We start from the raw sequence: 230,686 nt of genomic DNA, 5'->3' as shown, positions 1-230,686 counted from the left end.
CACTGAAACAGGGCTTATCGTCACCCAGCACTGGCAGTCCGGTCCCCTGGATACTGCCGCTCTGTTCTGAGCAACCAATCACCTTTGCTCCCATGGCGTGCAGAAAATTCATATGGTTAACAAATTCATCGATGGTTTTCTCTCGCTTCCCCTCGGCGAAAAAGGTACTGAACCACGCATTGCAAATCTCAATTCCCCGAATTGCCAGCATCGGGCGGAGCACCGCCGGATCGCGGGGGTATTTACTGCCTACCTCACTGCCGGTAAATCCTGCCAGCGCCATTTCACTGACGATTTGCTGAAAGGTGTTTTCCCCACCCAGCTCCGGCATATCATCGTTTGTCCAGCCAATCGGCGCGATAGCCAGTTTGACATGTTCATGATTCATTATCGTACTCCCGTCAGTATGTCGTGATGACACGGCCATTCGCGCTGAAGCGGACCCGGTGTTTCCACTGCCTGATACTGCATCTTTTCCTGATAACCCAATAAAGACGCCGCCACAGAGGTTTCGCCGTCTGCGTTGACATCGCACCGCTGCACAGCCTGTCCGCTCCTGCGGGTGGCGCTTATGTCGGTTATCACACCATCCAATGTCATTTTCATCGTCGTTACCTGTCAGTAAAGATGGCGGCCTGTACCATGCTTATTGCTGATAGAACGCCGGACGCTCAGGAAGAGTGATATTGACCGTCTCACCGGTTTCCTGCGCTTTCAGACAGGCATCGGCAGCAACGGACGCGGCAAAACCATCCCATGCTGACGGACCGGACAGCTTTCCGGCTTTAACATCGTTGATAAAGTGCTGTAGCTCAGTGTCGTAGGCTTTGATGAAGCGATCTTTCCAGTCCATTAAAACAGACGTGGACAGCTTCGCCGCCGAGCGGAGCCTGACAGAAGATGGCTCTGGCAAACTTGCGATGCCCTTTTCCCCGACAACTTCACATTGAATGTCGTAGCCATAACGGCAGTTCACAAAGATTTCCACATCAATCAGGATGCCTGACTGGGTTTCAAGCAACACAATCTGCGGATCTTTCAACCGGGCATGTGTGGCAGAGGTGGCACGGGGAAAACGTATCTGAACAGAGCGGTAGTCATCGTTAAGAAGCCAGCGAAGCGCATCTAATTCATGGATAAGCGTACTGGTGATCGCCATATCCGTGGTGTAGTTTTCGCCCACCTCAGGATTGCGGTGAGCACAATGCAGCATCAGAGGTACGCCAATTTCACCGCTGTCGATGACGAGCTTCAACGCCTGATAGCCTTCATCGTAGGGGCGCATAAATCCAACCTGCACCAGACGTTTTCCTGCTTTAATTTCAGCATCGACAATACGCCGGCATCCCTCTGCGGTCACTGCCAGGGGTTTTTCGCAAAAAACGGGTTTACCGGCTGCTATGGCGGCAAGCACATATTCTTCATGCGTCGGGTCCCAGGATGTCACCAGAACCGCATCAACGTCACTGGCTTTAATCACCTCATAAGCGTCAGAGTAGGATTCCGCGTTTATACCTGATAACTCAATAGCCGCACGCACGCTGTCAGCATTGATATCCGACACCGCCACAACGGTTGCCCCCTGTAATGTGTGGGTGCAACGACGAATATGTTCCTTGCCGATAGCGCCAGCACCAATCACGCCAAGTTTTAACGTCATGTTCTTTCTCCTGCGATATTGTAGGGTTCAGGGTAGTTATTGGATTAGTAATCTCGTGCCTGAGCGCGCTTTTCATTGAGCTGTTGAGCAACGTTGCGGATCCGTTCTGACAGTGCCGTTTGCGCCACGCCAACATTCCACCAGCTGCCATAACCGTGGATCATGGTCTTCGGCAACACTTTGATATCAATCAGCGTACTGCCCGCTTCATTCCGGGCGGCATCGATTGCATGATGCAGTTGCTCCAGGGTGGTAACCCGCCAGGTTTTACAGCCGTAACCTGATGCAATAGTGGCGAAGTCAACGGGAACAAAGCCGCCCTGTAACTTTCCACTCTCCGGGGAGCGATAGCGAAATTCAGTACCAAAGCTGTTCATGCCGTGCCCCATTTGCAGGTTGTTAATACAGCCATTGGTCATGTTATCGAACAGCACAATATTGATTTTTGCCCCCTCCTGAAGGGAGGTGACGAGTTCGGAGTGCAGCATCATGAACGAGCCATCACCGACCAACGCATAGACCTCACTTTGCGGCTGTGCCAGCTTCACCCCCAGGGCGCCGTTTACCTCATAGCCCATACAGGAATAACCGTATTCGACGTGATACGTGTTGCTCGCACGGTTGCGCCAGACCCGTTGCAGATCCCCCGGCAGACTGCCCGCCGCCGCCACAATAATGGCATCCTCCGCCAGAGTGTTGTTCAGTACGCCAAGCACGCTGCTTTGCGTCAGCGTTGAGTCGGTGATATGCCGGAATTCCCGGTAAACCGAGGTGCGATCCAGATGATCGTCAATTTCTGGCACGAAATTCGACGCCTGCCAGACCGCCTGATAAACCCGCTGCGTTTCCTTCAGCTGACTGCCCTGCAGCGTGCTGATGCGATCGCCCCAGCCAGCACGCCAGCTGTCGCCAGCCAGTGCTGTCGCAAGGGAATGCAGAGCCTCTCGCGCATCGGCCAGTAGCGGAATGCCATCAAGTTTTCCAGCGTCGAAGTTGCTGACGTTGATATTCAAAAAACGCACGGAAGGATGCTGAAAGATCCATTTTGATGAGGTGGTGAAATCGCTGAAACGCGTACCGATACCGATAACCAGATCGGCCTCTTTTGCCAGCAGGTTAGCCGCCAGACAGCCCGTCTCCCCGACGCCTCCCACATTCATCGGATGGGAAGAAATGACCGTGCCTTTTCCCGCCTGCGTCTCTGCGAAAGGAATGCCATAGCGGCTGGCAAACTGTGCCAGCGCCTCGCCCGCCTCCGAATATTTCACACCGCCTCCGCAAACGATAAGCGGCTTGTGGCTCGCTTTTATCGCGGCGATCGCGTCTGCCAGCTGGGCTGGGCTGGCAGGACGACGATCCAGCAAATGTACCCGCCGGGAAAAAAAGGATTGCGGATAATCCCACGCCTCTCCCTGCACATCCTGAGGCAGGCAGAGCGTAACCGCACCGGTTTCAGCCGGATCGGTAAGAACACGCATGGCATTGAGACAGGCGCTCATCAGCTGTTCCGGGCGGGTAACGCGGTCCCAGTATTTGCTGACCGGCCGGAACGCATCGTTGGTGCTGATGCTGAGATCGTGGCTTTGCTCAATTTGTTGCAGAACAGGATCGGGCTGGCGGGTTGCGAACACATCGCCAGGCAGCAGTAGTAAAGGAATATGATTAGCGGTGGCAGTGGCTGCGGCAGTGATCATATTCGCCGCGCCGGGGCCAATGGACGAGGTACAGGCAATAATCTGACGTCTCAGCGACTGTTTGGCGAACGCGGTTGCTGCATGTGCCATGCCCTGCTCGTTACGCCCCTGGTACAGCCGAAGCTCGCCACTGTCCTGCTCCAGCGCCTGGCCCAGTCCCAGCACGTTTCCATGACCAAAAATGGCGAAAATACCTTTAACGAACTTAAGCTCCTCACCATCCACTTTCAGATACTGATTATCGAGAAACTTAATCAGCGCCTGCGCCATCGTCAGTCTCAGTTTGCCCATATTACACATTCCTTTTTCGGTCGGTATTTATTGCAGGGTTGGCCTGACTCAATAAAGGGAAACGGTTGTGTTGCCCTGAGAATGGCTATCTCCCTCTGTAATAATTCTGGATTATAGGCAAACATTTTTTTCATTAAACAAAAATACAGAAAAAATATTTCATTTTGCGATAAGGATCAAACTCTGGTGTCATTTTGGCCGCTATCGCGACGCTGATTGTGCGAGGAAGCTCGAATAAAATGGACGAAGAAAAAAAATAAACCCTTTAAATTCAATAAAAAATAGACATTTACTTCACAGAGCATCGCCACACCACTGGAAGAAAGTTCGCCCTTTTAGCTGGGGGCGTTTTGCGTGAAAGAGTGATAGCACCTTCACAATTTTGAATGTTTAATTTCAAATATATTTGCAAATGAAATATTTATTTCTCAAAATAACACTATCCCTCTACCCTCAGACTGTTAGCGGGAACGATGTCGGTCAGTGGCCGATTCGACCAGCTGTCATGCAAAAGGAAACTCCAGCGATGAATGCAGAAGTAAAGCGGCTTGATGTCATTTGTATCGGCCGGGTGGCCGTGGATCTCTATGCACAACAGATTGGCGCAAGGCTGGAGAACGTGACCAGTTTTTCAAAATATCTGGGTGGTTCATCTGGTAATGTCGCCTATGGCACGGCTATACAGGGGCTGAAGTCCGCCATGCTGGCTCGCGTGGGTGATGAACACAATGGCCGCTTCCTGCGGGAAACACTGAACGGTGCAGGCGTTGACACTGAATATCTGATCGCGGATAAAACGCGCCTGACCGCGCTGGTTATGTTGGGCATCAAGGATCAGGAGACTTTTCCGCTGATTTTTTATCGCGATAACTGCGCCGATATGGCACTGACTCCCGAAGATATCAATGAAGACTATATTGCATCCTCACGGGCGCTCGCCATCACCGGCACACATTTATCCCATGCCAGTACGCGTGCCGCGGTGTTGAAAGCGCTTGAGTACGCTAAACGCCACGGCTTACGCACCGCGCTGGATATCGATTATCGTCCTGTTCTGTGGGGCCTGACCACGCTGGGTGATGGCGAAACGCGTTTTGTGGAGTCAGGCGACGTCACCCGCCAACTTCAGGAAGTGTTGCATCTGTTTGATCTGGTAGTAGGAACCGAGGAGGAGTTCCATATTGCTGGCGGCAGTACGGACACCCTGACAGCATTAAAAAACGTCCGCCGTGCCACCAACGCCACGCTGGTATGCAAACGTGGTCCCATCGGCTGCGTGGTGCTGGAAGGGAAGATCCCCGCCCGCTGGCAGGATATTCCACTGTATCAGGGCGTAAGGGTAGCGGTGTTGAATGTTCTGGGCGCGGGCGATGCCTTCATGTCCGGGCTGCTGCGGGGCTGGTTAAACAATGAAAGCTGGGAACAGGCCTGCCGGTATGCGAACGCCTGCGGCGCACTGGTCGTTTCACGTCATGGCTGTGCGCCTGCGATGCCAACACGCAGGGAACTGGATGACTATCTTGCGCGGGCGGCTTCTGTGCCCCGGCCCGATCTGGACGCGCGGCTGAATCATCTCCATCGAGTGACCAGCCGGACCCGGCAATGGTCTGAACTCTGTATCTTTGCCTTTGATCATCGTAAACAGCTGGCAGATTTGGCCACGGAAACGGGTTGCGCCGAAGCGCGCATTCCTCAGCTTAAGCGGCTTCTGCTAAACGCCGCACGGGCGGCTGCACAGGAAGCCGGGCTGGAGAATCGCAGTGGCATTCTGGCTGACGATACCTATGGCCAGGCTGCACTGAACGCCATTACCGGCGAGGGCTGGTGGATTGGCCGCCCGATTGAACTGCCGGGTTCACGCCCACTGCGCCTGGAGCACGGCAATATTGGCTCTCAGCTTATTCAGTGGCCGCGTGAGCATGTGGTCAAATGCCTTGTGTTTTATCACCCGGATGACCCGGCGTCGCTTCGCTCAGAGCAGGATGAGCTATTGCTGGAAGTGTGGCAGGCCTGTAATCAGTCGGGCCACGAATTGTTGCTTGAGGTAATTCAACCGGAGGATGGGCCACCCAAAGCAGAGCGTTGCTATTACCAAATGGTTGAGCATTTTTATCATCTTGGTATCAAAGCGGACTGGTGGAAACTGCCTCCGCTTTCCAGTGACGGTTGGCAAAAGATCGGCGCGCTGATTGAGCGTGAAGATCCTGATTGTCGTGGCATTCTGATTCTTGGTCTGGATGCGCCACCGGATGAATTACGAAGCGGTTTTGCCGCGGCGGCAGGACATCCGCTGATTAAGGGGTTCGCCGTAGGTCGGACCATCTTCGGCAGCCCTTCCCGCCGCTGGATGCAGGGTAAACTGAATGATGATGAACTGATATCAGAAGTGAAATCAAATTACCTGAATCTGATCGACTACTGGCGAGAAGCCCGTGGCTGACTGTCACCGTCGCCCGCACGTTCCGAACGGAAAGTGCGGGCTGTTTATCTGATTTTTTTTGAAACATACATCATATTTCGCAGCATAAAATGAAAAATTCACTCCATTTGGTACACTGAGCACGTTCTTCTTTTAATTTCAGAGCACAACACATGGCAAATAATCATACCCAACTCACCATACTTCAGGAGCAAATCAGGCAGCGCTACGATACCCTGAGCAAGCGTCTGAAACAGGTAGCACGCTATATTCTGGATAACAGTAACAGCGTGGCTTTCGATACGCTGGCGTCTATTGCTCAACAGGCTGATGTTCCCCCTTCCACGTTGATTCGTTTTGCCAATGCCTTCGGCTTCAGCGGTTTCAACGAAATGAAACAAATGTTCAAACAGCACCTGATGGAGGAAACCGCCAATTATACCGAGCGGGCACGCCTCTTTCGCCAGACGTCCAGTGAAGAATCATCCACGCCGGAAACCCCCACTGAGATCCTCAACATGTTTACCATGGTGAATACTCAGGCGCTGCAACAACTGGCGTTGCAGACAGCCTCTGACGAGCTGGAAAAGGCCGTTTCCCTGCTGGCAGGCGCTGATAATATTTATGTTATTGGCCTGCGTCGCTCTTTCAGCGTGGCATCTTATCTGACCTACGCGCTGCGCCATCTGGATCGTAAGGCGTTTTTGATTGATGGTCTTGGCGGCATGTTTACCGAACAGCTCAGTATGGTGGGGCCGAAAGATGTCGTGGTGGCAATTAGCTTTTCTCCCTACTCGCGGGAGGTGGTGGAGCTGGTGGAGCTGGGTGCCCAGCGTAAGGCTCGCCTGATTGCCATCAGTGACAGCCAGGTCAGTCCACTGGCCGCGTTCAGCGACGTCTGTTTTGTGGTGCGTGAAGCACAGGTCGATGGCTTTCGTTCTCAGGTTGCTTCGCTTTGCCTTACCCAGACGCTGGCCGTCTCTCTGGCCCTGAATCGTTCTGAGGAATCACAAAGCGCTCAGGCGTGATCCTTATGGCCTGTGCCACACGCCTTATAAAAATCCCGTATCGCAGAAGATACGGGATTAATTAACGCGGTACGACCATCAACCAGCCGATCAGTCTCGCCGTGGATAGCGGTCACTGTTTATCCACGCGTGATCCGCTTCCCAGCTGAACAGCCACTTACGTTCTGGTCCGGCCATCACATTCAGGTAATAACTGTCGTAACCCGCCACGGTTGCTACCGGATGATATCCCCTTGGCACCATCACCACATCCCGGTCAGTGGGGGCCATGCTGACATCAAGGCTGCGATCGTCAGTGTAAACCCGCTGAAAGGCAAATCCCTGAGGAGGGTCAAAACGATGGTAGTAGGTCTCCTCAAGCTGCGTTTCTTTACCCGGCAGCGGCGTATCATGTTTATGAGAAGGCCATGAGCTGGTTGCCCCTTCATCGGTATACACTTCAACCACCAGCAAACAGTCTGCCGCAGCGCTGTCCGGCAGAATGTTATGCACCAGGCGCTGATTACGCCCTTTGCCACGATGTTCAACGCCCACCTCCTGCGGAGGGATCGCTCTGGCGGGCAAGGTCCCCTGCGCCGGTGCACTACACACCGCCAGCTCCAGCTCAGAATCAGCGATCACTTCAACCCGATCGTGTGGCGGGACATAGACTGACCAGGGCGGCGTTCGCTCGAAGGGAGACATACGCTGCCCCAAATGGGGAAAATCACCTTTATCCGTTTTGACCGATGCCAGCCCGGCGACCAGCACCAGACAAAGCTCTCTGTCGCCACATTCAAGCGATATCTTTTCCCCCTTTTTTAACGTCCATACATCGAAGCCGATGTAACGCCAGCCGGCACTTTCCGGCGTCACGGATTGAATATGTCCTTCTTTTTTGCTTCTGGAGAGCAGTGACACAATGACCTCCTTAGTGGTTAGCCCAATGTCGGCATACTGAACTCAGAGACGGTATGTTGTCCCTGTGGCCAGCGAACGGTGGCGGTTTTCATCCGGGTGTAGAAGCGAACACCGTCAGGCCCGTGTACATTCAGTGCGCCAAAGACAGAACGTTTCCAGCCACCAAAACTGTGAAATGCCATCGGCACCGGTACGGGAACGTTAACACCCACCATACCGGCCTGCACATCATGAACAAACTCCCGCGCGGTGTGGCCATTGCTGGTGAATACCGCGCTACCGTTACCAAACTCATGGCTGTTAACCAGTTTCAGCGCGCTGTCATAGTCCGCGACACGCATAATCCCCAGCACCGGTCCGAAAATCTCTTCGCGCCAGATGGTCATATCCGGGGTGACATGGTCAAACAGCGTACCGCCTACGTAGTAACCTGCTTCGAAGCCCGCCGGGCGAAATTTGCGTCCATCGACCACAAGCTTCGCGCCTTCGTCTACGCCTTTATCAATGTAACTGAGCACCTTTTTCTGGTGCGTTTCAGAAACCACCGGCCCCATTTCATTTTCTTCATTGCCGCGTAAGCAGCCCGGCCCAACTTTCAATGCCTCCACCAGCGGTTTCAGTCGCGCAATCAGCTTATCGGCGGTCTCATCTCCTACCGCGACAACGACCGGGAGTGCCATACAGCGTTCACCCGCCGATCCAAATGCACCGCCCATGATGGCATTAACCGTAGCATCAAGGTCGGCGTCCGGCATCACAATCGCGTGATTTTTTGCCGCGCCAAACGCCTGAACCCGCTTGCCGTAGGCGCTGGCCTTTTTATAAATATGCTCCGCCACGCCTGACGAGCCAACGAAGCTCACCGCCGCAATACGGGGGTCGGTGTAGAGTTGTTCAGCATCATCGTTACTACAGTGGACAACGTTGAAGACACCGTCCGGCAGCCCGGCCTCTTTCAGCAGTTCTGCCAGGCGCACCGATGCGCCCGGCGCGAAGGCAAGTGGCTTAAGCACAAAGGTGTTGCCACAGGCAAGCGCCACCGGAAACATCCACATAGGTACCATCGCCGGAAAATTGAATGGTGTAATCCCTGCCACCACGCCCAACGGCTGCATCACAGAGTAACTGTCGACACCGGTGCCAACATCAGAGGAAAACTCCCCTTTAATCAGATGTGGAATACCACAGGCAAACTCCACCACTTCCATACCGCGTGTTAATTCACCTATGGCATCCGTCCAGACTTTGCCATGTTCGCTGACAATAATTTCGGCCAGTTCATCCACGTGCTGCTCAAGTAACATTTTAAAGTTGAACAGTACGCGCGCACGGCGTAGTGGCGTGGTCCGCGACCAGGCGTCAAATGCCCCCGAGGCCACCTGAATAGCGTCAGAAACTTCCTGCGAGGTCGATTGTGTCAGCACGCTGATGGCCTTGCCGGTCGCCGGATCGTATACCGGTACTGTCTCATTACTGCTACTGATATGGATTTTTCCGCCAATAAAATTGCCCGTGGTATTCATGCTTTTGCCTCATATAGAAAGAAGGGGTCAACACCCGACTATATTGGTATCTGTGTAATACCATACGGTAGTTAAATGAAAAATTTATTTCAATAAATAATGAAATGAAAATCTAACCTGGTGAGACCTGTCGCATTTTTCCGCTCTAAGCGTCCACTCATTCAGCGAGAGAAACCATCAAAACAGTTGATTAACTTATCACCCTTCTCTCGAAATCATCTTTCAGGAAGTACTGTTTTGCGAGAGCCATCAAAGAAATTTATTTTCATTTAACTATAAAATGAAATTAAAATTCTCAAAAGCACGACAGGACTACCCTGTCATTCCCCGTTCAGGAGAGTTGAATGACCATTGCAGCGGAACGTTTTTGTGTTAACAGAAAGATTGCTCCTTCACTCAGTATTGAAGCGTTCTTCAAACTGGTAAGCAGTACAGGACTGCACAGGGTTGAGCTTCGTAACGATTTACCGGGCGGTAGCGTCACCGATAACCTCAGTCATCAGCAGGTTCGTGCGCTGGCACAACGCTATCAGATTGATATTGTGACGATTAACGCTGTTTATCCTTTCAACAGGCACAGCGAAGAGGTCCGCACATTGACAGAGCAACTGCTGCGCGAGGCAAAAGACGTTGGCGCCAGCGCACTGGTGATGTGTCCCCTGAATGACGGTTCGCCCGTATCCCAGGAGGAGACAATCGACGCGCTGCGTGATTTGGCCCCCCTGTTCGCCGCCTGTGGCATATCTGGTCTTGTGGAGCCGCTGGGTTTTCCACAAAGTTCGCTGCGCTCTGCCGCACAGGCCCAGCACCTTATCCGCGATGCCGGTGTCCCATTTAAATTGCTTATCGATACCTTTCACCACCATCTCTACCCTGAAGCCGATGCTGAGTTTCCTCAGGTTGATATAGCCAATATCGGTCTGGTACATCTTTCCGGCGTTGAAGATGCGCGGGCACGCGAAAAGCTCACTGACGACGAACGTATCATGTTAACGCCAGCCGATCGCCTGTTTACCTGCCAGCAGGTAAAACATCTTGAATCCAGAGGTTACAAGGGGATCTATGCATTTGAACCCTTTGCACCAGAGCTGGCAGACTGGGATGAAGCCAGAATTCGTGATGAGATCCAAAACAGCATAAGGCTTATCCAACAAAGCTGCTGAAATGAATCGCCGCTCAGTACGCCACCTATCCTCATCATCAATGCCCTCTCAGATAAGACTGGGGGTGGTTTATTCAACGCCGGGAGGTAGCAATAATCAGCGGTTAATCACACAACCACACTGACTGCCTGGTGAAAATCGCCTTCATCGCTACAGTAAGCTCATCCGACCACTGTCCCGCGGGCTGCTATGAGTACTTCTCTGTTTTCTTCTCTGGATCTGGGCTTTACCCGACTGAAAAACCGCGTACTGATGGGATCGATGCACACCGGTCTGGAAGAGCACCCCGATGGTTCACAGCGCCTCGCGGCATTTTATGCTGAGCGTGCCGCAGCGGGCGTTGCGCTGATCGTGACCGGCGGCATTTCACCGTCGCCGGAAGGCGTAGTGATGGCGGGCGCATCGGTGCTGAACCAGGCAGAGCAGTTACTGCATCACCGCACCATTACGGAGGCAGTGCATCAGGCAGGAGGCAAAATCGCCCTGCAAATCCTTCATGCGGGACGCTACAGTTATCAACCAACGCTGGTGGCCCCTTCACCATTACAGGCGCCCATCAATCCATACCGGCCACGGGAACTGCACCATGATGATATTCTTAGGCTGATTGCTGACTTCGCCCACTGCGCCAGCCTGGCAAAGGCAGCAGGGTATGACGGTGTGGAAATCATGGGTTCAGAAGGCTATTTAATTAATCAGTTTCTGGCAGCGCGAACCAACCAGCGTACCGATCGGTGGGGAGGAAGTGAGGCAGGCAGGATGCGCTTTGCACTGGAGATTGTCCGTGCGATACGCAACGCGGTTGGGCAGGCGTTTATTATTATCTTTCGTCTGTCGATGCTCGATCTGGTTGAACAGGGCAATAACCTGTCGCAGACGGTGCGGCTGGCACAGGCCATCGAACAGGCCGGCGCAACGCTGATAAATACCGGCATTGGCTGGCACGAGGCACGCATTCCCACCATTGCCACCTCCGTGCCACGTGGCGCTTTCGGCTGGGTGACCAAACACCTCCGCCAGCATCTCAGCATACCGTTAATCACCACTAACCGTATTAACCACCCGGATATTGCCCAGGCGCTGCTCGATGAAGGCTGTGCCGATATGATTTCCATGGCGCGGCCTTTTCTGGCTGACCCTGCGTTTGTGCTGAAAGCACAGACGGGACGCAGCGATGAGATCAATACCTGCATCGGCTGTAACCAGGCCTGCCTTGATCAAATTTTTGCAGGCAGGATCACTTCCTGCCTGGTGAATCCTCGCGCCTGCCACGAAACCGAGCTGGCGCAAACACCGGCTCTCAGGCCGAAAAAACTGGCGGTGGTAGGTGCCGGACCGGCCGGACTGGCGTTTGCCATCAACGCCGCCGCGCGAGGCCATCAGGTGACCCTGTTTGATCAGGCCGCCGATATTGGCGGTCAGTTTAACCTCGCCCGGCAAATCCCCGGCAAAGAGGAGTTCAGTGAAACACTTCGCTACTATCGCAGACAGCTGGACATCAACCGGGTGATCCAGCGCCTGAATCACCGCGTTGTGGCGGCTGACCTGACCTGCTTCGATGAGATTATCCTGGCCACCGGCGTGAGGGCGCGCATACCGCATATCGCCGGCATCGACCATCCCAGGGTGCTCACTTACCTGGAGGTGTTACGCGATAAAAAGCCGGTCGGTCAGCGAGTGGCCGTAATTGGCGCTGGCGGCATTGGTTTTGATACGGCGGAGTACCTCAGTCAGCACGGCGAGTCAGCCAGCCTGAATATTGCTGCATTTTGTCAGGAATGGGGCATTGACCGCACATTGCAGCAGCCGGGTGGACTGACCGCACCGGTGCACCCCATCGCGAAGCGGCAAATCTGGCTGCTACAGCGCAAGCCGGGTAAGCCGGGTAAGCCGGGTGCGGGTCTGGGCAAAACCACCGGTTGGATCCACCGGGCCAGCCTGCAAATGCGTCAGGTCAATCTGTGGGGCAGCGTTGAGTATGTACAGATTGATGACCGGGGTCTGCACATCCGTCACCAGGGGAAACCGCTGGTGCTGGCGGTAGACAACGTGGTTATTTGTGCCGGGCAGGAACCTGAACGGCAGCTGGCAGCTGAGTTAGCGCAATGCGGAAAACATGTACACATTATCGGCGGCGCGGATATCGCTGAGGAGCTGGACGCCCGACGGGCGATAGCACAGGGGACACGGTTAGCATTGATGATATAAACCACGAGACGTGCAACGCGACGCCTCGCGGCGTTGCACGGGTCCATCAGCTCATTCAGCACGATGCTATTTGCCGTTCCAGGCCTTCAGATTCGCCTCACGGGTTTTCAGCTTTTGCTCCGGCGTCAGCTTGTTATAGCCTTCGCCCAGACCACTTTCCCAGTCGCCATACAGCGGATTTGGCAGAATAATAAAGCGGGTGCCAAACAACTGATGGTTCTGGTTAACAAAGGCACGCCGCTGGGCATTGCCCTGATGCCAGGTGGCCGCACCATAGTCGTTCAGGTTATCACCGATATACAGTACCACATCGTATCCTTCCGCCCTGATGGCATCAAAACGCGCCTGTTTATTGGAACTGTCGGTTTTCAGGCGTAGCGTTTTCTGGTTGACGCCGGTAAAGCCCAGACGTTTGAGGTTATCCGCCGTGGCAGCAGCGTCTTTGTTGTCACGGTTGGAGACATAAAAAACGGTGCCGGCATGGCTGTTAACATAGCGGGCAAACTCCACCGCGCCCGGTACAGCCGCCGCCTGACGTGCCTGAGTCCAGGCGGACCAGCTTTTATCAGCGAACGGCTGGCCGCTTTTCACCTGCCATGCGGAGTAGGCACTGTTATCGATCATGGTTTCATCAAGATCGACAATCACCGCTTTCGGCTTACCGGTCAGCGCGGGGGCACGATCGTAGGCAAGCGTCGCGAAGTTAAAAGCCTGATAAGCCAGCGCCTGATATTCTCCCGACTGCTGGAACCAGTTCAGCCCCATCACCGACTGCTGATTAAGCTCCGCATTGGCATCAGGCTTTTTCGCCACGCAGCCAGAGAGTGCCAGTGCCATCAGAACACCGGTGCTTAACAGGGTTGTTGTTTTCATCTTCGGGGTACAACTCCATTCAGGGATTAACAGAAAGGGGGTTCAGATTGTTGCCTTAAAAATGCAGTATCTTAACGATAATGTGAAGCTCTTGTTGCTTATCAGATTGTTAAAAAGGATTACGTGGTGCCTGATATTTATCGCTCTGCCCTGCTCTCGTCAATTGACTGGCTCGATCACGCTTTCCTGCCTGCCGGGCAACGCCCGCCCGCAGAGAGCATTTATAATCTCCAGCGCCATACGGCGAATGTGGTGCTGGACAGGGAAGCATTACCGGTTAAAAGCCGTGAGGCGGATGCGCTGATCGCCACAGGAACCCGTCCGCTTGCGGTGTATACCGCCGACTGTCTGCCGATCCTGATTGCTGACCACCGCCAGAAGCGAGTGGCTGCGGTCCATGCCGGGCTGCACGGTGCACTTGCCGGGGTACTGATTAACACCTTACGCCACCTGTATCAGTCGGGAGCCACATCAGACAGCATCACGGTCGCTATTGGCCCGGCGATCGGCCCCTGTTGTTATGAGTTGAGCGCGGAAAAGATCGCGGCCATTAAGCAGCAGAACCCCCACAGCCTGTATCCCCTGATTGCCGTGTCAACACAGCAAAGAAACAATCCACTGGCTCTGCGTCCTCAGGCGATAGCCACCACCCACGGGGTGTGGTTTGATTTGCCACTGTTGGCAAAGCGCATGGCGCTGAGGGAAGGCATAACCGCAGCACAAATCGAACTGAGCGACATTTGCACCTACTGTATGGCGGAAGAACAGGCAAGCTATCGCCGCAACAGCCATATGCACTGTGGCTATCAGCAGCGATTTTCATGGATAAAACGGCGATAAATTACGATCGGCGTACTTTAACCGAGCGAAGAATAACGAATTTCTGGTTGGTGGCCACGGTGGTGCAGTTGCCAAACAGCTTTTTCATTTTGTGGTAGTAGTCGAGGTGACGATTGCCAACAATGCGCAGTTCACCACCGTACTGCAGGCAGCGGCGCGCATCACAAAACATTTGCCAGGCGATATTGTCGGTCAGGGTGTTCTGCTGATGGAAAGGCGGATTACACAGCACTGCCTGCACGCTGTCAGCATCAAATCCCGCCAGCGCATTGTTTAACGTAAAGTGACAGCGAGCCAAATCGTCCGGGCGGTTCATCGCCACATTCATTCGGCTGGAGGCGACGGCCATACGGGATTCATCGACAAAATGCACCACCGCAGACGGATTCTGTTGCAGTGCCATCAGGCCAATTACCCCATTACCACAACCAAGATCGACGATCTCACCCTCAAGGCTGTCGGGAAGATGCGCCATGAAAAAACGCGCGCCCACATCCAACCCGCCGCGGGAAAACACGTTGGCATGATTGTGAATACGGTACTGGGTGCCTTCCAGCAGCCACGAACAGGTATCCGGTGCATCCGGCAATGCAGGCAGATCCGCCGTGGTAAAAATCAGACGGGCTTTCTTCACTGCCAGTGAGGTGGTGGTTGCCCCCAACACACGCCCGAACAATTGCAGCGTCGAGGTGTGGATATCCTTTGCCTTACCCGCCGCAACGATCTGCGTATCAGGGGCAACAACATGCCGTAACGCCCGCAACTGCTGCTCAAGCAGTGCCAACGTTTTTGGAATTTTTATCAGTACGCGGGCGGGTTTAACCGGCAGCGGATCCAGGCTGTCAGGAAAATGCACATCATCTTCTTCCATGCCGTTAAGCGCCAGATTGTAACGCGTGGCCAACTGGCTCATCCAGGAGTCACTGATGCTGTAGCACTCCTCACCCGCCAGTGCACAGGCCAGCGCCCCAAAACTGTCATTGAAAATGAATGTCGGGCCATTTGCCGGTTTTTCTGCGATATGCTGCAACAGATACTCATCGGCGGCATCCCATGCCTGAAGCGGACTCTCCTCGCGCGTTCGGGGGAAACGGTGCAATGTCAGCGTGCGGTGGCTCAGTTCGAATTGGCTCATGGGATCACCCGGTGGAAAAATTTCCGCGATTTATCCCCTAAAATGGCTTCACAGTAAACGTTTTTCTTTTCTGGTCCGGTCAGGCACTGGCTGAACAGGATAGGCGGCAGGTACAGCGACACCCCATAATAAATCCTTAATCCCCGGCCTGTGCGTGCCTCTGTCAGACCGCAAACGCGGTTCGCCAGGGGAATCATCACCATGCAAAACGCGTCGGCCAGGCCCACCGCTTGTAACGCCCGTTGCCGGTAAATGCGCACCTGTGCCGATAATCCAACGGCTAAAACTGCGTCGCTGCGACCTCCTGTGTTGCGGCTGCCACTCTGAAACAGATAATTGCACTACCTGCCTGAGTTTTTATGGTGGAAAATGCTAACCAGTTCAGATTTCATCACTATTGAGATGGCATGGCCACCCTATTTTATTTCCCTGCAAGGACGTAAAAGGATGAAACAAAGAACAAAATATTGTTTCCATACGTAAATGGAACCGGATATAGATAAATCACCACCTAACGTAATTAAATCACGCAAGGTAAATCATGAAGAATTCATTCGATCTGCTTATTGATGGATTAGTAAAAGAATATGGTATTCCCGCTTTCCCCGATAAAAATCATGAGGATGAGATTTATTGTTTTGAATTCGGGAATGGTATTTCAATCAAAATATATCAGGATAATAACCGCTGGGTATACTTCCTGGCGGAGACAGGACAAGCCATTGAACTTGATGAAAAAATAATGACAGAGATGCTCTTCCTCAATAGTTTCAGCTTCAAAAAGCCCTTTTTCTCGCTCGGCATAAACAGTCAAAAAATGACGCAGCTACATACACGGGTTCCGCTGGTAGAAGTCAATAATATTGAAATGAGAGGCATTTTCGAAAATATCCTGAATGTGGCAACTGAAATACGAAAAAAATTTAACTTAACGTGAGGTATTTGTAATATGGGTAATGTTTGTGGTACGTCTTCTGGTTCACATCATGTTTACAGTCCGGCGGCCAGCCCGGCACGCAGTTCTGGCGCGTCGTCACCGGCTTATACTGCGGGTGGTCAGCATATCACGTCCGTTTATCAGCTCTCCAACGAGGCGCGGGCAAATTTTCTGTATAACCATGATCCGATGCAGAGTTTAGGCCTGCATTCAGAAACCCCGCTCTACAGGACAACTGACAGGCGTTTTCTGAAAGGGGGACAGCTGGCTGGTAATCCTAAGTCGGTCGCCCGTATCGCGTTGCACGAGAAGATCAGGTTCAACCCACAGGCCCAGTATTACGGTATTTCCCCTCATGAAGCTGCCTCCTATCAACCACAGCAAATACGCGCATCAGAATTAAAAGATCCGTCGCTCAATGTGATGGTAGGTCCCGCAGCGGAACATGCGGTAAGCGCCTATGCCGGAGGCAATCATGTGGCGGTCAAAATGCGCCTGGGCGATTTTCTTGAAAAGGGCGGCAAGGTTTACACTGACGTTTCAGCCGTTGGCACTGACGAAGATTCAGCCCATGCGCTGATTGTGACCTTACCGAAAGGGCAAAAAGTACCTGCAGAGCCGCTTGACGACTGATCGCCGGGCACACCCGCCTGGAATATCTTTGATGTTCAGAACGATGTATGGCGAGGGATGATTATTCCGTTTCCTTCACTTCAGTGCTGAATGTTACTGTGCTTTTCAGGAGCATCCCTGAACAGCTGAAAACAGTCACGCGGTCGCCCTTGCCGAAAGTCTTTGATTTCTGTCCCCGAGGCTGATGCTGCGCGCATTGGTCAGGATATCAGCCATCGGTTTACAGGCGGTTGCAAAAAGAAATAACGTGATAAAAAGCGCCGCTGCCGTTATGCCCGAACACGGAGCGGCTGCTTTACCGTAAACCCGGATTCTCCATTTCGGCACAAAAACCGCAGCGGTCTGCATCCTGGCATTATTAACTCACCATACCCTGCGGTGGCCTTCAGATTTTAGCGCCATGGTCTGTTGTCCATCACTCCCGGATAAATAGCTTGCCTTCAAGCCAGCGCCGTTCGCATGGTAGCCCTATCCGCGTCATGCTGTTGGTACGTCATCGTCGGGATTAAGCCCAATGCCGGACATGATATGAGGCGGGGCATGCAAACCGCCGGTAGATGCGTGCGGCAGATATCCCTCGCGCACGCAAAGGCAATCCATGCAGCCACAACAGCCTGATCCGGCACTGGCTGAACACGACAGCGGATTAGCGAAAAAATAATACCATCGGCTTCGCGAGCGTAGCGAAGATTAACCCCGGCAGGCTGCCATGATAGACTTTGCGGCAGCCAGGTACCTATGCCGGGCCGCGATCTCTCTTTTTGTCAGGAGGCAGCATGTCGTCGCTTATTTATCTGCAGGGCTATCCCGCTTCGTTGCAGGCACAGGTGCACAAACTGATTGCCGAACAGCGGCTGGGCGAGGTACTGCAAACGCGCTATCCGAACAGCCATAACATCACCAGCGATAAAGCGCTGTATGATTACGCGCTGGAGATGAAAAATCAGTCCCTGCGTAATGCCCCACCGCTGAACAAAGTCTTTTATGACAGTAAAATCAAGGTAATGAAACATGCTCTGGGGCTGCATACTGCCATTTCGCGTGTTCAGGGCAGCAAACTGAAAGCCAAGGCAGAGATCCGGGTGGCAACCATCTTCAGGCAGGCACCTGAGGCATTTTTACGAATGATTGTGGTGCATGAACTGGCGCATATTAAAGAGAAGGATCACAGTAAGGCATTTTATCAGCTCTGCTGTCATATTGAACCTCAGTACCATCAACTGGAATTCGATACCCGCCTCTGGTTGACCTGGCGGGACCAGCAAACGCAGCAGTAACCACGGTAACGCAAAACGCCTGTACCCCGTCCTTGGGGTAGCGGCAACGCTGATATAAACAGGCCGGCTTCAGCGAGTCCTTGCCACACCGGTGAGCTGAAGAGGTATACTTTGAAGGCAGTTATGAACTTGCCGTAATTAAAAAATAGCATGAGTGAACAGGTTGAATTGAAACATCACTGAATCCGTTGCCCTCAAGCATTTTGGTTAACTCCGTGCCGGTAAACTGTTTTCCTTTCGTCCAGATCATCATTTTGGTGGTGAGCAGCCCGGCAGCCAACGGACCGGAATAGTCATTATTGATAAGGGCTTCATAAATCATAATTTTTTTACCCCTGCCCAGGCTTTGTTTAATTTTTGACAGCAGTTCATTTCTTTGCGCTTCATTCCAGTCATGAAGTATATTTGACAGAAAAACGGTGTCGTATCCCTTCGGCAGAGGACTTTTAAACATATCGATATTGAGCGTGTCAACTTGCGCCGTCAGACCATATTTCTTCACATACTCTTTCGCTGTTTCACAAACGAGCGGCAAATCGGCAATGGTAAATTTCACTGAGGGATTCTGCTGGGCCAGCGCAATGGAAAAACATCCAGAGCCACCACCAACATCCAGAAACCTGCTGCCTGTTAATAATGCCATTTTCTTCGCCAGCATTACCGCGCCCATTAATGAATGACTGTGCATAGCTTTGGTAAACTTAACTACCCATTCTTTACTCATTAAAGACGAATCTTCCCAATTATCCGTGACCATTTCAACGTTCTTTGTCTGCTCACCGTTACTCCCTTTCAGTGCCTCAAGGACATGTTGAAAAGTAGGAGGCGTTTCTTTGAAAAGTGCGATCATGTCCCCCCAGTAGTAAACACTTTGTTTGAGCAGATATACACGACTGATATCAGTAAGCGTAAACTTACCGTCAATGATTTCTATCAGTTTCAAACCGCAAAACACAGTTGTCATCGCCTGGGTGGCTGTAATATCAAGGTTCAGGGCAAGAGAAAGCTTTTCAATATCAGAAGGGCTTCCATTTAAAATTTCAAAAAAATCCAACTCTAACGCGGCAATCAACATCGGCATATGATACTGCGAAAGCCACAGTTCCATAATGAGTTCATCATTACACTCAGGATATTTGAGACGATCCATTTTTACCTCGCAATAAATAAGAAAAATAAAACATTACTTAAAAAATCACCTGTCATTCTTTGACCAAAAACAAAATAAGAGGAGATGTTTATTTTCAGATAATATTTAATAACTTTATTATGCGCCATGGCATCATCCAGAGTATTTTTTGGTAGGCATTCGGCTTTTGCCAGAAAAATAATACATTCAGAAAAACAATACTGCGTGATAAAGAGATGCCTCTCTTCTACAGTGCATTGTTAACCGATGAATTCCGTCGTGATAACGCTTTCAGGAATAATATAATTTTTTCAGAATTAACCACCGTGATAATCACGCTATACTGACTAATAAACGATGAATATATCAGCATTAATAAATAGCAGCCTTTATCACTGTCACCACAGAATTCAGGACGATACAACGCAACGGCGGGTGAGATAACCACGCCACCGCTAAATAGCGGTTCCGAATAGTAGATCACTGGGTAACAAGTGATGATTGCTTCATTAATCCTGACGACAACGTTGAAGCGTTGATAGCACCGGCTTTGGTTGTGGAAAGCGGGCAATCCCATGCGCCAGAAGGCTTACGTAAAGTGTAGCGGTATCAGGAGCCGTTATTTAGGGTGCCACTGCACCTTCACAGAAAATCTTTCGCTTTTTGGATCAGGCTGGTTTTAGTCAGCGCACCAAGGTATTTCTTCTCCAGCGGGTTATTCAACACCGGCAGACGTTCCAGCGTGACGCGGGCAAAGGCTTCCCAGCCTTCGGTGATCGTCTGGGTTTCATAGATATAAGGAAAGGTTTTATCCACCACGCAACTCACCGGTGAACTCAGGGTGATCTCGTTTTCCAGCACCTTGTGTGAGATATCGTGAACCGACACGGCACCGAGGAACTGTCCCGTCTTGCTGATCACATAGACGAAGCGTTCACGTTTCAGTGAACTAACCGCCAATGCTTTACCCACTGAATCCTCCGGCATAAGTGCGGCGCCTGAGACAATAAACTGCGAAATAATGCCATTGTCGAAGTCAAACTTGGCATCAGATCGGCTGAAGTGGTTTTTAATCACCGGATAAGTGCTACCAGAATGCAGACGGTAAACGGTCATTGAGGCCAGCACACTGGCTACCATTGTTGGGAACAGCAGGCTGCTGTTTTGCGTCATTTCCAGCACCATCAACATCGCCATTAGCGGTGCCTGGCTGACCGAAGCCAACACCGCCCCCATACCCACTGCGGCAAAAATCGCCGCATCACTGACCGACCAACCAGCCATTGAAGCCAGAGAGGCCACCAATGTACCCAGCACGGCCCCCATCAGCAAAGAGGGCGTAAATAACCCGCCGACGGCGTTGGAACCCACCGAAACGGCGGTAGCCATCATCTTCAGCAGCAGCAGAATAACAAGCCCCTTAAGGACAACCCCTCCGGCCATAATGTCCACAATCACGTCATAGCCATTACCGAGAATTTGAGTGGAGCCGGTTGCCATCACACCGACAATCACCCCCCCCAGCGCGAGCCGCAAAGGCAGACTTTTCAACCGTGCGAAGCGTTGTTTGCTCTGAGCAATCAGCCAGATCATCAACCAGCCCAGTAACCCAGCCAGCATACCGATGCTCACCGTCAGCAGCATGTTGCCCGCCGTTAGCTCGAACTGTGCACCCGCAAGAGGATAAATTGCCGAGCGAAAACCCAGCACCCACATGGTTAACACTGCAACCGCTGAGGCAATGATCAACGGAATAAGTCGTTGCAATGCGGAGATACCAAACGCAATTTCCGCGACAAAAATGGCGGACGCCAGCGGCGCATGATAGACCGAAGAGAGCCCGGCAGCCGCAGCCATTGCCACCACCTCGCTGTTTTTTAGCGTTAACCGTCTGATAAACCCAATGCGTCCCATCAGGCTACCGCTCAGAGCGGAAAGCTGCACCATCGGCCCTTCTTTACCAATGGATGCGCCGCTGATGATGCTGGCAATGGATGACAGCGCGCGAAACAGGGATGTTCTGGTGGGGACCGCCTCCAGGCGGGCGTTGATCACTTCCAGATAATCGCTCCGGGCCGCGTCTTTTTGCTCAAGGGCTGTCGCATAACGCAGGAAGAAACCGGCGATCAAGCCACCAGTACCGACAATCAGCGGCCACAGATACCAGGGATAAACGCTAATTGCCTGCGTAACATCACGTTGTGTGCCGAACAGCAAGGCATTGAGTAATTCAATCAGTTGCCGAAAAGCCAGCGTCACCAGCGATGCCACCAGCCCCACGGGGATCGCCACCATAATCGTGGTCCAGTTCAGCGCATGTTTACTGCCTGTCATCTTAATATTTTGCCCGTTCAGTGCCTGAACAGGACCTTATCGTGAGAGGGAAGACATAACAAATCAAATCGTCAGTACAGCCCTGACGCCCACCGCCAGGAAAATACTTCTGAATATTACCAAATGTGATTGACCATTTTCTCACCGTTCGTTATTGTCTGCGTCAGCAAAGGGGAGTAACTTCATTGCCGGTTAATCGTCATGACGGTGCGAATGCACCCGGTTGCCGGGCATCCAGGACCCATCCTGTGTTGTAAGTGAGACCTTGCCGGGAGGCGAGGTTTGCTTGCAGAAAATTGACTGTGGCTGGCGTCTTCCAACGTTAGCCATTTTTATTTTTACAGGAACCTCGAATGAATACCGTAGGCACGCCGTTACTCTGGGGAAGCTTTGCCGTTGTGGTGCTGATAATGCTGGCGATTGACCTGCTGTCACAAGGGCGTCGGGGCAGTCAGACTATGTCTCTTAAACAGGCCGCATTATGGTCGCTGGTCTGGATTTCGATATCATTGCTTTTCGCCGCCAGTCTGTGGTGGTACCTGCAGAGCACCGCCGGAGCAGAAGTTGCTCACAGGCAAACGCTTGCCTTTCTCACTGGCTATGTACTGGAAAAAGCACTGGCAGTGGATAACGTCTTCGTGTGGCTGATGCTGTTCAGCTACTTTGCTGTTCCGGCTCATTTGCAACGCCGGGTGCTGATTTACGGTGTGCTGGGCGCTATTGTTCTGCGCACCATCATGATCTTTGCCGGTAGCTGGCTGGTGAATGAATTCAGCTGGATACTGTACGTGTTTGGCGCGTTTCTGCTGCTTACCGGCGTTAAGATGGCAATGGCAGGCAAAGACGGTGAAGGCGCCGTCGGCGATAAGCCGCTGGTGCGCTGGCTGCGAGGGCATCTGCGTATGACCGACGACCTCGACGGTGAAAAGTTTTTTGTTCGTCGTAGCGGTGTGCTGTTCGCTACCCCGTTATTTCTGGTCCTGATTATGGTCGAGCTTAGCGATGTGATCTTTGCCGTCGACAGCATCCCGGCCATTTTCGCCGTCACCACTGACCCTTTTATTGTTCTCACCTCTAACCTGTTCGCCATCCTTGGGCTTCGTGCCATGTACTTCCTGCTGGCTGGGGTGGCTGAACGTTTTTCCATGCTGAAATATGGCCTGGCAGTGATACTGGTGTTTATCGGTTTCAAAATGCTGATCGTCGACTTCTTCCACATTCCGGTGGCAGTATCACTGAGCGTGGTCGGCGGCATTCTCACTATGACACTTATTATTAACGCTCTGGTTAATCGTCGTAACGATCGACAACAAAAGCATAAATAACTAATTCACCCTTGTATAACAGCAGGCCTGCGTGCAGAAAGAACACCCTGCCGCAGGCTATTTTTCACTTCCCCTGACATCACATTTCTTTATACTTCCCCGGTAAAAAAACTTTGTCGCACGTTCAGCACCAACAACATGGTCTGATTTTACTCTTCACTTTACTAACTGGTTTTACTATGAGTATGGAAAAAAACCGTCCGGGGATGCTACAACGCCTGTTACAGGGGAGTCTGGTGAGCCAGATTTTGCTCGGTTTGATCGCGGGTATCGCCCTTGCCTGGTTTTCAAAGGAGAGCGCCGAATCCGTTCACCTGCTGGGTACATTGTTCGTCAGTGCGCTGAAAGCGGTGGCACCTCTGCTGGTGATGGTGCTGGTGATTGCCTCTATTGCTAATCATCAACATGGGCAGAAAACCAATATACGCCCTATCATCATTCTGTATCTGCTGAGCACCTTCTTTGCCGCCGTGCTGGCCGTGGTGTTCAGCCATCTGTTTCCGCAAAACCTGACGCTGAGCGCGGCTGACCAGCATATTGTGCCACCGTCAGGCATTATGGCCGTGCTTAACGGACTGCTCACCAGCATGGTTGCCAATCCCATCGAAGCGCTGATGCACGCGAACTACATTGGTATCCTCGTGTGGGCTATTGGCCTTGGTTTCGCTTTCCGTCACAGCAGCGAGACAAGCCGCGCGTTCCTGAACGATGCCGCCAATGCGGTTACCTGGCTGGTACGTATCGTTATCCGCTTCGCACCACTGGGGATCTTCGGGCTGGTTGCCTCCATTCTGGCTTCAACCGGGTTTTCAGCACTGTGGGATTATGCCCACCTGCTTGGCCTGCTGTTAGGCTGTATGTTGCTGATGGCGCTGGTGGTCAATCCGCTTCTGGTGTGGTGGAAAATTCGCCGCAATCCTTATCCACTGGTGTTTACCTGCCTGCGGGAAAGCGGCGTAACCGCATTCTTCACCCGTAGCTCTGCCGCCAATATTCCGGTCAATATGGCGCTGGCAAAGAAACTCGGCCTGGATGAAGATACGTATTCCGTGTCGATCCCGGTAGGGGCGAATATCAGTATGGCAGGTGCGTCCATCACCATCACCGTGCTGACGCTGGCAGCGGTCAACACGCTTGGTATTCAGGTGGATATCAGCACCGCCATCCTGCTCAGTCTGGTGGCCTCAATCTGTGCCTGTGGCGCTTCCGGTGTGGCCGGAGGTTCACTACTGCTGATCCCGGTGGCCTGCAATATGTTTGGCATTCCCAACGATGTCGCCATGCAGGTCGTCGCGGTCGGTTTTGTGATTGGTGTTTTGCAGGATTCCGCTGAAACGGCGCTCAACTCTTCGGCAGATATTTTGTTTACTGCGGCGGCCTGCATGGCCGAAAAGCCATCAGACCAGAAACCTGTTCGCCATGAGGGGTGAATGCGTGCTGTGCTGCAATACCGTATCTGACGCGCCCGTTAAAGGATGTAGCCATTAACTGAAAGACGTTTTGCCCTGTGCTTTTCGGCAAGTCACCGCTTCCGGCGATGTCCTGCGGGACAGGGCAGGCGGTGGATGACTTACCCTCCGTTGTGATTCACTGCCTGGCCCGACTACCTCACCGTTAGTGGGCCGTTGGATTAGGTACTGATAAGCGCCGCCCACGGCTATTCCGGCCTGAACAAACGGCAATACGCATCTTAACTTTGTGGCAGAAACTAACGCCGCGAGGCCATATCCAACCCTGATGGCAGGAAGTTTCTCTCTGCCAGCGGCGTCGCTCACGGTTCTTTCTGCACGGTCCACATTCCTCTACCCGGGGCTAAAAATCGTCGGGATAACCTGTCGTGTCCCAGCTATTGCCCAATTATCACGGCGTTGCATGCAACACTGACAGTGCCTGCTGCTGAAAAAAGACAGCGATAACCCGGCAATCACCCGTATAGCGCAAAAAATTAACTTTTCCGCTCTGTTCAGCGCACCAATGCACATGAGTAAGCTAATTTATGTCAGCCTGTGTAAAAGCTCTTTGCGCCTGACTTTCACGCCTGTAAAACATTCCTTCCGCTGGGTCGATCATTGCCTGTTCCCCGGCGTATGATTATACGTAAAAGGGCTTTTTCTCCTTTAATACCAGTTGCCGGCGCCGGTGTTTTGTACCCATGATCATTCATCCGTGTAAAGTCATCAATCCGCACCCATACTAATGATGAATTAACCGTGCCGGATTTTGCCCAAAACAGCACTACTATGATGCTCAGGAATTGCTTTAATGGATATTTTTAAAGAACTGGTTCACGCTCTGTGGCAACAGGATTATGAAATGCTTGCCGATCCGACGCTGGTATGGGCAATCTATTTCATTCTGTTTTTAATTCTGTTTCTCGAAAACGGCCTGTTACCCGCAGCATTTTTACCCGGTGACAGTCTGTTGATTCTGGTCGGCGTACTGATTGCCAAAGGCACAATGACGTTCCCACTGACATTACTGATCCTGACGGCTGCCGCCAGCCTGGGTTGTTGGGTCGGCTATATCCAGGGACGATGGCTGGGCAACACTTCAATTATACAAAAATGGCTGTCGCACTTGCCGGTGCAGTACCATGAAAGGGCGCACAGATTATTTCATCGCCACGGTCTCTCGGCACTGCTGATAGGACGATTCATTGCTTTTGTGCGAACACTACTACCCACTATTGCCGGTCTGTCAGGTCTGAGCAACGCTCGCTTTCAGTTTTTCAACTGGATGAGTGGTTTTCTGTGGGTGCTGATTCTGACCGTGATGGGTTTCGTACTGGGGAAAACGCCAATTTTCCTCAAATACGAAGATCAACTGATGTTCTGCCTGATGCTACTGCCGCTGGTGCTGCTTGTTATCGGCCTGGTTGGCTCGCTTTACGTATTGTGGCAGAAAAAGCGCCGTGCCAGTAAATAGAAAGGGAGTTGATCATGCATAAGAGGATCGAGAGGATCCGCCGGCAGACGTTGCCCCGATACATCGCTTTATTTACGGTGGGCGTCGTTTTGCTAATAGCCCTCTTTTTGCCTGTATTTATGCGCAATGAGTCTGCTCTGCACATCCGTGCATCGCATCAGGGCCTCGCCTTACCCGATGGGTTCTTTGTCTACCAGCGACTTAATGATGAAGGTATCCCGATCAAAAGCATCACCCTTGATAACAACGCCCTGATTATCAAATTCGATACCTCAAAACAGAGTGAAGCGGCAGAGAAAGTGTTGCGGGACCTGTTGCCATTCGATTTCGACATTGCACAACAGGAGGAGCATACCGCTTCTGACTGGATGCCCCACTACCAAATCTTCGGATAATCCCCTGATGCCCGTTTTTCCCGCACGGGCGGCTCGCTCCCCTGTGAATGGGATCTCTTTTTGAGCTTTCCCTTTTTTCTGACTAAGCTTACCCAAGGGTAAGATTGAAGTATTTACAGGACCAGCAGGGTTTAACAGTCCCCGCACAACGGAAGGTAGCAACTGAGATGAAATATCGCACAATCCCAGGATTTATTCTTCTCAGCCTGAGCAGTTTCTCTCAGGCGGCTGATTCTCTTTGTATGCAAAAAGAGCAGGATATTCAGCATGAGATCGCTATCGCTCACCAGCATAACAATCAGCGGCGGGTGAATGGCCTGGAAAGAGCACTAACGCAAGCACGTGCAGATTGTTCAGATGAGAAGCTGAAAACGATTCATCAGCAAAAAATCAAACAACATCAGCAAAAAGTAGCAGAACGTCAGAAAGAACTGGATCAGGAGAAAGCAGAGGGTAATGACAGCAAGAAGATAGCCAAACGCGAAGAGAAACTGGCCGAAGCAAAACATGAATTGCAGGAAGTCCTGTCTGCACCCTATTGATAGCCGTGAATCAGGCTATCTCCAATCGAATATTTAAGGAGTTTATTATGTCAAAAGATACCACCTCTGAGCATCTGCGTGCTGAACTGAAAACGCTGGCAGACACGCTGGAAGAAGTGCTGAGTAGTACCAGTGAAAAATCAAAATCAGAGCTGGATAAATTGCGCAGTAAGGCTCAGAGCGCATTGAAAGAGACTCGTGCACGTCTGGGAGATTCAGGCGATCGAATCGCTAAAACGTCGCGCGAAGTCGCCGATCACGCGGACGTTTATGTTCGTGAGAATCCCTGGACAAGCGTGGGTATCGGTGCCGCCATTGGTGTGGTTCTGGGTGTCCTGCTGACGCGTCGTTAACAATGGCTGATTCACAACAAAGCCAGGGCCCCGGCAAAGGGGTCATTAACATTGCTCAGCGTATTGTCACCACTATGGTTGGGATCGTTGAAACCCGCGTGCGGCTGGCAGTTGTTGAACTTGAGGAGGAAAAGGCCCGGCTTATTCAGATGCTAATGATGGTCGGCCTTACCATGCTTTTCACCGCTTTCGGCCTTATGAGCCTGATGGTGCTGATTATCTGGGCAGTGGATGCACAATATCGCCTAATGGCGATTGCTATCACCACCGCCGTGCTTTTTGCACTGGCGATAATCTTTGGCCTCTGGACGCTGGTGAAATCACGCCGTTCAACGCTTCTCAGTGCAACCCGTAAAGAACTGCAGTCCGACCGCAGGCTGCTGGAGGACGACTGATGAGCCGCGAACTCGCCAGACGAAAAACCGAGCTGTTACGTCAGGTGCAACAACAGCGGCTCGACCTGAGTGCAGAAAAGAAATGGTGGTTGGAAAGCACGGCGCGTTATGACAGCGGCTGGCTCACCCTGGTTAGCCTTCGTCGCTATCTGGCCGTAGGCAGCAGCCTGATGGCCGTATGGTCAATACGTCATCCGCGCAGAATCACCCGTTGGGCCAGACGTGGCCTTGGCATATGGAGCACATGGCGCATGGTGCGCAACTATCTTCCCCGCTCTTAATACCGTTTTAAACCCCTTCCTGCGACAGTATCCGGTGGCAACCGGATCTGTTCCACCTGTTCAGTTTTCCTGAAGAACTTGGACAGTTTATCTTACTTACAATGACCACCCTGCCCGAATATCATTTATGGCAATCAACGGCATCATACGTTAAATACATGTTATACATGTCTTAAGCGACGACCAGTCAACTTATCAGCCAGTAAGAATCTATGAGGTTAACCATGAAAAAGTTAGAAAATATCAGTTTCCTGATCGCACGCATTCTGATGCCGATACTGTTTATCGTGGCGGGCTGGGGAAAAATCACCGGTTATGTCAGAACAGAGCAATATATGGAGCACATGGGCGTCCCTGGGTTCTTATTACCGCTGACTATCCTGCTCGAACTCGGAGGTGGTCTGGCTATTCTGCTCGGCTTTCTCACCCGCTTTACCGCTATCTTTACTGCAGTCTTTGCGGTAATTACGGCATTTATTTTTCATATTGATTTCAGCGTTGAGGGTAACTCAATCAACTTTATGAAAAACCTTACCATTGCTGGCGGCTATCTGTTGCTGTTTATCACCGGCCCAGGCGCCTACAGTGTGGATCGCCTACTGAACAGGAAATGGTAACCTGGAAATATTAAAAAGCAGGCCATTAAACGACCTGCTTTAAACAAGCATAAAGAAAAGCTTTTCGACCGAATGAAAAAAGCAGGCATATACCGAAATAATTCAGAAAGCTATTTGCTCAATTTCATTCAGCCAAATAAACCAACTAATGCGAATAACTTTTTAGCCTCATTATGAGGCTTTTTTAGCCCGGAGCTGTGAAATAGCGCTGATACCAAAACTCACAATGCCAATAACACCACTACCAATATTGTTGATAGCAGAAACAAAATCCATCTCAAGAAGGCTACCAATACCAGAACCTAAAGTTTTGCCAGCAGTCTCCGCATCCGTATCCAGGCCACCCAGGGCAGTACCCTGATCAACGATGCTACCGATAGCAGCCCCAATAGTTGAGACCAGATCTGCTAAAGCACCAGCCCCTGATACAGCATGAACTTCCTGAGAAGTTAAATCGCGCATAATACTCTCCTTAGTTTTTTATTTTGCGCTTTCATAGCGCACAAACATTTTAATTAAAATAAAAAAGGAAAGTCAAACAATTAAATTATTTTTTTCCTGACAGGACATAGTTAAAAATCAAATAGGAAACATAAACATACGACTGGAAAAATATTACCAATCTTTTTTAATAAACAAAAAAGCAGGAAAAATCTCATTCCTGATAATATGCTTACTGCAAAAATTGACAGAACTTTCTGATAAAAAAACCATCTCTATCTGAACACTTTTAAATAAAAAACACCTGCTTTACCGATTCAAAATCAGATTATATAACTGATAGCTAAATAGCTATATGGATACCTTTCCGATGCAAGCACGGACAGTGTTTTCCCTGACAATGTAGTCCACATATGTTCGGCTTCATGAGCCATGATGAACATCTGGACTCTCTGGTCTCATGAGTGCTATGGCTTATTAGAGTCCAGCTATTTGCCAGGTTCACAGAGAGTCAATTCTACCTGTCAGTACATCAACTTTTTAGATATCTCTAAAAATAAGTGTGTTAATTAGCAATATACTCTGTTTTATGGTTTACCAGCGCCATACCATTCGCGCATTTTTGTTCACCAGTACCACAACCGCTTTATTCACGCCATTTCGGATGATTATTCCCTTCAGCCAGCCTTGCAGGCCGCAGCACCTCTCATCCGTAAAGTTAATGACGTGACAGACTGCTGAGCGAACACTATGGATAAGCCCCCACAGAAATAACTGTCACCACCTTTCGTTATTCCCGGAAGTTTGGTCTTTTCGCCGCCACTGTATTCTTTCAGGAACAGCCCTGATCACAGGCAAAGTGCCAGCCATGTTGAAAATCACTGCTGTCACCCAGTAATACGGTCAGCGCTGATGCCCCCGGTGGCCCGATACCCGGTATTCCTTGCAGCCTGACGGTATTCTCATTTTGCTGACTGATATGGGCAAGACCTACGTCCGCCGCTGCTGACTGCTATGCAGTTCCTGTAGCATCCCGTGGAACAGCTGGCGGCCTGGTGTCGCCAGTTCATTTTATGCATCTTCCGGGTCATCAGGCAGGCAGACCATAATGTTATGTGCGCCTTCCGGGATGGCAATACCGTATTCCAGGCCCCCTCTTATCGGGTTGATGAGGGACGTTCTGTTTTACATCCGTCGCTGGCGAACCCGGTGCAGACACTGAATATCCTGCTGCTCAACGCTTTTTTGGCACATAACGCATTCCCGGACGGCTGTCAGCCTCAACGATAGCGATGGCATTATTTAAATCGTTTTCACTTCCCACTCTGAAGGGAGCCACATATTGCGGACTGATTTGTTTAACTTCATGTCCGAATTGACTGAACTGCCGTGCCCGGTAATTGGCACTGCCACAGGCTTCTGTGACTGTATGGGAGCGAGGCAGCTAAGTAATAAAGGCCATCAGCTTTTCACAAGTAAGCATTTTATTGATTTTCTTTTCGCCCCGCACAGAAGTGATATGCACCTGAAAAACTCGCGTTGCCAGATCAATTCCTGTAATTTCCCCACTGGACATCTCTTTATTTTGCTGTTGGTTTGCTTTTACAGCATGGCTCACTGAAGCCGGTGAGGAGATGCCCATTTCATTAGCGCCTGACACCGCTACAGTTGCTGATTTTGGATAATATCTGTTCCAGCAGAAGTAAATGCCAGTGATCTCACATGGTGACTGTTTTTTTCGCCTGTAAAGCACAATCCCTGTTCTGCAGGGAAAGGTGAAAAGTGGAGCACTATTGCACGCAGCTATCTAAATAGCGGTTCCGAATAGTAGATCACTGGGTAACAAGTGGTGATTGCTTCATTAATCCTGACGACAATTTTGAAGCGTTGATAGCACCGGAAAGCGAGCAATCCCATGTGCCACAGGACTTTCGTAAAGTGTAGCGGTATCAGGAACCGCTATTTAGCCATATCCGACAGCGTTAATTGATATAACATAATCACACGTTGATCCAGGGAACGATGGCCGCTCAACAGCGATCGCGGGCTGACCGCTATTATTTATCCATCTCTCACTGGCCTGGTCATTGGCGCCACCTCAGGCTGATTAAGCCTGTACAGAAGCACCTTATTCCACAACTCCCATTATTAATGCTGAAAATAACATAATACCCATCTGCAATTTCCCGCACGGCGGATGACATTGCGGGTAAGCTTCATCCTCTTTATTGCTCTGTTAGCATCGCGACAGAAAATACGCCAGACAGGCAAACATACCGGTGCAAAAAAATAAGCAATGAGACTCGATTATCAGCAACAGATAAATGAATCATTCCTAAAAGAACAAATTATCAGCCAACACCACCCAGATGCTTTAAGTTCCTCGTCTCGCTAACAACTTCGGTATTTCCCGCAGACACCAGGCTTTCGCCTCTCCCATACTGTCCCGTCGCCACGCCATGATAATGTCCACTTCGCGGGTGTATTCCGGGCTGACCACTCGCAACCGCCCGTCAGCAATATCTTTTTCCACCACAGGATAAGGCATAGAAGCCACACCAAGCCCTGCCAGCAAGGCACGATGTTTATCTTCGATTGAACTCACCGTCAGCCGCTGCTGCTTATCTAACAGTTGCACGGTAAGTACCGGACGCTCGCGTGCAGTATCTGCCACCGCAATCCCACGATATTTTGCTCTGGTCACTTCCGAGAGCGGTTCCGGCTCGTTGTGAATCGGGTGATCAGCACTGGCGACATAAACACTTAATATACTGTAGAGCTTGCGGCTGTTTATTTCTGATGAAGCACGAAAATGTAAATCCGGGGCGATAACGATGTCCGCCCGCCCCTGTTCCAGGCGCTCCCAGGCACCGGCAAGCACTTCGGTGATCAACGAAATCTGGGTACTGGCTTTATCAGCCAGTTTATTGATTAACGGAAACAGAGTGGCACATGGCACCAGCGCTTCAGTGACGATGGTGAGATGGGGTTCCCAGCCCCGCGCCAGTGCCTCAGCATCCGTGGTCAGTTTATCTGCGGCTTCCAGTAATACCCGACCCCGCTGCAAAAGCAGTCGGCCCACGTTAGTGAATTTAGTACGGTGGCCAGAGCGGTCAAACAGTACCACATCCAGCTCTTCCTCCAGCTTTTGCATGGTGTAACTAAGCGCGGAAGGAACGCGACCTAACTCCTCGGCGGCGGCGGCAAAACTGCCCCGTCGGTCAATCGCGTCCATGACCCGTAACGCTTCCAGTGTCAAAGCACGGTCTTTAGCCATCGCAATTCTCTGTCAGTAATTTTGAATATACCGGGCAGATTAACTGGCTAACAATCCGCCGTCCAGAGCCTTACTATCATCTTATAATACCAGCCTGGGTGCAGACCAATCGGGGAGGCGCTGATGATTACCAGTCGCATGGTGCAGGAATGTGGTAAGGCTGATTATGGCTGGCTGCAGGCGCGTTATACTTTTTCATTTGGGCACTATTTTGACCCTCAATTACTGGGATATGCCTCCCTGCGCGTACTCAATCAGGAAGTACTGGCACCAGGCGCTTCTTTTCAGGCACGAAGCTATCCTGAGGTCGATGTCCTGAATCTTGTCTTGCTGGGTGAGGCAGAATATCGCGACAGCAGAGGCAACCATACCCGCGCATCTTCAGGCGAGGTCTTGTTGCTGTCCACTCATCCCGGTATTAGCTACAGCGAATGCAATCTCAGTAACGTGCAACCGCTGACCAGAATGCAGCTGTGGCTGGATGCGTGCCCGGAACGGGACAACACTGCGATCCAGCGCATAGCGTTGGCAAAAAATGGTGGATGCACCCTGCTGGCTTCGCCAGACGGCATGGCGCAAAGCTTACAGCTTCGCCAGCAGATCTGGATACATCACCTGGAGATGAAAACGGGTGAAACACAGACGATTAAATTGCATGGCTCACATGCTTATGTTCAGTCGATTCATGGCAACTTTCATGCATCAACTCCGTCTCAGGCCGCTGAGGCACTCGCATGCGGCGATGGCGCATTTATTCGTGACGATCCATTGGTCACGCTGGTGGCTGATACCCCGCTGCGGGCGCTGGTGATCGATTTACCCGCGTGAATATTCAGGGCCAGCAACTGGCTCCATCATGTTGTATTGCAGCGCCATGCTGAAATACGCCAGTGCTATTGTTAATGTATCTCTCGCTGGCGTTTTGTCAGCCAGTATTGGTGTAGTTGCAGAGCTGCTGGCGCAATGGCGGCCTGACTGTCTTCCCACTGTGCCGGCGTCATAGTATCCAGCTGCGGGAAGTTCTCTTCTTTACCATGTAAAGCAATCGCTTCCAGCACCGGCTGTAAGGTTGTTGGCAGTGCAGACCAGTCGTCCAGTGCCACACCACGCAAATAGCCAAAGCACCACTCTTCCACCACGGTAAACTCTTGCCCTTCAGTCTGACGAAAACCAAACATCGGTTCAAACTGATCGGGTGCAAAATTAAGCCGATCGCTAATGTCGTTCATATGCTGTAAGACAAGATTCATAAAGCGATTCAGCGTGTCTGCAGAAGGCCATTCAGGAAGATGCTCCTCACCGCCCCACAGCGCCGTCAGCCAGATTGAAGGCGGGACCAGGTTGGGACCAGAGAGGATTGCCGTCAGCATACCATCCAGTTCGGACACATCGAGCACCGAATCATCATTTCCGTGATTAAGCAGAATCTCATCCAGCCATTCCAACTCTTCTTCATCCAGCGGTCCGCTATTCATATGGCTTCTCCTTCGCAATTAACCTCCTGCGAGTTTACCCGCTAACGCGGATAAAAGGGTATACAAAGGTTAAGGCACTGCGATGTTTTTAGCGCTGCACACGCGCCGTGGGCGGTACTTATTACCAGCATCCTGTACGCTGGCGTGCCGTTTTTTTCAGTGAAGGGTGCTGACAAACGTATTATCTGTCATGCAAGGAGAACCGCGCCGCTGAATGGTGCGGCGCGGTACGGGTAAAAGTTACTCTTTGGCTAAAGGTGTTTCAATTTCCTGCGGAGCTTTCGAACCCTGAATAGTGGATACGCGTTTTTCCACCTCAGCCACCTGATTTGCGTTGTGTAACAGGGTATAAGTCAGGTCAAAACGGGTGCTCTTTCCTGCTTCAAGTTTCTTGACTCGTTTCTGCTCACGCTCAATGGTAACCGGATAAGCATAGCTGGTGCCCGGCTCGATCCCCGTTACATAGCCTTGCTTAAGCGTGTCAGTATTTTTCCACATCGTCAGTACCGGAAGTTGGGAAGTATTAAAGCTAATCGCGGCCCCCTTATCTCCGGCCTTGTTAATAACTGCCGCAACGGTTTGCCTGTCCGAATCAGCCAGTGGCTTAAAGTTAAACACCATTTCATCAAACCCTTTGGTCGGCCCGGTGTAGGTTTGCCAGTTTTTCAGACCGCCTTTGGCGTAATCATTGAAGGGACTGACGCTTTCAACCGGCGCGATAAAACGGGCTCCCTCCTCCAGAATCGGCGTGCCAAAGTTACTGTGATAGATAATCTGATAATCATGGTCGTAATCAGCGTGATTGGTCAGAACATCGTGCAGGCTGAAGCTGTTACTACCGGGAATATAGCTCAACTCTGTTGCAGTCTGGAGATCGACCTTTTTAAAGGTGCTTTCTTTCACCAGACCGCGAATACGGATCTCATAAGGTGCGGTTTCGCTGACCTCAACTGAGACTTCAGAAGCCGGGGTATTACCCACTTTGCCATGCAGGGTATAGATACGGCCATCCGCGGTCACCGGATGACCTGTCCATTCATAGCCGCAGCGCACCACCATTTCGTTAAAACCATCCAGCCAGCCAAGACCATTACGGCTTTCAAGATTGATAAATGCCGGGTTCACCACCTCTTTCACCGGCGAATCCCATCCCATGCGAACGCCATAACCTTCAACATGTAACAGATTCATGCCGCGTGTCGGGCTAAGCGTGATGGTCAGGCCATTTTTGCTGGTAATAGTGATGATTTTACTGCCTTCCTGTTTGCCCCCGTGGAGAACTTTTTGTTCAATGCTGAAAGTTTGGTTTTTAATTTTCAGCTGCTGGCTGGTTACCTGCCAGTTACCTTGTTCTGTACCGTTTTCAGCGCTGGTCAGCACCCAGTTTTTGGCGTATACCTGGCCAGACACAAGCAGAGCAAGAGTAGATAACAGCAACGTTTTTTTCATGAATTCTTCCTTTTAGCTGAATCGATTATGTCTATAACCCCTGAAATCTAATGATTACTGGTGGAAAAAAATGTGATCGATTTCATCTGGCAGCACAAAAATGTAAAGAAAATTAAAAAATCTGATTTCAATCTCATTACCTGATGAAAACATTGTGGTGCATAAGAAGGTGATGTAAGGGAGGGAAAGCAGCTGAGGTTTCACGATTCAGCCGTAAAGCGGAGTGATTGCCGCAAGACGGTATGCCCATCGTGAATTCGCCAAGCAAAATGTCCTAAGATTTTCACCTGTGGGCACTGTGTAAATATCCCGCATAATCGTGCCATTCACATTCAGAGATCTTCCGGCATACTCATTTTGCCAACGAAGGAGATCGCTATGCGTAAAGCCCGTTTTACTGAGCATCAGTAAATCACGGTGATTAAATCAGTTGAAGCCGGACGAACAGTGAAAGATGTCTGCCGCGAGGACGGAATCTCTGAAGCCACGTATTACAACTGGAAGTCTACATACGGTGGCATGGAAACATCTGATATTAAAAAAATTAAGGATCTTGAGGACCAGAACCGACGGCTCAGGCAGATGTTTGCCGACCTCAGTCTTGAGAATCGGGCACAGAAAGACGTTATCGAAAAAAGCTCTGAAGCCAGCCTTTAAGCGTGGGCTGGTGACGCATCTGATAATAACACTGAGTATTCGTCAGGCCTGCCGGAGTCTGAACCTGAGCAGAACGGTTTACCATTACCGCCCGGATACCACGCGTGACGTACCCGTTATTTTCGCGTTGCAGACGGCTGCGGAAAGATATCCACGATACGGCTTCCCGAAGCTGTTTCAGGTTCTGCGGCGGCAGGGATACCAGCGGAACCATAAACGGACCCACCGTATTTACTGTCTGCTGAAACTGAATTTTCGTCGCAAAGGCAAACAGCGTCTGCCGGTACGTAATCCATCACCGCTGACCACACCGGAAGCGCTGAACCAGAGCTGGTCTGTTGATTTCATGCATGACGCGCTGATTTGTGGTCGTCGCTTTCGCACATTCAATGTCGTCGATAATTTTAATCGTGAAGCGTTGTCGATCGAAACAGACCTGAACCTTTCGGCCCAACGGGTGGTTCGGGTGCCCGACAGGAGCGACGCAAACCGGGGATATCCCGCGATGCTTCGCATGGTTAACGGCCCGGAATTTATTTCTCTGACTCTGGCTGAGTGGGCAGAAGTGCATGCAGTGAGGCTGGAATTTATCAAACCGGGTAAACCGACTCAGAATGCATTTACTGAACGCTTTAACCGGACATACCGCACTGAAATACTCGATTTCTGTCTGTTCAGAACGCTGAACGAAGTACGGGAAATCACAGAGCGGTGGCTTTCAGAATATAACTGAGAACGTCCACATGAATCACTGAACAACCTGACACCGGAGGAATACCGATGACAACACCATCTGGCCGGGATCTCAAAAAATACGTGGAACTAAAAAGGGTCTGTTAATAATGTCATAAATGCTGCCTGAAGGTAGCTGCTCTTTTTACCCAGTCTTCCAGAACCAGACCCGATACCCGCTCAAATTCCCGCACATTATTGGTCACCAGTATCGCCCCTGCCGCGATGGCATGCCCAGCGATCGCCGTGTCATTCGGGCCGATCGGCGTGCCGGCCATTCGCAGCGCGACGCGGATGCCAGTGGTGCTGTCCACCGCGGCGCGGTCCCAGGGCAGGATGGCATCGAGGCGGGTGCAGAACGCGTCAACCAGCTGGATGTGACGCGGCGAGGCCTTCGGGCTGGTGGCACCAAGGCGCATCTCTGAGTAGGTAATGGCCGAGATCACGATGCGCTGATTACGGAGCACTGCCTGCTCCAGGCGCTTCAGTACTGCTTCCGGCTGCTGGTGGCTAACCAGATTTCGCCGGAAGGGAGGAATTAAAGAGGCGATAGCACAAACCGCGTTTGCAACCTCAGCGCCCTCACCTTCGGTTGTCCTCCCCCCACAGAGTCCTCGTTTACTCGTCATATCCTCCAACTCACCAGCCAATAAGGTCATGCAGAATATTGCTTTTCAGGAAAATTCTCATTATCACATCAATAATATTAATGTAGTGCAACATATGGCAATGAACTTCTCATTGCACATATATACACACGCTTACAAATAGATGGCCGAAAAGACATGGTTAAATGAATTTAATTTATGTATAAATTCCCTGCCAAAACAACGCTAATTATCATAGCGTTATGCGGTAGCCATGGGTCTGTCCATGAAATACACATCAAATATGCCACACAAATGACAATGTGTTCGTATGAAGGTTGTGTGACATGAATGTTAATAACTTACGGAGAAACATTATGCATTTTAATGATGAATTAGAGCTGAACGAAACTCACGAAGCTGTTGAACTGACTCAGGAAGAGATGATGGCCATCGCAGGCGGTATGAAAGCCTGATAGTACCCACGCAGGGGAGGTGACTCCCCTGTATCTCACAGGGTGTTCTTGTAAGATATGTCTGTAGAGCTGACCACACGGCTGAATAAAAAATTCATCAGTAGACCTTTTATCCTGATAACCGGAATGAGCGTTGCTGCCAGTCTGAGTCTGCTTGCCATATTGCTGACGCAGTTTGAAGTTAAAAGCAGAAAAGAAGTCGATTTGCATGCTTCGCTGACAGCCAGCAAGGTTGCCAGCGGTGAAGTTATAAGCACCTATCAACTTACCTCTCAGCTTCCGCGGAAAATGACAGAATCAGAGTGCCGGCACGTCGTGCAGTCTAAATTAAGGGTTGAAAATCCCTATAACGAAAGCAACGGCCAGTATACTTATCATTATCAACCGGGATATAACCAGAATAATTCACGCTGTGACGTAACGATAGAATTTTCCACAAACTCCGCCCACCTGACACCACGCAGCAGCATATCTGTAAGTTATATTGACAACGCAACCACGGAGAGCCTGCTTCACTCTCTACTTGAAAAATAGTCAGATTATGATGAGAAAAAAAATTAATGTCATTTTACAAAGTGAGCAAGCGGATTGCGGACATGCATGCCTGTGCATGATATCCGGGTACTGGGGCAAGGAGCTGACACTTGAAGAGTTAAAATTCGCTTATTCAACGAGTGTACGCGGCATTAATCTGCTAACTCTCAAAAACATCGCCACAGAAATAGGATTTAGCAGCACTGCTATTAAATGTTCCACAGAAAAACTAATCATACAGAAACAGCCAGCCATAATACACTGGAATAAAAACCACTATGTTGTTTTTGAGGCATACCGCAAGGGAAACTTTTACATTATAGATCCAGTTAGCGGCAGAAGAAAAATACCACAGCAGGAGTTTGAAAAACAGTTTAATGGTATCTGCCTTATCATGACGCCAGGCACAGATCTGGTTAAGAAAAAAAATAAGAAAGAAGATCATGTAAAAAAAATAATTATCCCCATCTTCCTGTCCAGCATACCGTACATACTGGTTATTTCACTACTTCTTGAGATAATCAATATTGCAATTCCTTTCTCCTATGGTTGGCTTATCGACAAAGTAATTAAAGAAAAGTCTTCAAGCGTCATCACTGGATATGTTTTGCTATCTTCCCTGTTAATAATACTAACCATCATAGCCTCGATAATAAAGAACAAAATATTGCTCATTAAGGGAAGTGAGTTTTACTTAACTATGCAGGAAGAACTACAGAATAAAATATTCAATCTTCCTTTGAGCTTTTATGAAAAAAAGAATGCCGGAGAAATAGCAGCGCGATTAAACAGCATTAACTACATTAGAAGGACATTTAGTACTGAATCATCCAACATCGTTACTAACGCCCTGCTTTCGGTTGTATCGCTTGCAACGCTATTTTTCATAAATCACCTCCTTCCGTTAATAACGGTAGCGATGCTTGCGGCATTTATAGTAGTTAGAATGATATTTTACAAACATCAAATGTATGCAAGAAACAGTGAATATGCCAAAGCCCCTGTTCTGTATTCCATTGTGCAAGAGTCCATTACTGCAATGCCCAGCATAAAAATGGCACAGAGTGAGAAGAATCGATACCGACGCTGGCTTGATAAATCATTTGATGCTGAATGTGACAAACACACTTACGATAAATATGCCTTATTATTAAATGATTTAAAGACAAGCCTGAATAATGCAGATCAGTTCATTACCGTTTTTGTCATATTTGCATTCCTATGGGGTAGCGGACTGACGATAGGTAGTGTATTCACTTATCTGTTTATCAGAAGCTTCTTCTTCACGCGCACTGTAGATTTTATTTTAAAGACCACTGAAATTAAACTGATGTCAGTATATAGCGACAGGATAAACGAAATACTCTGCATGAGTGATGAGAGAAAAGGGAATATTGCAATTAAGAGCAAAGAGACAGGGTTTCATATTGCTATTAGTAAGTTAAGTTTTCAGTATAGTCAGCATGAAAAAACGATCTTTGAGAATCTTGATCTGGAAATAAAGGCCGGTGAATCTGTTGCAATCACCGGTGACTCTGGCACAGGAAAGACTACGCTGGCAAAACTGTTAGCCGGATTTTATGACAAATATGAAGGCGATATATACATTGAAAACATTGAACTAAAGGAAATCGATATAAAGACCTATAGGAAAAATGTAGCGACCGTATTTCAAAATGACCGACTGCTCTCAGGCTCTCTGATTGAAAACATTTCAAGCTTTGAGAAGCACCCTGACATTGAGCGTGTAATTGAATGTTGTGCCATGGCAAATATTAATAAAAAAATAGAGAAGCTGGCCATGAAATATGAAACCTGGTATCACTCAGGATCGGATGCTTTTTCTGGGGGGGAATTACAGCGATTACTTATTGCCCGCGCCTTATATAAAAAACCAAATTTACTTATTATGGATGAGTCAACAAGTCATCTTGATATAAAAAATGAAAGCGTTATCAGTGAAAACATAAAAGCATTAAAGATGACCAGGATAATCATTGCTCATCGTAGTGAAACTATTCTTTCTGCTGACAGAATAATTCGCCTGGGCGGATAATGTACATAATCGGGGGGAACAATGAATCTACCAGACTATCTATTAATGAACATCTATCGCCACCGGGACAGCACTTTCCTGATAGAAAATGACAGGGTAATCACCTACCAGCAACTGCTGGAATCTGTACTCATCTACGCAAAGACGATTCGAGACAACACCAGTACAGAAAAAAAAGTCTTGCTAAGGGAGAGCTCTGCATTCTCTACGCTGGTGAGGCTGCTGGCATTGCTGAATAATAATATCAGCGTAGCCTTAGTTCACCGCGGCTGGCAAGGTACGACAGTCGACGAAAACTACTGGCAGTCAGTAGAGAACTATAAGCATCAGGCATCCAGCCTGGAACTTCAGAAGATGCTGACAGAAGAGATAATGAACCGTAAAGAATGCAGTTCAACTCTCTCATTTCACTCTTCTGGAACAACATCCGATAATCCAACCGAAATGACTGTGTCTCAGGATAATATTTTTTTTTCGCTGACCAGTATCTCTGCAACGCTTAAATATAATAATGAGTCAAGAATTGGCGTTACCACACCGCTGTCATTTGACTATAGCCTCTATCAGTTTCTGATGGCTATCGCCAGTGGGAGTTCTGTTGTCTACAGTGATTTCAGACTCAAAGCTCACCGCTCCTTTGATATATTTGCTCGCTATAGCTGTAACTACCTGGCGCTTATTCCTGGTTTATTGAAGCAGTATCTCACCCTGCACAAGCTGAAAGCGTTGGGACAACCGCCTTGCTATATTACACTGACCGGTGAATTTTTTGAACAACAGACGCTACAGCAGTGTCATCAGCTCCTGCCGGAAACCCACATCATTACAATGTACGGCATTACGGAGTGTAAGCGAGTAAGCATTACACCTCCAGAAATATGCGTGATAGAGAGCAACTGCGTGGGGTTAGCAATACCGGGCACCAGCGTACTGATCAAAGATAAAGACGAACGTATCCTCAGAAGTGGCACGGGAGAATGCATTGCGCGGGGAGCTCATGTGATCAATGGTTATGCATCTGAGGGCCCCTGTCAGTTTACGCAGCACGAGGGGCAACGCCAGCTTAACACCAGCGACATTATTCATGTCGACCATGACGGCTTCATCTCCTTTCTGAGACGGTCGAATGAAATTATCAAAATTAACGGTAAGAGAATCGATAGCACAACGGTTAAGCGTTTCATTCAACAGATTTATCCCGACATTAATGATATATCCTGTAGAGAAAACAAAATTATTATCACATCCCGAAATGATCTCCCTGAGAAAAGCATTAAAGAGACTGTGAAACATTACTTTTATGAACATCACGCCATTGTTTTAAGAGATATTGTTCTCAGAAAAAAAGAAAACATCAACCTGAAGGGGATGTAATGGTGCTGCCAGTAGACTGTAGAATGCAATCCGTTATCAGCGTACTTGAAAACTCAGTATATCGGAAAATAGTAGGGCGCTGTGCGTATAATAATATTTACCTGAAGTATATGGATAGCAGGAAAAATTTTGCTATTGAATATGGGCACCCAATAGTAAACCTCCAGCGCTATGGGTTCATCATCACAGAGAAGCATTATCTGCACGAGGAAAAAGAAGCGTTTATTCACGATCTTAAGCTATCACAGGGTGCGGTCATTCAGCATTCATATAGCAGCCTTCTACTCAGAATGAGGTTGATAAAAACCGGTTTGCCTGTTGACATTCCACACATGATCTACACGCAAGAAGTTAATACTAAAAATGAACAGCTAGTCATGAAAACCAGTGATGCAAAATTTAAGCTCATGTCCTGGAACCACCTGTTTTCTCAGGAAAACGAGAAAATTGCGGTGTACTTCATCATGCAAAAACCTGAAAAACACCTGGATACCGACGCGCTATTGGCAGAGTTTAGTAAAAGCTGTGCGCTGTACCCTCTCTATAACACGCCTGACATTCATCAAAAAATAAAAAAAGATATCACTGAAGATATGCTTATTAATCAATCATCTTTAGCAGTACCTCTTTGGAATCGTAACATCTGGAAAATGCATATCACGCGCGGCTGGTTTTCTTCTTTTGCCAATGAAGTTCTTCAAAATAATACACTGCAAAAGAAAATGTTAGCCCTGAGCCAGAGTTATCACGATCTCTCGGTATCTATAAATCAGATGGCTATTAAAGAGAAAAATTTCAATCTTGCGCCTCACATTTCTCAGCTGATGGAAAACCTCCATGAAGAATCCAGAATTATCAGTAAATTTTCAACATGAAGTTAATTTAGTAGAGTTTATTATTCAATCTAAAAACATTGACGAACTGTCCCGTCGGCTATGTGAGAGTCATTTCAATGACCTGTATTTAAAAAATGAATTCGGACATAAAGACATCCGGTCAATAATTGAGCAGTTGACAGCCGTCTCGCTTTCTCTTGCAGTGACCTTCAGCCAGCATATGCAAGCTGTAAATGTGCTCAAAATGTCCTCCATCAGCAGCCTGAAACACACGGGATTAATTGCATCGGCAACAACCTCAGTAAAAGGGGCGAGCCTGAACAGCAGAGTATGCCTTGAAGCTAATGCTGAACTTCTGACCAGAAATTGCCCCTGTGTAAGTTATTTCGCTGAAGCCACTCATCTCATCTTTACTGGGTTGGTAGGCACTAAAAATTCAATCGTTTTTTGCCATAAGAACGATCTGCATATTGAAAAAGAGGAGACGATTGAGACCTGGGGTATGACAGGAAATAGAATTGAGAGGGTAGAATTCAGCGTTCAGAAGAAATCTTGCTATATCATAGACGATCATAATCTGAATCTGTCGAACAATGTGTTGGCCTTTTATGCTCATCTTTACTGGGGAATATCCTGGGCAGCTATGTTCAATCGGGCATTGCACTATGTAAGGCGTACCGTAAAAGAATATAAATTTTACCATTATGAAAAAATGCAACAGGTAATAAATATAGATCTCATTAATTCATGCCTGATCGAGCGTCTTGAACACCACTTCCCTGCTTTAAATAAAGAAAAAATCACTGATGTACTTGAGCAGCACATTCATAATAACTCAGCAAAAATAATCATTGCAGAGAATGTATGTAGCGGAATGAAAATTATGCTGGATATACTGGGATTTAAAGAAGGCTATCAGAAACGAGAGGAAAACAACTGGTTTCAACAGGCCTATACCGATTTATTATCTGCTCCGCTCATGTTTAACAATGCTGATTTAAATAAGATTAACATCGAAACATTACAAATCCTGAAAAAATTCAAGCGAGATAAAAATGATTGATATCATAAATACTTTTGTAGAACGCAACACTGGACATCAGTATAATAATGATTTACTAACGATGAATGTCTATGACGCGGGCCTTGATTCTCTATTACTGGTTGGGCTGATTGTAGAGCTTGAAGCTAACAGCGGAAAGATCTTACCGGAAGATAAGTTAGAAAAGATGATTTCTGAAGATTTTACCTTTGGGGAGATCATAAATGCCTTCAGTGAATAGCATAACAGAGGCGTATATTGAGTATAAAACTGAAAAGCTAAACGATAATGTTAACCACCTTAGGAAGGTGTTACCTGATAGCAGTCAAATTCTCTATTCATTGAAAGCAAATAACAATCCAGAATTAATAAAATTTCTCAGTCACACGGTGGACGGCTTTGATATCGCATCGCAAGAAGAGCTGGCATTAATCAGCAGTTATGTCGGCAAAAAAAGAACTCTCTGCCTCACAGGTAACGATAAAATTTCCATACCGCTGTCAGCGCTGCGCGATGCCGCAACAAAGCATAACCTGATTTATTCTATTGAATCACCTAATGATTTTCTCTTTTTCTGCCAGCTTACAGAGCAGGGTATCGATGTTGAGGGCCTGTTTCGACTGTCATACTTTCCTTCTGTCCGCTACGGAATTTTTAACGGGCTGCCGGATAGCCCTTTTGGCATGACAGCAGAAACGATTAACACGCTACTATCCAGAGCTCAGCCCGGAGAAAAACAGAGAGTAGCCGGGTTTCATCTCTATATTGGTTCACAAATTTCCGACATGAATCAGCTAAGTGAAACCCTGCGCTGTGCAGTTGAAGAAATTAAAAGAGTTGACCCTGATTTTGTTGCACAAATCCACATGCTAAACGTTGGCGGTGGATTTCCTGCTCCCTATGGCCAGAAGATGAAAACGCAGACGTTTACTTCCGCTCATAACCTCTCAGAAGAGTTGGAAAAAGTCATCGCTGAGAGCCACCTTCCGCCGGTTTCACTGCTTTTTGAAAGTGGCAGAGCGGTGACAGGCAGCGCTGGCAGGCTCAGCTGCACGGTGCTCGACCACAATCTCAACTCTGCCAACCCCTATGTAGTGATTAACAGTGGTATTGCGCAAATAGCCGGCCTTTATCTGCTGCGTAGATTAAAAGAGCCCGATCTCGAATTTTATCATGGTGCATCAGAGGCGATTCACACGCCGACCATCCGCTGCCGGGTGTATGGCTCCAGTTGTACTGCTCTCGATATGCTGGGCTATGCAACGCTTTCCGCGCACGCTATCAGCGTAGGCACCGTATTACACTGTGACAATCTGGGTGCTTACTGTAGCAACGCGTCACTTAACGGATTTCATGGCAAGGCCAAAATTAGCGAAATTATAAATTGAGAGTAGCCAGGAGGCTGATATGTCAGGCCAGAGCAAGTTAACTCTTTTCAGAGAATTATATAATGCTTACTTTTATAATGAATCATTTGAAAACAGCAGGGACATTGATATCTCCTTCCTGAATCAGCATAAGTTATTGCCGCTGTTAAACTATGTTATCCATCAGCAGAACCTGTTCAAAGAAGTAGGCTATAAAGATTGTGAGCTCATTGCCAGTTACTGTTCACATCTTGAAAAGAAACAGATTTTTGCTGACAGCGAACTGGCTGCGTTGACGAAAATGATGAAACAGGAAAAAATTCATTATGCATTGCGAAAGGGAAAGTCGCTGGCAGCGCTCTACCACCACCCCAGCCATCGTACTTCAAACGACGTGGATCTGTTGATTGATGTATCCAGTGCAAATAACATGAAATCACTGCTGGCCGAGGCGGGCTTTACCTGTGGGTTTTATCACCATCAAACGCGCACTGTGCACGCGCACAAACCTGAAACGCTACTCAAATACCGTATGAGCCCGGACCATCTACCGCACTATGTTAAAGTAGTCGACGGAATACCGATCGTCATCGATATTGCCTTTACGCTCAGCTGGGCGACGAAACAGGACCCACTATGCACAGAAGAAATATTGCGCAAAACGGCTGAGATAAGCGGCATATCGTGCCTGGATCCCTATTATAACTACTTACATACCCTGCTTCATTTGTACCGCGAATGCGTTTTCCTCACTTCATTGCAAAAAAGGCCGCCTTATCTGACCTCTGTGATCGATGTCATGTTGCTTAATCGCTTAAATATCAACTGTGATAAGCTCGATAAAGAGACACATACTCTCTGCCAGATGTTAACTCAGCTCTGCTCAGCGCTGTGTGAACGCGAGCTGCATCTGGACAGCATAGCCAGCCAGCATGCTTTTATTGAGCATAAAGGCAAGCTCTGTAAGGCAACCGGTAGCTTTGTCAATCTGATGTTCACATCACATAAAAATTATAAAGAAGTATTTAACTCACTCACTTTAGAACGTTAAAACAGCCAACTCACGACATACTTCAACCGCCATCAAATTCTTTATTTCAAAAGGAATATTATCAGATGGATTTATTTTACATCATTGTAATTACATTTTTTATTATCAGAGCCATTGCATTGATATTGACATGGTACAAGCTAAAGAGATCCGGTTCGCCTTCTGTTTTGCAGCAGGGCTCTTCTCAAAAAATTTGGTTTATTTTACCAGCCTTAAATGAGGCAAAGATTGCAGAGGAAACTGTCTCGTATTACTACGAACTGATAAAGCCATATTCACAGCAATGTGAGCTGGTAATTATCACCTCACCGGAAACAGGTGAAAATAGCACATATAAATGCATTCAACGTCTGCAAGAGGCATATCCAATCACATTGAAACACGATAGATTGAGCCAATCCAAGCAGGAGAAACTTAATCGCATTTACAGCGAAATTAAAGCTAACAGCCCCCAGCCATTCTGGATATTTGTTTTTGATTTTGATGCCAGACCCTCACCGACGTTGATTGAACGGGCCATAGCAGAAACTCGCGCCGGACAAGGCACAGAAATGATCCAGGCGATCCCCGTCACCACTGCCGCGCCGGGAATGGGATGGTTTTCATCTCTGAGCGTATTAAACCATCTCTACCGTGTGTTATTTGTTGAGAGCTTTCTCAACCATTTTAAGTGGAAGTATTACCTGCGTTTGGGCATGGGAGCTTGCTTACTTATCAGGAGCACCGCGCTGGACAGGACAGGCGGATTTCCCAAATATTCTGATGACATCGAGCTGGGCTATCGGCTCGACCTGCTGACAGTTCGTAGAAAAACAATAATGGAATATCCCACGATGACGCCGGTCAACGCCTTCGGTTCATACTTAAAGCAATACTCCAAAATTATGCTGGGAGTGTTATCTCTCAAACGCGTTTTTCATGATATACCCGGCTCAAAAGCCTATACCGCAACAACCAAATTGGTAACATACTCGACCAATTTTCTTTCACTCTTTGTTTTCCTCCTCACGGTTATTTTTTCAGCCATGAGGATGAATGGTTTTTATGTTTTAGCTTACTGGTTAGCTGAATTCTGTATTCAAATTTTTATTATCAGCTACTTCAGGAAGATCATAACATTCCCCACGCCGGGCATGACGTTACTTCATCTTATCATTTCTCCCTTTAGCCGGCCTGTCTTGCAAGCTATCACATTAAGCTATTTTTTAACTGTGAACGACAGATACGTTAAAAACTACTCTACCGAGCGTTAAAAATGAACTTTATATTCACATTCTGTGGTAACGGGGTACGGTTTACTGATAAAGGTTTCACAAGGCCTAAGTTTCTTCTGAAATTAAATGATAACAGAACAATTCTTGAACACATACTGGAAGCTATTACCCTCCCAGAAGAATCAAATATCCACTTTCTTTTCAATACAAAATACCGTAAGTTTGAACAGGAGACACTATCAGTTATTGAAAAAATTACATTACCCTGTGGTTTCACTCTGAATTATAACAGCGATACAACTGGGCAAGCTGAAACTGCATTCATTGCCATAAGCCAAATCGACAACGACCGCCCGATCATTATTATGAATAATGACACAATAATAAAGCAGCGCGATTTCAATGATATTGGAGAAAGATTGTATTCAGGCCGGGCTTGTTATGTTGATCTTTTTGAACCTAAAATTAAAACCAGCAACTTCAGTTATGCAAAAAAGCATGGTGACTCAATAACGGAAATAAAAGAAAAAGAAGTCATATCGAATTATGCTTCAAGTGGTCTGTATGGATTTTCATCAGGTTCTTTCTATAAAGAACTTTATTATACTTCTTCATTCTATAACGATGAAAAGTATATCAGTCAGGTAATAGAAGAAGCGATAATCAAAAATAACGATGTATTCGCGCACACTATCTACAACGAAAACCAGACAATTATTCTTGGTACACCAGAGCAATACCACTCTCATATCAACAGGTGAGAATATGAATGGAGCTTCCGGCGCTGCGTATAGTTTAGTTGGCAAACACTTTATCAAAACATGGCCTTGCCATCTTCGTCAGAAAGCATTGGATGAAATATACTGGTATAGGACGCATAGCGACAAGTTTAGTTTTTTCCCAAAATATTACGCATCATCTCAGGAAAATGATAGCCTAAGCCTCTCGATTGAAAGGCTTGTTGATTACTCAAGTCTGCTTGATCGGTTTTCTACCTATCCTGATTGTTGCAGTGATAATAATACAATTTATTGTCATGCCATAGATAAGATATTCGATGAAATGCACAGCTTTAAAAGTAACGTGGTGCTCTCACAGCGGGAATGGCTGACCTATTTATTTAAGCAAACAAGTAATCGCATCATGTCATACTGTGGAAAAAATCCACTGATCAATAAGTTGACATATGACAGCGTGGTAATAAACGATAATGCCTATCTCAGCATAATGTCATGCCTACAGCGTATTGAGCATATTATATCAGGCCATTGCACTCTGCTGGCGTCACCGCAAAAGGCCATTCTTTGTCATGGAGATCCCCATGCCGGGAATATAATGACAAATGGTAAAGATGTTAAACTTATAGATCCACGCGGCAGATTTATTAACTCCAACGCATGGTTTTCTCCTCTCTATGATGAAGGAAAAATCATTCACGATGTTTTTTTTGAGTACTCAAACATTGTCTCCGGGAAGTTCCGGTCATTTTACGATGGTAAAAAGTGGTATTTGCAGCAAGAAAATAACCATTATAACCTGAATAAAACCCTGGATTACTTCAGGCAAAAAACGGCGGGTGGATGGCTGAGTTATATCTCTGGAGCATTACTACTGGCAGGTGTACTTCCCTTCCATTACCAACGTAGCTGGCTACAGGAATTTTTACTTATTAGCATAATTGCGCTTAACCGGGTGATTAATCCACAAACCTATCATTTGACATGGAATCATAAATGACGCTATTTTTACCTATCGATCGTAAGAATATTATTATTATAAACTGTCGCTCTGAAATTAGATCCGTAGTTAAGAATTACTATCCTGCCGCCAGTGATTCCCCTCCGCCTTTCAATAATCATAATCGGGAATTTAATATTAATGTTTCAGTTGACCCTGAACACCTAAAAAAAATCACTCAATTCAATAATCATAAAACCATTAATTACAAAAATGATATCAAACTTATCCAGAAAAAGTGCAAGAATGGCAAAGCTTACATCATTGGTTCAGAAGCACCTGATTATTGCTATCACATCGATGTTAACTTCCCTCATCCAAAATGCAGCTTTTCAATTTTCATTTCATCGCTGGCGAAGTCTATCTACGTCATCCGTTTTCTACGTGCTTTGATCGCTGATATTCACTATTTATCCGATCGAAAGTGTTATCACGCTGCACTGGTGAACTACAGGAATAAAGGCATTCTTATCGTGGGAGATTCTGGCGCCGGTAAGACTTCCCTGACCCTGCATCTGGCGGGCGCGGGCGGTAAAGTGCTTTCCAACGACAAATTATTTATTGGCCATGATGCCAAAGGAAAACCCGCAGCCTGGCCTCATGTGACATCATTTCGCGTTGGCGGTGGGTTATTGAGGAACATGGATAATCAGCGACTGTCGAAACTGGTTTCCGACCGTTCAGGTAGTGTTAAAAATTTTCTTAGTGAAATAGACCAGAAAGGAGATTACTGGGGCAACAAAAAAAAATTCGAACTCACACCGGCTGAAATGAATTATATCTTTGATGCACAGATTATCGATCACTCCCGCGTGGATTTAATCGTATTCAGTCGACGCTCGGATCCAGGCTGCTCCGGCTCTATTCAGCCTTCTCAGCTGTCATCCCACTCTGCGCTACTGAACGCAAACTTCTTTTCGGTGCGCGACACGGATTATCCAGAGTCTCTCTTCGGAAACCCTTCTTCCGGGCCATCAACCACAAATGTTCTGCACGGCTTGCCGTGTCACAGCTTAGATTTTAACCCCTATAACGGACTTTCTTATGTCACAGATTACCTCGATCGCCTTTGAGGGAATGCCATTCACTGGTAAGACGTCTGCACTCAAGGCTCTGTTGCACAGCGGTTTCTGTCGTCACTATATACCGGAGACGATTGTCGATGTGACCGATGGCCAGAGTGCTCAGCTTAATGATTACTACAAGCATCTTGCGGCGCTGGAACAACGGAAAAAAGGCCATCACTGTCTGATTGATCGCTCACCACTTTCCACATGGGTGGTTGACCAGGTTGAGCCACGCCCGTTTTTTTGTTCCGAATACCTCTCTTCGATTGATGCAATCATTGTTTTTACCGATGCTCAGGATAATATCAGTTTTCCTTCAATGTCGTGTCACTCTGATCCTTCTCCCTGGATGCGGAAAGAAAATATAGTTAAAATGAAGTCATTATATGAATGGGTTTGTCAGAATGGTTACTTCAGACAGGTGCCAGCCTATTCCTTTAATTCTTCTTTGTTCACAGAAAATTCTTTGGCTAAACTGGTGCAACTCATCGACACCATCAGGAGTAAAAAATGAAATTGTATAAAGAGAAAAATCGCAGCTGCGTTTTACTCAAAAATGATCGTGGCGACTTTCTTTTTATCAAAGAAAATAGTGACGATTACTGGATACTCCCCGGCGGTAAAAAGGAAACGGGTGAATCCTGGTATGATGCTGCAAAGCGTGAAATTTATGAAGAACTGAGCCTTAAACTGACGGATATCACCTTTCGTGGAATGATTGAAAATCATTTTAATATTGATGATTGTTTTTACAATGAAACAATGGTTATTTTTAATTCATCCTGTACTGGCGATGTGATTAACCATGAAGATCATATTGCGCGACAATGCCGCTGGGTGAGCATGTCAGAGTTGATCGATCTGCCGTTACAACCTGAACCTCTGCGACAGTTCTTACTGAATAATCTGGCGTATTACAGGAAAGAACCGTCATGAATTCTTCACCACATAGTATCAAGCGCGTGGTAATTACGGGGAACTCTCCCGGCAGCGGAAAAACCTACATGGCGCTGCATCTGCATCAAAAAACCGGCTTACCATTATTTCATCTTGACCGTATTTTCTGGCAATCCAACTGGCAATCCGTCACCGAAAACGAATTTCTCCAGCGTCAAAGTGAGATTATTAATAATTCATCATGGATTATTGAAGGTGGTTATATAGGTTCCCTCAGGCAGCGTGCGTTGCAGGCTGATCTGGTCATCGTTGTTCTGGCTGGAAAGTGGAAAAGCTTATGGCGTGTCGTTGCCCGCAGAGCAAAAAATGGCGGCGTGCGTAAAGATTTACCAGAAGGCTGCCCGGACAAGATAGATATGGAATTTTTACGCTTTATATTAGCTACCCATTCTGGCCGGTTGGCAAGAATTAAAGATCAGTTGGAAGACATAAGCGCGCCCGTTTACTATATCAAATCGAAGAGAGAACTTGAGTGTTTAATACAGAACCTAGAGCTATCTTAACTACTGCCGTTCTCATTGTACTTTCCTTTTCTTCTTCAGCTCAGAACTCTCGGTGTAATATTAAGCAATTTTACACATCCAAAGAGATTAGCTCCGTTATAAATTCAAAATTTCCTGAGCCTCAGAATGTGGGATTCGATGTGGATGATACACTGCTTTTCTCGACGCCTTCTTTTGTACTGGGTAAAGCTATTTTTTCAGTAAACAGCGATGCATGGTCACACAATGCCAATTTCTGGCAGCAGGTCAACAATGGCCTGCTGGTTTACTCAAAGAAGAAAGAATCGATGCAAAAGATAATTAATTATCACCTGAAAAGAGATGATAACATCTATTTTATTACCGATCGCCCGCGCACTACCACGGAAAAATTAAGCTCTCGACTGGCAGATGATTTTAACATTCCTTTTTACAAAAGGAATGTTGTTATATTCAAGTCTTATATTAATGGTGTAAAAAGAAACAAAGATTATTTTATTAAAAGGAATAAGATCGCTATATATTATGGTGACTCCGATGCGGATATTTTTCAGGATCGCAACACTGTTTTAAAGCTCAGAGTGCTACGCAGCGCTGCGTCACAAAATCAAAATCATTACCATCCCGGTATGTATTGTGAGTTTGTCATCACTGACAGCGAATACTGACGCTTCCGCCTTCGGCCTCTTACCCTCAGATGCCAAAGCTCTCCGGGTAGCTGACCTGGGTGTGATCGTCCTGCAGCTCTTCACCCATCCACAGGCTAACAAGCGCGAGCATTTGATGCTTCGCGCGCTCCAGTCGCTCAGTATTTGGCAATATCGATACCAATAACGCTGAGCTTGTTCATGTGATATTACTGCCGGATTAACTCAGTCAGTAAAAAATATGGCACTGACTGCGTTGGGAAAAGGCGTCCATCACATCACTACAAGACAACAGTGCCCACGTGAAGTAATTTTCCGCGCCTGATTCATCACCGCCGAAAAGAACATCTTGATAAGGTTGCTGAAAGAAAGAGGAGCACACTTCTCTGATCTCTATCGGCGTAGGTTCTTCATTGTTTATTCGCTCTGCTCGTGCTTCGCCCGGAATATCCTCAACATATTGCAGAAGTTCGGCATTCATGCCAGCCACGAATAAATCAATATCCTGCGTCGTTAGTTTCTTCATTGTTCCAATCATCCTGAGAAGTTGTTCACTCCCTGTCCTACCAGGTCGGAGGAGCGATATGTACGGACTGGGTGGAGAAATGATGAACCGGCAACGGCGAGGGCTATCAGTTTCTAAAAAGCAGCGAAAAAACAGGCGTTCGGACAGGCGATAACAGACACAGTAAATGTCGTTTCGGCGGAATGTGTTGGGGATGTAACAACCGTTGGTGTATCCCATTTTGCTTATGAGCACCTGAGACACACCAACGTATTGTTTTTAAATAAGTTGAAACTGACCGATAAGCCGGGTTCTGTCGTGGACAGTCATTCATCTAGGCCAGCAATCGCTCACTGGCTCAAGCAGCCTACCCGGGTTCAGTACGGGCCGTACCTTGTGAACCCCTATTTGGCCTTGCTCCGGGTGGAGTTTACCGTGCCACGAACTGTTGCCAGACGCGCGGTGCGCTCTTACCGCACCCTTTCACCCTTACCTGATCCCAACAAGTGGGCCATCGGCGGTTTGCTCTCTGTTGCACTGGTCGTAGGCTTACGCCCCCCAGGCGTTACCTGGCACCCTGCCCTATGGAGCCCGGACTTTCCTCCCCTTTGTCTGTCTCCCCCCGAAAGAGGACGGCAACAAAGCGGCGACTGTCTGGTCAGCTTCGCCGCGGATGATAGGGTATTTCACGCGGTTTGTCACCCCTCGTGCTGCTCCAGGGCATACTTATAAAGCGCGTTCTTTTTCACCGCATGAATCTCAGCCGTCAACTGAGCGGCCTTTTTTAACGGCAGCTCTTTTTGTAACAATGCCAGCGTGCGCAGCGCCTCCGGTGGTAGGGCATCCTCTTTGGCATGAAACCCCTCGACAATCAGCACCATCTCGCCCTTGCGGCGATTTTCATCTTCCTGCACCCAGGCAAGCAACTCTGCCACTGGCGCACCCTGAATCGATTCCCAGGTTTTGGTTATTTCCCGCGCCAGCACGACATAGCGTTCGGCACCCCACACGGATACCATATCCTGCAAACTTTCCAGTAGTCGGTGAGTTGATTCATAAAAAATCAGCGTGCGTGGCTCCTGTTCAAGTGCTAGCAGCACATCGCGGCGACCTTTGCTTTTTGCGGGCAAAAATCCTTCGTAACAGAATCGATCAGACGGAAGCCCGGCGGCGCTTAATGCTGTAATAGCGGCACAGGCTCCCGGCAGTGGCACCACATTGATACCCGCCTCACGGCAAAGACGGACCAGATGGTAGCCAGGATCGTTTATCAAAGGCGTCCCGGCATCAGACACCAGCGCGATGCATTGCCCATCCTGTAGCCTGGCCAGCAAGGTTTCAGCCTTCTGTTGCTCGTTGTGATCATGTAATGCGAACAGTCGCGCATTGATGGCGAAATGTTGTAGCAACAGGCCGGTATGACGTGTATCTTCCGCTGCGATCAGATCGACATTTGCCAGCACCTCCAGAGCGCGCTGGGTGATATCGCCCAGGTTGCCGATCGGCGTCGGCACAATATAAAGCGTGCTGGCAGAAATCTCTTCGCGTTGTTTCATTGTTTGATCCGGTTTAGCGATTTAATATTGAGCATCTTGAAAAAAACATCACTGGATACAGTATGCTTCCTTCGAAAGTCATTTTTAAAAAAACAGGGCGCGGCCTGCCTGTTCTGCTGGCCGCCCTGATTTTTGCCGGGTGTACAGGTCAAAGCCCCCAAACCCCTACGGTGAATGTTCAGGGTGCAGCTTCAGGCACCTCCGACTATTACCTGCAACAGATGCAACAAAGTTCAGATGATAACAAGGTTGACTGGCAATTACTCGCGATCAGGGCGCTGTTAAAAGAAGGGAAAATTCCTGATGCCAGTGACCAGGTTACGCGGCTTCCACAAAAACTGAACGATACACAACGCCAGGAAGCACTACTGTTACAGGCTCAGTTAAAAATTAGCCAGAATGACCCGGACAGTGCAAACCAGCTGTTGCAGCAGATTGACGCCAGCTCACTGTCGAAAGAGCAGCAGGCGCGTTACTATTCATTACAGATTGCTGCAAGTGGTGGGCGTCCCTCTCTGAACGTTCTGCGCGCCTGGATCGCCCAGGAACCTTTGCTACAAAATCCAGCTGACAGGCAAAAAAATATTGACGCCACCTGGCAGGTACTGATGCAAATGACGCCGGATCAGATTAACAGCCTGGTGATCAATGCCAATGAAAATACTCTCCAGGGTTGGCTCGATCTGCTTAGTGTTTTCAAAGCCAACAGCAACGATCCGAACCTACTGAAAGCAGGTATCAGCGACTGGCAGACGCGCTATCCGTATAATCCGGCGGCCAAAATGTTGCCGACAGCGCTCAGTCAGGTGCATAGCTTCCAGCCATCCTCAATGGGTAAAATCGCACTACTGCTGCCGCTGAGTGGCCAGGCACAGGTTTTTGCCAATGCCATCCAGCAGGGTTTTAACGACGCCAAAAACGGCGTGCTGACGCAGGTCTCCGCCCCCACCGTGGCGCAACCTGGTGACGGAAACACCGCAGCGATAAACGCCACGTCAAATGCGGCGCCCGGCAGCGCGGGCAATCCGGTGGCAGCGCCCACAACGGACCCTGCCACCGCTTCTCCAGCGGCAAGCCCTGTTGCAGGCGTGGAGCAACCAGCCACGCAGGGCAGCAATACAGCGATAGCCCCCCCTTCCAGTTCGACGCAGGTGCAGATTTACGATACCAGTAGCCAGCCAATCGATCAGGTTCTGGCACAAGCGCAGAAAGACGGCGCCACGCTGGTGGTGGGCCCCCTGCTGAAAAATCACGTTGAGCAGCTGGCTTCAGTACAAACACCGCTGAATATTCTGGCGCTCAACGAACCGGAATCAGTACAGAACCATCCGAATCTTTGCTATTTTGCGCTTTCTCCTGAAGACGAAGCGCGTGATGCAGCTCATCATATGTGGGATCAGGGCAAACGAACGCCATTGTTGATGGCGCCACGCAGTTCACTGGGCGACCGTGTTAGCAAAGCCTTTGCAACAGAGTGGCAAAAGCTGGGCGGTAGCACCGTGTTGCAACAGCAGTTTGGTTCAACGGCAGAATTGAAACAGGGAATTAATAGCGGTGCAGGTCTGAGTTTAAGTGGTACACCGATCGCAATTCAGACGGAGCAGCCTCAGGGGGTAACGGTCGCAGGGCTCACCATCCCGGCACCGGTAACCGGCTCACAAACGGCCGTGACGGGTAGCGCTGGTAACGTGGATTCGGTTTACATCGTCGCCACCCAGGATGAGATGGAGCTGATTAAGCCTATGATCTCAATGCGCGTCAGTAGCCGTAACATGGTACAAATGTACGCCAGCTCACGCAGCTTCCAGGCCGGTGCAGGCCCGGACTACCGTCTGGAGATGGAAGGTTTACAATTCAGTGACGCGCCGCTGCTGACAGGCAGCCAGCCGGCACTGTTACAGCAGGCAGCAAAAACCTTTAAAAATGACTACTCACTGGTGCGGCTGTATGCGATGGGTGTCGATGCCTGGACACTGGCTAACCACTTTAACGATATCCGCCAGATGCCGGGCTTCCAGCTGAAAGGGGCAACAGGCAACCTGAGTGCCACAACGGATTGTGTGATCAACAGGAAGTTGATATGGAGCCAGTATCATCAGGGGCAAATCGTTCCGGTTTCCTGAGCAGGCAGCAAACAGGAGCGGACTGCGAACGGCATGCCCGCTACCTGCTGGAACAAGCCGGCCTGACTTTTGTCGCGGCGAATGTTCGCTTCCGGGTCGGAGAAATCGACCTGATTATGCGGGATAAAACGAGCTGGGTTTTTGTTGAGGTTCGCTATCGTCGTAATGCCTTATTCGGCGGCGCGGCAGCCAGTGTTGACCGCAGCAAGCAACAGAAGCTGTTAAAAGCGGCCGCGTTGTGGCTGCAACGTCAGGGTGAAAGCCTGGAAACCGCAGACTGTCGCTTTGATGTGATCGCCGTAACCGGCGCGAACACCGACTGGCTACCCAATGCTTTCCCGGCGGAGTAACGGCTCTGTCATTGACTGACCAGGTGAAAGAAGTGCTGGAGAGAATTAAAGTCTGTTTTACCGAGAGTATTCAAACGCAGATTGCCGCAGCGGAAGCGTTACCGGATGCAATATCACGGGCGGCGATGACCATGGTTCAGTCACTGCTGAACGGTAACAAAATTCTGAGCTGCGGCAATGGTACGTCCAGCGCTAATGCCCAGCATTTTGCGGCCAGTATGATTAACCGCTTCGAAACTGAACGGCCCAGCTTGCCAGCGATTGCCCTCAGTGCGGATAACGTGCTACTGACAGCAATTGGCAACGATCGCATACATGAAGAGGTGTATGCCAAACAGGTGCGGGCCCTGGGTAATGCAGGTGATATTTTGCTGGCTATCTCCACACGCGGTAACAGCCGGGAAATTGTCAAGGCGCTGGAAGCAGCGGTAACGCGCGATATGACCATTATTGCGCTCACCGGACATGACGGCGGCGAGCTGGCGGGCCTGTTAGGGCCACAGGACGTTGAAATTCGCATCCCCTCACATCGCAGCGCAAGAATTCAGGAAATGCATATGCTGACCGTGAATTGCCTGTGCGATTTAATTGATAACACCTTGTTTCCCCACCAGGACGTATAAAAGGAGCTGAAATGAAGGCATTACCCACTATTGCCGTGGTGTTTACCGCGCTGATGTTACAGGGCTGTGTGGCAGCCGTTATTGGCAGTGCCGCAGTGGCAACCAAGACCGCCTCCGATCCCCGGACGGTAGGCACACAGGTGGACGATGGTACGCTTGAACTGCGTGTCAGCAACGCGCTGTCCAAAGATCAGCAGATCAAAACGGATGCACACATTGTCGCTACCGCCTACCAGGGAAAAGTGTTGTTAACTGGCCAGGCACCTGACGCCACCATTGCCAGCCGCGCCAAACAAATTACCCTGGGCGTTGACGGTGCTACCGAAGTCTATAATGAGATCCGTACCACCGATAAAGCCAGCTTTGGCACTGCGTCTTCCGATACATGGATTACCACCAAGGTCCGCTCACAGCTGTTAGCAAGCGACCAGGTGAAATCATCCAATGTGAAGGTGACCACCGAAAATGGTGAAGTGTTCCTGCTGGGTCTGGTAACGGATGCAGAAGGCAAAGCAGCTGCCGACATTGCCAGTCGGGTAAATGGCGTGAAGCATGTTACCACGGCGTTCACTATTCTGAAGTAGTCGTCGGGCTCAGGCCAATATCAGCTGGCCGTAATAAATATCCTCCGGTATAGCCGGAGGTTTTTCACTGCCATAAGGCTCTCCTGCCAGCAGCGCTTTGCTATCTGACATTTGCATCTCTGGATTACTTACGGCCCGTAAACAGGCTACCCGGATACGGGATTGATAACTGTTAGTTTATCCTGCTCCAGCGGGTGTTTTATGTGTTCCCGGATCTTCCCTGCGTTCTTACCTACCGTGTAGGCGTCATATCCTTTGCACCAGAATTCCCTGTTCCTGTATTTGAATTTCAGATAACCAAACGGCTCATAAAGCATCAGGCTACTCTTCCCTTTCAGATACCTTATTAATCCCGACATACTCATCTTCAGCAGGCTCTCCACAAGCATATGGATATTAACTCGCCTGCAGAATGTTCACGCTTTTCCATTTACACAGTTTTCTTAATATGCTGCCTGTTGTTCTGCGTTTTTCACCGTAAAATACCTGTCTTCGGTACTTCGGAGCAAAAACTATGTGATAGTTACCGTTCCATCGGGTGTGCGTCAGGCGCTTTTCGTCACCCATTGGTCCCCCTTTTTGATTTCTTGTTTGATTCTTGCCATTGCCAAATCGCAAGGTGTTTTAACAAATCAAAAGGGGGTTAATAACTGGCTGAAGAGGTTCTTTAGACAAAAAATTCGTAGCCGGAGAAGCCAGTTACGGATATCTGATAAAAAAATAAAATAATGAAAGTGTATTTTCCTTCAGCAGACTTTATCTAATTATCCGTTAATTTCAGGGCTATTTTTTAATTTAACGTTATTTTTTATTATTTCCTGAATCAATGACTCTCCGGGAAAGTCGGCCATAATAATACCAACCATTATTTTCACAGTCTCTTTTTTATTGACTGAAATATTCACAGGCACACTGTTAATTATATTTGATAATTTAATTATCGCATTTATTTTTCTGGTTTCATTACGGGCAAGAATATTGGTTCCTTCGAATGCAATGGTACAGATACCGATAAAAAAATTAACACGTGGAAAATAAGGGTAAGTGTTTTTCCAGCCTGGCGTCGTCAGGCCGGTAGCCAGACGGGATGAAGATGTGCCTGCTGATATACGTCCACTTGCAACAAAATAAGGGAATGATCCACCAGATGCTGAAAGATGATTGATGTAAAAAGTATCGCTGTAACCATTTATCGCTTTATCAAGATGCTCTTTGACTGTCATCCATTTCCAGTGAAGATCCCAGTTTGTCCCGATCAAATAGTTATCCTGAGTAATGGCCCTTACCCAGGGTATCCCCGGAAATTATAATTATCTGTCAGAATAATATATTTCCCTCTTGCCTCCCCCATCGTAATGCCACTGTTGGAGGTATTCAGGTATCTGGGCGATTTTGCCAGATAGTCCGTCAGCGTTTTCGACATTTTTTGGGTGTTATTATTGTTTGCCGGGCAATCCTCTTTCAGGCGAAAAAGGACGGTTTCCGTTGGATTTTCCTTTAGAAAATTTTCTATCTGGTTAAGTACATCATCAAACATTATATTGAGAAAGACTTTACCATGATGAAGTGCAAATTTGTTACCCGTATGTCTAATCCTGATATCCAGAACCAGGATGCCATAATCCAACTGTTTTCGGATCGTTAGTACCTGTGTGCCAACCATCGGCTCCCACCGTTTATAAGTTCCACTGTCATGCGTTCCTGGTAATGCCATCTCGTTAAGCCGAACATTATCCCTGATATCGGCCATCCATTTATTTTTATACGTAAACGGATCATTGGCACTATGGAAATAAGCATCATCATAGTGGGCGGATGCTTTAAAAGAAAAAAACAACTATACTTCTCAGTATTTAATTTTACCAAACTTTTCACAAAGGTATTAATGGAATAACAAAAGTGGAACTCTGGCAGAGTCCTGTAGAGAGGTAAATTAAAAAGAGAAGAAAAATGAAATTTCACTCCACTTAAGATAGTGCATTATCTTATTCAGCACATTAAGAATGTGTGCATCTGATATAAGCAATAAACCAGCTTCTGGCTCATATCGCTTTTTATATCCGGCTGAGGCAGTCCAGCGCGACAGCCTTAAAGCTTAAGAAATCCGTACTGTCCCGCAGTCTGACCATTGCCCTTTCGCGCATAAAAGTGACAAACAGATCGTAAATCGCCATTGCTTCTTCGTATTCGGTTTTACTGATTGCCAGCAGGAAAATCACATATGCCGTTTCGTCCCCCCAGACTATTCCTTGTGGAGCAAGTACGGTGTAGACCACACTTTTCTTCGCCAGCAATCCCAGAGAGTGCGGCAACGCGATACCTTCTCCCAACATGGTGCTGACTATCGCCTCACGCTCCTCAACAGAAGGACAGAAATCAATATCCACCACCCCTTCTGCTTCCAGCTGATCGCAGAGGAGACGAAAAAGGTCCGTTTGCCTTACTGGCCTGTCAATGATGCGGAAGTGGCCGGCATCAAAAAATTTCTCCAGCATATAGGGCCGCGTGCGGTCCACCAGCACCTGTTTACCTATCTGTTCCAGCTGATACTCCGTCGGGAAGGGAGACATAACGACCACCGGCTTATTTTTCTCAATTAACCGCGCCGTGGAGATCACAAAATCCTCTTCAATATTCTCCTGCTGTTCATAATCACGCAGCGACACAATGTGACTGACCACCACCTGTGGATACTTACGCAACAGCATCGCCTGGATCATCCGTACGGTTGAATTCCCGGTGTCGCACACCAGCAGTATTTTAGGGTGACGCTGGTAACCAACATTATAGTGACGCTCCAGGCCAACGCCGATATGCAGCACCAGGAAACCAATTTCGTTCTCGCTGATGATATAAGGCGTGTACTTTCCCCAGCTGGAAACCGCTGCCAGCGTCACATCCCATGCCATCGGGTAATGCTGTTTAATATTCGCCAACAGCGGATTGGGAATATTTATCTGATAACGTACACGGGTGATCATGGTTTTGATATGCGTGAGCAGATCGGCGCGTAATTGCGCATCGCCCTGCAGATCAAAGTTATAGTGGCTGTTGATATAACTTAGGATGTAAATCACCAGTGACTCACCGTCATCCGGGTTGATGGCGCTTGGCGCAATATCCAGCACCCGACGGGCAGCAATATTCACCCGCAGGTAGGCTTCCTCTGCCGGGGAGATTATCTTCCCGGTGACAGGCTGCATCAGGTTGATAATGTGTCGGGCCGCATCTCGCACATCATCATCAACGTCGTCTGCACTGAAATCAGACAGTGGATAGCCCTCACTGATGCGCCGCACCGCCACGGCGCAATAGAGCCGCAGGTAAAATTCACTGTCATCGTTAAGGCGAATATTGCAGCGGGTGAAACACTGATTTAACAGAGGTTGTAACGTTTCAAGCATCCCGCCGTTCAGTGCTTCAAGCCGGAGCAATGGATCGTCTGCATCCTCCTGCGCAATCTGGTAAAGCAACTCAGTCAGGCAGGTACGCACCGCCACCTCACGGCCAAACAGTTTCATGCCATAGCGCGGTCGGGTTTCAATGACCAACTGATAACGCGCCAGCCACTCCCTCACTTCAGCCATATCTCCCTGTAATGTGGCGCGGCTGACAAACCACTCATCAGCCAGATCTTCAAGTTTTAACGAAAAGGCAGACGTGAGAAAACGCGTTAACAGATACTGAACCCGTGCAGCCGAAGTACGTGGCACGCGCAAATGCGAGGGCGACTGCTGCTGCAACTGCCGGTAGCGAATGGCGTCCTGAATATGGATTTGATAGCCTGTGCCACGATTCAGCACGAAACGTACGCCATAGTCAGCCAGTAGCTCATTCAGCGTGGTGATATCCGTGCGTACGGTGCGTGTGGAGACAGCCAGGCGTCGCGCCAGCTCATCCTGAGGTAAACTTTCGTTTTGCAACATGGCAAACAGCTGGGCAAGGCGTTGGTTAGGAAATCTCAAGGCGGTTCCTGTATTGAAAAGCGATCAAAGGCAAATCTCACGTTTGCGGTTGCCACACGCGACAACATCAGGGCGTCAGCACCAGCTGCGACGGGGCGCCGACCGCCGTGTAATCCCCGCTAAATAACAGCGTCCCGCTGGCCGTATCCACCTGGAATCGGGTGACGTTATCGCTGCGCTGGTTAAGCGCATAGAGCGTTTTGCCGTCTGCTGACAGGGTAAGCGTGCGCGGATAATCGCCCCGCGTCCAGACATCGTCTTTGTGCTTTAGTCTGCCATCAGCTTCAATCACAAAATGCCCGATACTGTTATGCAACCGATTCGCCACCCAGAGATGCTTCCCCGCTTTATCGATCGCCAGCCCGGCGGCAAAACTGGTCCCTTTGTAGCCCGCCGGTAATGCCGAAACGGTGCTGTCTTCATGAAGCGTGCCGCTGCTGGCATCAAGCAGATAACGGGTCAGCGTCGAGGCTTCTTCATTAATCAGGTACAGGGATTTACCGCCCGGATGAAAGACAAAATGGCGTGGCCCGGCGCCGGCTGAGGAGGCGGCAATCCACGCCGGTTGGCTGGCCTGTAACTTGCCATCCTGGGTCAGGCGATATTGCCAGATACGATCCAAACCCAGATCGGTTGAGAACACAAACTGGCCAGAGGGATCGCTGGCAATCATGTGGGCATGTGGACCGTTATGATCGCTGATGGCAAAGCTGCCTTCTGCCGCTGCCGCTGGCCGGGCAGAGCCCACCGGCCCCTGGTGCTGCCGTGAATCACTGGCCTCTGCCAGTCGGCCATCTGCCAACACGGGCAGAACCGCGATGCTGCCGCTGGTGTAATTCGCCACCAGTAGAAATTTACCGTTCGGCGTCAGCGACAGGAAGACCGGCCCGGCACCCTGTGAACTGACCTGATTAAGCATGGTAAGGCTGCCATCTTTGGCGATGGCATACGCCACGACGACGCCCTTTTCGCTTTCACTGGCAGCGTACAGCGTTTTTCCCCGTGCATCGATGGTGAGCTGGGCCGGATTGGTAAGGTGACTGACCAGCGTTTTCTCACGCAACGCGCCGTCAGTCGGGTTGACCTGAAAGCGATAAATACCTTCACCATTGGGCTGATAAGTGCCGACATAAGCGTACTGCGCATCAGTGGCAAACGAGGTTGTTATCAGGGCTAAAGCAATGGCGAAGGCAAAAGGGGCATTACGCATGATGTTCCTCCCTACGTCCGGGAAAATGAATGAGATGGCGGACAATAAGCCCGCCGGAAACCGTCAGCCGAGCAGTTTTTTGGTAATGCCAAGCAGCGTGCTTACCTCGCCAGCGCGGGTATTCCCTGAGGCTTTATCAATGATTGAACTGTAAATATGCGGGATGATCTTACTGACCCCGGCATCCAGAGCGATTTGCAAAATCTGCTGATAGTTATCGAGACTGATACCGCCAGTTGGCTCCAGCCAGAAGTCCTGCTCTGCACAGGCTTTTGCTACTGCCTTATACTCATCAATGGCCTGCAGTCCTCCCATCGGGAAATATTTTACTGAGCTTCCGCCAAAATCCTTCAGCATGGCAATGGCAGTTTCCACCGGCACAATTCCGTCGGCTACCTGTGAGCTTAGCGGCCCGGTGGAAATTTTCACTTTTCCTGGCGTACCGGTAGGGGAGATCAGGCCGTTGACCACCGTCTGATCCTGTGCCAACAGCGCCCGACTGGTTGCCACACCGGTAAAGACCTGGTTGACGTGCTGCGGCTGAAGCTGCGCCGAAATAGCGCTGACCATCGCTGACTGATTCGGATCTCCCGCGCCCAGGCCAACGGACAACGCATTATCAATAAGCAGCGCATAGTCACGCATATCCGCCACAGCGCTCGCCACGTTGTGATAATTTTTCGACAGTACGCCAACCAGCACATAGCCTTCTGCTGCCTGCCAGACGTCACAGGCATTCTCTTTCGAGCCGGCCAGCACATTCAGGCAAACGCGATCGCGATAAAATTTGGGAGTCAGAGTCATGCGTTTTTCTCTCCTGATATCAGCGCATTAATGCATAAAAACAGGGTGTTCAACTGCTCAGCTGACACACTGCGCACGTCCACCTCCACCTTCCCCTCGTTCGCCTTGTAGCCCCGGAAATAAATGGCGATATCCCCTGTTTTCAGTGCCCGGACCACATCAGCCGTTGCCCGGCCAACGATCGCGTCATCAAAATGGATTTCTGTGCGGGCAATATCACGCCCCGCCGCATCCCAGACCACGCAGGCGCTGATACCGTCCAGCGTATTGAGCCGGTTAATAAACGGCGTCATTTTTTCCACCATTTGCGCGCCTGAAACCCGCTCCCTGACCATATAGTTTTCAATCGCATGGGCCAGGCCAAGAATGCCCTCCTTACCGACCTTCATCGCCCGGCCAATGCCCTTCGACTGTCGTTTAACCCATGCAATATACTGTTGACGCCCCATCACCAGCCCGCTGGTAGGTCCTTCGATCGCTTTCGCGCCGCTGTAAATCACCAGATCGGCACCCGCCAGGTAGTAACACTGCAGGTCTTCTTCTGCCGCGGCATCGACGATCAGCGGTACACCGTGTTGACGGGCAATGTGCGCTGCATCGGCAACGCTGAGATGACTTTTTTGTACGCAGTGATGAGATTTGACATAAAGGATGGCAACCGTTTGTGACGTGATCGCCGCCGCCAGTTGTTCAGCAGAACATTCGTTGGCGTACCCCGCTTCAACCAGGCGTCCCCCCGCCATCGTCACCATGGTGCCTACCGGCGCACCGTAATTCACATTGTGGCCTTTTGGTATCACAACGTCATGCGGCACCATCAGCGGCGCCGCATGCAGGTTTTCCAGCAGCCAGTCATTGTCTTTCACAATCACGGCGGCAATGGACTGGGCAATTCCGGCAGAAGCACAGGAGACCACCACCGCATCTTCGCAACCGAGTAAACCCGCGATATAAGCACCCGTTTTGTCGACCAGATCCTGCATTTCAAAATAGTGATTAAGGCCATACTGCACGGTATCAACCACGTCAGCAGCCGGAGTAGACACGCCAAGTACGGTCATACGGCCTGAGGCGTTGATCACCTGTTTCAGGCCATATTTTTCATAGACAGAAGACATGATGTTTTTTCCCTTCATCGGTAATAAACCACCTGCCGCCCACCACGGCGACCAGCGGTATTAACTGTTTTTTTCCGCTGACAGACTGTCCTTCCGCATCGGTAAACAGACTGTTTTCCTCATTGATATCAAACAGCGTCAGGTCGGCGTCACCGCCCACACGCAGACAGCCTTTGGCATTCAGGCGTAGCCCCTGTGCCGCATTGATCGTCACACAATCAATGACTTGCCCTGGCGTCATACCAATACTGAGAAATTTGGACATCACATGTGCCAGGCTGCGTACCGGACCCTCGATCCGGTTACGGCAATAGATGTCAGAGCTGATGGTGTGCGGCAGAATACCGGCGGCGATGGCGACTTTTGCCACCTCAAAGCTGAAGCTGGCACTGCCGTGTCCCACATCAAGCCTTACGCCACGCTCCAGCGCGCGCCTGATGGATGCCCGCAACGTTCCGGCTGGGGTAAGAATGCGGTCCGGTTTACCGTGATAGCAATGGGTGATGATATCTCCCTGGCTCAACAGATCGGCAATCTCATCCAGATCGGGCGGATTGTTGCCAATATGCACCATCAGAGGCAGGTCGCCGTTTTCCTTCTGGATCGCTTTTGCACGGTGCAGCGGCCTGATCCCATTGTCACCGACCACGCTGCTGCTCATGCGGGCCTTCAGGCCGACAATGAAATCCGGCAAAAGGGCTAACGCATCCCGTATTGCCTGCGGATCGATCTGGCTCATCTCCGCTAACTCGTTCTGCCTCACGATGCCGCAGCGGGCAATATTCAGCAACGCATAAACCTGCGTGCTGGCGCTGCGGGTGAGTTGATAAAAGCGCTCCACCTCGTCTGCGCCGGTACTGCCAGCGTCCACCACGGTGGTAACGCCCGCCTCCACGCCGACAGAATCCGGCCGATCGTGGTAGACAGGTGAGTGCGGATAACAGTGAACATGGGAATCGATCCAGCCTGCACTCAGCCAGTAGCGGCCATGAAGATCGCACTGCTGCACAGCACTGCCCTTTACCTCACCCAACGCGGCAATTTTACCGTCACGTATCGCAATATCCGTCTGGCTGCCATCGACAAGACGCGCACGACGGATAATCAGATCAAACATAACCAGCTCCTGTAGCTGTCTGTCAGTGCGGCTTGCGCGGACAGCGACAAACCGCCTCTGATTCAGAGTGTGACCGGGAAAAAGGCGCCCAGTAGCATTGCGCCCAAAATAGCCCCGCCGGTAATCGGTTTCTGCCACAGATAGAACAGCAGCGCACCACCCAGCGCACCAAGGCCAATCGGGATCGACGCGGCCATCGCTGACAGGATGATTAATGGCCCAAGAAAGCGACCGGACGCGTTACCTGCCCCCATCATCACGTCCGCCCCGTAGGTGGAATCACTGTTATTAATGGTGAATTTACGCGCCAGAATAATCAGATAGCCAATCGCCACACCCAGCAGCATTCCGGTCGCCAGCGAGGCGGCAAAATTGGCGACCGGATAGACAATCCCCGCGCCCAGCAGCAGCGCCGGTACACCTAAGCCAACACCAGTCTGGATCGCACCGCCAATATCCAGAATGCCCACCAGCGATCCCTCGATGATGCGGGCAAAAAGAAAACTGGCACCAAACGCCGCCACGGCACCGTAGACACCGGTTTCCATACCGGAACGCAACATTGAGACAAAGGCCACTTCGTTAAACGCGCCGAGACCATAGACGTAATACATATGCGTCCCTGCAAATACCCCGGCAGAGAGCAGTCCGACAAAAATGGGGAAAGACCAGTCGGCATACCAGAAACCGTTTTTTGACTCGTCCATTTGCATGGTCCTCTTATTTACCGCTCAGGGTGTTATGGAACATCTCAAGCCAGGCCGGAACACCCAGCTGGAAAGACTGCAACACTTTCATATCGAAACCCCGGAAAAAACCACTGAGCACAAACAGCACAATGATCACGAGCATCATCAACTGAGTGACTCTGTTCCAGCCGCTCTCCTCGACACCTTTACCAATCAGAATACCCAGCACGAGGCCCGGCACGGCATTGCCCATAATGAGCTGGGCAAACCCACCGAACACCGTGGCCCACAGGCCTGATTTCTTGCCAGCGTCGATAGCCGCCAGCCAGAAAATAACCGGCATTACCGTATTCACCAGCAGGTTAGCAGCCGGCACCAGTACTTTTACCGCCGTAATCTGCAATGCGGCCGGCACGGCCGAAGCAGTGGAATTGAGAAAAGCCACCACAACCATGCCGATAACGCCGCAGACAACGGCCATCTTTTTCGGATTGTGCAGGGTTTCAGCCACGTTGCGGTTTCTTACCATCAGCGCGGCGGCCCCCCAGTGCGGAATAATGCGATGGTCAACGTCCTGAGTGAACGAGCCGGCCGCTACGGAAGAGGCCCAGGCATTAAAGAAAAAACCCAGGCCAAAAGAGAAGTGAGAAGCCGGATCGCCCTCACAGGAGTTAAGCTCGCCCAGTGTACGAAATGCCCCCATTCCCTGGGTTGCAGGGGCATGAAACATGCGTGCCGCCCCAGCGCCAACGCCGACACCAACCAGGCCGCCGATGATGAGTGACTTTAAAAGAATAATTAAAAACATCAGTCTTTCCTTGCAGGCTTACGCCAACGTTTTTAAGTGATGGTTATTGCTACCACTACGGGCAGAGCTTTATTGCGTGACGAAATCCACTTTATCCACGTCGATAACGCTCACGTTGACGGTAATTTCCAGCTCAACGCTGAAACACCGTCGCGTTCTGGCAAGAAAGAAGAATAAAAACGTCTCCCGCCTGATGCTTTCCCGTGCCTGAACCACCCTCACATCCTGTGGTTCGATACGCAGCAGAACTTTGCTGGTTGATTGCAGTAGCGTTTTCTGCACCCGGCTCAGCGCGTCAGCAAACGCTCTGGCTTTGCTGTCGCCCGTTCCGCTGACGTTTACCGTGGTGGTGAATTGCGCCTTCATCATTCAGCTACCGTGCTTTTTATGCCATGCCTGAACCAGACGCTCGCCCAGCTCCTCTTTATCCATAAATCCGAACCCCAGCACCGTTGCGCCTTCATTGATCGCCGTAACCCCTTCATCAATGGAACGCATACCGTGCTTCGCTTTATAGCCATATTTGTTCTGTGCGGTGATAGCCCCCGCACCACCGCTACCGCAGAACGAAATACCAAATGAGGCGTTTTCTGCCTTCATAACGTCGCCCAACTTCATATCTGCCGCCACACCGGGCACAACGATGGCCTTACCACCCGCCATTTCCACGCCTGCGGCAACTTTCTGCCCTTTGCCCAGACGATCGCCAATCACTACAATGATTTGTGACATGCTTTGTTCCCTCATTTTCCGTTGACTACGACTTTTGGTTTGCTTTTGCGACTTCGAAGTGGACTGACAGCAGCCATGCCTCTTCTTCTGTCAGATTGCCAAACAGATCAACGACCTGTTGGGCCAGCGCCATTGACTCTGGTGAGATATCTTCAAACAGTTCAGCGTCCACTTCCGGTAGCGCCTCTCTGGTAAGGGATCGCAATGCCATTGCGCTGACATGCGACAGCAGCATCTGTTGTTGCACGCTGTTAGGGTAAATGGCCTTGTCGGCAAATAAGTGGGCGATTTGCGTCATCACCCTGTCTGTCAAAGCCTGAATAGCCTGGTCACCGTTTGTTTGATTCACCGATACCACTCCATTTTTCACCCACGTCACCTTACTTTCCGTTTCGGCAAAGGCACGAAACACCGTTTATTCTCGACGAAAATAAATTAACGACAGGCAGCGGATATTTGGAGGCCGACTTTTTCCGCTTCGAAGTGGAAATAACGGCGAAGGAAGAGATCGCCGCCACAAAAAGATTATTTTGTGCAGAAAAACGCAGTGAGTAGCACGAAAGTCGTCTTAATGGGCATCAGAAGACAGATCTGACGCAGCCACCGGAAGCTTCGCACCAAAAACAGGGAGGTCAGAGCCAGAAAGATAGGAAAAAGTGATGAAACCGCTTACCCCGCGGCATGCTGGCAGTCAGTGAGCGCGCGCAGCATATTCGGCAACCTTAAGGCAGTTATCCGCGACGCTGGCCGGCAGGAAAGGGGCTCCGGTGAGCCCACACTTTTAGCGGAATTTTTTGTGTCCATCCTTGCGGGTGTCATCGAATTTCTTCGCTTCTTCCTTCGCACCAGCCATGTTACCGGCTTCTGCCAGTTTCATACTGGCATCAATCTGTCCGATTAACGTGTCCATCTGAGCACGGTAAGCCTGCATTTCCGCGCTGTCAGCGGGCTTGCCTTCCAGCTTTTCCGGCGTCTGTGTTTTGGCATCTTCTGCCGCTTTGCGCATATCAGTGAGCGCTTTTTTAAATGCCGTCGCATCGTCAGTTTTCATTACGGTGCGATAGGCGTCTTTCAACGCTCCCATATCGCCTTCCAGGTCCGCCAGCGCGGAGACGCTGGAGCATAACAGGCACGCCGCTAACACGGCCGATAACGTTTTACGCATTGCTCAGTTCCTTTATTTTTATCTACCAACAGGACAACAAAAAGGGTGGCCTCAAGCCACCCTGATAATAGTACCTAAATGTGAAGAAATTACTGCCCGGCAATTTTCATTTCTGGCAGAAGCACAGAGCCACACTGGATATTACTGCGGGTTTCAATATCGCTGCCAACGGTAACGATATCGCGCCACATCGTTTTCAGATTGCCCGCGATAGTGATTTCACTGACCGGATACTGAATTTCGCCATTCTCCACCCAGAAACCGGACGCGCCACGGGAATAGTCGCCGGTAATACCGCTGACGCCCTGGCCCATCAGTTCGGTGACGACCAGACCCGTACCCATTTTCTTCAACAATTGGGCGAAGCTGTCTCCCTGGCCGGCAATGCGCCAGTTGTGAATCCCTCCGGCATGACCGGTGCTTTGTAAGCCCAGCTTGCGCGCGGAATAACTGCTCATCAGCCAGTTTTGCAACACGCCGTTTTTAATAATGTCACGCTGTTCAGTGCGTATACCTTCGCTGTCAAAAGGCGTGGAAGCCAGTCCTTTCAACAGATGTGGCTGCTCATTGATGGTCAACCACGCAGGCAGGATCTGCTTACCGAGAGAGTCCAACAGAAAGGTGGACTTGCGGTAAACGCTGCCGCCACTGATGGCCCCGACCAGATGACCAAACAAACCGGTCGCTACCTCAGCTGCAAAGATAACCGGCGCTTTCATGGTGGCTAGTTTACGCGGTGAAAGACGCGACAGTACGCGACGGGCCGATTCTTCCCCGACCCATTCAGGCGAAGCCAAATCGCTCAGGGCGCGACCAGTGGTGTAAGCGTAATCACGCTCCATATCGCCGTTCGCTTGTGCAATAACGCTGCTGGAGAGTGAGTGGCGGCTGGAGCTGTAGCCCTGGAGCATGCCGTGACTGTTACCAAAAACTTTAATACCGACATGGCTGTTAAAGCTGCCCCCCTCCGTATTGGTAATCCGAGAATCGGCTTTCAGCGCGGCCTGTTCAGCGCGTGCCGCCAGTTCGATCGACTGCTCCGGCGTAAGATCGGCAGGATGGAACAGATCAAGATCCGGCGCATCAAAAGCAAGCAGTTCCCGATCCGCTACGCCCGCACAAGGATCGGGAGAGGTGTAACGGGCAATATCAACGGCCGCCTGCACGGTGCGTTTGATCGCCTCCGGGCTGAGATCGGTAGACGAAGCGCTCCCTTTACGGTGCTGATGATACACGGTGATGCCAAGCGCGCCATCACTGTTAAATTCAACGTTTTCAACTTCACCATAGCGGGTGCTGACGCTGATGCCGGTGGTTTTGGTCACGGCGACTTCCGCCCCATCGGTGCTCACTTTTGCCAGTTCCAGTGCCGTTGCTACCGCCTGCTCCAGGATTTTACGCTGTTCTGCAACTTGGGAGAGTAATTTCATCGACCTACCATATAATTAACAGAGGGTTTCTCTGGTCTGTATCAACATGCCAGATTTCCCGGCTCTTTCGTGATTAAGGTTAATTTGAGTCTAACAGAGTCAGAGAACAATTTCGCAGTCGCCTGAGTTTCCTGATAGCATTAGCCTCTTTTTTTTGGAGCCTTCCATGACCAGACAGCCCGATGACTGGCTTGATGATGTACCGGATAATGAAGAAGAAGACGACGACGAAATTATCTGGGTCAGTAAGAGTGAAATTAAACGTGATGCTGAGGAGCTCAAGCGCCTTGGTGCAGAACTGGTGGATCTGAGTAAAAACGCTCTGGATAAGATCCCGCTGGACGATCAGCTTCGTGACGCCATTGAACTGGCACAAAAGATCAAAAAGGAAGGGCGACGTCGCCAGTTGCAGCTGATCGGCAAACTGCTCCGCTCACGCGAAGAAGAACCGATCCGTCTGGCGCTGGACAAGCTGAAAAACCGTCATAACCAGCAGGTTGCCCTGTTTCATAAGCTGGAGATGCTGCGCGATCGCCTCGTGGACCAGGGGGATGAGGCGATGGCAGAGGTGTTAAACCTCTACCCGGATGCCGATCGCCAGCAGTTACGTCAGATGATCCGCAACGCCCAGAAAGAAAAATCGGCAGGTAAGCCGACGAAAGCCTACCGACAGATTTTTCAGTATTTGCGTGAACTGGCCGAGGCCTGAGCCATGATGGGACGCCCGGTCGCGTCCCGTCACACCTGCTTTACTGATGACGTCTGCGTTGTGCTATTTCTTCGCCAGCCGATCCAGTAGCTTCTGATGAATTCCGCCAAAGCCCCCGTTGCTCATCACCAGGATGGTATCTCCCGACTGAGCCGTTTTGGCGATGGTTTCCACCAGCGCATCCACATCAGCGCTCCAGTACGCGGGCTGCACGCAGGCATCAGCGACTTCGGACACCTGCCACGGAATGTGATGCGGCTGGAACAGAAACACCTCGTCTGCCCGAGCGAGCGCCGGAGCGAGATCGTCCTTGCTGATACCCATTTTCATGGTGTTGGAGCGTGGCTCAAGCACCGCCAGAATGCGTGCCGTTCCACCCACTTTACTGCGGAGTGCGGTCATGGTCGCGAGGATCGCCGTGGGATGATGGGCAAAATCATCATACACTTTTATCCCGCTCGCTTCGCCACGCAGTTCGAGACGACGACGGGCATTGATAAAGTCGTTGAGGGCCCGTCCGGCATCCTCTGGTTTCACGCCAACGTGGCGCGCCGCAGCAATGGCCATCAGGCCATTATGCATGTTGTGTTCACCCACCAGCGCCCAGTTGACTTCCGCCACTTTCTCGCCATCCAGCCAGACTTCCCAGCGTGAGGCGTCCTGCGACAGCTTTTTCGCCTGCCAGCCCCCCTCCTCACCCAGGCTCTCCTGTTCGCTCCAGCAGCCCATCGACAGCACCTGCTTCAGGTTGGTGTCATCTTCTGGCACCAGTATCCTGCCGCTTCCAGGCACGATACGCACCAGATGATGAAACTGACGCTGGATCGCCCGCAGATCGTCAAAGATATCGGCATGGTCAAACTCAAGGTTGTTGAGGATCAACGTGCGCGGACAGTAGTGGACAAATTTGGAACGTTTGTCGAAAAAAGCACAGTCATATTCGTCTGCTTCGATGACGAAGAACGGACTGTTTCCGAGCGTTGCCGATAGCTGGAAATTTCCCGGTACGCCGCCAATCACAAAACCCGGTTCCAGCCCGCAGGCCTGTAAAATCCACGCAACCATTCCCGCTGTGGTGGTCTTACCATGCGTACCGGCCACCGCCAGCACCCAGCGATCTTTTAGCACAAAGTCATGCAGCCATTGCGGACCGGAAAGATAAGGAATATTGCGTTCAAGCACCGCTTCAACACAGGCGTTCCCTCTGGCCATGGCGTTGCCAATAATCACCAAATCGGGTGCCTGATCAAGCTGAGAAACATCATAACCCTGTATTAAATCAATACCTTGCTTTTCCAAAAGCGTGCTCATTGGCGGATAGACGTTGGCATCAGAGCCGGTCACTTCATGCCCCAGAGCGCGGGCCAGCATCGCCAGCCCTCCCATGAAAGTACCGCAGATGCCGAGGATATGGATACGCATAAAAAGTCCGTTAACTGGAAAGTTCGGGCCATAGTGTACCGTCACCCTCGAGCGGAAGAAACGGATTTGCCCTATGTTCTTTAGCATCCATTCGGCTACACTGCCTACGCACATACAGGCAGTTTATTAATTAAACTGCTGTTCAACCGCAGATTCAGGAATTGTGTTATGAAAACGTTAGGCGAATTCATCGTCGAGAAGCAACACGACTTTCCTCACGCCACAGGTGAGCTGACGGCTCTGATTTCAGCCATCAAGCTGGGCGCGAAAATAATTCATCGCGATATAAATAAAGCCGGCCTGGTGGACATTCTGGGTGCCAGCGGTGCTGAGAATATTCAGGGCGAACAGCAGATGAAACTCGATCTGTTTGCCAATGAAAAACTCAAAGCGGCGCTGAAAGCACGCGGAATTGTGGCCGGTATCGCGTCGGAAGAAGAAGATGAAATTGTCATCTTCGAAGGCGTTGAAAACGGAAAATACGTGGTACTGATGGACCCTCTGGATGGTTCATCCAATATCGACGTCAACGTTTCTGTCGGCACCATTTTCTCTATCTACCGCCGTATCACCCCGTCTGGCACCCCGGTAACGGAGGAAGATTTCCTGCAGCCGGGCAGCCAGCAGGTCGCCGCAGGGTATGTGGTTTATGGCTCGTCCACCATGCTGGTTTATACCACCGGCTGTGGCGTCCATGCTTTCACCTACGATCCTTCATTGGGCGTTTTCTGCCTCAGTGCTGAAAAAATGGAATTTCCTGAAAAGGGGTATACCTATTCCATTAACGAAGGAAATTACATCCGCTTCCCGCAGGGTGTGAAAAAGTACCTGAAATTCTGCCAGGAAGAAGATAAGGCATCGCACCGCCCTTATACCTCACGTTATATCGGCTCACTGGTGGCAGATTTCCATCGTAATCTGCTGAAAGGCGGGATCTATCTTTATCCAAGCACCGCCAGCCATCCAAAAGGTAAGCTGCGTCTGCTGTATGAATGCAACCCGATGGCATTTCTTGCGGAACAGGCAGGTGGCAAAGCCAGCGATGGCGCAAACCGTATTCTGGACCTGGTACCGCAAACCCTGCACCAACGCTCACCGTTCTTTGTAGGCAATACCGAAATGGTGAACGATCAGGAACGTTTCCTGAGTCAGTTCCCGGATGCCTGACGGAGACAAAAAAGCGGATGGTTCAACCCATACCGCTTCGTGCTGTCAACGTTATCTGTCGGTGGCAGGCGGTTCACCTCCCTCTTCCGGCAACCAGGCGATCTCAGGATCGCCTGGCGTTATGCCAGGCTGACTTTAAATACCGCCATCGACTGAACCAGTTGCTGTGATTGTTCCTCAAGCGACTGCGTAGCCGCAGCAGCCTGCTCCACCAGCGCGGCGTTTTGTTGTGCCACCTCATCCATTTGCGTCACGGCCAGGTTTACCTGCTCAATGCCCTTACTCTGCTCCTGTGATGCGCTGGATATCTCTTTCATCAACGAGGTCACCCGCATCACTTCACTGGCGATTTCGTGCATGGTATCCCCGGCTTTGGTCGCCATCTGCGATCCTTCCGTCACGCGGATCTCCGATTCCCCAATCAGTTCACGGATCTCTTTTGCCGCTGTCGCACTGCGTTGCGCCAGATTGCGCACTTCGCTGGCAACCACCGCAAAGCCCCTGCCCTGTTCACCAGCGCGGGCTGCTTCCACAGAGGCGTTAAGTGCCAGAATGTTGGTCTGGAATGCGATACCATCAATGACGCCGAGAATGTCACCAATCCGTCTTGAGCTGTGGGTGATTTCCTGCATTTTCTCCATCACATAATTGACAACCGTACTGCCACGTTCAGCACTTTCAGAAACGGATTGCGCCAGCTCATGCGCCTGGCTGGCGTTCTCAGCATTCAGTTTAACGGTGGCGGTAAGCTGCTCCATGCTGGCGGCAGTCTGCTCAAGGGAAGCCGCTGACTCTTCCGTGCGTTGCGAAAGATTCAGGTTGCCAAAAGACAGCTCCCGGCTACCGGTATCGATTTGTATACTGGCATCACGTACCCGACTGACAGACTGTTGCAATGACATCTGCATTTCAGCCAGGGCGCTGTTCAGGCGGCCCAGCTCATTTTTACCACTGTCCGGCAGGATTTGTGTCAAATCCCCCGCGGCAACAAATTCAAGATGTTCGATAGCGGAATCCAGCGGTGTGAGCAGAATAACCCGTAGCAGGACCCAGGAAGCACTTAACAGGATAACCGTCAAAATGCCGCAACAGACGATCAGCAAGGTCAGAATTTGCTGATTCCTGGCCGCCTCTTCCAGACGGGCATTGGTTACCTGATCGGCAAAAAACTTGAATTCATTCACCGTTTTGGATAACGCAATATTGAGTGGTGCCAGCTTGCCCTCAAGCAAAGAATAATAGCTATCAGGATCTTCTCTTTGTACCGCAGCCATCATCGGCTGGATACCCTCTGCCATATATTTTTCGTAGGCGGCAATAATCGCATCGGCCAGCATTTTGCCATGGGCGGTAACGGTGCCAGCATCAACAAATTTTTTCATCTCTTCATGAGACGCCGCGATGTAGGTGCTGGCCTGTCCGTAAACCGCGCGGGATTCATTGGGCAGACCAATTTCCATTTTACGTATGGACAGGGCAGCGGCAGCGCGGGCATAGAGCAAATTGTTGTTGGTCAGTAACAGACTATTCAACTCAACGCCCTGAATGCGATTCACCACATCCAGAGAACGATTCCCTTTGTTGATGGCAATAATGCCCATCACACTGACCACCAATAGCATCATTGTCATTAATGCTAACAAAACTAACAGACCGGTTCGTATTGATACTTTTTTAAGCATAATCTGACACCCCCAGGAACCATATAACCTGTAATCGCCAAAAAGAGATTAAGATTATCGGCAGCAACTGGCGGAACATTTAGCTTAATTGATGGAAGCATTCTGAATGGCGTGAGAAAAAAGAGAGTATATCCGGCGTCTTATAGCGTAAAGCTGCCAAAAATGCAGAACTATTGCAACAATAAGACCCCAGGTGATAGCTGATATCAACATCTTAATCTGATAATCCATTAATTCTTAACAGTGAGTAATAGTGCAAATTTTTGGAAAACCACCAACATGAATTGCAGAAAAAATGTCCACCGTGAAGAATACCAGGATTTTTGGTTAAAATTTCGCCATAATTTTAGCTCAACTTATCAGCACGGTGGGCAAAGCAGAAGCGTTCAGGACCATACTGGAGCATTCCGAAACGCCAAAAAGGGGGGATACTTTCATCACCAGTCAGCTATAATGAGCGCCACTTGATCGAAGACTGATATGTAAGGAATTGACCATGAGTTTGAACCAGGTTCCAGCGGGTAAAGATCTGCCAGAAGACATCTACGTGGTAATTGAGATCCCGGCCAACGCCGCGCCAATCAAATACGAAGTGGATAAAGAGTCTGGTGCACTGTTTGTTGACCGCTTTATGGCAACCGCGATGTTCTATCCGTGCAACTACGGATACATCAACCATACCCTGTCACTGGATGGTGACCCGGTCGATGTACTGGTGCCTACCCCTTATCCATTGCAGCCAGGCTCTGTGATCCGTTGCCGTCCGGTCGGCGTATTGAAAATGACCGACGAATCGGGTGAAGATGCCAAACTGGTTGCCGTTCCACACACGAAACTGTCCAAAGAGTACGATCACATTAAAGATGTGAACGACCTCCCTGAGCTGCTGCGCGGTCAAATCACGCACTTCTTTGAGCAATATAAAGCTCTGGAAAAAGGCAAATGGGTGAAAGTGGAAGGCTGGGATAACGCGGAAGCGGCGAAAGCAGAAATCCTTAGCTCTTTCGAACGTGCGGCGAAGCAATAATTTATTTCTGCCGTAAAAAAACACCGCTCACCGAGCGGTGTTTTTGTTTGTAAAGCAGTCAGTCAGCTTGTTCCGCATCACGCAGCAACCAGTCACCACTCTTAAGACGCTGTTTTCCTTTGACAGAACGCTGATACACGTAGAGCCAGGCACTACCAAAAGGCGTTTGTACCAGCTCTCGCTTATACTCTTCCCCCTTGCCGCGTAGTGCATCCAGCTCACCCAGCGTGGAGGCATCAATCCGGTAAACCTCACAACAGACCTGACCGGTGCCGGTTACCACGCCAGGGTAGTGCCCCAGATTATACAGATCGTAGCCGTCAATCTGGTGATCGCCGAGCCATTGAGCGTTGGTCATCCAGTGACTGTTGCCCTGCTTACGCCTCAGGCTACCGTAGACAATTATTCGCATTGCTAAAACTCAAACTGATAGAGCACATCAAGTGCCTGGTCCACGCCAGACACGGCTTCCAAATAAAGCTTGGGCATCAGGCGATAACGCAGTGTTAAGGTCGCCAGTGAATCGAATATACCAACACCATATTTTACCTGCAAACCCGGCAATACGTAGCCACTTACCTGAACCTGCTGACTGTCGCCGACGCCAGTGGTGTCCAAAGCAAGATTACTCACGCCGAAAGTCTCACCGATTTTACCCACAACCTGACCACTTTGCGCAAGCCCCAATCCAACCAGCGCGGAAGTTAATGCAGCGCTGTCGCTACCGGAAGCATCCAGCCCCTGCCCACGAAGCAGATAAGAGAGCGCTTCCTGTTGTGACATTGAGGGATCGGAGAACACCTCCACCTTGGGTTCGTCTGCCAGGCCGGTCACACGAACGCCCGCAGTAACGCTGTCTTCGGTTACTTCGGGATTGCGGATCGCTTCAATATTCAGGTAAGGCTGATCGACAGGGCCTGCGAACTGCAATTCCCCTTTACGCACGATAAGATCCTGTCCGTAAGCATGGAAACGCCCGGAAGGAATATTGATCTGCCCATTAAGGCCCAGCCCCCGGCGATCCTGTGCCAGCTTCAGATCGCCATTCAGTTTCGCTTTCAGGCCAAAGGCATTAAGCCGGGCATCATCACCGATATGGATCACCAGATTGCTGTTGATCGGGATCGAGGCAGTTTGAGGGGCAACGGGTTGCAGGTTTTTATCCAGCAGCACCTCGTCAGAAGAGACACCGACTGCGCTTTCCGGCACCTCCTGCACCACTATCCTCGCCCACGGAATGTCGACACGACCACTCAGATTGAACAGCTGTGGCGTGGCTTCAAACACCAGATCGGGCGAGACATCCATCCTGACCATCGGTGGCACGGTTACGCGTACACGGGTTCCTTTGGCAGCAATACGCGCCCGCCAGGCATTCAGCTGGCTCCAGTCCGCATCACCATTTAGCGCAATCTGCCCACGGGATGTCTGTACCACCCCTTCCAGGGTCGAACTCATGCCGTTAAACAGCATATTTACGCTGGCGGTAGTGAGATCAACCGGCATAAAGTTGCCCTGCACATTGACACTTTTTAGTGCCAGCTGACCAAATACCTGCGGTTTTTGCAGACTGCCGCCAAGGCGCAAATTGCTGTTCAGCATCCCGGCCACTTTCTCACCCTGCATCAGAGCAGGATTGAGCAAAGCCAGATTGAAGCGGGTAATGTTCACGTTCCCCGAAAGCAGCCGTTTCTTTTGCGGATCGGCTATCTCCAGACTACCGTCGAGCTGACCATTTTTTGCAATACGAACCAGCCAGTCGAGCTGCGCCTTGCCATTACGCAACGCCGCATTAAGGTTCAACGTATCAAAGGCAATCGGCAAGGTGTTGCCCTGCACATCCTGCTCAACCTTCACGCCTTTGCCTTTCAGGGCAATGCGGCCCTCTGGCAGCGCACCATCGGCTGTCCAGCTAACATCAGCATCGCCGCTAAATATCCCGCTGAGTTTGGTTTCATTGCTGAGGAAAGGCTTCACCATGGCCAGATTGAAACGATTAAGCACCACCTTTGCATGGCCGGATGGCCCTGCCTCAATGGTTTGCGGTACGCAAAGCTCGGCATCAGGGTTCTGCCAACAGTGTGCGCCGACAGAAACCGTCTGCGTGCTGTTGAGATAATCCAGTGAAATAGCCCGCGTCAGACGCCAGACGCCAACCGGCGTATCAAAACGGGTATTATTCAGGCTACCCTGCCAGCGCTGCGCCTGCCGATCGAAACTGCCATTGAGCTGTAACTGCCCCGATACTGGCTTACCATTGACGGAAAGCTTCAGCTGGTGCTGCTTCTCACTGCCGTTCGCCTCCAGATTGAGGCGGGAAATCTCCAGCGCATCCTGCTTGAGGCGATCGAGCCGCAACGCAAGCGTCCCCTGGATCTGCTCACCGGAACTGACTTCACCTTTCAGGGCAACGCGACCAATGCTCATCGCCTGCCAGCGCAGACCGCTGGCTGTCAGATCGGCCAACAGTTGCGGCGTTTTCAAATCGCCACGCGCTTTGATTGTCCCCTCCGCCACGCCGCCAAGCCCCGGCAGCGCATGGTCCAGATGGCGTGCGTCAATGCTGGCATCGAGATTGAGCTTATCGCCGAGCGAGCCTTTCAAATCAACGTTGTTACGTCCCAGCACCAGCCGGATACCCGGTATATCCCACTGGTTGTAGCTGTTAGCGTACAGCGCGCCATCCGCCGTCACCGCATTTTGTCTGACGTTACCGCGTAGTTGCAGCTCCGGTACCCGCACCTGCCAGCTTCCGCCATACAGACTGCCGCGCGTGGTGATTTTCCCGTCCAGTTTTGCAGGCCAGTCAGGATACTGTTTGGCCGTGTTAATGCCGGACAGCGTTAACTCACTGTGCCAGCTAATGGCTTTGCTCCAGTCCACCAACGCGGTAAGATCGGTATTGCCTTGCAGGGCCGCCAGACGGAGTTTATCCAGAGAAAACTGCTCTGCGTTGCCTTTTCCGTCCAGCGTCAGGGTGGCAGGCGGAATGGCCTCCCCTTTCAGTGCCGCTTTCAGTGACATTACATAGTCCGTCATTTTGCCGCTAAAACTGAAATGCAGATCGTCCGCCTGCCAGGCTGCTTCTCCGGTCAGCGGCCAGCGTAGCTGGGGGCTTTGCAGCGTTACCGACAGCGGCAGGCCGACTTCTGCCAGTCGGGTTTGCGCATCCATTTGCATCTGCACAGGACCGGAAAGGTTTAGCGCCACGCCCAGTTGCTCACGCAGGCCACCTGCCGCCGTTATTTTAATTTTCTCACCCTTTATTGGATCGACGTTTGCGGCACTGTTCAGGGTAAAACTCACCGGCCAGTTTCCGCTCAGTGTGGCCTGTCCCTGTGCATTCAACTGTCCCAATGGCGAGTCCACATCCAGCGTTTCCAGATGCAGCAGACGATCTTCGGTACGGGCTTTTACCAGCAGGCGGTTAACCGCAATATCGCTGTCGCCGGTAATACGTAGCTGCTCTCCCAGGATTTGCTGAATATCCACATCCAGCGGCATTCTGAAATCAGGCAGCTCAGGCAGTAGCGGTTTGGCGAACAGGGCTTTCAGCGTCTGTCCCAGGGGCGCTTCCTGCGGCTGCTTTACTTTTGATTGCACCACCTGTTCATCAGCGACCCTCGCCGCCTTTGGCAAAGTAATTAACAGGCCCTGAATGTGGGTAGGTGTCAGCGTGAGCGCGCGCCCCTGCCAGTGAATACCGGAGGTGAAATCCGCCAGTGATATTGCCGTGTCATCCACCGTCACATTGATGTTGTGCAACGTCAGATGACGTAAGGTGACGGGATAAGGCGTACTCAGTTCAGTGGTTGCGCTGTTCTCTTCTTCTGGCACGGCTGAAGAGGGTGCCATTTTTTTGCTGTCTGTCGTCACCTGTACATCTTTCAGACCGATCTCGTTCACGCAAAAGGCACTGTGTCGCAGGCAACCCAACCGGACCGCGAGATGAAATTCACCGACATTCACCGTGATACCCGGCATTTCATATCGCAAGCCGCTGACACGAAGATCGCGCCAGCCACCATTAACCTGTTTGATAGCCAGACCAGGCACCCAACGCGTTGCACCATTCAGCAACAGATGCAGTCCCGGCGTGGTAACAATTAAAAACGTCACGCCGCTCAACAGCAGCAGCAGAAAAAGCAAGATGCCAATCAGGACCTTCTTCCAGCGACTCATAATTCAGGCCCCAATCCGATGTAGAACTGTATATCCCGGTTGTTATCATCACCAATCGGGCGAGCGATATCCAGTTTGACAGGCCCAACCGGCGACTGCCAGCGCACGCCAAAACCGGCACCGGTTTTAACGTCGCTCTGTCTGATATCATTGACGGCTTCCCCGGAATCGACAAATACCGCGCCCCACCATTTGCCGCTGACGTTGTACTGATACTCCAGCGATCCGGTGGCCAGTTTGGATGCACCGGTCAGTTTGCCGTCATCGTCACGCGGAGAGATACCTTTATATTTGTAACCGCGAATGCTGCGGTCACCCCCGGCAAAGAATCGCAGATCCGGCGGCACACGATCAAAGTCATTGGTTTCAATCCAGCCAAGATTGCCACGCAACACAAAACGATGCTTCTCTGCCAGCGTTCTGATCCAGACGTTTTGCGCCTGCACCACGGCAAAATCAATATCCGATCCCCAACTGGTGTCAGATACATCCAGCGAGTAACGCTGTGAATCCCCCCAGTCCGGCATCAGCCCCCCCTTTGAACGGGTGCGGTTGATGCTGACCCCAGGATAGATCAACATGGTGGTATTGGTGACGTTAGCCTGGGTAAAGTGATCAAGACTCCAGCGCAGGTTAACCGCCCGCTGCCAGCCGGATTCGGCTTCCCAGTAGCGCGAAGCCGCCAGCGTGGATGAATCCGCTTTGGTATCATTCAGGTCGGTTCTTTTCAGTCCCCCCTGCAACAGGTAATACTGCTCAATGGGCGCTTTCAGTAGCGGGATTTTATAGCTGAAGTCGAGCTGCTGCTCAGGCGCTGAGATGTTGGCGCTGGTAGTGAAACTGTGACCATAGGAATTAACCCACGGTCTTTTCCAGGTGGCCTTAACGCGAGGGCCAACGTCCGTGGAATAGCCCACGCCGGTTTCGATGGTGTTTTTAGTGCGTGGGCTGACCACGCCGTGTAATGGCAGAATTTTGCTTTTGCGTCCCTGTTCAAACTGCGGAGCCACCACCACGGAATTAAACCAGCCGCTGGCGGAAAGACGACGGTTAAGTTCAGCCAGATCCCGCGAGCTGTAGTCATCGCCTTTTTTGAATGGCACCAGATTTTGCAGGTATTCTTCGCGGATCTGGGAACCTTCAAAGCTTACTGCACCAAAGCGATAGCGCTCGCCACTGTTATAGTCGATATTCCAGAATGCCTGCCGCCGCTCCACGGAAACACCAAGCTGGCTTTTGCCGTAGTCCGCATCAAAATACCCTTTACGCAGCGCCAGGTTACTCAGCGAACTTTTAAAACCGTCATAATCACCGTGATTCAACACCTTACCGATTTTAGCGCGACCAGTGCTACGCAGCGCCAAATAATCGGGATCTTTACTGGCTCCGCCACGAAAAATCACCGTCTCTCCCGCCAGAATGACTGGTTTACCCGGTGTAACTTTGGCCAGCAAAACCGGACGCTTTCCGCCCGACGGCGGCGGCTGAAGCTCGAAGTCGATATCAGGTTCATAATACCCAAGCGCCTTCAGCCCCTCTTTGATCGCATCATCCACGCGGGCGCGAAAGCGGCCATCAGAGGCGACTTCATCACTCGAAATGGTGGAAAGCCGCGCACGGACATTCTTTTGTAATTCCCCGGATAATCCTGTTACCTGCAAACGCACATTCGCTGCCTGAGCGAAAGGGGCGGCGGCGATCAGGCAAAACATGCAATACCAATGAATTCGTGGCACGCTAACTCCTGATTTTGTGTCAGGCCCTGATTCCAGATGGGCACACTTTTTGCCTTCATTAATCTGAGCGGGATACTGCATCCGGCAACAGACAGCCATACCTGGCTTTTCTTTATGTATAACGAACGTTTTAACTTATTGTGTGCAAAGAAACGACACGATACAACATGGCGTGCAATCTCCTGCCCATAGCCACTTCATAGTCAGATAAATCTTATGCATTTTCCCGGTACAGGGAAAACACCCGGGCTTAAGAAGCCGCAATTGTATGCCATCATCACCACGGCTATAATCCCCTGCACAGGTCATCTGCTGACCTGACGGTATTCTGCCCAGGGCATCAGCCCGCGTGGCGCAGACATTTTTGGCACGGATAGCCCATTCTCACCTGACGCGTTGCCCAGGCCAAAAATGACAAGTCATTAACCTAAGGTTTGTTTCAGCCTGTTTATCTGTAACGCGACTGAATCAGCCATTTTATGGATGTTTTATGTTAGACAACTTGCTTGTCATCTTACTACTGATTGCGATCAGTTCATTTTTTTCACTGTCGGAAATTTCGCTGGCCGCGGCACGCAAAATTAAGCTCAAGCTGCTGGCGGATGACGGAAATATCAATGCGCTAAGAGTCCTGAAAATGCAGGAATCCCCCGGTATGTTTTTCACTGTGGTGCAAATTGGTCTCAATGCAGTGGCAATCCTTGGAGGGATCGTGGGCGATTCCGCCTTCACTCCGGTTTTCAGAGAGCTGTTTAACCGTTTTTTTAATCCGCAACTGGCAGAACAGTTAAGCTTTGTCTGTTCATTTACCGTTGTCACCAGCCTGTTTATTCTGTTCGCTGACCTTCTCCCCAAGCGGCTGGGGATGATATCCCCGGAAGTCATCGCACTGAAGATAATCAATCCGATGCGCTTCTGCCTGATGATTTTCCGCCCACTGGTCTGGTTTTTCAATGGCGGTGCTAACATCATTTTCCGTCTGTTTAAAATCCCGCTGGTGCGCAAGGACGATATCACTTCAGATGATATTTATGCCGTGGTTGAGGCAGGTGCGCTCGCCGGCGTACTGCGCAAGCAGGAGCATGAGCTGATTGAGAATGTATTTGAGCTGGAATCGCGGACGGTACCTTCTTCCATGACCTCACGCGAAAACGTGGTCTGGTTCGATTTGCACGAAGAAGAGGACAGTCTGAAAGAAAAAATTGCCAATCACCCACATTCCAAGTTTCTGGTTTGCAATGAAGATATTGACCATATTATTGGTTATGTCGACTCCAAGGAGCTGCTGCTACGGGTACTTGGCCATCAGAGTATGGCGCTGAACAGCGGCGTGCAGATCCGTTCAGCACTTATCGTGCCTGACACGCTGACGTTATCAGAAGCGCTGGAAAGCTTTAAAACCGCAGGTGAAGACTTCGCGGTTATCATGAATGAATACGCGCTGGTGGTCGGCATCATCACGCTTAATGATGTGATGACCACATTGATGGGCGATCTGGTTGGCCAGGGACTGGAAGAACAGATTGTGGCACGTGATGAGAATTCGTGGCTGGTTGAAGGGGGAACACCCATTGATGATGTGATGCGCGTACTCCATATCGATGAGTTTCCTCACTCTGGCAACTATGAAACCATCGGCGGCTTTATGATGTATATGTTGCGTAAGATCCCCAAGCGCACCGACTTCGTTAAGTTCCACGGCTATAAGTTTGAGGTGGTTGATATCGACAGTTACCGTATCGATCAGCTGCTGGTGACCCGTATTGATGCGCGCCCCGCTTCGGCGATCGGTAAACAGGAAGAAGAGAAGATGGAAGGCTAGAGCGCGTTGGCGGTAGTGTCGTGGTTTATTATCAGCACACCGGCAACCAGCTGTTGACGCGAAGTCTTCACGGCAACGCCGCTACAGCTCAGGGGCGGAAAGCTACCCCCGCCTTTGTGGTCTTAATTGAATTCGCTTTGCAAACGCAGCACCTGGCGGTTTACTTCTGACATCACGCTGTAGTGCTGTTTATCTTTAATGCGGGGCAACAGTATCTTGCCTTTATCAAATTCAAACGCACCGACATTTTCGATATAAAACCTGCCACGAAACAATGTCTTAACGTATTTTGCCACTTGCAGCGGATTATATCGCTGAAAAATCTTCATTCTGGCCCTACTCCTGAATATAAACGCGTGATGTGTCCAGACCTGGTACAACGTCATCAGCGCAAAGTGGTTTTATTGTAGACTAATGTCTGCCTTGCGTAGCGATATATTGATTTTTTTACTTACTTTACAAAAAATAACAGTTTACAATTTCATTAAAAAATAAAAAAACAGCATAAAAATTCATATGTAAACAACGCGTGTATTTTGTTGCATAAGTATTTCACAGATGCGACACCCATATCATCTGCGTTTATTATTGCAGGAACATGACTCACTGGTCAGATAATCATCAATGGAGCTGTTATGACAACGTTTCGCTCGTTTTTTATGCTGTTAACCCTTCTGCTGCCAATGGCTGCCAGCGCGCACAATTTTGTGATGGGGCAACGCGTTCCGCCGGTCGCCATCGCGGATAAAGGAGAGCTGTTGTGGCAACAGAATAAATTCAGTTATCAGAGCTGGAACAGCACGAAACTGCCGGGCAAGATCAGGGTGTTGCAGCACATCGCTGGTCGCACCTCTTCTAAAGAAAAAAACGCCGCGCTGATTGAGGCCATCAAGGCGGCAAAATTTCCGCGCGACCACTATCAGACCACAACGCTAATCAATACCGACGATGCTATCCCCGGCACCGGTATGTTAGTTCGCAGTAACATTGAAAATAATAAAAAACAGTTCCCCTGGTCACAGTTCATCGTGGATAACAATGGTGTAGCCAAAAAGGTCTGGCAACTGGAAGACGAAGGGTCAGCCGTTGTTGTTCTGGATAAGGCCGGGCGGGTGCGCTTCGCTAAAGATGGCGCGCTAACCGCGGATGAAATCCAACACGTGATTACGTTGGTGAAGCAGCTGATGCAGCAGGACGGCACCAATGAGTAAAACAGTGCCACCCGGTAGTTCTGTTCGTCTTTATGATCCGCTTTGCCAGCATTCGCTTCTGTCTGGCAGTGGGCAATCAGAAGATGGACACCCGAAAGCCAGGATTGAGAAATGACTCGCGGGGCGCATAGTCCAGTGTCTTTCCCTGCCAGTCATGTACATGGGCACCAGCAGCAATCGCCACGGCATGGCCTGCTCCGGTGTCCCAGATATTGGTTGGTCCAAAACGAGGATAAAGCTGTGCCTTACCCTCTGCCACCAGACAAAACTTCAGTGAAGAGCCTATCGCAGTGGTTTGATGCTCACCAAGGTGGCTGAGATAATCCTCCAGTTCGCTATCTGAATGCGAACGACTTACCACCACCAGCGGAGGACGGGCTTCCCGTACCTGGATCTGAGTCCTGTGGCCGCCCTCTTCTTTCCATGCCTTCCCAGCAGCAGCAGAATACATAACATCCAGCACCGGCGCATAAACCACCCCCAGCACGGGTCGACCATTTTCGATCAGGGCTATATTGACGGTGAATTCACCATTGCGCTTAATAAACTCTTTGGTGCCATCAAGTGGATCAACCAGCCAGTAACGCTGCCAGTGCTGGCGCACCTCCCAGGCAGGTGGGTCTTCTTCTGAAAGCAGCGGAATATCGGGGGAGATCGCCGCCAGACCTTGCAAAATGACCTGATGAGCAGCCATATCTGCGGCGGTTACCGGCGAGTTGTCCGATTTGTGGGAAACCTCAAGCGGGACCTGCCCGTCATACACTTTCATGATGGCATCCCCCGCATTTCGAGCCAATTGGCAAATCTTATCCAGCATTTTCCACCTCCTGTAACAGGCGTATCCCAATATTAATCGCAAAATGAATTTCCCGGTGTCGGTCACATAACTCAAACTGACCTCTGACAATCGTAGCATGGCCTGGCGCCACAGGTTAGCCACTACAGGAGTCTACAATCGTAATAAATACGTTTGACAGATCACATAATGTGAGATGTGACCTAATAATTTTGCAGATTTTTGCGATTCTGTGAGATTGAGGAGTACAAATTTTACGGAGAAAATGATGACCAGGCCTTCTTTCACCATACTCGCAGTATTGGTAAGCAGTACGCTACACGCCGCCACGGTAGATTTTCGGCTGCTGGAAACGACCGACCTGCACAGCAATATGATGGACTTTGACTATTACAAAGACACCCCCAGCGAGAAATTTGGTCTGGTACGCACCGCGACACTGATTGCACATGCACGTAATGAGGTCAAAAACAGCGTGCTGGTGGACAATGGCGATATCATTCAGGGCAGCCCTTTGGGGGATTATATGGCCGCCAAAGGGCTGCAACAGGGGGAAGTCCATCCGGTCTATAAGGCCATGAATACGCTGGATTATACCGTCGGCAACCTGGGCAACCATGAATTCAACTATGGCCTGGATTACCTGCAAAAAGCCCTCAACGGTGCCCGGTTTCCCTATATCAACGCGAATATTATCGACCTCAAAACCGGCCAGCCCATGTTTACGCCTTATCTGATCAAACCCGTGCAGGTGACTGACCGTGACGGTAAAACCCATCAGCTAAACGTCGGTTATATCGGTTTTGTTCCGCCACAGATTATGGTGTGGGATAAGAAGAACCTCAGCGGCAGGATCACCGTCAATGATATTACAAAGACAGCACGCAAATGGGTGCCGGAGATGCGCAAACAGGGTGCCGACCTGGTGGTGGCCATTCCCCATTCCGGCCTGTCGGGGGACCCTTATCGGGCCATGGCGGAAAACTCCGTTTACTATCTCAGCGAGGTTCCCGGCATTAACGCCATCCTCTTCGGTCATGCTCATGCCGTTTTCCCCGGTAAAGATTTTGCCAGCATCAAGGGGGCAGATATTACTCAGGGAACGCTGAACGGTGTACCTGCAGTGATGCCCGGCATGTGGGGCGATCATCTTGGTGTGGTTGACCTGGTGCTGAATAATGATGCCGGTCGCTGGCAGGTGAGTAGCGCAAAAGCAGAAGCCCGTCCAATATACGATATTGCGACGAAGCGATCCCTCGCAGCAGAAGACCCTGCGTTGGTCCATCTGCTGAAAGATGATCATCACGCCACCCGTACATTTGTCGGTAAACCAATAGGCCAGTCAGCGGATGTGATGTATAGCTATCTGTCACTGGTGCAGGACGACCCTACGGTGCAGATCGTCAATAATGCTCAGCGCGATTATGTGCAGCATTTTATCCAGGGCGATCCCGATCTGGCACATCTGCCGGTGTTGTCAGCGGCGGCGCCGTTCAAAGCAGGTGGCCGAAAAAATGATCCAGCCAGCTATGTTGAAGTGGAAAAGGGGCCGCTCACTTTCCGTAACGCGGCTGACCTGTATCTTTACCCCAACACGCTGGTGGTGCTGAAGGTGTCAGGAGAGGAAGTTAAAGAGTGGCTGGAGTGCTCTGCGGGCCAGTTTAATCAAATCGACGTGACCAGTGGCAAACCGCAGTCGCTGATTAACTGGGATTTCCGCACCTACAATTTTGACGTCATAGATGGCGTTAATTACCGTATTGATGTGACGCAACCAGCACGCTATGACACAGAATGCCAGCTGGTTAATGCTGACGCATCTCGCATCCGCGATTTAACATTTGACGGCCGACCTGTTGATCCCAGCGCAACGTTCCTGATTGCCACTAACAATTATCGTGCTTACAGCGGAAAGTTTGCCGGTACAGGGGATAATCATGTTGCCTTTGCATCACCGGATGAAAATCGCTCAGTGGTTGCAGCTTATATCCAGGCTCAGTCTCAGCGTTATGGTAAATTCAGCCCGCAGGTAGATAATAATTGGGAAATTAAGAATATAAAAAGTGCCACGCCACTGGATATCAGATTTGAGACTTCACCTACAGATAAGGCTGCTGAATTTATCCATAAATACAGCCATTATTCTGTGCAAAGGCTGAATGATGATAATATTGGCTTCGCCATTTACCGGATAAAGCTGGATTAATCCAGATAAAAACTAAAAAGCCAGTCCAGAAAAATCAAGAACTGGCTTTATTTTATTGACTAATATCTTTGATGACTATCAGCGAATAACGTTAAGCAGAAGCCTGATCTTTAGCACTGGAAGCAATAGCCAGCCAACCTACAATCCCTTTGCCAAGATCGCTTATTGCGCCGGAAAGGTTCAGTTCGATAATTTTACCAAGGCCTGAACCAATCTGTGCGGAAGCAGTGGTCGAGTCAATGGTAATACCTCCATCGGATGCACCTTTGTTGATTATGGAACCCACAACAAAGCCAACAGATGAGCCAATATCTGAAAAAATCCATGCACCAGATACTGACTCAATTTCCACACTATTTAATTTACGCATATTATCCCCTTAGTATTTTTACATTCCCTATAAGCAAAAGAAATATATTCCAGACAAAAAAACATGTCAACCTTTACCAGGATAATTAAATGCAACACCTGAATATCAGGAAATAAATAAGAAAAAACAAATTACTTATTAATAAAAAAGAACAGAAAAATTCAACCCTGGTATGAAGTGACACATAATATATCAATATGCATCACTTTTGATAAAGAGAAATATATCTATCCGTGGCAGTTAGTCACACTGAATTACATAATTTCCAACAGCTCGACTTCAAAAATCAGCGTACTGAAAGGAGGAATAGACGCACCCGCACCACGCTCACCATAAGCCAGATTTTGTGGAATAACCAGTTCCCATTTGGAACCAACAGGCATTAATGTCAGTGCCTCAATCCAGCCGGAAATAACGCCGCTGACCGGAAATTCAGCCGGTTCTCCACGCTGTACGGAACTGTCAAACACGGAACCATCGATCAGTTTACCGGTATAATGTACGCGAACGCGATCCTGACGGGATGGGATAGCACCGTCGCCCTGAGCAATCACACGGAATTGCAGACCGGACTCAGTGCTGCTGACCCCCTCGCGCTTACCGTTCTCTTCCAGATATTTCTGTCCTTCCGCAGCCATTGACTCCTGATGCTCACGGCGCACAGCATCCGCACGCTCATGGACTTCACGCAGCGCACGGTGTACCACATCAACCGGTACGGCTGGGGTATTCCCTTCCAGCGCATCACACAAGCCAGCCAATAAGGATTCGGGTTGAAGACCCTGTAGCCCGGACTCCAGCAATTGCTGACCGATCTGTAAACCGATACCGTAACTTGCCTGCGCCTCAACACTTTCAAAAGAAGGGGTTGTCATGGATTTTCCTTTTCTTTATTGATAAAACCGAAAACGAAGCATATCAGTGCAGGCAACAGGCGTAAAATGCCATCTTCTCCAGGTGACTTTTCACTGACAAAAGGAAACAATAGCCGCATCCCTGTCGCAGGCTCACCACTGCACAAACAATAGATCTTTCAACCGAGGTAAAAATGGGCCATCCTGCCCAACGGCAACGGAAAAGCCAGCCGCTTTCGCTGAATGGTATGTTGCACCGCTTAGCCCAAAGCTCACTATTTGCGCGAGGTTCGCGCCAGGAGGATAAATCCATGCCAAGCGCCCCTTTAACAGAACGAATTGCGCTATGGTTCCATAAGATCTGGTTGCTGCCGGATGCGGCTCGCTGGATGGATCCGCTCCCTTCTTTTCACCGTCGCGGCATCATTGTCGCGGTGTCGGTGATTGTGCTGGCTTTTCTCTGGCCATCCGCGACTCATGAGCAGCGGCAACCTGTCATCAACAGCAGCCGACCAGCCATCTCCACCCCCCCCATGCAGGCAGAACTCCGCGACCAACAGGGGACCACCCGGCAGCAGGCGATACCGCGCGCCACCGATGGCGATTCGCAGGGACAGTGGCACAGTTATCAAATTGCCTCCGGCCAGACCCTGGCACAGCTGTTTCGGGATCACAACCTGGCGGTTAATGATGTGTTCGCCATGGCGCAGGGGGAAGGGAATGATAAACCTCTGAGTAATCTGCAAAGCGGACAGACGGTAAAAATCCGTCAGAACGAACAGGGCGTGGTGACAGGACTGACAGTGGATGGCGTTAACGGGCAGATTCTGTTTACCCGTCAATCAGATGGCACTTTCCTTCGTGCACATTGATGAGATCGGGGTAATCTGAGTAGGTAAAAAAAAACGCCGGCCCAGGGCCGGCGTTTCTTCTACGAAACTAAAGCTGTTAAGCTTCAGCAACGATGTTTACAGTCAGCTTAGCGAAGACTTCGCTGTGAACCTGAAAGTCCACTTCATGCTCACCGGTGGTGCGCAGAACGCCGTTCGGCAGGCGAACTTCGCTCTTGCTAACATCAACGCCAGCAGCGGTAACCGCATCAGCGATGTCGCGAGTACCAATGGAACCGAACAGTTTACCTTCATCACCTGCTTTAGATGCGATGGTCACATTGCCCAGTGCATTGATTTTCTCAGCACGCGCGTTAGCAGCAGACAGCACGTCAGCCAGTTTGGCTTCCAGCTCTGCACGACGTGCTTCGAAGAACTCAACATTTTTTTTGGTAGCAGGAACAGCTTTACCCTGTGGCACCAGGAAGTTACGGGCATAGCCCGCTTTAACATTAACCTGATCGCCCAGGCTGCCCAGGTTTGCTACTTTATCAAGCAGAATAACTTGCATTACCTTATCCTCTTAAAGTCGTTAATGGACAGAAGCCGTTACTGATGACGATCGGTATACGGCAGCAGGGACAGATAACGCGCGCGCTTGATAGCACGGGCCAGCTGACGCTGGTATTTTGCGCGAGTACCGGTAATACGGCTTGGTACAATCTTACCGCTTTCAGTGATGTAGTTTTTCAGCGTTGCGATATCTTTGTAATCGATCTCTTGAACGCCTTCCGCGGTGAAACGGCAGAACTTGCGACGACGGAAATAACGTGCCATTTGGCTAGTCTCCAGAATCTATCAATTCAATCTGCTCGGCATGCAACACAATTTTATTCAGCCCATTGCGCCCCTGATGGCTGCTAATGAATCCTGAAACAGTGAGATGCGTGCCGACCGTTATACGTTGAGTAATCGCCTGATGTGTATTGCCGCTGATAACCACCGGCATTCTGCACCAGGCCTGTCGGGTGAAACCGACCTCCACCTGCCCGGAACGGTGCTCAAGCACGAACTGGCAGTGTGGAATACCTGACGGACTGACTTTACGAACTGGCGTCTTGCACACGGTGCCAGAGAGCGTCAGCCTGTTATCCGCCACGGTCAATTACTCTTCAGAATCCCCAGCATCATCATCAGAGGTTTCGTTAGCAAAATCGTCACGACGCTCACGGCGTTCATCTTTCGCTTTAACCATCGGAGATGCTTCAGTTACCGCGTGCTTAACGCGCATAACCATGCTACGGATAACGGCGTCGTTGAAGCGGAAGTTTGTTTCCAGCTCATCGATCGCTTCCTGCGGCGCTTCAACATTCAGAAGAACGTAGTGCGCTTTGTGCAGTTTATTGATCGGGTAAGCCAGTTGACGGCGGCCCCAGTCTTCCAGGCGGTGGATCGTACCTTCAGCACCAGTAATGGTGGCAGAGTAACGCTCGATCATGCCAGGAACCTGTTCGCTTTGGTCAGGATGAACCATAAATACGATTTCGTAATGACGCATCGAATTTGCTCCTTACGGATTATTCAGCCTCCTGTCAGGGTCAGCCGCGGCCCATGGAAGCAAGGAACGTGTATGTTTGTACGGCTGAAAAAATTGACGCGTAATCTTACTGACGCAGGTGGGATAACTCAAGGTCAATTTAGCTGTGGGGGCAAATTATTTTACCGTGCTGCCGCCAGAGAGCGGCAGGTTCAGTTTCCGGCCCGAAACCTTTACAGATGTTGCTGAAAGAATGTCACCAGCACTGTCAGCGCCGTTGGGGTAATACGATGCCCGGCGCCCTTCTCAATAACCATATGCAGATTGTCGTTGAGCTTCGCTTCCCGCAGGTCTTTTTCCAAACGCAGGCTCTCAGTGACCGGCACCAGTTCATCAGCGTCACCGTGCCAGACCAACAGCGGTCGGTCGGCAACCTTTTCCAGACGCTTACGGATATCATATTCGGCAAGCGTTGCGGTTCGTCCGCACACAACGTCTTGCTGTGCAGACGTTGTGTCCGCCACTCCCGGCGGGAATAACGTCTGACAAAGCGACATAAAATATCCTGAGCCCATCAAACAGGCAGCGCAGGCAAAACGCGGATAACGTGCCATCGCACCCAGCGCCGTCATCCCCCCCATCGACGCACCCGCCAGCGCGATCCGCTGCTGTGCAACCAGTCCCTGCTCACGCAATGCCGCCTCCAGCAACGGCACTTCATCAATATTGCTACGCAGGATTTCCCAGAAATGCCCCAGCCGCTGCTCATCATTGCCGTTATGGCGGGCACCATGCAAATCGGCATCGGGCAGGATCACGCGGAATCCGGCCATAGCCAGCGCGACACTGGACCAGGAGTAAACCTCTTTTGAAGACGTAAACCCGTGAAAGAAGAGAATGGTCGGCAAAGGGTGGTGGCGTTGCCCCACCGGTGAAGCATGCAGGCATTCAATACCCGCAAAAGTTTCCATGTTGATTTCAATCATCGCCTCTCCCCAGTAAGGTTTTCATCACCGTCAACACCATCACAGGCCCAGTCTATAGCCCTGCTCACAAAATTGATTGCTAAATGTTTTAACGGGATTGCCGTTAACCGTTATATCCGCTCTACAGATGGTAACAGGCCAAAATATGAACAAATTATCCTTTCATCGCTGGAGCCTCGGCGTCAAATTGTCGGTCATCACCTCAGTGACCGTGGCCGTTCTGTTCCTGGTTTTAACACTGGCTCTGAGCCAGAATTCAGCAAAGCAATTGCAAGTGCTGACGCTGCAAAACATGGAAAACCAGGTTAATGGCATTGGCGATATGGCGTCCATCTTTAACAGTTCATTAATTGAAGAGGTGACGAATTATACGGCACTGTTTCAAAGCTTTTTGCCCAAACGCTTTTCTGTTGATAGCTCACAAATCATTCCCGTAGGCAATGAACAAACACCGACCCTGCGAGCTGGCCTGAAAACCCTGAATCTTGATCAGGTGCTGGTCGACGATTTCCAGCAAAGAACAGGGGCAATCTCGACTATTTTTGTCCGAATGGGTGACGACTTTATCCGCGTTTCCACCTCACTGCGCAAAGAGGACGGCGAACGCGCTGTCGGTACCCGCCTGGATCATAGCAGCCCAGCCTGGGATAAAATGCGTAATGACGAAGTTTACCGGGGCGTCACCATGCTGTTTGGCAAACGCTATATCAGCCAATACCAGCCGGTGAAAGACAGCACCGGTAACGTTATTGCCGTCATCTTCGTCGGTCTGGACATCACCAAACAATTTGCCCTGCTTCGTGAAAAAGTCATTTCGAAGAAACTGGGCGACAGCGGGCAGTTTATCGTTATCAGCGATGCCAAAGGCAAAAGCTACGGAAAGTATGTTTTTCACTCAACGCAGGAGGGCAAGTCCCCTACCTGGCCAGATTCACTGCAACAACAGCTGTTAAATCAGGAGCAGGGAACTATTGAGACGGCAGACGAAAACGGCAATACACAGATTATCGCCTGGCACCATTTACCGGAACTGGGCTGGGTTATCCTCGCAGAAATAAGCAAGGCAAGCCTGCTGGCACCCATTCAGCATATTCGAAACCTGTTTCTGTTGATCGGTGCAGCACTGGTTGCACTGTTTGCGTTCTGTTTTGTGGTCACCATCCGCCGCTGGCTGAGCAGGCCACTTCAGCAGGTGATTGAGCTGGCTCGCCAGTATTCGGCAGGCAATTTGCAAGCGACTCTGGAAACCCGCCGCAGCGATGAGGTAGGACAACTGATTGTCGCAATTAACGGCATCGGAGACGGACTCGAACGTATCGTGTCGCAGGTCCGTGAAACTGCCCAGGATATCAATGATGGCACCAGTAACATTGCACAAGGTAGTGAAAACATCAGCCAACAAATCTCCCGTCAGGCCAGCAGCGTTGAACAAACGTCTGCCGCAATGGAGCAACTGAACGCTACGGTGGCACAGAATGCAGCTAACGTGGCGCAGGCGTTAACGCTGGTTGATGAAGCCGCTACCGCAGTGGAAAAAGGGGGGACCACCGTTTCCCGCTCTGTGGTGACAATGAGCGACATCAAAAACGCCTCGCAAAGTATTGCTGATATCACACAGGTTATTGAATCAATAGCCTTTCAGACCAATATTCTGGCGCTGAATGCGGCAGTGGAAGCAGCGAGGGCAGGTGAACACGGGAAAGGGTTTGCGGTGGTGGCAGCAGAAGTTCGCGCACTGGCACAACGTAGTGCCCAGGCAGCGAAAGAAATTGATGGCCTGATTGAAAACTCACTGAGTAAAGTGGCCATGGGGCACGATCTTTCCGGCCAGACTCGCCAGGAAATGGACAATATTGTTGGCCGTATTGAACAGGTGAAAGTGTTGATGAGTGAAATTAATACTGCATCAAAAGAGCAGTCAGCCGGGATTGGCCAGGTTAATCAGGCAATAACTCAAATAAGCCTGGCAACGCATCAAAGCAGCGAGCTTATCACCAGGTCCGAACAGACCGCACAGGAACTGAGCCGCAAGGGGCATCACCTTGGTCAATTGGTACAAATTTTTACCGTAAAAGCGTAATAATGATGTGGAATAATACAGAGTCTGTCCTGGCAGGCGTAATTGTCGCGGCCAGCTTGGGCACAGTCAACGAAACGTACAGGCCGTGCGTGAGGATGGCGAACACGGCCTGGAGTCAAAATGGCAAGGACAATAGCCCGCGGAACAGGCTCTTACACTTGAGCTATCTCACCGGTGAGAAACAAGAATGCGTCAGTTACTTTTTTCATTGCTGCTGTTAATGACTGGCGGCTGTGGTTCGTTCACCGTCAGACCAGCATCGCCGCCGCCTGCCACCACTCAGGCACAGGAGATCAATCGTGCACAAAGCGTCAATTTACAGCGAATGGGCACGGTTAGCGTGAGTGTAAGGGGGTCTCCTGACGATGCGCTACGCGCAATTGCCGGAAAAGCCAATGCAGCAGGCGCAAACTGGTATCTGGTCCAGCTGGTTAGCGAAACGGCGGTGCCCGGTTACTGGTATGCCACGGCGGTCCTTTATGGGGGAGCCGTGGCTGCTACCAGCAAACATCCGTAAAGCCTCAGCCTTTCCGCTGACGTACCGCTTCAAACAGGCAAATTCCGGTGGCGACAGAAACATTCAGTGAAGAGACGCTGCCAGCCATTGGAATGCTAATCAGCTCATCGCAATGCTCTCTGGTCAGACGGCGCATACCTTCACCTTCTGCTCCCATCACCAGCGCCATTGGGCCACTCATTTTGCACTGGTAAAGGTGGTGATCGGCTTCTCCCGCTGTGCCGACGATCCAGATGTTCGCTTCCTGCAACAGGCGCATGGTTCGTGCCAGATTCGTTACGCGGATCAAGGGGACATTTTCGGCTGCGCCGCTGGCCACTTTCTTCGCCGTGGCATTCAACTGGGCAGAACGATCGCGTGGGACAATAACCGCATCCACCCCGGCCGCATCAGCGCTACGCAGGCAGGCACCCAGATTATGTGGGTCGGTCACGCCATCAAGGATCAGTAATAACGGTGTTTCAAGGCTTGAAAGCAAGTCCGGCAAATCATTTTCCTGATACTGGCGACCCGCTTTTACCTTCGCCACGATCCCCTGATGTACGCCGCCTTCCACCTGATTATCCAGCCACTGACGGTTGGCCATCTGGATCACTATTCCCTGCGCTTCCAGCGCCTTAATTAACGGCTGCAGGCGGCGGTCATCGCGGCCTTTGAGAATAAACACTTCCTGAAAGCGCTGTGGATCACGCTCCAGCAGCGCCTTTACGGCATGGATTCCAAAAACAATCTCACTCATTAATCGGTTACTCAGTTAGTCATTTTTAACGGCGGTATCAGATGTCTTTTTAGCCGCACGCTTCGAGCGGGTGGCCGAGGCAATTTTACGGGTTTTATCCGACGGTTTTTTCGCCTTTCTCTCTTTTTTCGCGCCGGCGCTCTGTTGCTCGTTGCCAGAACGGAAGGCGCTGTCCGGCTCAAAATTCACCTTTTTACTTTGATTACGACGACGTTTGCCCTGCGGTGACGCGGTGTCTTTTTTAGCGCGATCGCGTTCAGTTTTACCTTCACCACGCGGTTTACGTGAGCTGGAAATCATCGCGAAATCAATTTTGCGCTCATCCATATGCACGGCCTCAACCCGAACCTCAACCGCATCACCCAGGCGGTAAGTTTTACCTCCCGACTCTCCGATCAGCCGCTGTCCGACCGCATCAAAACGGTAGTAATCATTATCCAGCGTGGAGACATGCACCAGCCCATCGATAAACAGATCGGTCAGGCGAACAAAGAAGCCGAAGCCAGTAACGCTTGAGATCACACCGGTGAAGGTTTCACCTACCTGATCCTGCATAAAATCACATTTCAGCCAGTCGGCCACGTCGCGGGTGGCTTCATCGGCCCGGCGTTCGGTCATCGAGCAGTGCTGACCAAACTGCAACATCTGTGGCAGATCATAATGGAAGCCGCCGGTTGGCGTGGTATTGCCTTCCAGCGTGCCATTTTCCTTCGCCAGCAGATATTTGATTGCGCGATGTAACAGCAGGTCTGGGTAGCGGCGGATAGGCGAAGTAAAGTGCGCGTATGACGCCAGCGCCAGGCCGAAGTGCCCCCGGTTTTCCGGGTCGTACACCGCCTGTTTCATGGAGCGCAGCAGCATAGTTTGCAGCATTTCCGCATCAGGGCGACTGGCGATCCGGGTCAGCAGTTCAGCATAATCAAGTGGATGCGGCTTAATACCTCCGCCCAGCGTCAGTCCAAGCTCATTCAGCACCGAGCGGAAGCTTTTGATATTTTCCTCGCTGGGCCTGTCATGATCGCGGAACAAGGCTGGCTCATTATTCTTCTCAACGTAACGTGCTGACGCAATATTGGCGAGGATCATGCATTCTTCAATTAGCTTGTGCGCATCATTGCGGGAAATCTGTTCAACACGTTCAATACGACGTTCGGCGTTGAAGATGAATTTCGCTTCATCGGTCTCAAACGAGATGCCGCCACGCTGCTCGCGGGCCTTTTCCAGCACCAGATACATACGGTGCAACTCTTCAAGATCTTTTACCAGCGGCTGATACTGTTTACGCAACGGCTGATCGCCCTGGAGGATGCTCCAGACTTTGTTATACGTCAGACGCGCCCAGGAGTTCATCACCGCTTCATAATGTTTGTAGCCTGTCAGCTTACCGGTAGCGGAAATTGTCATTTCACAGACCATGCACAGGCGGTCAACCTGAGGGTTTAGCGAGCAGAGACCATTCGACAGCACCTCCGGCAACATAGGCACCACCTGCGACGGGAAGTAAACCGAGGTTCCCCGGTTCACCGCTTCATCATCCAGCGGCGTACCCGGACGGACGTAATAGCTGACATCCGCGATAGCTACCCACAGTCGCCAGCCTCCTCCACGTTTTCTTTCGCAGAATACGGCATCATCAAAATCACGGGCATCTTCACCATCGATGGTGACCAGCGGCAGATCGCGCAGATCCACCCGCCCAACCTTGGCTTTTTCCGGCACCTCTTCTTTCAGACTGGCAATCTGACTTTGCAGCGCCTCCGGCCAGCCATGAGGAATATCATGGGTACGCAACGCCATTTCGACCGCCATACCGGTGCCCATATTATCACCCAGCACCTCCACGACGTTACCCACCGCCTTGCTGCGGCGAGTGGGCCGCTGTGTCAGTTCCACTACCACGACAAACCCCATCCTGGCGCCGTTCAATGCGTCCTGCGGGATCAAAATATCGAAGCTGAGGCGGCTGTCATCAGGCACGACAAAGCCGACCCCTGCTTCAGTGAAGTAGCGGCCAACGATTTGGTTAGTGCGTGGTTCCAACACGCGTACCACACGCGCCTCACGGCGACCTTTACGATCGGCACCCATCGCCTGAGCCAGGATCACATCGCCGTGCATACACATTTTCATCTGCTCAGCAGAGAGGTACAGATCGTCTTTGCTGCCTTCCGCGCGCAAAAAACCGAAGCCATCACGGTGACCGATCACCTTGCCACGCAGCAGGTCAAGACGTTCAGGCAGCGCGTAGCACTGCCGACGGGTGAACACCAGCTGTCCGTCACGCTCCATAGCCCTCAGGCGGCGGCGTAACGCTTCTGTCTGTTCTTCACCGGAAACAGAGAGTTCTGCCGCCAGCTCTTCACGGTTGGCGGGTTTTTCGCGTTTATCTAAATGAGCAAGGATATATTCGCGACTGGGGATGGGATTTTCATATTTTTCAGCTTCCCGTTCCTGAAAAGGATCTTTTGACATAGCGGTTCCTCCGTTGTCATCAGCTGCGGATTGAAGGTGCTTCAATCTGCAATAATTGGTAGAGCGGATAGTTATCAGCAACCATATCTGCCAGCGTGTAATCATCCAGCACGGCAAGAAAAGCCTGCACCGCATCCTGTAACACCATCTTCAGACGGCAGGCAGAAGTAATGTGGCAAAAATCACTGTGGCATTGGATCAGTTGCAACGGTTCAAGATCGCGTACGACCTGACCAATCACAATCTGACTGGCGGGTTTTCCCAACCGAATACCACCCTTTTTCCCCCGTACAGCAGACACATAGCCTGTCCGACTAAGCTGATGGATAATTTTGACCATATGATGACGCGACACGCTATAAGCGGCTGTCACTTCAGTAATACTGGTCATGCTACCGTCAGGCAGCGCCGCCAGAAAAATCAGCGCACGCAAACCATAATCGGTAAAACTTGTTAGCTGCACAGTTACCTCAAAAGCCGGAGCATCGATACCAGCGACACTGCCATAATCCGCTAAAAATGAGTAGGTTAAAAATGATGATAAACCAGCCTGCCCGGTCGGGGCATTTTATTTAAGCAGGCGAGTCAGGGAAGGAAAGCGTTCATGGAGTGAGGCCGGACAAGTCCGGCCTTGAAGATGGCATCAGGCGTCAAACGGGTCACGCAGAATCATCGTCTCACTACGATCCGGGCCAGTAGAGATAATATCTACCGGTACACCCGTGACCGCTTCAACGCGCCTGATATAGTCGCGCGCAGCCTGCGGAAGACCTTCAAGGGTCTTCACACCAAAGGTGTTTTCACTCCAGCCAGGCATGGTTTCATAAACCGGCTCTATACCTTCCCAACCTTCCGCCGCCAGTGGGGTTGTGGTCACTTCACGGCCATCCGGCATCCGGTAGGCCACGCAGATTTTCACTTCTTTCAGGCCATCCAGCACATCCAGTTTAGTCATGCAAAAACCAGAAAGAGAGTTAATTTGCACCGCACGACGTACCGCAACCGCATCCAGCCAGCCAGTGCGACGCCGCCGTCCCGTGGTGGCACCAAACTCGTTACCTTTCGCACACAGGAACTCACCGGTTTCATCAAACAGCTCGGTGGGGAAAGGACCTGCACCAACGCGCGTAGAGTAAGCCTTAACGATACCCAGTACGTAATCCACGTAACGAGGACCGATTCCTGAACCGGTTGCCACGCCACCCGCGGTGGTATTGGAAGAAGTCACGTAAGGATAGGTGCCGTGGTCAATATCAAGCAGCGTGCCCTGGGCACCTTCGAACATGATCAGGTCGCCATTTTTACGCGCGTTGTCCAGCAGTTCAGAAACATCAACGACCATGCCGGTCAGGATATCGGCTACCGCCATCATATCACTGAGCACGTTGTCGTAATCGACCGCCTCTTCTTTGTAGTAGTTCACCAGCTGGAAGTTATGATATTCCATCACTTCCTTCAGCTTGGCGGCGAAACCTTCCTTGTTGAAAAGATCGCCCACACGCAGGCCACGGCGGGCAACTTTATCTTCGTAAGCCGGACCGATTCCGCGTCCGGTGGTACCTATCGCTTTCGCGCCACGTGCTTTTTCACGCGCAACGTCCAGCGCAACGTGATATTCCAGAATCAGCGGACAGGCTTCAGAAATGAACAGACGTTCGCGCACAGGGAAACCGCGTTCTTCCAGACCTTTCATCTCTTTCATCAGCGCCGCAGGAGACAACACCACACCGTTGCCGATGATGCTGGTGACGTTTTCACGCAGGATGCCAGAGGGAATTAAGTGGAGGACGGTTTTCTCACCGTTGATGACTAGCGTATGGCCAGCGTTATGGCCGCCTTGATAGCGCACAACATATTTTGCACGTTCCGTCAGGAGGTCAACAATCTTACCTTTACCTTCGTCACCCCATTGGGTGCCCAGTACGACAACGTTCTTACCCATTTATCCAAATCACCGATTGCTTAAAAATGGATTCTACCATCGTAAAAATCGTCTTTCAGCTCTTTTAGTATACGATTGCGTACTTTTTTGCTGGTGCAGTGAGTACGCTAAACGCGCGATTTTACATTTAACTGCCACCGTTACGGACACTGACCATGTAGTATATAACGGCACCCGCCACGACCAGCCCACCGCCAAAACGACGCAGAAGCGCATCCGGTAACTGTGCCATTGTCAGAATGAACCGACGCCAGATACGCGGGAACAGCACCGGGCCAAGCCCTTCCAAAATAAGCACCAATGCCAGTGCCATCCATATAGTTGTTTTCATAGAACGATAAGGGTCTGGAAAAAAGAGCCACAGTATGCCACGGCTTTCCGGCGTTCTGCCCGGAGAAAATGAAAGATTTCTTCAAAGCGTTGCGCTAAGGCTTCATTCCTGTTTTTACCAAAAAGAAACTGGCACCGCAGGCGGCAGAATAAAAACGCGCTGAGAACACAGGCTGCATGCTTGACCTGTGGATACCAAAAGACCGGTTCAGGACACTGTTTTGCTGGCGCTGCATTTATCCCTGAATAAATCTCCCACTAAAAAAGGCTGGCGGGTCCTCCAGTTCAGTCATCTGCTGGCAGTAAAGGGACGATATCGGGAATATGGTTGCCCCGACCAGATATAAAAAAGCCGGGAATATCGCTATTCCCGGCTGATGTCACTGCCAGCGCGATCAGTGACTGTTGATACTGCTCGCTGGCGATTTCATAAAGCGGAAGAAGTCGCTGTCCGGGCTGAGTACCATCACATCCTGATTGCTTCTGAAACTGTTTTCATAAGCACGCAGGCTGCGGATAAAGGCGTAAAAATCCGGGTCCTGGCTGAACGCATCAGCAAACAATTTAGCCGCTTCAGCATCCCCTTCACCACGGGTGATCAGTGCGGTACGCTGAGCTTCTGCCAGGGTGTGGGTGACTTCATAGTCTGCCGTTGCCCGCAGTTTTTCTGCCTCTTCCTGCCCCTGTGAGCGCTGGCTTCGCGCGACCGCTTCACGTTCTGCGCGCATACGGTTGTAGATCGCATCTGACACTTCGGTCGGCAGATTGATCTGTTTTATACGGACATCCACCACCTGAATACCCAGCGCCGCCATACTGTTCGGATTAACCGCAGGCTCTTTACCGGTCGTCTCTCGATCCACACGGGCGGCTACAGAGGCAATAGCATCATCTGCTGCCGGTGTCGCTACCTCGTCATCCTGACCGGCACTTCCGGCGTTGAGTACGTCCCGGACATCCGTGGTTAAACGCCCTCGGGAATCAGTGACAATCTCTTTTACATCAAGACGTCCGATCTCTGAACGGAGCCGGTCACTGAACTTACGCTTCAACAGCACTTCAGCCTGAGAAACATCTCCACCGCCTGTCGCCAGATAGTAACGACTGAAGTCGCTAATCCGCCATTTGATATAAGAATCAACGATCAGGTCTTTTTTCTCTTTGGTCACAAAGCGGTCTGCCTGGTTATCCATGGTCTGAATACGGGCATCCAGTGACTGGACCGATTCCATGAAGGGGATCTTAAAGTGCAGACCCGGCTCATACACCAGTGGCTTATTTTCACCATCACGTACAACCTTGCCGAAACGCATCACGATCCCGCGTTGGCCTTCCTGTACAACAAACAGTGACGTATACAGCACCACCAGTACAGCAATCAGCACTATGATTAATGGCTTACGCATCGCTTACTCCCCCCCTGCGCGCTGGGTATCGCTGCGCTGAGCATTTGCCCGACGCTGATCCATGAAACTGGCAGACATGTTCGAAAAATTGCCGCTGCTGCTGGCCGGAGGCATACGGAGCAGATTATTGCTACTGCTGTCCTGCGGAGTACTGGTTTTCGTCGTGTTCTGACCACGCATTAGCTGATCCAGTGGCAACATCATCAGGTTGTTACCCTTGTCGTTTATCAGCACTTTACGGGTATGGCTGAGCACCCGCTCCATAGTTTCAATATACAGACGTTCACGGGTGATCTGCGGAGCAGATTTATACTCCGGTAGGATCCTTGCGAAGCGATCAACCTCACCCTGCGCTTCCAGCACAGTACGGGTTTTATAAGCGCGCGCCTCTTCCAGGATGCGCTGCGCCTGGCCATTCGCCCGTGGCTGAACTTCATTGGCATAAGCTTCCGCTTCACGTACATACTGTTCACGGTTTTCCCGTGCGGCAATTGCATCATCAAACGACGCTTTCACCTCTTCCGGTGGACGTGCAGCCTGGAAGTTGACATCAAGCAGGGTAATACCCATGTCGTATGGCCGAATAGTTTCTTCCAGCTCACGTTGCGTGTCGCTACGAACCACGGTACGGCCTTCAGTCAGAATACGGTCCATGGTGGAACGGCCGATCACTCCGCGCAATGCGCTGTCGGTGGCCTGACGCAGGCTGTCATCTGCACTGGTCACCGCAAACAAATAGCGTTCCGGGTTAGTCACGCGATACTGCACGTTCATTTCCACCCGCACGACGTTTTCATCCGACGTCAGCATCGTGCCTGACGCGGCCAGTTCACGAACGGCTTCAACATTTACCGCCCGGACCCGATCGATAAAGGTGGGTTTCCAGTTCAGGCCTGGCTCCACCAGATGACTGAATTTACCAAAGCGCGTTACCACCCCACGCTCTGCTTCTTTGATGGTATAGAAACCACTCCCTGCCCAAATCACCACGGCAGCAACCACCACGAAACCGATCGCCCGGCCACCAAAACCTGGGGTTTTCTGCCCACCACTCTTATCGCCGCCAAAACCGCCCAGCTTTTTGCTCAGCTTGCGAAAAATATCATCCAAATCAGGAGGCCCCTTGTCGCGTCCCCCTTTGTTACCCCCGGAGTTGCCGCCTTGATTATTGCTGCTTCCCCACGGGTCGCGGTCTTGTCCGTTATTACCGGGCTGATTCCACGCCATGTTTATACTCCATTAATAGTGTGTGCGGTGTTGCCCCAGGCAGGGACAGGCATCAGGCAAAATCGGCTAAACAATGTAATTCACCAGCTCAGGCTCCTGTTTACACAGTCTCCGCCAGTCGACAACAGGCATACGTACAGCCAGGCCTACGCTACCATCATCGTCATTCCATTCTTTTTCAATCGCCTGCAACTGATAAAAACGGCTGCGTAACCGCCCTGCTTCAGGCGGCAAACGTAATGCATATTCGGCAATTTCTCCTGCCAGCCGCTCGGTCAGCGCCTGGAACAACAGGGGAATGCCCTCGCCCGTTTGCGCGGACAGCCATACGCGAACAGGCAAATTCTCTTCGTTACGATCAATCCTTGGAACAAAGTCCTCCAGCATGTCGATTTTATTCATCACGTGCAGGGTGGGGATTTCATCAGACTCGATCTCTGTCAGTACATCTTCCACCGCCGCGATGTTCTCGTTAATGCGCAAATCCGCCGCATCAATCACATGCAGCAGTAGCGTTGCCTGACGGGTTTCCTGTAAGGTCGCTTTAAAAGCGGCGACCAGATCATGCGGCAGATGACGGATAAAACCCACCGTATCAGCCAGTACCACCTCACCCACATCAGCTACATCCAGCCGACGAAGCGTCGGGTCCAGCGTAGCGAACAGCTGATCGGCAGCATACACGTCTGCCGATGTCAGACAGTTAAACAGGGTTGATTTACCCGCATTGGTGTAGCCGACCAGCGAAATGGTGGGTACATCCGCTTTATTACGGGCCTGCCTGCCCTGCTCGCGCTGCTTCTCCACGCGTTCAAGACGTGAGAGGATCAGGGTGATTCGGTTACGCAGTAAGCGGCGATCGGTTTCCAGCTGAGTTTCCCCCGGTCCACGAAGACCAATCCCCCCTTTCTGGCGTTCAAGGTGCGTCCAACCGCGAACCAGGCGCGTGGCAAGATGGCGAAGCTGAGCCAGTTCCACCTGCAATTTACCTTCATGGGTCCGCGCACGCTGGGCAAAAATGTCCAGGATTAAACCAGTACGGTCGATGACACGGCACTGGCACAACGCTTCCAGATTGCGCTCCTGGGCAGGACTTAGGGAATGATCGAAGAGTACGACAGATGCACCGCTGGCTTTCACCGCTTCAGCAATCTCAACCGCCTTTCCTTCGCCAACAAAATATTTGGGATGTGGCGCCTTGCGACTGCCTGTTACCACACACAGCGCGTTAACGCCCGCAGAAGATACCAGGCTTTCAAATTCCTGTAGATCTTCGGTATCTTTTTCCTGGGAAAAATAGATATGCACCAGTACGGCCTGTTCACCAGCATCATAACGGTCAAACAAACTTGTAACCTCTCAGAACCTTGTTGCAACTGCTGCGCGATGGCCACACCGTGTAAAAATCAGAGTCAAATGCGTATTAAATAACGTATTGAGAGCATGGTCTCACCCACCTTGATGGTGATGGGCCAGACCGGACGAACGGAAGATAATCAGGACGGGAGGATGAAACTCAGTATGACCCGTCCTGAAAAAACAGTACTTACTCTGCGTCTTCACCGTCTTGCTGAGGCTGAGCAGAAGCCCCCTGATTACTGCCACCATGATGATAGTTACTGCTCCCGCCACCCGCATTATTACTATGATGGGAAACCGGACGGGACGGAACAACGGTAGAGATAGCGTGTTTGTAAACCATCTGGCTCACCGTGTTCTTCAATAAAATAACAAATTGATCAAACGACTCGATCTGCCCCTGCAGTTTGATACCGTTTACCAAATAGATCGAAACCGGAACACGTTCACGACGCAGTGCGTTCAGGAACGGATCTTGCAATGATTGCCCCTTAGCCATTCTATCTTTTCCTTATATGTTTGTTGTTTACTACCTGAGGGCCTTTGCCCTGAAATACTGCCTAAAAATTCGCGCACTATAACGTATCAATTGTACACAATCACCCAGGCTTCGCACTAAGAACCTGTAACACAGTGGTCAGCGCGGCATCATGATGTTCACTATCCAGCCAGTGAACGTCATCCCAGCCACGAAGCCATGTCATCTGACGCTTAGCCAGTTGCCGGGTGGCACAAATTCCCCGATAAACCATCTCATCGTAATCAATTTCACCCGCCAGATATGACCACATCTGGCGGTAACCGACGCAACGAACGGAGGGCATGTCCGTGTGCAAATCACCCCGGGCATACAGCATCCGGGCCTCTGCTTCAAATCCGCACGCTAACATCTGCTGAAAACGCAACGCAATACGTTGGTGAATAAGTTCACGCGCCGAAGGTGCAATCGCAAACTGAACCACATCATAGGGTAGCGTTTCACCCGCTGTTTTAGTCAGTTCCGTTAAAGTTTTACCCGAAATAAAAAAAACTTCCAGTGCTCGCGAGAGCCGCTGGGGATCATTCGGATGAATACGATTTCCAGCAACAGGATCGATAACACACAACTGACGATGAAGGGCATCCCAGCCTTGTTCTGTCGCCATCTGCTCAATACGCTGGCGTACCTGCGGATCGGCCGGGGGCAACGGCGACAATCCATCCAGTAACGCCTTGTAGTAGAGCATCGTGCCGCCAACAAGCAGCGGAACCCGCCCGCTTCGGGTGATTTGTGCCATTTCAGCCAACGCATCCCGGCGAAATTCTGCAACAGAGTAGGCCTCCGCGGGATCGCGGATATCCAGCAACCGATGCGGCGCAAGCCGACGTTCCTGGGCCGATGGTTTGGCGGTGCCAATATCCATCCCCCGATAAATCAGGGCTGAATCAACACTGATCAACTCGACCGGCAGCCTTTGACGTAAAGCTATCGCCAGTGCCGTCTTCCCGGAAGCCGTTGGCCCCATCAAAAATATAGCCCTGGGCCGGCCAGCCTTACACATTTCACTCATGCTTCAGGGCACTCATCGCCTGTTCAATATCAAGAGACTGCAATAATCCGGGAGGCGGCGAGGTAATCAGCTGCGGGCAGAGTCTCTCAACTTCAGCCAGCAACGCTATCGCCTGCGAGTGATTCCAACATGTCTGCTCAGTCACCGAATAGCGCGCCAACCATTGCGCCACCTGGGTTGCCGACACATTATGCTGTTGGGCGAGATAGCCTAACAGGTCTGGAATCAAGTTTTGTAAATTTTGTTGGCGTAATGGTAAAGGCACGGCACGCAGCGTGACATGCTGGCCATCAGGTAAAAGCTCAATCCCCATCTGAAGCAGTAGCGTCGCATAACGTTCAACCGCGTCACGTTCAGAGGTTTCCATCCTGATGCGCACCGGGATCAGCAGCGGCTGAGGTTTCAGCCCCTCTTTACCCGGTTCCAGCTGTGCTTCCTTCAGCCAGCGCTGCGCTACCACCAGCGAGATCAACGCCAGACGATCTTTCACCTCGACCACCGCATAATTTTCATGCAGTACCGTCAGTACCCGACCAAAGCTCTGGCTGTGACCGCTTAACGGAGCCTGCCCCGTATCTGACAACGCTGAATGATTTTTTTCAGCGGCAGTCTGCGCCGTTGTCCGATCCGACAACGGCGGAGTGTGTAACAATTTTTGGTAAGCGATGCCTTCACGCTTCTGATAAGCAGGCGTCTGATGCTGCCATCCCTTCTGCGGGACATTTTCGCCTGTGGAGGTCTTCGCCTGCCAGCTGGCGGGGGTACTCTCTCTCGCCACGGGTGATTTCGCTGAAGGCGGGGAAGAAAAATGGTTACTGCCTGCTGCCTGACGGTTTTCAGGCTGCCAGCGCGCGACCGGCTCCTCAATCGTGGGCAGCATTTCAGATCCGGTTTGCTGAAGTGCGCTGCTTACGCCCTGATAAATGAAGTCATGCACCAGCCGGGATTGATGGAAACGCACTTCGTGCTTGGCAGGATGCACGTTAACATCCACCTGATGGGGATCAATTTGCAGATAAAGCACGTACGCCGCCTGATTTTCCTCAGTCAACTTGTCCTGATAGGCCTGGCGGATGGCATGATTAATCAGGCGGTCGCGCATCATGCGTCCATTAACATAGCAATATTGCAAATCCGTCACGTTACGGGATCCGGCCGGGTCGACTACCCAGCCACTCAGGCTCAGGTCACCATGCTGCCATTCAATTGCCAGCGCATGATTAAGAAAAGCCGTGCCGCAAATGGCACCCAGACGCCGCTCACGCTGACTGTTTTCAGTTACGGCACGATATTGTCGCACCAGCTTACCGTTATGACTGAGCGAAAAAGCCACATCAAAGCGTGCCAGCGCGATACGACGAATGATTTCATCAATATGAGTAAACTCGGTTTTTTCGGTACGCATAAATTTGCGGCGGGCGGGCGTGTTATAAAACAGGTCCAGAACCTCCAGCGTACTGCCTGGCGGGTGAGCAGCCGGTTTGATGCTGACCTCCATATTTCGTCCTTCGGCATAAGCCTGCCAGGCTTCGGTTTGCTCCGCCGTGCGTGAGGTCAGCATCAGACGTGATACCGAACTGATACTGGCCAGCGCTTCTCCCCGAAAACCGAGGCTCATAATGGCTTCCAAATCGTCGAGAGTGGCGATTTTACTGGTGGCATGACGGGCCAGCGCCATGGCCAGCTCTTCTTTACGAATGCCGCAGCCGTTGTCACGAATACGGATCAGTTTTGCTCCGCCTTTTTCGATCTCAATATCAATCCGCGTCGCCCCAGCGTCCAGGCTGTTTTCTACCAGCTCTTTCACCACCGATGCGGGACGCTCCACCACTTCGCCTGCAGCTATCTGGTTAGCCAGCTGGGGGGGTAACACCTGAATTGGCATAAATGAGGCTCCTTGCTGTTTATACAAGCGGCACGGGTGACGACAATCGCGACGAAATAAGGGACATTTATCCGTTCTGTGGTCACGATGTCGGAATAATCAACGTCTGGCCCAGCATCACATTTTGCGACTTCATGCTATTTGCCTGCTGGATCGCCTTCGGGCTGATGCCATAACGTGCCGCAATCGCCGTCAGCGAATCACCACGCACGACTTTATGTCTGACGGGCTTTTTTGCTGCCACGGCACTGCCCGTTGATGTGCCACTTCCCGCTGGCACTTTCAACCGTTGCCCCACCCAAACCACATCTTTTTTTAGTGAATTCATCGTTCGCAACGTCGCGCTACTGACACCATAGTGGGCGGCAATGCCTGACAGGGTTTCACCCCGCTTTACCACATGGCGCACTATCGCGCCTGAGTATTGCGTCGTTACCGTCGCTGGATTGGGCTGAACATTAACCACCGTTGCGGGCTGCAACGGGCGGTTTTCCTCCTTTGGGACAGATTGCAGCGGATGCGCCAGGAAGTAGTTACGAAGCCCTTTATAGATAGACTCCGCAATCTTCTGCTGGTAAGCGCTACTGCCAAGCAGCCGCTCCTCCGAAGGATTACTGATAAAACCGGTTTCCACCAGCAATGAAGGAATATCCGGCGAACGCAACACGCCCAAACTTGCATGTTCCGGGCGACGTTTGTGCAGTGCGCCGACGCGCTGAAGCTGGGCGATGACTTTCACCGCAACGTCATAGCCAACCCGTTGGGAGTGACCAAATTGTAAATCCAGCACCGCCTGGCTGAGATAAGGATCCGCCTGGCTGTTAGCCAGTAAGTCACCGGCTCCGCCCAGCAGCTCAGACTGCTTTTCATGCTGTTCAAGCCAGCCCGCCATTTCACTGTTGGCGCGCCGGTTGGACAACACCCACACCGATGCACCGGATGCACTGCGGCTGGGGGCCGAATCAGCATGGATCGACACCAGCAGATTGGCGTTTTGCTTACGTGCCACATCGGATCGGCCCATCACCGAAATAAAGTAGTCACCATCCCGCGTCATGACACCTTTGAACATGGGATCGGCGTTCAGCAGCGCCTTCAGCTTGCGGGCAATCGCGATCGTGACATTTTTCTCTTTCAGGCCACCGCCACCAATTGCGCCGGGATCCTGTCCACCGTGACCGGCATCAATCGCCACAATCACCACATCGTTGGCCGACCGGGCCGTCCGGGCTGGCGCAATCACAGAAGCATCACTGCTCACCGCGGTGACTGGATTCGCCTTAAAAGGATTGGCCGCCGGATCGGCAGCGGCCGGGCGGGAAACCGAACTGATTTCAGCAGAGGACGATAAAGATTTCGCCGGATGCGTCCCACTGATAGTGAATACCACGTTATAATCATTGCCCTTGCGTTGCGTTACCGCACGGGTTTTGGCTGGCTGCGTCAGCTCAAGTACCAGACGAATACTTTGGCTGTCTTTTGGCTGACTTGAGCGGATACGCTTAACGATGTTCTCACCACTGAAGCTCAGAGGCAGCCCCTTCACCACGCCACTTTGGCGGATGTCCAGCACCACACGATCGGGATTGTGCAGCGGGAAAAAACCGTAAACCGGCTGACCGTTGAAGCTAAACGTCACGGTGGCCTGGTTATCACCGTTGGACACGTGAATATCGGCCAGATTCGCCGCCAGGCTGGAAAAAGCCGTCAGTAACAGTACCACCAAAAAACCACACTTCACCCGTAACATCATGCACAACCCTTTTCCATCGCCACCTGCTTAACCATCATCTCGCCAATCGCAGAGCAGGCTTTTAGCTCAGCCTGACGTGCCCGCCGATCATAACGAAGATGCAGTTCCATGTCCGGTGTAGGCAGAATCCCCGTGCCCTGCTGCGGCCATTCAATCAGGCAGATACTGTCAGCGGTGAAATAGTCACGAATGCCCATAAACTCAAGTTCTTCCGGGTCGGCAAGGCGATAGAGATCGAAATGGTATACCCGATGTTCAGGCAGAATATAAGGCTCGACCAGCGTATAGGTCGGGCTTTTGACGTTTCCCTGATGCCCCAGCGCATGTAGATAACCACGACTGAAGGTGGTTTTCCCCGCACCGAGATCGCCATAAAGATAGAGGGTGACGCCGTTCACGCTGACGCGTGCCAGGCTGGCCCCCAGAGCCAGGGTGGCAGCCTCATCGGACAATGTAATTACGCAGGTCTTCATTATTTTCTATTCGGGATCTCAGGATTGACAAACAGATGCAGTTCGGAAAACAGGTCGCTCGCTAGCATGCCTCGCTGACCGGTCCGTTTTGAGGCCTCTTCCGCGGCGGCACCGTGGACAACACTCCCGGCACAGGCCGCATCATACAGCGAGAGTTTTTGGCCCAACAGGCTGCCGATAATACCGGAGAGAAGGTCACCCATCCCCCCCGTCGCCATGCCCGCATTACCCACATCGGCGAACGCCAACTGTCCCGCCTCGCTGGCAATCAGCGTCCCGGCACCTTTTAATACCACAACGCCACCGTAGCGCTTTACCAAACACCGGGCAGAGTGTAAGCGGTCACTCTCAACTTCATCCGTACTGATATTAAGTAACCTTGCCGCTTCGCCCGGATGCGGCGTAATGATTCGATTCTGACGTTTATCTGGGCTGATTGCCAGCAGGTTGAGCGCATCAGCATCCCAAAGCATGGGTTTCTGGGAATTTTCTACCTTTTTCAGGGCATTTTTACCCCAATCCTCCTGACCAAGCCCCGGACCAATGACGATAACATCAGCCCACGCCAGCGCATCATCCAACGTGCGCATACTCAGTTCGTCTACCATCAATTCAGGTCTGGCGGTCAGCAGGGGGGTAATATTATGTTTGTGAGTGAGCACTCGCACAAGGCCTGCACCTGCACGTAACGCTGCTTCACCCGCCAAACGGACGGCACCGGCCGTACCATGATCGCCGCCAATAATCACCAACTTACCATGATCACCTTTGTGCGATGTCGGCCTGCGTGGATGGAACCAATGGGTAAGGTAAGTGGTGTCATAGCGGGCAAACGGTGCAGTCTGTTCGCTCAGCCAGCAGTGTAGATTCAACCCGTCATAGTGCAGTTTTCCGACATAATCGCGTGCTTTACCAGTGAGTAAGCCGGGTTTCAGAGCAACAAATGTCAGGGTGTGATCGGCAACTATCACTTTGCCGGGTGCAGTGCCGTCAGCCGCAACTAACCCGGAAGGGATATCCACGGCAAAAATGGTTGCCGGATGCGCGTTGGCGCGTGCAATCAATGTCTGACAGGTTTCTTCGGGAGCGTTCTTCAGGCCTGTTCCTAACAGCGCATCAACAATAACCTCTACGTTTTCTGGCCAGCTGATGGCAGGATGGTGAATGACGCCTCCCGCCGCCAGCCAGGCATCATATGCATGCTGTGCTTCTTCAGGCAACGATCTCCTGCCTTCACAGGCAATCACGGTGACCGTTATTCCTGCGGCCTGCGCCAGCCGGGCGACAACAAAACCATCCCCACCATTGTTGCCATGCCCACAGAGGATCAGCCAATGTCGTTTGTCCGGCCACAGCGATTGAATCTGGCGGAATACCGCCTCACCGGCGCGCTTCATCAACTCATACAGCGTGATACCAAAGGCATCAGCCGCATCGCGCTCAAGTTGCGCTATCCCCTCCGCAGGCCACACAGAATAGGGTAAATCTGATGAATCATTTTGCTGGCTCAGGTTATTCATGTCGCATCCTCTCGATCGCTGTCAACTTGTGCGAAATAGTAAACGGTGGGGGCAGCAACCTGGCGTTCAGCAGCCAGGTTGTGATACCAGATTTGAGTCTGGAAGAGCCGTACATGCTGGCATGGCTTGAAAACAGTATCACGGCGAGATGGCGTGGATGGCACGATGCGCATTCGCCCCGACTAACCGCAACCTGGCACGCTGCGAGTAAAACACGTACTGCATTATCTGCCTGCCAACGTGGTCGTTGCCAGTACCCTGTAAATCCACGACTGAGCTATGCTGGCCGTTATTATCACAAAGTATTGCGCAATTGCCTGAAAAAGCCTGTTAACGTGCTCCGCGAACCGGGTTAAAAGGTGAAAGTGCAGAATACCGCCCTTTTGTCGGTTTGTTTCCGGTGATGAGCAGGTCGCGGACGGTGAAAGCCGGACCAGGCTGGGCTGGAAAACATTCTCTGGTTCTCAACCGTACAGCGGTTGCTGGTTTTTCCCGATGAACTGCTGATAACGTTGCCATTGCCGGTCAATACACCGCAACAGAAGCCGTGTTGCCGTTGTAACCTGTCTCACCACCTGCCCAACCGGAGCCATTGTCGAACCTGATGTTATCGATGCAAGACACTGTGACTCCTGTCTGACGATTGAGTTGGAGCAGCAATCCCGGAAGCGTTCCGCCACTTATTGGCAACAGCATCGTGGCCGCGATAGCTGCCAGCCGATCTGCCCAAGGGGTCGCTACAGCCAACTGACCGATGAGGATAACTCAGCTCACAAGCCGTATTGCACTCACCTCCGTTAACCAGCTGTTTGCCAGGAACGAAGCAACTTTTTACGTGTTATACAAGGCTTCGCCATTCACCGCACAGGACATCTTCGCGGGGCGCGTAACGTCGCGGTGGCTAATGCCCTGGTCGGCGAATAATGTAGCAACACTGACCGCCGGGTCGGATGAGAATGAGAGGCTGAATGAGCACATTCCCCTGGCGTTTGCACGTCAGCATGCCGTTCAGGCTAAAAGCGCTATTAAGGTACAGAGTGGGCAGCAGAAACGACTGTAGCAGACGATAGCACGGGAATAACCACGGGATGCCAGGCAGGTCTTACGCAGGTAATTCACCCGGCTAAGAGTTTTCCACATACTGTGCATAAAAATAAAAAGTTGTTGTCATTCAACTGTCACAGAAAGTACAAGCGATTCACGCAACAATTTGAAGTATTTTTTTCCTTTTATAAACAAACACTTGAATTATTTTCGTAAAAAAGCATGTACACAGGAAGCTCACCTTATCGCAGCGGGTTCTGTGGATAACTCTGTTGAAGAATGTCAATTTGAGTTCAAACATCAGGTGGCATTGTCGTGACAGACAACGAGTGCAAAAGGGAGTTTTTTGAAAAACTGGAGCGGGAAACGAGACTCGAACTCGCGACCCCGACCTTGGCAAGGTCGTGCTCTACCAACTGAGCTATTCCCGCAAAGAAAGGTACGTATTGTTACTGTTTTTTAAATGCAAATCAAATCTAACTTATTGATTTATATTACTTTTAATTTCAACAGTAATCTAACGTGTTGCATTATGGACCGATCGCCCGGCGTTGACAAGTTTTTTCTTTCATTGCGGCAATATCGGACTTAAATGAAACACGATGACCGGCTACGGTCAGTAACCAAGCAAAAAAATGCGCCCCGGAGTCCGGGGCGCACAGGGGATCTGGTTGAATCCTCAGTCAGATCATAAAACAAGATTACTCAATAATCTGATTATCCATTAATGGCTTCCATTTAGTGGCGGCATCGCTTTCATTCGCAGGCTTCACGGATGCACTATCAGAGGACAATGCCTTAGCCTGTGCCGGTGAATTATTGGCCGGTCTGGCGTTACCCGCATAATTTCCACTGATTGACGAAGAACTGCCCGGCCCACCAATGATGGGTTTGGCCGGTTGGACAGTGGGCCACTTCTTAACGCCATTAGAACCAGATGAGGATGAGGCCCCATCACTGGCAGAATTATTGCTGGTATTGCTCGCTGCGGTCCGATTTGCGGCGGGTGAATTATTGGCCGGTCTGGTATGGCCCGCATAATTTCCTCCAATGGATGAAGAGCTGCCCGGTCCACCAATGATGGGTTTGGACGGTTGGACGGTTGGCCACTTCTTAGCACCAGTATTACTTGTCTCGGAAGTACCGGTTGAGTCTTTCGAGACTGTCGGTTTTTGCAGCGTTGGTGCATCACTGCTGCCAGGCTTCTGAGTGGCATATTGTGAATTGTCTGTTGACGTCGGCTTCTGCGGCGTTTTTGCATCACTGCTGCCAGGCTTCTGGGTGGCATATTGTGAATTGTCCGTGGACTTCGACTTAGCCGACTTAGATGTATCACCAGAACTTTTCTTATTACTGGAACCGCTACCACCACCATCAGGAACAGACGAACCGGGATTGGTTTTACTATTCGTATTGGTCTTGGTTTTGTTGCTTGTATTATTTTTACTACTTGTATTTTTACTGGTTTTGCCACTCGTGCCGCCAGCGGTACTGTTTTTCTTCTTCGCTGAACCACCCAAAGTGAAGGAAATATCATTACCCGCCGTCACCTCATCTTTCGTTATCGTGGACATATTATCGGCGTCAGTATTGACATCGCCATTAACCGTATTGTTGGAAACATCAAAATTAATGGAACTTTTCTGTGTTTCCTTATAATCGATGGTATCTTCAGTAGTGTAATATCCATTGATATAGATATTACCTTTTGTGGAAATACCGCCACCGCCGCCAGCTGAATAACCACTTGAATCAACGCTATCATTAACTTCGGTCACATTAATGCTGCCACCAACATCCATCGTTCCTGATTGGGTATCGGAAATAATATGAGAACCCGCAAGATTCGCATCCCCTCCAACCTTAATATTCACATTCCCTGAACTGTGAATACCCGATTGCTGATTAGTCAGCTTACTTTCATAAGAAGACTCACTTACACCATAACCCGCTTCAATATTAGGAAGCAGACCATTGGTAGTGACAGATAATCCTCCTGATACATGATAATTATAGCCCTCAGAGCGTTCAGAGTAAGTATCCTGAACTGAGCTGACAGATAGATCTCCAGCAACATCCACATCAACCTGATCCGCTGAAATATTCGCACCCGACATCGTCATGTCGCCTTTTACTTTGACATTCACGTTGGCAGCATTCATTTCAGAATTAGTGTACGTTTTAGCATCAGTTTGAGATTCAGAGCTACTCTCGGAATAACTATAGGATGAACCTACCCCTGCACCTGAAATGGCTGCGCCGCCGCTAAATGCTAAATTAGCGTTTTGCGATACTGTGCTTGAAGACGCGGTATAGGAACTCTCCGCTGCACTTAAGGAAAAATCTCCGCCCACATCAAGATTGATATTGTTTGCATTAATGGCAACACCTTTCAAACTTGTATCGTTTTTGGAGGTGAAATTGATTGTGCCACCTGAAATATTGTTAATATTGTCTGTCTCACTGAGGGATGAACTTTTGGTCGTTGTGGATGACCAACCGGCACTCAATGAGCCTGCTACCAAATCATTATTGAGCAAATTGGTTACATCACCTGCTGCAGAGGCAGCCGTCAAACCGCCATCGATTTTCTTACCCTCCTGCGACTGCTCAACCAGATCCGCATTTTTCGCCAAGATATCAACAGGCGTACTGTTCGCCTCACCTTTGACACCAATGAACGTGGTAGTTACTTCCTCGGTCTTTTTAACAGTATCTCTGTATTTGGTTGAAGTAATGTTATCCGCAGAAAAATTCGCGGTTGCATCATCACCAACCGAAAGATCCATACCACCAATATCAAGTGTATTTCCTGCATTGATATTGGCACCATTGGCGAAATTGAAGTTGGCATTTTTGTAAGTTACCGAAGACTCTGTGGTCACGGTTTCGGTAGTTTTAAGGCCGGCTTCGAAATTCCCCGATGGTGCAATTTGTGCAGCACCCGCTTTTTTAGGAGCAGAAGCTGTTTTATCGTTCGAGGGACCGTTACTGGAATATCCACTGTCATCAGTATATTGATTGTATTTTTCTGTGCCTGTATCTATGGTTATCGAAGGAGTGTTACTGGAATACCCACTCTCATCAGTATATTGATCGTTTTCTTCCGTGCCTGTATCTATTGTTATTGAGGGAGTGTTACTGGAATATCCACTGTCATCAGTATATTGATCGTATTTTTCCATGCCTGTGTCTATTGTTGCAGAAGCGCTATCCGATATTGCAGAAGCGACATCCGCCCCCCCCTGATCCAATGAATCAAGAGAACTAACAGAGCCGCCCCCACTTGCACCGGGAACCTGATATTTGTAGCCGAAGGTCAGCTCAGATTCGGTGACACGCTGTTCGGAATGGCTAACGTCCTTCGACGCTTTGATAACCACATCGTTACCGGCAGTGATGCTGCTTGCATCAGCCTGGTAATCGCCACCGCTAAACACCACATCCTGTGCAGCATTCACAATAAAAGCACCGCCGGCATTCACCGAACTGGTTTTTGACGTGGCGTTCGCAGACGTGTTTTCTTCAGTACGGTATGACATCAAACCTGTTGCATCGTGTTGATAACTATAATCTGATGAAACCTCATGAATATCGTTGAAATTCACACTACCTTCGGTTGCACTGATGAATACTGAATCACCTGCCGTTAATCCAACGGCGGTGATATCAATATCTTTCGCCGTCATCTGTATTGAGCCGCCGGCAGTAATGCCATCATCATAAGCACCGATCAACTGATTACCCGCATCATCACGGCCAACGCTGGCAATAAGATTGATTTTGCCTTCCTCAGCAGAAAGAATGACATGCTCACCGGCAGAAATGCTGCTACCACTGTTATTGATGTCGCCCGAATTACTGGTAATCGCAACGGTCCCACCCGCAGAAATACCTGAATTCATGCCACTGCTGATATTGTTTACATCATTCTCTGCCGTCAGAACAGCGTGATTACCTGCCTTAATCACGGCATTGACATTGTTGATTTCACTAGCATCTATAATGACATTGGCACCGGCACTGACAATAGCTGCGCCAGTTTCACTGGCAACCTTGATTTCCTCAATGGTGCTGCTGGCCAAATAAATTCTTGGTACCAGCACATCAACACCATCAACAGACTCGGTGACAAACCAGACAATATCCTCAGTCAATCCCGCCATTTGCTCTTCAGTTAACGCGTTGCCAATAACAAAATCACTTGAGGCTGCCTGTTCGGCCGCATTATCGAAAAACATTTTGACCATATCGGCACCGTCCACGTTGTATTTAACACTAAAATACGTGCCAACGGAGTCGTTTACCTGACGGCGGATCAATTCAGAAATAAAGTAGTTATCACCAATCACCACGACAGGCTGGGTACTGTTATAACCCACTGCATCAAAGAAATACTTTGAGCCGTAGAATTGACTCTGATCGATCATTTCTATGCGAGTTTCATACATTGGAACAACGGTATTGGTTCCTTTTTCCGATGTTGAAATATTGGCCTCAAGAGCACCTACCGCATCAGTACGTCCATTAATTAACGAGGCGATATGATTGAGAAATTCCTGAGATTTCTCAAAAAGCGAATTAATTTCCAACAATTCGGAGATACCGGGAAGGGTACTGATCCCCATAGAAATTTCTGCCATCTTTTTCTTATTGAATGTAACTTCATATGACTGTTCAATAGTCGAGACGGTCTCTTCTCCAACGTTGACATCAACCGTTTTATTTTCAGTAATGCTGTTATCAATGCCTAAATCCAGACCATTATTAAAACTACCATCCTCGTGGACAAAATTACCCCCAGCAACAATGCTGGCGCTATCCGAAGGGAAGAGATATCTCTTTTTGGCTTTTAATTTTGCTTCAGTAATTGTTGTAACACTGGACTCACCGACATAGTCACCGAGATCTTCGTCCCACACATGAGAGCTGTTCACCTCATTTGCCGAAGCGGTAAGTTCCTGCCATGTGTTAACTAATACAGAATAATCATCCGCTTTCCAGGTTTGACCAAAAAGTCGGTTCATTATGTCATTTAAAAGAGTATGGCTATTAGCCAGTTCCTTCATAGCATTGACATATTTATATTTATCACCCGTTATTGTGCCGTCACCAAACACCAGATTTAACATATCATAAAGCGAGCTAAATTTGGACGAAACAGGTCTACCTCCCCCCATCACCGTCCAATGTTTATAGCTAAGCGTGATTTCAGATTTTAAATTGATATAATCGTAGAGTGATATTTCAAGGTATTTTGGTGCGTTGTAGAGATCACCACGAACAAACATGCTGCCACTCGACTGAATAAGTCCCCCCTCGTTATAAATAACGCCAGGTTTTTCATCTTCCTGATTAATATAGAGGTTACCACCTGATGATATTTCAGCCTGAGTGTCAAGAGCAATATCCGAAGTTAGGCCAGGGATAGTGATAGTGACTTCGTGGTATTTACACCAGGTGGCACAATTATCTCCCTCCTCGTGCTTTTTTGTACCAGTTTCACTTGCGCTGTAATCCCATTCATCGCCCTTATAAGTGCTCTGATTGTAGATTTTATTCGCATCAAGAAACATATTTTTTTCAGAGCGAATAATACCACCGTGATTATGAATAGTATCGGCAGTGAATGCTATCTGCCCTTGACTCAGGATATTACCCTTCAACTTATTCAAAATGGTATCAGTTGCATTAATAACAATGTTATTCATGGCAAAAATAAGTGCATTAGTGCTGTTTATGATATTTTCGGCAGCAAGATAAACATTTTCAAGACTGACAACCGCTTTGTTATTGGTAATGGACTTAGCATCAATCGACACTGTACTTTTTGACTCAATAGTCTTATCAATAGTCACATCGCCAGTGGTCTTGATGGCAAGCAAACCACCAGCACCGGCACCGATTACATTATAATCAGCATTATTGAAATCCCCTTGCAAATCAAGGAAAAGCATACGGTTACTCCAGATATAACCATCCTGACTGTTATCCAGCGCGCTGGTTTTCACTGTCAGATACCCGGCGTTATTGATACGACCTTCCTTATTGTCGATACTGTCAGAGGTAATTGTGCTGACACCATTACTGTTACCAGATGAAATATGGCCTTTATTAATCAGCGATTTTGCATTGATACTGTAATTTGCGCCATCAATAACACCGCCATCATTCAACAAGGAATCAGTGGTGACAGATAACGTATTGTCAGAGGCAAGGATAGCTTCATCACTGATACCGATCTGATTGGCATTAATTTTAAAATTATTATCTGAAATAATTTGCGACCCATAGCCACTGCTGATGAAATTCTCCACATCGAGGTCAATGTTATTTGCAGAGATATAAGTTGCAGCATCGTCCAGAGTTTGCAAAACGTCGTCAAATGAAAGAACATTTTTAAAGTCCTTAACCTCAGATGCTTTTATCGTACCGTCAGCAATCAGCCAGGCATAGTCACGATTAATAAAGCTGGAGACTTTTGATATGATAATATTCAGTGCAAAAACCTGTGCATACTGGCCTTTGTTTATGAAGCTATCCATGCCGTTAATCACCAGATTAAGGCCAGAAATTATCTTTGCAGCATTATCAAGCTTGTTAATTTCACTTAGGGTGATATTTCCTTCAGAATAAAGATAACTTTCATCACTATTTTCAACCGTATCGATATTAGTGATGCTGATTTTTTCCCTGGCGGAAATGATGGAGCTTGATAAATTCTTAAGGCTTTTTAAAGTATCAAAAATAACTGAACCATAGGTCGAGGAAATTTTTGCTGCATTATTATTTTCAAGTGAATTCACAGCTTTGAAATCGATGTTACCGGAAGCAGATATATTTCCAGACTCATTCTGAAGCAAGTCGATATTTGCTACATCGATATTACCATGAGATCCTAAGGTACCACTGTTGATTACATTACTGACATCACTTATTTTTAGTGCGCTACTTGCGATAATTTTCGCATTATTTCCATCATTTTTGAGCTTATCTGCCTGGCTAAAAGTAACATTATCCCCCTGGATAATACCATTATTGTTTTCAACTATCTTAACACCAGCAATAATAACATCACTGCCAGAAATAATGGTGGAGTCAGTGTTTTCCAGCGATGCTATGTCGGTAACATTAATATTGCCCGTCTGGCTTTGTATAAAAGCACCACCGCTGTTTTTAATTTTCAGCGTACCCTTATCCTTTCCATTGATATCCATTCCCTTACCGGCATAAATCACGGACTCACTACCACTGTTGACAAGCTCATCGTCAAGGGTAAGGGTGAGTTTACCTTCAGAAATGACTTTACTGTTATTCGTCAGATTCTTTGAAGTAACAGTCAATGAATCAGTAGTGCCTATGGTACCCTGATTAGTTAATGCCCCTGCTGTAACAATATCAGCAGTCTTTGACCTCACCGAGCCACTGTTAACAACGTCGGTATCTCCTGTTACCTTTATGGATATATTTCCCTTCTCAGCAACCACGTCACCTTTATTTCGCAGGGCGGTGCTAACTAACTTAATATCATCTGCATATATTTTTCCTGCATTTTCCAGGTCACCGGTAACAACAGCATCCACTGCTTGCGATGCATAAATATTACCGTCATTAGTCAGTTTTTTACCTGCGAGAGTCATCGAGCTACCCGCCTGAAACGTACCGCTATTATCAATCTGGTTTTGCATACGCAACGACAGATTACCTTCTTTGGTGATGACCACACCACTGTTCTTCACATTATCGGCGTCGAGAGAAATGCTGGCTTCAGCGTACAGATCGCCTTCATTAACCAGATCGCCTGAAAGCGCCATATCAACACGTTCACGGGCATAAATTTGCCCTGTATTTTCGACATCCTGGCTGTCAACAATCACAGCATGGGCGGATTGTATATCACCACTGTTATCGGTTTTAGTTTTTACTTTTAGCGATAAATCACCTTCGCTGGTGAGGATCACACCGCTATTGGTCAGATTTTCGGTGTTTACAGTAAGATTGCCTGCATACATGCTGCCAGTATTTTCCAGCGTGCCCAATGTGAGTTTCATGGCATCAGTGGTATAAATGATTCCGGCATTTTTAAACCGCCCTGCATTAAGTTGCACAGAACCACTGGCCTGAACCAGACCATTATTAATCAGAGAGTCAGTCAGGTTGAAAATCAAGTTACCTTTGCTGGTCATGATTGTTGACTGGTTGTTCTCCACCACGCCGGCATTGATATTAATGTCACCACTGGTGCTAATCAGATTAGCATCGGAATAGACTGTTGCATTAGCGATGACAGTCGATCCCACTTTGATGAGATATTTTCCATTACTGATAGTGACTACTGCATCCTGAATCTTATTACCATTGCTGTCGACAGCATAGAGTGAACCTTTGATCTGATAACGACCGGCGACATTTATTTCAATGCCAGGAATAGCGCCTGAACTACGGCTGCTGCTTTTTGCTATTAATACTGCGGCACTTTGCAACAGAGAAGCGGCATTGATACGAAGCTGCCCTGTTTCGGCAATAACATTGGCATTCAACTCCATATCGGCCAGAGCCGTGAGGATCACATCCCCCTGAGCTCCTATTCCACCGGTACCGGTTTCAGTATTGTTATTCAGATAAATACTTCTCCCAGCAACAGTAACGTTTTCCGTTTTACTGTTAAGGCTGGCAAGACGTATTTCACCATCAGCCGTAATTTCAATACTATTATTGCCAACAATGCTACCGGTATGGGTCACACCCGCACCAGTCTCGGTACTGATTAACTGAATTCTGTTACCGAACATGGACCCCAGATTGCTGCCACTGATCGCGACCTGAGGCGTCCCTTCTCCGGTCTTACTCCGCACCTGATGCGTGCGTGAAGGGGTATCATAATCATTCAGGCCGGTGACCACTTTCACATCGGCATTCCCGGAAATTTCTCCGGTAAGGCTGGCACTCCGGCTGACTATATCAAAATAACTAAGACCATCAGTATTAATACCGCGGCCTTCTACGGTGATATTTCCTTTCTCGACCGCCAGCTGTACGTTGCCGTTCTGGTCCAGACTGGCTTGTCCTGTGCTTAACGTCAGATTATTGGCATTAATTGTTGAAACACCATTGACTGTAATGCCATTTTCATTAGCAATAATCAGGTCGGCGCTGGCACCAAAAACTTCCATAGCACCGTTCAAATGGCTACCAGCAGCCCCGGTCACTTCATTCAGAATTACCTTTGCTTCATTACTTAATTGGCTATTTTTCATCGAAAAACCACCAATACTACTAACACCATCCTGCATGCTGTTATTAAAAATAACACCATCACTGCCAACATTAAACTGATTATATTTATTGTGTGAGACACCACTGGTATTAGGATCGTTAATGTTAATCAGCGGTGTACCATTAGCCGCAGAGGCAATACCGGGCCGACGCGAGGTGCTTTCATCGATAATAATTTCTGCAACGGATGTGTTCGGTATAATACTGGCCATCGCCAGTACCAGTGGCGAAACACGGAGCGAATGGCGTTTAAAACGACGATGTATCAATTTTTTTTTATGTTTCACAATTAATTTTCCTGATAAAAAGTTTAAAAACCAATGTCTAAATTAAAATAAATTGTCTGGCTGTCTATTTTTCGACTACTGAGGGAAACGGGTTTTCTTACGGGCCAGGCAGATGTCAATGAACCAGAAAAATCTCTGCCATTCATTTTGAGACCAACAGCTGCACCACTCATGTAATCACGATCGCAATTGCTTGCAGTTGCCGGACAATTTCTTCTGGCCATACCTATATCAAAACCGGCGAAAGGGGCTATCTGATTAACGCGTGCATAATTTATAATCAGCGGTAATTTTAGAGTATTAGCCAGCCACAAAGCGCGATCGGCTGAAACGATATCATCCTTAAAACCTCTTATCGTAAACTCATCTCCCAGACTGTATTTAGCATCGCTGACCAATACGTCATTGCTATACTGGAAGCCACTGTTCATTTCGTAATCGAGGCTGAGTCTGCCAGATTGAGAGGTAACTAATCGCTTACTCCAGCTCAACATGCCATTATATTTCTTGTAATCAATGTCAAACCCCGCAAGATCGGTGTCTTCTTTCCATGCGGAATTAAACCAGGGAACACCAGCTGTCATATTTAAATCAATATAAACCCAGCCACCGGCCATACCGCCGACCCATGTAATACCCGTATTCAGGTTACTGTAGTTTTTACTTGAAACCGCAATTGGATAACCAAATATATTATTTTCATTACTCCTTTTTTCAGCTTTAACATAACCCGTAAATTTTCCATCAGCATTGCGGTACAGCGTTCTGCTGACTTTAAATGACAGTCGTTCTGACTGACCATCACTGCCGTACCCCCCATAAGCACCGCTAATGACTTTATTATATTTAGACTTATAGTAACTGCTGTCAAAAGACCAGTAGCCCAAGGGAATATTCATGGAAATACTTTTGGCAGACTGACTGTCAGTATCTGCGTTCAAATTATTATAGGAATAGTAATAACCAATGGTATCATTTAGTCCCAGAACATTACGCAGGGAAGTGTTCAGATAGTACTGATGCCAACCTGCGGTGCGCGAACCGGAATTATTTATACCGACATGAACTGAAAGAGGAAAAATACTCCCTCCCTGATGATTAATCATTGACTGGCCGCTAACTTCTGAGGGCATTATTTGCAAACTATCGCCCGGTGAAACACGCAGAAGATTATCCAGCCCCTGATCAATATCACTGATTGTCAGACGATTACCGGTGGCAAATGGCATTGCACTAAACAATCTGGTCTTTTCGCGCCAGCCCGGTGCTTCATTGTTGTGCAGAAAACCAGAGATACTTCCCCACAGAACTTTGAGAACCAATTTTTCAGAACGCAATGAGCCAGGAACAATGGTGACCTGTGTCGTAACATAACCGCGACTGATATAGAAATTGGTTAATTCCTTAACCAGGTTAATAACTTCACGCTCGCCCATATTGGTATTAAGGTAAGCCTGAATAATAGCGTTTCTCTCAGATGAAAATTCATATTTATCGTCATCCTCGATCAGAATTTCTTTGATCTTAAACTGGTGACTGCTTTCATTTTCTGAGGGATTGAGCAATGCATCACGAACTGAATTATCCTGCTGTATACGCTGCTCACGCATCTTTTCACTTCTTATTTTTTCCTGCTCACTTTGCCTTTCCAGTCGATCAAGATCGCGTTGCGGCAAAGATCGGTAAGTTGGCAGATCTGTTGCGTTTGTATTAATTAAGGAAACATCACGTTGCAAAAAAGATCTCTGATTTGATAAATCCTCTGCATTTGCATTCCCCAGTGATAATAAAATAACAGGTAAAGAAATATATATTATGTTTTTTTTCATTTAATTAAGAATCCAATAAAAATCAATTTATTGTCAAAGTGTAGATTATATTTGCCGTAACCGTACCGGCAGTAACACTTTCTCTTGTTCCATCCTCAAAATACATTTCCCCCGCATAGGTAACAGTGCGTTTCCCAGTAAATGCCGTGGAACTACCGAAGTTATCAGCTGTATTTAAGGCCTTTTCGGTATAGCGTACAACATTTTTCTGATAGAGCTTGATATAGGCATTTTTAGCACTTCCTGCATTTTCAATAACCCCACTACTCATACCCCATGCATTTTTTCCCTCAAAAGTGATCTTTGCAGATGAAGATGTCGGGCAATCCAGAGTAATAGTGAAATCTTTTTTATCTCCCTGAAAGCCAGATGCTTTAATTGCAGATAGTGAATAATCACCCAGGTTTACGCTATTGGTGTCGGCATAAATAGCACAGGAGGATACCTGAACAGTAACCAAACCAAGATTTACAGTCAGCAAAGTTAACGTATTTTGTGGATCATTATCAGGTGAAACTGCGACGGTAATGATACTTCCGGCGGGGATGGTGCCACCGGAAACATTGCCCGTCTGCACAAACTCCACCAAAATATCATCTGCCTGCTCAATACAACTCCCCTGACAGGAATATGTCCCCGGCACCCAGGCATTATCCGCACGGCTTGCAGGCCATTTTATACGAATACCAATGCCGGCAAGGCCAGTATTGTAAACATTGGTCAAAGATGACTTTGATATTTCCGGGCGCGTATAGGCGGATGTCCATGATGATCGCACACCACTACCACAATCATAGCCAACTTGTGAAACAGGTATACTACGAGAAAATAACCTGGTTCCCACTGCTCCTTTCTCTGTTGGCGACAGCATCAGCGCTGGTATATTAACCGTTAGCGCCGGGCTGGTGAGAGTACAGCTGGCACCTACTGAGAATGATGCTATACCTGAGATAGTTACTATTATATAAAGCGACATCTGAATGATTTTTTTAAATCTCATTTCAGGACCCCTTATCTTTGTTGCACTGTATGGTAACCGTAGATGTACCTTCCCCGGCCTGTGCTTTGTTGCGTTTAAGTTCTTCGGGAGTGACCCGGCATACTATTGCCTTTTTATCTTCTTTCCATCTGACTTCCAGATATTCAGAATCTACAGAAAGAGAAAGGATCGTAATTCCTCCCTGCCCCGATGTCCCCGATATGTTATTTTCGTGATCAAATACCTGGGATCCAAAAGGTATAAAATCACCATTGCCTTGTTTTATTCTTGCAATAAAAGTGTTACTACTTTCATTTATATTATTAAATTTTACTTTAACTACCGCCCCAGCGGTTGGTACCACTTCAGCGCCTTCTTCAAAGGTTTCAAAGCTGACAGGTGCACCTTTTACATCCAGATTAAGCGTATTGACTTCATAAGGCCTTAAATTTCCCAACAGACCATAACCTGCGGTTTTAATACGAGAATGTCTGTTCCCCATAATACTTGCTCCTTCGGCACCTTCAGCTTCAATGAGTGCAAGGGTTTCTCCAAGATATGGCGAGAAGTGGATACCGTCACTATGCAATAAAACACCGCCGTTAATTGATGCCCCTATAGAAGAATTCATCCTCGACTGGCTGTAACTAATGCTTTTTTGTGAAGCATTGTTCGTTTGAGCTACATTAATTCCAAAATTAGGGTCATTACGACTCGAATGACTGAAGTAGGTATTAAAACTTAGTGATGAATCTTCCTCCTGCGTACTGCCACTCAACGAAGTTCGGAATAATGAATTATCATTAGCGTAACTCGTTGATACTCGCAAGTTTGGTCGATTAATACCTTTTCTGAAACCAAAGGGCATTGATACATTTAATATGTATGCCGTATCTTCTTTTCCCTTCCAGGTTATAGTTTTATTAACATTAATGCTGTAATTTATTGCATCGTAGTTATTTTTGTAACTAAAGAGATATAAAGACCTGTTATTGTTTTTCCCGGTATTGTTATTTTTTTCCCACCAACCACTTATTGCCATCTGTCCCCAGTTCTCTGGGAGATCCTGGGTGACAGCGATTTCCAACCGGTTTCTGTAGCGATCCAGATGCCAGTCATCGCTGATGGATTGCCTCGCGCTGGTTTGCAAGGCCTCATCCAGGGTATAAAAGTTATCTCCCGCCATATAATAACTGGCAATGTTGAAATTAGTATGGGTATCGCTGATTAGCTTGCTGTAGCTCAGTTTTAATTGTGAGTTATTTTTCAGAGAGCTTTCTTTTTCCGTTTTCAAATTGGCAGGCACCACAGAATAGGTCACACCTGCACTCATTGCTCCCAAAAAGGTATTGATGGCCACACCACCATTTAACGCGCTGTAACTTTTGTCGGATGTGGCTTGTAAGCCACCATATGCCGTGATGTTATTGTTTAAACCATATTGCAAGGTCGACTCAAACATTGATGGTGTAGACGATATACCGACACGTCGCACCTCACCTGTTGCAACCGAGTACCTGAAATAGCCTTTGCGTAACAATTGAGGAATGCTGCTGTAGGGAACCTGGAAAGTCCGAATCACTCCGTCACTTTCTGTCACCGTTACCTCTAAATTTCCTCCGTAACCCAGCGAGGCCATCTGGCTGATATTAAACTCGCCAGGTGGAACATTTTGCTCATAAATGACGTTCCCTCCCTGCTTCACTGTCACTACCGCATTGCTGTAAGCAATGCCACGGATCTCAGGGGCATAACCTTTTACCGTCCAGGGGAGCATCCGTTCGTCACTTCTCAGGATCACGCCACGAAGCGAGGTGGTATCAAAAAATTCTCCGCTTGTACTCAGATCCCCAAGAGACAGCTCTGATAACAGTGGCGACACCGCCCGCTCAGCATAGGCCTGTATATGCTGAATACTCTGACCCTGTTGGCTTCCTGCTACCAGCGAATCGTAAGTATGGAAGCGCCATGCACCAAGTCGCAATGTCGTCAGCAGATTGCCATAGAGCATCGATCTGTTTTGCTGCTTGCGGCTATGTGCACTGCTTGCACTGAGTGAATAGCTGGCAGTCAGCGCGTTGATCCCATCATCCCAACGGGATGGATCAATATATCCTTCAGGTTGCTCAATCAGATATATTTGCGGTATGGTTATCGTGAGTCGTTCATTTTCATAATCATAATTTGCCGACGATCCAGGTATAGTCCCGGCTAAATCGAGGCATTGCTGATCCTGCCACCCCTCAGGCATTTTATTGTTATCCAGGGTGATTCTTTGCATGATCGTTTGTGAAATACAGGGCAAAACTTCCCCTTCCTTCATCATAAATTCAACCCTCTGGTTTTTTAAATTCTTGCCGTTGAGAAAGACCTCTAATACATAGCTACCAGGATTAATACCTTTCTCATTTTCCAGCCACGAGAGATCAATGTCCTTATTGAAGGCGGTCAGAAAACCCGTATTGAACTTTACAATACGATTTTCTGAATTTTCTTTACGTTGAACATCAGCTGCCGCTTGTTCTGCCCAGGCTACCTGAAAAAAAGGAAGAGATAATAAAAATAATTTAGTCAATATTACTAAAGGGGGCTTTTTTCTTTTCATAACCGTTATGTTTATTTTTTATAGTATCCAGTAACGAAGGCACCAAGATCAGTTATATATCTGTAACTCATTTCCACATTGCTATTGTTTACGCCTTTAAAAACGAACTCTTTGGAAGAGTAAGGCTCGACCATTCCTCCGGGGATAGTCGCCACGTTCTTGTCTCCTGCTTTCAGCGATAAATTTGCGAAAGAAACATGATACGGCTCATTATTCGTCACTTTATAAATGTAGTCCCCACCGGACTTCCTTTCCGACCAGACCAGCCTGGTTGCTGAATCCTCTGGCGTTCCTTTCAGACTGACCGGCCGGTAAAATAATTTTATCCTTGTTCTGAACGCAATATTTAGTTTGTTACCCTCTTCACTCTCTGCTTTAGTTGAGGGCACATCAAGGACGTTAATCCAGAAAACACTCTCACGATCTTGCGGCAAAGATTGCGCTGCATCATCCACACTCAATATTCTGAAAACTTTATTTCTTTGTGCATTAACACGCGAAACTGGCGGCGTAATGGTGAATGGAACATTACTTTTAATTTCCACACTATCGTCATTCTTATCTGCCAGCCACAACTGAAGCAGGGACGGAGTATCTCCAGTGTTTTTTATAATAAATGACTGTTCATTCTCTTTTGCATTTAAAATGACCCTGGTTGCCATGATTTGTATGGCAGAAAATGACGTTGCCGGATAAATAATAGCCAACAATAAGGTTATCGTTTTCAACATGATTATTCCTTCATTCGCAAAGAATCAGTAATACACTCAGTAAATGCTAAAAATACCGTTTCCATCCTTTTCGGGTTGATTAAACGGGGACACAAGTCCCCTTGAGGTATAGTCAGAAATACAGTTAATCTGTATTGCTTATTGGTAGGTCACCGAATAAACCAGGTCGCTGGCAACTTTACCTGCCGTGCCTGCACCGCTCACAGAAGCATATTGTGCCCAATACTGGAAACTGGCGGTGTTATCTTTGATAGTCACTGGCTGGTGACTTGTGTTCTGTAAGGATAAATTTAGTGGTGTGGCATCTTTATTAAGGATGCGAATATAAACATTGCCCGCGCCACCAGCGGTAGTCGCCACCGTATTCTTCAGAAAACCTGTAGTGGAATCAATATTGGTGCTTTGTGCCCTTTCAAATATCACGTTGGCAATTTTATCATCGGTGCAGTTTTCACCTGACAGATTAATATAGAATTTAGTATCTCCGGCATATTTATTGGCAGCATTAAGAGCCGTTGTACTGACCGTAGGCAGCGTCACCGTAAAGTCAGCCCCCTGATTAAGCTGGGTATCATCGCCGCCGGAAATGATACAGGTTGTGTCTGAAATACTACCGGTAAAAGAAATAGTTCCATCGTTAGCGGTAGCTGCAGAAGAAGAAAATCCAGCAATTAAACTCAAAATAACTACTTTTTTAAAATTTAAAAAATTCATTTACACATCCTCTATTATATATTTAACAATGTATATTCCTATGAAACATTAGCCATCAATTTATGCCATAAAGCCACAATGAAAACATAAGAAAGCCACAAAAAACCACAAGTGAGATCTAATTAAGGAAACATAAATTTCCAGAAAAAATATTCAATCATCAACCAATAGAACCAGTCTATCAAATAGTTCTTAATCAATTTGAGAATCAACTTATGCTGAATACAGCAGCCACTTCGTCAAGTGGATTAAAGCTTAATATCGCGAAAACCACTTCTCAAATCCCTTCGTCGTTATAAAGCGACCACTAAAGAGAAAACTTAATTAAGCGTTTTAAACTTAACTTTAGCGGAAAATAGTCGATAATAAATCACATCATCAGGAATGCACTTTAGATACCACGCAGCGCTGTCAGGTTACCAACAGCATAAAAAGGTTGAGACACATCAGGCCTCCTTAATGTGTACCAGTTCTTTATTGGAACCTTTTTATTAACCTCTTTAAGGATGTTTAACACTATGGGAAATAGTAAAATTACCAGGTATTCTATTAACAATACTGTCGTTTTTGTACCAGGAAAAAACCGTCTCATCAGTTGTGAAACCAGAGATGAACATACTTTATACAGCACTGCATCACGGTGTCTTCTGCTACTTATTACCAATAGCGGCAAGGTTGTTTCCCATAAATCATTGTATGAAGCGGGTTGGGAAAGTCTGGGAAAAGAAGTTACGCCTAATACGCTTTATCAGACGGTTTCAGAACTGCGTAAACAGTTAAAGAATGCTGGTTTCAGGAAAAACATTATCCAGACTCTGCCACGGCAGGGGTGGACAATCAGTGATGATGTGTTGATAACTGAAATACCTGAATCGCCGTTGCAGAAGAATGCTTCGTCAGAGTCAGTTAATCCTGGTAATGGCATTAAAAAACTGTGTAAAAACTTAGTGAAGTTTTTAACCCAGTAATTTTCGATTTTTTACAATTAAAATAATTTTCCCTCTTTATCCTTTTCATAATGAAGAGGGATATTCAGCCTGCCGTTTGTTGCCACTGATAATATCCTGTTAAAAGGCATTAATACAAAATGAGATAATATTCACACTCTATTTCATTCTTGTTTTTATTCTGGCAACACACACTCTTTGAATAAAAAGCCAGAATAATCTTATCCACTTCAGACGGAGTGGCAGCCAGAAAAATAAAAAACAGCATCATAACTGATAGTTAGGCTATTGATGACCGTGTGGCCGGATACACTGGCTGAAAGGGGAAAGAGAAAGACGTTGTTTAATATGCTGATAATCTGTATGCCATTTGTTAATTACAGAGATAATTCATTGGCTATATAACAATTAAAGGCGTTGGAGGTGAAATGGTAATTTCATGAAATGAAGACAGGCATCATATTCGATGTAAGAATTGGAGCGGGAAACGAGACTCGAACTCGCGACCCCGACCTTGGCAAGGTCGTGCTCTACCAACTGAGCTATTCCCGCTAAGCGTAACGTTGAAAACAACATGTCGTTACAGGGTGCGCATTATACGAGAAAATCATTCCTCTGCAAGACCGCAGGTAAATTTTTTCCCTGCTTTTATACTGATTGCTGATTAAATAAGCAGAGCGCTGTCATTTCCAGCACCCTGCGGTAAAATCAGACAAAACATCTCATTGTCAGCGATTACAACTGAATAAAATGTTCGCGGTAGTACGCCAGTTCTGCTACGGACTCACGAATATCATCCATTGCCTGATGCGAACCCTGTTTTTTGAAACCAGCCAGTATCTCTGGCTTCCAGCGACGCGCCAGCTCTTTCAGCGTACTGACATCCAGATAGCGATAATGAAAATATGCTTCCAGTTCCGGCATGTATTTAAACAGGAAACGGCGGTCCTGCCCGATACTGTTACCACAGATTGGCGAAGTATTAGCGGGCACCCACTGCTTCAGAAAGGCAATAGTCTCCCGTTCCGCAGCTCGCTCATCATGCTGACTACCCTTAACCCGCGCCACCAGGCCGCTGTTAGTATGCGTTTTCACATTCCAGTCATCCATTAATGCCATTTGCGCATCAGGCTGATGAACAGCAAAAACCGGTCCTTCCGCCAGAATATTCAGCTCAGCATCGGTCACCAGCGTGGCGATCTCAATAATGCGATCACGTTCAGGGTCCAGCCCGGTCATTTCCAGGTCAATCCAAATCAAATTGCTCGCGTTTGCACTCATAAGGGTTTCTCGCCGTGGCTTATATCATCAAACATTAGCGTGTATCATAAACCTTTTGCCCTGTCAGGGTGAAACTACCAAGCCGTGTGAGGAAGAGTGAGCAAAAACAAACTGTCCAAAGGCCAGCAACGTCGTGTCAGTGCCAATCACGATCGTCGTCTGAAACAACGCAGCGATAAGCCTGAACCCGATGACAGCCTGTTTGGTGATGCACAGGATGGCATCGTCATCAGCCGCTTTGGTATGCATGCCGATGTGGAAGATGCAGATGGCGTAAATCATCGTTGCAATATCCGCCGCACCATTCGTTCACTGGTCACTGGCGATCGTGTGCGCTGGCGCGCTGGCTTACAGGAAGGCGCGTCGGTAAAAGGTATAGTAGAAGCGGTTCATGAACGTCACTCTGTCCTCACCCGACCCGATTTTTACGATGGCGTGAAGCCAATAGCAGCGAATATTGATCAAATTGTTATTGTTTCCGCGATCCTGCCAGAGCTGTCACTCAACATCATTGACCGTTATCTGGTGGCAAGCGAGACGCTGGGCATTGAACCATTACTGGTGCTGAATAAAATTGACCTGCTGGATGCACAAAGCCGTCGGTTTGTTGATGAGCAGATGGAAATCTACCGGGAGATTGGCTACCGCGTACTGCTGGTTTCCAGCCGTCAAAAAAACGGCCTGCACGCGTTGGAGGAAGCCCTGACCAGGCACATCAGCATTTTCGCCGGTCAGTCCGGCGTAGGTAAATCCAGCCTGCTCAATGCCCTTTTGGGGCTTGAACCTGGAGGCAATGAGATCCTCACCAATGAAGTGTCGGATGTGTCGGGACTGGGGCAGCACACGACAACCGCCTCGCGCCTGTACCATTTTCCACATGGCGGCGATGTTATTGACTCTCCCGGCGTGCGTGAATTTGGCTTGTGGCACCTGGAGCCGGAACAGATTACCCATGGCTTTATCGAATTCCGTAAATTTTCAGGTCATTGCAAATTTCGCGACTGCAAACACGATACCGACCCAGGCTGTGCTATCCGTGAAGCCGTAGAACGTGGCGATATTGACGAATCGCGTTTTTATAATTATCACCGCATTCTGGAAAGCATGTCAGAAATGCAGCTAAAAACACGCCGCAGTTTTTCCGAAAGCAATGATTAGACATGGTTTTGTCCGTTGTAGCAGCAAGGCAATCATAGCCTGAATGCCCGCTCACTGTTACAATCCGCAACCTTAATTGCATGCTGATCAAGCCAGGAGGCTATCGTGTTGGATCGTCTGAAACTCGGACTGAATTCTGTTCTACCCAAAAAAGGCCTTACCGAGCTGGCCGGATGGGGCGCAGGCAAACGCGGCGGCTGGTTGACCAAAGCCGTCATCGATCTTTTTGTCTGGTGGTACAACGTTGACATGAGTGAGGCACAAAAGCCGGATACCGCCAGCTATCGCACGTTTAATGACTTCTTTGTTCGTCCGTTACGTGATGACGCAAGGCCGGTTGAAACCGATCCCAATGCGTTGGTCCAGCCAGCAGATGGCGCAATCAGCCAGTTAGGCCACATTGCAGGCGACCAGATTTTCCAGGCAAAAGGACACACTTACTCACTGGAAGCACTGCTGGCAGGTAATACCACCATTGCCAGTCTGTTCCGCGACGGTGAATTTGTTACCACCTACCTTGCGCCGCGCGATTACCACCGCGTACACATGCCGGTTAATGGCATCCTGCGCGAAATGATCTACGTTCCGGGCGACCTTTATTCAGTCAACCCACTCACCGCGCAAAATATTCCCAATCTGTTTGCCCGAAACGAACGCGTTATTTGCCTGTTCGATACTGAATTTGGTCCGATGGCGCAAATTCTGGTCGGTGCCACTATTGTAGGAAGCATTGAAACCGTCTGGGCCGGAACTGTTACCCCACCCCGCGAAGGGATAATTAAGCGCTGGAGCTGGCCCGCCGCCGATGAAGAAGGCGCGGTGGTGCTGCTGAAAGGCCAGGAGATGGGACGCTTTAAACTGGGTTCTACGGTTGTCAATCTGTTCGCGCCTGGCAAAATAAAACTGGTCGGGGATCTGGCCGCAGAGAGTAAAACCCGCTATGGCCGGATACTGGCCAGCGCATTGCCTACAGAGCAGGAAGAAAACGTCCTGCAGCAGCACTAGCCGATCCGCCATGCTACGCCTGATTCTGGTGATTTTGTTGGGCTGGACATTAGCTCAATCCGTCTGCGCCGCCGGTATACCCACCGCCGCACAGATAAGACAAACGCTTGAGGAAACCCGGTCCGCGAAAGATACGCCGGATCAGGCTGAAATTGTTGAAAGTTTACAGTCAGCACTTAACTGGCTGGATGAACGGCAAAAATCGCAGATCAACGCCAGTGATTATCAGCAGATAATCGACAACTTCCCGAAACTTTCCCGTGAACTTCGTCAACAGATTAGCGCACTGAATGATGAACCTGAAAAAGTGCGCGGCACGATGACCGCCGCGGAACTGGATCAGGCGATCCTTCAGGTCAGCAGCCAGTTGCTTGAAGAAGGCCGTCTGGCACAGCAGGAACAGGAGCACACCAGGGACATTAGCGACTCACTGGCACAGTTGCCTCAACAGCAGACGGAAGCCAGACGTGCACTGAACGACATTGAGCGCCGACTCCAGGGGCAGCCGGCGACCACTACGCCACTGGCTCAGGCACAGCTTGTCGCGCGCCAGGCAGAATCTGCCGCCCAAAAAGCGCGGGTCGATGAGCTGGAGCTTGCCCAGCTGTCAGCCAGTAACCGCCAGGAACTGGCGCGTATGCGCAGTGATTACCACCAGCGAAAAGCCGCCCGGCTCGACAGTGGGTTGCAGGTATTGCGCAACCAGCTCAACGCTCAGCGTCAACAGGAAGCGGAGCAGGCGCTGGAGAAAACAGAGCAGCTGGCTGAAAACAGTGGCGATCTCCCCGAAAATATCAGCAGGCAGTTTCGTCTTAACCGCGAGTTGTCCGAAGCACTTAACCAGCAAGCCCAACAGATGAGCCTGGTGATTTCGCAGCAGCGTACTGCCGTGGGCCAGATTATTCAGGTCCGCCAGGCGCTCGACACCCTACGTGAACAGTCACAGTGGCTTGGCGTGTCGAACGTGCTGGGCGAAGCATTACGATCGCAGGTTGCCCGGCTGCCAGAGATGCCCAGGTCACAACAGCTCGATATTGAGATGGGCCAGCTCCGGGTGCAACGGCTGCATTATGACGACTTGCTGGAGCGCCAGAAACAGCTGTTGCAGGTGAAGCAGGATGATGGCAGCCCGCTGACCGCTGAACAGCGCAAAATCCTCGATGCTCAGCTCAAAACCCAGCGCGAGCTGATAGGCTCTCTGCTTTCCGGCAGTGATAATCTGATCCTCGAAGTCACCAGGCTGAAGGTCGCTAATAGTCAGTTGGTGGAAGCACTCAAAGAAGTCCGGGAAGCGACTCACCGCTACCTGTTCTGGACAGCCGATGTCAGTCCTCTGAACTTCAGCTTTCCACTGGACCTGATGCGCGACCTGAAAACGCTGTTGTCACTGGACACCCTTGGTCAGCTTGGCGGTGCGCTGGTTATGATGTCCACCAGCCAGGAAACTCTACTGCCTATCATTGGGGCACTGTTGCTGATCGGCCTCAGCCTGAGCTCGCGTCGCCACTACCGTGATTTCCTGAACCGGTCCGCCAGTAAAGTCGGCAAAGTCACACAGGATAAGTTCGCCTTAACACTTCGCACCGTATTCTGGTCGATTTTGGTTGCGCTACCGCTGCCCGTATTATGGATGGCATTAGGCTATGGCCTGCAACACGCCTGGCCATACCCGATTGCGGTGGCGATTGGTGATGGGGTGACGGCGACGGTGCCACTGCTGTGGGCATTTATGATCAGCGCCGGTTTCGCCCGCCAGAAAGGACTGTTCATTGTGCATTTCCGCTGGCAGCAAAACCGGGTTGCCAAAGCAATGCGTTTTTACAGTCTGTGCGTCGGCTTTGTGGTACCACTGATTATGTTGCTGATTAGCTTTGATAATCTTGAGGATCGCCAGTTCTCCGCCACGCTGGGGCGACTCTGTTTCATTCTGATTTGCAGCGCCCTGAGCCTGGTGACCGTCAGCCTGAAACGCGCCGGGATCCCGCTCTATCTTGATAAAGAAGGCAACGGTCAGAACGTTATCAGTCATATTCTCTGGAACCTGCTGATCGGTATCCCGCTGATTGCCGCGCTGGCCTCCTGCACCGGCTTCCTCGCGACCTCACAGGCTTTACTCGCCCGGCTGGAAACCTCGGTGGCCATCTGGTTTCTGCTACTGGTGATTTATCATATTATCCGCCGCTGGATGCTTATCCAACGGCGGCGCATTGCTTTTGATCGGGCGCGGGCGCGCCGGGCAGACATTCTTGCACAGCGTGCGAAAGGCGAAGAAGATGCCCCGGCCATACAGCACAACTCTGAAATACCGGAGATGGATGAGCCAGTGATTGATCTGGACACCATCAGCGCTCAGTCGCTGCGCCTGGTGCGTTCCATATTGACGCTGATCGCGCTGGTTTCCGTGATTGTCCTGTGGTCAGAAATTCACTCCGCCTTTGGCTTTCTTGAGAACATCACTCTGTGGGACGTTAGCACCACCGTGCAGGGAGTGGAAAGCTTGCAACCTATTACCCTGGGTTCCGTGCTGATTGCTATTCTGGTGCTGATTATCACCACCCAGCTGGTGAGAAATATGCCCGCCCTGCTTGAGCTGGCGCTGCTACAGCACCTTGACCTGGGACCAGGTACTGGCTACGCGATTACCACCGTGACCAAATATCTGCTGATCCTGTTCGGTGGTCTGATGGGCTTTTCGATGATAGGTATCGACTGGTCGAAACTGCAATGGCTGGTGGCCGCGTTGGGTGTGGGACTGGGGTTTGGTTTACAGGAAATTTTTGCCAACTTTATTTCCGGCCTGATTATTCTGTTTGAAAAACCCATCCGTATTGGCGATACCGTGACCATCCGCGATTTGACCGGCAGCATCACACGCATTAACACCCGCGCCACCACCATCACCGACTGGGATCGTAAAGAAATCATTGTGCCGAACAGGGCCTTTATTACCGAGCAATTTGTTAACTGGTCCCTTTCAGACTCGGTAACACGCGTGGTACTGACTATTCCGGCGGCGGCGGAAGCCAACAGCGAAGAAGTAACCAACGTATTACTGACTGCCGCAGAGCGCTGCCAGTTTGTGCTGGATGTACCGCCCCCCGAAGCCTGGCTGGTGGATTTACAGCAGGGTATTCAGCTGTTTGAACTGCGTATCCATGCCGCAGAAATGGGCCACCGTATGCCTCTGCGTCACGATCTGCATCAGCTGATCCTGCAAGGCTATCAGGAACACGGTCTGGAGATGCCGTTCCCACCGTTCCAGGTGAGGATGGAAACCATCGGACGTAAGGTTGCCGCCTCCACCGGAACAGCAGCGGCAAGAAACTATAAATCGGGCGGGTTATAAGCGTTAAAACTCAGGGGAACACAGCCCCTGAGCAGGGGCCGGTTAGCAGCGCTCGACAGAGAAAGCAATAACCTCACTGAGATGGGCAGCATTTAACGCCAGCATCACGATACGATCCACCCCCAGCGCCACGCCGGAACACGCCGGCATACCGTGTGTCAGGGCGTCAAGAAGGTAGGTATCAATCGGCTGCTGTGGCAAACCACGGGCGGCACGTTTGCGGTTATCCTGTTCAAATCGCTGACGTTGTTCGCGGCTGTCAGTCAGCTCACGAAAACCATTTGCCAGCTCCATGCCTTTAAAATAAACCTCAAAACGCTCGGCCACGCGGTGATCTTCCGTGCTAATCTCTGCCAGTGCCGCCTGGCTGGCGGGGAAATGATACACAAAGGCAGGCTTTTCTTTACCGATGAGCGGTTCAACACCTGTCACAAACAGCAGCTGCAACAGCGTATCCCGGTCTTCCTCACGATTCGCCAGATCGCCCACACCCAGTTTTTCCGCCACCTCGCGCAACTGGGCTTTGTCGGCGGAAAGCGGATCGACTTCAAGATGACGGATAAACGCCTGCTGGTATGAGAGGGTTTCGGCCGGCGCGCATTCCAGCACCTGCTGCAAAAGATCGTCCACTTCATTCATCAGGCGGTACATATCATAATGCGGGCGATACCACTCCAGCATAGTAAATTCTGGATTATGATGACGTCCCGCTTCCTCATTACGAAAGCTGCGGCACAGCTGAAAGATTGGCCCACTGCCCGCCGCCAGCAGACGCTTCATGTGGTATTCCGGGCTGGTCATCAGATAGAGATCCAGCCCGTCAGCGGCCCCAGGTCCGACAAAACGCGTCTGAAAAGGAAACAGATGAACATCGGTCACAGTTGCCTGGCTCATTGCCGGGGTCTCCACTTCCAGTACCCCACGATCGGCAAAAAAGCGCCGTATTTCGGCCATCATTGCCGCCCGTTTTAATAAATTGGCGATGGGCGCGCTCGGCAACCAACTGGCCGTATCGCTCATGATATTTACTCCTCAGTCAACAGGGTGAAGCAGTCTACCGGAGCTGACACTGACAAACAAATCCGTCCGGTTAAATTAAGCGTCGTCATTAATCCTGCTCCGGGCAAGCAGATGTTGTGGCAAAAAACGCCAGGGCGATCGCGTTTTTAACGTTTATTTCATACCCAAATACCTGAACACATCAAGTTTGCCCATGATGAGCAGTTTTATACTGTTTACCCCGGTAAACGGGAGGCTTTTCCTTCATCCTTTACTTTGACAGGAAGAACATCGTGCAAACGTATACTGCAGATCTGGTGATTGTCGGCGCTGGCGGGGCCGGGCTCCGCGCGGCTATCGCTGCCGCTGAAGCATATCCAACCCTTTCTATTGCGCTGGTTTCCAAAGTCTATCCGATGCGCAGCCACACCGTTGCAGCGGAAGGTGGTTCTGCTGCTGTCAGCCAGCAGCATGACAGTTTCGACCTGCACTTCCAGGACACGGTATCCGGCGGCGACTGGCTGTGTGAGCAGGATGTGGTCGACTATTTCGTCGCACACTGTCCGCAGGAGATGGCCCAGCTGGAAATCTGGGGCTGCCCGTGGAGCCGTCGCGAGGATGGCAGTGTCAACGTCAGGCGCTTTGGCGGCATGAAGATCGAGCGCACCTGGTTCGCTGCGGACAAAACCGGTTTTCATATGTTGCACACCCTGTTTCAGACCTCGCTGAAATACCCACAAATCACCCGTTTTGATGAGCATTTTGTCCTCGATTTGCTGGTGGAAGAAGGTGAGGCCCGTGGGCTGGTGGCGATGAATATGATGGAGGGCACGCTTGTCCAGTTCCACGCCGGCGCCGTCATCCTGGCGACCGGCGGCGCCGGTCGGGTTTACCGCTACAACACCAATGGTGGGATTGTCACCGGAGACGGGATGGGGATAGCTTTACGTCATGGCGTGGCACTACGCGATATGGAGTTTGTGCAGTATCACCCGACCGGTTTACCTGGCTCAGGCATTCTGATGACCGAAGGCTGCCGGGGGGAAGGCGGCATCATGGTCAATAAAGATGGCTATCGCTATTTGCAGGATTACGGTCTGGGACCGGAAACGCCGCTCGGTCAGCCAAAAAACAAATATATGGAGCTGGGACCACGGGACAAAGTATCTCAGGCATTCTGGCACGAATCGCAGAAGGGGCGCACCATTCAGACCCCGCGCGGCGAGGTGGTTTATCTGGATCTCCGCCATCTGGGAGAAAAAAAACTGCTGGAACGCCTGCCGTTTATCTGTGAACTGAGCAAAGCCTATGTCGGCGTCGATCCGGTGACCAGCCCCATACCTATCCGTCCAACGGCGCACTACACCATGGGCGGTATCGAAACCAACGCCCACTGTGAAACGCGTATTCGTGGACTGTTTGCCGTGGGAGAGTGTTCCTCCGTCGGCCTGCATGGTGCAAATCGTCTTGGTTCCAACTCGCTGGCCGAACTGGTGGTCTTTGGTCGACTGGCCGGGGAGATGGCGGCCCTGCGCTCGCTGGAAAGTAAAAAAGCGGCTACCGCAGGCATGGAAGCACAGGCCAGAGACTGTGAACAGCGCCTGAAAGGGCTGGTTAATCAACAGGGCAATGAAAACTGGTCTGCACTGCGTGATGAGATGGGCCAAACAATGGAAGAAGGCTGTGGGATATACCGCACGCCAGAGCTGATGGAAAACACCATCAACAAACTGGCCGAGCTGAAAGCGCGCTTCAGTCGGGTTCACATCAGCGACACCTCAAGCGTTTTCAATACGCAATTGCTCTACAGTATTGAGCTGGGCCACGGTCTGGATGTCGCTGAGTGTATGGCGCATGCGGCCTTTCAGCGCAAAGAGTCTCGTGGGGCACATCAGCGGCTTGATGAAGGCTGCACCAGCCGCGATGACACCCATTTCCTTAAACACTCTCTCAGTTTCTTTAATCCACAGGGGGCACCCACCATCGCCTGGGACGAAGTAAAAATCACCCGCCTGCCACCGGCAAAACGTGTCTACGGTGCCGAGGCTGAAAGTAAGGAGAGCAAGCCGCATGTCTGAGCTACTTCGCTGTAGAATTGAAATCCAGCGCTACAACCCGGAAACGGACAACATGCCACGCAGCGAATTTTTCGACGTTCCGTGGGATGAGCAGACTTCACTGTTGGATGCATTGGGCTATATCAAAGATAACCTGGCTTACGATCTCTCTTACCGCTGGTCATGCCGGATGGCGATTTGCGGCTCCTGCGGCATGATGGTCGATAATGTGCCAAAGCTGGCCTGCAAAACATTTTTGCGTAATTACCCGAAGGGGATGCGCGTTGAGCCGCTGGCTAATTTCCCGGTCGAGCGCGACCTGATTGTCGATATGAGCCGCTTTATTGAAAGTCTGGAAGCGATTAAGCCTTATATCATCGGCAGCAATCAGGCCGCCGAACGTGGTGCGGGCAAGCAGACGCCCGCACAAATGGCGAAATATCACCAGTTCTCCAGCTGTATCAACTGTGGGCTGTGTTATTCGGCCTGTCCACAGTTTGGGCTTAACCCGGAGTTTATCGGCCCTGCCGCCATCACCCTCGCACATCGCTATAACCTGGACAGCCGCGATCGCGGTAAGCGCCAGCGTATGCCGTTGTTGAACAGCGACAATGGCGTCTGGCCCTGCACTTTTGTCGGTTACTGCTCAGAAGTTTGTCCAAAGCATGCCGATCCCGCCGCAGCGATCCAACAAAGCAAGGTGGAAAGCGCGAAGGACTTTATGATTGCCACTCTCAGACCCCAGTAAGGAGCGGTTTGATGACCACGAAACGCAATGCTTATCATCGCCCGATGACCGCCAACTGGTGGCAGAAGTCCGGGTTTTATCGGTTTTATATGCTACGGGAAAGCACCGCCATCCCGGCGCTGTGGTTCAGCATTGAGCTAATCAGCGGTTTGTTTTCTCTCAAACACGGTGCAGAAAGTTGGCAGGGATTTGTCACCTTTTTACAGCATCCTGTGGTGCTGCTGCTGAACTTCATCTCCCTTGCCGCAGCACTGCTGCACACCAAAACCTGGTTTGATCTGGCCCCCAAGGCATCGGTGATTGTTATCGGTGATAAAAAGTTATCACCGGAACCCGTCATAAAACTTCTCTGGGCGGTCACGATCATCGTCAGTATTGCTGTCCTGGCTATCACTTTTTTGCTGGAGAGACTATGAAAAAAAAAGCTGGTCGTTGCGATGAACCGCTGTTCTGGGGACTGTTTGGTGCTGGCGGAATGTGGGCAGCGATTGTATCGCCGGTGCTGCTGTTGCTGACGGGCGTGCTACTGCCGCTGGGCGTCGGGTCACCGTCACTCAGCTATGAACGTATTCTGGGTTTTGCCCAGACCTGGGCAGGCCGCGGGGTGATTTTCCTGGCGATTGTGCTGCCCATATGGTGCGCCATGCATCGCCTGCATCATGCCATGCACGATCTTAAGATCCACCTTCCGGCGGCAAAATGGCTGTTTTACGGCCTGGCAGCAATCCTCACCGTGGTCACCATCATCGGCGTGGTTACCCTGTAAATATCAGATGGCAGACTGCCGCCTGAAGGAAAAACACCTATACTCAGGCTGTTCAACGATAAAGGAATGGCTTATGTCTCTGTGGAAAATGCTGGCGGCGGGTGCAGGTGCACTGCTTTCCGTTGCCTGTAGTACTACTACCCCGCCTGAGGGGGTTACCCCCATTGAAGGATTCAATGCCGATCTCTATCTTGGTAGCTGGTATGAAATTGCCCGCCTTGATCACAGCTTTGAGCGGGGTCTGGAACAGGTCACCGCCACCTACAGCAAACGCGAGGATGGTGGTCTTAACGTGGTCAACCGGGGCTACAACATCAAAAAACAGCGCTGGCAGGAGAGTGTCGGTAAAGCTTATTTCACCGCTTCCCCCAGCAGGGCATCACTTAAAGTCTCTTTTTTTGGCCCATTCTATGGCGGTTACAATGTAATTGCGCTGGATAAAGACTACCAGCATGCGCTGGTTTGCGGTCCAAATCGCAACTATTTGTGGATACTGTCGCGCTCACCACAGCTTGCGGATCGGACCAGAGAAGCGCTTCTCACGCAAGCCCGTCAGGCCGGATTTGATGTGACTAAATTGATTTGGGTCGCTCAGAAATGATTAAAGCCGGTGCCTTGTGGACACCAGCTTTCTGCTTACTGTGCGCTGCGCTGGATGGCTCGGCCGCCCGCTGATACGTCTTCGCCCACGCCGCGTGTGGTATTGCAGGCGGTGAGTGCGGATGAAAGCACCAGTACGGAAAGAATGGCAATAATACTTTTTTTCAACATGACAATGTCCTTTTAACCCGAAGTAAGATACAGCAAATAAAGCATAGCTGTAATTATCCAGAACGCGCGTACTGCATGCGGTAAAAGGCGGTTTTCAGTTAGCTGGCAGCGTGGGAAATAGCCCCACCAAGATGCTGTACATCCTCACCAAAACCATGAAACGTGTTACAGCTGCTCAACGCGCTGGCCATTAACAGTACCACGGCAATAAATACTATCCGGTTCATCATCTGGTCAAAACCACATCGTCAGAAAAGGGCCTGAAAGCAGGCCCGATATTTCGCTTATTTTACCCGAGAGACATACTCAGCAGAACGGGTATCCACCTTGATCACTTCACCAATCTGCACAAACAGAGGCACTTTTACCACCGCCCCGGTAGACAGGGTGGCAGGCTTGCCGCCCGTACCGGCCGTATCACCTTTCAGACCCGGATCGGTATCCACCACTTCCAGCTCAACGAAGTTGGGTGGCAACACCTGAATTGGCTTGCCGTTCCACAGCGTCACGATGCACTCTGCATTATCCAGCAGCCATTTTGCCGCATCACCCACCGTTTTTGCTTCAACAGGATGCTGTTCAAAGGTTTCCGGGTGCATGAAATGGAAGAACTCACCGTCGTTGTAGAGGTAGCTCAGGTTGGTATCCACCACGTCAGCACCTTCTGCCGAATCAGTAGATTTGAAGGTTTTCTCGACGCGGGTGCCGGTCAGCAGACGGCGCATTTTCACGCGGGCAAATGCCTGGCCTTTGCCGGGTTTTACAAACTCACTTGATTCAACGGCGTAAGGTTCGCCTTCGAACATGATTTTAAGACCGGGACGGAAATCGTTGCTAGAATAAGTCGCCATAAAGGCCCTCTACAATTTAATACTGGTACTTAGCCAAAAAAATGGCAGACATTGTAACCCTAAACATACCTTCGCGAGAAGAATGGTTGCATCAACTTGCAGATGTAATCACCGATCCTGCCGAATTATTGCAACTATTAGGCCTCGATTCACATCCTGCACTGGTGATGGGCACCGAGGCACGCCGCCTTTTTGCCCTGCGCGTCCCACGCGCTTTCGCCGCAAGAATGCAAAAAGGCAACCCACAAGATCCTCTCCTGCTACAGGTTGTCACCGCACGCGAGGAGTTCATTGATACGCCGGGTTACAGCACCGACCCGCTTGATGAACAGAGCAGCGTGGTGCCGGGGCTGTTACATAAATATCGTAACCGAGCGCTGCTACTGGTCAAAGGCGGGTGCGCCGTCAACTGCCGCTACTGTTTCCGCCGCCATTTTCCCTATGCCGAAAATCAGGGTAACAGGCGCAACTGGCAGCAGGCTCTGGAGTATATCCGAGAGCAGCCAGAACTGGATGAGATTATTTTTTCTGGCGGCGATCCGCTGATGGCAAAAGACAGTGAGTTGGACTGGCTGATCTCCGCGCTGGAACAGATCCCGCATATTAAACGACTGCGCATTCACAGCAGGCTGCCGGTCGTCATCCCAAGCCGTATCACGCCGGCGCTGTGCCAGCGGCTGGCACACTCTCGCCTGCAACTCCTGCTGGTGACGCATATTAATCATGCACAGGAAATTGGCGATGAACTGCGCCATGCCCTGCAACAGCTGAAGCGGGCCAATGTGACGCTACTCAATCAGAGCGTGTTGCTACGTGGTATCAACGACAGCGCCAACACGCTGGCCGCGTTAAGCAACGCGCTGTTTGATGCAGGGGTACTGCCCTACTATCTGCACGTACTGGATAAGGTCCAGGGTGCAGCGCACTTTTGGGTACCGGATGATCAAGCCCGCAGGATCATGCGTGAACTACTGAGCCAGGTGTCTGGCTATCTGGTGCCGAGGCTGGCGAGAGAGATTGGTGGGGAGCAAAGCAAGACACCGCTCGATTTACTACTGCGACAAAATTAGGTCGATAAAAGAGGGCCGTGCCAAAACACAACGGGGGCGAATGCTATTCGCCCTGCGTTCATTGGCTAATTATCCTGATACTGTGATCACGGGCACTTATATACCTGGCCAGTCATCTTGCTGTCCAGCGGCGCAAAGCTTGACCAGATGGTCTGGGTTGGACTGGTTGCACCATAAATGACGTTACCGCCCATCTCTGCGGCCCGATTGCGGAGGTCATTCGCTGCACCACGAAGGGAGCTGCTTTCACCACCACCTGCCCCACTTAACCAGTTACTCTGTGAGCCAGTGACGTTGCCAAGTAACTGGCAGTGTGCCGCTGGTTGTTTGTCCGTGAAGGTCACTCGCTCTCCCGCAGAGCTGAGTGTTCTGGAACTGCTACAGCCTGCCAGTAGCATCGCCGCCACAGAGAATCCCAGCAAAGTGTTAATCCGCATTTTTATCCTCGTTAGTATCTTCAGAGCGCCTGCCCATACCGGGCATTCTGGTCTTAACATAAGCATTCATTGCTCATCATGCTGATAACGCATTGTTAAGGTGAGTTCTTGCGTCCTTATTTATACCCTTTCCCCCCAAAAAAGAAAAACCCCCTGTCAGAGACCGGGGGTTTCTTTTCACAAGGGTGGGGGGATTACATCATACCGCCCATGCCACCCATTCCACCCATTCCACCCATACCACCGGCAGCACCTAAGTCTGGTGCATCGCCTTTCGGCAGTTCAGTCACCATACATTCGGTGGTGACCATCAGGCCAGCAACGGATGCTGCGAACTGCAATGCAGAACGGGTCACTTTGGTTGGGTCCAGGATACCGAAGTCGATCATGTTGCCGTATTCTTCGGTCTGCGCGTTATAACCGTAGTTACCTTCGCCAGCTTTAACCTTGTTAGCTACCACAGATGGCTCTTCACCGGCATTAGAAACGATCTGACGCAGAGGCGCTTCCATTGCACGCAGTGCAACTTTGATCCCCACGTTCTGATCTTCGTTCTGTCCGGTCAGGCCAGCCAGTACGGCAGCAACACGCACCAGCGCAACGCCACCACCGGCAACCACGCCTTCTTCTACCGCAGCACGGGTCGCGTGCAGGGCATCTTCCACGCGCGCTTTCTTCTCTTTCATTTCAACTTCAGTTGCTGCACCCACTTTCAGCACGGCCACGCCGCCTGCCAGTTTCGCCACGCGCTCCTGAAGTTTCTCACGATCGTAATCTGAGGTCGCTTCTTCAATCTGCTGACGGATCTGAGTGACACGGCCAGAAATAGTCGCCTCTTCACCCACGCCATCGATGATGGTGGTGGTGTCTTTATTGATCACCACACGTTTCGCCTGCCCCAGGTCTTCCAGGGTGGCTTTTTCCAGTTCCATACCGATCTCTTCAGAGATTACGGTACCACCGGTCAGAACCGCGATATCCTGGAGCATCGCTTTACGACGGTCGCCGAAACCAGGTGCTTTCACCGCAGCCACTTTCACGATACCGCGCATGGTGTTCACCACCAGCGTTGCCAGCGCTTCACCTTCAACATCTTCCGCAATGATCAGCAGCGGCTTACCTGCTTTAGCAACAGCTTCAAGCACTGGCAGCATTTCACGGATATTGGAGATTTTTTTGTCAGCCAGCAGGATAAACGGGGTTTCCAGTTCAACCGCGCCAGTCTCTGGTTTGTTAATGAAGTAAGGAGACAGGTAGCCACGGTCAAACTGCATACCTTCAACCACGTCCAGCTCGTCCTGCAGACCGGTGCCTTCTTCAACGGTGATAACACCTTCTTTACCCACTTTTTCCATCGCCTGTGCAATCAGGGTACCCACGCTCTCATCAGAGTTAGCGGAGATGGTACCAACCTGAGCAATTGCTTTGGAGTCAGAGCAAGGAACAGAGAGTTTTTTCAGTTCTTCAACCGCCGCAACGACCGCTTTGTCAATGCCACGCTTCAGGTCCATTGGGTTCATACCCGCAACAACTGCTTTCAGACCTTCGTTAACAATTGACTGCGCCAGAACAGTAGCAGTGGTGGTGCCATCACCCGCCGCATCGTTAGCTTTGGACGCAACTTCTTTCACCATCTGTGCACCCATGTTTTCGAACTTATCTTCCAGCTCGATTTCACGCGCAACAGAAACACCATCTTTAGTAATGGTTGGTGCACCAAAAGATTTATCCAGTACCACGTTACGGCCTTTCGGGCCAAGGGTCACTTTTACCGCGTCTGCCAGTACATTCACACCACGCAACATTTTTACGCGTGCATCATTACCGAATTTTACGTCTTTAGCTGCCATTATTAATATCCCTTAAGTTCTTTTCGTTCAGTAGGTTAGGTGAAAATCAGGCTTCAACAATTGCCAGAATGTCGCTTTCAGAAATGATCAGCACTTCCTGGTTGTCGATTTTTTCAGTTTTTGCACCATAACCTTCGTTGAAAATAACCACGTCACCGACTTTCACGTCCAGTGGTTTAACTTCGCCACTTTCGAGGATGCGGCCATTACCTACCGCGAGCACTTCGGCACGCGTCGATTTGCCTGCTGCGGAGCCGGTCAGAACAATGCCACCCGCTGATTTAGATTCCACTTCTTTACGCTTGACAATTACACGGTCATGTAGCGGACGAATTTTCATTGATAGCTCTCCTTTGAGAAATCCAGATCTGTTGTTAGGGATGAACACCGGGCCTTGCTGACACGGTTTCGTGACGGAAGAGATAGGGACAGCACCGGGCGCTTTCAAGGGCAAAAAAATAAAAATTTTTCTTCTGTGTCACAACTGCACAAATATTAAGCGCTGATTCACATTAAGAGCCTATCCCATTAGGCTAATTTATTTGCCAGTTTGGCCCTGGGCAGTGCTCAAAATCCTCACGTACTTCGTGTACGCTCCGGTTTTTGCGCGCTGTCCGTGTCCAAACTGCCTGCGACAATGACGCCTGGTGGGACAGGCTCTAAAAAACGAAAAGGCGGAATGTTCCACCTTTTGCTGTCTTATCGCTCATCACGCTTGTGGTCGTGTTCAAGCTGTTTTGCCTCTTTACGCTCATACTCGCCATCGACGGTAAAGCCACTGTCGGGGTTGGTGCCGCGCCAGACGCGCAAATGTGGCATCAGTTTCAACGTCAGGTGCTTTTGCACCGGCGGTAGCAGTAACAGCAGGCCCAGAAAATCGGTGAAAAAACCCGGCAGTAAAAGTAAAAAACCCGCCAGGATTAACGACACGCTTTTGATCATTTCGGCAGCCGGGCTTTCGCCTGCCGCCAGCTTCTGTTGCATGAGCCTGAAGTTCTTTATGCCCTGCTTCTTCACCAGCGAAATACCAATGCAGGAGCTTAATATCACCAACAGCATGGTCGCCAGTACACCCAGCACATGCGCTACCTGGATAAAAAGCGTGATCTCAATCCACGCCAGAATGAAAAGTACTATAAACGGTATCGAACGCACCGTAATCTCCTGTTGATCAGGGCCATCCAGCAGAAGGCGTGATGGCAAAAAAAGATCGTCGCGATCATGTTATTCAGAAATAGGTACTCCACCGGCATTTTTCAACCTTCCAGAAGGAAACTCATACCGGTAAACTTGTCGGCGATGATGCGCGCCGTAATAGGATGCTTGCAGAGCAGAGAAAAATCGATAGACGTTAAGATCTTTACATTTAGGTGAATATAATCGTGTTCTGGAAATACAAAATGGATAAAAATGTCGCCCCTGGCGGCCTATATTCGCTTTATTTGTGATAACCACCCCACCAAAAAGCGCTGAGAATAATGATGAAGGACGTTAATAAAGAAGGTTCCCATGACTAATGACATTCGTATCGAAGAAGACCTGTTAGGTATACGTGAAGTCCCGGCGGATGCTTACTACGGTGTTCATACTCTGCGTGCGATTGAAAATTTCTCTATCAGCAACAGTAAAATCAGTGACATCCCCGAATTTGTCCGCGGTATGGTCATGGTTAAGCAGGCCGCTGCGATGGCCAATAAAGAGTTAAAAACCCTGCCTCGTAATATCGCTAACACCATTATTCAGGCCTGTGAAGAAGTCCTGAACAACGGTAAATGCATGGATCAGTTTCCGGTTGATGTCTATCAGGGAGGCGCTGGGACGTCGGTGAATATGAACACCAACGAAGTATTAGCCAATATTGGTCTGGAGCTGATGGGACACCAGAAAGGGGAATATCAGTTCCTTAATCCAAATGACCACGTCAATAAATGCCAGTCCACTAACGACGCCTATCCAACCGGTTTTCGCATCGCGGTCTATTCATCCATTTTGAAGTTACTGGATGCAATTGGGCAACTCAGTGAAGGCTTCGAGCGCAAGGCCATCGAATTTAACACCATCCTGAAAATGGGCCGTACTCAGTTGCAGGACGCGGTGCCCATGACGCTGGGTCAGGAATTCCACGCCTTTAACGTACTGCTGAATGAAGAGATCAAAAGCATTCTGCGTACCGCTGAATTGCTGCTGGAGGTGAACCTGGGAGCAACCGCCATCGGCACCCGCCTGAACACCCCGGATGGCTACCAACAACTGGCCGTGAAAAAGCTGGCCGAGGTGAGTAAGCTGCCCTGCGTTCCGGCGGAGGACCTGATTGAAGCTACCTCCGACTGTGGTGCCTATGTAATGGTACACAGTGCCCTGAAACGCCTGGCGGTGAAGCTGTCCAAAATCTGTAACGATTTACGTCTGCTCTCTTCTGGTCCGCGTGCCGGTCTGAATGAAATCAACCTGCCTGAACTTCAGGCCGGTTCTTCCATCATGCCCGCCAAGGTAAACCCGGTGGTGCCTGAAGTGGTCAATCAGGTCTGCTTCAAAGTCATCGGTAATGACGTTACCGTGACCATGGCTTCCGAAGCGGGTCAGTTGCAGCTTAACGTGATGGAGCCTGTCATCGGCCAGGCAATGTTTGAATCGGTGCATATTCTGACCAATGCCTGTTATAACCTGCTGGAAAAATGCGTTAACGGCATCACCGCCAACAGGGCGATATGTGAAGCCTACGTGTTTAATTCCATTGGTATTGTGACTTATCTGAACCCCTATATCGGCCACCATAATGGCGATATCGTCGGCAAAATATGCGCGGAGACGGGTAAAAGCGTCCGCGAAGTGGTACTGGAGCGGGGTCTGCTCACCGAAACGGAGCTGGATGATATTTTCTCCACCCACAATCTGATGTACCCGGCCTACAAAGCCAAACGCTACACAGATGAAGATGAATGATTTAACGGGCTAAGCCTTCAAGGCACGGACGTTCTCTGAACGACGTGCCTTTTTTATTGACGACAGATACATCTTTTTAACGGTTGATTTGCAAAAAAAATACAGGGGAACGCATCATGATTGTGCCGCAATTAATTATCGTGTTGGCGGCGATTTATTTAGGGGCCAGACTGGGCGGTATCGGCATTGGTTTTGCCGGTGGCATGGGTACCTTAATCCTTACGCTGGGTTTTCAGATAAAGCCCGGCGCCATCCCGTTTGACGTTATCCAGATTATCATGGCGGTGATCGCCGCGATTGCTGCGATGCAGGTCGCAGGCGGAATGCATTATCTGGTCAGTCTGGCTGAACGCCTGCTACGTCGGCATCCACGCCACATCACCTTGCTGGCACCGCTGGTAACCTACATGATGACGTTGCTCGCCGGGACAGGCCATACCGCATTTTCTACCCTGCCGGTAATTGCCGAGGTGGCAAAAGAGCAAGGCGTGCGCCCTTCGCGCCCACTTTCCATCGCGGTTGTCGCTTCACAAATCGCTATTACTGCTTCACCTATTTCTGCCGCCGTGGTGTTCCTTTCCGGCCTCCTCGAACCACACGGGGTCAGCTATCTGGATCTGCTGGCGGTGGCCATCACCTCAACGATGGTCGCTATTTTTCTGGCCGCGCTGATCACCAACTTTCTTGGCTGCGAACTGAAGGACGATGCGGTTTATCAACAACGGCTGGCAGAAGGGAAAACCGTGCTGCGCGGTCCGCAGGATACTGAAGTTCAATCGGGCGCAAAGCGGGCCGTATTGCTTTTCCTGCTGGGTATTACCGCCGTGGTGCTCTATGCCACCGCCATCAGTAAAAACGTTGCGCTGATTGCCAACCCGGTTCTGCCCCGTAATGAGGCTATCGTGACGTTTATGTTGACCACCGCAGCGCTAATCTGCCTGACCTGCAAAGTGGACACCGCCAAAATTCTCTCTGCCAGTACCTTTAAATCGGGCATGAGCGCCTGTATCTGCGTGATGGGTGTGGCCTGGCTTGGCGACACTTTTGTAAAAGCACATATTGCGGGTATCCAGGAGGTAGCCGGCGAACTGTTAAATCATTATCCCTGGATGCTGGCGGTGATCCTGTTTTTTGCGTCCACGTTACTCTATTCACAGGCGGCCACCACGCAGGCATTAATGCCTGCCGCACTGATGCTTGGCGTGTCTCCCCTCACCGCGGTGGCCTCTTTCGCCGCTGTATCGGCGCTGTTTGTCCTGCCAACCTATCCTACGTTGCTGGCGGCGGTGGAGATGGACGATACCGGTTCCACTCGCATCGGTAAATTTGTCTTTAATCACTCGTTTATTGTGCCCGGCACGCTGGCGATTGTTCTGTCAGTTGCCTGCGGGTTTCTGTTTGGCCACCTGTTTCTGTAATCTGTTGGGCGGATGCATTCCGCCCTGTTTCATCGGTTACATCCTGAAAAGCGTCAACCGCCGCGCCGTGATATATTTCTCTGCCGCAGAATGGACCTTGCTGGCCATTCCACGAGCCATCCGAGCCAATGCCGGTTATTCAGTCAACATGGAGAATGCAGTTACCTGCCATGGTCAGATATCTGAAATTATGTATTTTTTTGCTGCTCAACGGCCTGCTACTTCCGCCGGCTGTCGCCTCGATTTTCGGGCAACATGGCAACCAGTTTGTCACCGCCAGCCAGGCTTTTGCTTTTGATTTCAACCAACAGAATAACAGGCTAACGCTCAGCTGGCAGATTAAGCCAGATTATTACCTCTACCGCCAGCAGCTCAGAATTGTTGTAAAAGATGCGCAACTGGCTGACTGGAAGCTACCCGAAGGCAAGCCACACGAAGATGAGTTTTATGGCAAAACGGCGATTTATCAGGAAAGCCTGACACTGCCCTTCACTTTGCTGCGGGCCGCAAAAGGTTCAACGGTGACGGTCACATGGCAGGGCTGTGCTGCCGCCGGTTTCTGTTATCCCCCTGAAACCCGCACCCTGCCGCTAAACGAAGTGATGGGGAAGCCACAGCCCCCTGCAACATCCAACGCAGCACCACATGATACGACAACGCCAACATCTGCCGCACAGCACGACTCCCCGACTGAAAAACTGCCTTTTTCACCACTGTGGGCGCTGCTAATCGGCATTGGCGTGGCTTTTACTCCGTGCGTTTTACCAATGTACCCACTGATTTCCGGCATTATACTGGGTCATCAGCACCGGTATTCTTTCGGCCGTCTGTTTGCGCTGGCCATGAGCTACGTACAGGGTATGGCGCTGACCTACACGGTAATGGGAGTGACTGTCGCAGCAGCCGGATTGCGTTTCCAGGCAGCATTGCAGTCACCCGCTGTTCTGATCGGCCTGTCACTACTGTTTATTCTGCTGGCACTGTCGATGTTTGGCCTGTTTTCCCTGCAACTGCCCTCTTCGTTACAGACCAGGCTGGCGCTGTTGAGCAACCGCCAACGGGAAGGCTCGCTTAGCGGCGTAATGGTAATGGGCGCGCTGGCTGGCTTGATTTGCTCCCCCTGCACCACCGCCCCGCTCAGCGCCATCCTGCTTTATATCGCCCAACGCGGCAATCTGCTGGCCGGAGCCGGCACCCTGTATCTTTATGCGCTGGGGATGGGCTTGCCACTGATTGCCGTCACGCTGTTTGGCCATCGCCTGCTGCCCAAAAGCGGCGACTGGATGCGGACCGTTAAGGAAGGGTTTGGCTTCGTGATCCTTGCCCTGCCGGTTTTCCTGATGGCACGGATAGTGGGCGATCTCTGGGGATTGCGGCTGTGGAGCCTGCTGGGCGTCGCCTTTTTTGGCTGGGCTTTTATCAGCCTGAAATCCGCTAATGGCTGGCTGCGCCTGGCGCAAATCGTGATGCTGGCAGCGGCACTGGTTGCAGCCCGTCCACTACAGGACTGGGCTTTTGCTACCCCGACAAGGGCGGCAAAGATCGCGCACCTCAACTTTCATCGTATCAGCGATGTCGGATCACTTAACGAGGCACGGCAAAACAGCAATGGGCGCATCACCATGCTCGATTTTTATGCCGACTGGTGCGTCGCCTGCAAGGAGTTTGAACAGCATACATTCAGCCAGCCGGGCGTACAGACTGCGTTGAAAAATACCCAGTTACTCCAGGCAGATATCAGCAGGAACAATGCCGAGGACCACGCGTTGCTGGAGCGCCTGCAGGTGCTGGGGTTGCCAACGATCCTGTTCTTTGATGCCAGCGGCAGGGAGATCCCACAATCACGCGTTACCGGATTTATGAATAGTGATGAATTTGAGCAACATTTGCAGAAACTGCCCCATTAAACGACACTGGAATGATATTTCCGGCCTGCAGCCGGAGGAAATACACGCAGGAGGAGAGTCACTTGCAACGTGAACAGGTACTTGAGCATGTACTGAACGTACTTGAGCAAAATGGCCTGGCCAGCTCCATGTCTTTTGCCATGATGGCCGATACGCTGGCCTGTCCGAAAGAAGATTTACAGCAACACTGGCCGGATCGTGATGCATTACTGTACGACGCCCTGCACTACCACAGTGAACAGATTGATACCTGGCGGCATAAGCTATTGCTGGATGAAACGCTGAACGTCGGACAGAAACTACTGGCACGCTACCAGGTACTGGAAGAGGCGGTGCGCAACAATCGCTATCCGGGCTGCCTGTTTATTGCTGCCTGTAGCTTTTTTCCTCAACCGGACCATCCCATCCATCAGGTTGCCGAACGGCAGAAGCGTGCGTCATGGCAATACACCCACGATCTGCTCAACGCTCTGGAAACTGATAACCCGGAGCTTATCACTCATCAAATGGAGTTGATCCTCGAAGGTTGCCTGAGCCGCCTGCTGGTAAAGCGTAATCTGCAGGAAGTGGAAACGGCACGCTCGCTGGCTGAAGATGTACTGAACATTGCGCTGTGTCGCAGGAATGGTGCGCTGGCCTGAGCGAAATTCAGCCAGCACGAATAAAAAGCAGACATTCAGTGCATATCCGGGTAATTTTTATGACAAAGACGTTGACGACAGACCGCCTTTACGGTTTAATGCGCCCCGTTGCCCGGATAGCTCAGTCGGTAGAGCAGGGGATTGAAAATCCCCGTGTCCTTGGTTCGATTCCGAGTCCGGGCACCACTTCTTCAGAGCCTGTTCGTTAAGGGATGAGATCCTTAACGGGCAAGACAGTGGTCCCCAGCATGATGTTGGTAGTTCACTTACCGCACCATTGTTGAACACGGGACTTAAAGTCCGGAGGATGTTACAGCATCCTCGGGACTTCTCACATCCATTAAAAATACTTCACGAACGTATTTACCCTCAGATCCTTTCTTTGTCAATCTTTTGTAAAGCGTTATGTCCTTTTTTTTCCATATTGATAATCATCGACTTAGATTTGACTTAAGATTTATCCTATGCCGCATCCAGCTGTTCAAGCACGCTTCTGACCTTCTCGATATCACTTTCCACATACTGGAGTGTCACCGCCGGCGTCGAGTGTCCGAGCAGATCCTGCGCCATCTTGAGGTTACGTTCAGGCAGACTCATCAGGTTAGTGGCAATCGTATGTCTGAAACGGTGCGGGCTGACCACAAAACCACATTCGTTCGACAGCCTTCTGAAGAAAGCCCTCAGCGGCGGATGATCCATATTCTCACTCACCTCGTTCCGCCGACCGTCAAAGCGGGAAAGATTAAAAAGCTGGTCGTGCATTTTTGCATCGCGCTCAATCGAGAGATTGTACAGCCTTTCCAGTCCGGGCCGGAGATGTCGGGTGATAGGGACGCGATGCTCCCGGTGATTTTTGGCCCCCTCCGGACGCAGGCTTATCCAGTTATGTTTTAAATTGACGTCGCAGAGCCTGATGTGCAGCAGCTGATTCTGCCTCATACCTGTCCGGCGAAGGGTGTCCACAACGGTCAGCCAGAACCAGGCCGGGCTCAGAGCATTTCTGCGCACTCCCGTCCGTCCGGTATGCTCATCGGCAATTCTCGCCTCCATCAGCAAATAAATCCGTTTGATTTGCTCATCGGTCAGCGTTTTTTTTCGTTTAACATCCGGTCGCGCTATCGCGCCATTAAACGGATTATCCCTTGAAGATATAAATCCCTGACTGATGGCAAAATTAAATATTGCCCGCATGTGCGTCAGCTTATTATTCCAGGTGATTTTGGTCAGTCCCTCATCATTAATAACCCGACGCCGCCAGTTAAGTACCATACGTCTGTCCACATCCTCTGGCATAATATTTTCACCAATCCAGGTCGAAAAAGAACGGACGACCTTGCGGTAACTCCATTCCGTTGCCGGACGGAGTGATTTACTGAAAAAATAGTCCGTTAAAATATCCTCAAACGTCATTCTCTGCTCCATATTATCCCCGTGTTATCACGTTAAACCCGCATATTATTTCTTTGCGGAAAGCCATATGCTGTCTGCGGGACAGCGTCCTTTTTTTAAAATAAAGTCAGCGCTAATCATGTAGCCTGACACTCTGGTATAACGTCCGCTTTTATCCGGCGAGTCGTACTGGTGGTAATGGAACAGCCCCTTACCCTTTCGTGAATGATGTATCCCCAGCGCCTCAAAGCTTTTCTGTAGCGCATCCTTGTCCGTGGTGAGGCTGCCGTCAGAGGCGGCGTAGCGGTAAAAGCACCCCGGTGAGACCATAAATACAAACTGCGCCAGGACGTGCAGGATGCTGTCCTGCCCGTTAACCGTCAGCGTGCCGTCGTCAACCCCCGCCCTGAGCCAGGCCAGAAAGGCGTCGCCGGGACTTTCTGCCTCAGGCCGCGTTGCCTCGCTGGCGTTCTCCACGGCTTGCGGAGCGCTCGCTCCGTCCGGCTCAGCTGTCACCGCACCGTCGGGGCCGGACACGTTTTTCCCATCCGCCATCAGGTCAAGCAGGGAAAGCAGTCCGCCTGTATCCGGCGGTCCATCCTGCCCATCACTTGCGCTGTCGCCATTTTCAGTCAGGGGCACGATGCCCTCGCCAGCACCCAGCGCGGACGCCAGTGCCATTCCGGCAGGTATATCTGCTAACGAAGAATGATTGCTTTCTGGTAAGAGAGTATAGGGAGCCACGTCCGTTTTTATCGGTGCAGAAGTTATTGATACATCAGTATTACTGGACAATGGCTTAGCGGCGGTTTCAGATAGTTTGGGGGGGTTACAGGCTGGCGCGGACACCGCCAGCGCCGGGGTTGCACAGGCGGGAGCCTGACTCTCCGGGGACGTGTCCGGGCTCATTCCACAGCTGCTTAACGCATCGCTGATAATACCGTGAAGGATACCTGAGCGTGCCCGCTCGCCGGCGAGAAACGTCAGCAGGGTTTCTGACAGCGCCGGCCAGCGCTGGAGCCAGACCAGACCGTCGGCGGGCAGCAGCGTCAGGGCCATATACGCCCCGCGCATCGGGCGGCCCTCTGCCCCGGGTCGCACGCGCCACGAAGTTTGCGGGAGGGTCAGCCCCGGATACCAGGCATGACCGCCCTGCTCCTCTCCCTCCATCTGCGTCAGCCAGTTGAGGTGGTGCAGCAGTCCGGCCCAGTAAACTGCACAGGCCCAGCCCGGTCCCTGCTCCGCCTGCGCCTCCGGCGTGGCACCCGGCGGCAGCATCATGCCACGCACGAACCTGACCGCCCGTACGGCCACATTCAGGCTCAGGTCGGTAAAACCACCCGGACCGGAGAACGGTCCGCTCCATGCCGCCGGGCACGCCTGCACCCTGGCGGCCAGTTCTTCCAGCGGACGCAGCCACCATGCCTCGGTGAACGGCCCGGACAGCGGACTGTTGTCCGACAGTGCCCGGATAAGACGCTGCCGCTCACCGGTCTGCATCATGTCCCGGCCCGACCGCACCGCATAAAAACCCGCCGCACCGCCCTGACCGGCCTGCGTTACCGTGGCAGGTACGCTGTTGTCCTGCCTTCCCCTGCCCGTCAGCCATCCTGGTATGCGCATCATCATTAACCCCGCTTCCTGAAAATGCCGATACGCTAAAAGCCGGGGGAGGAATTGCAACGGAAAAGCCGGGGCGAGGGCGGATATAAATACCGCTTGCGTTAATTTTCAGGCGCGGATATCGGATTTATCGCTGCGGCATCTCAGGGCAGATGCTCTGATGACGACCCCTTTTCACCCTCCGGGAAGTGCCATGCAGCAGCGCATCGTATTTTTTGTTCTCTTCATCTGGCTGACGCTCTGCGGCGCGGCCTGCTTTGCCCTGACCGCTGCTGACGACACACAATTCTGGCTGGCGTGGCCGCTGATGTTTGCACTGCCCTTTCTGCTGCGTCCACTGGGCATGGCTGAAAGCCTGCTGCGGCCCGGCCTGACGCTGGTCAGCCGCCGTCGCGGGCGGGCATGGGTGCATCTCGCCCCGTGGCAGCCGACCGTGGGACTGGATGCCCCAAAGGTGAGCGCCTTCTGGCAGGCCGTCAGCGTCTCGACCTGCGTGGCCCTGCGGCATCACGATACCGTCATTGTCTCCTCTCACCTGCTGACAAAGGCACGGATACGCCGCCTTCTGGGCGAGCTGACGGACTGCGGACAGCCGTTCCGCTGCCGGGTATTCAGCGTTCCCTTCACCCCGGCGGCCAGGGCCGTCATGCAGCTGGAAATCCTCTTTCGCCAGTGGCGCTGGCGTCCGGCCTTCCGGGAGGCCTGGCCGGTGATGGTTATCCGCCGGAAATCTTTCAGCGGCAAAAAATAATTTCGCCTGTTGAAAACATTCAGGCTTCTTCAGAGTGGCTACATGCATGTAGTCGATCTGAATGATCGAATTTATCCGTTATACAGGCGCTGAACGGCCTGGTAGTGTCATCACAGCGGATACAAACGGGGCGCACGGCCTCAGCGCAGGATACGGACCAACACCAGGGGAACTATGAACCGTCATAATCTTACCACCCTCATCTCCCGCATGGCACTGGGGCAGAATGAGGAGATGCAGCAGCTCGTCCGGCAGGTTGCGGACGGCAACAAGACGGACGGTACGCCGGTTAATATCCGCTTTCGCCCCGCCGTCCGGGCGTTTATCTTGGAGATATCTCGCAATCTGGGCATCTCAGCCGCCGAGCTGGTGAATACCCTGATGGAGGGTGTGATGACCGAGACGCTGATGCCTGAACGCGCGGCGGTCACCCGCATTTATGACCGGTTCTGCCAGCTGATGGACGCACACCGCCTGAGCGTAGACAGCGTGGCCACGATGCTGGCAGGGCTGAATATCAGGCTGAGCGTGCTGGAAAGCCGCGAACGTACGCTGGACCACCTGACCGCGCCGGTCATCAGGCAGATTGCCGCCTGGACGGGCGTGTCATCCGCCTGGCTCGACGGCACGGACGACCGCCCCGTCAGGCCGGTCGTCATATCAGACTGGCGGGAGGTGGCCACACGCCTGTCTTCTGAAGGGGAACCCGGTATACCGGAAATCTGCCTGGTACGCCGTGACAGAAAATTCCCGCAGCCGGGCACAGACGCGGATGATATTGCTGTCAGTATTTTTCGTCTGAAGCAAATTAATGGCATCTGGCTGCGTGTGAACGTCTTCAGCGGATTAATGCAAAATGCCGGTGAGGAAAATAAAGGCACGGATGCGTTTCTGGCCTTTTGTGAAACGCTGAGAAGAGAAGCATGGCTGGGAGAAGTCAGCACCCGGCTGGCACCGGAATATCTTTACACACGACTTAAAGATGGCAGCGAAATACCCTTATCCGTCTTCGATGCGCTGGATAAACATTTTGAAAACCGGTATTTCGATTCCCTCTGGCAGGAAAATGAAATACGGGGAATAAGAAAACCCGAAGCGTACATTACGCCCGAATGGCAAAGTTATGCAGAAACACTGATTTAAGAAATACCAGCGTAATAATAAGAAATTTGAAGTTATTTAAATAATTTGGTGCATCAGCATCAGGGAATCTCTTTGTCCAGAATAATAAAAGGTAAAAGTTGATGAAAGTGAAAATGATGAAGCACAGCATAGTCCTGGCGCTGATGGCGGCCGCCGGCCCGGCCATCGGTGCCACCGCCTGGTCTGAAGCGCGTAATGACGCGATGGGGGGCACCGGCGTGGCGTCTTCCGGCTGGGCTGGTGCCGCGCTGGTTAACCCTGCGCTGATGACCCGCCACGCTGCCAGCGATGATGTGGGCATCATTCTGCCCGGCGTCGGAGCGAAGGTGAGCGATCCGGATAATCTCCGGGACGGCATTGACCGCGTGCAGGATGCCTGGACGGCGCTGAATGCGTCATCAGGAACCGATGCCCGGACTCAGGCCGCCGCGCTGAATAACGCCCTGCGCAACGTTTCCGGCGACAACGCGGGGGCCGGTGCCGGTGTCTCCGCCGTCATCACCATCCCGAACGAAACGCTGCCCTTTGCACTGGTCCTTAAGGGGTGGGGGCAGGCAAAAGCGCGCACGGTGGTGACAGACCATGACCTCCTCTGGCTCGATGCGGTGCAGACCGGGCTTGTGCCGGCCGGTCAGCAGGACCTTAATCAGCTGACATCCCGCGCAGAGGGCGTGGCGGCGCTGGTCAGCGAGTACGGTCTGGCAATGGCACATCAGTTCACCCTGGCAGGCACGCCGGTTTCCGTCGGTATCACGCCAAAATTCCAGCGAGTGGATACCTGGAACTACAACGTCTCCGTCAGTGATTACAACACCTCAGACTTTCATGACGGCGAATGGAAACGTTCTGAAAACGGCGGCAACGTGGACCTCGGGCTTTCCGCCCGGCTTACGCCGGAGTGGACGCTCGGCCTGACCGCGCAGAACCTGGTGTCGCGGGATGTTAACACTCTGACGGTAAACGACCGGAAAGACACCTTTCAGATACGTCCGCAGGCCACGGCCGGTGCATCATGGAGCAACGGGGTCATCACGCTGGCAACGGACGTTGACCTGACGCCCGCCAGCGGGTTCGCGTCCGATGCAAAGGCGCAATATGCCGGCGTGGGGGCTGAAGTTAATGCCTGGGACCTGCTCCAGCTACGTGCCGGCTATCGCGCCGATATGCGCGGCCATGACCAGAACGTGGTGACGGCAGGCGTCGGAATTTCGCCGTTCAACGTGGTCCATCTTGACCTGACCGGCATGGCCGGTACCGACCGGACCTACGGCGCGGTCGCCCAGCTCACCTTTACGTTCTGATGATACAGGGCCGCCTTCACGCGGTCCGGGAGGAAAATACTCATGAAACATGCAGCCCTGAACGCCACCATCATGATGCTGATGCTCACACTAACGGGATGCAGCAGCCTGCTCAGCCCCGCCACGCAGCAACGTAACGGTAATACGGAAGGGACACCAGCACGCAACGAGGTCAGCTGGCAGTCCGCCACGATAGCCGTCCCCGTGGATACGGTAGCCCTGCGCCTGAAGGCACATTACGGGTTTGTATCAGAGGACGACGTCACTGCCGCACGTAACAGTGGTCAGGGTAACGTCGGCTGGTCGGCCTCAGCCATTTCAGAGGGAGCCAGCTGGCAGGCGCAACCGGGCAGTTACTACCGCATGAGCCGCAACTGGGCCGGCGACGACCGCCTGACACTGGAGGTGACGGGAAATAGCCAGACCAGCGTGATTTCCGCGCACTACCGTTCATCCACTCCCGCACATCTGAAAGAGGCGTGGACCGCTCGATTGTGGAAGCAAATCCCGGCCGTGGCCCGTCACGGTGGGTAGACACATCTGAATCCAGAAATTTAAATCATGAGGTCAGAGAAATGGCTGCAATTAGCATCAAAGTCGAAATCAATGGGTTGCTGTATGACAGCAACAATGCCCGATGCAAGTGTATTCTGTCAGACAGTCAGTCCAGATTATATGCATTTATTCAGGTAATAGATGGCCCTGCAATAAAACGTTACTGGGGAGAGTACAGCCATAATCACCCGGAAGACTCCATAAGGAAAATCATGGAATACGGAGGAAAATGGCCTGTACTTCCTCATTAATAAAAAACTGATTTTTTATTTTCTGTATTACGACTGAAGAAATGATGTGCTCAATGATGACTAATTCACTGACAGGTCTAATAAATGAATATTGATACTGGTGTATTACGCAGCCTTGTCTTTATCAAAGAAAGAGGAACATTCCTTTCGGCTGCTACAGAACTCAATCGTACACAATCCGCATTATCACAGCAGATGGCGCTATTTGAAGAACAACTGGGAAAGTCTCTGTTTATCAGAAAGGGGCGCAATAAGGTTCTCAATGATGAAGGAATGCGTATATACAAAATTGCAAAATTAATTATTGAGCTGACAGACGAAATTAAAACTTCTTCAGCGGAGAAATGAAATGAGCAAGGCAATTAATGACGTTATTGCTGAACGCCAGCGCCAGCAGTCAGTAAAAGGATATTCAACTCAGCAGGATGATACGTATGTTGGCAACGAACTGGCAGCGGCGGCCATCAGCTATATCGAACCGATGGAGGCTGAGAATTACTGGCCAGCTGACTGGCATGATGGCAGCTTCAAACCGAAAGATTACCGCCGTAACCTGGTGAAAGCGACGGCGTTACTCCTGGCTGAAATTGAGCGTTTAGACCGCGCACAGGGAGGCGACGATGCCTGAATATTTTGACCTTGAGAACGTTTATGACGAGCAGATTGCTCCGCTGATGACGCAAATCATCACGATCTGCAAAACGCACCGGATACCGATGATGTGCTCATTTGCTTACAAAAACGATGATGAGACAGGGATGAATTTCTGTTCCACCGCGTTGAATGCGTTCGAAGAAAGACTGGTGCCTGAATACACCCGGGCAGTACGTGTTCTGCGTGGCAACGATTACGCAATCGCAAATTATGCAATCGCAATTATGTCCGGGGAAAAAGGTGATGTGCATGATTAAATCCGGCGTCCCCTGCCCCGCAACCACAGTGGCATCAGGAAACGGACACACCATTCTGGATGTGTGCTGTGGTTCGCGGATGTTCTGGTTAAATAAGAGAGACAAACGCGCCGTATTCACTGATATTCGTTGTGAGCATCATACGCTGTGCGATGGCCGTAAACTGCACATCATGCCGGACGTTATAGCTGACTTCCGTGCGTTGCCATTCGCTGACGGTTCGTTTGCCCAGGTAATCTTCGACCCGCCCCACCTTATGCGCGTCGGCAAAAAATCATGGATGGGTAAAAAATACGGCGCGTTAAACCGGGAGACCTGGCAGGACGATATACGGCAGGGTTTCAGCGAGGCATTTCGGGTATTACGTCCCCACGGTACGCTGGTATTCAAATGGAATGAAACGCAAATCCCCATCGGCAAGATTATCGCGCTGACTCCGCAGCAGCCTACGATCTGGCAGCGCACCGGCAAAGCGGATAAGACCCACTGGCTCCTTTTTCTGAAAGACTCTCAGGAAATGAGCGAAACAGACAAAGCCATCAGCGTTCTTATGATGAAGGCAGATGCTCTGAGAAAAGAGGGGCTACTGGCTGAAGCTGATGCAATTTTTAACGTATTGAATCTTCTGAAAAAGGACCCTGACCATGCATGAATGTTCACACGATAAAACTAAACCGCTGAGCCAGCAGCCGTGGCTTTTCACCGTACCGGAGAAAAAATGATGAAACTCTCGCCCGACATATCAGAACGCTTCCCTGGGGAATCTGGGACGATTGCAAACTTTGCAGTGAAGGTAATTATTCACGGTAATATCTTCGCCCTCCTGCGCCTGTGGCTTGAAATGAACAATGCATATAAATTCAGATATTTGAGGCTTTGCTGGATTTTGCTTTTCTAATTCGGCGCTGATTAAACTTAAGTTTTCCATCTCCCAGAACATACCACCCAGAATGTATCGCCAGCCAGAACTGTACTGTGATCATATAATGGTTGATCAAAAAAATGCACAGGCTTTTTCGTAATATTCCATTCAATGAATAAGGCTCGATCTCATCATCGTAAAGGGAAAAATGTCTAAATTCTCCCAACCGCCAACGCCAGTAACTCTTTATTTCGGTTTTTGCGTGCTCAATAGCATTACAGTTCCATAACTCTCCCCAGCGACGTACCCACTTGTCATTAAGAAACCAGCTATACGTCAGGCTAAACCTTTTTGAATCGAAGGGCTGCTGTTGGCAACCACCGGATAACGTAATGACACATTGTATGAATTGAATTTCTGTAATCGAAAAAAATATACCGCGCTCAGAAACCTCCATAAGCTCCTGCTGAGGAATTTGATCTAAGTTAACAATCAGTACAGATTGGTCCAGGTTCACCAACTCAATTTTCTGCTGGTAACGAATACCATGTCCAGATGCTTCAAAATAAAGTGTGACATTCTCTAACAGCATTTCTTTTGCCCGAAAAGCTACACGGGATTTTACCGTTTCATGATCGGCAGAACTGGAAAGCCGCAATGAGTACTCCAGGTACTTACCAAGTGGTTCCCAGCGCGCTCCTAACCGAAGGCGCTTGGCTTTGTACTCGTGAGATTTTTGATAAGTCTTGAGTAACCATAACCTGGTAATTTTGCTCCATATCCACTTAAAAAAGCGTCCAGCTAAACTCCAAGGCATTGATATGTTCATATATCTCTCCGTTTTTTTCCTATTCTTTCACCTTTACATTCAGAGAAATAAAGGTGTGACATGTTTTACTTACCTTAAATGACCCGCACCTCGATACTTAATGTACAGTGATGTTAATAATACACCCATCAGGTGTAAGGATAATTGACAACTTCCACTTTACGCTGAGAGCAGACTGTTTAAAGCGAGCACCTGGACTAAACGTCAAATCTCGCCGTGGGAATATCACTCCCAGCGCGTGGTGTACGCAGGAGACAACATATCGCGCTTCATTTGCCACTCTGGCGCAATCCCTCTTCCTGCAAACCAGATATTACCCAGGCCTGACTGATTTATACCGTCAATAGCCTTCATCCGCTGTTCGCTCCGGGGAGTGATTCATCAAAAAGGTTCAGTTGCGGAACTGGCCCAGCATGACGCCTGCTTTCATATAACGATGGCCCTCTTCCCATATCTTATCCAGTGCTCGCATGGCCGCTTCAATAATGTCACGCGTATCGCGGGTTGGAGATAAGAGCGACTCAGAAGCGATGGTTTGCGGTGTGTCCCGTCTGTGATAATCCCTTACAAATCATCGGAATGCTGGAACGGGATGCCTCTTATGGTAAGCATTTTTTCCCGCTTCCCGATACAGTATCCGTGCCGCCGGGGCGTGTTAATAAAGAGGAATATGCCTGGTGCTCCTACGCAAGTAAAATCAAAAGTCTGAGGAGTTTGAGGTCCAATCGTGTAAAAAACCACGTAAAGGAGATAACATTCTGTTTTATTTATAAAAAAAATCAACCACCTGATGGTTATCATCATCCAGCTTTACCCGGGATTTTTGTGTATAATTGCTGCTGAGAGGTATCTACATTTTAAGGATGGAAGGTGGAACGCTATGAAAGTAAGTGATGTTGCGCTACTTAAGTCAGGGTTTAGTCATGCAGATCTACAAAAACTGAAAAACAATATTGCTAATTATGGCGGATCGCTGGATTCCGTGATCCATGATCTTGCTAACCGCTTCAACGCCTCAAAGTGGATTACTATCGCTGCTTTTACCATACTTATTCTCACTCTGATGCTGGCACCTATAGATACCAGCATCACGCTTGCGGCAACGCTTGCGATTGTATTACCTTTTATATGGTATTTAACCCCAGCGAAGCTGGCATACAAGTCATGGCGCTATCGCAGATTAACGACTAATTATGAACCGCGTCAGTAACGGACATAAGGTCAAATATGACCTTAGCTTTAACACCATAACCGACAATTTTCATTGTGAGCTTTGGACGGCTCATGGTACTGACTTTCCGGTAATAATCGGCGGGCAGATATCGAAATAAACGCCATGTTCCAGGGCGTCTGAACAGACCGAATATGCTATATGCATTCGCAACAAGCGAGACTGATTTATAGATCCCCAACCCGCTTTTACGGCTGAACCCCATGAATTCAGCTGTGGACATAGCTGCATCAGCAACCAAACCTTCCGAGGTTTTGTTATCCATTGCGTAGTGCGCAATTTCTTTGCTTATGCCGTTCGCACCATCAGTAACCAAAACTGCACCAGCCAGAACACCCAAAGGCGTCATAGAACCTATTAGAGTTAGACCAACAGCTATTTCAACGCCGGACAAAACCACATTTACAGCAGAAATCACATACCCCACAATTTTGTTATTTTCCCGGACGAACTCCACTTTGGCGTAAAGTTTCGCCGCTTTCGTGCGCAGCATTCGACCCTGCTCTTCAAGATTTTCGGTCTCTGCCCTGAGGTTTTTTACGCAGGCTATGCATTCTTCATCAGACTTTGCGCGTCGTGCGGCAGCAAACTGCTGCTCAATAACCTCTTTTATTTCCTGAACAAAATTCATCCGTGTGAGACCATCTCTGAGATGGAAAGCAGACAGCGTATTAGCTGTATTGATAAGCTTTCTTGCCTCAAGATTAACCATTGTTTCAGCCCAGGCTTTATTTCTCCCGCCTGAGCGCATCATATCGAGTAATGCCGCGTCCATTCTGTTCTCCCTGTATATTACTTCACCGATGATACCCCGTTATTATCAGCTGTAAACTGTCTTTTCAGCCGGAAATGCCGGATGGGGTTTCCTTCCAAACCGAACACCTGAGGCCATTGCTGCAACCCCGCAGCATTCTGGGCTGAAAACAGATGAGCAGGTCAGACCGGAGCCAAAGGATGAATATGAAGCGGTGAGGCTTCATATTCTCCCGGGTATCGTTCAGAAATCCTCTGTTGAGTCAGTTAAATCGTTTTATGCTGCCGTTTCAGCCTGCTCTGCGAGGCGTGACCGCAGCCGGACAGACCATCCTCCCCAGTAATGTGCCGGCGTGTGGAGTACCCGCCTGCGCTGATCGTGCAGCGCATTGCCAATAACTACTTCCCCCGCCACCCCGCACAGCGACAGCTGTAGAAACGCCATCCCTGCCGCCAGCGGGTCAATATCGGTGGCGGAGACCCACAGATATCGGTGCGGCGCGAAACCCGCCTCCCGCAGCACACTGGCAAACGCCAGTACCATACAACCTGAACCGCAGGCAGGTTCTGAGAGCGTGATAAACGGTTTTTCCCGGAACCATTCTTCCACCCTGCCCAGTTGCAGTTGCGCCATCATCCGTGCCACGCTCCACGGCGTAAAAAACTGGCCGCGATATTTATCACCCAGTTCCAGCTGCATAAAAACCTGCCCCAGAAAGTCACACTCTGTTTCCTCCAGGCCGTTCACCAGATGTGCCAGTAACCCGGCCAGATTCATCGCATCAGGCTTTTTGTACCCGCCCACGATTTTCAGGTACTTCTGCTCACGTTTGTCACAGAATTGCAGGCCGTTCTGAAAGGCAATGACGCTGCAACTGATAAAGTCCTCGAACACTTTGTGCCGAGGGTAATACCGGGCGGTCTGGTTAAAAAGAGAGAGAAACGCCTTCTCGTGATTAATTCGGTTTTTCATACGTGTTCCGGTAAAAAAAGGGAACACGCCCCTGAGGGAAACGATGTTTCCCTCAGGAGTGGAAAAAAATGGCCACAGCAAACGCTGTGGCCGGAGAGTAAACCGGTTAAACCGGCTTTCTGATAACGCTAAGCACGTATGCTGCCATAATGTAACGCCACTGGCGTCGGCACATCTGACGTTTCTGACGCCACCAGGTACATCCGGGCGTTTTCACCGTGAGCGGAGACGCCTGAGGCGTCTTCCGGCCAGGGCCCACTGTCAACGTGGTCACCCCGGTCAAAACAGTTATACCCGGAGAGGCCGACATCCGGTGAAAGCCAGTAGTGACGGATTTCGCAGTCAAACATCTGTGACATTTCCCCCATGACCTCACCAGACGGGGGATACCACGGCGTTGAGAGAATAAGCGTAAGTGAACTCATATCCTCACGGTTCCAGCGTGCCTGATGGCCCGCAGGGAACTCCATGCCAAACAGCTGAACATACAGCTCAGAGGTGCTGCTGAGGCCGGTAAACAGTCCGCTGTTTCCATTCAGCTCCGTGGCCAGCCGTGACGGCATCACCATCAGCATGTCACACGGACAGGTGGTCTCCGGCAGCGCGTTGAGCCATTCCCAGCGATCCTGCGGATCGAACTGCCCGCCTGCCCCCGCCATGCCGAACCAGTCGGCACCGTGTACGGCCATCAGCTGTGTCATTATCTGTCGCGCCGGGTAGGGAATACTCTCCCACTTAAGAGAACTGATATCTGACATCTGCCAGATTTTCTCCAGGCGTGAAAGCGTCGTGCCGTCCAGCCAGGCGTCCCTTTCCAGCAGCTCCAGAAAGTGCTGGAACGCCTGATTCGGCGCGGTATGCGTGCCCGTTCCTGATGCGGTCAGCATCGGATAAGGCACATATTCCATAAACTTCACCGGTTTGAGTATCCCGGCGCAGCCGGCGAGAAACAGCTTTATCCCCCGCCGGATGGCATGGCGATACAACGGGGTTTCCGTGCCGGCGACCCATGACTGCATCACATCAATGCAGACTGACTTACCGGTGATTTCCAGACGGTTATGGCACCATGAAAACATTGTCGAACTCCTCTTTAAGGTTGAAACAAAAAGAGGGCATCTCCCTGAGGAAGATGCCCTCAGGGGGATGATGGCGACGGTTGTCGCCCGTTACGTTATGCCACCCGCTTCGGTATGAAGCCGGGCGTGCAGGATCATAAAACAGAATCAGAAATGCCTGACCGATCCGTCAGGCTTCACCAGGCTGATACGCCCGCGCACGCTTTCGACGGCGCGCGCAAACCTTTCGCGATCGGCCGGCTTTGCGCGTTTTGCATCCAGTCGGATAACCTGGTCCAGCACATACAGCGCTTGCGAACGCCAGCTGATACATTCGGCATCGTTCACGCAGGCGTGGTAATGCCTCTGCGACTGGTCATAAAGCCAGTCTGTGCGGTCACGGAACTCCCCCACCGGTACATAAACTACCTGCGGTGGCCGCGTCTCTTTGTACAGGGTGAGTGCCTTCGTGACTTCCTCTATGAAAGGCATCATCAGTAAATCGTGGTGCTTCTCCAGTACATCATCACAAAGGTTATGCGCGATAAAGGTCTTAAAAGAAAACTGGCCGTCCGGTATCAGCGCCGCAGAGTTTGCTGACCAGTCAGCGTCCGTACGGGGATCACAACCGTCGGCATAGGCTTTCAGCCATTCGCCGGGGCGACTGTCGTCCGGTACCCGAAGGTAGAGGTCGGGGCCGCGCTCAAGTATCAGCGGACGCTGAGTGGCATCGGCCTGTGAAAGCAGCGGGCGCAATGCAGTGGACGTAAATCGGATCATGGTTCCTCCGGTAAAGTCAGGAGAAAACCTCCCCAGAGGGAAGGTCCCTCCGGGAAGTGTTAAAACGTTAATGCGTTATCAGTCGAAGCGGTAACGCAGTCCGGCCATTTGCTGAGCCATTCTCCGTCCTGCCCGTAATGCTTTTCGGGAAGACGAGAACTCGCCGGCAACGGCCAGCCGCCGGTACTGCCAGTCACGCGAGCTGTAACCCGTTCGTTGTGAAATCACGGCGGTAAATCTGCCGTCTGAAGGGATAACGTCGGCCCGGAAGCTGCACCGGCCGTTACGATTGGTAAACCACTCCGCCTGCTGATGGCGCATGGCTTCTGCCAGACGGCTGAAGCGGCGTGCAATGCGGGTAACGATGGAAAGCATTATACTGCTCATGGTTTTCTCCTCAGTTGAAATGCGGAGAAACCCCCACAGCATAAGCAGGGAGGTATCCCCGCACGGGTGGGTAAATCAGTGAATAACCGTTCTGTGTAAGCGTCCGGCCGCAGCATCGTGCGCGTTGTATACGCCCTGGTTGAATGCTTCATTCCAGTGCCGGCTGTGTATCGACACGCCCAGCAGAATGAGATCAACAATCCAGGTATCAAAGAATTCGACGTTAAACCAGCCTGAACCAGTGGCAAATCCGATCGTATGGGCAATCCATCTGAGACGGGTCAGCCTGTCCGGTAGTCCGTCAGCCTTCGCAACAGGATCGGCATCGACCGTATCCGGCACGCCGAATCTGTTCTCAATGCTGATAAGTACGAGTGCGGACTCTGTCTCAGCAGTCAGCGCCACGGCTTTACGAAAAGAACGGGTGCTACGGTGAAACGCACCGGGCGTGATGATTCTGGTGTAATGCATAAGCAGGTTCCTCAAAAAAAGGAACCAGCCCCAAAGGGTCAGTGTCCCTTTGGGTTAAGTTGCACGTTGTAAATAAACTGAACGATTAGTCAATGCTTAACCAAACTGATGATAAAAAGCGTCATCCGAATCGTCCGGGTTAAAGGTGTGGCTTGCAGTGATACTGATTGTCATGTAGCGACCGCAGGCCGGGTGAAGACGATGCCGGAAACAATGAATGTAACGTTTAAACCACAGAACACGTTTTTCCACGGTCTCCATGTACTGCCAGACTTCACCATAATTATTAGCAACGCTCGGGTCCGGAAGTGCACGGTTCGATGGATGCTTTGCCAGTTTGCTCCACATTTGGTGCCATTCATTACTGCCATTTTTTACTAATAACAGTTTCAATGTGCTCATAGATAAATCCTCTTCAGAAAAAATAAAAGGATTTAACTCCGCAGGGAGATAAATCCCCGCATGGGTGAGTGAGTAAGCAAACGTTCTTTGCAGAAAACGCAGGTAAAACGTGTGAACCACGGAAGACGCATCCTGAGGATGAGTGCATTTTTAATAAAAAAGGGAGTAATGCGTTGAAAGGACCTTAACCCACATGGGTCTCTGTTTTCAAAGGTTAACAGATTTAAAACCGCCCTAAAGCGCCATCTCTCAGGTTACGATGGCATTGGCATGTAGCATGTGATTACCCGAAGGCGCTCCTCTCAAATCACCGGAACATTGGCAGTTGTCGTGATGACAACGGTTAGCAGAATTATGCTACGACAGTCAGGGGCGTTCAGCAAGCCCCTGTTATAGATAAAGTGGATCATTCAATATCAACTAAAGTTTGTTAGCTAAGACCGGAACTGACAGATTTTGTAGGTAAAACATAATCAAATCTGACGATCTGGTTTGGGCAAAGAGCGGAGATTGACACTTTTTCCCTCTTGAAAAAGTAACTACAAAAAAAGTAGCTACTCAATCCTGATAATTGAAATTTTATCTTTTTCTAACCCACTGTATATTGTCTATTGCACCCATACACGCGAACTATTTTTCAAGAATTTATTGAAGTACTCATACCCGTCTTTGTTACTCGCAATCTAAGAAATTAGAGTAGATACATGCAATGACTATATCAGACTATTACGAATTATATAAGTCTTATCAAAGTGTCGTCGTGGTAACTGTCATAGTGACGCATATTTATGACTACTCATCATTACGATAATAAACCTGTTTAATGTAACGTCCACGTCCATCCCCATGCCCCAAATCCATTGAGATCATCGCCATAACCTCTTTTTCATTGTATCCCTGACGTTTATGGTAGTCCGATAATTCGCGGGCAAAGTTATAGCGCATACTGTGCGGTGCTTTTTCTCCCGTCAGCCCGGCCTTTCTGACAAAATAACGATAACGGTTGATCGCCTGGTGAATACCTGGTTTATCAATAAATCGGCCATTACGCTCTTTAGCCTCTTTTTCAGCATAAAGAATTGCGCGAAATGCCTCATCACGATTAATAATCGTGGTGTCTCTTGGTCGCCCCCCTTTTGTCCCGAAAACAACCCGAATTGATTTATCGCCATTCTCCACCGCTCGTTTCCATGTGGATAATGATTTACAGGCTTCAATGGCTTCTTTTGTACGCAGGCCAAAGGTATAGGCAAGCCGCATTGTTGCCGCAACACCACGGTCCTGTTTTTCAATTTCATTGAAGGCTTTCGAAAACTCATCCAGTGTAAGAGCCGTTTTGGTTCCGTCGCGGTTTACGCCTGAGATACCCAATGCTTTATTGCTGAGCCGTTCATTTTCCGGATCGGCCAGGCGATGTTTTCCGGCAGCGCTGAAAATGCTGCGTAATACCGACATTTCATTCTGAAGAGTACGATGGCTCAGATTAAGGCTTTTACGATAATCAATATAACTCTCAACGTAGCGAACTTTAAGTGCATCCACGCTGCGAAGTTTTATACCTGAATTTTTCAGGTGATCCAGAAAATATCGTCCAATACGCTGCCGGTCGGCAATGGTGGCATAACCGCCCGCTCCTTTTCTGGCGAAAGAAATAAATTCTTTCCTGAACCCCTCAATTTTTGATCGCGTACTTTTGTGCTTCATAAGCTCTCTTATCCTCATCAATGCAAAGTCCTTCTGACGCGAACCACTGGTGAGCGGTCACCGGCAGAAAGACTGGCTGGCATGACCAGTACGTTGGTCAGACGTCCATGCGTGTCGGTTAGTTTGCCATCATGGCCGTCAGGTACTGTGTAGCATGGCGAGGCTGAGTTGAGTTGTTGCAGGAGCCCGTTTAGCACTCTGTGCGACGGTTTGTTGCTCCCCGTTCGTCTGATTAAGACGAACGCCTCAGTACCTGGACGATTTTCTCCTTATTTCATGTAGTTAAGACTTGAAAAAGTCATTAGTTAAGATTTGCGTTTTGCGGACGTCCGTGAAAACGGACGCAAAACAGAGACGTATTAAACGAGGCGATTAGGTGATTCCCGTGAAACCATCCTTAAAATCGCGTTTGAAAGCACGTATTACGTGGTGTTGACGTATGCCGCTTTGCGGCGTCACTTGGTGTTCACTTCGTTCGCACGCAAGTGACGCCGCGTTCTTCTGCTTACAATGCCGTCGTGGAAGATGCCCAAATGTTCCAAATGGTCATACCCACGTCGCAAAGTTTGCATCGAATGCAGTCGTCAGTATTCGGGACGAAACGAAGTGAAACAGACCTGACTGGTCCGTAAAGAAGCGCTGCGAAAGCAGGCTGATAGTGAAGTTAAATCCTTTATCGCAGTTAACGCGATCCCCATTTTCAAAGGCTAACGGGTTTACCGCCCGAAGGCGTCGTCTCTCAGGTTTTGACAACTTTGGCATGCAATCACCCGAAGGCGTCCCTCTCAGATTGCCGGGACATTGGCATGTTGCTTATTGCAACGGTACAACGCGTAGGATAGTAGATCGGACAGCGATCCTTTTTCAAGGGGGATATGAATTTTTAGGTAATGAGATGAAGCATAGAGGTTCTGTAACGTAAATAAGGATATTACCCTGGCAGCAATATCCTCTGATAAGTAAATAATTCTCTTACGTAAAATTACACTTTAACAGACGATGACTCTCGTATTTTATACATTAGCGTGGCAACTTTTCCGCCCAGAAGAACAGAGAGAAGTATAAACCACAGCCAACGAAAATTACTGTTTTGGGATGATTCACTGAGTTCAGTACCCTGCTTACTCAGGATCTTTTTATTCCTTAACATTGATGAAAAAACACATTCACTCGCTAGTGCCACTTCTCCCCGAGCAGTATGACTGTATTTGTTTTCAATGATAGCATCACAATACTGAATGGGTGTTTCCTGACAGAGCCTTGATGGTGGTGCTAATTGAGTAACGCCCTGCCCTAACTGCTTTTCAGGACACATTCGCAGATTATATTCATTTAACTCCTCGCGTATTTTCTCAGCCTGAGAATCTGACATGTTATATGTTTTATATAAACCAACAACAGTATCAGGTGTGAATTGCATAAAAACAGATGGGAGCTGGTAAGTATAATCATTAAGCTTTCCCTGAATATCTGATGCCCACTGGCAGGAAAGCACATTCTTAACAACACCGTTTCTACACTGTTCATCATAGTATTCTACCTGTTTTAATAAATAGGCACTTGATGAATTAATATTCATGCTAGTTTCCTGATGAGCAGACTGAATTGAACTAATCTCTTTATCATGCACCCAGAATATTCCATTTACTGCGGCAGTAAGGATAAGAAAAATATCAAACACCGTTCTGAAACGTTCGCCTGCACGAAAAGCTTTCTGAATCAATATAAAAAAAGCCCAACCTGTAAGTATTCCTGCTATAAACAGGCAGCTTATACCTGCCGGACTACCCACCTCTCCAGCCCCGCCAATATTATATCGATAAGGAAGCCACCTGATAGCCGGAAAATATCCTGATATCGCAAGCAAACCAGGCAATATCAAAATAATGGCACAGATAATCACCCCGGTGATTTTCCATAAAAAATATGCAGCGGCGAGAAGAAGAAAGATAATAACGACCATACTTATGATTATCACTGGCAGCATAATCATGACCTTTTCCTCTGGAGCAAATATCATCGTTGCAAAGGGACTGGCACTATTGTTCTCGTATCGTATCGTTGAGGCTAATCCTATTCCATCGAGTGTCTGGAGTATGCTGTAAGCCGCGCTGTAACAAAAAAGAAGGTAAGGGGTAAGAAATTTGATAAGCACATTATTTACCTGTTTAAGAAACTGAGTGCAAAAAACTTAATTTTTATTAAACAATCTTGCAAATAATATTTTTCTCACTATGTCTGACATACGAAGCAGCCTGAGCACCTTTATCCTTAACCTCACCAACTAAAGAGAGTACAAAAAGTTGCCAACACCTACGGTTTCCAGTAACCTTAATACATTAGAAAATCATCAGTAACATTCGATAGAAGTGCATACCTACAACTACAAAACTTCACAGGTAGCGATATGAGCGGAAACGGCTTTGACCCAAAAGATGTGGCGGAGATTTGCTCACGTAAAAAAAGTAAGTTCAGGATGAAGAAGGCTGATTTTAAAGAGTTAGGGCGTAATGTCTTGCTGGGCACTATTGATGTGGCTTTCGGTGTCGTAAAGGCTGGGGTCTTAATGGCATCCCATTTACCCGATAACAAAAAACAAAATCAAATTGATGAAGTATATGAAAGTAGTGAATCCAATGGTTACAAGCATGGTTCCCAAGGTTACGGTTATTACAGGAATGGCATGAAAGACTAAGCCAGCTCCGTCGTGCGAGCTGGCTAACCTAATATCTTTAAACTTTCTTAGCTACGCTTTTGACAGCATCCACCGCCGCTTTACCTCCTTCATTACCAGCCTGTTGTGGCATTTTTGAAGCAGAGGCCATTGCAGAATCAATTACTCCCCCGATTTTAACACCAGCCCAACTTAACATCCCTATCCAGAACGAAGGAAAAACCACATACATCATCCCCAGTACCAGGTTCATCACCCAGCCATCAGATGTTGAACTGAAAAAACCGGCAAAGGGGATGGAACTGTTAGCAATCCCCTGCTCCGCCATATTGTCATACAGAATAGTGATTAGCCAGTCATCCAGCCAGCCCGCCAACTCCCACCAGAAGGTGATGAACTGAAGGGCAAACAGCGCGAAAGAGATGGTGACGATGGTTTTCAGCTCATAGGCGCTGAACATCATCAGTACCGGGATAACCGTGATAATCATCATCTGTAACAGCGCCTGTATCATTGGCAGCGCCTGTTTCAACGCATCAAAACCAGGCAGCGCCTCTATCTGCTTTAGCCCCAGACCGAGAGTGGACGTCAGCCGGCTAAGATTGCCCACCACGCCGGTCGCGTTATCCGCGCTGCCCACCGCATAGGTTGTACCCTCGCCGGATAACCCGGCATTGCGCGGGCTGACCAGCCACTGCAACGCCAGGGTTTCCCACTGCGTCCCCGGGAACTGGCGCTGCATCTCCTTACGGGTGTCCTCGCTGAAGCTGGCCAGCACCCGCTGTCGCAGTCCGGATGAGCCGTCCGACCACCAGGTTTTGCAGGTGGGATAACCGCCCTGACCGGTATCCGGATACCCGCTGTCGCGGGCGCTGTCATACGGCCACTGGCTGCGCGGCGTCATCGACGTGTAGTAATCGTAATAGCCGGAAGTGTTGAGAAAATAATCGCTGCCTATCCAGCCCACCGAGTTGATGGTCGCATCGCTCAGCTGGCTGTTGCTGTTCTTCAGCCGGAAGTAGGCCCGCGAGTAGCACTGGTCAGCAAAGTCCTGCACCTCCTGAAGCAACACCGGATCACGCAGCTTCGTGTTCTGGACGTCAAAGCGCATCTGGCGCAGCTGCGTGCCGCAGGGGATAGACGCAATCATCGCCTGCGTGGTGCCTTTCGACATCATGTGCAGCAGGTACCACCAGACCGGCACCTCCGCAGTGCGGCCGTCAAAATCATTTACCAGCCCCTTGTAACCGGAGTTCTGCGGCGTGGGTACGCTGACGCCGCACTGTTTCGCCCGCGAGCTGTCAAATTTAATGGTGCTGATATCCACCGGCAGCAGCGGGATGCAGCAGAACAGCATCACAAGAAAGGAGACGTAGATGGCGTGCTCAATGCGAGGCAGTGCCAGCATCCCCTTGTTGCCCTCGTCCGCGCCCTCTTCCCGCACCTTCAGCCAGACGCCCAGCACCTTAAACACCAGCGGCAGCGCAAACAGACCGGTGCTGCTGAGAATGCTCCACATCGCATTATTCATCACCCAGCCAAAGAGAACGAGAAAATACTCCAGAAAGCTGTTAGCGGTCATCATCTTCCCCTCAGGCCACACCGGACCAGGCCACGTACTCCGTGGCCAGAATAAACAGGACCGCCAGCGCTTCGGTGCGCGGCAGGCGTGGCCGGGCCTGCGGCCAGCGGCGTACCACCCGTGGACGCATTCTGTGCAGCCAGACGACGGCCATGCCGGTATAAAGCGTCAGCCGCCAGGCGAACAGACTCCAGCGGCTGTTATGCAGCCAGTCGCGCGTCAGATGTCCGTCCGGGTCATACGCCATAAACACCGACGCTACGGCAAACATCCCCGCCGACAGCAGTAGCACAGATAAGGTAAGGACGGCCACGCGAGCGGCGCGGCCTTTGAGGTTCAGCGTCATATCAGTTCGCTCCTGAAGATGATGTCTGGCCCATCTGGCTGAAGCCCTGGTCCTGACTGCCGGTTTTCTGCTGCATCTGGTTATCCTGATTACGCGCGCCCTGACGCGCCAGCGTGGTCAGCAGGCTGTTGCTGCTGATGGATTTGCGCAGCTCCATCTCGTTGCGCAGCGCGTTCAGCTCGCGGTCAAGCGCATCCACGCGGCGGTCGCCCTCGGCAATCGCTTCAGGCTGTTCGGCCGCGTTGGGTTCAGACTCGCCGGTGGTCAGCATCCGGCGCATGGTCAGCGCGGTTTCCACCGTATCGGACATCGCCAGCTCGCCGGCCAGTCGCTGAACCAGTGCGGCTTTGTCGGGGTCATCGCGCAGCGACTGGATAACGCCACGGGTCACCACCAGACTGCCGGTCTTCAGCCCGGCCAGGTTGTCCGTGGTGGGCTGGAGCTGACCATTGACCAGCCTGGCGAGCTGCTCCAGGTTGGTTTTTGTCCCATCCTCCAGTACCGGAGAAAAACCGGTGCCGGCCACCGCACTGCCCGGCTGGTTATCGGTTCCGCCACTGGTACATTCGCTGGTTTCCCGGCAGGTGCGTATCGAGCGGTCGCCCAGCACCTTCACCACCGCCGCGGCGGCGTCATCGGAAGTTTTCCAGCGCTGGCAGACGGTGCCGTTGCAGCTGTCGGTGCCGACACTGCTGCCGCTGGTGACCGGCAGGCTGTTCATCATATTGAAACCGGCTTTTGCCAGGTCACGGGTCGGCTGTATGGCCTGCTGCCCCTTGCCACCGCGCTTCTGGCCACCCACCCAGGTGACCCCCTCCTCACCGGTGGCTTTGTTCAGCTTCTGGTCGCCGGAGACGGCGTCTCCGTCGCTGGAGGCAACGATATCCTTGTACTCTTCGGCCACCGCCGCCTGCTGCCATCTGCTGCCCATCGTGTAATCAGCCAGCTTTTTCGACATGTTCTGGCAGTTGAGCTGCGCCTTATCAAAGTTCAGGCCCGCCTGAAGTACCCCGTTGGTCAGCATTTCATACAGCCCCGGATTGGCGCGCTGAATGGCCATCGCCGGCATACTCATCACCGCACCGGTCGCGCCCTGAATGACGTTGCCCATCAGGTCCTTAAAGCCGCTGGTGACGCCGTTAAGCTGATTGCCGACGGTGGTTTTCAGGTCGAAGTTGCCGCACATCAGGTCACTGCTCCAGCCGCCGTTCAGGCCCAGACGGGACATGTTGCTGCGGCTGGCCGGCGGGGAAATAACCGATCCGCCGCCGATGGAGTAGAACAGGCCGTCATTGACCGCACCGCTCACCGCCGCGCCGCCAGACGAAAGCGACGTGTCCAGGGCGATGGCAGGAAGGGAGAGCAGGATAAGCAGGGCGAAAGGTGCCGGGTAAAAACGCCGAAAAGAGTGCCGTGTCATGGAAAATATCCTCAGGAGAAGTCAAAGCTGTAAAGGAAGGTCTGGCCGCGTCGTTTGCAGCAGCTGTAAGGCTGCCAGAGCGCCCAGGCGTAGTTGCCGTCTTCGGCGTTCTCTCCGCCTGCATCAGGGAAGACCGCACAGCTCTGAGATAGCTGCGGTGAAAGGCGCTGCCATTTGTGGTTTTGTGTGCCGGTGTTTTCCTGCACCGGGTCTGGTGGCCAGTAGCCCGCCGAACGCTGACCGGTCAGCGGGCTGTAAACGTGAGGCTGGCCCTGACGGGTGATGATGTCGGCAACCCGCTGCACCACCACGGCGGCGGCTTTGTAGCCGTCGGTCTGGGTGACAAAGCCGCTGCGGGGATAAACGTTGCCCCACATGTTGCCGACAGCCGTGCTGCCCACTTCCCGGTTGCCGGGAACCAGCGCCTCCGGATAAAGCGCTTCCGGTACGTCGGTGCGCCAGGTCAGCGCATCCAGGCCGCTGGCAAAGTACGGCATAAAGGGCGTGGCCGCGCTGCTGCACGAGTAGCCGGGTACCATGCCGCCGATGAGTTTTGTCGCCGGATGCCCCCAGGCATCACCATAGTAGAAATGCAGGTTCTGCTTGCGCGTGCCCGGTATCTTCATCTCCTGCCGGCCGCCGCCGGTGGACACGCCCGCAGCCACACCCACGAGCGCACTCTCCGCGCCGTCTGCCGTGCTGCTAACCACCGATATCTCCGTCCACGGATTGGCACCCGGACTCAGATACGCGGACACCACCGCTTCGGGGATAAAATGTGTCACCTTTACAGAGGTTCTGACCGTGCAGCCCACCGGCGTACAGAACAGCCAGTAGCAGATGCCGCTGATGCGCCAGCTGATGCAGTCCGGGCTGACGGCGCTGGAGAGCAGCCCGGCGGTATTGACGCTGGCCAGCGTGCCGGTGCAGGCAAACAGCGCGGCGAGCGTCAGACGGCGCGGGCGTGCAAGGGCCATGTTCATGGGTGACTCTCCCGCCAGACCGTCAGCTGCCGCGTGGCCACGGCGACATCGGTGGTGCCGTATACCACCCATCTGTCGTCGAAGACCACCGCCGGATATTTTTCCAGCCCCAGTGACCAGGCGTGAACCACGCCGGCATACGCGCCGGCCAGCGCCTGCTGATTTTGCGTAAAGTCCGGGGAAGCCACCACCGCCCTCGCCTGCCGTTCAGCCTGCGCCGGGTCGGCGGGAAGTGGGCCAAAGAGCTGCGTCTGAAGGTGGTCCGGGGCATCGAGCAGGGTGACCGACACGTCCGCAGGGAGGTCACCCGCCACGGGGTGGGCGCTGTCGGTGTAAATCACCGTGCCGGCGCTGACGCCGGTGGAGAAAAATAATGCTGCAAGGCATGGGAATAACCGCATAGTGAAACGCTCCCTGAGTGAGAATTCTGCTCAGGGTGCGCTCAGGCGGTGACGGGTTCAGCAATTAACTCTGAGCCGGAAACGGAAGATTAATCCGTGACCACCGTGTGGTTGACAGAACCTGCAAAACGCCCCCTCTGGCCGGGTGAGAGAACGGCGTTTTTGCACCGTCACGCCACGGTGCCGCCGTCCTGTCGCCATTGCAGGTAGTCATCGACGTCAAAAAACCCGGCCGCCGCCGCGTTACGCTCCAGGCTCCAGCGGGTTTCGCCCTCGCGGGCCAGCGGCTTCCAGCGTTCGGGAAGCTGTTCAGGCTCCGCCGCCGGACGGTACGACCCTTTCTGCTGCCAGGTCCGTCGCGCCCACGCATCCAGCTCCTCTTCCTCCGTGGTCGTGCTGTAAATCAGGTACCAGACAACGTAATCCGTCAGCAGCCCGGCGGTCGCGCCGGGGAGTAACGTGAGATAGCGTGCGCGCTGTTCCTCCACCATCTCATCCATTTCGTCATCATCAGGCGGCGGACCCGCTTCTGCCATTTCCGCCTCCTGTGAATCCAGCTCGCACATGTACGCCTCCCATTCTCTCTCATGGATCTGACGCTGTTGTGTCTGCTCCGTCTGTTGTTTCAGCGCCCGCTCAATCCCCTCTTTCACCACCCGTTCCCAGTCCGGTTCGGCGGGCGCGGCGATATCAGCGCCCGTCAGCTTCACATTGAGTAAAGCCAGACGGGCGCTGTCTTCAGGTTCGTCCGGTTCACTCAGCGCCTTCGCCATACCCTCGTCGCTGATCATGCCGGGCAGACCTTTCTTCTCCCGACCGGTGCTGGCCCGCTCGGTCAGATAACGCTCCCGCCATGCGGACCCGGCCGCGCGTTTTCCTTCGGCCTCCAGACTGGTGGTGTATTTCATCAGCCAGACGTGGAGATAACGCTGACGCTCGGATGCGTGAAGCGTGCTGATATCATGAAACCGCTGATAAAAAGCCTCATCGTGGCCACAGTCCAGGCTGTCGCCCTGATGGGCCACCTCATGCTCCGTCAGGCTGAACAGCCTGCTGGCGGTGAGTAACGGGTCCGTTTTCAGGCGACGGACGATATCGATATTAAAGGCGATATAGGTCTCACCGTCGGTCCAGGCCTCTGAGGTGGTGGACTCACCCAGCAGGATCTGAAAGCGCGTCCCCCCATGCGTATACGCCTGCCAGGTCTTTTCTGCACCGGAACACAGCGCGGCATAGTGATTCAGGCACCAGCGTAACGCCGTCCAGGCCCGCCGGGTTTCTTTGTCCAGACGTTTTTCAGTGACGAGCAGGGTGCGGTCGATGAAGTTTTCACTCAGCGTGGCGAAATCAATCAGCACGACGTCAGCGTGCCAGCCACTGCCCCAGCGTTCAGACCGCGTCAGCCCTTCGCGATACGCCAGCAGGTTACTGCGGATACGGCTCAGGCAGGCCATAAACTCGTCTTCTTCATAGCAGCCAAAGCGGGTCAGGGTGACGGGATGCAGTACCGGCGCAATGCCGGCACGCGCAATCAGTTCACCACGGGGTACGTCGCGTGCAGAACGCGCCAGGGTGAAACCCCACTCTTCATCCGCTGATAAGACGCGGCGACAACGGCGTAATAAGGCATCCAGCGTAACGTGCTGCCTGCCCGGCAGCAGGGTGATCACCTCCTCACCGTTGAACAGTGCCTGAAGATCGCCCTCCCCGGCCAGCAGCTGGCGTGCTGATTTTTCCCGACGTGACTCTGTTTTACGGTGGCTGCCCTGCGTACCTGTGAACGCACCCGCCATCACAGCAAACCGGGCCGCGATGAACTTCCATACCGGGCAGTTTTTGCGCAGAATTTCAGTACGTGAGACGTTAAGCGCGAGGGGCTTTTTGCTGACGATAAGCCCGCCGACGCCCCACTGATGCCCGGGGTCGTGGCGGACCAGCACCCCCTGATTGTAGATGGCCACGGCACCCTCCTCACGCAGGCGGTACCATGCCTCATCGTCTTCCGCGTCCCATTTTTCCAGCGCCGGCTGACGGGTGATAACCGCCCCGTTCAGGCTGACGGTGACCGGCGTGTAACGCACCAGGTCACGAATTTCCTGGAGGCAGGAGAGGCGCTCCTGGCTGCTCAGCGGCTCGTACCATTCACCTCTCACTGAGCAGCCAGGCACGGCGGTCGTCAGCTCATCAAGATCGTAGTGGTAGCCCATTTCCCGTGTGTCCACCGACATCTGCCAGAGGTTTGAACCCCACAGCGTGCGGGCATGGGCCATAATCTGGCCCCGGCCCAGCCGGAAGCGGCCATAGGTGGCATCCCCCTCCTGATGTGGCGTGCCAAACCGGCCAAAATAGCGTTTCACATCCTCATGGGAGGCAAAGCCCCGGCCATCGTCACGGCAGACAAAGCCTTCAGCGGTGATCTCAACGCTCACCTGTTTGGCACCGGCATCGACGCTGTTCATGATAAGTTCGATAACCGCCTTGCCGACGGAACCGGCCTGACTGTAAATGATGTGATGGATAATCTGAGGGTCAAGTTCAAAGGGACAGCGCATGGAAAGACTCCGTTGTGGGGGATTCCGACGCTATTTTCAGGATATGTGTCTGCGGTTATATAAAGAACTGTGACCGCAATTATGAAAGAATCCTCGCAACAGTGAGAATGGCCGTGGTGGCATGTGATGGAATTGAGAGATACGCTGGCAGAATGCTTGGGGAAAAAAGGGCCTGTGGCGAAGAGGAAAACAGGTAGTGCAGGATATTTCTGTTCTTTCCGACATCTCTTTGAATGATGTTCTTACCTTAATCAGAGCCAGAATAGGCGCAGGGCGTTTAACCCTGCGGAAAGCTGACCAGCAGCGCGGTAACCAAAGCCGGTGGAGCATTCAGCCCGGCCCTGGCGAAGCTGTCCGCCATCATTTGGTTAAACGCAGGCTCTATCGCACAATGTAGCGGGATGGCATCAGGAGCCAGAGCCAGCAGGTGCACACATTCGTGAGCCAGCCGATAAACCGTGCCCAGGCTGTCTAAAAATGTTGCCTCCCCCAGCTGATGGCAATGTGTTTTCGGGGGGGGGGGGGGGGCACGTTTCATGACTGCCCGGGAACCACATCTGCGACTGATAAGTGTGAAACTCAACACCCACAAACGTCCAGCTTCGACCGCGGCTGGCAATGAGCCGTTTTATTGTTAAGTTCGATGATCGTCTGAACGATCACCTTTAATACGATAGCAGTTACACAGAATTACTGTCAGGCTCAATTCTGGCGGCTTTCCGCTTACAACCCCTTATAGGATGGAATCATCCTCAGAAGAGGCACTATCTGTATCAAACGAATAATCCTCCACCATCTCTCGATGCGAAGCCTGTAATTTTTCAGGATTTTCATAAAAACGATCTCTGATAGCAATACCTTTGGCAAGCGCTTTTCCTTGATCAGCATCGAGACCTTCGATGGCAATATGTTGCACCTCATCCCAAAAAGCCATCCCGATGCGCTGAGTTGATCTATGCAGTACAAACTTTTCGCTTTTAGGATCGAATAATCCATCCGGCCCCTTAGCCTCGCTTTCAACTTCAGAGCATGCTGCGCAAGGCACATACTTTCCAGCAATAGGAACAATTATATGCTTTCCCTCTTGCAGTCCAAGCTTTGCTATTAGCTCTTGATACTGGCATTCTTTATCGCCCGCCAAAGCCTTCTGAATGTTCTGCTCTGCATGCATGGTTTGATTGATCCCATCGGGTAATATTCCATCAAGACTTGCATCTCTGAATGGAGGATGAATAATCAAGTTTTCGAATGACGGATTCGACTGCGAGGCAGCCCGAATCACCTTCTGCAAAATATGCAGCGCAGCAATAGCTTGCTCAGAGAGCTCCTGACGTGAGAGGTTATTCTCGACTGGGCAACCCAAACCTCTGGCTATCTCGGAAACAGTATTCTGCTTCAATACCTCAAACCTATCTTGGTTAAGGAAATCTTCCTTAAGTTTTACGACATGGCGCCTATTTCTGCTTTCCTCAACCTGCGCTTTAGATCCTCTATTTACCGGATAGGGGATTGGGTGTTCTGTATCTCTCGTTAAAGCAAAATGCAATGATTCCTGAATGTGCTCACTGTGGAAATTTGAAGAGACATGCAGCTTTCCATTAATAACAGATGCTTGAACTTCGATAGGTCTCAACGATTTAAGGCCTATCATGCCCCAGTTTACAGAAGTTGCAATATGACGTAATGACTGACAAATGCGATTAAAGCCTTGGTACCGTTTTGGTAATGATGGAGGAATGCTCGTTCGCGGAATAGCCTCGACCATCGTCTGGCTTGCATAAAAAGCTGGTCTTGAGCCAGTAAAAGAACTGTTTTTATGGGCCGAAGCTTCTGGCTCCTCTGACGATGGCGGCCCAATTACGAGCCGAGAAGTACCGGGAACGTTATTTTGAACCTGCTCTTCATCCCCGGTCTTAGCAAGATAATGAGATCTATTAAAAGTATTTACCTTAAACATTTTAATTTCCTACGGCCGACCAACTACAATACTGGAGTTCGCAGGCGTACGGCCTCCAACGCAGAAACTGGACTGTCGCTATATTTTACGCACGCGCTACAGTTAAGGCCCTCAGAAGTCGTCGTCAGAATCTGACTGCACTTCCCGCAGTAATCGTCCCGCTTGCTTGAGAGAGACATCATAGCCCGCTTCGCCCATTTCCTTTTTAAAAACTTTGGCATCATCTTTTGGCGCGCTATGTTTTGATCCAACTACAAACTTTGACGGAATGGATGAGGTTGTCCTGCAATTATACGGAAAAATTTCTCCATCAGGGCCTTTACTGTCAGGATCCAGCTCAATTGGAAAGTTGTTCTTTATGCCTATAGTTCTAACGAGAACGGGGTTGTCTGGATCTGTTCTATGAGCATATTTTTTTGCAGATACCGGATAACTAGTAAAATAATTATGCTTTTCCGTATTTTTCACGACATCCGGGTTTAATTCGTAGCCAGCCCGGAGAGTTGCGTCTACAGCACCTGAACGCCTCCGCTGAAACCCATTATCTCTGAGATCTTGCAAATAGCTTCCCGAAGTGCCGTGCCAGAGCCTACTATCGTGATATACTTCCGCTGCAGCACGTGAAAGAAAATCTTCCCGTGCCTCTTCGGAAAGATGAGATGCTGAGGTTAGAGCTTGGCCACCTGCACTGTATACTGGTGTTGATGAACCAGATACATTTCGAGGGCTAACTGGCGGACTATACACATAATGGGATCCAGAAGTCCCACAAATATTACCCATAAATACACCTATCACTTGAAATTGAATGACTTTTTAATTTCGACTGCCACACTTAGCAAATTCTCAAAGATTTTTCGCATTTCGACACTGTCAACTTCTACCAAAGGAACGCGCCCATGTAGTTCTCCGACGTCTCCCCTACTCAAACCTAGTGTAAGAAATGGTTTTTTAAAACTGAAACTGTTGAAGTGTAGCATTCGTCCCATTGTATCGGCATTAGTTTCGACGACCTGACCAATTTCGGCAACAAAATACACCCATCGAAACTCATCTTGATATATCTTTATTGATACGCCGATCTCAAACGAAAAGTAGTAAATTTCGTGCTCATTTTTTTTTTCAGGAAAACTGGGCATACGATATTCACTTGCAAGCCCATCAATTAGATGGTCAAACGAATTCTTCTTCATGAAATACCTCTATCTGGTGATGCTGGGTGGCCATAACAACATATTTAGTTCCATCAATATTTTTGGCTCTGTTGCAGAGTTCGTGACGAGGTCGCCTTTTGTATTACTGAAAGGTCTTACATTTCAAAGACTCTGCTTACAAGACGCATCTCGCTCAGGGGATCCCCTTAATCGGGGTTTGAAGTCCAACGGAACGGAAACGTACTATAAGGGCTTCCCCGAACATAAAATTAATACCTCATCATTCTGAAATAAGGAGAAAACGCTATGGATTCGGCATTACTGTCAATAATGCAGTCGGGCGGCAGGAACAGAGCCTGGGCTGAAACAATGGTCAATATGGAAGCCCGCAAGCTGGTCAATCTGGCCAGCCAGCTTTCAGCCTTTCATCTGTCTGACGGCCTGACCCGGATAAAGTTTTGCCGGGAAATTAAAAACGTCGTCGAGCAGCAGTTCGCGCTTGCCCGTAAGGCCAAATCAGACGAGGAGTGCATTGCCTGCATTTCCGCGCTGCGTGCCGAGCAGGATAACCTTTATGAGCAGAGCCGGTTGCTGCGAATGAGAGCGGCAAAGCTTTACGCGAAGGTTGAATTTATCAAAGAAAACAACAAAATTGTTGGGTATGTTATTTCTGCTGTACATGTCGTTGTATCAGGAATGACTATCATTGGCGGTGCTGTGATGATTTCGACAATGACACCTTTAGGGGTGCTTGCAGGTGCGATACTTGTCATGGATGGTGTCAATGGAATTTCGAAAGAAATCATTCCACGACTTTATAGTGAGAAAAATAAAACAGAGGGTATATTTGCAGACGGGTCTATGGAAGTTGCGGCATTTATGGGATTCAGGCCAGAATCAGGACTGGCTTTTTATAATGCAACCACACTCAGCGCCAGTGTTTACAGTATCTTTGGCCTTGCAAGAAAAGCCGGAGCATGGCGCTTGTTCAAGTGGTTACCCCGAGACTATTTCCGTAAGGTCGATACGATGAGCCGCCCTAAATTAACGATGAAAATTGTAGGCTATGGCGTGAAAGCAAAGGTCGTATTTGATTTACTGAGTGTGGATAATCAATCGGACTAAACCCGGTTAAATCGCCAGTATCGCCACGATTTCCAGGCCAGTACTGGCGGTTGAATAAAAGTTACAATTATCACAGCAATCAATAAAGACAATCCTCCCCCTACAATCGTTGGTTCAGAGGCAAATAATAAAAGAAAGATAAAAACGAGTGTGCATGCCGAAGAAATCCAAATCAGCACCCTGAATTTGTTAGCCAGATCCTGTACAGCTTCTCCTAATTTTCCACCGTAACTTTCAATATTATTTTTTATTTTACGAAGGTCTGAGGAGTTAAAACCGGACTTGAGTAATGCCTCTTCACTGACATTCATTGTCTTGTATCCTTTTTCATAACTATCCAACACATGTATCAGTAATACTTTATCAGTTCGAGCATCTTTATCGCCATGACTTGCAGGCGAAATTAACGCATCACCTGCGAAGGTATACCAGAAATCCGCCGGCACATCACGATAAAATGCCACATACAAGCGTGGCAAAAAGGTCCTTCTGTCGCGGGCTCTGTGCCGCCCGCCCCCGCAACCTGCGGCTTACGCAGGCAGCAAACTGCGCTGCCCGCATAACCCACAGGCCCGTTTAACTGCACACCGCGCCGCAGGCCACCCGGTCAATCTCCTTCAGCACCCACAGCATATCGGTGGCATCCGGTACGCAGATATTCCAGCGAATACCGGTCCTGAACTCGCCTTCTCCCGGCCACAGCGTATTGCCGGTGACGGTGATGAGAATATCCAGCGTTCTGCCCCTGCTGTCTTCCAGATGCACCGCCAGACAGCTGCGACGCCCCACCCGGTGTGGGTACGCTGACAGCAGCACCGGTTTTTCCATTCTGTTGAGTATTTCCTCCCGGAGTTGTCCCAGCGCCACGCTGTCAGACTCGCCAACTGACGCCAGCCCATGCGGGGGAACAGTAAAGATGACGGTGGCAATCAGCGCCCTGTCAGGGACGACCGACGGCGGTTCCATAATCAGTTTTTTCATGCTGTCCCCTGTTCAGTATGCAGACCACGGCTCTCATCCAGTCGGCGTGCTACGTGGAACGCCGCCTCCAGTTCGCTACAGTGCATCTGATTCATGATCTCACGCCGTTCGGCTTTTTCCTCTTTCTCCGTCATCCCCAGCGCCAGATAGAGACTGGGCGGCACGGCACGAAAGAGCGACTGTACCTTACGCGAGAGGATCACCCCTTCGGTATACTTCCTCGGGAGTTTGGTGGCCGACAGCAGCATGGTTTTCTGCTCGTCGGTCAGCGTTTTAAAACGGGCAATCTGCTCCACCTCATCCGGCGGCATCACCAGACAGATCCACCACTCCGCCATGTTCAGCATTTTTTTCGCCGTATCGGGAAAGTCGGCCAGGTTCTGCGTAAACAGCCACAGCCACGCACCGAGCTTACGCCACATTTTCACAATTTTGGTGGCATAGGGACCCAGCAGCGGATTGGCGGTGACGATGTGCGCCTCATCGATGGGCACGATGGTGTCGCGATCGCTGTACTGCTCGCGTTCGGCGATATTATTGATGGTGTTCAGCAGGGAAATCACGGCCACCGCCATCTGAGCCTCGTAGCCTTCGCGGGCCAGCGTACCCAGATCGACAATGGTCACGTCCGCTTCCGGCCACGGCGTGCCGGGACGGTTGAACAGCTCCCCCTCAAACCCTTCGGTAAACATGCGCAGCGCTTCGGACATTTCCTCCGCACGCGCCCGCCGGGCGGCGGTCCGTTTCTCACGACCATCCTCCCCGATGCTGACGTCACGGGCAATGTTCTGTAACGCAAACATCAGATCTTCCGGCAGCATCTGCCGGTTCTCCTCATGCACCTGACGGGCGGCAATCATAATCGCCTCGCGGATCATGCCCCGGTCGGCGCGGGTCATCCTCCCCTCCTCCGCAGCTTCACCGCCGGTAATCATCAGGCGGGCCGCAATTTCCATTTCGCCCAGCACGTCACGTTCTTCATCCTTATCGTCGTCATCGCCCCCGTCCTCATCAATATCCGGCAGATCCTCTTCGCTGACCATCAGCACATCCGGTCTGACCCGCATCAGCAGGTGCGAGTCGGCAAACGGCGCGAGCGAGATGACTTTACCCGGCTTGATGCTCACCCGGTGGACCGTCAGGCCCAGCGAGGCGCAGTAGTCGCCAAACAGCCCGAAGCTGTTACCGGCCTCCAGCAGGAAGATGCGCGGCCGGTAGATGGCCATCATCTGCGCCAGCTCACACAGCGCCGTGGCCGACTTACCGGCCCCGGTGGGGCCAAACAGCAGCTTGTGGGCGTTCTGGGTCCTGTCGTTCTTGTTGAGAGGGTCAACGGAGAGCGGTCCGCCGCCGCGATTGAAAAAGGTGAATCCCGGATTGCCCGTCCCGATATCGCGCCCGTAAACCGGTGCCAGGCAGGCAAAATGCTGCACAAACATCAGGCGGGTGTACCAGTTATGGCGATCCTTCTCCGGGTTAAAGCACATCGGCAGCGCACGAAGGTAGCTGCTGAGCGGGCCAACGTCATGTTCCGGGTTGACCGGTTCCAGCCCGCAGTTAAGCAGTTTGCTGCTGAGATCCAGATAGCGCCTGTCCAGCGTCGGCAGGTCCCGCGCCTTAATCAGCAGGGTCAGTGACGCTCTGTAAAGCTTATGCTTGTTGCCGAGGTACGTGCGGGCCGTGGCCGCGTCCTCACGCGCACGCAGCGAGTCCACGTTCTCCCCCATTGAATCCCGGCTCAGGCGGGCAAAATTTTCCTCTAATTTGTCCTGCGGCTGAATAAGCAGCGTCATGGTCAGCACCGTGCCCTCCGGCAGCAGGTCCATGATGGCGTTGATGTTATCGCCACGCCGGACCTCGCCGGTCAGATGCCCGGTAGAGGGAGCATTACGCAGGCGGGCCACCGGCACCGCCCTGTGCGCCACCTTATCAAACCACCACACCCCGTTTTCCGCATCGCTGCGGGGCCGGGTAAACCACAGACTTTCACTGAAATCATTAAGCAGCGGCAGCTCGCCGGGCGCGTCGTCGCTGTGCCGGGCGCAGCGGTACAGGGTGGCTTTATCAACCCACGTCGGCGAGGGATTAAACCAGCGCAGCAGCCAGCTGTGGATCTGTTCACCGTTCTGCCGTTCGCTGCGGATACCGGCCCCGCTCATCGCCGAGGTCAGCCTGTCGCAGACCTGCTTGAGCATCACCTCCGGTGCCATCGGATCGCGGTAAGGCGTCTCCACCCAGCGGTAAATCACCATCCGGGTGCGACGGATTTGTCCGCGCCACGGGGCACCGGTGACGGCATCATCCAGAAACAGCCCCTGCTCAACGGCGACGTTTTTCAGATGACGCGCCTGCTCGTCCAGCCAGGCGTGGGTAAACGCAGTCCCCAGCGCACGGGGTTTAACATAGCCGCGCACCCGGTCCATGTACGCGGTCAGATCGGACTCATCCTGACAAAAAAACTGTACCACCCACTGGTGGGAATCCAGCTCCGGCAGGCTGTCCTGAAGGGCGTTCTCCATTACGTCGCGGATTTCATCCAGCCTGGAAGCGGGACGGCCTTCGGTGCCGACCGGGGTGATTTCATAAACCGCACCCACCGACACGCCGTCATCCAGCAGAATGCACTGGTGTTCCGGCAGATACTCCCCCCAGGGGATATGATCGATGATTGAGGGTGCGGTGTCGTACAGCCTTGCCTCATCGGCGCGGGTCACCCTGCCTTCCCGGGTCAGTGGCTCATGGCCGTTCACCGAAAACGGCCCGTCACCGTGCTGATGCGGGTCCTGCGAGCGTGAGCGGCGTCGAAACAGTGAAAACGTCATCACAGATCCTCCGTGCGTTCACCGGGGAGCGCGTACTGCACCTGGCTGTAAAAGGGAAACACAGTGCTGTAGCCGGGCACCGGGGTACTGCCATCTGCCAGATGCGGAAAGACGTACATCACCATGTCCGGGTTGGGCAGCCGGGGAAAGGTCTGCTGAATTTCATTTTCCTGGGTGCGGCTGTAGCTCTCACGGGTCTGCTGAGAAATCACCCGTTCACCGTCGGAAACGGGTCTGCGCAATGTGGCACGGCTCTCCGTGGTGGTGTGCGTGACCGACGCGCCGTCATTCCACATATCCAGCATGCTGCTGTCGCCCGGCGGCAGCATTTCATCTTTGGAGGTGCTGCATCCGGTAAGCGTTACCGCCAGCAGGACAGCGGCCAACGTTTTAAACCTGTTCATATGGCACCTCCGCACCTTCAGCGTCACAATAAAACGCAGAAATTCTGAGCCAGCGGTCGTCCGGGAGCGGAAAGAGGATATCATTGCCCTCCCGTGACAGCTTGAGACCGACCGCCAGCATCGCCCAGTCGGTGACGTCATGCGGCTTGCCTTCCCATTTGCCGTTATCCCGCCGGACGAAACCGGCATAAAGTCGGCCACTGAGCGGCGTGTAAGCGACGCGGTATTCAGGGTTTTCGTTGTGCATTGCGGTCCTCATCAGTCCATGCCCGTGCCGCTGCCGGCCAGGCTGAAGTCGTATTTCACCTTGCGGCCCTTCTCTTCATAATCGATGGCCAGCTGGCGGGTAATGTGCAGCGCCACCTTCTGGCCCGGTGGTACGTAAATGGCGTCGAAGGTCTGGCCGTAGCGGGCTTTTACCCAGTCCACGGTTTCACGCATCCCCCCGGCAAATGCCTTACCCAGCACCGCCTGGCCTGCGTCCCCGGTCAGGCTGGAGGTCACGCCGCCGTAGCCGTTGGTCTGGTTGGTGTTCTGATTCGCGGCCAGCGCGTCGCCGGCTGACGTGGCAGCGGCCAGGCCGGCAATAGTGGGCAGATACGTGGAGGCATTGCTTTTGCGCGTGCCGGAGATACACGGAATACCGTTATCGTCAGACAGCCAGCCGATACCGGCATTATTACTGCCGCTGTTACTGCTGCCCTGTGCACCCTGACTCCCCCCGCCGTTCTGCCCGTTGGGCGACGGCAGGGTGCGTACCGTCCCGTCGGTAAAGACAAAGGTGATACTGGTGATGGAGCCGCGTACGCAGGAGAGCGTCCAGTCGCCGGTGGCGGTGCCGGACACCACAGCGCCCTGCACGTCAGGCAGCTCAATGCCGTTGGCAGTGAGGTTGTCCTTACCGATAAGGACTTTAAACGGATAAGGGTCAGTGACCTTGCCGTCGATCGGAATACGTCCCAGCAGCGCGGTCATCGCCCGGCTGCCAACCAGCGTCGCGTTCTCCGGCAGGGTGTAAACCGGATCGGTATTCTTCTCCGCCTCATTCATGGCGTTCTGCGCGGCCGTTGTGGTTTTAGCCGCCGCCTGCTGTGTGGCATCGGCGGCCTTATCGAACGACGTGGCGAAGGCAAAGCCGGTGGCGTTGTTTTTGTTAGTGTCCGTCACCGGCTTTCCGCCGGAATCGGTGGCCACGCCGTCCTTTGGCTCCACCCATTGCAGGCCGTCCGAAGCCATTGCGGACGACGCGCCGTTCTGGCCACCGTCATACCCCAGCCCCACCGGGATATCACCGCCCGGCCCGCCGTTTTTCGTGGATGACGTGGTGTCGCCGCCGGCGTTTTTTTGCTGCATCTGGTTCATCAGTCGATTCACCTGAGAGCCAAGCTCCGCGACCTGACTGCTGAGTTGTGAGCGTTTCTGCGCTTCTTCATTACGTGCGGTGCTGACCGCCTGACTTATCTGTGTGTCGACGTTGCCGTTGGTGGTTTTCAGCGCTCTGTTCTCATCGCTGAGCTTTTTATTGTCACCTTCAAGGGAGTTAAGGCGCTCCTGCACGCGGCGAAAGTTACCGACAATGGTGCGCAGGGTATCCTGCGGCGTGTCGCCCTCAACGCCCAGCGTGCGCAGGTCTTCCGGCGTCAGGTCTTTCAGCGTGCCGCCGGAGGCTTTCTGCGTCTGGCTGCTCTGGTTTTCCTTACCCGAACAGGACTTAACGGCCACCACCACGGTCCCGGCCAGCAGCACCGGCACCGCGACTTTTACAAACAGGTTGGAGGAAGGCTTCATTATTTCTTCTCCTGTCGGGCGTGTTTACCGGTCGGTCTTTCCACCGACGGTTCGGCAATAAATGCGCTCTCCGGTCGCCCGGAGGTGACCAGATAAAGTACAGAGGTGTCCTCCGGCGTACCGGCTCGCCCCAGCCAGCGGTGCTGAAAGGTGGCGGTGGTGAACTGACCTTCAATAACACGCGGGTCAAGAACGACCTTCTCAGCAGAGCGATTACGTACCTGTAAGGCCACCACGCTGCTACCCTGAAGGCTCCACGCCGCCACTGGCGTCAGCGTCACCGGCTCGGATGGCATAACTGTGGTGAGGTCAGACGGGAGCTTCAGCGACACCGGGCTGATACCGGGCACCGCTTCGACGGTGCGCAGCGGCCCGTAAAGACTCTGCGCCGCATAGCGGGTCAGCACCACCGGCAACGGCGCGTTAAGCTTTGGCGGTTTGCGGCTGGCGGGCGTGCTGTCACTCTGCGCCGACTGACGGCCGGCGCTGTCGCCATCACCGCTCACCGTCTGCCTGTCACTGGCGGAGGCGGTGGCCACCTCACCGTCATAGACGATCTTCACCGGCTCCGGGGTGGTTTTCCCCGTCGCTGCCGAGACGTCCAGAAGAATGATTTCGCCGTTCTCCTTGTTTTGCAGCTCAATACGGGTGACCGGAAACGCCGATTTCGCATCGAGATACACCACACCGCCGGTGCTCTGAATACGCAGCAGGTCATTCAGCGAGGGCGGAAAACCGACGCGCACGTTCTTATTCACGAAGACGATGCGTTCCTGCCCGACGACAAGCGGGATCTGCAACGGAATACGCTCCCACTTCATCAGCTCAACGGCCTGAGCCGCAACGGATGCCAGCAGCAGGGCTGGCGCTATCAGTATGCTGATCCTCACGGTTTTGCTCCTGACGTTTTCTCCGGCTCCGGCAGGGAGGCTGCTTCCAGCCGCTGCGGCGTGCTGTCATAACAGTCCAGCGCCAGTCCGAACGGGTTACGTTCCGGATCGCCCTCCCAGCGCACCACCTTCAGCGGGTAGCGAACCATCGCCCGCTTCACCAGTTCGCTGTGGACGTACTCATCGGCCACCAGGTCCAGCCGGACCACCCAGTTGTCGTTATCAATGACTCTGACGCTGTTCGCGCCGTAGCCCCGGCGGGGTATCTCATAGACCACCCGCACGCGATCGCGGAGTTCCCCGGTGTTTTTACGCATCTCCGCATCTTTATTGAGAAAATCCAAGCAGGCGGGCGTCAGGTACGGGTTCATCTGGGCAATTTTGGCCGTGTAATCCACATCGCCGTTGTGCGGCCACGCATTCAGCTGCTGGAAAATATAAAACCCAAAGCTGTAAACGGTGGACGGCGGGATAACCCACCACGCACGGGTGCTGCCGGAACGCAAATCAGGCGGGTTGTGAATGGTCAGCGTCGAGGGTGCACGCATCCAGCCCAGCGAGGTGATAAGCAGCCCCAGAAACAGCAGCAGGCAGGCAATGCGCAGTGAAAAGATATGATTATCGCGGGCGGTCATGCCATTGCGAAAGCGGCTCATGCGTCACCTCCCCGCGTCACCGGCCGGGTTCGTTTCATTTCCCAGGCGCGGCTGTGCATAATCAGTGCGCGGGACAGCCCGGCTCGGCAGCGCAACGCCTCAAGCCGCTGCCAGATGTAATTTTCCGGCTTGCCGCGCTTGTAGCTGGCTATCCAGCCACCTCCCAGAAAAATAACCACAAGCGGCATCAGCAGCATGCAGGTGGGAAAGGCCAGCCAGCCGAGAAACGGCACCAGCGCCAGCGGCACCGCCAGCGGAATACCGGCAACTATTCCGACGACAGCCGCCAGCAAAAATTCCCCGGCGGTAAACCCTTTAAAGACCACCGGCGGGTTATTCAGTCGGTCAGGAAGAAAATCAATGACGGCCATCGGCGCTCCTTAAATGATGTCCGCAGCCTTGGTGGCCAGATAAATCACCACCAGAATGAGGCCAATACCGACCACCAGATAAAGAATAAAATCCGTCCAGGCCGCCTTCCCTTTGCGGATATCGTGGAACGCGGTAATAACGGCATGGGCCACGGACAGAAAAGCGCCCGCGCTGACAATCAGTCCCAATGCCAGGCCGCCCATTTTGATGTAGCCCATAAATGTCGAGTAGGTCCCACCTCCGCCACCAGTGGTGGGCTGTTCAACGGCCGGCAAATCGGCCAGCGCTTTTCCGGCGAACAGCAATCCGGTCAGCAGCAGGCGTTTTGGGTACTGGCAGACGGCGTGCCGGAGCCAGATAAAAAAGGGTTTCATCGCGGTATCCTTATCAGTGGAAAAAGAGAAAGAGGGTCAGAAGCCAGAGCACAATGAGACGGATAAGCAGCTCGTTGAACTGCCGGAACGTGACGGCTTTGGTGGGCAGGCCGCGATAGGCGTGCACCAGCGCCCAGGCACTGAACAGCAGCATGACTACGGCCAGGGTGCCCAGGATCAGGATATTGAGCTGCGCGGGGGTCAGACCGCTGCCGGTGCCCGCACTCCATCCGGAGACCTGAGAATCATTCATCGCCATGCCGGTTCCTCGGTGCGGTAACGCCCGGAGACGGACGAAGGTGCAGCCGGCTGCGCCCGCGAGGGTTCCAGATAAGTGGCGATACCCTGCCTCATGGCGGCGATGTCATGCGTGGCCTGCTGATAGTCGAAATAAAAGCGGGCATCCTGATTCTGGTTCGCCACCACGCGGGCGCGATCGAGTCCCGCCTGGACCTGATCGAGCTGACGCATCACCAGTGCCAGCTCGTCTTTCTCTGACGCCTGACACTGCAAGGCGGGCAGCGCGGCCATCAGCAGGATAATAAGGGGTTTAACATGACGCATTCTGCGGCTCTCCCGGATAACTGGTGGTCGGCAGAGTGACGCATAGCGGCAGAGGTTACAGCAGGAAATTGTTTATGGGGGAATGAAGATAAACGGGTATTATGGGTAAATCAGGCGCGGTTGGCATATACAGCCAAAATTAAACGGTTATTCAGTTTAGTGTCAGAAGTGTACGCCCGAATTCTTGGGACGCATTAGACTAATAATGTCATGTAATGCTCCAAGAAAATGTCTCCACTAACCTGCTACTATTCAATGGATAGCCTAAATCTAATTCTTATTTTCAATTACCGGGCTATTACATATCGATAATAATTTCAAATAACACCATCAACAGCGAAGGAACTATAGAATGAAGATGAATGAGATAATCCCCTTTTGCAAAGATATACGTGCAGTGATGGAAAATATGAAGAAAAGTGACCACTGTTCGGACAGCTCTTTAAGTATGTCCACTTTCCCAGAGGGCTGTTGTGAAGACACCTCTCAAATCCTTGCCTATCTGCTGCACCAATATTTTGGGATAGTCCCAGAGGTTATTACTGGAAAATATTATAAATCACTAAATGAAGGCACACCCTGCGGTCTTTCTAACGGAAACAGCCATGCCTGGATTGTGGTAAATGATCATATTATTGATTTGACGGCAGATCAGTTTAACGACAGGGGTTACAATCATCCCTCAATAATGATTACGACCGATTCAACTTTTCATGACCTGTTTTCTGATAGACGTGAGGCTTTGCAACCACTCCCCTGCAAGGATGGCGTTCTCACTATGGAACTTAGTTTTACTGCATCCAAGATAGAGAAAGCACTACTTGAAAAAGGCTGGATATATAGGGACAAATCCAGCCCACAACTTTAACTTGCTTAGTTTCAACATTCATGAAGAATCACATAGGAGAATGTAACGTATCCTTTAACATACTCATCCTCCCTAACTTCAGGTTGTATTTTTTCAATTGTTATTACACAAAGAATGCCTGCTGAGTTCATGAGGGCTGCTTTCTGACCTGCTTCAAGTTCGACATAACGAGATGTTCCCATCAAAGGTTTGTAATCTGATGGATCTAAACACAGTTTTGGTAGCAGCCAAACAGCTTCGAGCTCGTAATCCTTATAAATCCTAATTAAATCAATGTTTGCTGCCTCGAACATTATATCGAAGTGGCAATCGCCGTAACCCACAGTATAGTAAAGATTATCATTGTAACAAAAGGTCACATTACCTTTTAGAGCAGGAGTAATGTAATTCGCAGGGTCACGCAAATTACTTATATGTTCTAGCCGTGCAGCACGCTCACGAAGCGTTGATTGATCCAAAGCATGCATTTTGTCAGCTGGTAAGCCCTCAATCCAACGCCAGATAGCTTCAATCTGAGCAGTTCCTGGAAAATCTCCTTTCTCAACACAGTAATTGAAGTCAAAGCCTTTTGGATTGTGCTTAACCAGCCAATCTGGTAGCTTGTGTTCAGAATTTTTAACAAAGATAACCGATAACCATGTTTCAGCTTTGTGCTCTAAAGCTTCACTAATCCATTTGTTCTCTATTGCCACACCTGAAGCTGGGTTGTTATTTGCGCGTTCTACATAGTTTTCGTCAACAATTAAAATTACGTGTTCAGCTTCAATAACTTCTCTCATAAATCCAGTCAAGCTGGACCCATATTTAACAGCTTCATCAATTTTGACAACATAACCTGCCAGATGTAGATGGCTGGCAAATAAACGAACCCATGCCCGATGAGCATCACATGTCCACGCGTAGGAGATAAATAAATCGGTTTTCACTCTTCCATTTCCTATTCAATCAATGCAGTTAAATTAAACTTCAAAGTACTATGAAATCTCCATGTCAGTAAAAAAATTTTTGTAGAATAGCAATTTGATGGTCCAAGCACTAATTAATTAGAATTTAAATTTAGTTATTTGCTCTAAACAAAGATATTTACAGCCCAACGCACTCACAAATACTTCTTAAACGCCCCCGTCACCACAGCCAGCACCCCACCGACCAGCATCGCCGACGGCAGCAAAAAGAGATTCGGCCAGACGGCGGTGGGCCAGGCGAGGTACAGCATGCAGGGGCCATAAAGCGCCGGTTTGATAAAGCGTTTGGCATGGTGATAAACAAAGCTGGACTCATACCCTGCCCCGTAGCGCCGCAGGTCGCGCCGCACCAACCCGTCAACAATGCCCGTGAGGATCACCAGCCCGAACAGCGGCAGGCTCAGGAACAGAATCATCACCCGGATAAAGAAAATCAGCGCCACCCACACCGTCGCCTGTAAATAGACGCCCAGCCAGCTGACCAGCGAAGCCCCCAGGCCGTTCAGCGCGGGGACCAGCCCGGAGCCCTTCTCACTCAGCGCTTTAAATGACTGCATCCACTGGCTGAAGCCGCTGTCCACAAACAGCCACTGCCAGGCCAGATGCACCCAGCGACTGGTGGTCTGCACCGGCGAGGACATCAACAGGCTGCGGGTGTAGCCCTCTGACAGCCAGTGGCTCTCCGCCAGCATCACCTGATAACTGTGCGACGCGCCCGCCTCCGGCCACAGCAGCGCAATGCAGGCATATTCAATCAGCAGGCTGACCAGCAGTGAGCCCAGCAGGACGCCGATAAGGCTGACCGGCAAGTCCCACAGCAGCGTACCAAAAAAGCCCGACTGACGGGGCTGTGAAGGCGCAATGCGCTGCCTGTCGTTACTCCCCTCATTCTGCGACATTCATCCCTCCGGCATGGCCCATCTCACCGCCTGTCCACCACGTTTCCCCGCTGTGGTAGTTCTTCTCCATATCATCAGCCAGTTGCTTCAGACTGGCAGGCATATGGGGGTCATCATGACCTGCCGGCAGCGGCATGCGGATTTTCCACAGACGCCCGCCTTCAAGCAGCGCGAATGCCTGCCCTTTGGGCAGATTAATGATGTCAGCGGGGCTTATCATCGGCACTTTAATCAGGCTGACCTGATCGTTGACGTTACTGTTAAAGTCGGTGCCCTCGCCCGGCCTGGAGACGTCTGTCACGCCGGATGTCAGGGTTTTCTGGTACACGTCCACGTCCGGCAGCTGATCGGTCAGCAGCATCGCGGTGTTTTTCTCCCTGACGCGCAGCATCACCAGCGTGTTGAAGTTCCCCACCACCTGATTGGCCTTCGCCGTGCTGCCGATACGGGCTTCAATATCGGACAGCGTCTGGGTGTAGGCCGTTACCTGGAACCCGGCACCGCCTCCCTTGTTGATAAGGGGGATAAATTCATCGCCCATCAGCTCGTTGAACTCATCGCAGTGCAGATTGATCGCCACCTTCGCGCCGTGCCCGTCGTCACCGTCACCCAGCCCGAATTTGTAAATGTGGCCACCTTCGGAAACCAGATCGGCAAACATGCTGTTACCCACCGCTGCGGCCACGACAGCATCAGATAAGGCATCAAGGCCGACGTAGACTACGCCCCGTGATTTGATGATATTGTGCCAGTCCAGTATCGGCCTCGGATCGTCCATATCGGTATAATCGGGGGCCAGCAGCGCCGCCGTTTTGCCGGTGGTCAGCTTCTCCAGCAGCGGCAGAAGGGACGCCACAATTTTATCGAAATAGGTGCGGTCATACTGCACGGCGCTGCGCAGACCATCCAGTACCGGGTCCCACAGTTTTTTTCCCTCCGGGCTGCCCAGCACCTGCTCGGAGACCCAGATTTTCAGCCCGTTCGGCCTGCCCTGCAAATGACGAGGTAAATCCTTTTCACTCAGTCCACTCTGCATCAGCGCCTCAACCGTGGCCATCAGCTGGGGCGCTTTCTCACTCAGCAGATTTTCCACATAGGTTTCATATAACTCGCCGATATTGGTGACATAGCGGAGGATCAGCCCGTAGTCCGGCCGTTGCCCGAGGGCGACCAGCGCACGCGTGATGATGTTGACAAAACGCCAGGCAAACTCACGGAACGCGGCGGAATTGCCCTCACCGGAAAGCTGCCCCGCAACGCGGGAGGCGACCTCAGAAATACGGCTGAAGCGCCCGACGGCATTGTATCTGGCGCTGATATCCGGCCAGCCGAGATGAAACACCCAGAAGTTATCCTGCCGACCCGCGCGATGCGACTCGGCGTACATCCGCCGCAGCAGGTCCGCATCGCCTTTTGGATCGAAAACAATCACCACCTCATGCTCACCGGCAGCATTTATTCTGCGGATATCCTGTGTGATGAGCAGCTCAGCCAGGCGGGTCTTTCCGACGCGGGTGGTACCGACAACCAGCATATGCCCAACACGCTCAATCAGGTCAAAACTCACCAGGGTTTCAATCGGCTCCACGCCGTGATAAATGGGGCTGCCCCCAACAGGTGGCAGGGGACGGAACGGGTTAAGGGCCGAGTCTTTGTGGGTCAGGCGGCACAGCCAGGGCAGGCTGTACTCCATCTTTTTTTCCATCTCACGCGCCATGCGGTAAAGCACGGACGGCTGAACGTAAATTTCACTCTCCGGCCGACGCGCCTCCATCAGCCGCTGGGTATGACGTGGTGACCACTGAAAGCCCTTTCCCAGAAAGAGGTGACGACGGCTGACCGTTATCTGTTCGCTGGTCAGTTCGTAACGCGGCAGACGACGGATATTACGGCGGTAGCGGATGATTTTCATTCCCTGTGCGGTACGCCTCAGCGCCAGCACGCCGAATCCTGCGGCCGTCACCCAGCTGACTGAGGGAGCGAGCGCAACCGCCCACGGGGCGGTCAGGCAAATAACGGTGGCGCTGCCCGCAACGGTCGCCGAGTAAAGCTCAACGGCGGGACGGAGCAGGGATTCCATCACATAGCGGTTGCTCATCGGCCCCTCCCGCTGTTGCCGTAGCGGTTCACTGGCCAGACAATCAGCCAGTGCAGAACGTTAATCATTTCGGTCATCAGCCCCATAATGCACAGCCACGGAAGCAGTAAGGACGAGAGGTGTTCGTTTCGCGCAATGCCCTCAATCAGTGCCAGGGGATCGAACGACGGCGTGATAAAAAGGGCAACCGGCAGCGAAACGAGAAAAATAACGAAGCCACAGCAAAAGATAATCAGGGGACGCAGCACAAACGCCCGGAAGAGGAAAAGCATCAGTTCCGTTAAAATTTCCATCGGCAGGCTGCTGCGCAGAAGACGAATACCGTTGTCAGATAATGTTTTAAATGCGGGCATAACGATTCCTTAGGGTGTGGTATCGGAGTTAACCGGGAGAGTGAAGGTCTGATGCATTTACTGAACGACCTGCCCGTTCAGCGTGGGTCTGCCAGTGGGGATTGCCCGCCAGCAGCAGGAGCAGCCGCTGTCCGCTTATCAGGCTTATTGCGGGATAACGACGTAATGCGTCCCGGCTGACGCCGCCTGTGCGCCCGGAATGAACAAAAAGCCCCCGGCAGCCTTCGCGTGCGGTCAGCTGGCCGAAATCAGCAACGTGGGCCGCGCTGATGCCAGCGCCATAACGCTTCGCCTGAATAAGCCAGCGCTGACCATCAATCCACACCTGGCCGTCTGCCCCGCCGTCCCCGCTGTAGCTGGAATTGCGCCGGATGCGATATCCCTGACGAGACAGCGCCGTCAGCAGCATTTCTTCAAAGACATAAGGATTCATTTTGCGCAGCCAGGCAAAGCGGGCGACATCGTCCCGCAGCTGAGGCAGACGGGACAGCGCCCTGACGGCCTGTTTCTGATAGCGCCTGTGCCGACGCTGGCTCACCGACTGACGTCCGCATGCCAGCGCGACCGCCAGCAGCATCAGGACCCCGGTCAGCAAATAAAACGGGTGCGCACGCAGCATCTCCACAATCATTGCCGGCAACATCATTGTGAAATGCCCGTGGCCGTGATTAACGCCGGGTAGTGGGTGAGGTTCAGTCGGTGTGACAAATCGCTGCCCCTTACCGGCACCATCTCCACGCCCGGAACCAGCTGGCGCAGCGTGGTCAGTGCCGGCTCATCATGGACGTTGATTACCATACCCGTTGCATTCTGCTGCCGGAGTTCCGCCACATGCTGCGCCAGCCAGCTGTGTGAAAGCGGATCATCCCCCACCACAAATACGGGCGGCATGCCCGGCAGATTAAGTGGACGTGACGCAAGCTGACCGGGGGTCATTTCCGGCGTGCTGACGGGCAGCATGTCCGATATCGACAGCGACGCAGGCGGTTGCAGGTTTTCCGGAACTTCATCCTGCTTCCCGGCGTCGGCGTTCACCGCATCAAACAGCGGCGCGGTGGGCTGACCGCCCAGGTCACCCACGATGGTCAGCGATGCCTCTGCAAACGTCGTGGAGATAAGCAGGCCCGCAAATCCCAATAACAAAAAGCCGATCAACAGTTTTGAAAAAATCAGTCCCGTTAAAAAAGGGTTCAGTATGCGTGTCATTTGGGTTCAATCCAGGTCAGTGAAGAACGGGCCAGCGCCAGCGGCTGGCCGTTAAATTCGCCCTGCGAAGGTTGTGCTAACTGATTCAGTTTGCGGCTCACGATGGCCATGTAGACTGACGCGGCCCTGCCGCCTGCGGGATGGTGGTAACACCCGGCGGCACGTATCCAGCTGCCGGGACGTGCGTCGTAGCAGGCCCGGAGAATGCGGGCAGCAGCGTGCAGATTAAGTAACGGATCGAAGGCATCACGAAATGAGGGAAAAAAATGGCCGTTCCAGCCCAGATTGACCTGGGCAATGCCCACGTCGATATGCTTCAGCGGCCAGCGCTGCATAAATCCCAGCAGCGCGTTGAATGCCTCGTCGCGGGTTTCATAGTGATATCCCCTGCCCGCAACGTTAATCGTCCACGGCCAGGGCCTGCTGCCCCAGGCGGTTTTACGGGTGCTTTCGGCCATCGCCAGCGAATAGAGGGATTCAGCCGGTACGCCTTCGGCAGCGGCAATCTGACGGTAAGCCTCCGGAACGCTCTGCCCGGACGTGGCCGCTGATGCGGTTTCACCGCACAGGCCCGTTATCAGACAAAGCGTCAGTGAAAACGCGCTTACCAGGCGGCCAGCTGCCATCCGCTCTCTCCCTGTTGCAGGATAACCGGCATCTGGCCCTGCCCGTAGCGTAACCACAGCCCGTTATCATGATTCAGCGTTATCTGCCGGCTGCGCACCTTCTCAACCGGAATAGTGTGGCGCACGGCCCAGGCACGAATGCCTTCATCACTCTCGTCGCCCACCAGATAAATATCGACCGGGCGGTTATCGGCCAGTACCGACGCCAGCCGCGCATCACAACGCGAGCAGTTATCCCTGACAAACAATGCCAGACGCCCCCGGTAGTCATGGGCAATACCGGCCGCGTTGGTACCCATGTTGACCGACAACATCTGCGGATAAAGGCGAAGCCAGGCCGCATTGATTTCACGCTGGAAGGCCAGCTCTTTTTCGCTGCGCTGGTATTCATGCTTCACCCACAATTCAGCCAGGCGCTTCCGTTCGGCACTGTTGTCCGTCTCCACGCCCAGCGCGGTCAGCGGATCGAGTCCCGGCGACATAATGCCTCTGGACCCCTGCATTAACGACTGGTAGCGGCTCCAGTCACTGTCGGAAAGGGACCACTGCTGCGCCTGCTGCAAGGCATTATCGGCCCCGGTAGCAGACTGCTGTGATTGCGTGACGCTGCTGTGCGTCTGCGGCGTCTGTACCGACGCGGCCGGTGCCAGCAGGGGCAGCCATAACAATGCCGTCAGCATTCTCTTTTTCATTTCGGTTTTCCTAGTTACTGAATAAAGAGCCGGTATTCACGGCCATTGACCACAAACAGCGCCGAGCGATTTCCCTCAAGGTCGCGAAGGGTCCAGCCGTCGATCCCGTCGCCCACCGAGAGCAGGCGCACTGACGCTATCTGCGATACGCCGCGCGGAATAACCACAGCAAAAGTCTGACCGCCACGATGCTCAATGCCGGTCATGACGAACGGTGCAGCCGGCGTCGCTGTGCGCCTGACTGACCGCTTAATCTTTTTTGCTGAGGGGGTCGCTTTTGCCGGGGAGGTTGCTGGCTGAGAAGGCGCGGTTTTTGCTTTTTCAGGGTCGGCTGATTTCTGACTGAGCTGATGATTAACCGCTTCAAGCGCCGTGGCAGACTGCTGAACGCTGTGCTCCAGGGAGCCGAGCCGGTTCGACAGCTGAACAATATCCTGCTGACTGCCGTTACCGGCATCGCGCAGCTGCGTGAGTTCCTGACGCAGGGCCTGAACGGTGGCCGCGTCAGACCCGAGGTCTGCCTTCATCTTCACCATCTCAGCAGAAAGGCCTTCGAGAGCCTTAAGCCGCGCTTCCATAGCGGCAACGTTTGAGGTGAGCTGGCCAATCTGTCCGTTACGAAACGCGGCATCCAGTGAATTAACCCGGATGGTCAGGTCCGAAATTTTGCCCGACATCATCACCACGGCCACAAGCGAAAAAAGGACGCTCATACCCAGCGCAACCATGCCGCCGGTGCGGGCAACCTGCCGGATATTCAGGGGAAAACGTTGACGTGATGGCACTGATGAAGCGGTTGGCGTTTCAGCGTGCGATTGCTGTTGTTCAGCCTCGTCCGTCCCTGCGGGGTCAGATGAAGCGTGATGAAGAGACATGTCAGGATTCCTTATGGCTGCTGTGCAGAACAGCCATAAGGTGCTTAATACGTCCGGTAATGGCGATAATTAACTCATCAGCCATTTTTGAAGATTTTGGCCCAATATCTCGGAGAAAATTACATGCTCATTGGATTGCCATATTTCTTCAAATATTCCTGACCAAGGCGACTTGATGCATAGTCGGTAAGATGTCCGACATCCCTGTAGAGCGGTATCGAATCGATCTGGCTTATACATTTGCCATCGGGACACTGAACTTTTCTGGGATCAATAATTTGAAGTGCAGGATATTCACTTTTCAGTTTTTCAAGCATAGTCCTGATAAACGGATCCTGACCGGTATCCACTCTTACCTGGTTGCAAGATGAGTGAGCAAAATTCTCCCTCCGGGCAGCCTGAAGATTTATGCACTGCTGGTAGTTTTCTGGTTTAGCGAAAATACTGGTGATAATGATGGGCCTGGAACCTGCTTCAGTGATGATGTCGAGTGCATTTTTTAACGCCAAAGCCATGCGTTTTCTGGATAGATCATCGTTACGCTCATCTCCTTCTTGATTGATGAGATGCGGCCCTACCGGATATTGCTCCCACAATTCTCCGAGAACGACGTAATTATAATGATGCTCACTAATCAATCTGTAATAATCTTGAACATTATCATGGCACTGACTGTAAACAGTATTGTGGAATATCCACCAGTCATATTGCCAGATACCAGGTAATGCCAGACATGAGGAGGTACTTATGGCACTGATGCGAATGTGAGCATCCTTCCCCAAAACGTCGAAGAATCCCCAAAAATGATTAGAGTTCGAGTCCCCTATCATCAAAGCAGATTTGCTACTTTGCTGCTCACCAAATTGGCATCGTTCAGGTGACTGGACGTCATTCAGACAGGACTCCCGATTAACATACATCGACTCATATTTTTTGAGCACATCCTGTTGATGAGAATAATTGTAACCCAGTCGCTGAGGTATTCCCTGCCACCGCTCAGTAAGTGCATATATCGACGAATAAAACATCGCAGGTATGGCGACCAGTAACAAAATGGTCCACTTCAATCTAAGCCGCACACGTCTGAGAGGCTGCTCAATAAAGAAAAAGCATACTACCGAGATTATAAAGATGCCTGTCAGCGCTAGAAACAGATTGAGACCTGTCAGGTTAATTCCGAGATATCTGCAAAAAGCAAAAACCGGCCAGTGCCACAAATAAAGCGAATATGAAAGTTTTCCAACAAAAGGTAACGGAGAAATGGAAAGAAATCGGGTCGCACTTCTACGAGGTTCAGCTCCAGAGAAGAGTACAGCAGCAGTTAAAATAACGACAGCCAATGTCCAGCCATCTGGGTATCCCCTTATAATCCCTTCCCTTGAAGCAATCCAGGTCAATGAGAGTATCGAAACACAACTCGTTATTGACAGAAGAGGGGTTGTAAGACGACAGGTGTATCGTGAGAAGAGAAAAGCCGTTCCTCCGGCAGTAAACTCAAAAATACGTGACATCAGGAAATAATATGCTCCACCAGGCGTTTTGGCGCTGATTAAAAGAGAAATAGAGGCAAATATAACCGTCATAATCATCCAGCACAGAAGTTGCCCGCGTGATGCATAATCTGTCCGTTGCTGACCTGAAAATCTCTTTTTCAAATGGCCAATGCTCATCAAAACTGCGGGTAAAATCAGATACCACTGCCACTCAATTGATAAAGACCACGTATGAAGCAAAGGGAAGAACTCGCTTTGCGGAGACGCATAACCTACAGACTGCTTTGCGAAGAACTGGTTTGATAGAAAAAGTGCATTGTATTTTGCACTTTTCATAAAGCTCAAATAGTCAGGAACCACATATAAAAAAGAAGCAACCAGGAGCGCTGCAAAGCTGGCAACGAGCAGTGCAGGTTGTATGCGCCATAAACGCCGGTTCAGAAACTCACCCAATCTGAAATTACCTTTCGCAGATTGGGTCAGGATAATCCCTGAAATGAGATATCCAGAAATCACGAAAAAAATATCAACACCAATAAAACCCGATGAAAACCATCCTGTGCCCGCATGAAATAGAATTACCAGAGTTACTGCCAGGCAACGCAGTCCATCAATGTCGCTGCGGTAACCATTATTTATACTTTTTGTGTTCATCAGACGTAAGGAAGTTGTATGGTTTCTGTAAACTTCCGATTGTATTTTAAAATGGACCTGATTACACCAGTAAACCCTAATTGTATGAATATAATGTAAAACTACCCGGCGAACAGCCATATGACGGATTGGGGCTGGATATGACTGTATAAGCCGTATTTCCGGGAACCTGGAAGCTGATAGCCCCCTGTTTAGCCCATTCAACATTACTGTCCGCTGCGTTTACAACACCCACGCCGCCCGCATATCCAGCAAGAGCCCATGTGTTAGAGCAGTTTCCACTGCTGATGCCTTTGTTGACCGTAGAAACCCCACCGGTGGCATAAATGGTTATGGTGTGCGCCGTGTTATTAAAACCATTGTACTGACCGGTGAATCCGCCCAGACCGGAATACTGTCCATTTGCAGGACTTCCCTGCCAAACACCATTAAGGCATGACATCACCAGGCCAGACGCATCACGACTCACCAGGCCATTGGGTGAGCACACTGCCCCAGCCGTATTGATGCCATCAAGTTGCAACACCTCCCCCGTGGATAAGCGCCCGTCTGCACGCAGGCTTCCCCCTTTAATCTGACCGGCGGTGTAAATGCTCTTGTTATTGACGGTTCTGACCCAGTCATTGTCCGACATGTAGAAACCACCGCCATACGTTTCGTTGAGCCAGCCCTTGCCGTCACGGGTAACAAACCAGCCGTTGTTTGAACGTATGTCATTGTTAGCCGTCATCGCGTTGCCCGCCGTCACGTCGGTTCCGGCGGTGACGTTCTGTCCGCTCACGGTGGCATTTGCCGACATATTGCCGCCGGCGGTTACGCTGCCGCTGAATGTGCCGGTCACCGCATTCACCGTGCCGGTGTTATTCAGGTTATTGCCGCCCATGTCGATGCTGGTATGCATGGTATTCAGATCTGGCTTGCCGGTGACTGAAAAACGGTACAGTCTGTCGCTTTCACCGCGTGCAACGCCCAGTTCATCGGCTGTCAGTAATGCCGCAATATGCCCCTGCGTGGTGCTGACGCCAAAGCCGGATAATGGCACGCTCCAGCCGCCTGCCGCGCCGGTCGCCACGCCCGCTGTCCAGATATAGCCCCCCATGCCGCTGGTGATATCCATCGATATCTGACGCAGGGCCAGAAACGGCAGCGCGGTGCCACCCTGCGTGTACACCATCCCCTGCAACTGATCGGTATTGGTACTGTTACGTATCAGGACCGCCTGATAGCCCTGCCCGTCCGTGGTGGTTTCACTGAAACCCTGCTCCAGAAAGCCGGTATTCTTCAGCATCGCCGGCGTCACCGAGACCGGTGCCCCTGCCAGCAGGGTATCGTAATAGCGTCCGGTGTAGCTTTTTACCGCCTGGGTAAAACGTGAGGTCTGGGCCGCCGTAGCCATCCAGGCCCGCCGGGTCAGCCAGTCGCCGACCTGCGAATAGCCCCATACGCTGACCAGCAACAGAATAATCAGCGCAGCGCCCGTGCTGAGTATCGCCCAGCCCCGATCGGTATGTGGTTGCTTAAGCACAGAGGTCACCATGTAAAGAGGGGATGATAAAGTCTGATAAGGGTCATAACGATTGCCCCGGCACTCAGCCAGGGACCCATTGGCCCGCCCTCGCGAAGGCGGGCCACGGAGATTTGCCAGAGGACAAACAGCACCACGCCTGTGAGCAGGGCATAAAGCCCCGCCACGCCACCCAGCCAGGCCCCGATACCGCCCGCCAGCCAGACGTCACCCAGCCCCAGGCATTCACGCCCGTTCTGTCGGGTGCTGAGGTAGCGCCAGCAGCCAAAAATCAACAGCGCAGCGTATGCAGAAAGCAGATGTGAGGTAAAATCGGTTGAGACAAGCGCGGCGGCAAACCCTGCGATCAGGCACCTGACGGTCAGCTCGCGTGGCAGCAGCCCGGTCAGCATATCGGTGAGCGACAGCCGGAACAGAAAAAGGCAGAAAAAGAAGGCCAGCAACCTGTCCATCTCCGGCACCGGTGCCAGAATAATAACGGTAACGACAGCCGCATAAATCCAGCGTATCTCTGCATGCGCGGTGGGAGAGCTAAAGAAACTGATACGCTGATCCCATGTCGTGAGGCTGATGCGAACAGTGTGCATCATAAAACTGAATATCCCCAGGCACAGCGGAAAGAGGATGACCACGGCGGTCCACGGCAGACTCAGGGTCATGAACGTCATGATATCCCCCGCTCTTTAAGCAGCAGCTGACGATAAATGGCATATATCCGGTTGGCATAGGACTCGCGCGTCTCATGGCGGTCCTGGCGAAAACCGGCGTTATAAGAGCCGAGGCAGTTCCAGCTGATACCACAGACCTGAAAATGGGCCGCCAGTATCCGGGTGCCAATCTGCACGTTCAGGCAGGGGCGGGTCAGCAGATCCTGCGCGTTGCTGATAATTCCTTCGGCTGACAGCAACGGGATATGCGTCGAATTGACCTGCATCAGGCCGTAGTCGGTGCTCAGTACACGCCCGCTTTTCTTATCACGATTAATGTTGATCGCAGTCGCCCGCAGGCTGCTTTCTCCCATCGCAATTGCCTTAATCAGCAGAGGATCGATATGGTATTTCGCGCCCGCTGCGTCAAAACAGAATGCCCCCGCACGGGGGCAGATGGAAAAAACCAGCATCAGAGCGAGTAAGCGCAGCATGTCATCAACCGTTATGGGTAAAGACCAGCGTATTGCCACCGGTCATGCCGCTGTCAGAGGTACAGGACTTACCTGCCGATTCAGCGCTGACAATGCCATCGCTGTAATCGGTACTGTTAATGGTGATAGCGCTGAACGCACCCGCTGAACCCAGCTGCGTGGTAACGGCGATACAGTCGGCCAGGGGGACTTTCTGCGACGTCACAGAAAACCCGTTATTGAAGCCATCCGATGCCACAGGCGCGATCACGACCTGACCGCCATAGCTGTTCCACAGTGTCGCAGAACCTGAACTGGCCGTACCCTGAACAGTCATCCCCCTGGGTGCGCCACCCAGCTGGATCAGGGTTCCTGTCATCGTCGTTCCACTGGTAAAGTTGTACCCGCCCTGCCCCTGCTTGAGCTGCTGCGCATTGCTGACCAGGGTCTGGATATTGCTGGTTTCCACGGCAACCGATTTCTTGCCCCACAGACCATAGATAAGACTCCCGACAATCGCGATCACCATGAGGGTGGCCAGCGCAATGCTGCCGTGTTCAAGAATGCCCCAGCCCCGGTCGGGCCGGTGCGTGGGATGCGGTAATGGCTGTGCTGACATGGTGTTTCCTTAATGTGGGTTAATAGCGTTCATGTCCTGAATCTGCATCACCATCAGCAGAATGAGTAAGAAGAAACTCATAATCAGAACGAGGGAAAAGAATCTGGTGACGTTGGCCCGTCGGGCAACGCGCATCAGCGCCTGCTCCAGCCAGCGGTCGGCATAATTGCCAGTCAGTTCAGCAGCACCGTCGCCGTTATCGAGCAGGGAAAGGTAGTTAACCGCCTCGCGACTGGGAAAGTCATACCCGCTGTTGCGTAATGCCAGACCCAGTGAATTACCATCGCGCATACAGTCCATCGCCGCTTCAATCCGTTCGCGGAGCCACGGTGTGGCAAACCCGTTCAGCGTTTGCAGGGTTTTCAGCTCTGGCACGCCGGCACCGAGTAATGCGCCAACGTTCATCAGAAACACCGCCCCTTGCAGGTCTTTGTATACCGACCACGGCAGCAGGAAATCCGCAACGATGCGCAGACGCCCGCACCAGCGCGGCAGTGACCAGAAGGCCAGCAGGAGCATGGCAACACCGCCCCCTGCCGCCAGAATGCCCCAGTCACGGGTCCAGTGCGCCACGCTGTTCATTACCCCGAGTGCACCTGTCCAGCGTTCGGGATCTGAAATTTTGCTCAGGGTGGGTACCAGCGCCAGATTATTGACGCTGAACAGCCCTGCACTCAGCAGAGCCAGTGCGCCCGGCCAGACGGCAGCAAAAATAATCTGCCCGATGATGCGCCGACGGGCGACAATCAGCTTGTCCGCCTGCAACAGCGCACGGGGAATATTGCCGGTCTCAATGCCGGCGCTGATCAGCGCCGCTTCCTCATTCGGTGCCCATACGGCCAGCACGTCCTGAAGAGAGCGACCGGGCCGGTTGTCCCCGATACCTTCCAGGCAGTCCTGGATAAGTTCGGAAAAGGGATGCCAGCGCCGGCCAAAATCCGTATGTACGTCGCCGATCATGGTCAGCGCCACTTTCAGCGCCTTACGGTTTTCAAGCAGGAAGCGCAGGGTTTCATAAAAGGGCTGGCGGTACTGGCCTGAAAATGTGGCCCTGACCATCCGGTAGCGCAGCCATTCCGGCAGTGACATCTCACGAAGGGGTCTGAAGCGAGGCTTAGTACTCATGCGGCACCTCGCAGCGCATGACGTCATCCTCGTCCAGTGGGCAAATCAAATCACCTTCCAGCGGGTCAACCCGCCCTTCTGCCAGATAACGCATCAGATGCATCCGACGGGTAATGCCGCCCTGATCAACCCAGTGCTGGCGGGCGACCGCCGGACCGTGGGTGAGCCAGAGCCGCATCATTCGCGCATCAGTGCGTACCACCTCGGCAATGGCCTTGCGGCCGGTGACCCCACGACTGATGATGCGACCGGTCAGCGGTACTGTTTTATGGCAGTGCTCACAGCCTTGCGGATTACGGAAAAAGAGATTTTCCGGCGTACACACGCCCTCAACCGTGCAGTATTTCAACAGTCGTTCATGGCTCGCGCTGTCCAGCTGGCTGACGTGTTCTGCCCACGGAATGCGGCAGTGTTCACACAGCAGTGGCACCAGCCGCTGACCGATGAGACCGGTAATCAGTGAGGCATCAGCCAGCAGATGCCTGTCCACGCCAAAATGCTCCATACGCCGCAGTGCGCCAATGGCGTTTTGCGTGTGCAGCGTGGAAAACAGCGCATGCCCGGTTTCACTGGCATAAATCGCCGCTATCAGGGAGTGCAGGTCGCGCATCTCACCATTGACGATAGCATCGGGATCGAGGCGCAGCGCGGAGGCATTGGCGTTATTCCAGGCCCGGCTGATGGCGTCAGGGGAATTATCCTCCGGCGTGACCGGCGTCTGTATTGCACCGGGCATGCGTCCCTCCGGTGGGTTTTCCAGGGTCAGCAGACGTTTTTTTCCGCCCGTGAGCCTGAGCCAGATATCACTGAAAACGCGCAGCGTCGCGCTTTTACCTGACCCCGTCGGGCCGGTGACCAGCACCATGCCCTCCGGCAGACGCAAAATTTGCTTAATGAGCGTGATTTGTTCCGGCAGGAATCCCAGCTGCGGCAGCGTGGGGATGTTATCCCCATCGTCCGGAATGGTACGCATCACCACTATCAGGCCATCCGGCGTGGGACGGTGCTCATAGCGTGCGCCAAACAGCCCGGCACGCCGGGCAAATTTCGCGTCAATACGCCCGGATTGTTCGCGACCGGCGAAAAATGACTGCTCACGCACGTCGCACATTGAGATATAGATGGTGATGGCCAGGGTCATTCCCTCTTCATACGTGACTTCATCCACGCTCTCCAGCTCGCCGTGGACACGAAGCTGAACGATACACAGCCTGCGGTCGGCGCTGATTTCCAGATGAATATCCGACGCACTGAACGCCTGCGCCAGGCGAAAATAGGCGATGACCCTGTCCTGAGAGACACTGACGTCCTGACCACTCAGGTCGCTCTGCCCCATGACCTGCGTCAACCCAAAGCCCTGACGTAGCGACGCCTCACGGCGGCGGCCCAGCTCACTGAGCGTCACAAACTCCGTGCGTGCGCCGGGGTTGGTGCGGGTAATCTCGACCACCCAGCGTTGCACCCGCGTGTCCTGACGACGATTACTGTCGATAAGCAGCGTGATACCCTGCACGGGGTGACGCTCCGCATACACAAAATTCGCAATTTCTTTATCGGGCATGGCTACCTCAGAAGGACAGTTCAGAGTTATCACTGAGGCGAACCGCCGTGGCCGTCACTTCCGTGACGCGCCTTGACGTACCGGGGATCTGGTCGCCTTTTGCCACTTCGGTTACCCCGCCGTTAGGCAAAAGAATGCGGGCCCGCAACTGGTTGCCCCGACCATAAATCTCCTGCAACCGGACGGAGGTCACGGTCTTTTCCGTGCTGCCAGCGGTTGTGGGTTGTGCCGCGCCGGGCTGCGTCACCGTGGGTTGCTGCACGATGAGGGGAGCGCTCCGCTCACCGGAAGGTGAGGAAAGGCTCTCACGTAGCTGCTGTTCAAGACGTGCGGTCTGCACTTTCTGTTCAAGAATCAGATTACGGGCCTGAACCGCTTCCAGTTCACCCAGCGTGACGTTCGGTGGCAGCGTGTCACCGGTGCCGGCGGCCAGCAAGGGTCCGCTGAACATCACCGACAGCAGCAGCCAGGCTCCGGCAGGATCAGTTCTGCGCATAAATGCTCCCCTTCATGGTGTAATCAAACTGCCCCCTGGAACTCATGGTGAGCGAGACGCTGTTCAGGCGCAGCCCCGCTGCATCAAAGTCCCGGAGCAGCAGCTCGGGTTGCAGGCGGGTGTTGACGGTAAAGGTGAATTCCCGCCAGTCCTGACGCGGGGCGGTCCTTGCATGCCCGGGGGCATCGACAGGCAGTTTGACTTCGTTGAACGTCACGCTGAGATTGTGCCGTTGCAAATGAGAGATAAAGCGCATCAGTTGGGCATCAGCCCCCTGCACCGCTTCATCAGTGTTTTTGCCCGTCGGTTTCCGGCTGAACGGAATAAAGACGTCACCGTTTTTGCCCCCTTCCTGAAGATTGAACACCGCCGAATGCCCCAGCAACTGGCGGGCACGGACAGAAAACTCTTCCACTGTCGCACCCGGCGTGGCGACATAGCGCAGTCGCAGCCCCGCTGCCACACATTCACCGTTGGTGAAACGCCAGCCGGCAACCGATGCAAACAACGGCGCACGGGCCAGCCAGCAGTGATCCAACAGGTCGGCTACCGTTGGTTGAGAACCCCAGGGATGCGCCACATGTGCCGGTATGAGGGGCTTCACCGGGGCCATTGCCTGTCTGGCACGAAAAGCCGCCAGAGCAGCGGCCTGTTCCGCTTTCTGCTGAACAGCATCGTGCCAGTAAACGCCGGCCGCAATCAGGACGCTCATTCCCGCCAGCGGCAGCAGAACGCCGACGGGCGTCAGCCGCTTACGCAGGCGACAGCGCTTTAGCTGTGCGCGTGAGAGTCCTTCCGTCAGCCACCTGGCATGCCTCTCTTCGCTCGCAGCCGCTGCGCAACGCATCTCCGTGGCGTCATCATCATTGAAGCGTAAAAAGTTTTGTGCCGCAGCCTCCACCTGGGCGCGGGTCCCCGTTACATCCCCCATGACGGAGAGTTGACCGCTACTGGCCGCCAGGAATACCCAGAGGTCTTCGTCACCACTCAGGCGATAAATTCCCCAGGCGTTACCCCCTTTCGTCTGCTGAAATGCCACGGCAAGGGAGAAGACGCCGCGCCGGAGTCGGCCCGGCGTCAGGTAGCCGTGCATTGCAACAGCATGACGGCCCGCCACGATGGCATGCGTATCCGGCGATATTTTGCTGCGGACCAGGCGTGAGACCACCCCGTGTGGCGTTTCCCAGCGCATCCCCGCCGCCCATTCGCGTCGGTGGTGGCTGACCAGTACGCCCGTGCGCACGGCTGTTTTTTTACTGATTGTGGTCATGCTTACCTCAACAGAACGGGGGTGATCATGATGACCAGCGTGGTACGTCCCCGCGTGCCGCTCTGACCACCGCCCAGGATGAAATTCCCCGGCGTGAAGGTGCCCTGCTTATCCGCCGACAGGTTCTGTTGCTCGGAGCCGGTCAGCACCAGCGTCTGGCCGGAACGGAGATTGACCTTGCGCGTCAGCCCCTCGGTGGAGGTGGTCGGCAGATCGTTACGGGTGTTGCCGTCCTGACTGACAAAGGTTTCAATCTTCGGCGGGCTGGTATAGCTGAACGCGAACTGCAACTGAACGTCGCCGTTTTCCTGAATAAAGGGCAGCATGGTCATAAACAGCCCGGTAGTGATGGTCGTGGTCGTCATGGTGGAGGTCACCCCCACATTGGCCGTGGCCGTCGAGCTTGAACTCGACAGAATGCCCTTCTGGCTGGAGAGCTGATACGCAACGGGCGTAAGGTTGGCACTGGGGTCGGTCTGGTTCAGCGCCATGCTGACGTTACCCTGTTCTGACAGCGCCTTGATCAGCAGGCTGGAGCCGGAGAATTTCGCCGCGTTGCCCGTGGCAGTGTCCAGAATGGAAATGCCGGCGCTGGCCGCCGAGGTTGAAGCATTCGCCATCGACCCGGTGAGACTTGCGCCAACGTTTTGCAGGGACTTGTAGACCAGCCCCCAGTCCAGACCCAGCTGCTCGTTGCGGCTCTGCGTGACGCTGACTATCTGCACGTTCAGCTGCACCTGCCGGCTGAGAACTTTGTTCTGATACTCTATGTAGCGGCCAATGCGATCGAGAACGTCCGGCGTATCGGTCACGCTCAGCGTACCGGTGGCCGCCGACAGCCAGAATCGGCCGGACTTCGGCGTCACCATCTGCTCGATGGTTTTACGGATATCGTCATACAGGTCGCTGTTCAGGCCGTAGTCCGTTTTCTGGTTTGAACTGACGTCGCCGGTTGTGCCGCCGCTGCTGCCCCCGCCGGAACCCAGCTGGTTACCGGAACCGGAGCTTATCGACGCGCTGGAGTTGATTTTGGTGTTCAGAATGACCAGCTGGAAGGTGCGGGTGTCCTGCTGATAAAAGTACACGCCGCCGCCGTCGCTACGCCATGACAGCCCCAGTCCGCTGGCCGCCATATCCAGCAGGCCACGAACGTCTCCCTGATATTTCAGGCCCCGTATCAGCGACGGCTGACTCTGCACGCTGGTTGTCTGCCCGGAAGCACCGCCCATCTGCCCCATCTGCGCCATCTGCGCCAGCGGGACGCGACCGTTATCATCGGGGGCGGGCAGCTGTCCGCGCATCTGCGAGGTGACAACGCTGCCGGTGGACGTGTTGCTCACCGCCGCGAACGCATCCGGCGTGATGGATACGCGAATACCGCACAGCGCGGTGATGCGCTGGCCCAGCTCCGGCAGCGAAATGCCATCCGGACGGTTCAGCGTCACCTGACAGGCTGGCAGGTTCTTTTCATCCGGGGTTGAGACCACCGGGGCGACCGGTTGCAAATTAACCCAGGGTTTGTCAGACCAGACGACGGTGGGCTGGGAAACCGCCTGACGACTTTGCAGAACGCGCTGCGCGGTATCGGCCTGGCCAGTGGCCTCTTTGTCCATTTTGCTGATTTCGTCCAGCGAACATGATGACAGCACCAGCACGGAGGCCAGCGCCGTCAGGCAGAAAGGTAAGCGCATCCGCAGCTCCCTGTTGGGGTTAGTTAAGGTAAACAATGCTGCCCTCCGTTATGCCGGACGGCAGGGCCAGATTCATGTCAGTGCCGTCCGCCATCCTGAGCCGCCCGCCGCTGACCATCAGTGCCAGTGCAGAGGTAACCGACCGGTCCTGCAACGCGGCAAAGACGCCCGGCGTCGCGGGCACCCATATCCAGAGCCGTCCGTCCTGGATGACGCTCTGAATACGGGCATCGGGCGCGGGCATCATGCCCGTCTGCGTGGGACTGAGAGGACCATCGGCAACCGTGCGACCGTGACGCCAGTTATTGACCGCATCAGCCGTACGAAGCATCTCAGCGGCCAGCTGGTCAGGCAGAACCTGCGTCACGCCATAACGGATATGGTCATCGGCATGACGCTGTGCCTCACCGGCCATCAGCGCGATAAACAGGCACAGCGCCATCACCGGCAGCGCAAATCCCATCTCAGTGACCTCCGCCCGCAGGCGTGTCGCTGACGGAAATCAGGCACTGAATGCGGTTGGCTTCGGCAAAGAGCGGCTTCTCCGCTTTGCGGTATAGGTCGAAAATCTGTACCAGCGCGGACTCAAAGTTGCCGTGCATCACCAGCGGAGCCTCAATGCGGTAATCGAGCGACACCGGCCAGATAACCACCCACTTGCCGCCGTTACTGCACGGCGCTTTCGACGCCCAGCCTGTCAGGGTCTCTTTCAGGGTCGAGCCGGGTTCAGCACGCCATGTTTCCCCGGTGGATGAAGGGGTAACTGGCGTACCGGCTGACCAGACGGCAGTTGACGGGCTGGCGGGCGGAGCCGGAGGCAGCGCGGTCACGGGACGTGAAGGAGAGGCCTGAACAAACGGATTTGCGGATGGCATGCTGCCGCTCGCAGGTGCTGACTTTTTATGTACGCCGGATGGCGGCGCTGATGCTGCCCGGGTCGCACCGGACGGGGCCACGGCAGGGGCTTTACCCGGGGAAGCGGGCCTGGCTGCTGCGATAACCGGTGAGGGCACGCTCAGACTCTGAGATTTACGCGTGGCGGCGGCCGTTACGACCGTCTCACCGGTAAAAGGGTCACGCAGGAGCGTGGCGGATGGGTTAACCGGAGATGACGTTACCGCTGGCACGCCAGTCGTACCGCTCACGGCGACGTTGCGCGGGGTGGGCAAAATCTTCACCGCTGTCGGAGCGGAGAGGTTGCGAAACTGGTCACGCAGTTCAAAACATACCTCGCGGTTGACCTCATCCACCTTCAGCCGCCAGGCAGGACCCGCGACGACCTGCAACGCTTCGCTGAGTTTCAGCGGGCCGATCGTGCGCTGCACGGCTGGCAACGGGCGACTCAGCAGCTCTGCAAAGGCTGAAGTGGTGGCGGAACATAAGGAATAGCCGGACGCCAGCAGAAGATAGCGAAATCCCTCGCCTACCGTGTTGACCAGCTGCGCCGGCATGGTGATATCCACCATCTGGTTGAGTGGATCGAGCTGCGCGTCGGCCGGGCGCGTGCTGACCAGCGTATAGCGATCGTACCTGACAACCTCAGGCGTCCGGTTACGGTACAAATCATCAAAGCGTGCGGGCTGAGCATAGTGGCCCGACGGGTATGGCGACGCGGTCGAGGTTGTGTCAGTGCAACCGGCAAGCAGAACAGTGCAGGCAAACAGCCCGGCCCCCGTTGCGGCGCGTCTGGAAGGTACTGCCATCAGGATTCACCCCAGGAATAGTCTCAGTCAGGGCTGCTATTCTGGCGGTGATTAAAAACCGGACAATACGAAACTCTTTCGCGCTTTCCAGGAAAAACATTCCCCTTCGGGGCAACCCCGTCAGGCCACAAAAGCCAGTTTTGTACCCTGACGACGTTTACGGTTTAAACCCCTGAACATCCACTGCCGGGGATATCTGGCTGAGGGGAATAAAAAACGCCGGATATCCGGCGTCAGGGGTGCTTCAGGTTCGGGCATTCATCAGTCTGATCCCGTACTGACTGAATACCGTGTCCGCAGAAACGAGGATCAATCCCTCCATCTGCGACTGCGCAATCAGCATGCGGTCAAACGGGTCACCGTGATGTCGCGGCAGTTCACCCGCCTGTTCAGCGTGACCGTGGGTAATCGACAGTGGAAAAAAACGGTGGCGTTCCATTGCTTCATCCATATCAGCCTGAAAATGCAGCTTTCCCAGTGAGCGTTTAATGGATATCTCCCACGGGGTCACGGCGCTGACGTAAACCACGTTGTTGCCGCGTGCAATGGTACTTCTGGTCAGAGGCCCCAGCGCATCATCATCAGTCAGCCACCAGATAAACACATGGGTATCAATCAGCAGGCGCTTCATCATTCACCTTCAAACAGGCTCTGGATCTCCGCATCAGCATCGCTGAATCCGCTGTCCAGCGTAATCAGGGCCTGATATCCGCCGGGCGTTCTGTCATTTTGCATAACCGGAACCAGCTGCACATAGGGCTGGCCGGATTTGGCGATAATGACGGTTTCCCCCTCTGCCGCCCTGTCGGCCAGCTGGCTGAGATGTGATTTCGCTTCATGCATATTTGCCTGGATGGTCATAAAACCTCCTCACTTAGCTAAGTTAGCTAATATAATAACTGTCAGCACAGAATATCGTCAAAAAAAATGCCGGACGTGCCGGCATGGGTGTTAAGGAATTGCATATTTAGTCCACTTCAGAACGGGATATCATCGTCAAAATCCATCGGTGGCTCGTTGGCCGGATTGCGTGGCGCAGACTGGGTCTGCTGAGGCTGTTGAGTTCCCCGGCCGTTATGCTGACCCGACTGTGCAGGGGTTCTGCCGTTGTCGGAACCATGACGGCCGCCCAGCATCTGCATCGACCCGTTCATCCCCACCACCACTTCAGTGGTGTAGCGTTCGGTACCGTTGTTGTCCGTCCATTTACGTGTTTTCAGCTGGCCTTCAATGTAAACCTGTGAACCCTTACGCAGGTACTCACCGGCGACCTCTGCCAGCTTGCCGAACAGCACAACGCGGTGCCATTCAGTATTTTCGCGGGTTTCGCCGCTTTGTTTATCACGCCAGGATTCTGACGTGGCCAGGCTTAAGCCTGTCACCGCATTACCGTTTGCCATGTAACGTATTTCCGGATCCTGACCAAGATTGCCGATCAGGGTGACTTTGTTGACGCCGCGTGCGGACATAATGATTTCCTCTAAAAAAATGGGGTTGAGAGGAGCACACCCACCGGGATGTGTTCCGGTGGTGTGTCCGTGACGCTCAGAAAGAATCAGGACCGTACTCTTTTGGAGCGGAGGAGCCTGATTCCGGCGTCTGGGAAGCATTCGGGGCCTGATAGACCACTTCCTGACCTTTCTTGATAAACTCCACCTTGATCAGGCGGGCCTTCAGGGAAGGACGGGACTCACCGGCGTGTTCACCCGCCTGAAGGGTGAACACATCGGCTTTAAGGCCACTCAGTACGAAGCCCAGCAGGACCTTTTCTTCTTCATCAACCGCTTTCTGACAGCGGTTAATCAGTTTGGTGGTTTCCGCACCGGCGATGGTGACATCGAACCGGGTATAGGAGGCGTTATCCGTCGGGCCGGTCAGGGCATTGATAACGGCGCAGGTGAATTCGCCGTTGGGTGCCTGAACACGACGTATCGAACTGAGATAGCCGATACCATTGACGTTAAGGTTGAAATACTCTTTTTTCTGAGAGCCAGAAGCAGAGCCGTTTGATGCAGGAGTGGTAGCAGTTGTTGCAGTCATGATGTTATCTCCGGAGTAAAACTGAACAGGGTGTGGAGAAACATCTGTCCCGTGCGGGAGAGTGTTTCCCGCAGGGAGGTCAGCATAAAAATGCCGACTGGCTGAATTGGTGAAGTGGACCTTGACCTGGTAAGCAGGTCCCTGTTTGCAAAGGTTAACAGGTTCGAACCGCCCGAAAGCGCCATCTCTCAGGTTTCGATGGCATTGGCATGTGATTACCCGAGGGCGTTCCTCTCAAATCACCGGAACATTGGCAGTTGTCGTGATGACAACGATTAGCCCGTTTATCATTCATTCAGACGCCGCCGTTGTCAACGCGGCGACGTGCAAAAAATTATCAGCAACATAAAAAAGAAAAAGCGGCACCCTCAGGTACCGCCCTGTCAGATCTGCACCATCGATCTGAGGTTGATCTGCATGACGCAGTTGCTCCGGTGGTGTGTTCAGAACCCGGCACGGTTTCACGGAGTTTGGTGCCTTACCCGCTCCCGTTCAGGTGTGGACGGGGCCGGTCAGACTGTATCCCGGCGGCACATGCATCAGATGCTGACGGAACCCGCAGTCACGGGGTGCGGCTTCAGAGCCGGGGCAACAATAGCAAAGGCCGAACGGCCCCGCAATCAGGGACAGCTAATTAATTTTCCTGGATTTTGTGGGAGCACCGCGACGGCCAGCCCTGCTTTTTCCCTTACCCGTGTTGATAACGCCTTTACATTCAGGATAACGCTGGCAGCTGCGAAACTCACCGTTCTGTCCCTTACGCAGGCGGGTCCGGCCGCCACATAACGGACAGGGTGGCACGGGAGGAAGGCGAATACTGACTTTCTGGTTAGCCCCCTGACTGACCAGATGTCGGGTCAGGCTGACCTGTTTTTGCAGAAAATCACTGAGCGGCATACGCCCCGCCGCCACTTCATCCAGCGCCTGCTCCCACAGCGCGGTCATGCCGGGGTCCGTCAGCTGCGGCGGCAGAACATCCACCACGTCAGCCCCCAGGTCGGTCGCCATCACTTTGCTGCCTTTACGCACGATAAAGCCCCGTTTCAGAAGCTGCTCAACGATACCGGCGCGGGTCGCTTCCGTACCCAGACCGGCGTTCTCTTTCAGCACCCGTCTCAGGGCCAGATCGGTCACAAAAGCGGATGCGTTCATCATCGCGCCGATTAACGTGGCAAAGGTGTAGTGTGCAGGCGGCCGGGTCATCAGCCGGGCCACCTCAGCGCTGTTTACGCCACAACGCGCATCTTTCTCCAGCGGAGGAAGCACCGCCGTGGCCTCATCTTCATCGGCCCTTTCATCATCTCCCCCTTTATCAAAAAGCAGCTTCCATCCTCTGACCACCTCGGTCCGGCCTGTGGTGAGAAACAGCTGTCCGCCAATGTCAAACTCTGCGCGGGTCATATCCGACTCGTTCAGCGGCAGAAACTGCGCCAGATAGTTGCGGCGGATAAGCGTGAAGACGCGGCGCTCATCCTCATTCAGCGCCGCAAGCTGGAACGCATTCCGGGTGGGGATAATGCCGTGGTGGGCAGTGATGTTTTTATCATTCCAGATGCGGGAAACAAACGTCGGATCGAGCCCCGATAAAACCGGCACACACTCCGGGTCGGTACGGCTGATAGCGTCAAGCACGCTGCCCACCTCCTTGCGCATCGAGTGAGGCAGATAGCCACAGTCGGTTCGTGGGTAGGTCGAGGCTTTGTGCTTTTCATACAAACTCTGCGCGATGTCCAGTACCTGCTGAGGCGACATGTCCCAAAGCCTGCCACACGCCTGTTGCAGGGTGCCGAGAGAAAATGCCAGCGGCGCGGCCGACTTTTCCCGCCGGGTTTCACACTGCATGACCACCGCCACGCCGGTCTGCCGACACAGCTGCGCCACCTGCTGCGCGATATGTTGATGAACACAGCGCTTTTCCTCATCGGTATAGACCGCCGCCGGCACCCACTGTGCAGGGAAGGTGATGCCCCCCGCACTCAGCAACGCTTTCACCTGCCAGTAGGGTTTTGGTACGAATGCCGCTATCTCCCTGTCACGACGTACCACCAGAGCCAGCGTCGGCGTCTGCACCCGGCCAACCGAGACAACGTCATCAAACCCCGCATCAGCGGCACGCAGCGTATAGAGGCGTGAAAGGTTCATGCCGGTCAGCCAGTCGGCGCGGGCGCGCCCCAGCCCCGCATGATACATGCCCAGCGTCTCCGCCCCCGGACGCAGATTGTTGAGCGCCGCACGGATACTGCTTTCATCCAGCGCTGACAGCCACAGCCGCTGTACCGGCCCTTGCCAGCGGCAGTATTCCAGCAGCTCACGCGCAATCACTTCACCTTCACGATCCGCATCTGTGGCAATGACCACATCATCAACCTGTCGCAGAAGCCGCTCAATCACTCTGAACTGTTCCCGCGTCTCCTTTTTCACCACCACTTGCCAGGGGGAAGGCAGGATTGGCAGTGAAGAGAGCGTCCAGGGTTTGCCATAATGCTCCCCGTAGGCTTCCGGTGGTGCGGTTTCAAGCAGGTGCCCCACCGCCCAGGTCACGGTGACACCGGTACCGGCCAGAAAGCCTTCACCCCGTTTGGTCGCGCCCAGAACGCCCGCAAGATCGCGCCCCTGCGAGGGCTTTTCACAGATAAACAGCCTCATGTCTCCCCTCCTGCGGTCAGCCAGCCGGGTAAGACTGACGCAGAAGACTGATACTGGCCTGATCGGCCGGTGGCGAGAAGGCCGAACGCTTTTCACCAAGCAGTACGCCCCTGTCAGGCTCACCGATTGCCTCACATGCCTGTTTCCAGGCCGTATTATTCAGCACCGCATCCTCCCGGGTAGCGCTGACCTGGCGATAGCGCAGCACACACCCATAGATTTCGCGCAGAAGACGGCTGCCATCGCCCAGCAGCTCATAACGCTTGTTGCGGGAAATGACCCCGTAGTGAGCGGCCTGGAGCACCTTTTTTGCGAACTGGTCGAAGCCCATCAGCAGGAACACGCAGCGGTAGCCCAGCGGCGTACTGCTGAATACCGACAAATCGAGCGTTTCTGCGGCCTGGGCATCGCTGATGCTGACGCCAGCAGGCACCACGCGCATCTGTTTCTCCAGCGTGTCTATCAGTTGGGTCATTTGCTGACTGGCATACTCCAGCTTCTCTTCCAGCACCAGCATGACCGCATCGGCCCAGGGATTATTTTGCAGGGAATCCCTGTTAATCAGCGTGGCACGATGGAGGAACTGCGGCATTCCCATGATGGGCTGCTTTCCTTTTTTACCATCATCCCGCTTTTCAGCCCTGCGCCCTTCCCAAAGCCCAATTGCATAATTGGTGTGGAGTTCAATACGGAGTTCGGACTGGAGGGCTCCGGCCCGGTTTTTCTTTTCTGCCATCGTTGTCACCTGTGTTCAGTTAAGATCCAGAGGCATGGTCCTGAAACAGCAGGGTTTGCAACAATGTGAAACTGATAACCGGTTGACTGAAATTATACGCTGTACATTTTTTACTCTTGCTGCGCCCCGCAGCAAGGTCGTTTTTTAACCACATTCACAGATCACACCACTGAATGTTATATAACCGCCTGCTGCATCCTGAAACAGCAGGGTTTGCAACAATTTGATACTGATAACTGGCGCACTGAAATCAGACCCAGTACATTTTTTACTCTTGCTGCGCCCCGCAGCAAGGTTGTTTATTAACCACATTCACAGATCACACCACTGAATGTTATACAACCGCATGCTGCATCCTGAAACAGCAGGGTTTGCAACAATGTGATACTGATAACCGGTGCGCCGAAATTACAAGTTGTACATTTTTTAATCTTGCTGCGCCCCGCAGCAAGGTTGTTTTTTAACCAAGTCCACCGAGAGAACAAAGACCACACCTCCAACTATTATTCAACCAATCGCTGGGCAGGATGGGCACCTGTTTGCTGCCGGATCGCAGCAATTGCCGCCCTGACCTGTTCCTGTGACGCCCGCCTGGCTGGCAGACCGGAAACGGTTTTATCAGCTGGCTCAGGCCGTCTGGCTGCCTGAGCAGGCTGCTGTCGGGGCTTGTCACCGGCAGGCTCTGCCACCTTCAGGTCGCCATTGCGGGCGCGACGCAGCATGGCAAACATCCAGCCAACCGGGTTTGACAACTTCCGGCGAGCGAGCTGTTCACTGAGCAGCCCTGCCAGTATCTTCGACGTGTTCGGCGGCAGGGAGTCCATTTGCTCAAGCAGCATCTGCCGGTCGTCAGCGTTCAGTCGGTTGTTAAACGCTTCTGGCAGTAGCGACAGCCCCTCGCCCGCTACGTACGTTTTTTTATTCACACTCTGTGTGAAATTACGTACGTTACGGTCCGGATTTCGGACTCCGGTGTAACTCATTGATTTATGACTGAGTCCTGATTCCGGACCCGGCTTATTCTTCTCCGGACGGGCACTGAGTTCATTTTCCGAACCCGGTGTTTTTTGCCTGTTTTTTGTGCTTTGCTGCCCGGGTCCGTTTTCCGGACTCCGCGATTTTCTCTTACCCTGATAAGCCATTTCTGCGGGCGTGGACGGTGAAGCCAGGCGGCCTTCAATCAGTACCAGACGACTGTGACGGTGACGCATGCCGGGGTCCTGCAAAATATCATTGACCACGGCCAGCGCCGTCATGCGGATGGACTTATTTTTACTCAGGCAGCTCTCTTCTACCAGCGTCAGCCATTCCGGATCGAACGTCTCAGCATCACGGTAGCCCAGTGGTTCATCATGCTGGGCATATATATTGCCGCGCACACGTCCCAGATTGTCCCGAACCTGCTTGCAAAGGCTCAACCAGCCGGTAAGACGCAGCATCAGCAGAACCCGACTGACCGTGTCCCGCGACGCCTTATCGGAGTGGGCTGAAGCCAGCTGCACCTGCAACTCGTCATAGGTTGGAAAAACCGCGCCATCGTTCTGCTGCGCGTAAAGTCGGATCATCACCCATGCGGTTTTATCGAGCGGCGACAACCGCGTGTCCAGGAACAGCCGGCGGGGAAACGCATCATGCACGTTCCCCATAAACAGCAGGCCACTGCGCTCCTGGCTGACGTCACCCGTGTCGGTTCGCTGTTCAAGGTTGCGCTGCATACGTGACAGCGTATGCGCCACGATGCTGTCTGGCGGAATGGTCATTTTTTACTCTCCTTCTCAACCTGAGACGGCACAGTGCCGGGATAAACCCGGCACCGGACGGTCTTCAGCAGTATTCCGTTACCGGCGTATTTCCCGGTTATACGTCTCATGGTCCATCAGCCACCACCGGTGACCGCCGTCTTTGCTCAGAATGCGCCAGAAGGGCCCGACATCAATTTTCAGATAGCCATTGAGGTTCAGTCGCCGGTAGACCTTTTTACCGGTCCGGGCGGCGTTGAACAGCTGGTGAGCGCGGCGGCGCACGGCCGGTGAGACCTGCTGACGAACGGAGAAATCACGCATTTCCATCATGCCTCCCTGCGCCGGGATAGATCCGGTTTGCGGGAAATGTTCACCTCACGACACCACTGGGAAACGCGGGTCCAGACCGCCGTCAGTGACAGACTGTACTGTTCCGCAGCCAGCATCATCGCTTCCAGCGCCTGATGGGAGTCCGGCGACGTGAGGCCGGCCACCTTCCATTCCGCCCAGAGCGCCGTATCCTGCGGCTCAGTCAGCGACTGGGTACGTCCCTGACGGGTTTCAATACCCATCAGGCGACGGCGGGCACTCACCTCAGAGGGTGACATGCCGAAGTATTTGTCCATCAGGTCCATTGACCCGCCCAGTTCAAGCGCCCGGTCAATCATCAGCATGCGTTTCTGTTCGTTACGCGCCTGATTGAGCATCAGCCGAAAATTTTCGTGATTGATGGTAACGTCCAGCACGGAGACGTGTGACTGGCTCAGATAGTGCAGGTCATCGAGGCTCAACTGGCTGAGTGCGCGTATCTCATCAACGGACATACCAAGTGACTCACAGCGCCGTATATTGCCATTTTTAACATCCATCAGCAGCGAGGAGAGGATGGTCGTTGTAGCCTGTGACAGATTATGCTGGCTCATAACACGCCTCCTGACATCGCCTGACTGGCAACGAGAAAAGCATCAAAAAGCCAGCCAGCAACGCAGGCACCCCATAACAGAAAATCAATCATGCGCAGACCCTCCCGCTGAAATATGATGTGGAGCCTGCGCTCCGTTAACCCCGTGATGAACGTCGGCATCACGTCCTGCTAACACACCCGCCAGGCGGGCCGTCATGTCGCCGCGACAGCGCCCCGCCTCACGCACGTTCAGCTGGCACAGAGAATTCTCTTTGTGCCGCCGGGCCAGCCAGCATTTGAGCATCGCCTCCTCTTCTCCTGCGGCGGAAAAGGACTGCAACACCTGCCAGACGCCGGCCACCCAGCCTTCGCGAAACTGATCGGCCCGGCGGCGCAGGGTTCGTGGCAGAATGCGTCGTGAGCGGTAGCCAGCCATGTGGCCGTCAGTCGCTGCCCGCAGCTGGCGCTGAAGAACCGTAAAAATATAACGCGCCACCTCCGGCCTTTCGCTGAAGCCATAAAAATGCAGCGACCGGCGAAGACTCTTCACACCGCTGAGGGTGGTGTGCACATACCAGCCAAACCAGCAACGACAACCGGTGGCCATGCAAACCACCGTGGCCAGCGAGTTGAGCCAGGCAGGCACGCTCTCTGCATTGCTGTTCAGTCGATGGCACACCGTCTCAGCAACGTCGTGCAGCGAGAGCATGTCGGGGGTCAGGCCATGACGCTGCATCAGCCGCTGAGCCAGCGCCACGGCGCGTGCCGACTCGTGCGGGTTGCTGTTGCGGGTCCCCAACGCCATCAGGCGACGAATACGTGCAAGAAGTTTGTTATCCACCATTGCGCAGCCCCCTTTTCCGGGCTGAACGGTGCCGCTGCTGGCGCTCCCTGACGTCCTGACAGCCTGCGCACAGCGAAACGCCCGGCACCGCGATTTGTCTTGCGGGCGGAATATCAGCACCGCAACACTCGCAGGAGTCTTTTGATGGCAGCGCAGAGTGAACCTGTGCCCGGATGGCATCAATACCGCGTTGCGTGAACAGTGCCGTGCTGGCCTGGGCCATTTCATCATTCAGGTCATCAGACATGTTTACCTCCTGTTGCAGCCTGGCGCTGTAACTCACGCAGACGTCGGATAATCCGGATAAGACGCAGGGTTTTCACCACGGTGATATCATCAAATACCGGCGTATCCGCCGGTTCCTGAGAGCCAAAAAAGTTCAGGCAGAACATGAACATGTTAAACGTTTTGTCGGGCAGCGAGCCGGAGAGCCCGGCCAGAAAGAGTTCGAACTCACGGGCGCTTTCTGAGACGAAAAAACCGGCTGAAGTCGGCTTTTTATCTTCAACGACGCATGAGTGGCACCCCATCCCTTCAGCAATTTCGTAGGCCAGCCGGTAAGCCATATCCTGGAGGTGCTCTACATCATCCTGAAGCGTTGCGATATGCCAGATATCGCTGACCGGCTCCAGTCCGGTCGCCGCAAAGGCAACAGAGCTTTCCATGCTGACGCCTGGCGTATCGTCATCAGTGAAGACAGATGCCAGTAAAACAGTTCCCGATTGCGATGTGCCTGTCCGGGCGTCATCGGCGGTAATGCCAGTTTCTCCCGATATCACCTGGCGTCCACCAAAGAGATCGTTCTGAATCTCCCGGCGTGGCTGGCTACCCGCCTTCGTGCCAGGATCATCAGAGAGTCCGGTTATTCCACTGAATTCTTCAGTGAGGATGGATTTTTCAGGTGCCGGTTCAGGGCGGGTTGATGTAATAAGCGTACCGCTGCGCAGGCCGGTTTCCGGAGTAGACGATGAGGTGTCAGGTGGAAGAACAGTAATGACGGGCTCATTGCCCTGACCTTTACCGCCCTCCACACCTGGGGTCGGCAGCAAAGGTTTTTGCTGGCCTGTATTTGTCAGTAGTGGTGCTGACGGTGGCTCTCCGAACTGCTCCCGGCGCTTCTGCTCTTTCGGGTCCAGTTCAATAAGCCAGCGGTCATAATTAAGGCTGGGATGTGGTAAAGCCTTAAGAAGCTGACCTATCAGTTCATCGCGAAAGACGCCCAGAGAGTAACTGTCAGGTTCATCAAATACCCGACAGACAGCCCCGAAAATTTCATCAGCATCACAGTTCGGGTTGACCTCACCGCTGAACGATTTCCACACTTTGATAACGGATGACCGGAGACTCAGAAGCGGTATGACCTGACTGCGACTCATGCCGCTTTCAAGCTGTCGTGGCATGTGGGGATAGAGATAACTGAGCGTGTCCTCCATACGACTCACACTCGAATTATCGATTGGATAACCTTCTCTCCCCAACAAATCAGACAGCTCTCTGAGCGTAACGCACCGCCCCAGCTGTTCTTCATGAATGATACGGGCCTTATGAACGCCAAATGCCTTTTCAATGTAAGTCAAATCGCCGCGCACCTCATTTTCCGCCAAATGTCCTACCAGGCATTTCAGGCGGCCCGGCCACGGCTTGAATATGGTATGAACGCGGAAATAACGCTCATCGCCGGTTTCCTGCCAGAGTTCGCATAGGATCTGATAACGGGTATTACCGCCATCACTGAAGATATAGACGTCCTCACCATCCGGATCGCGTGTCACTTTAGGTATGGAGTCCAGTCCACGGGCCTGAACCGACGCCTTGATTTCTTCATAGCGCGGGTTTCGTCCCTTGCGGGGATTGTCAGGATTGGGCCGCAGCTGCTCCAGAGTCAGCACCATCGCCATTTCGCTGACGGGTAAAGGTGCTCCAGGGGACGGTTCGGTGGTCTGCGCGGGCGATTTACCCCGCTGAAGCATGGCGGCCCCAAGATTCAGGTTACGGACGTTGCTCATGCATACCTCCTGACCTGAGAAGTCTGCTCTGTGATAAAGCGCGTGTACCGCCCCTCGAATTGCAGGCGGATCGTTCCGGTCGGCCCCTGACGCTGCTTGCTGATAATGAGTTCAGCGCGCCCTTTATCCTCTGAATCGTCGTGATACACTTCATCCCGATAGATAAAGACAATCACATCCGCGTCCTGCTCCAGGGCACCGGAGTCACGGAGGTCGCCGTTATTTGGGCGTTTGTCAGCCCGACTTTCGAGCTGACGATTGAGCTGGGAGAGAGCAACGACCGGGCAGTGCATCTCTTTTGCCAGTGCCTTAAGGGAACGGGAAATCTCTGCAATTTCCTGGGTACGGTTTTCCTGCCCCGGACAGCGCATAAGTTGCAGATAATCCAGACCAATAATGGATGGGTGACCGTAGCGGCGGGCATTACGCCGCGCACGGATGCGCAACATGGCGGGGGAAAGTGCGCTGGTATCATCAATTATCAGGCGGTGCTTTAAATCCCCCATCAGCAACGCGGAGGCGTTCGAGACTTTTGCCCAGTCCTCATCATCCATCAGCCCGCTTTTGAGATGCTGTAACTCGACATTGCCAAGAGATGACACCATGCGCATCAGGATCTGCTCAGTGGGTTGTTCAAGACTGTAGAACTGCCCCACCGCTTCGGCTCTGCTCATCAATGAATTGAGCATCATACTGATGAGAAGGGCCGTTTTTCCCATTGAAGGTCGGGCAGCTATCAGGATAAGGTCGCCTGCCTGTAGACCGCTGGTCATGGCATCAAAATCGTCAAAACCGGTCGCCGTACCCGTTATGCCATCGGGCGTCTGACAGCGACGCTCCAGTTCGGTCAGCAACCGTTCCATACCATCCAGCAGGGTGACCGCCTGCTGCGGTTCAGCAGACTCAGCCAGGCGGGTAATTTTTTGCTCTGCCGTCTCCATAATCAGCGCAATGTCAGCACCCGGTTTGTTTACAGAATCCGTGATGTCATTACCGATCGCTGCGAGCTGGCGACCACGACTGTAGCGGGCCACGATTTCACTGTAGGCAACAATATTGGCAACGCTTGGCGTGTTCTTTGACAACTCGGCCAGATAAGCGAATCCCCCCACCTGCTTCAGCGCGTCCTTACCACGATTTTCAATACTGTCGTGAAGCGTGATCAAATCAATAGGACGCCCCGTTTTCACCAGACCGGCCATTTCGTCAAAAATAACGCGATGGACCCGGTGAAAAAAATCATCGCTGTTCAGCAGCAACGCGACGTCATCCCAGCTCTCATTATCCAACATCAGCCCACCCAGGACACACTGTTCTGCATCCCATGAACAAAGACCGGCATACTTTTCGCTAATTTCAGTCATGTAATTCTCCCGTTCCATTCAGCACATCGAAACGGGGTTTCCACTCAGGAAACAGTTCGCAGGCAAGCTGATACATTGAGTCAAAGGCAGAATCGCTTTTACGCGAGGTTCTGCGCTCCAGGCGATGGACAGGCAGACCTGAAGCATGGCCCTGCTCGTAGATATCCAGTTGATAGATGCAGGTTTTCAGCATCTCAATGTCGATTTTGTCCGCGTGCTGACTGTATTCACGGTGAGAAATGATATGTCCCGCCCGTTCAACGGTAGATTGTGCGAGAACGGTATACTTCATGCAGTTTACGAGCATGCGGATGCGCGGCAGGCTGATTCCAAATGCCGTGTAAGGCAATAAATCCTCCATCAGGGCTACCGTGCCACGCATAAACTCACGAATGTCTGCCAAAGCGGGTTTGACCATTCCGATCATATCGCCCGTTGACGCGAGGATTATCAGTTCAGACATAACAGAGCGTGACCCCTGGGAATCAATCAGGATCACGGGGTACTGACTGAAAAGAGGGGTTGATAATGCATTACGCAGACGTACACGCCCGTCAGCAACATTCAGCATATATGTCGGCAACAGGTTACGCGGGTCGTTAGAGACTATGACGTCCAGATTATTGATATCGGTATGGGAGATAATATTTTCTGGGCAGGAAAGGTCCACCGTTTGCATGAGTAATTCATACAGACCGCAGGGGGCTTCATAAGTGAGTGGGTACATGCTGCTGACGGTGGGTTGCGCGTGATCGCCGTCGATGATGAGCGTTTTAATGCCGGCATCGGCGAGAAAACCACCAAGGTATGCGGTCTGGGTTGATTTACCCTCACCGCCTTTGGTTGATACAACGGGTAAAACCTTCGGCTTACCATATTGGTTGCCAAAAACGTTTGAATTTAAATGCATTTTCCTGCACCTGAATATTTATCAGGTGAAGTAAGTCAAACTAAAAACAATCAATATATGGAATTAACATTTCGGCGCAGGGATTGAAAATCCCCGTGTCCTTGGTTCGATTCCGAGTCCGGCACCAATCTTTTCAAGGGGTTGCGCTTGCGACCCCTGTCCTTTCAGAAAACCTTCAGAATACTGTTTCAGAATACCAGCAAGCACAATTTGCATAAAATTTCGTTTTTTGTGTCCGCAGTTTATGAACCGCTGAAAATATCCCAACTCGTGCGCCATCCAAACGATGATTTTGTCGTTTTATCGTATGTTCCACCGTTGCAAATGGTATCCGGTGTAAGAACAGAAACGATATTGGATGTCCGCCCTACCACATCCACACCCTCCCCAAGGGGATCTGTAACGGTTTCCCCCTCCGGGACCAGCGTCATATTGGTTACAGAAGGTGCAAGGTCATTTGATACAAACCCTGCTGTTCCGTGAAAATAAACGTTTGATGAACCCGTCCCTACGTTTCCCGCCGACCCAACCCCCATCACACCCTCAATATGTAGTGGCACACTGAATTTGGCCACCTGAACAGAGGTGATATGCTCACCTCAGAACATTACAGGTGCTCCAATGAAAAGAAGAAGTTTCAGCGCAGAATTTAAACGCGAATCCGCTCAACTG

Annotated in this window: 219 protein-coding genes, 3 tRNA genes, 1 other RNA gene and 4 pseudogenes (1 of these 227 cut by a window edge); 77 read left to right on the top strand and 150 right to left on the bottom strand. The window is 51.5% G+C overall.

The annotated features are described in order from the left end of the window. The 4 genes in view from iolE to iolD are tightly spaced (at most 44 nt apart) and all read right to left on the bottom strand, a layout consistent with a single transcriptional unit that may run on beyond the window. Window positions 1-388 carry the 5' portion of a myo-inosose-2 dehydratase gene (gene iolE / locus EB241_RS12220; protein WP_124233442.1) on the bottom strand. Its footprint begins 512 nt before the window's first position, so 388 of the gene's 900 nt are visible here — the first part of the coding sequence; its start codon is at window positions 386-388; the stop codon falls past the left edge of the window. Further along, a complete protein-coding gene (locus tag EB241_RS12215) occupies window positions 388-606 on the bottom strand; it encodes a hypothetical protein (protein WP_124233441.1) in 219 nt (72 codons plus the stop codon). Before EB241_RS12215 ends, iolE begins: the two co-directional genes overlap by 1 nt. Before the next feature lie 40 nt (window positions 607-646). Beyond that, entirely contained in the window at window positions 647-1,660 is a 1,014-nt protein-coding gene (locus EB241_RS12210; protein ID WP_124233440.1) for a Gfo/Idh/MocA family oxidoreductase, read from the bottom strand. A gap of 44 nt (window positions 1,661-1,704) precedes the next feature. Next, window positions 1,705-3,645: a 3D-(3,5/4)-trihydroxycyclohexane-1,2-dione acylhydrolase (decyclizing) gene (gene iolD, locus EB241_RS12205; protein ID WP_124233439.1), complete on the bottom strand. Its 1,941-nt coding sequence runs from the start codon at window positions 3,643-3,645 to the stop codon at window positions 1,705-1,707. A gap of 526 nt (window positions 3,646-4,171) precedes the next feature. On the opposite strand from iolD, the gene EB241_RS12200 reads away from it, so the two are divergent. Together EB241_RS12200 and EB241_RS12195 are read left to right on the top strand one after the other, a co-directional pair. Further along, a complete protein-coding gene (locus tag EB241_RS12200) occupies window positions 4,172-6,085 on the top strand; it encodes a bifunctional 5-dehydro-2-deoxygluconokinase/5-dehydro-2-deoxyphosphogluconate aldolase (protein WP_124233438.1) in 1,914 nt (637 codons plus the stop codon). 152 nt (window positions 6,086-6,237) lie between these two features. Continuing rightward, the gene (locus EB241_RS12195) at window positions 6,238-7,092 is read left to right on the top strand and encodes a MurR/RpiR family transcriptional regulator (RefSeq protein WP_124233437.1); all 855 of its coding nucleotides are present in this window, start codon (window positions 6,238-6,240) and stop codon (window positions 7,090-7,092) included. 90 nt (window positions 7,093-7,182) lie between these two features. Here EB241_RS12195 and iolB read toward each other — a convergent pair whose 3' ends face one another. Beyond that, window positions 7,183-7,992: a 5-deoxy-glucuronate isomerase gene (gene iolB, locus EB241_RS12190; RefSeq protein WP_124233436.1), complete on the bottom strand. Its 810-nt coding sequence runs from the start codon at window positions 7,990-7,992 to the stop codon at window positions 7,183-7,185. Between the two features lie 17 nt (window positions 7,993-8,009). Continuing rightward, complete coding sequence (locus EB241_RS12185) at window positions 8,010-9,515, bottom strand: CoA-acylating methylmalonate-semialdehyde dehydrogenase (protein WP_124233435.1); 1,506 nt, start codon at window positions 9,513-9,515, stop codon at window positions 8,010-8,012. 344 nt (window positions 9,516-9,859) lie between these two features. On the opposite strand from EB241_RS12185, the gene EB241_RS12180 reads away from it, so the two are divergent. Continuing rightward, window positions 9,860-10,678 carry a TIM barrel protein gene (locus tag EB241_RS12180; protein ID WP_124233434.1) on the top strand — a complete coding sequence of 273 codons (819 nt, stop codon included), beginning with the start codon at window positions 9,860-9,862 and terminating at the stop codon, window positions 10,676-10,678. A 189-nt stretch (window positions 10,679-10,867) separates the two neighbouring features. Further along, a complete protein-coding gene (locus EB241_RS12175) occupies window positions 10,868-12,886 on the top strand; it encodes an NADPH-dependent 2,4-dienoyl-CoA reductase (RefSeq protein WP_124233433.1) in 2,019 nt (672 codons plus the stop codon). 66 nt (window positions 12,887-12,952) lie between these two features. Here the strand turns inward: EB241_RS12175 and EB241_RS12170 are convergent, their stop codons facing one another. After that, window positions 12,953-13,759, bottom strand: a complete 807-nt coding sequence (locus tag EB241_RS12170) for a 5'-nucleotidase, lipoprotein e(P4) family (RefSeq protein WP_124233432.1) — start codon at window positions 13,757-13,759, stop codon at window positions 12,953-12,955. Between the two features lie 126 nt (window positions 13,760-13,885). On the opposite strand from EB241_RS12170, the gene EB241_RS12165 reads away from it, so the two are divergent. Continuing rightward, complete coding sequence (locus tag EB241_RS12165; protein ID WP_124233431.1) at window positions 13,886-14,599, top strand: polyphenol oxidase family protein; 714 nt, start codon at window positions 13,886-13,888, stop codon at window positions 14,597-14,599. Between the two features lies 1 nt (window position 14,600). Here the strand turns inward: EB241_RS12165 and rlmG are convergent, their stop codons facing one another. Next, window positions 14,601-15,734, bottom strand: coding sequence for a 23S rRNA (guanine(1835)-N(2))-methyltransferase RlmG (gene rlmG / locus EB241_RS12160; RefSeq protein ID WP_124233430.1), 1,134 nt, complete (start codon window positions 15,732-15,734; stop codon window positions 14,601-14,603). Between the two features lie 541 nt (window positions 15,735-16,275). Between rlmG and EB241_RS12155 the strand changes: the two genes are divergently transcribed. The 3 genes from EB241_RS12155 to EB241_RS12145 all read left to right on the top strand — a co-directional run bounded on the left by EB241_RS12155 (window position 16,276) and on the right by EB241_RS12145 (window position 18,581). Continuing rightward, complete coding sequence (locus EB241_RS12155) at window positions 16,276-16,671, top strand: CesT family type III secretion system chaperone (protein WP_124233429.1); 396 nt, start codon at window positions 16,276-16,278, stop codon at window positions 16,669-16,671. A gap of 12 nt (window positions 16,672-16,683) precedes the next feature. Then, window positions 16,684-17,304, top strand: coding sequence for an AvrPphF family type III effector (locus EB241_RS12150; RefSeq protein WP_124233428.1), 621 nt, complete (start codon window positions 16,684-16,686; stop codon window positions 17,302-17,304). Between the two features lie 776 nt (window positions 17,305-18,080). Beyond that, entirely contained in the window at window positions 18,081-18,581 is a 501-nt protein-coding gene (locus EB241_RS12145; protein ID WP_124233427.1) for a M48 metallopeptidase family protein, read from the top strand. A gap of 121 nt (window positions 18,582-18,702) precedes the next feature. On the opposite strand, the gene EB241_RS12140 is transcribed toward EB241_RS12145, so the two are convergent. Further along, complete coding sequence (locus tag EB241_RS12140) at window positions 18,703-19,731, bottom strand: methyltransferase (RefSeq protein WP_124233426.1); 1,029 nt, start codon at window positions 19,729-19,731, stop codon at window positions 18,703-18,705. Window positions 19,732-20,352: 621 nt separating this feature from the next. Next, window positions 20,353-22,044, bottom strand: coding sequence for a chloride channel protein (locus EB241_RS12135; RefSeq protein WP_124233425.1), 1,692 nt, complete (start codon window positions 22,042-22,044; stop codon window positions 20,353-20,355). 353 nt (window positions 22,045-22,397) lie between these two features. Between EB241_RS12135 and EB241_RS12130 the strand changes: the two genes are divergently transcribed. The 9 genes from EB241_RS12130 to EB241_RS12090 all read left to right on the top strand — a co-directional run bounded on the left by EB241_RS12130 (window position 22,398) and on the right by EB241_RS12090 (window position 28,877). Beyond that, window positions 22,398-23,369: a TerC family protein gene (locus tag EB241_RS12130; RefSeq protein WP_124233424.1), complete on the top strand. Its 972-nt coding sequence runs from the start codon at window positions 22,398-22,400 to the stop codon at window positions 23,367-23,369. A 185-nt stretch (window positions 23,370-23,554) separates the two neighbouring features. Next, window positions 23,555-24,799 carry a serine/threonine transporter SstT gene (gene sstT / locus EB241_RS12125; RefSeq protein ID WP_124233466.1) on the top strand — a complete coding sequence of 415 codons (1,245 nt, stop codon included), beginning with the start codon at window positions 23,555-23,557 and terminating at the stop codon, window positions 24,797-24,799. Window positions 24,800-25,631: 832 nt separating this feature from the next. Beyond that, window positions 25,632-26,294 carry a DedA family protein gene (locus EB241_RS12120; protein WP_124233423.1) on the top strand — a complete coding sequence of 221 codons (663 nt, stop codon included), beginning with the start codon at window positions 25,632-25,634 and terminating at the stop codon, window positions 26,292-26,294. A gap of 14 nt (window positions 26,295-26,308) precedes the next feature. Further along, window positions 26,309-26,689 (top strand): EnvZ/OmpR regulon moderator MzrA, encoded by a 381-nt coding sequence (gene mzrA, locus EB241_RS12115; RefSeq protein ID WP_124233422.1) that lies wholly within the window; start codon window positions 26,309-26,311, stop codon window positions 26,687-26,689. Window positions 26,690-26,856: 167 nt separating this feature from the next. Beyond that, window positions 26,857-27,231: a DUF1090 domain-containing protein gene (locus EB241_RS12110; protein WP_124233421.1), complete on the top strand. Its 375-nt coding sequence runs from the start codon at window positions 26,857-26,859 to the stop codon at window positions 27,229-27,231. Between the two features lie 47 nt (window positions 27,232-27,278). After that, window positions 27,279-27,584 (top strand): DUF883 family protein, encoded by a 306-nt coding sequence (locus EB241_RS12105; protein ID WP_124233420.1) that lies wholly within the window; start codon window positions 27,279-27,281, stop codon window positions 27,582-27,584. Window positions 27,585-27,586: 2 nt separating this feature from the next. Further along, window positions 27,587-27,979, top strand: coding sequence for a phage holin family protein (locus EB241_RS12100; RefSeq protein WP_124233419.1), 393 nt, complete (start codon window positions 27,587-27,589; stop codon window positions 27,977-27,979). Beyond that, window positions 27,979-28,260, top strand: a complete 282-nt coding sequence (locus EB241_RS12095; protein ID WP_124233418.1) for a YqjK-like family protein — start codon at window positions 27,979-27,981, stop codon at window positions 28,258-28,260. Before EB241_RS12100 ends, EB241_RS12095 begins: the two co-directional genes overlap by 1 nt. 224 nt (window positions 28,261-28,484) lie before the next feature. Continuing rightward, complete coding sequence (locus EB241_RS12090; protein WP_124233417.1) at window positions 28,485-28,877, top strand: DoxX family protein; 393 nt, start codon at window positions 28,485-28,487, stop codon at window positions 28,875-28,877. 171 nt (window positions 28,878-29,048) lie between these two features. Here the strand turns inward: EB241_RS12090 and EB241_RS12085 are convergent, their stop codons facing one another. The 3 genes from EB241_RS12085 to EB241_RS12075 all read right to left on the bottom strand — a co-directional run bounded on the left by EB241_RS12085 (window position 29,049) and on the right by EB241_RS12075 (window position 32,595). After that, window positions 29,049-29,339: a hypothetical protein gene (locus EB241_RS12085; protein WP_124233416.1), complete on the bottom strand. Its 291-nt coding sequence runs from the start codon at window positions 29,337-29,339 to the stop codon at window positions 29,049-29,051. A gap of 1,423 nt (window positions 29,340-30,762) precedes the next feature. Then, on the bottom strand, window positions 30,763-30,960 hold the full coding sequence (locus tag EB241_RS21485) for a hypothetical protein (protein WP_233592599.1): 198 nt from the start codon (window positions 30,958-30,960) through the stop codon (window positions 30,763-30,765). Window positions 30,961-31,692: 732 nt separating this feature from the next. Then, complete coding sequence (locus EB241_RS12075; protein ID WP_124233415.1) at window positions 31,693-32,595, bottom strand: LysR family transcriptional regulator; 903 nt, start codon at window positions 32,593-32,595, stop codon at window positions 31,693-31,695. Between the two features lie 123 nt (window positions 32,596-32,718). Here EB241_RS12075 and EB241_RS12070 point away from each other — a divergent pair, with 123 nt between their 5' ends. Then, complete coding sequence (locus EB241_RS12070; protein WP_124233414.1) at window positions 32,719-33,423, top strand: pirin family protein; 705 nt, start codon at window positions 32,719-32,721, stop codon at window positions 33,421-33,423. 71 nt (window positions 33,424-33,494) lie between these two features. Here the strand turns inward: EB241_RS12070 and EB241_RS12065 are convergent, their stop codons facing one another. Both EB241_RS12065 and EB241_RS12060 read right to left on the bottom strand, forming a co-directional pair. Further along, complete coding sequence (locus EB241_RS12065) at window positions 33,495-34,070, bottom strand: UPF0149 family protein (protein WP_124233413.1); 576 nt, start codon at window positions 34,068-34,070, stop codon at window positions 33,495-33,497. Between the two features lie 240 nt (window positions 34,071-34,310). Further along, window positions 34,311-35,519 carry an aldose 1-epimerase family protein gene (locus EB241_RS12060; RefSeq protein WP_124233412.1) on the bottom strand — a complete coding sequence of 403 codons (1,209 nt, stop codon included), beginning with the start codon at window positions 35,517-35,519 and terminating at the stop codon, window positions 34,311-34,313. A gap of 411 nt (window positions 35,520-35,930) precedes the next feature. Between EB241_RS12060 and EB241_RS12050 the strand changes: the two are divergent. Beyond that, a pseudogene (locus EB241_RS12050) lies at window positions 35,931-36,906 on the top strand (IS3 family transposase); the annotation flags it as partial. 115 nt (window positions 36,907-37,021) lie between these two features. On the opposite strand, the gene EB241_RS12045 reads toward EB241_RS12050, so the two are convergent. After that, the gene (locus tag EB241_RS12045; protein WP_124233410.1) at window positions 37,022-37,537 is read right to left on the bottom strand and encodes a type II toxin-antitoxin system VapC family toxin; all 516 of its coding nucleotides are present in this window, start codon (window positions 37,535-37,537) and stop codon (window positions 37,022-37,024) included. A 560-nt stretch (window positions 37,538-38,097) separates the two neighbouring features. Between EB241_RS12045 and EB241_RS20760 the strand changes: the two genes are divergently transcribed. The 16 genes from EB241_RS20760 to EB241_RS11970 all read left to right on the top strand — a co-directional run bounded on the left by EB241_RS20760 (window position 38,098) and on the right by EB241_RS11970 (window position 52,356). Beyond that, complete coding sequence (locus EB241_RS20760; protein WP_148089646.1) at window positions 38,098-38,505, top strand: hypothetical protein; 408 nt, start codon at window positions 38,098-38,100, stop codon at window positions 38,503-38,505. A 7-nt stretch (window positions 38,506-38,512) separates the two neighbouring features. Then, window positions 38,513-40,561, top strand: coding sequence for a peptidase domain-containing ABC transporter (locus tag EB241_RS12040; protein ID WP_124233409.1), 2,049 nt, complete (start codon window positions 38,513-38,515; stop codon window positions 40,559-40,561). A 21-nt stretch (window positions 40,562-40,582) separates the two neighbouring features. After that, the gene (locus EB241_RS12035; protein WP_124233408.1) at window positions 40,583-41,935 is read left to right on the top strand and encodes an AMP-binding protein; all 1,353 of its coding nucleotides are present in this window, start codon (window positions 40,583-40,585) and stop codon (window positions 41,933-41,935) included. Continuing rightward, the gene (locus EB241_RS12030; RefSeq protein WP_124233407.1) at window positions 41,935-42,810 is read left to right on the top strand and encodes a hypothetical protein; all 876 of its coding nucleotides are present in this window, start codon (window positions 41,935-41,937) and stop codon (window positions 42,808-42,810) included. Before EB241_RS12035 ends, EB241_RS12030 begins: the two co-directional genes overlap by 1 nt. Then, on the top strand, window positions 42,773-43,834 hold the full coding sequence (locus EB241_RS21480; RefSeq protein WP_233592598.1) for a hypothetical protein: 1,062 nt from the start codon (window positions 42,773-42,775) through the stop codon (window positions 43,832-43,834). Before EB241_RS12030 ends, EB241_RS21480 begins: the two co-directional genes overlap by 38 nt. Next, window positions 43,827-44,054, top strand: a complete 228-nt coding sequence (locus tag EB241_RS12020; RefSeq protein ID WP_124233406.1) for a phosphopantetheine-binding protein — start codon at window positions 43,827-43,829, stop codon at window positions 44,052-44,054. The genes EB241_RS21480 and EB241_RS12020 overlap by 8 nt, the downstream gene beginning before the upstream one ends. Continuing rightward, window positions 44,038-45,201 (top strand): type III PLP-dependent enzyme domain-containing protein, encoded by a 1,164-nt coding sequence (locus tag EB241_RS12015; RefSeq protein ID WP_124233405.1) that lies wholly within the window; start codon window positions 44,038-44,040, stop codon window positions 45,199-45,201. Before EB241_RS12020 ends, EB241_RS12015 begins: the two co-directional genes overlap by 17 nt. Before the next feature lie 19 nt (window positions 45,202-45,220). Next, window positions 45,221-46,231 (top strand): nucleotidyltransferase family protein, encoded by a 1,011-nt coding sequence (locus EB241_RS12010; protein ID WP_124233404.1) that lies wholly within the window; start codon window positions 45,221-45,223, stop codon window positions 46,229-46,231. A gap of 65 nt (window positions 46,232-46,296) precedes the next feature. Then, on the top strand, window positions 46,297-47,484 hold the full coding sequence (locus EB241_RS12005) for a glycosyltransferase (protein WP_124233403.1): 1,188 nt from the start codon (window positions 46,297-46,299) through the stop codon (window positions 47,482-47,484). Window positions 47,485-47,486: 2 nt separating this feature from the next. After that, on the top strand, window positions 47,487-48,206 hold the full coding sequence (locus tag EB241_RS12000; protein ID WP_124233402.1) for a sugar phosphate nucleotidyltransferase: 720 nt from the start codon (window positions 47,487-47,489) through the stop codon (window positions 48,204-48,206). Window positions 48,207-48,210: 4 nt separating this feature from the next. Continuing rightward, window positions 48,211-49,182: a hypothetical protein gene (locus EB241_RS11995; RefSeq protein WP_124233401.1), complete on the top strand. Its 972-nt coding sequence runs from the start codon at window positions 48,211-48,213 to the stop codon at window positions 49,180-49,182. Beyond that, entirely contained in the window at window positions 49,179-50,255 is a 1,077-nt protein-coding gene (locus EB241_RS11990) for a hypothetical protein (protein WP_124233400.1), read from the top strand. Before EB241_RS11995 ends, EB241_RS11990 begins: the two co-directional genes overlap by 4 nt. Further along, entirely contained in the window at window positions 50,227-50,763 is a 537-nt protein-coding gene (locus tag EB241_RS11985; RefSeq protein ID WP_124233399.1) for a hypothetical protein, read from the top strand. The genes EB241_RS11990 and EB241_RS11985 overlap by 29 nt, the downstream gene beginning before the upstream one ends. Continuing rightward, window positions 50,760-51,185, top strand: a complete 426-nt coding sequence (locus EB241_RS11980; RefSeq protein ID WP_124233398.1) for an NUDIX domain-containing protein — start codon at window positions 50,760-50,762, stop codon at window positions 51,183-51,185. Before EB241_RS11985 ends, EB241_RS11980 begins: the two co-directional genes overlap by 4 nt. Next, complete coding sequence (locus EB241_RS11975; protein WP_124233397.1) at window positions 51,182-51,709, top strand: P-loop NTPase family protein; 528 nt, start codon at window positions 51,182-51,184, stop codon at window positions 51,707-51,709. The genes EB241_RS11980 and EB241_RS11975 overlap by 4 nt, the downstream gene beginning before the upstream one ends. Further along, window positions 51,679-52,356: an HAD family acid phosphatase gene (locus EB241_RS11970; RefSeq protein ID WP_124233396.1), complete on the top strand. Its 678-nt coding sequence runs from the start codon at window positions 51,679-51,681 to the stop codon at window positions 52,354-52,356. The genes EB241_RS11975 and EB241_RS11970 overlap by 31 nt, the downstream gene beginning before the upstream one ends. A gap of 25 nt (window positions 52,357-52,381) precedes the next feature. Here the strand turns inward: EB241_RS11970 and EB241_RS21795 are convergent, their stop codons facing one another. The 4 genes from EB241_RS21795 to rsmI all read right to left on the bottom strand — a co-directional run bounded on the left by EB241_RS21795 (window position 52,382) and on the right by rsmI (window position 54,396). Beyond that, window positions 52,382-52,507: a hypothetical protein gene (locus tag EB241_RS21795; RefSeq protein ID WP_267432249.1), complete on the bottom strand. Its 126-nt coding sequence runs from the start codon at window positions 52,505-52,507 to the stop codon at window positions 52,382-52,384. Window positions 52,508-52,564: 57 nt separating this feature from the next. Beyond that, the gene (locus EB241_RS11965) at window positions 52,565-52,861 is read right to left on the bottom strand and encodes a hypothetical protein (RefSeq protein ID WP_124233395.1); all 297 of its coding nucleotides are present in this window, start codon (window positions 52,859-52,861) and stop codon (window positions 52,565-52,567) included. A 265-nt stretch (window positions 52,862-53,126) separates the two neighbouring features. Further along, window positions 53,127-53,506: RNase P RNA component class A (gene rnpB / locus EB241_RS11960), an RNA gene on the bottom strand. Window positions 53,507-53,538: 32 nt separating this feature from the next. Continuing rightward, window positions 53,539-54,396 (bottom strand): 16S rRNA (cytidine(1402)-2'-O)-methyltransferase, encoded by an 858-nt coding sequence (rsmI, locus tag EB241_RS11955; RefSeq protein WP_124233394.1) that lies wholly within the window; start codon window positions 54,394-54,396, stop codon window positions 53,539-53,541. Between the two features lie 62 nt (window positions 54,397-54,458). On the opposite strand from rsmI, the gene EB241_RS11950 reads away from it, so the two are divergent. Genes EB241_RS11950 through dolP form a run of 4 tightly spaced genes read left to right on the top strand, consistent with a single transcriptional unit; the run spans window position 54,459 to window position 58,076 of the window. Continuing rightward, window positions 54,459-56,519, top strand: coding sequence for a penicillin-binding protein activator (locus EB241_RS11950; RefSeq protein WP_124233393.1), 2,061 nt, complete (start codon window positions 54,459-54,461; stop codon window positions 56,517-56,519). Continuing rightward, window positions 56,477-56,869, top strand: a complete 393-nt coding sequence (locus EB241_RS11945; RefSeq protein WP_124233392.1) for a YraN family protein — start codon at window positions 56,477-56,479, stop codon at window positions 56,867-56,869. Before EB241_RS11950 ends, EB241_RS11945 begins: the two co-directional genes overlap by 43 nt. A gap of 32 nt (window positions 56,870-56,901) precedes the next feature. Next, on the top strand, window positions 56,902-57,492 hold the full coding sequence (gene diaA / locus EB241_RS11940; RefSeq protein ID WP_124233464.1) for a DnaA initiator-associating protein DiaA: 591 nt from the start codon (window positions 56,902-56,904) through the stop codon (window positions 57,490-57,492). An 11-nt stretch (window positions 57,493-57,503) separates the two neighbouring features. Further along, on the top strand, window positions 57,504-58,076 hold the full coding sequence (gene dolP / locus EB241_RS11935; RefSeq protein WP_124233391.1) for a division/outer membrane stress-associated lipid-binding lipoprotein: 573 nt from the start codon (window positions 57,504-57,506) through the stop codon (window positions 58,074-58,076). A gap of 124 nt (window positions 58,077-58,200) precedes the next feature. Here dolP and tnpA read toward each other — a convergent pair. The 15 genes and pseudogenes from tnpA to pmbA all read right to left on the bottom strand — a co-directional run bounded on the left by tnpA (window position 58,201) and on the right by pmbA (window position 71,114). Next, window positions 58,201-58,643, bottom strand: a pseudogene (gene tnpA, locus EB241_RS11930) (IS200/IS605 family transposase). A gap of 197 nt (window positions 58,644-58,840) precedes the next feature. Continuing rightward, entirely contained in the window at window positions 58,841-59,299 is a 459-nt protein-coding gene (locus tag EB241_RS11925; RefSeq protein ID WP_124233390.1) for a PI-PLC domain-containing protein, read from the bottom strand. A 59-nt stretch (window positions 59,300-59,358) separates the two neighbouring features. Continuing rightward, the gene (locus EB241_RS11920) at window positions 59,359-59,913 is read right to left on the bottom strand and encodes a phosphatidylinositol-specific phospholipase C domain-containing protein (RefSeq protein ID WP_124233389.1); all 555 of its coding nucleotides are present in this window, start codon (window positions 59,911-59,913) and stop codon (window positions 59,359-59,361) included. 217 nt (window positions 59,914-60,130) lie between these two features. After that, window positions 60,131-62,041: a BglG family transcription antiterminator gene (locus EB241_RS11915; RefSeq protein WP_124233388.1), complete on the bottom strand. Its 1,911-nt coding sequence runs from the start codon at window positions 62,039-62,041 to the stop codon at window positions 60,131-60,133. Window positions 62,042-62,108: 67 nt separating this feature from the next. Continuing rightward, entirely contained in the window at window positions 62,109-63,251 is a 1,143-nt protein-coding gene (locus EB241_RS11910; protein WP_124233387.1) for a lactonase family protein, read from the bottom strand. Window positions 63,252-63,314: 63 nt separating this feature from the next. Continuing rightward, on the bottom strand, window positions 63,315-64,055 hold the full coding sequence (gene dagF / locus EB241_RS11905; protein WP_124233386.1) for a 2-dehydro-3-deoxy-phosphogluconate aldolase: 741 nt from the start codon (window positions 64,053-64,055) through the stop codon (window positions 63,315-63,317). Then, window positions 64,052-65,173 (bottom strand): DgaE family pyridoxal phosphate-dependent ammonia lyase, encoded by a 1,122-nt coding sequence (locus EB241_RS11900; RefSeq protein ID WP_124233385.1) that lies wholly within the window; start codon window positions 65,171-65,173, stop codon window positions 64,052-64,054. Before EB241_RS11900 ends, dagF begins: the two co-directional genes overlap by 4 nt. Continuing rightward, window positions 65,157-66,290: an amidohydrolase/deacetylase family metallohydrolase gene (locus EB241_RS11895; RefSeq protein WP_124233384.1), complete on the bottom strand. Its 1,134-nt coding sequence runs from the start codon at window positions 66,288-66,290 to the stop codon at window positions 65,157-65,159. Before EB241_RS11895 ends, EB241_RS11900 begins: the two co-directional genes overlap by 17 nt. A 62-nt stretch (window positions 66,291-66,352) precedes the next feature. Further along, window positions 66,353-66,997, bottom strand: coding sequence for a DUF4310 family protein (locus EB241_RS11890; protein ID WP_124233383.1), 645 nt, complete (start codon window positions 66,995-66,997; stop codon window positions 66,353-66,355). 13 nt (window positions 66,998-67,010) lie between these two features. After that, window positions 67,011-67,787, bottom strand: coding sequence for a DUF4311 domain-containing protein (locus EB241_RS11885; RefSeq protein ID WP_124233382.1), 777 nt, complete (start codon window positions 67,785-67,787; stop codon window positions 67,011-67,013). A gap of 69 nt (window positions 67,788-67,856) precedes the next feature. Beyond that, a complete protein-coding gene (locus tag EB241_RS11880; RefSeq protein WP_124233463.1) occupies window positions 67,857-68,153 on the bottom strand; it encodes a DUF4312 family protein in 297 nt (98 codons plus the stop codon). A gap of 3 nt (window positions 68,154-68,156) precedes the next feature. Beyond that, window positions 68,157-68,519 (bottom strand): SFCGS family glycine-rich protein, encoded by a 363-nt coding sequence (locus EB241_RS11875; RefSeq protein WP_124233381.1) that lies wholly within the window; start codon window positions 68,517-68,519, stop codon window positions 68,157-68,159. Window positions 68,520-68,544: 25 nt separating this feature from the next. Further along, window positions 68,545-68,868: a glycine dehydrogenase gene (locus tag EB241_RS11870; RefSeq protein WP_407644274.1), complete on the bottom strand. Its 324-nt coding sequence runs from the start codon at window positions 68,866-68,868 to the stop codon at window positions 68,545-68,547. 432 nt (window positions 68,869-69,300) lie between these two features. Continuing rightward, entirely contained in the window at window positions 69,301-69,684 is a 384-nt protein-coding gene (cybC, locus tag EB241_RS11865; RefSeq protein WP_124233379.1) for a cytochrome b562, read from the bottom strand. An 89-nt stretch (window positions 69,685-69,773) separates the two neighbouring features. Then, window positions 69,774-71,114: a metalloprotease PmbA gene (gene pmbA, locus EB241_RS11860; RefSeq protein ID WP_124233378.1), complete on the bottom strand. Its 1,341-nt coding sequence runs from the start codon at window positions 71,112-71,114 to the stop codon at window positions 69,774-69,776. Between the two features lie 166 nt (window positions 71,115-71,280). Between pmbA and yjgA the strand changes: the two genes are divergently transcribed. Next, window positions 71,281-71,823 (top strand): ribosome biogenesis factor YjgA, encoded by a 543-nt coding sequence (gene yjgA, locus EB241_RS11855; protein ID WP_124233377.1) that lies wholly within the window; start codon window positions 71,281-71,283, stop codon window positions 71,821-71,823. Between the two features lie 63 nt (window positions 71,824-71,886). Here the strand turns inward: yjgA and mpl are convergent, their stop codons facing one another. Further along, window positions 71,887-73,245: a UDP-N-acetylmuramate:L-alanyl-gamma-D-glutamyl-meso-diaminopimelate ligase gene (gene mpl, locus EB241_RS11850; RefSeq protein WP_124233376.1), complete on the bottom strand. Its 1,359-nt coding sequence runs from the start codon at window positions 73,243-73,245 to the stop codon at window positions 71,887-71,889. A gap of 168 nt (window positions 73,246-73,413) precedes the next feature. On the opposite strand from mpl, the gene fbp reads away from it, so the two are divergent. Continuing rightward, window positions 73,414-74,412, top strand: coding sequence for a class 1 fructose-bisphosphatase (gene fbp / locus EB241_RS11845; RefSeq protein ID WP_124233375.1), 999 nt, complete (start codon window positions 73,414-73,416; stop codon window positions 74,410-74,412). 119 nt (window positions 74,413-74,531) lie between these two features. On the opposite strand, the gene EB241_RS11840 is transcribed toward fbp, so the two are convergent. Next, on the bottom strand, window positions 74,532-76,094 hold the full coding sequence (locus EB241_RS11840; protein ID WP_124233374.1) for a methyl-accepting chemotaxis protein: 1,563 nt from the start codon (window positions 76,092-76,094) through the stop codon (window positions 74,532-74,534). Between the two features lie 496 nt (window positions 76,095-76,590). Between EB241_RS11840 and ppa the strand changes: the two genes are divergently transcribed. Then, window positions 76,591-77,121, top strand: coding sequence for an inorganic diphosphatase (gene ppa / locus EB241_RS11835; protein WP_124233373.1), 531 nt, complete (start codon window positions 76,591-76,593; stop codon window positions 77,119-77,121). Window positions 77,122-77,179: 58 nt separating this feature from the next. Here the strand turns inward: ppa and EB241_RS11830 are convergent, their stop codons facing one another. The 3 genes from EB241_RS11830 to tamA are packed head-to-tail and all read right to left on the bottom strand — an operon-like array spanning window position 77,180 to window position 83,015. Then, window positions 77,180-77,533, bottom strand: a complete 354-nt coding sequence (locus EB241_RS11830) for a gamma-glutamylcyclotransferase family protein (RefSeq protein ID WP_124233372.1) — start codon at window positions 77,531-77,533, stop codon at window positions 77,180-77,182. Between the two features lie 2 nt (window positions 77,534-77,535). Continuing rightward, complete coding sequence (gene tamB / locus EB241_RS11825; RefSeq protein ID WP_124233371.1) at window positions 77,536-81,303, bottom strand: autotransporter assembly complex protein TamB; 3,768 nt, start codon at window positions 81,301-81,303, stop codon at window positions 77,536-77,538. Continuing rightward, window positions 81,300-83,015: an autotransporter assembly complex protein TamA gene (tamA, locus tag EB241_RS11820; protein ID WP_124233462.1), complete on the bottom strand. Its 1,716-nt coding sequence runs from the start codon at window positions 83,013-83,015 to the stop codon at window positions 81,300-81,302. Before tamA ends, tamB begins: the two co-directional genes overlap by 4 nt. 514 nt (window positions 83,016-83,529) lie before the next feature. Between tamA and EB241_RS11815 the strand changes: the two genes are divergently transcribed. Continuing rightward, window positions 83,530-84,861, top strand: coding sequence for a hemolysin family protein (locus EB241_RS11815; RefSeq protein WP_124233370.1), 1,332 nt, complete (start codon window positions 83,530-83,532; stop codon window positions 84,859-84,861). Window positions 84,862-84,983: 122 nt separating this feature from the next. On the opposite strand, the gene EB241_RS11810 is transcribed toward EB241_RS11815, so the two are convergent. Further along, complete coding sequence (locus EB241_RS11810; protein WP_124233369.1) at window positions 84,984-85,190, bottom strand: DUF1107 domain-containing protein; 207 nt, start codon at window positions 85,188-85,190, stop codon at window positions 84,984-84,986. Window positions 85,191-85,496: 306 nt separating this feature from the next. On the opposite strand from EB241_RS11810, the gene EB241_RS11805 reads away from it, so the two are divergent. Then, the gene (locus EB241_RS11805; RefSeq protein ID WP_124233368.1) at window positions 85,497-86,072 is read left to right on the top strand and encodes a YtfJ family protein; all 576 of its coding nucleotides are present in this window, start codon (window positions 85,497-85,499) and stop codon (window positions 86,070-86,072) included. A gap of 76 nt (window positions 86,073-86,148) precedes the next feature. Here the strand turns inward: EB241_RS11805 and cysQ are convergent, their stop codons facing one another. Next, on the bottom strand, window positions 86,149-86,889 hold the full coding sequence (cysQ, locus tag EB241_RS11800) for a 3'(2'),5'-bisphosphate nucleotidase CysQ (protein ID WP_124233367.1): 741 nt from the start codon (window positions 86,887-86,889) through the stop codon (window positions 86,149-86,151). 247 nt (window positions 86,890-87,136) lie between these two features. On the opposite strand from cysQ, the gene EB241_RS11795 reads away from it, so the two are divergent. After that, window positions 87,137-89,074 (top strand): bifunctional 2',3'-cyclic-nucleotide 2'-phosphodiesterase/3'-nucleotidase, encoded by a 1,938-nt coding sequence (locus tag EB241_RS11795; protein ID WP_124233461.1) that lies wholly within the window; start codon window positions 87,137-87,139, stop codon window positions 89,072-89,074. Between the two features lie 91 nt (window positions 89,075-89,165). Here the strand turns inward: EB241_RS11795 and EB241_RS11790 are convergent, their stop codons facing one another. Continuing rightward, the gene (locus EB241_RS11790; RefSeq protein ID WP_124233366.1) at window positions 89,166-89,444 is read right to left on the bottom strand and encodes a hypothetical protein; all 279 of its coding nucleotides are present in this window, start codon (window positions 89,442-89,444) and stop codon (window positions 89,166-89,168) included. Window positions 89,445-89,698: 254 nt separating this feature from the next. Beyond that, window positions 89,699-90,319, bottom strand: coding sequence for an FKBP-type peptidyl-prolyl cis-trans isomerase (fklB, locus tag EB241_RS11785; RefSeq protein WP_124233365.1), 621 nt, complete (start codon window positions 90,317-90,319; stop codon window positions 89,699-89,701). A 290-nt stretch (window positions 90,320-90,609) separates the two neighbouring features. Between fklB and EB241_RS11780 the strand changes: the two genes are divergently transcribed. Then, window positions 90,610-91,170: a LysM-like peptidoglycan-binding domain-containing protein gene (locus EB241_RS11780; RefSeq protein WP_233592597.1), complete on the top strand. Its 561-nt coding sequence runs from the start codon at window positions 90,610-90,612 to the stop codon at window positions 91,168-91,170. A 76-nt stretch (window positions 91,171-91,246) separates the two neighbouring features. On the opposite strand, the gene rplI is transcribed toward EB241_RS11780, so the two are convergent. The 5 genes from rplI to yjfP all read right to left on the bottom strand — a co-directional run bounded on the left by rplI (window position 91,247) and on the right by yjfP (window position 93,651). Beyond that, window positions 91,247-91,699 carry a 50S ribosomal protein L9 gene (gene rplI / locus EB241_RS11775; RefSeq protein WP_124233363.1) on the bottom strand — a complete coding sequence of 151 codons (453 nt, stop codon included), beginning with the start codon at window positions 91,697-91,699 and terminating at the stop codon, window positions 91,247-91,249. A gap of 38 nt (window positions 91,700-91,737) precedes the next feature. Then, window positions 91,738-91,965: a 30S ribosomal protein S18 gene (gene rpsR / locus EB241_RS11770; RefSeq protein ID WP_000135199.1), complete on the bottom strand. Its 228-nt coding sequence runs from the start codon at window positions 91,963-91,965 to the stop codon at window positions 91,738-91,740. 4 nt (window positions 91,966-91,969) lie between these two features. Next, window positions 91,970-92,287 carry a primosomal replication protein N gene (gene priB / locus EB241_RS11765; protein ID WP_124233362.1) on the bottom strand — a complete coding sequence of 106 codons (318 nt, stop codon included), beginning with the start codon at window positions 92,285-92,287 and terminating at the stop codon, window positions 91,970-91,972. A gap of 6 nt (window positions 92,288-92,293) precedes the next feature. Continuing rightward, window positions 92,294-92,686, bottom strand: coding sequence for a 30S ribosomal protein S6 (rpsF, locus tag EB241_RS11760; protein ID WP_124233361.1), 393 nt, complete (start codon window positions 92,684-92,686; stop codon window positions 92,294-92,296). A 212-nt stretch (window positions 92,687-92,898) separates the two neighbouring features. Beyond that, on the bottom strand, window positions 92,899-93,651 hold the full coding sequence (gene yjfP / locus EB241_RS11755) for an esterase (RefSeq protein ID WP_124233360.1): 753 nt from the start codon (window positions 93,649-93,651) through the stop codon (window positions 92,899-92,901). A gap of 145 nt (window positions 93,652-93,796) precedes the next feature. Between yjfP and EB241_RS11750 the strand changes: the two genes are divergently transcribed. Together EB241_RS11750 and bsmA are read left to right on the top strand one after the other, a co-directional pair. Beyond that, window positions 93,797-95,731 carry a methyl-accepting chemotaxis protein gene (locus tag EB241_RS11750; protein WP_124233359.1) on the top strand — a complete coding sequence of 645 codons (1,935 nt, stop codon included), beginning with the start codon at window positions 93,797-93,799 and terminating at the stop codon, window positions 95,729-95,731. A 187-nt stretch (window positions 95,732-95,918) separates the two neighbouring features. Next, the gene (bsmA, locus tag EB241_RS11745; protein WP_124233358.1) at window positions 95,919-96,248 is read left to right on the top strand and encodes a biofilm peroxide resistance protein BsmA; all 330 of its coding nucleotides are present in this window, start codon (window positions 95,919-95,921) and stop codon (window positions 96,246-96,248) included. Between the two features lie 4 nt (window positions 96,249-96,252). Here the strand turns inward: bsmA and rlmB are convergent, their stop codons facing one another. The 14 genes from rlmB to nnr form a co-directional block, all read right to left on the bottom strand. Further along, window positions 96,253-96,987: a 23S rRNA (guanosine(2251)-2'-O)-methyltransferase RlmB gene (gene rlmB / locus EB241_RS11740; RefSeq protein WP_124233357.1), complete on the bottom strand. Its 735-nt coding sequence runs from the start codon at window positions 96,985-96,987 to the stop codon at window positions 96,253-96,255. A gap of 15 nt (window positions 96,988-97,002) precedes the next feature. Continuing rightward, window positions 97,003-99,459, bottom strand: a complete 2,457-nt coding sequence (rnr, locus tag EB241_RS11735; RefSeq protein ID WP_124233356.1) for a ribonuclease R — start codon at window positions 99,457-99,459, stop codon at window positions 97,003-97,005. A gap of 19 nt (window positions 99,460-99,478) precedes the next feature. After that, window positions 99,479-99,922: a nitric oxide-sensing transcriptional repressor NsrR gene (gene nsrR / locus EB241_RS11730; RefSeq protein ID WP_124233355.1), complete on the bottom strand. Its 444-nt coding sequence runs from the start codon at window positions 99,920-99,922 to the stop codon at window positions 99,479-99,481. A 180-nt stretch (window positions 99,923-100,102) separates the two neighbouring features. Further along, window positions 100,103-101,401 (bottom strand): adenylosuccinate synthase, encoded by a 1,299-nt coding sequence (locus EB241_RS11725; protein ID WP_124233354.1) that lies wholly within the window; start codon window positions 101,399-101,401, stop codon window positions 100,103-100,105. A 127-nt stretch (window positions 101,402-101,528) separates the two neighbouring features. Next, window positions 101,529-101,732 (bottom strand): DUF2065 domain-containing protein, encoded by a 204-nt coding sequence (locus tag EB241_RS11720; protein ID WP_124233353.1) that lies wholly within the window; start codon window positions 101,730-101,732, stop codon window positions 101,529-101,531. 394 nt (window positions 101,733-102,126) lie between these two features. Continuing rightward, window positions 102,127-103,137 carry a protease modulator HflC gene (gene hflC, locus EB241_RS11715; protein ID WP_124233352.1) on the bottom strand — a complete coding sequence of 337 codons (1,011 nt, stop codon included), beginning with the start codon at window positions 103,135-103,137 and terminating at the stop codon, window positions 102,127-102,129. Between the two features lie 3 nt (window positions 103,138-103,140). Beyond that, window positions 103,141-104,364: an FtsH protease activity modulator HflK gene (gene hflK, locus EB241_RS11710; RefSeq protein WP_124233351.1), complete on the bottom strand. Its 1,224-nt coding sequence runs from the start codon at window positions 104,362-104,364 to the stop codon at window positions 103,141-103,143. 66 nt (window positions 104,365-104,430) lie between these two features. Continuing rightward, complete coding sequence (hflX, locus tag EB241_RS11705; RefSeq protein ID WP_124233350.1) at window positions 104,431-105,711, bottom strand: ribosome rescue GTPase HflX; 1,281 nt, start codon at window positions 105,709-105,711, stop codon at window positions 104,431-104,433. Window positions 105,712-105,910: 199 nt separating this feature from the next. Beyond that, on the bottom strand, window positions 105,911-106,222 hold the full coding sequence (gene hfq / locus EB241_RS11700; protein WP_124233349.1) for an RNA chaperone Hfq: 312 nt from the start codon (window positions 106,220-106,222) through the stop codon (window positions 105,911-105,913). A 100-nt stretch (window positions 106,223-106,322) separates the two neighbouring features. Further along, window positions 106,323-107,273, bottom strand: coding sequence for a tRNA (adenosine(37)-N6)-dimethylallyltransferase MiaA (gene miaA / locus EB241_RS11695; RefSeq protein WP_124233348.1), 951 nt, complete (start codon window positions 107,271-107,273; stop codon window positions 106,323-106,325). After that, window positions 107,266-109,158 (bottom strand): DNA mismatch repair endonuclease MutL, encoded by a 1,893-nt coding sequence (gene mutL, locus EB241_RS11690; RefSeq protein WP_124233347.1) that lies wholly within the window; start codon window positions 109,156-109,158, stop codon window positions 107,266-107,268. Before mutL ends, miaA begins: the two co-directional genes overlap by 8 nt. An 82-nt stretch (window positions 109,159-109,240) precedes the next feature. Beyond that, on the bottom strand, window positions 109,241-110,911 hold the full coding sequence (gene amiB / locus EB241_RS11685) for an N-acetylmuramoyl-L-alanine amidase AmiB (RefSeq protein ID WP_407644273.1): 1,671 nt from the start codon (window positions 110,909-110,911) through the stop codon (window positions 109,241-109,243). Beyond that, the gene (tsaE, locus tag EB241_RS11680; RefSeq protein ID WP_124233346.1) at window positions 110,908-111,384 is read right to left on the bottom strand and encodes a tRNA (adenosine(37)-N6)-threonylcarbamoyltransferase complex ATPase subunit type 1 TsaE; all 477 of its coding nucleotides are present in this window, start codon (window positions 111,382-111,384) and stop codon (window positions 110,908-110,910) included. The genes amiB and tsaE overlap by 4 nt, the downstream gene beginning before the upstream one ends. Further along, window positions 111,384-112,904 carry a bifunctional ADP-dependent NAD(P)H-hydrate dehydratase/NAD(P)H-hydrate epimerase gene (nnr, locus tag EB241_RS11675; RefSeq protein WP_124233345.1) on the bottom strand — a complete coding sequence of 507 codons (1,521 nt, stop codon included), beginning with the start codon at window positions 112,902-112,904 and terminating at the stop codon, window positions 111,384-111,386. The genes tsaE and nnr overlap by 1 nt, the downstream gene beginning before the upstream one ends. Window positions 112,905-113,495: 591 nt before the next feature. Between nnr and EB241_RS21980 the strand changes: the two genes are divergently transcribed. Together EB241_RS21980 and EB241_RS21975 are read left to right on the top strand one after the other, a co-directional pair. After that, window positions 113,496-113,705 (top strand): hypothetical protein, encoded by a 210-nt coding sequence (locus tag EB241_RS21980; protein ID WP_407644276.1) that lies wholly within the window; start codon window positions 113,496-113,498, stop codon window positions 113,703-113,705. A 34-nt stretch (window positions 113,706-113,739) separates the two neighbouring features. After that, on the top strand, window positions 113,740-113,964 hold the full coding sequence (locus tag EB241_RS21975; RefSeq protein WP_233592596.1) for a hypothetical protein: 225 nt from the start codon (window positions 113,740-113,742) through the stop codon (window positions 113,962-113,964). A 339-nt stretch (window positions 113,965-114,303) separates the two neighbouring features. Here the strand turns inward: EB241_RS21975 and EB241_RS11665 are convergent. The 7 genes from EB241_RS11665 to EB241_RS11635 all read right to left on the bottom strand — a co-directional run bounded on the left by EB241_RS11665 (window position 114,304) and on the right by EB241_RS11635 (window position 130,369). Continuing rightward, window positions 114,304-114,379 (bottom strand) — tRNA-Gly (locus EB241_RS11665). A gap of 270 nt (window positions 114,380-114,649) precedes the next feature. Beyond that, window positions 114,650-123,511, bottom strand: coding sequence for a two-partner secretion domain-containing protein (locus tag EB241_RS11660; RefSeq protein ID WP_124233344.1), 8,862 nt, complete (start codon window positions 123,509-123,511; stop codon window positions 114,650-114,652). 23 nt (window positions 123,512-123,534) lie between these two features. Further along, complete coding sequence (locus EB241_RS11655; RefSeq protein ID WP_124233343.1) at window positions 123,535-125,340, bottom strand: ShlB/FhaC/HecB family hemolysin secretion/activation protein; 1,806 nt, start codon at window positions 125,338-125,340, stop codon at window positions 123,535-123,537. Between the two features lie 22 nt (window positions 125,341-125,362). Further along, the gene (locus EB241_RS11650) at window positions 125,363-126,340 is read right to left on the bottom strand and encodes a fimbrial protein (protein ID WP_124233342.1); all 978 of its coding nucleotides are present in this window, start codon (window positions 126,338-126,340) and stop codon (window positions 125,363-125,365) included. A 1-nt stretch (window position 126,341) separates the two neighbouring features. Then, the gene (locus tag EB241_RS11645; RefSeq protein WP_124233341.1) at window positions 126,342-128,924 is read right to left on the bottom strand and encodes a fimbria/pilus outer membrane usher protein; all 2,583 of its coding nucleotides are present in this window, start codon (window positions 128,922-128,924) and stop codon (window positions 126,342-126,344) included. 11 nt (window positions 128,925-128,935) lie between these two features. Continuing rightward, window positions 128,936-129,655 (bottom strand): fimbrial biogenesis chaperone, encoded by a 720-nt coding sequence (locus tag EB241_RS11640; RefSeq protein WP_124233340.1) that lies wholly within the window; start codon window positions 129,653-129,655, stop codon window positions 128,936-128,938. A gap of 138 nt (window positions 129,656-129,793) precedes the next feature. Beyond that, entirely contained in the window at window positions 129,794-130,369 is a 576-nt protein-coding gene (locus tag EB241_RS11635; RefSeq protein ID WP_124233339.1) for a fimbrial protein, read from the bottom strand. Window positions 130,370-130,887: 518 nt separating this feature from the next. On the opposite strand from EB241_RS11635, the gene EB241_RS11630 reads away from it, so the two are divergent. Beyond that, window positions 130,888-131,337, top strand: a complete 450-nt coding sequence (locus EB241_RS11630) for a winged helix-turn-helix domain-containing protein (RefSeq protein WP_158612408.1) — start codon at window positions 130,888-130,890, stop codon at window positions 131,335-131,337. A 455-nt stretch (window positions 131,338-131,792) separates the two neighbouring features. Here EB241_RS11630 and EB241_RS11625 read toward each other — a convergent pair. Both EB241_RS11625 and orn read right to left on the bottom strand, forming a co-directional pair. Further along, a tRNA-Gly gene (locus EB241_RS11625) sits at window positions 131,793-131,868 on the bottom strand. A gap of 183 nt (window positions 131,869-132,051) precedes the next feature. Continuing rightward, window positions 132,052-132,597, bottom strand: coding sequence for an oligoribonuclease (orn, locus tag EB241_RS11620; RefSeq protein ID WP_124233337.1), 546 nt, complete (start codon window positions 132,595-132,597; stop codon window positions 132,052-132,054). Window positions 132,598-132,693: 96 nt separating this feature from the next. Between orn and rsgA the strand changes: the two genes are divergently transcribed. From rsgA to mscM, 3 genes are all read left to right on the top strand, one after another. After that, complete coding sequence (gene rsgA / locus EB241_RS11615) at window positions 132,694-133,755, top strand: small ribosomal subunit biogenesis GTPase RsgA (protein ID WP_124233336.1); 1,062 nt, start codon at window positions 132,694-132,696, stop codon at window positions 133,753-133,755. Window positions 133,756-133,860: 105 nt separating this feature from the next. Further along, on the top strand, window positions 133,861-134,760 hold the full coding sequence (gene asd / locus EB241_RS11610) for an archaetidylserine decarboxylase (protein WP_124233335.1): 900 nt from the start codon (window positions 133,861-133,863) through the stop codon (window positions 134,758-134,760). A 10-nt stretch (window positions 134,761-134,770) separates the two neighbouring features. Beyond that, window positions 134,771-138,106 (top strand): miniconductance mechanosensitive channel MscM, encoded by a 3,336-nt coding sequence (gene mscM, locus EB241_RS11605; protein WP_124233334.1) that lies wholly within the window; start codon window positions 134,771-134,773, stop codon window positions 138,104-138,106. Between the two features lie 42 nt (window positions 138,107-138,148). Here mscM and epmA read toward each other — a convergent pair whose 3' ends face one another. Beyond that, entirely contained in the window at window positions 138,149-139,126 is a 978-nt protein-coding gene (epmA, locus tag EB241_RS11600) for an elongation factor P--(R)-beta-lysine ligase (protein ID WP_124233333.1), read from the bottom strand. Window positions 139,127-139,398: 272 nt separating this feature from the next. On the opposite strand from epmA, the gene frdA reads away from it, so the two are divergent. The 5 genes from frdA (at window position 139,399) to blc (ending at window position 143,277) form a co-directional block, all read left to right on the top strand. Continuing rightward, entirely contained in the window at window positions 139,399-141,183 is a 1,785-nt protein-coding gene (gene frdA / locus EB241_RS11595; RefSeq protein WP_124233332.1) for a fumarate reductase (quinol) flavoprotein subunit, read from the top strand. Further along, on the top strand, window positions 141,176-141,910 hold the full coding sequence (locus EB241_RS11590) for a succinate dehydrogenase/fumarate reductase iron-sulfur subunit (protein WP_124233331.1): 735 nt from the start codon (window positions 141,176-141,178) through the stop codon (window positions 141,908-141,910). The genes frdA and EB241_RS11590 overlap by 8 nt, the downstream gene beginning before the upstream one ends. An 11-nt stretch (window positions 141,911-141,921) precedes the next feature. After that, window positions 141,922-142,326: a fumarate reductase subunit FrdC gene (gene frdC / locus EB241_RS11585; RefSeq protein WP_124233330.1), complete on the top strand. Its 405-nt coding sequence runs from the start codon at window positions 141,922-141,924 to the stop codon at window positions 142,324-142,326. Continuing rightward, complete coding sequence (gene frdD / locus EB241_RS11580; RefSeq protein WP_124233329.1) at window positions 142,323-142,676, top strand: fumarate reductase subunit FrdD; 354 nt, start codon at window positions 142,323-142,325, stop codon at window positions 142,674-142,676. Before frdC ends, frdD begins: the two co-directional genes overlap by 4 nt. A gap of 73 nt (window positions 142,677-142,749) precedes the next feature. Then, window positions 142,750-143,277: an outer membrane lipoprotein Blc gene (gene blc / locus EB241_RS11575; RefSeq protein ID WP_124233328.1), complete on the top strand. Its 528-nt coding sequence runs from the start codon at window positions 142,750-142,752 to the stop codon at window positions 143,275-143,277. Between the two features lie 35 nt (window positions 143,278-143,312). On the opposite strand, the gene EB241_RS11570 is transcribed toward blc, so the two are convergent. The 3 genes from EB241_RS11570 to efp all read right to left on the bottom strand — a co-directional run bounded on the left by EB241_RS11570 (window position 143,313) and on the right by efp (window position 144,298). Further along, the gene (locus tag EB241_RS11570) at window positions 143,313-143,447 is read right to left on the bottom strand and encodes an entericidin A/B family lipoprotein (protein WP_124233327.1); all 135 of its coding nucleotides are present in this window, start codon (window positions 143,445-143,447) and stop codon (window positions 143,313-143,315) included. Window positions 143,448-143,545: 98 nt separating this feature from the next. Next, window positions 143,546-143,677 carry an entericidin A/B family lipoprotein gene (locus EB241_RS11565; RefSeq protein WP_124233326.1) on the bottom strand — a complete coding sequence of 44 codons (132 nt, stop codon included), beginning with the start codon at window positions 143,675-143,677 and terminating at the stop codon, window positions 143,546-143,548. A gap of 54 nt (window positions 143,678-143,731) precedes the next feature. Then, the gene (gene efp / locus EB241_RS11560; protein WP_124233325.1) at window positions 143,732-144,298 is read right to left on the bottom strand and encodes an elongation factor P; all 567 of its coding nucleotides are present in this window, start codon (window positions 144,296-144,298) and stop codon (window positions 143,732-143,734) included. A gap of 41 nt (window positions 144,299-144,339) precedes the next feature. Between efp and epmB the strand changes: the two genes are divergently transcribed. Beyond that, the gene (gene epmB / locus EB241_RS11555; RefSeq protein WP_124233324.1) at window positions 144,340-145,368 is read left to right on the top strand and encodes an EF-P beta-lysylation protein EpmB; all 1,029 of its coding nucleotides are present in this window, start codon (window positions 144,340-144,342) and stop codon (window positions 145,366-145,368) included. Window positions 145,369-145,454: 86 nt separating this feature from the next. Here epmB and EB241_RS11550 read toward each other — a convergent pair whose 3' ends face one another. From EB241_RS11550 to EB241_RS11535, 4 genes are all read right to left on the bottom strand, one after another. Continuing rightward, the gene (locus EB241_RS11550; RefSeq protein WP_124233323.1) at window positions 145,455-145,805 is read right to left on the bottom strand and encodes a DUF4156 domain-containing protein; all 351 of its coding nucleotides are present in this window, start codon (window positions 145,803-145,805) and stop codon (window positions 145,455-145,457) included. A gap of 194 nt (window positions 145,806-145,999) precedes the next feature. After that, on the bottom strand, window positions 146,000-147,655 hold the full coding sequence (gene groL, locus EB241_RS11545; protein WP_124233322.1) for a chaperonin GroEL: 1,656 nt from the start codon (window positions 147,653-147,655) through the stop codon (window positions 146,000-146,002). 46 nt (window positions 147,656-147,701) lie between these two features. Beyond that, entirely contained in the window at window positions 147,702-147,995 is a 294-nt protein-coding gene (locus EB241_RS11540) for a co-chaperone GroES (RefSeq protein ID WP_016190751.1), read from the bottom strand. A 359-nt stretch (window positions 147,996-148,354) separates the two neighbouring features. Beyond that, window positions 148,355-148,810, bottom strand: a complete 456-nt coding sequence (locus EB241_RS11535) for an FxsA family protein (protein ID WP_124233321.1) — start codon at window positions 148,808-148,810, stop codon at window positions 148,355-148,357. 354 nt (window positions 148,811-149,164) lie between these two features. Between EB241_RS11535 and aspA the strand changes: the two genes are divergently transcribed. The 5 genes from aspA to EB241_RS11510 all read left to right on the top strand — a co-directional run bounded on the left by aspA (window position 149,165) and on the right by EB241_RS11510 (window position 154,750). Beyond that, complete coding sequence (aspA, locus tag EB241_RS11530; RefSeq protein WP_124233320.1) at window positions 149,165-150,598, top strand: aspartate ammonia-lyase; 1,434 nt, start codon at window positions 149,165-149,167, stop codon at window positions 150,596-150,598. A 116-nt stretch (window positions 150,599-150,714) separates the two neighbouring features. Next, window positions 150,715-152,016 (top strand): anaerobic C4-dicarboxylate transporter, encoded by a 1,302-nt coding sequence (locus tag EB241_RS11525; RefSeq protein WP_124233319.1) that lies wholly within the window; start codon window positions 150,715-150,717, stop codon window positions 152,014-152,016. 170 nt (window positions 152,017-152,186) lie between these two features. Further along, the gene (locus tag EB241_RS11520; RefSeq protein ID WP_124233459.1) at window positions 152,187-153,923 is read left to right on the top strand and encodes a protein-disulfide reductase DsbD; all 1,737 of its coding nucleotides are present in this window, start codon (window positions 152,187-152,189) and stop codon (window positions 153,921-153,923) included. A 62-nt stretch (window positions 153,924-153,985) separates the two neighbouring features. After that, window positions 153,986-154,564, top strand: a complete 579-nt coding sequence (gene dicD / locus EB241_RS11515; RefSeq protein WP_124233318.1) for a division control transcriptional repressor DicD — start codon at window positions 153,986-153,988, stop codon at window positions 154,562-154,564. A 110-nt stretch (window positions 154,565-154,674) separates the two neighbouring features. Further along, a tRNA-Phe gene (locus EB241_RS11510) sits at window positions 154,675-154,750 on the top strand. Between the two features lie 276 nt (window positions 154,751-155,026). On the opposite strand, the gene EB241_RS11505 is transcribed toward EB241_RS11510, so the two are convergent. Both EB241_RS11505 and EB241_RS11500 read right to left on the bottom strand, forming a co-directional pair. Next, the gene (locus EB241_RS11505) at window positions 155,027-155,974 is read right to left on the bottom strand and encodes a tyrosine-type recombinase/integrase (RefSeq protein WP_407644272.1); all 948 of its coding nucleotides are present in this window, start codon (window positions 155,972-155,974) and stop codon (window positions 155,027-155,029) included. 45 nt (window positions 155,975-156,019) lie between these two features. After that, window positions 156,020-157,582, bottom strand: coding sequence for a TraI domain-containing protein (locus tag EB241_RS11500; RefSeq protein WP_124233316.1), 1,563 nt, complete (start codon window positions 157,580-157,582; stop codon window positions 156,020-156,022). A 154-nt stretch (window positions 157,583-157,736) separates the two neighbouring features. Between EB241_RS11500 and EB241_RS11495 the strand changes: the two genes are divergently transcribed. The 8 genes and pseudogenes from EB241_RS11495 to EB241_RS11455 form a co-directional block, all read left to right on the top strand. Continuing rightward, window positions 157,737-158,327 carry a hypothetical protein gene (locus EB241_RS11495; protein ID WP_233592595.1) on the top strand — a complete coding sequence of 197 codons (591 nt, stop codon included), beginning with the start codon at window positions 157,737-157,739 and terminating at the stop codon, window positions 158,325-158,327. Window positions 158,328-158,501: 174 nt separating this feature from the next. Next, complete coding sequence (locus tag EB241_RS11490) at window positions 158,502-159,470, top strand: conjugal transfer protein TraE (RefSeq protein ID WP_124233315.1); 969 nt, start codon at window positions 158,502-158,504, stop codon at window positions 159,468-159,470. Between the two features lie 101 nt (window positions 159,471-159,571). Beyond that, window positions 159,572-160,771: a conjugal transfer protein TraF gene (locus tag EB241_RS11485; RefSeq protein ID WP_233592594.1), complete on the top strand. Its 1,200-nt coding sequence runs from the start codon at window positions 159,572-159,574 to the stop codon at window positions 160,769-160,771. A gap of 42 nt (window positions 160,772-160,813) precedes the next feature. After that, complete coding sequence (locus EB241_RS11480; protein WP_124233313.1) at window positions 160,814-161,305, top strand: hypothetical protein; 492 nt, start codon at window positions 160,814-160,816, stop codon at window positions 161,303-161,305. A 356-nt stretch (window positions 161,306-161,661) separates the two neighbouring features. Continuing rightward, window positions 161,662-161,925 carry a LysR family transcriptional regulator gene (locus EB241_RS11470; RefSeq protein WP_124233311.1) on the top strand — a complete coding sequence of 88 codons (264 nt, stop codon included), beginning with the start codon at window positions 161,662-161,664 and terminating at the stop codon, window positions 161,923-161,925. Between the two features lies 1 nt (window position 161,926). Further along, complete coding sequence (locus EB241_RS11465) at window positions 161,927-162,205, top strand: hypothetical protein (RefSeq protein ID WP_124233310.1); 279 nt, start codon at window positions 161,927-161,929, stop codon at window positions 162,203-162,205. Continuing rightward, window positions 162,198-162,488 carry a hypothetical protein gene (locus EB241_RS11460; RefSeq protein WP_124233309.1) on the top strand — a complete coding sequence of 97 codons (291 nt, stop codon included), beginning with the start codon at window positions 162,198-162,200 and terminating at the stop codon, window positions 162,486-162,488. The genes EB241_RS11465 and EB241_RS11460 overlap by 8 nt, the downstream gene beginning before the upstream one ends. Beyond that, window positions 162,481-162,996: pseudogene (locus EB241_RS11455) on the top strand (class I SAM-dependent methyltransferase); the annotation flags it as partial. The gene EB241_RS11460 and the pseudogene EB241_RS11455, both read left to right, overlap by 8 nt. 352 nt (window positions 162,997-163,348) lie before the next feature. Here the strand turns inward: EB241_RS11455 and EB241_RS11450 are convergent. Further along, entirely contained in the window at window positions 163,349-164,179 is an 831-nt protein-coding gene (locus EB241_RS11450) for a hypothetical protein (RefSeq protein WP_124233307.1), read from the bottom strand. A gap of 197 nt (window positions 164,180-164,376) precedes the next feature. Beyond that, window positions 164,377-164,711: pseudogene (locus EB241_RS11445) on the bottom strand (DUF4113 domain-containing protein); the annotation flags it as partial. A gap of 348 nt (window positions 164,712-165,059) precedes the next feature. On the opposite strand from EB241_RS11445, the gene EB241_RS11435 reads away from it, so the two are divergent. Then, window positions 165,060-165,389 carry a hypothetical protein gene (locus EB241_RS11435; protein ID WP_124233305.1) on the top strand — a complete coding sequence of 110 codons (330 nt, stop codon included), beginning with the start codon at window positions 165,060-165,062 and terminating at the stop codon, window positions 165,387-165,389. Here the strand turns inward: EB241_RS11435 and EB241_RS11430 are convergent. From EB241_RS11430 to EB241_RS11385, 9 genes are all read right to left on the bottom strand, one after another. Then, entirely contained in the window at window positions 165,367-166,185 is an 819-nt protein-coding gene (locus EB241_RS11430) for a DUF4225 domain-containing protein (protein WP_124233304.1), read from the bottom strand. The genes EB241_RS11435 and EB241_RS11430 overlap by 23 nt on opposite strands. 255 nt (window positions 166,186-166,440) lie before the next feature. Further along, window positions 166,441-167,136, bottom strand: coding sequence for an N-6 DNA methylase (locus tag EB241_RS11420; RefSeq protein ID WP_124233303.1), 696 nt, complete (start codon window positions 167,134-167,136; stop codon window positions 166,441-166,443). Window positions 167,137-167,264: 128 nt separating this feature from the next. Continuing rightward, on the bottom strand, window positions 167,265-168,215 hold the full coding sequence (locus EB241_RS11415; protein ID WP_124233302.1) for a DUF1281 domain-containing protein: 951 nt from the start codon (window positions 168,213-168,215) through the stop codon (window positions 167,265-167,267). A 147-nt stretch (window positions 168,216-168,362) separates the two neighbouring features. Continuing rightward, window positions 168,363-168,974, bottom strand: a complete 612-nt coding sequence (locus tag EB241_RS11410; RefSeq protein ID WP_124233301.1) for a hypothetical protein — start codon at window positions 168,972-168,974, stop codon at window positions 168,363-168,365. Between the two features lie 78 nt (window positions 168,975-169,052). Further along, entirely contained in the window at window positions 169,053-169,361 is a 309-nt protein-coding gene (locus tag EB241_RS11405; protein ID WP_034933308.1) for a hypothetical protein, read from the bottom strand. A gap of 75 nt (window positions 169,362-169,436) precedes the next feature. Beyond that, entirely contained in the window at window positions 169,437-169,832 is a 396-nt protein-coding gene (locus EB241_RS11400; RefSeq protein ID WP_124233300.1) for a hypothetical protein, read from the bottom strand. Window positions 169,833-169,928: 96 nt separating this feature from the next. Next, window positions 169,929-170,234 carry a hypothetical protein gene (locus tag EB241_RS11395; RefSeq protein WP_124233299.1) on the bottom strand — a complete coding sequence of 102 codons (306 nt, stop codon included), beginning with the start codon at window positions 170,232-170,234 and terminating at the stop codon, window positions 169,929-169,931. A gap of 792 nt (window positions 170,235-171,026) precedes the next feature. Beyond that, complete coding sequence (locus EB241_RS11390; RefSeq protein WP_124233298.1) at window positions 171,027-171,938, bottom strand: integrase domain-containing protein; 912 nt, start codon at window positions 171,936-171,938, stop codon at window positions 171,027-171,029. 982 nt (window positions 171,939-172,920) lie between these two features. Further along, window positions 172,921-173,931, bottom strand: coding sequence for a hypothetical protein (locus EB241_RS11385; protein WP_233592593.1), 1,011 nt, complete (start codon window positions 173,929-173,931; stop codon window positions 172,921-172,923). A gap of 414 nt (window positions 173,932-174,345) precedes the next feature. Here EB241_RS11385 and EB241_RS11380 point away from each other — a divergent pair, with 414 nt between their 5' ends. Further along, the gene (locus EB241_RS11380) at window positions 174,346-174,633 is read left to right on the top strand and encodes a hypothetical protein (protein WP_124233297.1); all 288 of its coding nucleotides are present in this window, start codon (window positions 174,346-174,348) and stop codon (window positions 174,631-174,633) included. A gap of 37 nt (window positions 174,634-174,670) precedes the next feature. On the opposite strand, the gene EB241_RS11375 is transcribed toward EB241_RS11380, so the two are convergent. From EB241_RS11375 to EB241_RS11330, 10 genes are all read right to left on the bottom strand, one after another. Next, window positions 174,671-176,194 carry a conjugal transfer protein TraG N-terminal domain-containing protein gene (locus tag EB241_RS11375; RefSeq protein WP_124233456.1) on the bottom strand — a complete coding sequence of 508 codons (1,524 nt, stop codon included), beginning with the start codon at window positions 176,192-176,194 and terminating at the stop codon, window positions 174,671-174,673. Between the two features lie 10 nt (window positions 176,195-176,204). After that, complete coding sequence (locus tag EB241_RS11370; protein ID WP_124233296.1) at window positions 176,205-176,540, bottom strand: hypothetical protein; 336 nt, start codon at window positions 176,538-176,540, stop codon at window positions 176,205-176,207. Window position 176,541: 1 nt separating this feature from the next. Continuing rightward, a complete protein-coding gene (locus EB241_RS11365; RefSeq protein ID WP_124233295.1) occupies window positions 176,542-177,960 on the bottom strand; it encodes an integrating conjugative element protein in 1,419 nt (472 codons plus the stop codon). Between the two features lie 11 nt (window positions 177,961-177,971). Then, a complete protein-coding gene (locus EB241_RS11360; protein WP_124233294.1) occupies window positions 177,972-178,943 on the bottom strand; it encodes a TIGR03756 family integrating conjugative element protein in 972 nt (323 codons plus the stop codon). Further along, a complete protein-coding gene (locus EB241_RS11355) occupies window positions 178,940-179,344 on the bottom strand; it encodes a TIGR03757 family integrating conjugative element protein (RefSeq protein WP_124233293.1) in 405 nt (134 codons plus the stop codon). The genes EB241_RS11360 and EB241_RS11355 overlap by 4 nt, the downstream gene beginning before the upstream one ends. Before the next feature lie 170 nt (window positions 179,345-179,514). After that, window positions 179,515-181,896 carry an ATP-binding protein gene (locus tag EB241_RS11350; protein ID WP_124233292.1) on the bottom strand — a complete coding sequence of 794 codons (2,382 nt, stop codon included), beginning with the start codon at window positions 181,894-181,896 and terminating at the stop codon, window positions 179,515-179,517. 277 nt (window positions 181,897-182,173) lie between these two features. Next, window positions 182,174-182,434: a hypothetical protein gene (locus tag EB241_RS11345; protein WP_124233291.1), complete on the bottom strand. Its 261-nt coding sequence runs from the start codon at window positions 182,432-182,434 to the stop codon at window positions 182,174-182,176. A 195-nt stretch (window positions 182,435-182,629) separates the two neighbouring features. Next, entirely contained in the window at window positions 182,630-183,853 is a 1,224-nt protein-coding gene (locus tag EB241_RS11340) for a hypothetical protein (RefSeq protein ID WP_233592592.1), read from the bottom strand. A 111-nt stretch (window positions 183,854-183,964) separates the two neighbouring features. Further along, entirely contained in the window at window positions 183,965-184,636 is a 672-nt protein-coding gene (locus EB241_RS11335) for a type III effector (protein ID WP_124233290.1), read from the bottom strand. 11 nt (window positions 184,637-184,647) lie between these two features. Next, entirely contained in the window at window positions 184,648-185,046 is a 399-nt protein-coding gene (locus EB241_RS11330) for a CesT family type III secretion system chaperone (protein WP_124233289.1), read from the bottom strand. A 267-nt stretch (window positions 185,047-185,313) separates the two neighbouring features. On the opposite strand from EB241_RS11330, the gene EB241_RS11325 reads away from it, so the two are divergent. Continuing rightward, a complete protein-coding gene (locus EB241_RS11325; RefSeq protein ID WP_124233288.1) occupies window positions 185,314-186,132 on the top strand; it encodes a DUF4225 domain-containing protein in 819 nt (272 codons plus the stop codon). Here the strand turns inward: EB241_RS11325 and EB241_RS11320 are convergent. The 12 genes from EB241_RS11320 to EB241_RS11265 form a co-directional block, all read right to left on the bottom strand. Next, the gene (locus tag EB241_RS11320; protein WP_324128843.1) at window positions 186,129-186,611 is read right to left on the bottom strand and encodes a hypothetical protein; all 483 of its coding nucleotides are present in this window, start codon (window positions 186,609-186,611) and stop codon (window positions 186,129-186,131) included. The two genes, EB241_RS11325 and EB241_RS11320, sit on opposite strands and share 4 nt — an antisense overlap. 97 nt (window positions 186,612-186,708) lie before the next feature. Continuing rightward, window positions 186,709-187,113 (bottom strand): hypothetical protein, encoded by a 405-nt coding sequence (locus tag EB241_RS11315; protein WP_124233287.1) that lies wholly within the window; start codon window positions 187,111-187,113, stop codon window positions 186,709-186,711. Continuing rightward, window positions 187,110-189,935: a conjugative transfer ATPase gene (locus EB241_RS11310; RefSeq protein ID WP_124233286.1), complete on the bottom strand. Its 2,826-nt coding sequence runs from the start codon at window positions 189,933-189,935 to the stop codon at window positions 187,110-187,112. Before EB241_RS11310 ends, EB241_RS11315 begins: the two co-directional genes overlap by 4 nt. After that, window positions 189,935-190,339 carry a TIGR03751 family conjugal transfer lipoprotein gene (locus EB241_RS11305; protein ID WP_124233285.1) on the bottom strand — a complete coding sequence of 135 codons (405 nt, stop codon included), beginning with the start codon at window positions 190,337-190,339 and terminating at the stop codon, window positions 189,935-189,937. Before EB241_RS11305 ends, EB241_RS11310 begins: the two co-directional genes overlap by 1 nt. Next, window positions 190,326-190,586, bottom strand: coding sequence for a DUF7446 family protein (locus EB241_RS11300; RefSeq protein ID WP_233592591.1), 261 nt, complete (start codon window positions 190,584-190,586; stop codon window positions 190,326-190,328). Before EB241_RS11300 ends, EB241_RS11305 begins: the two co-directional genes overlap by 14 nt. A gap of 11 nt (window positions 190,587-190,597) precedes the next feature. Beyond that, complete coding sequence (locus EB241_RS11295) at window positions 190,598-192,130, bottom strand: TIGR03752 family integrating conjugative element protein (protein ID WP_124233283.1); 1,533 nt, start codon at window positions 192,128-192,130, stop codon at window positions 190,598-190,600. After that, window positions 192,127-193,017, bottom strand: coding sequence for a TIGR03749 family integrating conjugative element protein (locus tag EB241_RS11290; RefSeq protein WP_124233282.1), 891 nt, complete (start codon window positions 193,015-193,017; stop codon window positions 192,127-192,129). The genes EB241_RS11295 and EB241_RS11290 overlap by 4 nt, the downstream gene beginning before the upstream one ends. Continuing rightward, a complete protein-coding gene (locus EB241_RS11285) occupies window positions 193,014-193,673 on the bottom strand; it encodes a PFL_4703 family integrating conjugative element protein (RefSeq protein ID WP_124233281.1) in 660 nt (219 codons plus the stop codon). Before EB241_RS11285 ends, EB241_RS11290 begins: the two co-directional genes overlap by 4 nt. Then, a complete protein-coding gene (locus tag EB241_RS11280) occupies window positions 193,670-194,044 on the bottom strand; it encodes a TIGR03750 family conjugal transfer protein (RefSeq protein WP_124233280.1) in 375 nt (124 codons plus the stop codon). Before EB241_RS11280 ends, EB241_RS11285 begins: the two co-directional genes overlap by 4 nt. Window positions 194,045-194,053: 9 nt before the next feature. Further along, complete coding sequence (locus EB241_RS11275) at window positions 194,054-194,419, bottom strand: TIGR03745 family integrating conjugative element membrane protein (protein ID WP_124233279.1); 366 nt, start codon at window positions 194,417-194,419, stop codon at window positions 194,054-194,056. Window positions 194,420-194,432: 13 nt separating this feature from the next. Further along, complete coding sequence (locus EB241_RS11270) at window positions 194,433-194,678, bottom strand: TIGR03758 family integrating conjugative element protein (RefSeq protein ID WP_124233278.1); 246 nt, start codon at window positions 194,676-194,678, stop codon at window positions 194,433-194,435. Next, complete coding sequence (locus EB241_RS11265; RefSeq protein WP_124233277.1) at window positions 194,669-194,983, bottom strand: integrative conjugative element protein, RAQPRD family; 315 nt, start codon at window positions 194,981-194,983, stop codon at window positions 194,669-194,671. The genes EB241_RS11270 and EB241_RS11265 overlap by 10 nt, the downstream gene beginning before the upstream one ends. 352 nt (window positions 194,984-195,335) lie before the next feature. Between EB241_RS11265 and EB241_RS11260 the strand changes: the two genes are divergently transcribed. Continuing rightward, window positions 195,336-195,851 (top strand): hypothetical protein, encoded by a 516-nt coding sequence (locus tag EB241_RS11260; protein ID WP_124233276.1) that lies wholly within the window; start codon window positions 195,336-195,338, stop codon window positions 195,849-195,851. An 11-nt stretch (window positions 195,852-195,862) separates the two neighbouring features. On the opposite strand, the gene EB241_RS11255 is transcribed toward EB241_RS11260, so the two are convergent. The 35 genes from EB241_RS11255 to EB241_RS11085 all read right to left on the bottom strand — a co-directional run bounded on the left by EB241_RS11255 (window position 195,863) and on the right by EB241_RS11085 (window position 230,014). Continuing rightward, complete coding sequence (locus EB241_RS11255; protein ID WP_124233275.1) at window positions 195,863-196,777, bottom strand: toll/interleukin-1 receptor domain-containing protein; 915 nt, start codon at window positions 196,775-196,777, stop codon at window positions 195,863-195,865. A gap of 173 nt (window positions 196,778-196,950) precedes the next feature. Further along, window positions 196,951-197,715: a TIGR03747 family integrating conjugative element membrane protein gene (locus EB241_RS11250; protein ID WP_124233274.1), complete on the bottom strand. Its 765-nt coding sequence runs from the start codon at window positions 197,713-197,715 to the stop codon at window positions 196,951-196,953. After that, a complete protein-coding gene (traD, locus tag EB241_RS11245) occupies window positions 197,702-199,813 on the bottom strand; it encodes a type IV conjugative transfer system coupling protein TraD (RefSeq protein ID WP_124233273.1) in 2,112 nt (703 codons plus the stop codon). The genes EB241_RS11250 and traD overlap by 14 nt, the downstream gene beginning before the upstream one ends. Further along, entirely contained in the window at window positions 199,810-200,166 is a 357-nt protein-coding gene (locus tag EB241_RS11240) for a hypothetical protein (protein ID WP_124233272.1), read from the bottom strand. Before EB241_RS11240 ends, traD begins: the two co-directional genes overlap by 4 nt. A gap of 28 nt (window positions 200,167-200,194) precedes the next feature. Then, on the bottom strand, window positions 200,195-200,812 hold the full coding sequence (locus EB241_RS11235; RefSeq protein WP_407644271.1) for a restriction endonuclease: 618 nt from the start codon (window positions 200,810-200,812) through the stop codon (window positions 200,195-200,197). After that, window positions 200,809-201,372 (bottom strand): integrating conjugative element protein, encoded by a 564-nt coding sequence (locus EB241_RS11230; protein WP_124233271.1) that lies wholly within the window; start codon window positions 201,370-201,372, stop codon window positions 200,809-200,811. Before EB241_RS11230 ends, EB241_RS11235 begins: the two co-directional genes overlap by 4 nt. Next, window positions 201,369-201,998 (bottom strand): transglycosylase SLT domain-containing protein, encoded by a 630-nt coding sequence (locus EB241_RS11225; RefSeq protein ID WP_124233270.1) that lies wholly within the window; start codon window positions 201,996-201,998, stop codon window positions 201,369-201,371. Before EB241_RS11225 ends, EB241_RS11230 begins: the two co-directional genes overlap by 4 nt. After that, complete coding sequence (locus tag EB241_RS11220; protein ID WP_124233269.1) at window positions 201,977-202,690, bottom strand: TIGR03759 family integrating conjugative element protein; 714 nt, start codon at window positions 202,688-202,690, stop codon at window positions 201,977-201,979. Before EB241_RS11220 ends, EB241_RS11225 begins: the two co-directional genes overlap by 22 nt. 14 nt (window positions 202,691-202,704) lie before the next feature. Next, window positions 202,705-203,565 carry a plasmid transfer protein gene (locus EB241_RS11215; RefSeq protein WP_124233268.1) on the bottom strand — a complete coding sequence of 287 codons (861 nt, stop codon included), beginning with the start codon at window positions 203,563-203,565 and terminating at the stop codon, window positions 202,705-202,707. A gap of 119 nt (window positions 203,566-203,684) precedes the next feature. Next, on the bottom strand, window positions 203,685-205,712 hold the full coding sequence (locus EB241_RS11210) for an acyltransferase family protein (protein ID WP_158612407.1): 2,028 nt from the start codon (window positions 205,710-205,712) through the stop codon (window positions 203,685-203,687). A gap of 76 nt (window positions 205,713-205,788) precedes the next feature. Further along, window positions 205,789-207,237, bottom strand: a complete 1,449-nt coding sequence (pilV, locus tag EB241_RS11205; protein ID WP_407644270.1) for a shufflon system plasmid conjugative transfer pilus tip adhesin PilV — start codon at window positions 207,235-207,237, stop codon at window positions 205,789-205,791. A 5-nt stretch (window positions 207,238-207,242) separates the two neighbouring features. Next, the gene (locus EB241_RS11200; RefSeq protein ID WP_124233265.1) at window positions 207,243-207,905 is read right to left on the bottom strand and encodes a prepilin peptidase; all 663 of its coding nucleotides are present in this window, start codon (window positions 207,903-207,905) and stop codon (window positions 207,243-207,245) included. Continuing rightward, a complete protein-coding gene (locus EB241_RS11195) occupies window positions 207,902-208,378 on the bottom strand; it encodes a lytic transglycosylase domain-containing protein (protein ID WP_124233264.1) in 477 nt (158 codons plus the stop codon). The genes EB241_RS11200 and EB241_RS11195 overlap by 4 nt, the downstream gene beginning before the upstream one ends. Window positions 208,379-208,382: 4 nt before the next feature. Next, the gene (locus tag EB241_RS11190; protein ID WP_124233263.1) at window positions 208,383-208,976 is read right to left on the bottom strand and encodes a type 4 pilus major pilin; all 594 of its coding nucleotides are present in this window, start codon (window positions 208,974-208,976) and stop codon (window positions 208,383-208,385) included. 9 nt (window positions 208,977-208,985) lie between these two features. After that, complete coding sequence (locus tag EB241_RS11185) at window positions 208,986-210,101, bottom strand: type II secretion system F family protein (RefSeq protein ID WP_124233262.1); 1,116 nt, start codon at window positions 210,099-210,101, stop codon at window positions 208,986-208,988. Next, window positions 210,091-211,662 (bottom strand): GspE/PulE family protein, encoded by a 1,572-nt coding sequence (locus EB241_RS11180; RefSeq protein ID WP_124233261.1) that lies wholly within the window; start codon window positions 211,660-211,662, stop codon window positions 210,091-210,093. Before EB241_RS11180 ends, EB241_RS11185 begins: the two co-directional genes overlap by 11 nt. A 7-nt stretch (window positions 211,663-211,669) precedes the next feature. Then, the gene (pilP, locus tag EB241_RS11175) at window positions 211,670-212,158 is read right to left on the bottom strand and encodes a type IV pilus biogenesis protein PilP (protein ID WP_124233260.1); all 489 of its coding nucleotides are present in this window, start codon (window positions 212,156-212,158) and stop codon (window positions 211,670-211,672) included. Beyond that, a complete protein-coding gene (gene pilO2, locus EB241_RS11170) occupies window positions 212,145-213,428 on the bottom strand; it encodes a type 4b pilus protein PilO2 (RefSeq protein ID WP_124233259.1) in 1,284 nt (427 codons plus the stop codon). The genes pilP and pilO2 overlap by 14 nt, the downstream gene beginning before the upstream one ends. A 2-nt stretch (window positions 213,429-213,430) precedes the next feature. After that, complete coding sequence (gene pilN / locus EB241_RS11165) at window positions 213,431-215,119, bottom strand: PilN family type IVB pilus formation outer membrane protein (protein ID WP_124233258.1); 1,689 nt, start codon at window positions 215,117-215,119, stop codon at window positions 213,431-213,433. A 19-nt stretch (window positions 215,120-215,138) separates the two neighbouring features. Continuing rightward, window positions 215,139-215,582, bottom strand: a complete 444-nt coding sequence (pilM, locus tag EB241_RS11160; protein ID WP_124233257.1) for a type IV pilus biogenesis protein PilM — start codon at window positions 215,580-215,582, stop codon at window positions 215,139-215,141. 1 nt (window position 215,583) lies between these two features. After that, window positions 215,584-216,822 (bottom strand): PFGI-1 class ICE element type IV pilus protein PilL2, encoded by a 1,239-nt coding sequence (gene pilL2 / locus EB241_RS11155; RefSeq protein WP_124233256.1) that lies wholly within the window; start codon window positions 216,820-216,822, stop codon window positions 215,584-215,586. 244 nt (window positions 216,823-217,066) lie between these two features. Then, window positions 217,067-217,453, bottom strand: coding sequence for a type II toxin-antitoxin system VapC family toxin (locus EB241_RS11150; RefSeq protein ID WP_124233452.1), 387 nt, complete (start codon window positions 217,451-217,453; stop codon window positions 217,067-217,069). Next, the gene (locus tag EB241_RS11145) at window positions 217,453-217,683 is read right to left on the bottom strand and encodes a type II toxin-antitoxin system Phd/YefM family antitoxin (RefSeq protein ID WP_124233255.1); all 231 of its coding nucleotides are present in this window, start codon (window positions 217,681-217,683) and stop codon (window positions 217,453-217,455) included. The genes EB241_RS11150 and EB241_RS11145 overlap by 1 nt, the downstream gene beginning before the upstream one ends. A 116-nt stretch (window positions 217,684-217,799) precedes the next feature. Then, window positions 217,800-218,291 carry a single-stranded DNA-binding protein gene (locus EB241_RS11140; RefSeq protein ID WP_124233254.1) on the bottom strand — a complete coding sequence of 164 codons (492 nt, stop codon included), beginning with the start codon at window positions 218,289-218,291 and terminating at the stop codon, window positions 217,800-217,802. 76 nt (window positions 218,292-218,367) lie between these two features. Beyond that, window positions 218,368-218,862, bottom strand: coding sequence for an STY4534 family ICE replication protein (locus EB241_RS11135; RefSeq protein ID WP_124233253.1), 495 nt, complete (start codon window positions 218,860-218,862; stop codon window positions 218,368-218,370). 630 nt (window positions 218,863-219,492) lie between these two features. Further along, on the bottom strand, window positions 219,493-221,508 hold the full coding sequence (locus EB241_RS11130) for a DNA topoisomerase III (protein ID WP_124233252.1): 2,016 nt from the start codon (window positions 221,506-221,508) through the stop codon (window positions 219,493-219,495). 16 nt (window positions 221,509-221,524) lie between these two features. Next, entirely contained in the window at window positions 221,525-222,244 is a 720-nt protein-coding gene (locus EB241_RS11125) for a PFL_4669 family integrating conjugative element protein (RefSeq protein WP_124233251.1), read from the bottom strand. A gap of 503 nt (window positions 222,245-222,747) precedes the next feature. Then, complete coding sequence (locus EB241_RS11120) at window positions 222,748-224,004, bottom strand: STY4528 family pathogenicity island replication protein (protein WP_124233250.1); 1,257 nt, start codon at window positions 224,002-224,004, stop codon at window positions 222,748-222,750. Between the two features lie 78 nt (window positions 224,005-224,082). Next, window positions 224,083-224,313: a ParE family toxin-like protein gene (locus tag EB241_RS11115; RefSeq protein WP_016192692.1), complete on the bottom strand. Its 231-nt coding sequence runs from the start codon at window positions 224,311-224,313 to the stop codon at window positions 224,083-224,085. Beyond that, window positions 224,313-224,909, bottom strand: a complete 597-nt coding sequence (locus tag EB241_RS11110; protein WP_124233249.1) for a DUF2857 domain-containing protein — start codon at window positions 224,907-224,909, stop codon at window positions 224,313-224,315. The genes EB241_RS11115 and EB241_RS11110 overlap by 1 nt, the downstream gene beginning before the upstream one ends. 84 nt (window positions 224,910-224,993) lie before the next feature. Further along, entirely contained in the window at window positions 224,994-225,734 is a 741-nt protein-coding gene (locus EB241_RS11105) for a DUF2786 domain-containing protein (protein WP_124233248.1), read from the bottom strand. Next, window positions 225,724-225,981 (bottom strand): TraR/DksA C4-type zinc finger protein, encoded by a 258-nt coding sequence (locus EB241_RS11100; RefSeq protein WP_124233247.1) that lies wholly within the window; start codon window positions 225,979-225,981, stop codon window positions 225,724-225,726. Before EB241_RS11100 ends, EB241_RS11105 begins: the two co-directional genes overlap by 11 nt. Then, the gene (locus tag EB241_RS11095; RefSeq protein ID WP_124233246.1) at window positions 225,974-227,740 is read right to left on the bottom strand and encodes a ParB family protein; all 1,767 of its coding nucleotides are present in this window, start codon (window positions 227,738-227,740) and stop codon (window positions 225,974-225,976) included. Before EB241_RS11095 ends, EB241_RS11100 begins: the two co-directional genes overlap by 8 nt. Then, window positions 227,737-229,104, bottom strand: coding sequence for an SPI-7-type island replicative DNA helicase (gene dnaB-PI / locus EB241_RS11090; RefSeq protein ID WP_124233245.1), 1,368 nt, complete (start codon window positions 229,102-229,104; stop codon window positions 227,737-227,739). Before dnaB-PI ends, EB241_RS11095 begins: the two co-directional genes overlap by 4 nt. Further along, the gene (locus EB241_RS11085) at window positions 229,097-230,014 is read right to left on the bottom strand and encodes a ParA family protein (protein ID WP_124233244.1); all 918 of its coding nucleotides are present in this window, start codon (window positions 230,012-230,014) and stop codon (window positions 229,097-229,099) included. Before EB241_RS11085 ends, dnaB-PI begins: the two co-directional genes overlap by 8 nt. Between the last annotated feature and the right edge of the window lie 672 nt (window positions 230,015-230,686).

This window comes from Erwinia psidii (genome assembly GCF_003846135.1).
In the GTDB taxonomy this organism is placed as follows: domain Bacteria; phylum Pseudomonadota; class Gammaproteobacteria; order Enterobacterales; family Enterobacteriaceae; genus Erwinia; species Erwinia psidii.
Note: the sequence above shows the minus strand (reverse complement) of the source record. Positions and strands in the feature narration are given on the sequence as shown.

What these genes read in the sequence shown, in the direction of transcription:
- EB241_RS12215 (WP_124233441.1), bottom strand. Translation starts at nt 606, where the DNA reads ATGAAAATGACATTGGATGGTGTGATAACCGACATAAGCGCCACCCGC.
- EB241_RS12210 (WP_124233440.1), bottom strand. Translation starts at nt 1,660, where the DNA reads ATGACGTTAAAACTTGGCGTGATTGGTGCTGGCGCTATCGGCAAGGAA.
- iolD (WP_124233439.1), bottom strand. Translation starts at nt 3,645, where the DNA reads ATGGGCAAACTGAGACTGACGATGGCGCAGGCGCTGATTAAGTTTCTC.
- EB241_RS12200 (WP_124233438.1), top strand. Translation starts at nt 4,172, where the DNA reads ATGAATGCAGAAGTAAAGCGGCTTGATGTCATTTGTATCGGCCGGGTG.
- EB241_RS12195 (WP_124233437.1), top strand. Translation starts at nt 6,238, where the DNA reads ATGGCAAATAATCATACCCAACTCACCATACTTCAGGAGCAAATCAGG.
- EB241_RS12185 (WP_124233435.1), bottom strand. Translation starts at nt 9,515, where the DNA reads ATGAATACCACGGGCAATTTTATTGGCGGAAAAATCCATATCAGTAGC.
- EB241_RS12180 (WP_124233434.1), top strand. Translation starts at nt 9,860, where the DNA reads ATGACCATTGCAGCGGAACGTTTTTGTGTTAACAGAAAGATTGCTCCT.
- EB241_RS12175 (WP_124233433.1), top strand. Translation starts at nt 10,868, where the DNA reads ATGAGTACTTCTCTGTTTTCTTCTCTGGATCTGGGCTTTACCCGACTG.
- EB241_RS12170 (WP_124233432.1), bottom strand. Translation starts at nt 13,759, where the DNA reads ATGAAAACAACAACCCTGTTAAGCACCGGTGTTCTGATGGCACTGGCA.
- rlmG (WP_124233430.1), bottom strand. Translation starts at nt 15,734, where the DNA reads ATGAGCCAATTCGAACTGAGCCACCGCACGCTGACATTGCACCGTTTC.
- EB241_RS12155 (WP_124233429.1), top strand. Translation starts at nt 16,276, where the DNA reads ATGAAGAATTCATTCGATCTGCTTATTGATGGATTAGTAAAAGAATAT.
- EB241_RS12150 (WP_124233428.1), top strand. Translation starts at nt 16,684, where the DNA reads ATGGGTAATGTTTGTGGTACGTCTTCTGGTTCACATCATGTTTACAGT.
- EB241_RS12145 (WP_124233427.1), top strand. Translation starts at nt 18,081, where the DNA reads ATGTCGTCGCTTATTTATCTGCAGGGCTATCCCGCTTCGTTGCAGGCA.
- EB241_RS12140 (WP_124233426.1), bottom strand. Translation starts at nt 19,731, where the DNA reads ATGGATCGTCTCAAATATCCTGAGTGTAATGATGAACTCATTATGGAA.
- EB241_RS12135 (WP_124233425.1), bottom strand. Translation starts at nt 22,044, where the DNA reads ATGACAGGCAGTAAACATGCGCTGAACTGGACCACGATTATGGTGGCG.
- EB241_RS12130 (WP_124233424.1), top strand. Translation starts at nt 22,398, where the DNA reads ATGAATACCGTAGGCACGCCGTTACTCTGGGGAAGCTTTGCCGTTGTG.
- sstT (WP_124233466.1), top strand. Translation starts at nt 23,555, where the DNA reads ATGGAAAAAAACCGTCCGGGGATGCTACAACGCCTGTTACAGGGGAGT.
- EB241_RS12120 (WP_124233423.1), top strand. Translation starts at nt 25,632, where the DNA reads ATGGATATTTTTAAAGAACTGGTTCACGCTCTGTGGCAACAGGATTAT.
- mzrA (WP_124233422.1), top strand. Translation starts at nt 26,309, where the DNA reads ATGCATAAGAGGATCGAGAGGATCCGCCGGCAGACGTTGCCCCGATAC.
- EB241_RS12110 (WP_124233421.1), top strand. Translation starts at nt 26,857, where the DNA reads ATGAAATATCGCACAATCCCAGGATTTATTCTTCTCAGCCTGAGCAGT.
- EB241_RS12105 (WP_124233420.1), top strand. Translation starts at nt 27,279, where the DNA reads ATGTCAAAAGATACCACCTCTGAGCATCTGCGTGCTGAACTGAAAACG.
- EB241_RS12100 (WP_124233419.1), top strand. Translation starts at nt 27,587, where the DNA reads ATGGCTGATTCACAACAAAGCCAGGGCCCCGGCAAAGGGGTCATTAAC.
- EB241_RS12095 (WP_124233418.1), top strand. Translation starts at nt 27,979, where the DNA reads ATGAGCCGCGAACTCGCCAGACGAAAAACCGAGCTGTTACGTCAGGTG.
- EB241_RS12090 (WP_124233417.1), top strand. Translation starts at nt 28,485, where the DNA reads ATGAAAAAGTTAGAAAATATCAGTTTCCTGATCGCACGCATTCTGATG.
- EB241_RS12085 (WP_124233416.1), bottom strand. Translation starts at nt 29,339, where the DNA reads ATGCGCGATTTAACTTCTCAGGAAGTTCATGCTGTATCAGGGGCTGGT.
- EB241_RS21485 (WP_233592599.1), bottom strand. Translation starts at nt 30,960, where the DNA reads ATGGGCATCTCCTCACCGGCTTCAGTGAGCCATGCTGTAAAAGCAAAC.
- EB241_RS12075 (WP_124233415.1), bottom strand. Translation starts at nt 32,595, where the DNA reads ATGGCTAAAGACCGTGCTTTGACACTGGAAGCGTTACGGGTCATGGAC.
- EB241_RS12070 (WP_124233414.1), top strand. Translation starts at nt 32,719, where the DNA reads ATGATTACCAGTCGCATGGTGCAGGAATGTGGTAAGGCTGATTATGGC.
- EB241_RS12065 (WP_124233413.1), bottom strand. Translation starts at nt 34,070, where the DNA reads ATGAATAGCGGACCGCTGGATGAAGAAGAGTTGGAATGGCTGGATGAG.
- EB241_RS12060 (WP_124233412.1), bottom strand. Translation starts at nt 35,519, where the DNA reads ATGAAAAAAACGTTGCTGTTATCTACTCTTGCTCTGCTTGTGTCTGGC.
- EB241_RS12045 (WP_124233410.1), bottom strand. Translation starts at nt 37,537, where the DNA reads ATGACGAGTAAACGAGGACTCTGTGGGGGGAGGACAACCGAAGGTGAG.
- EB241_RS20760 (WP_148089646.1), top strand. Translation starts at nt 38,098, where the DNA reads ATGAGCGTTGCTGCCAGTCTGAGTCTGCTTGCCATATTGCTGACGCAG.
- EB241_RS12040 (WP_124233409.1), top strand. Translation starts at nt 38,513, where the DNA reads ATGATGAGAAAAAAAATTAATGTCATTTTACAAAGTGAGCAAGCGGAT.
- EB241_RS12035 (WP_124233408.1), top strand. Translation starts at nt 40,583, where the DNA reads ATGAATCTACCAGACTATCTATTAATGAACATCTATCGCCACCGGGAC.
- EB241_RS12030 (WP_124233407.1), top strand. Translation starts at nt 41,935, where the DNA reads ATGGTGCTGCCAGTAGACTGTAGAATGCAATCCGTTATCAGCGTACTT.
- EB241_RS21480 (WP_233592598.1), top strand. Translation starts at nt 42,773, where the DNA reads ATGAAGAATCCAGAATTATCAGTAAATTTTCAACATGAAGTTAATTTA.
- EB241_RS12020 (WP_124233406.1), top strand. Translation starts at nt 43,827, where the DNA reads ATGATTGATATCATAAATACTTTTGTAGAACGCAACACTGGACATCAG.
- EB241_RS12015 (WP_124233405.1), top strand. Translation starts at nt 44,038, where the DNA reads ATGCCTTCAGTGAATAGCATAACAGAGGCGTATATTGAGTATAAAACT.
- EB241_RS12010 (WP_124233404.1), top strand. Translation starts at nt 45,221, where the DNA reads ATGTCAGGCCAGAGCAAGTTAACTCTTTTCAGAGAATTATATAATGCT.
- EB241_RS12005 (WP_124233403.1), top strand. Translation starts at nt 46,297, where the DNA reads ATGGATTTATTTTACATCATTGTAATTACATTTTTTATTATCAGAGCC.
- EB241_RS12000 (WP_124233402.1), top strand. Translation starts at nt 47,487, where the DNA reads ATGAACTTTATATTCACATTCTGTGGTAACGGGGTACGGTTTACTGAT.
- EB241_RS11995 (WP_124233401.1), top strand. Translation starts at nt 48,211, where the DNA reads ATGAATGGAGCTTCCGGCGCTGCGTATAGTTTAGTTGGCAAACACTTT.
- EB241_RS11990 (WP_124233400.1), top strand. Translation starts at nt 49,179, where the DNA reads ATGACGCTATTTTTACCTATCGATCGTAAGAATATTATTATTATAAAC.
- EB241_RS11985 (WP_124233399.1), top strand. Translation starts at nt 50,227, where the DNA reads ATGTCACAGATTACCTCGATCGCCTTTGAGGGAATGCCATTCACTGGT.
- EB241_RS11980 (WP_124233398.1), top strand. Translation starts at nt 50,760, where the DNA reads ATGAAATTGTATAAAGAGAAAAATCGCAGCTGCGTTTTACTCAAAAAT.
- EB241_RS11975 (WP_124233397.1), top strand. Translation starts at nt 51,182, where the DNA reads ATGAATTCTTCACCACATAGTATCAAGCGCGTGGTAATTACGGGGAAC.
- EB241_RS11965 (WP_124233395.1), bottom strand. Translation starts at nt 52,861, where the DNA reads ATGAAGAAACTAACGACGCAGGATATTGATTTATTCGTGGCTGGCATG.
- rsmI (WP_124233394.1), bottom strand. Translation starts at nt 54,396, where the DNA reads ATGAAACAACGCGAAGAGATTTCTGCCAGCACGCTTTATATTGTGCCG.
- EB241_RS11950 (WP_124233393.1), top strand. Translation starts at nt 54,459, where the DNA reads ATGCTTCCTTCGAAAGTCATTTTTAAAAAAACAGGGCGCGGCCTGCCT.
- EB241_RS11945 (WP_124233392.1), top strand. Translation starts at nt 56,477, where the DNA reads ATGGAGCCAGTATCATCAGGGGCAAATCGTTCCGGTTTCCTGAGCAGG.
- dolP (WP_124233391.1), top strand. Translation starts at nt 57,504, where the DNA reads ATGAAGGCATTACCCACTATTGCCGTGGTGTTTACCGCGCTGATGTTA.
- EB241_RS11925 (WP_124233390.1), bottom strand. Translation starts at nt 59,299, where the DNA reads ATGACAGTCAAAGAGCATCTTGATAAAGCGATAAATGGTTACAGCGAT.
- EB241_RS11910 (WP_124233387.1), bottom strand. Translation starts at nt 63,251, where the DNA reads ATGCGTAATGCCCCTTTTGCCTTCGCCATTGCTTTAGCCCTGATAACA.
- dagF (WP_124233386.1), bottom strand. Translation starts at nt 64,055, where the DNA reads ATGACTCTGACTCCCAAATTTTATCGCGATCGCGTTTGCCTGAATGTG.
- EB241_RS11900 (WP_124233385.1), bottom strand. Translation starts at nt 65,173, where the DNA reads ATGTCTTCTGTCTATGAAAAATATGGCCTGAAACAGGTGATCAACGCC.
- EB241_RS11895 (WP_124233384.1), bottom strand. Translation starts at nt 66,290, where the DNA reads ATGTTTGATCTGATTATCCGTCGTGCGCGTCTTGTCGATGGCAGCCAG.
- EB241_RS11890 (WP_124233383.1), bottom strand. Translation starts at nt 66,997, where the DNA reads ATGGACGAGTCAAAAAACGGTTTCTGGTATGCCGACTGGTCTTTCCCC.
- EB241_RS11885 (WP_124233382.1), bottom strand. Translation starts at nt 67,787, where the DNA reads ATGTTTTTAATTATTCTTTTAAAGTCACTCATCATCGGCGGCCTGGTT.
- EB241_RS11880 (WP_124233463.1), bottom strand. Translation starts at nt 68,153, where the DNA reads ATGAAGGCGCAATTCACCACCACGGTAAACGTCAGCGGAACGGGCGAC.
- EB241_RS11875 (WP_124233381.1), bottom strand. Translation starts at nt 68,519, where the DNA reads ATGTCACAAATCATTGTAGTGATTGGCGATCGTCTGGGCAAAGGGCAG.
- cybC (WP_124233379.1), bottom strand. Translation starts at nt 69,684, where the DNA reads ATGCGTAAAACGTTATCGGCCGTGTTAGCGGCGTGCCTGTTATGCTCC.
- pmbA (WP_124233378.1), bottom strand. Translation starts at nt 71,114, where the DNA reads ATGAAATTACTCTCCCAAGTTGCAGAACAGCGTAAAATCCTGGAGCAG.
- yjgA (WP_124233377.1), top strand. Translation starts at nt 71,281, where the DNA reads ATGACCAGACAGCCCGATGACTGGCTTGATGATGTACCGGATAATGAA.
- mpl (WP_124233376.1), bottom strand. Translation starts at nt 73,245, where the DNA reads ATGCGTATCCATATCCTCGGCATCTGCGGTACTTTCATGGGAGGGCTG.
- fbp (WP_124233375.1), top strand. Translation starts at nt 73,414, where the DNA reads ATGAAAACGTTAGGCGAATTCATCGTCGAGAAGCAACACGACTTTCCT.
- EB241_RS11840 (WP_124233374.1), bottom strand. Translation starts at nt 76,094, where the DNA reads ATGCTTAAAAAAGTATCAATACGAACCGGTCTGTTAGTTTTGTTAGCA.
- ppa (WP_124233373.1), top strand. Translation starts at nt 76,591, where the DNA reads ATGAGTTTGAACCAGGTTCCAGCGGGTAAAGATCTGCCAGAAGACATC.
- EB241_RS11830 (WP_124233372.1), bottom strand. Translation starts at nt 77,533, where the DNA reads ATGCGAATAATTGTCTACGGTAGCCTGAGGCGTAAGCAGGGCAACAGT.
- tamB (WP_124233371.1), bottom strand. Translation starts at nt 81,303, where the DNA reads ATGAGTCGCTGGAAGAAGGTCCTGATTGGCATCTTGCTTTTTCTGCTG.
- tamA (WP_124233462.1), bottom strand. Translation starts at nt 83,015, where the DNA reads ATGTTTTGCCTGATCGCCGCCGCCCCTTTCGCTCAGGCAGCGAATGTG.
- EB241_RS11815 (WP_124233370.1), top strand. Translation starts at nt 83,530, where the DNA reads ATGTTAGACAACTTGCTTGTCATCTTACTACTGATTGCGATCAGTTCA.
- EB241_RS11810 (WP_124233369.1), bottom strand. Translation starts at nt 85,190, where the DNA reads ATGAAGATTTTTCAGCGATATAATCCGCTGCAAGTGGCAAAATACGTT.
- EB241_RS11805 (WP_124233368.1), top strand. Translation starts at nt 85,497, where the DNA reads ATGACAACGTTTCGCTCGTTTTTTATGCTGTTAACCCTTCTGCTGCCA.
- cysQ (WP_124233367.1), bottom strand. Translation starts at nt 86,889, where the DNA reads ATGCTGGATAAGATTTGCCAATTGGCTCGAAATGCGGGGGATGCCATC.
- EB241_RS11795 (WP_124233461.1), top strand. Translation starts at nt 87,137, where the DNA reads ATGACCAGGCCTTCTTTCACCATACTCGCAGTATTGGTAAGCAGTACG.
- EB241_RS11790 (WP_124233366.1), bottom strand. Translation starts at nt 89,444, where the DNA reads ATGCGTAAATTAAATAGTGTGGAAATTGAGTCAGTATCTGGTGCATGG.
- fklB (WP_124233365.1), bottom strand. Translation starts at nt 90,319, where the DNA reads ATGACAACCCCTTCTTTTGAAAGTGTTGAGGCGCAGGCAAGTTACGGT.
- EB241_RS11780 (WP_233592597.1), top strand. Translation starts at nt 90,610, where the DNA reads ATGCCAAGCGCCCCTTTAACAGAACGAATTGCGCTATGGTTCCATAAG.
- rplI (WP_124233363.1), bottom strand. Translation starts at nt 91,699, where the DNA reads ATGCAAGTTATTCTGCTTGATAAAGTAGCAAACCTGGGCAGCCTGGGC.
- rpsR (WP_000135199.1), bottom strand. Translation starts at nt 91,965, where the DNA reads ATGGCACGTTATTTCCGTCGTCGCAAGTTCTGCCGTTTCACCGCGGAA.
- rpsF (WP_124233361.1), bottom strand. Translation starts at nt 92,686, where the DNA reads ATGCGTCATTACGAAATCGTATTTATGGTTCATCCTGACCAAAGCGAA.
- yjfP (WP_124233360.1), bottom strand. Translation starts at nt 93,651, where the DNA reads ATGATTGAAATCAACATGGAAACTTTTGCGGGTATTGAATGCCTGCAT.
- EB241_RS11750 (WP_124233359.1), top strand. Translation starts at nt 93,797, where the DNA reads ATGAACAAATTATCCTTTCATCGCTGGAGCCTCGGCGTCAAATTGTCG.
- bsmA (WP_124233358.1), top strand. Translation starts at nt 95,919, where the DNA reads ATGCGTCAGTTACTTTTTTCATTGCTGCTGTTAATGACTGGCGGCTGT.
- rlmB (WP_124233357.1), bottom strand. Translation starts at nt 96,987, where the DNA reads ATGAGTGAGATTGTTTTTGGAATCCATGCCGTAAAGGCGCTGCTGGAG.
- rnr (WP_124233356.1), bottom strand. Translation starts at nt 99,459, where the DNA reads ATGTCAAAAGATCCTTTTCAGGAACGGGAAGCTGAAAAATATGAAAAT.
- EB241_RS11725 (WP_124233354.1), bottom strand. Translation starts at nt 101,401, where the DNA reads ATGGGTAAGAACGTTGTCGTACTGGGCACCCAATGGGGTGACGAAGGT.
- EB241_RS11720 (WP_124233353.1), bottom strand. Translation starts at nt 101,732, where the DNA reads ATGAAAACAACTATATGGATGGCACTGGCATTGGTGCTTATTTTGGAA.
- hflC (WP_124233352.1), bottom strand. Translation starts at nt 103,137, where the DNA reads ATGCGTAAGCCATTAATCATAGTGCTGATTGCTGTACTGGTGGTGCTG.
- hflK (WP_124233351.1), bottom strand. Translation starts at nt 104,364, where the DNA reads ATGGCGTGGAATCAGCCCGGTAATAACGGACAAGACCGCGACCCGTGG.
- hfq (WP_124233349.1), bottom strand. Translation starts at nt 106,222, where the DNA reads ATGGCTAAGGGGCAATCATTGCAAGATCCGTTCCTGAACGCACTGCGT.
- miaA (WP_124233348.1), bottom strand. Translation starts at nt 107,273, where the DNA reads ATGAGTGAAATGTGTAAGGCTGGCCGGCCCAGGGCTATATTTTTGATG.
- mutL (WP_124233347.1), bottom strand. Translation starts at nt 109,158, where the DNA reads ATGCCAATTCAGGTGTTACCCCCCCAGCTGGCTAACCAGATAGCTGCA.
- amiB (WP_407644273.1), bottom strand. Translation starts at nt 110,911, where the DNA reads ATGATGTTACGGGTGAAGTGTGGTTTTTTGGTGGTACTGTTACTGACG.
- tsaE (WP_124233346.1), bottom strand. Translation starts at nt 111,384, where the DNA reads ATGAAGACCTGCGTAATTACATTGTCCGATGAGGCTGCCACCCTGGCT.
- nnr (WP_124233345.1), bottom strand. Translation starts at nt 112,904, where the DNA reads ATGAATAACCTGAGCCAGCAAAATGATTCATCAGATTTACCCTATTCT.
- EB241_RS11655 (WP_124233343.1), bottom strand. Translation starts at nt 125,340, where the DNA reads ATGAAAAAAAACATAATATATATTTCTTTACCTGTTATTTTATTATCA.
- EB241_RS11650 (WP_124233342.1), bottom strand. Translation starts at nt 126,340, where the DNA reads ATGAGATTTAAAAAAATCATTCAGATGTCGCTTTATATAATAGTAACT.
- EB241_RS11645 (WP_124233341.1), bottom strand. Translation starts at nt 128,924, where the DNA reads ATGAAAAGAAAAAAGCCCCCTTTAGTAATATTGACTAAATTATTTTTA.
- EB241_RS11640 (WP_124233340.1), bottom strand. Translation starts at nt 129,655, where the DNA reads ATGTTGAAAACGATAACCTTATTGTTGGCTATTATTTATCCGGCAACG.
- EB241_RS11635 (WP_124233339.1), bottom strand. Translation starts at nt 130,369, where the DNA reads ATGAATTTTTTAAATTTTAAAAAAGTAGTTATTTTGAGTTTAATTGCT.
- EB241_RS11630 (WP_158612408.1), top strand. Translation starts at nt 130,888, where the DNA reads ATGGGAAATAGTAAAATTACCAGGTATTCTATTAACAATACTGTCGTT.
- orn (WP_124233337.1), bottom strand. Translation starts at nt 132,597, where the DNA reads ATGAGTGCAAACGCGAGCAATTTGATTTGGATTGACCTGGAAATGACC.
- mscM (WP_124233334.1), top strand. Translation starts at nt 134,771, where the DNA reads ATGCTACGCCTGATTCTGGTGATTTTGTTGGGCTGGACATTAGCTCAA.
- epmA (WP_124233333.1), bottom strand. Translation starts at nt 139,126, where the DNA reads ATGAGCGATACGGCCAGTTGGTTGCCGAGCGCGCCCATCGCCAATTTA.
- EB241_RS11590 (WP_124233331.1), top strand. Translation starts at nt 141,176, where the DNA reads ATGTCTGAGCTACTTCGCTGTAGAATTGAAATCCAGCGCTACAACCCG.
- frdC (WP_124233330.1), top strand. Translation starts at nt 141,922, where the DNA reads ATGACCACGAAACGCAATGCTTATCATCGCCCGATGACCGCCAACTGG.
- frdD (WP_124233329.1), top strand. Translation starts at nt 142,323, where the DNA reads ATGAAAAAAAAAGCTGGTCGTTGCGATGAACCGCTGTTCTGGGGACTG.
- blc (WP_124233328.1), top strand. Translation starts at nt 142,750, where the DNA reads ATGTCTCTGTGGAAAATGCTGGCGGCGGGTGCAGGTGCACTGCTTTCC.
- EB241_RS11570 (WP_124233327.1), bottom strand. Translation starts at nt 143,447, where the DNA reads ATGTTGAAAAAAAGTATTATTGCCATTCTTTCCGTACTGGTGCTTTCA.
- EB241_RS11565 (WP_124233326.1), bottom strand. Translation starts at nt 143,677, where the DNA reads ATGATGAACCGGATAGTATTTATTGCCGTGGTACTGTTAATGGCCAGC.
- efp (WP_124233325.1), bottom strand. Translation starts at nt 144,298, where the DNA reads ATGGCGACTTATTCTAGCAACGATTTCCGTCCCGGTCTTAAAATCATG.
- epmB (WP_124233324.1), top strand. Translation starts at nt 144,340, where the DNA reads ATGGCAGACATTGTAACCCTAAACATACCTTCGCGAGAAGAATGGTTG.
- EB241_RS11550 (WP_124233323.1), bottom strand. Translation starts at nt 145,805, where the DNA reads ATGCGGATTAACACTTTGCTGGGATTCTCTGTGGCGGCGATGCTACTG.
- groL (WP_124233322.1), bottom strand. Translation starts at nt 147,655, where the DNA reads ATGGCAGCTAAAGACGTAAAATTCGGTAATGATGCACGCGTAAAAATG.
- EB241_RS11540 (WP_016190751.1), bottom strand. Translation starts at nt 147,995, where the DNA reads ATGAAAATTCGTCCGCTACATGACCGTGTAATTGTCAAGCGTAAAGAA.
- aspA (WP_124233320.1), top strand. Translation starts at nt 149,165, where the DNA reads ATGACTAATGACATTCGTATCGAAGAAGACCTGTTAGGTATACGTGAA.
- EB241_RS11525 (WP_124233319.1), top strand. Translation starts at nt 150,715, where the DNA reads ATGATTGTGCCGCAATTAATTATCGTGTTGGCGGCGATTTATTTAGGG.
- EB241_RS11520 (WP_124233459.1), top strand. Translation starts at nt 152,187, where the DNA reads ATGGTCAGATATCTGAAATTATGTATTTTTTTGCTGCTCAACGGCCTG.
- EB241_RS11505 (WP_407644272.1), bottom strand. Translation starts at nt 155,974, where the DNA reads ATGACGTTTGAGGATATTTTAACGGACTATTTTTTCAGTAAATCACTC.
- EB241_RS11500 (WP_124233316.1), bottom strand. Translation starts at nt 157,582, where the DNA reads ATGATGATGCGCATACCAGGATGGCTGACGGGCAGGGGAAGGCAGGAC.
- EB241_RS11495 (WP_233592595.1), top strand. Translation starts at nt 157,737, where the DNA reads ATGACGACCCCTTTTCACCCTCCGGGAAGTGCCATGCAGCAGCGCATC.
- EB241_RS11490 (WP_124233315.1), top strand. Translation starts at nt 158,502, where the DNA reads ATGAACCGTCATAATCTTACCACCCTCATCTCCCGCATGGCACTGGGG.
- EB241_RS11485 (WP_233592594.1), top strand. Translation starts at nt 159,572, where the DNA reads ATGAAAGTGAAAATGATGAAGCACAGCATAGTCCTGGCGCTGATGGCG.
- EB241_RS11480 (WP_124233313.1), top strand. Translation starts at nt 160,814, where the DNA reads ATGAAACATGCAGCCCTGAACGCCACCATCATGATGCTGATGCTCACA.
- EB241_RS11470 (WP_124233311.1), top strand. Translation starts at nt 161,662, where the DNA reads ATGAATATTGATACTGGTGTATTACGCAGCCTTGTCTTTATCAAAGAA.
- EB241_RS11465 (WP_124233310.1), top strand. Translation starts at nt 161,927, where the DNA reads ATGAGCAAGGCAATTAATGACGTTATTGCTGAACGCCAGCGCCAGCAG.
- EB241_RS11460 (WP_124233309.1), top strand. Translation starts at nt 162,198, where the DNA reads ATGCCTGAATATTTTGACCTTGAGAACGTTTATGACGAGCAGATTGCT.
- EB241_RS11450 (WP_124233307.1), bottom strand. Translation starts at nt 164,179, where the DNA reads ATGAACATATCAATGCCTTGGAGTTTAGCTGGACGCTTTTTTAAGTGG.
- EB241_RS11435 (WP_124233305.1), top strand. Translation starts at nt 165,060, where the DNA reads ATGAAAGTAAGTGATGTTGCGCTACTTAAGTCAGGGTTTAGTCATGCA.
- EB241_RS11430 (WP_124233304.1), bottom strand. Translation starts at nt 166,185, where the DNA reads ATGGACGCGGCATTACTCGATATGATGCGCTCAGGCGGGAGAAATAAA.
- EB241_RS11420 (WP_124233303.1), bottom strand. Translation starts at nt 167,136, where the DNA reads ATGAAAAACCGAATTAATCACGAGAAGGCGTTTCTCTCTCTTTTTAAC.
- EB241_RS11415 (WP_124233302.1), bottom strand. Translation starts at nt 168,215, where the DNA reads ATGTTTTCATGGTGCCATAACCGTCTGGAAATCACCGGTAAGTCAGTC.
- EB241_RS11410 (WP_124233301.1), bottom strand. Translation starts at nt 168,974, where the DNA reads ATGATCCGATTTACGTCCACTGCATTGCGCCCGCTGCTTTCACAGGCC.
- EB241_RS11405 (WP_034933308.1), bottom strand. Translation starts at nt 169,361, where the DNA reads ATGAGCAGTATAATGCTTTCCATCGTTACCCGCATTGCACGCCGCTTC.
- EB241_RS11400 (WP_124233300.1), bottom strand. Translation starts at nt 169,832, where the DNA reads ATGCATTACACCAGAATCATCACGCCCGGTGCGTTTCACCGTAGCACC.
- EB241_RS11395 (WP_124233299.1), bottom strand. Translation starts at nt 170,234, where the DNA reads ATGAGCACATTGAAACTGTTATTAGTAAAAAATGGCAGTAATGAATGG.
- EB241_RS11390 (WP_124233298.1), bottom strand. Translation starts at nt 171,938, where the DNA reads ATGAAGCACAAAAGTACGCGATCAAAAATTGAGGGGTTCAGGAAAGAA.
- EB241_RS11385 (WP_233592593.1), bottom strand. Translation starts at nt 173,931, where the DNA reads ATGATTATGCTGCCAGTGATAATCATAAGTATGGTCGTTATTATCTTT.
- EB241_RS11380 (WP_124233297.1), top strand. Translation starts at nt 174,346, where the DNA reads ATGAGCGGAAACGGCTTTGACCCAAAAGATGTGGCGGAGATTTGCTCA.
- EB241_RS11375 (WP_124233456.1), bottom strand. Translation starts at nt 176,194, where the DNA reads ATGACCGCTAACAGCTTTCTGGAGTATTTTCTCGTTCTCTTTGGCTGG.
- EB241_RS11370 (WP_124233296.1), bottom strand. Translation starts at nt 176,540, where the DNA reads ATGACGCTGAACCTCAAAGGCCGCGCCGCTCGCGTGGCCGTCCTTACC.
- EB241_RS11365 (WP_124233295.1), bottom strand. Translation starts at nt 177,960, where the DNA reads ATGACACGGCACTCTTTTCGGCGTTTTTACCCGGCACCTTTCGCCCTG.
- EB241_RS11360 (WP_124233294.1), bottom strand. Translation starts at nt 178,943, where the DNA reads ATGAACATGGCCCTTGCACGCCCGCGCCGTCTGACGCTCGCCGCGCTG.
- EB241_RS11355 (WP_124233293.1), bottom strand. Translation starts at nt 179,344, where the DNA reads ATGCGGTTATTCCCATGCCTTGCAGCATTATTTTTCTCCACCGGCGTC.
- EB241_RS11350 (WP_124233292.1), bottom strand. Translation starts at nt 181,896, where the DNA reads ATGCGCTGTCCCTTTGAACTTGACCCTCAGATTATCCATCACATCATT.
- EB241_RS11345 (WP_124233291.1), bottom strand. Translation starts at nt 182,434, where the DNA reads ATGAAACGTGCCCCCCCCCCCCCCCCGAAAACACATTGCCATCAGCTG.
- EB241_RS11340 (WP_233592592.1), bottom strand. Translation starts at nt 183,853, where the DNA reads ATGTTTAAGGTAAATACTTTTAATAGATCTCATTATCTTGCTAAGACC.
- EB241_RS11335 (WP_124233290.1), bottom strand. Translation starts at nt 184,636, where the DNA reads ATGGGTAATATTTGTGGGACTTCTGGATCCCATTATGTGTATAGTCCG.
- EB241_RS11330 (WP_124233289.1), bottom strand. Translation starts at nt 185,046, where the DNA reads ATGAAGAAGAATTCGTTTGACCATCTAATTGATGGGCTTGCAAGTGAA.
- EB241_RS11325 (WP_124233288.1), top strand. Translation starts at nt 185,314, where the DNA reads ATGGATTCGGCATTACTGTCAATAATGCAGTCGGGCGGCAGGAACAGA.
- EB241_RS11315 (WP_124233287.1), bottom strand. Translation starts at nt 187,113, where the DNA reads ATGAAAAAACTGATTATGGAACCGCCGTCGGTCGTCCCTGACAGGGCG.
- EB241_RS11310 (WP_124233286.1), bottom strand. Translation starts at nt 189,935, where the DNA reads ATGACGTTTTCACTGTTTCGACGCCGCTCACGCTCGCAGGACCCGCAT.
- EB241_RS11305 (WP_124233285.1), bottom strand. Translation starts at nt 190,339, where the DNA reads ATGAACAGGTTTAAAACGTTGGCCGCTGTCCTGCTGGCGGTAACGCTT.
- EB241_RS11300 (WP_233592591.1), bottom strand. Translation starts at nt 190,586, where the DNA reads ATGCACAACGAAAACCCTGAATACCGCGTCGCTTACACGCCGCTCAGT.
- EB241_RS11285 (WP_124233281.1), bottom strand. Translation starts at nt 193,673, where the DNA reads ATGAGCCGCTTTCGCAATGGCATGACCGCCCGCGATAATCATATCTTT.
- EB241_RS11280 (WP_124233280.1), bottom strand. Translation starts at nt 194,044, where the DNA reads ATGGCCGTCATTGATTTTCTTCCTGACCGACTGAATAACCCGCCGGTG.
- EB241_RS11275 (WP_124233279.1), bottom strand. Translation starts at nt 194,419, where the DNA reads ATGAAACCCTTTTTTATCTGGCTCCGGCACGCCGTCTGCCAGTACCCA.
- EB241_RS11270 (WP_124233278.1), bottom strand. Translation starts at nt 194,678, where the DNA reads ATGGCGATGAATGATTCTCAGGTCTCCGGATGGAGTGCGGGCACCGGC.
- EB241_RS11265 (WP_124233277.1), bottom strand. Translation starts at nt 194,983, where the DNA reads ATGCGTCATGTTAAACCCCTTATTATCCTGCTGATGGCCGCGCTGCCC.
- EB241_RS11260 (WP_124233276.1), top strand. Translation starts at nt 195,336, where the DNA reads ATGAAGATGAATGAGATAATCCCCTTTTGCAAAGATATACGTGCAGTG.
- EB241_RS11250 (WP_124233274.1), bottom strand. Translation starts at nt 197,715, where the DNA reads ATGTCGCAGAATGAGGGGAGTAACGACAGGCAGCGCATTGCGCCTTCA.
- traD (WP_124233273.1), bottom strand. Translation starts at nt 199,813, where the DNA reads ATGAGCAACCGCTATGTGATGGAATCCCTGCTCCGTCCCGCCGTTGAG.
- EB241_RS11240 (WP_124233272.1), bottom strand. Translation starts at nt 200,166, where the DNA reads ATGCCCGCATTTAAAACATTATCTGACAACGGTATTCGTCTTCTGCGC.
- EB241_RS11235 (WP_407644271.1), bottom strand. Translation starts at nt 200,812, where the DNA reads ATGATGTTGCCGGCAATGATTGTGGAGATGCTGCGTGCGCACCCGTTT.
- EB241_RS11230 (WP_124233271.1), bottom strand. Translation starts at nt 201,372, where the DNA reads ATGACACGCATACTGAACCCTTTTTTAACGGGACTGATTTTTTCAAAA.
- EB241_RS11225 (WP_124233270.1), bottom strand. Translation starts at nt 201,998, where the DNA reads ATGGCAGCTGGCCGCCTGGTAAGCGCGTTTTCACTGACGCTTTGTCTG.
- EB241_RS11220 (WP_124233269.1), bottom strand. Translation starts at nt 202,690, where the DNA reads ATGAAAAAGAGAATGCTGACGGCATTGTTATGGCTGCCCCTGCTGGCA.
- EB241_RS11215 (WP_124233268.1), bottom strand. Translation starts at nt 203,565, where the DNA reads ATGTCTCTTCATCACGCTTCATCTGACCCCGCAGGGACGGACGAGGCT.
- EB241_RS11210 (WP_158612407.1), bottom strand. Translation starts at nt 205,712, where the DNA reads ATGAACACAAAAAGTATAAATAATGGTTACCGCAGCGACATTGATGGA.
- EB241_RS11200 (WP_124233265.1), bottom strand. Translation starts at nt 207,905, where the DNA reads ATGACGTTCATGACCCTGAGTCTGCCGTGGACCGCCGTGGTCATCCTC.
- EB241_RS11195 (WP_124233264.1), bottom strand. Translation starts at nt 208,378, where the DNA reads ATGCTGCGCTTACTCGCTCTGATGCTGGTTTTTTCCATCTGCCCCCGT.
- EB241_RS11190 (WP_124233263.1), bottom strand. Translation starts at nt 208,976, where the DNA reads ATGTCAGCACAGCCATTACCGCATCCCACGCACCGGCCCGACCGGGGC.
- EB241_RS11185 (WP_124233262.1), bottom strand. Translation starts at nt 210,101, where the DNA reads ATGAGTACTAAGCCTCGCTTCAGACCCCTTCGTGAGATGTCACTGCCG.
- EB241_RS11180 (WP_124233261.1), bottom strand. Translation starts at nt 211,662, where the DNA reads ATGCCCGATAAAGAAATTGCGAATTTTGTGTATGCGGAGCGTCACCCC.
- pilP (WP_124233260.1), bottom strand. Translation starts at nt 212,158, where the DNA reads ATGCGCAGAACTGATCCTGCCGGAGCCTGGCTGCTGCTGTCGGTGATG.
- pilO2 (WP_124233259.1), bottom strand. Translation starts at nt 213,428, where the DNA reads ATGACCACAATCAGTAAAAAAACAGCCGTGCGCACGGGCGTACTGGTC.
- pilN (WP_124233258.1), bottom strand. Translation starts at nt 215,119, where the DNA reads ATGCGCTTACCTTTCTGCCTGACGGCGCTGGCCTCCGTGCTGGTGCTG.
- pilM (WP_124233257.1), bottom strand. Translation starts at nt 215,582, where the DNA reads ATGGGATTTGCGCTGCCGGTGATGGCGCTGTGCCTGTTTATCGCGCTG.
- pilL2 (WP_124233256.1), bottom strand. Translation starts at nt 216,822, where the DNA reads ATGGCAGTACCTTCCAGACGCGCCGCAACGGGGGCCGGGCTGTTTGCC.
- EB241_RS11150 (WP_124233452.1), bottom strand. Translation starts at nt 217,453, where the DNA reads ATGAAGCGCCTGCTGATTGATACCCATGTGTTTATCTGGTGGCTGACT.
- EB241_RS11145 (WP_124233255.1), bottom strand. Translation starts at nt 217,683, where the DNA reads ATGACCATCCAGGCAAATATGCATGAAGCGAAATCACATCTCAGCCAG.
- EB241_RS11140 (WP_124233254.1), bottom strand. Translation starts at nt 218,291, where the DNA reads ATGTCCGCACGCGGCGTCAACAAAGTCACCCTGATCGGCAATCTTGGT.
- EB241_RS11135 (WP_124233253.1), bottom strand. Translation starts at nt 218,862, where the DNA reads ATGACTGCAACAACTGCTACCACTCCTGCATCAAACGGCTCTGCTTCT.
- EB241_RS11130 (WP_124233252.1), bottom strand. Translation starts at nt 221,508, where the DNA reads ATGAGGCTGTTTATCTGTGAAAAGCCCTCGCAGGGGCGCGATCTTGCG.
- EB241_RS11125 (WP_124233251.1), bottom strand. Translation starts at nt 222,244, where the DNA reads ATGGCAGAAAAGAAAAACCGGGCCGGAGCCCTCCAGTCCGAACTCCGT.
- EB241_RS11120 (WP_124233250.1), bottom strand. Translation starts at nt 224,004, where the DNA reads ATGACCATTCCGCCAGACAGCATCGTGGCGCATACGCTGTCACGTATG.
- EB241_RS11115 (WP_016192692.1), bottom strand. Translation starts at nt 224,313, where the DNA reads ATGGAAATGCGTGATTTCTCCGTTCGTCAGCAGGTCTCACCGGCCGTG.
- EB241_RS11110 (WP_124233249.1), bottom strand. Translation starts at nt 224,909, where the DNA reads ATGAGCCAGCATAATCTGTCACAGGCTACAACGACCATCCTCTCCTCG.
- EB241_RS11105 (WP_124233248.1), bottom strand. Translation starts at nt 225,734, where the DNA reads ATGGTGGATAACAAACTTCTTGCACGTATTCGTCGCCTGATGGCGTTG.
- EB241_RS11100 (WP_124233247.1), bottom strand. Translation starts at nt 225,981, where the DNA reads ATGTCTGATGACCTGAATGATGAAATGGCCCAGGCCAGCACGGCACTG.
- EB241_RS11095 (WP_124233246.1), bottom strand. Translation starts at nt 227,740, where the DNA reads ATGAGCAACGTCCGTAACCTGAATCTTGGGGCCGCCATGCTTCAGCGG.
- dnaB-PI (WP_124233245.1), bottom strand. Translation starts at nt 229,104, where the DNA reads ATGACTGAAATTAGCGAAAAGTATGCCGGTCTTTGTTCATGGGATGCA.
- EB241_RS11085 (WP_124233244.1), bottom strand. Translation starts at nt 230,014, where the DNA reads ATGCATTTAAATTCAAACGTTTTTGGCAACCAATATGGTAAGCCGAAG.